This window comes from Bradyrhizobium sp. AUGA SZCCT0182 (assembly GCF_018130185.1).
GTDB lineage: Bacteria > Pseudomonadota > Alphaproteobacteria > Rhizobiales > Xanthobacteraceae > Bradyrhizobium.
The window spans coordinates 1-228,984 of the sequence record NZ_JAFCLY010000007.1 but is presented as its reverse complement, the minus strand read 5'-3'; the positions used below and the strand labels follow the sequence as shown (position 1 = coordinate 228,984).

The 228,984-nt window shown below is 62.8% G+C and carries 213 protein-coding genes, 1 tRNA gene, 4 pseudogenes and 1 riboswitch (1 of these 219 only partly in view); of the genes and pseudogenes, 108 read left to right on the top strand and 110 right to left on the bottom strand.

Annotation, left to right across the window (positions count from 1 at the left end; genetic code table 11):
- Positions 1–161, top strand: the 3' end of a protein-coding gene (locus JQ611_RS11035) for a thiamine pyrophosphate-binding protein (protein ID WP_212465440.1). Its footprint begins 1,504 nt before the window's first position; only the last 161 of its 1,665 coding nucleotides appear in the window; the start codon falls outside the window, past its left edge; it ends in the stop codon at positions 159–161.
- 120 nt (positions 162–281) lie between these two features.
- Here the strand turns inward: JQ611_RS11035 and JQ611_RS11030 are convergent, their stop codons facing one another.
- The gene (locus JQ611_RS11030; protein ID WP_212465439.1) at positions 282–1,670 is read right to left on the bottom strand and encodes an LLM class flavin-dependent oxidoreductase; all 1,389 of its coding nucleotides are present in this window, start codon (positions 1,668–1,670) and stop codon (positions 282–284) included.
- A gap of 184 nt (positions 1,671–1,854) precedes the next feature.
- Between JQ611_RS11030 and JQ611_RS11025 the strand changes: the two genes are divergently transcribed.
- The 10 genes from JQ611_RS11025 (at position 1,855) to JQ611_RS10980 (ending at position 11,103) form a co-directional block, all read left to right on the top strand.
- Entirely contained in the window at positions 1,855–3,240 is a 1,386-nt protein-coding gene (locus JQ611_RS11025) for a M20 family metallopeptidase (protein ID WP_212262955.1), read from the top strand.
- 164 nt (positions 3,241–3,404) lie between these two features.
- Positions 3,405–4,250 (top strand): IclR family transcriptional regulator, encoded by an 846-nt coding sequence (locus tag JQ611_RS11020; RefSeq protein ID WP_212465438.1) that lies wholly within the window; start codon positions 3,405–3,407, stop codon positions 4,248–4,250.
- Positions 4,251–4,455: 205 nt separating this feature from the next.
- Complete coding sequence (locus JQ611_RS11015) at positions 4,456–4,869, top strand: hypothetical protein (RefSeq protein WP_212036865.1); 414 nt, start codon at positions 4,456–4,458, stop codon at positions 4,867–4,869.
- On the top strand, positions 4,869–5,723 hold the full coding sequence (locus tag JQ611_RS11010; RefSeq protein ID WP_212465437.1) for an alpha/beta fold hydrolase: 855 nt from the start codon (positions 4,869–4,871) through the stop codon (positions 5,721–5,723). Before JQ611_RS11015 ends, JQ611_RS11010 begins: the two co-directional genes overlap by 1 nt.
- Before the next feature lie 20 nt (positions 5,724–5,743).
- Positions 5,744–6,655, top strand: coding sequence for an amino acid ABC transporter substrate-binding protein (locus JQ611_RS11005; RefSeq protein WP_212262952.1), 912 nt, complete (start codon positions 5,744–5,746; stop codon positions 6,653–6,655).
- An 80-nt stretch (positions 6,656–6,735) separates the two neighbouring features.
- Complete coding sequence (locus tag JQ611_RS11000; protein WP_212262951.1) at positions 6,736–7,467, top strand: amino acid ABC transporter permease; 732 nt, start codon at positions 6,736–6,738, stop codon at positions 7,465–7,467.
- Between the two features lie 4 nt (positions 7,468–7,471).
- Complete coding sequence (locus JQ611_RS10995) at positions 7,472–8,164, top strand: amino acid ABC transporter permease (protein WP_212262950.1); 693 nt, start codon at positions 7,472–7,474, stop codon at positions 8,162–8,164.
- A gap of 9 nt (positions 8,165–8,173) precedes the next feature.
- The gene (locus JQ611_RS10990) at positions 8,174–8,905 is read left to right on the top strand and encodes an amino acid ABC transporter ATP-binding protein (protein WP_212262949.1); all 732 of its coding nucleotides are present in this window, start codon (positions 8,174–8,176) and stop codon (positions 8,903–8,905) included.
- A gap of 180 nt (positions 8,906–9,085) precedes the next feature.
- Entirely contained in the window at positions 9,086–9,943 is an 858-nt protein-coding gene (locus tag JQ611_RS10985; RefSeq protein ID WP_212262948.1) for a D-amino-acid transaminase, read from the top strand.
- A 176-nt stretch (positions 9,944–10,119) separates the two neighbouring features.
- A complete protein-coding gene (locus JQ611_RS10980) occupies positions 10,120–11,103 on the top strand; it encodes a tripartite tricarboxylate transporter substrate binding protein (protein ID WP_212465436.1) in 984 nt (327 codons plus the stop codon).
- A gap of 8 nt (positions 11,104–11,111) precedes the next feature.
- On the opposite strand, the gene JQ611_RS10975 is transcribed toward JQ611_RS10980, so the two are convergent.
- Genes JQ611_RS10975 through JQ611_RS10965 form a run of 3 tightly spaced genes read right to left on the bottom strand, consistent with a single transcriptional unit; the run spans position 11,112 to position 14,364 of the window.
- Positions 11,112–11,897: a fumarylacetoacetate hydrolase family protein gene (locus JQ611_RS10975; protein WP_212465435.1), complete on the bottom strand. Its 786-nt coding sequence runs from the start codon at positions 11,895–11,897 to the stop codon at positions 11,112–11,114.
- A gap of 15 nt (positions 11,898–11,912) precedes the next feature.
- Positions 11,913–13,280: an LLM class flavin-dependent oxidoreductase gene (locus tag JQ611_RS10970; protein ID WP_212389165.1), complete on the bottom strand. Its 1,368-nt coding sequence runs from the start codon at positions 13,278–13,280 to the stop codon at positions 11,913–11,915.
- Between the two features lie 31 nt (positions 13,281–13,311).
- Positions 13,312–14,364, bottom strand: coding sequence for an Ldh family oxidoreductase (locus tag JQ611_RS10965; RefSeq protein WP_212465434.1), 1,053 nt, complete (start codon positions 14,362–14,364; stop codon positions 13,312–13,314).
- Positions 14,365–14,744: 380 nt separating this feature from the next.
- Here JQ611_RS10965 and JQ611_RS10960 point away from each other — a divergent pair, with 380 nt between their 5' ends.
- Entirely contained in the window at positions 14,745–18,848 is a 4,104-nt protein-coding gene (locus JQ611_RS10960) for a GAF domain-containing protein (RefSeq protein WP_212465433.1), read from the top strand.
- Here the strand turns inward: JQ611_RS10960 and JQ611_RS10955 are convergent.
- Positions 18,822–19,163 (bottom strand): hypothetical protein, encoded by a 342-nt coding sequence (locus tag JQ611_RS10955; RefSeq protein WP_212465432.1) that lies wholly within the window; start codon positions 19,161–19,163, stop codon positions 18,822–18,824. The genes JQ611_RS10960 and JQ611_RS10955 overlap by 27 nt on opposite strands.
- 317 nt (positions 19,164–19,480) lie before the next feature.
- Here JQ611_RS10955 and JQ611_RS10950 point away from each other — a divergent pair, with 317 nt between their 5' ends.
- Complete coding sequence (locus JQ611_RS10950; RefSeq protein ID WP_312010982.1) at positions 19,481–20,431, top strand: DUF6492 family protein; 951 nt, start codon at positions 19,481–19,483, stop codon at positions 20,429–20,431.
- Between the two features lie 77 nt (positions 20,432–20,508).
- Here the strand turns inward: JQ611_RS10950 and JQ611_RS10945 are convergent, their stop codons facing one another.
- From JQ611_RS10945 to JQ611_RS10915, 7 genes are all read right to left on the bottom strand, one after another.
- Positions 20,509–20,976 (bottom strand): cupin domain-containing protein, encoded by a 468-nt coding sequence (locus tag JQ611_RS10945; protein WP_249133072.1) that lies wholly within the window; start codon positions 20,974–20,976, stop codon positions 20,509–20,511.
- A gap of 185 nt (positions 20,977–21,161) precedes the next feature.
- Positions 21,162–22,172 (bottom strand): UDP-glucose 4-epimerase GalE, encoded by a 1,011-nt coding sequence (galE, locus tag JQ611_RS10940; protein WP_212262940.1) that lies wholly within the window; start codon positions 22,170–22,172, stop codon positions 21,162–21,164.
- Positions 22,172–22,993 carry a WecB/TagA/CpsF family glycosyltransferase gene (locus JQ611_RS10935; RefSeq protein WP_212262939.1) on the bottom strand — a complete coding sequence of 274 codons (822 nt, stop codon included), beginning with the start codon at positions 22,991–22,993 and terminating at the stop codon, positions 22,172–22,174. Before JQ611_RS10935 ends, galE begins: the two co-directional genes overlap by 1 nt.
- Positions 22,986–25,289: an exopolysaccharide transport family protein gene (locus JQ611_RS10930; RefSeq protein WP_212262938.1), complete on the bottom strand. Its 2,304-nt coding sequence runs from the start codon at positions 25,287–25,289 to the stop codon at positions 22,986–22,988. The genes JQ611_RS10935 and JQ611_RS10930 overlap by 8 nt, the downstream gene beginning before the upstream one ends.
- A gap of 156 nt (positions 25,290–25,445) precedes the next feature.
- The gene (locus JQ611_RS10925; protein ID WP_249133071.1) at positions 25,446–26,198 is read right to left on the bottom strand and encodes a polysaccharide deacetylase family protein; all 753 of its coding nucleotides are present in this window, start codon (positions 26,196–26,198) and stop codon (positions 25,446–25,448) included.
- A 2-nt stretch (positions 26,199–26,200) separates the two neighbouring features.
- On the bottom strand, positions 26,201–27,007 hold the full coding sequence (locus tag JQ611_RS10920) for a bifunctional 2-polyprenyl-6-hydroxyphenol methylase/3-demethylubiquinol 3-O-methyltransferase UbiG (RefSeq protein WP_212262937.1): 807 nt from the start codon (positions 27,005–27,007) through the stop codon (positions 26,201–26,203).
- A 6-nt stretch (positions 27,008–27,013) separates the two neighbouring features.
- Positions 27,014–28,453: a lipopolysaccharide biosynthesis protein gene (locus JQ611_RS10915; protein ID WP_212465431.1), complete on the bottom strand. Its 1,440-nt coding sequence runs from the start codon at positions 28,451–28,453 to the stop codon at positions 27,014–27,016.
- 514 nt (positions 28,454–28,967) lie between these two features.
- Between JQ611_RS10915 and JQ611_RS10910 the strand changes: the two genes are divergently transcribed.
- The 4 genes from JQ611_RS10910 (at position 28,968) to JQ611_RS42695 (ending at position 34,350) form a co-directional block, all read left to right on the top strand.
- Positions 28,968–30,863, top strand: a complete 1,896-nt coding sequence (locus tag JQ611_RS10910; RefSeq protein WP_212465430.1) for an acyltransferase family protein — start codon at positions 28,968–28,970, stop codon at positions 30,861–30,863.
- Complete coding sequence (locus JQ611_RS10905) at positions 30,850–31,869, top strand: glycoside hydrolase family 26 protein (RefSeq protein WP_212465429.1); 1,020 nt, start codon at positions 30,850–30,852, stop codon at positions 31,867–31,869. Before JQ611_RS10910 ends, JQ611_RS10905 begins: the two co-directional genes overlap by 14 nt.
- 169 nt (positions 31,870–32,038) lie before the next feature.
- Positions 32,039–33,040, top strand: a complete 1,002-nt coding sequence (locus tag JQ611_RS10900; protein WP_212465428.1) for a glycosyltransferase family 2 protein — start codon at positions 32,039–32,041, stop codon at positions 33,038–33,040.
- Positions 33,037–34,350 (top strand): O-antigen ligase, encoded by a 1,314-nt coding sequence (locus tag JQ611_RS42695; protein ID WP_212389153.1) that lies wholly within the window; start codon positions 33,037–33,039, stop codon positions 34,348–34,350. The genes JQ611_RS10900 and JQ611_RS42695 overlap by 4 nt, the downstream gene beginning before the upstream one ends.
- Positions 34,351–34,416: 66 nt before the next feature.
- On the opposite strand, the gene JQ611_RS10890 is transcribed toward JQ611_RS42695, so the two are convergent.
- Positions 34,417–35,508, bottom strand: a complete 1,092-nt coding sequence (locus tag JQ611_RS10890; protein WP_212465427.1) for a glycosyltransferase — start codon at positions 35,506–35,508, stop codon at positions 34,417–34,419.
- Positions 35,509–35,770: 262 nt separating this feature from the next.
- Here JQ611_RS10890 and JQ611_RS10885 point away from each other — a divergent pair, with 262 nt between their 5' ends.
- Both JQ611_RS10885 and JQ611_RS10880 read left to right on the top strand, forming a co-directional pair.
- Positions 35,771–36,721, top strand: coding sequence for a hypothetical protein (locus tag JQ611_RS10885; RefSeq protein ID WP_212465426.1), 951 nt, complete (start codon positions 35,771–35,773; stop codon positions 36,719–36,721).
- Between the two features lie 13 nt (positions 36,722–36,734).
- On the top strand, positions 36,735–37,931 hold the full coding sequence (locus JQ611_RS10880; RefSeq protein ID WP_212465425.1) for a GNAT family N-acetyltransferase: 1,197 nt from the start codon (positions 36,735–36,737) through the stop codon (positions 37,929–37,931).
- Positions 37,932–38,065: 134 nt separating this feature from the next.
- Here JQ611_RS10880 and JQ611_RS10875 read toward each other — a convergent pair whose 3' ends face one another.
- Positions 38,066–38,377, bottom strand: a complete 312-nt coding sequence (locus tag JQ611_RS10875) for a hypothetical protein (protein ID WP_212262928.1) — start codon at positions 38,375–38,377, stop codon at positions 38,066–38,068.
- A 66-nt stretch (positions 38,378–38,443) separates the two neighbouring features.
- Between JQ611_RS10875 and JQ611_RS10870 the strand changes: the two genes are divergently transcribed.
- Positions 38,444–39,298: a protein-L-isoaspartate O-methyltransferase gene (locus tag JQ611_RS10870; RefSeq protein ID WP_212465424.1), complete on the top strand. Its 855-nt coding sequence runs from the start codon at positions 38,444–38,446 to the stop codon at positions 39,296–39,298.
- Positions 39,299–39,333: 35 nt separating this feature from the next.
- Here JQ611_RS10870 and JQ611_RS10865 read toward each other — a convergent pair whose 3' ends face one another.
- The 4 genes from JQ611_RS10865 to JQ611_RS10850 form a co-directional block, all read right to left on the bottom strand.
- Positions 39,334–39,528 carry a hypothetical protein gene (locus tag JQ611_RS10865; protein ID WP_212465450.1) on the bottom strand — a complete coding sequence of 65 codons (195 nt, stop codon included), beginning with the start codon at positions 39,526–39,528 and terminating at the stop codon, positions 39,334–39,336.
- 18 nt (positions 39,529–39,546) lie between these two features.
- Positions 39,547–40,146, bottom strand: a complete 600-nt coding sequence (wrbA, locus tag JQ611_RS10860) for an NAD(P)H:quinone oxidoreductase (RefSeq protein WP_212262926.1) — start codon at positions 40,144–40,146, stop codon at positions 39,547–39,549.
- Positions 40,147–40,332: 186 nt separating this feature from the next.
- The gene (locus JQ611_RS10855; RefSeq protein ID WP_212262925.1) at positions 40,333–41,031 is read right to left on the bottom strand and encodes a pirin family protein; all 699 of its coding nucleotides are present in this window, start codon (positions 41,029–41,031) and stop codon (positions 40,333–40,335) included.
- A 70-nt stretch (positions 41,032–41,101) separates the two neighbouring features.
- Positions 41,102–41,854, bottom strand: a complete 753-nt coding sequence (locus JQ611_RS10850; RefSeq protein ID WP_212465423.1) for an SDR family NAD(P)-dependent oxidoreductase — start codon at positions 41,852–41,854, stop codon at positions 41,102–41,104.
- Positions 41,855–42,130: 276 nt separating this feature from the next.
- Between JQ611_RS10850 and JQ611_RS10845 the strand changes: the two genes are divergently transcribed.
- From JQ611_RS10845 to JQ611_RS10835, 3 genes are all read left to right on the top strand, one after another.
- Positions 42,131–42,985 carry a hypothetical protein gene (locus tag JQ611_RS10845; RefSeq protein ID WP_212465422.1) on the top strand — a complete coding sequence of 285 codons (855 nt, stop codon included), beginning with the start codon at positions 42,131–42,133 and terminating at the stop codon, positions 42,983–42,985.
- Positions 42,986–43,026: 41 nt separating this feature from the next.
- A complete protein-coding gene (locus JQ611_RS10840) occupies positions 43,027–43,938 on the top strand; it encodes a LysR family transcriptional regulator (protein WP_212465421.1) in 912 nt (303 codons plus the stop codon).
- Positions 43,939–44,199: 261 nt separating this feature from the next.
- Positions 44,200–45,189 carry a tripartite tricarboxylate transporter substrate binding protein gene (locus JQ611_RS10835; protein ID WP_212262922.1) on the top strand — a complete coding sequence of 330 codons (990 nt, stop codon included), beginning with the start codon at positions 44,200–44,202 and terminating at the stop codon, positions 45,187–45,189.
- Between the two features lie 9 nt (positions 45,190–45,198).
- Here JQ611_RS10835 and JQ611_RS10830 read toward each other — a convergent pair whose 3' ends face one another.
- Together JQ611_RS10830 and JQ611_RS10825 are read right to left on the bottom strand one after the other, a co-directional pair.
- On the bottom strand, positions 45,199–46,326 hold the full coding sequence (locus tag JQ611_RS10830; protein ID WP_212465420.1) for an autotransporter outer membrane beta-barrel domain-containing protein: 1,128 nt from the start codon (positions 46,324–46,326) through the stop codon (positions 45,199–45,201).
- Entirely contained in the window at positions 46,310–47,821 is a 1,512-nt protein-coding gene (locus tag JQ611_RS10825; RefSeq protein WP_212465419.1) for a hypothetical protein, read from the bottom strand. The genes JQ611_RS10830 and JQ611_RS10825 overlap by 17 nt, the downstream gene beginning before the upstream one ends.
- 169 nt (positions 47,822–47,990) lie before the next feature.
- Between JQ611_RS10825 and JQ611_RS10820 the strand changes: the two genes are divergently transcribed.
- Together JQ611_RS10820 and JQ611_RS10815 are read left to right on the top strand one after the other, a co-directional pair.
- The gene (locus JQ611_RS10820) at positions 47,991–49,088 is read left to right on the top strand and encodes an AraC family transcriptional regulator (protein ID WP_249133070.1); all 1,098 of its coding nucleotides are present in this window, start codon (positions 47,991–47,993) and stop codon (positions 49,086–49,088) included.
- Positions 49,089–49,327: 239 nt separating this feature from the next.
- Complete coding sequence (locus JQ611_RS10815; RefSeq protein WP_212262919.1) at positions 49,328–49,696, top strand: hypothetical protein; 369 nt, start codon at positions 49,328–49,330, stop codon at positions 49,694–49,696.
- Here JQ611_RS10815 and JQ611_RS10810 read toward each other — a convergent pair.
- The 3 genes from JQ611_RS10810 to JQ611_RS10800 form a co-directional block, all read right to left on the bottom strand.
- Entirely contained in the window at positions 49,693–50,178 is a 486-nt protein-coding gene (locus JQ611_RS10810; protein WP_212389144.1) for a YbaK/EbsC family protein, read from the bottom strand. The genes JQ611_RS10815 and JQ611_RS10810 overlap by 4 nt on opposite strands.
- 98 nt (positions 50,179–50,276) lie before the next feature.
- Positions 50,277–51,026, bottom strand: a complete 750-nt coding sequence (locus tag JQ611_RS10805; protein ID WP_212465418.1) for a haloacid dehalogenase type II — start codon at positions 51,024–51,026, stop codon at positions 50,277–50,279.
- A gap of 102 nt (positions 51,027–51,128) precedes the next feature.
- Entirely contained in the window at positions 51,129–51,515 is a 387-nt protein-coding gene (locus JQ611_RS10800; protein ID WP_212262916.1) for a GNAT family N-acetyltransferase, read from the bottom strand.
- Between the two features lie 247 nt (positions 51,516–51,762).
- Here JQ611_RS10800 and JQ611_RS10795 point away from each other — a divergent pair, with 247 nt between their 5' ends.
- Positions 51,763–52,161 carry a PaaI family thioesterase gene (locus tag JQ611_RS10795; RefSeq protein WP_249133069.1) on the top strand — a complete coding sequence of 133 codons (399 nt, stop codon included), beginning with the start codon at positions 51,763–51,765 and terminating at the stop codon, positions 52,159–52,161.
- 42 nt (positions 52,162–52,203) lie between these two features.
- Here JQ611_RS10795 and JQ611_RS10790 read toward each other — a convergent pair whose 3' ends face one another.
- Both JQ611_RS10790 and JQ611_RS10785 read right to left on the bottom strand, forming a co-directional pair.
- On the bottom strand, positions 52,204–53,028 hold the full coding sequence (locus JQ611_RS10790; RefSeq protein WP_212465417.1) for a dienelactone hydrolase family protein: 825 nt from the start codon (positions 53,026–53,028) through the stop codon (positions 52,204–52,206).
- A 46-nt stretch (positions 53,029–53,074) separates the two neighbouring features.
- Complete coding sequence (locus JQ611_RS10785; RefSeq protein WP_212036908.1) at positions 53,075–53,959, bottom strand: amidohydrolase family protein; 885 nt, start codon at positions 53,957–53,959, stop codon at positions 53,075–53,077.
- 108 nt (positions 53,960–54,067) lie between these two features.
- On the opposite strand from JQ611_RS10785, the gene JQ611_RS10780 reads away from it, so the two are divergent.
- Both JQ611_RS10780 and JQ611_RS10775 read left to right on the top strand, forming a co-directional pair.
- Positions 54,068–54,544, top strand: coding sequence for a MaoC family dehydratase (locus JQ611_RS10780; RefSeq protein WP_212465416.1), 477 nt, complete (start codon positions 54,068–54,070; stop codon positions 54,542–54,544).
- A gap of 23 nt (positions 54,545–54,567) precedes the next feature.
- A complete protein-coding gene (locus JQ611_RS10775; protein ID WP_212465415.1) occupies positions 54,568–55,002 on the top strand; it encodes a MaoC family dehydratase in 435 nt (144 codons plus the stop codon).
- Positions 55,003–55,263: 261 nt separating this feature from the next.
- On the opposite strand, the gene JQ611_RS10770 is transcribed toward JQ611_RS10775, so the two are convergent.
- Positions 55,264–55,809: a MarR family winged helix-turn-helix transcriptional regulator gene (locus JQ611_RS10770; protein WP_249133068.1), complete on the bottom strand. Its 546-nt coding sequence runs from the start codon at positions 55,807–55,809 to the stop codon at positions 55,264–55,266.
- Between the two features lie 88 nt (positions 55,810–55,897).
- On the opposite strand from JQ611_RS10770, the gene JQ611_RS10765 reads away from it, so the two are divergent.
- Positions 55,898–56,845 (top strand): alpha/beta fold hydrolase, encoded by a 948-nt coding sequence (locus JQ611_RS10765; RefSeq protein WP_212465414.1) that lies wholly within the window; start codon positions 55,898–55,900, stop codon positions 56,843–56,845.
- Positions 56,846–56,900: 55 nt separating this feature from the next.
- Positions 56,901–58,115, top strand: coding sequence for an ABC transporter substrate-binding protein (locus tag JQ611_RS10760; protein ID WP_212465413.1), 1,215 nt, complete (start codon positions 56,901–56,903; stop codon positions 58,113–58,115).
- An 82-nt stretch (positions 58,116–58,197) separates the two neighbouring features.
- Here JQ611_RS10760 and JQ611_RS10755 read toward each other — a convergent pair whose 3' ends face one another.
- The gene (locus JQ611_RS10755; protein ID WP_212465412.1) at positions 58,198–59,226 is read right to left on the bottom strand and encodes an acyl-CoA desaturase; all 1,029 of its coding nucleotides are present in this window, start codon (positions 59,224–59,226) and stop codon (positions 58,198–58,200) included.
- 332 nt (positions 59,227–59,558) lie between these two features.
- Here JQ611_RS10755 and ykgO point away from each other — a divergent pair, with 332 nt between their 5' ends.
- From ykgO to JQ611_RS10740, 3 genes are all read left to right on the top strand, one after another.
- The gene (ykgO, locus tag JQ611_RS10750; protein ID WP_002718645.1) at positions 59,559–59,684 is read left to right on the top strand and encodes a type B 50S ribosomal protein L36; all 126 of its coding nucleotides are present in this window, start codon (positions 59,559–59,561) and stop codon (positions 59,682–59,684) included.
- A 92-nt stretch (positions 59,685–59,776) separates the two neighbouring features.
- A complete protein-coding gene (locus JQ611_RS10745) occupies positions 59,777–60,436 on the top strand; it encodes a tetratricopeptide repeat protein (protein ID WP_212262910.1) in 660 nt (219 codons plus the stop codon).
- A gap of 109 nt (positions 60,437–60,545) precedes the next feature.
- Positions 60,546–60,821, top strand: coding sequence for a hypothetical protein (locus JQ611_RS10740; protein ID WP_212389136.1), 276 nt, complete (start codon positions 60,546–60,548; stop codon positions 60,819–60,821).
- Positions 60,822–60,910: 89 nt separating this feature from the next.
- Here the strand turns inward: JQ611_RS10740 and JQ611_RS10735 are convergent, their stop codons facing one another.
- Positions 60,911–61,090, bottom strand: coding sequence for a hypothetical protein (locus JQ611_RS10735; RefSeq protein WP_212262908.1), 180 nt, complete (start codon positions 61,088–61,090; stop codon positions 60,911–60,913).
- A gap of 265 nt (positions 61,091–61,355) precedes the next feature.
- Here JQ611_RS10735 and JQ611_RS10730 point away from each other — a divergent pair, with 265 nt between their 5' ends.
- Complete coding sequence (locus JQ611_RS10730) at positions 61,356–62,318, top strand: alpha/beta fold hydrolase (protein ID WP_212465411.1); 963 nt, start codon at positions 61,356–61,358, stop codon at positions 62,316–62,318.
- A 142-nt stretch (positions 62,319–62,460) separates the two neighbouring features.
- On the opposite strand, the gene JQ611_RS10725 is transcribed toward JQ611_RS10730, so the two are convergent.
- On the bottom strand, positions 62,461–62,853 hold the full coding sequence (locus JQ611_RS10725) for a c-type cytochrome (protein WP_192738960.1): 393 nt from the start codon (positions 62,851–62,853) through the stop codon (positions 62,461–62,463).
- Positions 62,854–63,081: 228 nt separating this feature from the next.
- On the opposite strand from JQ611_RS10725, the gene JQ611_RS10720 reads away from it, so the two are divergent.
- The 3 genes from JQ611_RS10720 (at position 63,082) to glcF (ending at position 67,306) form a co-directional block, all read left to right on the top strand.
- On the top strand, positions 63,082–64,575 hold the full coding sequence (locus JQ611_RS10720) for an FAD-linked oxidase C-terminal domain-containing protein (RefSeq protein WP_212262906.1): 1,494 nt from the start codon (positions 63,082–63,084) through the stop codon (positions 64,573–64,575).
- A gap of 149 nt (positions 64,576–64,724) precedes the next feature.
- Positions 64,725–65,963 carry an FAD-binding protein gene (locus JQ611_RS10715; RefSeq protein WP_212389133.1) on the top strand — a complete coding sequence of 413 codons (1,239 nt, stop codon included), beginning with the start codon at positions 64,725–64,727 and terminating at the stop codon, positions 65,961–65,963.
- Positions 65,960–67,306: a glycolate oxidase subunit GlcF gene (gene glcF, locus JQ611_RS10710; RefSeq protein WP_212262904.1), complete on the top strand. Its 1,347-nt coding sequence runs from the start codon at positions 65,960–65,962 to the stop codon at positions 67,304–67,306. The genes JQ611_RS10715 and glcF overlap by 4 nt, the downstream gene beginning before the upstream one ends.
- Here the strand turns inward: glcF and JQ611_RS10705 are convergent.
- The gene (locus JQ611_RS10705) at positions 67,303–67,758 is read right to left on the bottom strand and encodes a hypothetical protein (protein ID WP_212262903.1); all 456 of its coding nucleotides are present in this window, start codon (positions 67,756–67,758) and stop codon (positions 67,303–67,305) included. The genes glcF and JQ611_RS10705 overlap by 4 nt on opposite strands.
- A gap of 420 nt (positions 67,759–68,178) precedes the next feature.
- Here JQ611_RS10705 and JQ611_RS10700 point away from each other — a divergent pair, with 420 nt between their 5' ends.
- A complete protein-coding gene (locus tag JQ611_RS10700) occupies positions 68,179–69,192 on the top strand; it encodes a TorF family putative porin (protein ID WP_212262902.1) in 1,014 nt (337 codons plus the stop codon).
- 84 nt (positions 69,193–69,276) lie between these two features.
- The gene (locus JQ611_RS10695; protein WP_212262901.1) at positions 69,277–69,786 is read left to right on the top strand and encodes an HPP family protein; all 510 of its coding nucleotides are present in this window, start codon (positions 69,277–69,279) and stop codon (positions 69,784–69,786) included.
- 19 nt (positions 69,787–69,805) lie between these two features.
- Here the strand turns inward: JQ611_RS10695 and JQ611_RS10690 are convergent, their stop codons facing one another.
- A complete protein-coding gene (locus JQ611_RS10690; protein ID WP_212465410.1) occupies positions 69,806–71,551 on the bottom strand; it encodes an ABC transporter ATP-binding protein/permease in 1,746 nt (581 codons plus the stop codon).
- A gap of 303 nt (positions 71,552–71,854) precedes the next feature.
- Here JQ611_RS10690 and JQ611_RS10685 point away from each other — a divergent pair, with 303 nt between their 5' ends.
- Positions 71,855–73,519, top strand: a complete 1,665-nt coding sequence (locus JQ611_RS10685; protein WP_212465409.1) for an L-lactate permease — start codon at positions 71,855–71,857, stop codon at positions 73,517–73,519.
- A gap of 843 nt (positions 73,520–74,362) precedes the next feature.
- Positions 74,363–74,439 (top strand) — tRNA-His (locus JQ611_RS10680).
- A gap of 424 nt (positions 74,440–74,863) precedes the next feature.
- Here JQ611_RS10680 and JQ611_RS10675 read toward each other — a convergent pair.
- Entirely contained in the window at positions 74,864–75,133 is a 270-nt protein-coding gene (locus JQ611_RS10675; RefSeq protein ID WP_212465408.1) for a hypothetical protein, read from the bottom strand.
- Between JQ611_RS10675 and JQ611_RS10670 the strand changes: the two genes are divergently transcribed.
- From JQ611_RS10670 to JQ611_RS10645, 6 genes are all read left to right on the top strand, one after another.
- Complete coding sequence (locus JQ611_RS10670; protein ID WP_249133067.1) at positions 75,117–75,671, top strand: hypothetical protein; 555 nt, start codon at positions 75,117–75,119, stop codon at positions 75,669–75,671. The two genes, JQ611_RS10675 and JQ611_RS10670, sit on opposite strands and share 17 nt — an antisense overlap.
- Positions 75,672–75,899: 228 nt before the next feature.
- Positions 75,900–76,403, top strand: a complete 504-nt coding sequence (locus JQ611_RS10665) for a hypothetical protein (protein WP_212262898.1) — start codon at positions 75,900–75,902, stop codon at positions 76,401–76,403.
- Between the two features lie 74 nt (positions 76,404–76,477).
- Positions 76,478–78,163, top strand: a complete 1,686-nt coding sequence (locus tag JQ611_RS10660) for an efflux RND transporter periplasmic adaptor subunit (protein ID WP_212465407.1) — start codon at positions 76,478–76,480, stop codon at positions 78,161–78,163.
- Between the two features lie 12 nt (positions 78,164–78,175).
- Positions 78,176–81,310 (top strand): efflux RND transporter permease subunit, encoded by a 3,135-nt coding sequence (locus JQ611_RS10655; protein ID WP_212262896.1) that lies wholly within the window; start codon positions 78,176–78,178, stop codon positions 81,308–81,310.
- A gap of 22 nt (positions 81,311–81,332) precedes the next feature.
- Positions 81,333–81,698, top strand: coding sequence for a hypothetical protein (locus JQ611_RS10650; protein WP_409411265.1), 366 nt, complete (start codon positions 81,333–81,335; stop codon positions 81,696–81,698).
- A gap of 202 nt (positions 81,699–81,900) precedes the next feature.
- The gene (locus JQ611_RS10645; RefSeq protein WP_212262895.1) at positions 81,901–82,317 is read left to right on the top strand and encodes an META domain-containing protein; all 417 of its coding nucleotides are present in this window, start codon (positions 81,901–81,903) and stop codon (positions 82,315–82,317) included.
- Between the two features lie 37 nt (positions 82,318–82,354).
- Here the strand turns inward: JQ611_RS10645 and JQ611_RS10640 are convergent, their stop codons facing one another.
- The gene (locus JQ611_RS10640) at positions 82,355–82,531 is read right to left on the bottom strand and encodes a hypothetical protein (protein WP_212465406.1); all 177 of its coding nucleotides are present in this window, start codon (positions 82,529–82,531) and stop codon (positions 82,355–82,357) included.
- A 125-nt stretch (positions 82,532–82,656) separates the two neighbouring features.
- A complete protein-coding gene (locus JQ611_RS10635) occupies positions 82,657–83,562 on the bottom strand; it encodes a LysR family transcriptional regulator (protein ID WP_212465405.1) in 906 nt (301 codons plus the stop codon).
- Between the two features lie 135 nt (positions 83,563–83,697).
- Here JQ611_RS10635 and JQ611_RS10630 point away from each other — a divergent pair, with 135 nt between their 5' ends.
- Positions 83,698–84,687, top strand: a complete 990-nt coding sequence (locus JQ611_RS10630; RefSeq protein ID WP_212465404.1) for a tripartite tricarboxylate transporter substrate-binding protein — start codon at positions 83,698–83,700, stop codon at positions 84,685–84,687.
- A 79-nt stretch (positions 84,688–84,766) separates the two neighbouring features.
- Positions 84,767–85,843, top strand: a complete 1,077-nt coding sequence (locus JQ611_RS10625; protein ID WP_212410897.1) for a tartrate dehydrogenase — start codon at positions 84,767–84,769, stop codon at positions 85,841–85,843.
- A 98-nt stretch (positions 85,844–85,941) separates the two neighbouring features.
- Here JQ611_RS10625 and JQ611_RS10620 read toward each other — a convergent pair whose 3' ends face one another.
- The gene (locus tag JQ611_RS10620) at positions 85,942–86,112 is read right to left on the bottom strand and encodes a hypothetical protein (RefSeq protein ID WP_212465403.1); all 171 of its coding nucleotides are present in this window, start codon (positions 86,110–86,112) and stop codon (positions 85,942–85,944) included.
- 263 nt (positions 86,113–86,375) lie between these two features.
- Between JQ611_RS10620 and JQ611_RS10615 the strand changes: the two genes are divergently transcribed.
- The gene (locus tag JQ611_RS10615) at positions 86,376–87,371 is read left to right on the top strand and encodes an MBL fold metallo-hydrolase (RefSeq protein ID WP_212465402.1); all 996 of its coding nucleotides are present in this window, start codon (positions 86,376–86,378) and stop codon (positions 87,369–87,371) included.
- 115 nt (positions 87,372–87,486) lie between these two features.
- Here JQ611_RS10615 and JQ611_RS10610 read toward each other — a convergent pair whose 3' ends face one another.
- Positions 87,487–88,494, bottom strand: a complete 1,008-nt coding sequence (locus JQ611_RS10610) for a tripartite tricarboxylate transporter substrate binding protein (protein WP_212465401.1) — start codon at positions 88,492–88,494, stop codon at positions 87,487–87,489.
- Between the two features lie 277 nt (positions 88,495–88,771).
- Between JQ611_RS10610 and JQ611_RS10605 the strand changes: the two genes are divergently transcribed.
- The 4 genes from JQ611_RS10605 (at position 88,772) to JQ611_RS10590 (ending at position 94,395) form a co-directional block, all read left to right on the top strand.
- Complete coding sequence (locus tag JQ611_RS10605) at positions 88,772–90,055, top strand: MFS transporter (protein ID WP_212465400.1); 1,284 nt, start codon at positions 88,772–88,774, stop codon at positions 90,053–90,055.
- A gap of 62 nt (positions 90,056–90,117) precedes the next feature.
- On the top strand, positions 90,118–90,894 hold the full coding sequence (locus JQ611_RS10600; protein ID WP_212262886.1) for a potassium channel family protein: 777 nt from the start codon (positions 90,118–90,120) through the stop codon (positions 90,892–90,894).
- A gap of 313 nt (positions 90,895–91,207) precedes the next feature.
- Positions 91,208–93,106 (top strand): adenylate/guanylate cyclase domain-containing protein, encoded by a 1,899-nt coding sequence (locus tag JQ611_RS10595; RefSeq protein ID WP_212465399.1) that lies wholly within the window; start codon positions 91,208–91,210, stop codon positions 93,104–93,106.
- Positions 93,103–94,395 carry an ABC transporter substrate-binding protein gene (locus JQ611_RS10590; RefSeq protein WP_212465398.1) on the top strand — a complete coding sequence of 431 codons (1,293 nt, stop codon included), beginning with the start codon at positions 93,103–93,105 and terminating at the stop codon, positions 94,393–94,395. Before JQ611_RS10595 ends, JQ611_RS10590 begins: the two co-directional genes overlap by 4 nt.
- Positions 94,396–94,421: 26 nt before the next feature.
- Here JQ611_RS10590 and JQ611_RS10585 read toward each other — a convergent pair whose 3' ends face one another.
- The 16 genes from JQ611_RS10585 to ccoN form a co-directional block, all read right to left on the bottom strand.
- Entirely contained in the window at positions 94,422–94,904 is a 483-nt protein-coding gene (locus tag JQ611_RS10585; protein WP_283813386.1) for a dCMP deaminase family protein, read from the bottom strand.
- Between the two features lie 189 nt (positions 94,905–95,093).
- Positions 95,094–96,008 carry a PaaI family thioesterase gene (locus tag JQ611_RS10580; protein WP_212262883.1) on the bottom strand — a complete coding sequence of 305 codons (915 nt, stop codon included), beginning with the start codon at positions 96,006–96,008 and terminating at the stop codon, positions 95,094–95,096.
- Between the two features lie 42 nt (positions 96,009–96,050).
- The gene (locus tag JQ611_RS10575; protein WP_212465397.1) at positions 96,051–97,526 is read right to left on the bottom strand and encodes an amidase; all 1,476 of its coding nucleotides are present in this window, start codon (positions 97,524–97,526) and stop codon (positions 96,051–96,053) included.
- 27 nt (positions 97,527–97,553) lie between these two features.
- Positions 97,554–100,694, bottom strand: a complete 3,141-nt coding sequence (locus JQ611_RS10570; RefSeq protein ID WP_212465396.1) for an efflux RND transporter permease subunit — start codon at positions 100,692–100,694, stop codon at positions 97,554–97,556.
- Between the two features lie 78 nt (positions 100,695–100,772).
- Complete coding sequence (locus JQ611_RS10565; protein ID WP_212465395.1) at positions 100,773–101,966, bottom strand: efflux RND transporter periplasmic adaptor subunit; 1,194 nt, start codon at positions 101,964–101,966, stop codon at positions 100,773–100,775.
- Between the two features lie 121 nt (positions 101,967–102,087).
- Positions 102,088–103,071 carry a tripartite tricarboxylate transporter substrate binding protein gene (locus JQ611_RS10560; RefSeq protein WP_212465394.1) on the bottom strand — a complete coding sequence of 328 codons (984 nt, stop codon included), beginning with the start codon at positions 103,069–103,071 and terminating at the stop codon, positions 102,088–102,090.
- Between the two features lie 481 nt (positions 103,072–103,552).
- Entirely contained in the window at positions 103,553–104,287 is a 735-nt protein-coding gene (locus tag JQ611_RS10555; protein ID WP_212465393.1) for a hypothetical protein, read from the bottom strand.
- A gap of 1,566 nt (positions 104,288–105,853) precedes the next feature.
- A complete protein-coding gene (locus tag JQ611_RS10550) occupies positions 105,854–107,548 on the bottom strand; it encodes a GMC oxidoreductase (RefSeq protein WP_212465392.1) in 1,695 nt (564 codons plus the stop codon).
- 104 nt (positions 107,549–107,652) lie between these two features.
- Positions 107,653–107,814 (bottom strand): cbb3-type cytochrome oxidase assembly protein CcoS, encoded by a 162-nt coding sequence (gene ccoS / locus JQ611_RS10545; protein WP_212465391.1) that lies wholly within the window; start codon positions 107,812–107,814, stop codon positions 107,653–107,655.
- Positions 107,811–110,090 (bottom strand): cation-translocating P-type ATPase, encoded by a 2,280-nt coding sequence (locus JQ611_RS10540; RefSeq protein WP_212465390.1) that lies wholly within the window; start codon positions 110,088–110,090, stop codon positions 107,811–107,813. Before JQ611_RS10540 ends, ccoS begins: the two co-directional genes overlap by 4 nt.
- A 22-nt stretch (positions 110,091–110,112) precedes the next feature.
- A complete protein-coding gene (locus JQ611_RS10535; RefSeq protein WP_212390332.1) occupies positions 110,113–110,904 on the bottom strand; it encodes a DUF2189 domain-containing protein in 792 nt (263 codons plus the stop codon).
- A gap of 19 nt (positions 110,905–110,923) precedes the next feature.
- Positions 110,924–111,142, bottom strand: coding sequence for a hypothetical protein (locus JQ611_RS10530; RefSeq protein WP_212269801.1), 219 nt, complete (start codon positions 111,140–111,142; stop codon positions 110,924–110,926).
- A complete protein-coding gene (ccoP, locus tag JQ611_RS10525) occupies positions 111,139–112,020 on the bottom strand; it encodes a cytochrome-c oxidase, cbb3-type subunit III (protein WP_212465389.1) in 882 nt (293 codons plus the stop codon). Before ccoP ends, JQ611_RS10530 begins: the two co-directional genes overlap by 4 nt.
- A complete protein-coding gene (locus tag JQ611_RS10520; protein ID WP_409363322.1) occupies positions 112,011–112,190 on the bottom strand; it encodes a cbb3-type cytochrome oxidase subunit 3 in 180 nt (59 codons plus the stop codon). Before JQ611_RS10520 ends, ccoP begins: the two co-directional genes overlap by 10 nt.
- Positions 112,191–112,192: 2 nt before the next feature.
- Positions 112,193–112,924 (bottom strand): cytochrome-c oxidase, cbb3-type subunit II, encoded by a 732-nt coding sequence (ccoO, locus tag JQ611_RS10515; RefSeq protein WP_212269798.1) that lies wholly within the window; start codon positions 112,922–112,924, stop codon positions 112,193–112,195.
- Between the two features lie 6 nt (positions 112,925–112,930).
- On the bottom strand, positions 112,931–114,589 hold the full coding sequence (gene ccoN / locus JQ611_RS10510) for a cytochrome-c oxidase, cbb3-type subunit I (protein WP_212269797.1): 1,659 nt from the start codon (positions 114,587–114,589) through the stop codon (positions 112,931–112,933).
- Positions 114,590–115,214: 625 nt separating this feature from the next.
- Here ccoN and JQ611_RS10505 point away from each other — a divergent pair.
- The 3 genes from JQ611_RS10505 to JQ611_RS10495 all read left to right on the top strand — a co-directional run bounded on the left by JQ611_RS10505 (position 115,215) and on the right by JQ611_RS10495 (position 117,171).
- On the top strand, positions 115,215–115,721 hold the full coding sequence (locus JQ611_RS10505; RefSeq protein ID WP_212269795.1) for a hypothetical protein: 507 nt from the start codon (positions 115,215–115,217) through the stop codon (positions 115,719–115,721).
- Positions 115,722–115,740: 19 nt separating this feature from the next.
- Positions 115,741–116,559: a polyphosphate kinase 2 gene (gene ppk2 / locus JQ611_RS10500; protein ID WP_212465388.1), complete on the top strand. Its 819-nt coding sequence runs from the start codon at positions 115,741–115,743 to the stop codon at positions 116,557–116,559.
- Between the two features lie 240 nt (positions 116,560–116,799).
- Positions 116,800–117,171 (top strand): hypothetical protein, encoded by a 372-nt coding sequence (locus tag JQ611_RS10495; RefSeq protein ID WP_212465387.1) that lies wholly within the window; start codon positions 116,800–116,802, stop codon positions 117,169–117,171.
- Between the two features lie 736 nt (positions 117,172–117,907).
- Here JQ611_RS10495 and JQ611_RS10490 read toward each other — a convergent pair.
- The 6 genes and pseudogenes from JQ611_RS10490 to JQ611_RS10465 all read right to left on the bottom strand — a co-directional run bounded on the left by JQ611_RS10490 (position 117,908) and on the right by JQ611_RS10465 (position 123,483).
- A complete protein-coding gene (locus JQ611_RS10490; protein WP_154070762.1) occupies positions 117,908–118,078 on the bottom strand; it encodes a hypothetical protein in 171 nt (56 codons plus the stop codon).
- Between the two features lie 25 nt (positions 118,079–118,103).
- Positions 118,104–118,304: a hypothetical protein gene (locus JQ611_RS10485; RefSeq protein WP_212269792.1), complete on the bottom strand. Its 201-nt coding sequence runs from the start codon at positions 118,302–118,304 to the stop codon at positions 118,104–118,106.
- 247 nt (positions 118,305–118,551) lie between these two features.
- Entirely contained in the window at positions 118,552–118,722 is a 171-nt protein-coding gene (locus JQ611_RS10480; protein WP_212269791.1) for a hypothetical protein, read from the bottom strand.
- A gap of 4 nt (positions 118,723–118,726) precedes the next feature.
- Positions 118,727–118,879, bottom strand: coding sequence for a response regulator (locus tag JQ611_RS41670; RefSeq protein ID WP_249133066.1), 153 nt, complete (start codon positions 118,877–118,879; stop codon positions 118,727–118,729).
- A gap of 1,695 nt (positions 118,880–120,574) precedes the next feature.
- Positions 120,575–122,111: pseudogene (locus tag JQ611_RS10470) on the bottom strand (phytoene desaturase family protein).
- Between the two features lie 169 nt (positions 122,112–122,280).
- The gene (locus JQ611_RS10465; protein WP_212465386.1) at positions 122,281–123,483 is read right to left on the bottom strand and encodes a hypothetical protein; all 1,203 of its coding nucleotides are present in this window, start codon (positions 123,481–123,483) and stop codon (positions 122,281–122,283) included.
- A gap of 369 nt (positions 123,484–123,852) precedes the next feature.
- Here JQ611_RS10465 and JQ611_RS10460 point away from each other — a divergent pair, with 369 nt between their 5' ends.
- Positions 123,853–125,316, top strand: a complete 1,464-nt coding sequence (locus JQ611_RS10460; RefSeq protein WP_212269786.1) for a glycosyl hydrolase 108 family protein — start codon at positions 123,853–123,855, stop codon at positions 125,314–125,316.
- Positions 125,317–125,382: 66 nt separating this feature from the next.
- On the opposite strand, the gene groL is transcribed toward JQ611_RS10460, so the two are convergent.
- The gene (gene groL, locus JQ611_RS10455) at positions 125,383–127,020 is read right to left on the bottom strand and encodes a chaperonin GroEL (protein WP_212465385.1); all 1,638 of its coding nucleotides are present in this window, start codon (positions 127,018–127,020) and stop codon (positions 125,383–125,385) included.
- 133 nt (positions 127,021–127,153) lie between these two features.
- Positions 127,154–127,450, bottom strand: coding sequence for a co-chaperone GroES (gene groES / locus JQ611_RS10450; protein WP_192738881.1), 297 nt, complete (start codon positions 127,448–127,450; stop codon positions 127,154–127,156).
- A gap of 354 nt (positions 127,451–127,804) precedes the next feature.
- On the opposite strand from groES, the gene JQ611_RS10445 reads away from it, so the two are divergent.
- Positions 127,805–128,320: a hypothetical protein gene (locus JQ611_RS10445; protein ID WP_212269784.1), complete on the top strand. Its 516-nt coding sequence runs from the start codon at positions 127,805–127,807 to the stop codon at positions 128,318–128,320.
- A gap of 196 nt (positions 128,321–128,516) precedes the next feature.
- On the opposite strand, the gene JQ611_RS10440 is transcribed toward JQ611_RS10445, so the two are convergent.
- Positions 128,517–129,302 (bottom strand): protein phosphatase CheZ, encoded by a 786-nt coding sequence (locus JQ611_RS10440; RefSeq protein WP_212465384.1) that lies wholly within the window; start codon positions 129,300–129,302, stop codon positions 128,517–128,519.
- A gap of 309 nt (positions 129,303–129,611) precedes the next feature.
- On the opposite strand from JQ611_RS10440, the gene JQ611_RS10435 reads away from it, so the two are divergent.
- Complete coding sequence (locus JQ611_RS10435) at positions 129,612–130,421, top strand: L,D-transpeptidase (protein ID WP_212465383.1); 810 nt, start codon at positions 129,612–129,614, stop codon at positions 130,419–130,421.
- Positions 130,422–130,560: 139 nt separating this feature from the next.
- Here JQ611_RS10435 and JQ611_RS10430 read toward each other — a convergent pair whose 3' ends face one another.
- From JQ611_RS10430 to JQ611_RS10405, 6 genes are all read right to left on the bottom strand, one after another.
- Positions 130,561–131,367, bottom strand: coding sequence for a DUF2076 domain-containing protein (locus tag JQ611_RS10430; protein WP_212390344.1), 807 nt, complete (start codon positions 131,365–131,367; stop codon positions 130,561–130,563).
- Positions 131,368–131,497: 130 nt separating this feature from the next.
- The gene (locus JQ611_RS10425; protein ID WP_212465382.1) at positions 131,498–132,343 is read right to left on the bottom strand and encodes a ChbG/HpnK family deacetylase; all 846 of its coding nucleotides are present in this window, start codon (positions 132,341–132,343) and stop codon (positions 131,498–131,500) included.
- Positions 132,340–133,386: a glycosyltransferase family 2 protein gene (locus JQ611_RS10420; RefSeq protein WP_212390346.1), complete on the bottom strand. Its 1,047-nt coding sequence runs from the start codon at positions 133,384–133,386 to the stop codon at positions 132,340–132,342. Before JQ611_RS10420 ends, JQ611_RS10425 begins: the two co-directional genes overlap by 4 nt.
- Positions 133,387–133,570: 184 nt before the next feature.
- Positions 133,571–134,548: an ATP phosphoribosyltransferase gene (gene hisG / locus JQ611_RS10415; protein ID WP_212465381.1), complete on the bottom strand. Its 978-nt coding sequence runs from the start codon at positions 134,546–134,548 to the stop codon at positions 133,571–133,573.
- Positions 134,545–135,705, bottom strand: coding sequence for an ATP phosphoribosyltransferase regulatory subunit (locus tag JQ611_RS10410; RefSeq protein ID WP_212269778.1), 1,161 nt, complete (start codon positions 135,703–135,705; stop codon positions 134,545–134,547). The genes hisG and JQ611_RS10410 overlap by 4 nt, the downstream gene beginning before the upstream one ends.
- 147 nt (positions 135,706–135,852) lie before the next feature.
- On the bottom strand, positions 135,853–136,605 hold the full coding sequence (locus JQ611_RS10405; protein WP_212465380.1) for a 16S rRNA (uracil(1498)-N(3))-methyltransferase: 753 nt from the start codon (positions 136,603–136,605) through the stop codon (positions 135,853–135,855).
- Positions 136,606–136,813: 208 nt separating this feature from the next.
- Here JQ611_RS10405 and JQ611_RS10400 point away from each other — a divergent pair, with 208 nt between their 5' ends.
- On the top strand, positions 136,814–137,488 hold the full coding sequence (locus JQ611_RS10400) for a hypothetical protein (RefSeq protein ID WP_212269807.1): 675 nt from the start codon (positions 136,814–136,816) through the stop codon (positions 137,486–137,488).
- 10 nt (positions 137,489–137,498) lie between these two features.
- Positions 137,499–138,425 carry a 4-hydroxybenzoate octaprenyltransferase gene (gene ubiA, locus JQ611_RS10395; protein ID WP_212465379.1) on the top strand — a complete coding sequence of 309 codons (927 nt, stop codon included), beginning with the start codon at positions 137,499–137,501 and terminating at the stop codon, positions 138,423–138,425.
- A gap of 95 nt (positions 138,426–138,520) precedes the next feature.
- On the opposite strand, the gene JQ611_RS10390 is transcribed toward ubiA, so the two are convergent.
- Together JQ611_RS10390 and JQ611_RS10385 are read right to left on the bottom strand one after the other, a co-directional pair.
- The gene (locus JQ611_RS10390; RefSeq protein ID WP_212465378.1) at positions 138,521–139,045 is read right to left on the bottom strand and encodes a DUF6101 family protein; all 525 of its coding nucleotides are present in this window, start codon (positions 139,043–139,045) and stop codon (positions 138,521–138,523) included.
- 88 nt (positions 139,046–139,133) lie between these two features.
- On the bottom strand, positions 139,134–139,352 hold the full coding sequence (locus JQ611_RS10385) for a hypothetical protein (RefSeq protein ID WP_212465449.1): 219 nt from the start codon (positions 139,350–139,352) through the stop codon (positions 139,134–139,136).
- Between JQ611_RS10385 and JQ611_RS10380 the strand changes: the two genes are divergently transcribed.
- From JQ611_RS10380 to lpxK, 6 genes are all read left to right on the top strand, one after another.
- A complete protein-coding gene (locus JQ611_RS10380) occupies positions 139,315–140,712 on the top strand; it encodes a TldD/PmbA family protein (protein WP_212465377.1) in 1,398 nt (465 codons plus the stop codon). The two genes, JQ611_RS10385 and JQ611_RS10380, sit on opposite strands and share 38 nt — an antisense overlap.
- On the top strand, positions 140,699–141,508 hold the full coding sequence (locus tag JQ611_RS10375; protein WP_212465376.1) for a 3'(2'),5'-bisphosphate nucleotidase CysQ: 810 nt from the start codon (positions 140,699–140,701) through the stop codon (positions 141,506–141,508). Before JQ611_RS10380 ends, JQ611_RS10375 begins: the two co-directional genes overlap by 14 nt.
- 91 nt (positions 141,509–141,599) lie before the next feature.
- Positions 141,600–141,872: a DUF4170 domain-containing protein gene (locus JQ611_RS10370; protein WP_212465375.1), complete on the top strand. Its 273-nt coding sequence runs from the start codon at positions 141,600–141,602 to the stop codon at positions 141,870–141,872.
- Complete coding sequence (locus JQ611_RS10365; protein ID WP_212269772.1) at positions 141,869–142,582, top strand: lysophospholipid acyltransferase family protein; 714 nt, start codon at positions 141,869–141,871, stop codon at positions 142,580–142,582. The genes JQ611_RS10370 and JQ611_RS10365 overlap by 4 nt, the downstream gene beginning before the upstream one ends.
- A complete protein-coding gene (locus JQ611_RS10360; protein ID WP_212269771.1) occupies positions 142,545–143,885 on the top strand; it encodes a 3-deoxy-D-manno-octulosonic acid transferase in 1,341 nt (446 codons plus the stop codon). Before JQ611_RS10365 ends, JQ611_RS10360 begins: the two co-directional genes overlap by 38 nt.
- Entirely contained in the window at positions 143,878–144,915 is a 1,038-nt protein-coding gene (gene lpxK / locus JQ611_RS10355) for a tetraacyldisaccharide 4'-kinase (protein WP_212465374.1), read from the top strand. Before JQ611_RS10360 ends, lpxK begins: the two co-directional genes overlap by 8 nt.
- Before the next feature lie 113 nt (positions 144,916–145,028).
- On the opposite strand, the gene JQ611_RS10350 is transcribed toward lpxK, so the two are convergent.
- Positions 145,029–145,256 carry a DUF2093 domain-containing protein gene (locus JQ611_RS10350; RefSeq protein WP_211993604.1) on the bottom strand — a complete coding sequence of 76 codons (228 nt, stop codon included), beginning with the start codon at positions 145,254–145,256 and terminating at the stop codon, positions 145,029–145,031.
- A gap of 237 nt (positions 145,257–145,493) precedes the next feature.
- Here JQ611_RS10350 and JQ611_RS10345 point away from each other — a divergent pair, with 237 nt between their 5' ends.
- Positions 145,494–146,336, top strand: a complete 843-nt coding sequence (locus tag JQ611_RS10345) for a dienelactone hydrolase family protein (RefSeq protein ID WP_212465373.1) — start codon at positions 145,494–145,496, stop codon at positions 146,334–146,336.
- Positions 146,337–146,708: 372 nt separating this feature from the next.
- Here the strand turns inward: JQ611_RS10345 and xseA are convergent, their stop codons facing one another.
- Positions 146,709–148,331, bottom strand: coding sequence for an exodeoxyribonuclease VII large subunit (gene xseA / locus JQ611_RS10340; protein ID WP_212465372.1), 1,623 nt, complete (start codon positions 148,329–148,331; stop codon positions 146,709–146,711).
- A gap of 137 nt (positions 148,332–148,468) precedes the next feature.
- Here xseA and JQ611_RS10335 point away from each other — a divergent pair, with 137 nt between their 5' ends.
- The 6 genes from JQ611_RS10335 to JQ611_RS10310 all read left to right on the top strand — a co-directional run bounded on the left by JQ611_RS10335 (position 148,469) and on the right by JQ611_RS10310 (position 153,185).
- On the top strand, positions 148,469–149,482 hold the full coding sequence (locus JQ611_RS10335; RefSeq protein ID WP_212465371.1) for an alpha/beta hydrolase: 1,014 nt from the start codon (positions 148,469–148,471) through the stop codon (positions 149,480–149,482).
- Between the two features lie 22 nt (positions 149,483–149,504).
- Complete coding sequence (locus JQ611_RS10330) at positions 149,505–150,053, top strand: hypothetical protein (protein ID WP_212465370.1); 549 nt, start codon at positions 149,505–149,507, stop codon at positions 150,051–150,053.
- 2 nt (positions 150,054–150,055) lie between these two features.
- On the top strand, positions 150,056–150,358 hold the full coding sequence (locus JQ611_RS10325; RefSeq protein ID WP_212465369.1) for a transcriptional regulator: 303 nt from the start codon (positions 150,056–150,058) through the stop codon (positions 150,356–150,358).
- 24 nt (positions 150,359–150,382) lie between these two features.
- The gene (locus tag JQ611_RS10320) at positions 150,383–150,901 is read left to right on the top strand and encodes a DUF6622 family protein (protein WP_212465368.1); all 519 of its coding nucleotides are present in this window, start codon (positions 150,383–150,385) and stop codon (positions 150,899–150,901) included.
- A gap of 69 nt (positions 150,902–150,970) precedes the next feature.
- Positions 150,971–152,245, top strand: coding sequence for a phosphoribosylamine--glycine ligase (purD, locus tag JQ611_RS10315; protein ID WP_212465367.1), 1,275 nt, complete (start codon positions 150,971–150,973; stop codon positions 152,243–152,245).
- A 97-nt stretch (positions 152,246–152,342) separates the two neighbouring features.
- The gene (locus tag JQ611_RS10310; protein ID WP_212465366.1) at positions 152,343–153,185 is read left to right on the top strand and encodes an amidohydrolase; all 843 of its coding nucleotides are present in this window, start codon (positions 152,343–152,345) and stop codon (positions 153,183–153,185) included.
- Positions 153,186–153,203: 18 nt separating this feature from the next.
- On the opposite strand, the gene JQ611_RS10305 is transcribed toward JQ611_RS10310, so the two are convergent.
- On the bottom strand, positions 153,204–153,878 hold the full coding sequence (locus JQ611_RS10305; protein ID WP_212465365.1) for an HAD hydrolase-like protein: 675 nt from the start codon (positions 153,876–153,878) through the stop codon (positions 153,204–153,206).
- A gap of 196 nt (positions 153,879–154,074) precedes the next feature.
- Here JQ611_RS10305 and JQ611_RS41665 point away from each other — a divergent pair.
- Positions 154,075–154,719 (top strand): annotated as a pseudogene (locus tag JQ611_RS41665) (GAF domain-containing protein); the annotation flags it as partial.
- Between the two features lie 63 nt (positions 154,720–154,782).
- Positions 154,783–155,580: pseudogene (locus tag JQ611_RS10300) on the top strand (sensor histidine kinase); the annotation flags it as partial.
- A gap of 798 nt (positions 155,581–156,378) precedes the next feature.
- On the opposite strand, the gene JQ611_RS10295 reads toward JQ611_RS10300, so the two are convergent.
- On the bottom strand, positions 156,379–157,611 hold the full coding sequence (locus tag JQ611_RS10295; protein ID WP_212439617.1) for an acyl-CoA dehydrogenase family protein: 1,233 nt from the start codon (positions 157,609–157,611) through the stop codon (positions 156,379–156,381).
- A 120-nt stretch (positions 157,612–157,731) separates the two neighbouring features.
- Between JQ611_RS10295 and JQ611_RS10290 the strand changes: the two genes are divergently transcribed.
- Positions 157,732–158,637, top strand: coding sequence for an alpha/beta fold hydrolase (locus JQ611_RS10290; RefSeq protein WP_212465364.1), 906 nt, complete (start codon positions 157,732–157,734; stop codon positions 158,635–158,637).
- A gap of 109 nt (positions 158,638–158,746) precedes the next feature.
- Here the strand turns inward: JQ611_RS10290 and JQ611_RS10285 are convergent, their stop codons facing one another.
- The gene (locus JQ611_RS10285) at positions 158,747–159,205 is read right to left on the bottom strand and encodes a nucleoside deaminase (protein WP_212269354.1); all 459 of its coding nucleotides are present in this window, start codon (positions 159,203–159,205) and stop codon (positions 158,747–158,749) included.
- A 153-nt stretch (positions 159,206–159,358) separates the two neighbouring features.
- Between JQ611_RS10285 and JQ611_RS10280 the strand changes: the two genes are divergently transcribed.
- Together JQ611_RS10280 and rsmD are read left to right on the top strand one after the other, a co-directional pair.
- Entirely contained in the window at positions 159,359–161,530 is a 2,172-nt protein-coding gene (locus JQ611_RS10280; protein ID WP_212390363.1) for a pseudouridine synthase, read from the top strand.
- Between the two features lie 7 nt (positions 161,531–161,537).
- Positions 161,538–162,101: a 16S rRNA (guanine(966)-N(2))-methyltransferase RsmD gene (gene rsmD, locus JQ611_RS10275; protein ID WP_212465363.1), complete on the top strand. Its 564-nt coding sequence runs from the start codon at positions 161,538–161,540 to the stop codon at positions 162,099–162,101.
- Positions 162,102–162,223: 122 nt separating this feature from the next.
- On the opposite strand, the gene mutL is transcribed toward rsmD, so the two are convergent.
- The gene (gene mutL, locus JQ611_RS10270) at positions 162,224–164,035 is read right to left on the bottom strand and encodes a DNA mismatch repair endonuclease MutL (protein ID WP_212465362.1); all 1,812 of its coding nucleotides are present in this window, start codon (positions 164,033–164,035) and stop codon (positions 162,224–162,226) included.
- Positions 164,036–164,278: 243 nt separating this feature from the next.
- On the opposite strand from mutL, the gene JQ611_RS10265 reads away from it, so the two are divergent.
- Positions 164,279–164,611, top strand: coding sequence for a ribbon-helix-helix domain-containing protein (locus JQ611_RS10265; protein ID WP_212465361.1), 333 nt, complete (start codon positions 164,279–164,281; stop codon positions 164,609–164,611).
- 62 nt (positions 164,612–164,673) lie between these two features.
- On the opposite strand, the gene JQ611_RS10260 is transcribed toward JQ611_RS10265, so the two are convergent.
- Genes JQ611_RS10260 through JQ611_RS10250 form a run of 3 tightly spaced genes read right to left on the bottom strand, consistent with a single transcriptional unit; the run spans position 164,674 to position 167,263 of the window.
- A complete protein-coding gene (locus JQ611_RS10260; RefSeq protein ID WP_212465360.1) occupies positions 164,674–166,242 on the bottom strand; it encodes a GMC family oxidoreductase in 1,569 nt (522 codons plus the stop codon).
- 44 nt (positions 166,243–166,286) lie between these two features.
- Complete coding sequence (locus JQ611_RS10255) at positions 166,287–166,835, bottom strand: gluconate 2-dehydrogenase subunit 3 family protein (protein ID WP_212465359.1); 549 nt, start codon at positions 166,833–166,835, stop codon at positions 166,287–166,289.
- A gap of 32 nt (positions 166,836–166,867) precedes the next feature.
- Positions 166,868–167,263, bottom strand: a complete 396-nt coding sequence (locus tag JQ611_RS10250) for a VOC family protein (RefSeq protein ID WP_212269348.1) — start codon at positions 167,261–167,263, stop codon at positions 166,868–166,870.
- 249 nt (positions 167,264–167,512) lie between these two features.
- Here JQ611_RS10250 and JQ611_RS10245 point away from each other — a divergent pair, with 249 nt between their 5' ends.
- From JQ611_RS10245 to JQ611_RS10235, 3 genes are all read left to right on the top strand, one after another.
- Positions 167,513–167,719: a DUF2892 domain-containing protein gene (locus JQ611_RS10245; RefSeq protein WP_212269347.1), complete on the top strand. Its 207-nt coding sequence runs from the start codon at positions 167,513–167,515 to the stop codon at positions 167,717–167,719.
- On the top strand, positions 167,716–168,249 hold the full coding sequence (locus tag JQ611_RS10240; RefSeq protein ID WP_212390368.1) for an RNA polymerase sigma factor: 534 nt from the start codon (positions 167,716–167,718) through the stop codon (positions 168,247–168,249). The genes JQ611_RS10245 and JQ611_RS10240 overlap by 4 nt, the downstream gene beginning before the upstream one ends.
- 212 nt (positions 168,250–168,461) lie before the next feature.
- Complete coding sequence (locus JQ611_RS10235) at positions 168,462–168,758, top strand: hypothetical protein (protein ID WP_212269345.1); 297 nt, start codon at positions 168,462–168,464, stop codon at positions 168,756–168,758.
- Positions 168,759–168,886: 128 nt separating this feature from the next.
- Here the strand turns inward: JQ611_RS10235 and arfB are convergent, their stop codons facing one another.
- From arfB to JQ611_RS10190, 9 genes are all read right to left on the bottom strand, one after another.
- Positions 168,887–169,306 carry an alternative ribosome rescue aminoacyl-tRNA hydrolase ArfB gene (arfB, locus tag JQ611_RS10230; protein WP_212269358.1) on the bottom strand — a complete coding sequence of 140 codons (420 nt, stop codon included), beginning with the start codon at positions 169,304–169,306 and terminating at the stop codon, positions 168,887–168,889.
- A 146-nt stretch (positions 169,307–169,452) separates the two neighbouring features.
- Positions 169,453–169,689, bottom strand: a complete 237-nt coding sequence (locus JQ611_RS10225; RefSeq protein WP_212465358.1) for a hypothetical protein — start codon at positions 169,687–169,689, stop codon at positions 169,453–169,455.
- A 152-nt stretch (positions 169,690–169,841) separates the two neighbouring features.
- The gene (locus JQ611_RS10220; protein ID WP_312011936.1) at positions 169,842–171,215 is read right to left on the bottom strand and encodes a pitrilysin family protein; all 1,374 of its coding nucleotides are present in this window, start codon (positions 171,213–171,215) and stop codon (positions 169,842–169,844) included.
- Positions 171,212–172,603, bottom strand: coding sequence for a M16 family metallopeptidase (locus JQ611_RS10215; protein WP_409363323.1), 1,392 nt, complete (start codon positions 172,601–172,603; stop codon positions 171,212–171,214). Before JQ611_RS10215 ends, JQ611_RS10220 begins: the two co-directional genes overlap by 4 nt.
- 152 nt (positions 172,604–172,755) lie before the next feature.
- Positions 172,756–173,466: a hypothetical protein gene (locus JQ611_RS10210; protein WP_212465443.1), complete on the bottom strand. Its 711-nt coding sequence runs from the start codon at positions 173,464–173,466 to the stop codon at positions 172,756–172,758.
- 122 nt (positions 173,467–173,588) lie between these two features.
- A complete protein-coding gene (lspA, locus tag JQ611_RS10205) occupies positions 173,589–174,086 on the bottom strand; it encodes a signal peptidase II (RefSeq protein ID WP_212269341.1) in 498 nt (165 codons plus the stop codon).
- Positions 174,087–174,267: 181 nt separating this feature from the next.
- A complete protein-coding gene (gene ileS, locus JQ611_RS10200; protein ID WP_212465356.1) occupies positions 174,268–177,276 on the bottom strand; it encodes an isoleucine--tRNA ligase in 3,009 nt (1,002 codons plus the stop codon).
- A gap of 192 nt (positions 177,277–177,468) precedes the next feature.
- Positions 177,469–178,023: a sugar O-acetyltransferase gene (locus JQ611_RS10195; RefSeq protein WP_212415818.1), complete on the bottom strand. Its 555-nt coding sequence runs from the start codon at positions 178,021–178,023 to the stop codon at positions 177,469–177,471.
- Positions 178,020–179,003, bottom strand: a complete 984-nt coding sequence (locus JQ611_RS10190; protein WP_212269338.1) for a bifunctional riboflavin kinase/FAD synthetase — start codon at positions 179,001–179,003, stop codon at positions 178,020–178,022. The genes JQ611_RS10195 and JQ611_RS10190 overlap by 4 nt, the downstream gene beginning before the upstream one ends.
- Positions 179,004–179,244: 241 nt before the next feature.
- Here JQ611_RS10190 and JQ611_RS10185 point away from each other — a divergent pair, with 241 nt between their 5' ends.
- Positions 179,245–179,640, top strand: a complete 396-nt coding sequence (locus JQ611_RS10185; protein ID WP_192738834.1) for a response regulator — start codon at positions 179,245–179,247, stop codon at positions 179,638–179,640.
- 162 nt (positions 179,641–179,802) lie between these two features.
- Here the strand turns inward: JQ611_RS10185 and JQ611_RS10180 are convergent, their stop codons facing one another.
- The 9 genes from JQ611_RS10180 to uvrC form a co-directional block, all read right to left on the bottom strand.
- The gene (locus JQ611_RS10180; RefSeq protein ID WP_192738833.1) at positions 179,803–180,657 is read right to left on the bottom strand and encodes a TIGR01459 family HAD-type hydrolase; all 855 of its coding nucleotides are present in this window, start codon (positions 180,655–180,657) and stop codon (positions 179,803–179,805) included.
- A gap of 15 nt (positions 180,658–180,672) precedes the next feature.
- Positions 180,673–182,130, bottom strand: a complete 1,458-nt coding sequence (locus JQ611_RS10175; protein WP_212465355.1) for an EAL domain-containing protein — start codon at positions 182,128–182,130, stop codon at positions 180,673–180,675.
- A gap of 137 nt (positions 182,131–182,267) precedes the next feature.
- Positions 182,268–183,389, bottom strand: a complete 1,122-nt coding sequence (locus JQ611_RS10170; RefSeq protein ID WP_212465354.1) for a YihY/virulence factor BrkB family protein — start codon at positions 183,387–183,389, stop codon at positions 182,268–182,270.
- Positions 183,389–183,970, bottom strand: coding sequence for a phage holin family protein (locus JQ611_RS10165; protein WP_212465353.1), 582 nt, complete (start codon positions 183,968–183,970; stop codon positions 183,389–183,391). The genes JQ611_RS10170 and JQ611_RS10165 overlap by 1 nt, the downstream gene beginning before the upstream one ends.
- Positions 183,971–184,066: 96 nt before the next feature.
- Positions 184,067–185,041, bottom strand: a complete 975-nt coding sequence (gene prmB, locus JQ611_RS10160; RefSeq protein ID WP_212269333.1) for a 50S ribosomal protein L3 N(5)-glutamine methyltransferase — start codon at positions 185,039–185,041, stop codon at positions 184,067–184,069.
- On the bottom strand, positions 185,041–185,508 hold the full coding sequence (locus JQ611_RS10155; RefSeq protein ID WP_212465352.1) for a molybdenum cofactor biosynthesis protein MoaE: 468 nt from the start codon (positions 185,506–185,508) through the stop codon (positions 185,041–185,043). The genes prmB and JQ611_RS10155 overlap by 1 nt, the downstream gene beginning before the upstream one ends.
- Before the next feature lie 71 nt (positions 185,509–185,579).
- Entirely contained in the window at positions 185,580–185,831 is a 252-nt protein-coding gene (gene moaD / locus JQ611_RS10150) for a molybdopterin converting factor subunit 1 (RefSeq protein WP_212269332.1), read from the bottom strand.
- Positions 185,828–186,442: a CDP-diacylglycerol--glycerol-3-phosphate 3-phosphatidyltransferase gene (pgsA, locus tag JQ611_RS10145; RefSeq protein WP_212034227.1), complete on the bottom strand. Its 615-nt coding sequence runs from the start codon at positions 186,440–186,442 to the stop codon at positions 185,828–185,830. The genes moaD and pgsA overlap by 4 nt, the downstream gene beginning before the upstream one ends.
- Positions 186,443–186,545: 103 nt before the next feature.
- Positions 186,546–188,660 carry an excinuclease ABC subunit UvrC gene (gene uvrC, locus JQ611_RS10140; protein WP_212465351.1) on the bottom strand — a complete coding sequence of 705 codons (2,115 nt, stop codon included), beginning with the start codon at positions 188,658–188,660 and terminating at the stop codon, positions 186,546–186,548.
- A 220-nt stretch (positions 188,661–188,880) separates the two neighbouring features.
- Here uvrC and JQ611_RS10135 point away from each other — a divergent pair, with 220 nt between their 5' ends.
- Together JQ611_RS10135 and JQ611_RS10130 are read left to right on the top strand one after the other, a co-directional pair.
- Entirely contained in the window at positions 188,881–189,504 is a 624-nt protein-coding gene (locus tag JQ611_RS10135) for an outer membrane protein (RefSeq protein ID WP_212390379.1), read from the top strand.
- Positions 189,505–189,614: 110 nt separating this feature from the next.
- Positions 189,615–190,454, top strand: a complete 840-nt coding sequence (locus tag JQ611_RS10130; RefSeq protein ID WP_212269330.1) for a class I SAM-dependent methyltransferase — start codon at positions 189,615–189,617, stop codon at positions 190,452–190,454.
- Positions 190,455–190,536: 82 nt separating this feature from the next.
- Here JQ611_RS10130 and JQ611_RS10125 read toward each other — a convergent pair whose 3' ends face one another.
- The 4 genes from JQ611_RS10125 to JQ611_RS10110 all read right to left on the bottom strand — a co-directional run bounded on the left by JQ611_RS10125 (position 190,537) and on the right by JQ611_RS10110 (position 193,426).
- The gene (locus tag JQ611_RS10125) at positions 190,537–190,752 is read right to left on the bottom strand and encodes a cold-shock protein (RefSeq protein ID WP_028350729.1); all 216 of its coding nucleotides are present in this window, start codon (positions 190,750–190,752) and stop codon (positions 190,537–190,539) included.
- A 310-nt stretch (positions 190,753–191,062) separates the two neighbouring features.
- Entirely contained in the window at positions 191,063–191,923 is an 861-nt protein-coding gene (locus tag JQ611_RS10120; RefSeq protein WP_192738822.1) for a 23S rRNA (adenine(2030)-N(6))-methyltransferase RlmJ, read from the bottom strand.
- A 207-nt stretch (positions 191,924–192,130) separates the two neighbouring features.
- Positions 192,131–192,814, bottom strand: coding sequence for a ribonuclease T2 family protein (locus JQ611_RS10115; protein WP_212269329.1), 684 nt, complete (start codon positions 192,812–192,814; stop codon positions 192,131–192,133).
- Between the two features lie 153 nt (positions 192,815–192,967).
- Positions 192,968–193,426: a hypothetical protein gene (locus JQ611_RS10110; protein WP_212269328.1), complete on the bottom strand. Its 459-nt coding sequence runs from the start codon at positions 193,424–193,426 to the stop codon at positions 192,968–192,970.
- A 164-nt stretch (positions 193,427–193,590) separates the two neighbouring features.
- Between JQ611_RS10110 and JQ611_RS10105 the strand changes: the two genes are divergently transcribed.
- Together JQ611_RS10105 and JQ611_RS10100 are read left to right on the top strand one after the other, a co-directional pair.
- A complete protein-coding gene (locus tag JQ611_RS10105) occupies positions 193,591–193,881 on the top strand; it encodes a hypothetical protein (protein ID WP_212269327.1) in 291 nt (96 codons plus the stop codon).
- Positions 193,882–193,919: 38 nt separating this feature from the next.
- Complete coding sequence (locus JQ611_RS10100; RefSeq protein ID WP_212465350.1) at positions 193,920–194,465, top strand: DUF3617 family protein; 546 nt, start codon at positions 193,920–193,922, stop codon at positions 194,463–194,465.
- Positions 194,466–194,676: 211 nt separating this feature from the next.
- On the opposite strand, the gene JQ611_RS10095 is transcribed toward JQ611_RS10100, so the two are convergent.
- The 3 genes from JQ611_RS10095 to JQ611_RS10085 form a co-directional block, all read right to left on the bottom strand.
- Positions 194,677–196,062 (bottom strand): ATP-binding protein, encoded by a 1,386-nt coding sequence (locus JQ611_RS10095; protein ID WP_212269325.1) that lies wholly within the window; start codon positions 196,060–196,062, stop codon positions 194,677–194,679.
- Positions 196,063–196,081: 19 nt separating this feature from the next.
- Positions 196,082–196,765 (bottom strand): response regulator, encoded by a 684-nt coding sequence (locus JQ611_RS10090; protein ID WP_192737696.1) that lies wholly within the window; start codon positions 196,763–196,765, stop codon positions 196,082–196,084.
- 86 nt (positions 196,766–196,851) lie between these two features.
- A complete protein-coding gene (locus JQ611_RS10085) occupies positions 196,852–197,403 on the bottom strand; it encodes a MarR family winged helix-turn-helix transcriptional regulator (RefSeq protein WP_212269324.1) in 552 nt (183 codons plus the stop codon).
- A 343-nt stretch (positions 197,404–197,746) separates the two neighbouring features.
- On the opposite strand from JQ611_RS10085, the gene JQ611_RS10080 reads away from it, so the two are divergent.
- From JQ611_RS10080 to JQ611_RS10055, 6 genes are all read left to right on the top strand, one after another.
- Positions 197,747–198,823, top strand: coding sequence for a branched-chain amino acid aminotransferase (locus JQ611_RS10080; protein WP_212390386.1), 1,077 nt, complete (start codon positions 197,747–197,749; stop codon positions 198,821–198,823).
- Positions 198,824–198,938: 115 nt separating this feature from the next.
- Entirely contained in the window at positions 198,939–199,829 is an 891-nt protein-coding gene (locus tag JQ611_RS10075; protein ID WP_212465349.1) for a branched-chain amino acid aminotransferase, read from the top strand.
- Positions 199,830–200,079: 250 nt separating this feature from the next.
- On the top strand, positions 200,080–200,598 hold the full coding sequence (locus JQ611_RS10070; protein ID WP_212465348.1) for a YegJ family protein: 519 nt from the start codon (positions 200,080–200,082) through the stop codon (positions 200,596–200,598).
- Positions 200,599–200,742: 144 nt separating this feature from the next.
- Positions 200,743–202,281 carry a histidine--tRNA ligase gene (hisS, locus tag JQ611_RS10065; RefSeq protein ID WP_212465347.1) on the top strand — a complete coding sequence of 513 codons (1,539 nt, stop codon included), beginning with the start codon at positions 200,743–200,745 and terminating at the stop codon, positions 202,279–202,281.
- 121 nt (positions 202,282–202,402) lie between these two features.
- On the top strand, positions 202,403–202,606 hold the full coding sequence (locus tag JQ611_RS10060; RefSeq protein ID WP_025590867.1) for a tautomerase family protein: 204 nt from the start codon (positions 202,403–202,405) through the stop codon (positions 202,604–202,606).
- A gap of 152 nt (positions 202,607–202,758) precedes the next feature.
- Positions 202,759–203,154 carry a thioesterase family protein gene (locus tag JQ611_RS10055; protein WP_212390390.1) on the top strand — a complete coding sequence of 132 codons (396 nt, stop codon included), beginning with the start codon at positions 202,759–202,761 and terminating at the stop codon, positions 203,152–203,154.
- A gap of 144 nt (positions 203,155–203,298) precedes the next feature.
- On the opposite strand, the gene proC is transcribed toward JQ611_RS10055, so the two are convergent.
- Both proC and JQ611_RS10045 read right to left on the bottom strand, forming a co-directional pair.
- The gene (gene proC, locus JQ611_RS10050) at positions 203,299–204,063 is read right to left on the bottom strand and encodes a pyrroline-5-carboxylate reductase (protein ID WP_249133075.1); all 765 of its coding nucleotides are present in this window, start codon (positions 204,061–204,063) and stop codon (positions 203,299–203,301) included.
- Positions 204,064–204,308: 245 nt separating this feature from the next.
- Positions 204,309–204,809, bottom strand: a complete 501-nt coding sequence (locus tag JQ611_RS10045) for a YbjN domain-containing protein (RefSeq protein ID WP_212034243.1) — start codon at positions 204,807–204,809, stop codon at positions 204,309–204,311.
- Between the two features lie 513 nt (positions 204,810–205,322).
- On the opposite strand from JQ611_RS10045, the gene JQ611_RS10040 reads away from it, so the two are divergent.
- From JQ611_RS10040 to JQ611_RS10010, 8 genes are all read left to right on the top strand, one after another.
- Positions 205,323–206,141: an LON peptidase substrate-binding domain-containing protein gene (locus JQ611_RS10040; RefSeq protein WP_212465345.1), complete on the top strand. Its 819-nt coding sequence runs from the start codon at positions 205,323–205,325 to the stop codon at positions 206,139–206,141.
- A gap of 291 nt (positions 206,142–206,432) precedes the next feature.
- Positions 206,433–206,592, top strand: a riboswitch (FMN riboswitch).
- Positions 206,593–206,666: 74 nt separating this feature from the next.
- On the top strand, positions 206,667–207,257 hold the full coding sequence (locus JQ611_RS10035; protein WP_212465344.1) for a 6,7-dimethyl-8-ribityllumazine synthase: 591 nt from the start codon (positions 206,667–206,669) through the stop codon (positions 207,255–207,257).
- Positions 207,258–207,435: 178 nt separating this feature from the next.
- Positions 207,436–208,245 carry an SDR family NAD(P)-dependent oxidoreductase gene (locus tag JQ611_RS10030; RefSeq protein WP_212390394.1) on the top strand — a complete coding sequence of 270 codons (810 nt, stop codon included), beginning with the start codon at positions 207,436–207,438 and terminating at the stop codon, positions 208,243–208,245.
- Positions 208,246–208,487: 242 nt separating this feature from the next.
- Positions 208,488–209,042, top strand: a complete 555-nt coding sequence (locus JQ611_RS42690; protein WP_312011935.1) for an ABC transporter substrate-binding protein — start codon at positions 208,488–208,490, stop codon at positions 209,040–209,042.
- Positions 208,978–209,412: an ABC transporter substrate binding protein gene (locus tag JQ611_RS42685; protein ID WP_312011934.1), complete on the top strand. Its 435-nt coding sequence runs from the start codon at positions 208,978–208,980 to the stop codon at positions 209,410–209,412. The genes JQ611_RS42690 and JQ611_RS42685 overlap by 65 nt, the downstream gene beginning before the upstream one ends.
- Before the next feature lie 641 nt (positions 209,413–210,053).
- The gene (locus tag JQ611_RS10020; protein ID WP_212390396.1) at positions 210,054–211,778 is read left to right on the top strand and encodes a PQQ-binding-like beta-propeller repeat protein; all 1,725 of its coding nucleotides are present in this window, start codon (positions 210,054–210,056) and stop codon (positions 211,776–211,778) included.
- A 124-nt stretch (positions 211,779–211,902) separates the two neighbouring features.
- Positions 211,903–212,241, top strand: coding sequence for a cytochrome c (locus JQ611_RS10015; protein ID WP_212465343.1), 339 nt, complete (start codon positions 211,903–211,905; stop codon positions 212,239–212,241).
- The gene (locus tag JQ611_RS10010) at positions 212,234–213,043 is read left to right on the top strand and encodes an ABC transporter substrate-binding protein (RefSeq protein ID WP_212465342.1); all 810 of its coding nucleotides are present in this window, start codon (positions 212,234–212,236) and stop codon (positions 213,041–213,043) included. The genes JQ611_RS10015 and JQ611_RS10010 overlap by 8 nt, the downstream gene beginning before the upstream one ends.
- Before the next feature lie 1,107 nt (positions 213,044–214,150).
- Here the strand turns inward: JQ611_RS10010 and JQ611_RS10005 are convergent.
- The 4 genes and pseudogenes from JQ611_RS10005 to JQ611_RS42975 form a co-directional block, all read right to left on the bottom strand.
- Positions 214,151–214,369, bottom strand: coding sequence for a hypothetical protein (locus tag JQ611_RS10005; RefSeq protein WP_212269310.1), 219 nt, complete (start codon positions 214,367–214,369; stop codon positions 214,151–214,153).
- Between the two features lie 462 nt (positions 214,370–214,831).
- Positions 214,832–216,331 carry an adenylate/guanylate cyclase domain-containing protein gene (locus tag JQ611_RS10000; protein WP_212269309.1) on the bottom strand — a complete coding sequence of 500 codons (1,500 nt, stop codon included), beginning with the start codon at positions 216,329–216,331 and terminating at the stop codon, positions 214,832–214,834.
- Between the two features lie 797 nt (positions 216,332–217,128).
- Positions 217,129–220,224 (bottom strand): AAA family ATPase, encoded by a 3,096-nt coding sequence (locus tag JQ611_RS09995; RefSeq protein ID WP_283813468.1) that lies wholly within the window; start codon positions 220,222–220,224, stop codon positions 217,129–217,131.
- Positions 220,225–220,377: 153 nt separating this feature from the next.
- Positions 220,378–220,455, bottom strand: a pseudogene (locus JQ611_RS42975) (zinc-ribbon domain-containing protein); the annotation flags it as partial.
- A gap of 699 nt (positions 220,456–221,154) precedes the next feature.
- Between JQ611_RS42975 and JQ611_RS09990 the strand changes: the two are divergent.
- The 5 genes from JQ611_RS09990 (at position 221,155) to JQ611_RS09970 (ending at position 227,137) form a co-directional block, all read left to right on the top strand.
- Positions 221,155–222,531, top strand: coding sequence for an HlyD family secretion protein (locus JQ611_RS09990; RefSeq protein WP_212269307.1), 1,377 nt, complete (start codon positions 221,155–221,157; stop codon positions 222,529–222,531).
- On the top strand, positions 222,528–224,474 hold the full coding sequence (locus JQ611_RS09985) for a glycosyltransferase (protein WP_212465341.1): 1,947 nt from the start codon (positions 222,528–222,530) through the stop codon (positions 224,472–224,474). Before JQ611_RS09990 ends, JQ611_RS09985 begins: the two co-directional genes overlap by 4 nt.
- A gap of 208 nt (positions 224,475–224,682) precedes the next feature.
- The gene (locus JQ611_RS09980) at positions 224,683–224,934 is read left to right on the top strand and encodes a hypothetical protein (protein WP_212390402.1); all 252 of its coding nucleotides are present in this window, start codon (positions 224,683–224,685) and stop codon (positions 224,932–224,934) included.
- Between the two features lie 547 nt (positions 224,935–225,481).
- A complete protein-coding gene (locus JQ611_RS09975) occupies positions 225,482–226,495 on the top strand; it encodes a TAXI family TRAP transporter solute-binding subunit (protein WP_312011933.1) in 1,014 nt (337 codons plus the stop codon).
- A 15-nt stretch (positions 226,496–226,510) separates the two neighbouring features.
- Positions 226,511–227,137 (top strand): hypothetical protein, encoded by a 627-nt coding sequence (locus tag JQ611_RS09970; protein WP_212390403.1) that lies wholly within the window; start codon positions 226,511–226,513, stop codon positions 227,135–227,137.
- 133 nt (positions 227,138–227,270) lie between these two features.
- On the opposite strand, the gene JQ611_RS09965 is transcribed toward JQ611_RS09970, so the two are convergent.
- Positions 227,271–227,480 (bottom strand): hypothetical protein, encoded by a 210-nt coding sequence (locus JQ611_RS09965; RefSeq protein WP_212465340.1) that lies wholly within the window; start codon positions 227,478–227,480, stop codon positions 227,271–227,273.
- Positions 227,481–228,984: the final 1,504 nt, after the last annotated feature.

Here is a 228,984-nt window from a genome sequence, read left to right as displayed (position 1 = left end):
TCGTCGATCCGCCGGTCGATTTCACCGGGCTCGCCAAATCGCTAGGGCTGGAAGCTGTGCGCGTCACCGATCCCGGCCAATTGAAGTCCGTGCTGTCGTCGGCGATTGGTCGCCCCGGCACCAAGCTGATCGAAGTCGTGGTGAGTAATTCGGTGAATTGATTGAATGCTGTCGTAGGGTGGGCAAAGGCGCACTTGCGCCGTGCCCACCATCCATCCAGATCTCGGTCTCCAATGGTGGGCACGCTTCGCTTTGCCCACCCTACGGACTACGGAGACGGTCTACCCCGCCGCCTTCACCCGCGCACCCGGCCGATACTGGCTCGCCGGGTGCTGCGCCGTCAGCCTGGCGCGGCCCTCGCCGAACAGCTTCTCGCGCAGCGTGCCCTCGGCGTACGCGCTCTTGTATCGTCCGCGACGCGTCAATTCCGGCACCAGCATGTCGGCGATATCCTCGAAATCGCCGGGCGAGGTCGCGAAGGCGACGTTGAGGCCGTCGACGTCGGTCTGCTCGAACCAGGCCTCGATATCGTCGGCGACCTTCTCGGGCGTGCCGACCACGACGGGTCCGGCGCCGCCGATGCCGACATGCTCGACGACTTCGCGCACGGTCCAGACCCGGTCCGGATCGGCGCGGGTGACGTTATCGAGCGCGGTGCGGCCGGCGTCGTTCTGGACGTGGCGGACCTGCTGGTCGAGGTCGTAGCTGGAGAAATCGACGCCGGTCCAGCCCGACATCAGCGCAAGCGCACCCTCGGGATTGATGTGCTTGCGATAGTCGGCGTATTTCGCCTTCGCCTCCGCCTCGGTGCGCCCGAGGATGATCGTCATCATGCTGAACATCAGGATCTCGGCCGGGTTGCGTCCGATCTCGCGTGCCAGGTCACGGATCGCCGCGACGCGCGGTCCGATGATCTTGGCCGACGGGCCCGACATGAACACGCATTCGGCGTGCCGGGCCGCGAACTGCCGGCCGCGCGGCGAGGTGCCGGCCTGGTACAGCACCGGCGTGCGCTGCGGCGACGGCTCGCTCAGATGAATCGCGTTGAGCCGGTAATGATTGCCCTCATGCGAGACGGGATGCACCTTCGCAGGGTCAGCGAAGATGCCGCGCGCGCGGTCGCGCAGCACGGCTTCGTCCTCCCAGCTGCCTTCCCAGAGCTTGTAGACCAGCTCCATATATTCATCGGCGATCTCGTAGCGGTCGTCATGCGCGGTCTGCTTGTCCTTGCCGGCACCGCGCGCGGCGCTGTCGAGATAGCCGGTCACCACGTTCCAGCCGACCCGTCCCTCGGTGAGGTGGTCGAGCGTCGACATCCGGCGCGCGAACGGATAGGGCGGCTCGAACGACAGGTTGCTGGTGACGCCGAAACCGAGATGTTTCGTCACCGCCGCCATCGCCGGGATCAGCATCAGGGGTTCGTTCGCCGGGGTCTGCGTAGCGTTGCGCAGCGCCGCGTCGGGGCTATTGCCGAACACGTCATAGACGCCGAGCACGTCGGCGAGAAACAGACCGTCGAACCGCCCGCGCTCCAGCGTCCTGGCGAGATCAAGCCAATAGGGCAGGCGGTTATAGTCAAGGGTACGGTCGCGCGGATGGGTCCACAGCCCGGGCGATTGATGCGCCACGCAGTTCATGGCAAAGGCGTTGAGCCGGATCTGTTTCTTCATGATGGTGGAACCTTGGGTATTCCCCGATACGCCGCCGGGTCGGGTACCGGGTTGTTGGCGGAAACTGTTGCATTCCATGAGGGTTAGCAAGGCCCTATTCGGCGCAACTCGCGCTACTTCCAGTAGATGAGTTGTCTGGCTACACTAACGAGTGATACGTTCGCGAGCGCGAAAGGAAAAAGACATGGCAACGAGAGCCGACGCGATTGAAAATGTGCGTCAGCAGTTTCACTCCGGCGAATTTCTCGCCGAGCTCAACCGCAGGGTCGGTTTTCCTACGCAGAGCCAGGAACCGTTGCCGGGCGATCCCTTGCGCGCCTATCTCGTGGAAGGACTGCAGCCTGCCTTTGAAGAGCTCGGGTTTTCGACCCGGCTGATCGAGTCGCCGATCGGCAAGGGCCCGTATCTGCTGGCAGACTATCGCGAGGATCCGTCATTGTTGACGGTGCTCTCCTACGGCCATGGCGACGTCGTGGGTGGCATGGTCGGTGAATGGCGCGACAATCTCAACCCGTGGCAGACCACGACCAAGGGCGATCGCGTCTACGGCCGCGGCACCGCCGACAACAAGGGGCAGCACAGCATCAACATGGCGGCGTTGCGCGCCGTCCGCGAAGCCCGTGGCGGCAAGCTCGGCTTCAATGCCAAGTTCATCATCGAGACCAGCGAGGAGATCGGCTCGCCAGACCTGGCTGAGGTCTGCGAATCGCTGCAGCAGGAACTTAAGGCCGACCTGTTGCTCGCTTCCGATGGTCCGCGGCTTTCGGCGGATCGTCCCACCATCTTCCTTGGCTGTCGCGGCGGCGTGCGAATTCATCTCGACGTCAACCTGCGCGAAGGCGGCAATCATTCCGGCAATTGGGGCGGCCTGCTCGCCAACCCCGCGACCATCCTGGCAAACGCCATCGCCGCGCTGGTCGATCACAGGGGGCGGATGAAGCTCGACATCATGAAGCCGCCGCGCATCTCGAACCTGATCCGCGCAGCACTTGCCGATGTGGAGGTCGAGCCCACGGCGGATGAGCCGCAGGTCTCCGAGAATTGGGGCGAGGATGGCCTGTCGGCCGCCGAACGGGTCTATGCCTGGAACACGCTGGAAGTGCTGGCGATGTCATCGGGCAATATCGAGCAACCGGCGAACGCCATCCCGGGCGTAGCTCGCGCCGTGCTGCAGCTTCGCTTCGTGGTCGGCACCGAATACGAAAAGGTGGTCGACGCTGTCAGGACCTATCTGCACGCCAATGGCTTTCCGATGGTGGATGTCAGCGGCCAGCAGAGGTTTGGCGCGTCGCGTACCGATTTGGATAGCCCCTGGGTCAACTGGGCGGCGAACTCGATCCGGCAGACCACCGGAAAGGCGCCGGCGATCCTGCCGAATATCGGCGGTTCGCTGCCCAACGGCGTCTTTGCCGAAGGGCTCGGTCTGCCGACGATCTGGATTCCGCATTCCTATCCCGGCTGCTCGCAGCACGCACCGGATGAACACATCCTCCTGCCGGTCACCGAGGAAGCGCTGGCCATCATGGCGGGCCTGTTCTGGGACTTGGGCGAGATGCCGCGTAGACCGTGATGCCGGCAATGGTTCGCGTGACGGAATAAGAACGATGCTGCGGCGCGAAAATGCCGTTTCGTGCTATAAAATTTAGCTCAGCGTATCGTCAGGCGAAATATTGCTCTGTCGCCCGCGCGCCGCGCTCTCTAGGATCAGGGGAGCGCGATGCGGGGAAGGGCGGCATGAACGCGACGTCACCTAAGAAGAAGCCATCGCTGTCCGTCATCGGGCAGCCGGCCAATTTCAACGCCATCCAAAAAGTCTGCGCGATCCTGCGTGTGCTGGCGCAGAACGCTCCGCTGCGGCTGACCGAGATCGCCGACGTCACCTCGCTGAACAAGGCGACGGCGCTGCGCATCCTCGGCTCGCTGATCGAGGAGGGCTTTGTCACCCGCGTGACCGGCGCAAAAACCTACGAACTCGGCCAGGAGGCGCGGGTGATGGCGGTCAGCGCGCGCCGCACTGTCGACATCGCCGAACTGGCGCAGCCGAGCCTGCTGCGGCTTTCGGGGCGATCGGCCGATACCGCGCTATTGTCGGTGCGCAGCGGCGTCGAGGCGCTGTATCTGGCGCGTTCCGTCGGCAGCCATCCGTTGCAACCCAATTACCTGCAGATCGGCAGCCGGCGGCCGCTCGGGGTCGGAGCCGGCAGCCTTGCGCTGATGGTGTGGCTGCCGGACGCCGAGATCGACGCCATCATCGAAATCATCATGCCGCGGCTGGCGAAATCGCCGCGTATCACATCGAAGTATCTGCGCGAGCGGATCGTCGCGGCGCGCAAGCATGGCCACACCGTGCAGATCGACGTCGCGCTTCCCGGCATGGGCGGGGTCGGCGTGCCGATCCGCGACGATGCCGGGCAGGTGATTGCGGCGCTGAGCGTCGGCGCCTCCAGCGACCGGATCAGGCGGCGCGAAACCGAGCTTGCGGAGATGTTGAAGAAGGAAGCGCTGATCCTGACACGGGCGATGGCGCAGCCGGCGAAACCGGGTGCGCTCAAGGTGATCAAGACGAGCCAGGGGGCTTGAGGGATCAAGCCCCTTCATCCAGCGCGACCAGCTCGCGCATGCTCAGTCTGAGCGTTCAACTGACCTGGGCCTATAATCAAGGTAAGCTATAGGTCGCGGTGGCTTGCGAAGGCCTAGGCTTTCAGGCCATCATAGGTCCGGTCGGACGGGGTGGTTCCGTTCAGTTTGCCAATGTGGGCATTGCAGGGAATCCTGCCTGGAGCGCATGAGTTCAGCTTCGAACGCAACCGACGCCGCGGTTATCAAGGCATTCGCCGCAATCCCAGCGCTTCTCGAACAGACGCCGGCGCTGATCGTTCGCGGCCGGTTTCTCGATTGCGAATGCCTGCTCGGGCCGACCGGCCATCCCTTTCACGCCTCGATCCGTGCCGGCCGGATCGTCGATCTGACGCCGGCGCCGGTGCTGATGCGGTCGTGGCGGTTTTCCTATCGCGCCTCGCCTGCGGCCTGGGCGGCGTACTGGCAATCCGAGCCGCGGCCGGGCTGGCATGATCTGCTCGCCCTGACCAAGCGTGGCGAAGCGGCCCTTGAGGGCGATCTGCATCCCTTCATGGCGCATCTGCAGTATTTCAAGGATGTGCTGGCCTTGCCGCGGCACCATTTCGCGGTGGCTGCCTGATGAGCGGTTACGTCGAGCCGATGATCGGCCGCTATGTCCATGTCGACATCGGCGGCGAACTGCATCGGGTCTATTTCGAGGAAAACGGCGCCGGCATTCCGCTGGTGTGCCTGCACACCGCGGGCTCCGATGCGCGGCAATGGCGGCATCTGCTCGCCGATGAGGAGTTCGCGAAGAATTTTCGGATCATCGCCTTCGATATGCCCTGGCATGGGAAATCGAATCCGCCGGCGAGCTGGAATGGGGACGAGTACCAGCTCACCACCGCGCGCTACACAGAGACTATCCGCGCCTTCTGCAAGGCGCTGCGGCTGGAAAAGCCCGTGGTGATGGGCTGCTCGATCGGCGGCCGCATCGTGCTCAACCTTGCGATCGACCACGCCGCCGAATTCCGTGCGCTGATCGGGCTGGAGGCGGCGAATTTCCAGGCGCCGTGGTATGACACCACATGGCTCAACCGCCCCGACGTCCATGGCGGCGAGGTCTGCGCAGCCTTGGTGTCGGGTCTCATTGCCCCGCAGAGCCCGCAAGCCTCGCGAGCCGAAACGCTATGGGGTTACAAGCAGGGCGGTCCGGGGATTTTCAAGGGCGATCTTTATTTTTATCGGGTCGATGGCGACTTGCGCGGCCGGGTGGAGAGGATCGATACTAAAGTATGCCCGCTGTTTCTGCTCACGGGCGAGTATGATTTCTCCTGTACGCCGGAAGACACGACGAGGACTGCTGCCGCTATCGGGGGCGCCAGTGTTACGATAATGGAGCAGCTTGGTCATTTTCCGATGAGCGAGAACCCCGAACAGTTTCGCCGCTACATTTCGCCGGTGCTCGGCGAAATCCTCGAACGATCGACGTAAACCACACAAGGAGTACAAGTATGAACCGCAATTACATGATTGGCTACGCGCTGGCCGGCGCGTTGTGCGCCACGCCGGCGATGGCGCAGGAACTCACCGGAACGTTGAAGAACATCAAGGATACCGGGGCCATCACGCTCGGCTTCCGGGATTCGTCGATTCCCTTCTCCTATCTCGATGACAGCCAGAAGCCGGTCGGCTACGCCATGGACATCTGCTACAAGATCGTCGATGCCGTGAAGAAGGAGCTCAAGCTCGACAAGCTCGAGGTCAAGCTCAATCCGGTGACGTCGTCGACCCGGATTCCGCTGCTGGCCAACGGCACCATCGATCTGGAATGCGGCTCGACCACCAACAACGCCGAACGCCAGAAGCAGATCGCCTACACCAACACCCACTTCCTGACCGCGAGCCGCTACGTCTCGAAGAAGTCGAGCAAGATCAACTCGATCGACGATCTGAAGGGCAAAGCGGTGGTTTCGACATCGGGCACCACCAACATCAAGCAGCTGACCGAAGCCAATGCGGAGAAAAAGCTCGGCGCCAACATCATTCCGGCCAAGGACCACGCCGAAGCCTTCCTGATGGTCGAGACCGACCGCGCGGTGGCGTTCGTGATGGACGATATCCTGCTGGCGAGCCTGGTTGCCGGCTCGAAGGCGCCGGATGACTACGTGATCTCCAAGGACGCGTTCTCCAAGCCGGAGCCCTATGGCATCATGCTGCGCAAGGACGACCCGGCCTTCAAGAAGGTGGTCGATGCCGCCACGTCAGCGCTCTATACGGGCGGCGAGGGCCAGAAGATCTACGACAAATGGTTCACCCAGAAGATCCCGCCCAAGGGCTTGAACCTGAACTCGCCGATCAGCGCGGAGCTGAAGAACCAGTACGCCAAGCCGTCTGACTCGCCGGATCCGGACGCCTACAAATAAGCAAATAGATGCTTCTGCCCATGCAATGGCCCAACCATTGCATGGGTACGTTTCGGTGACGCAGCGGACGGTAGGCCTTCGTGAATTATAATTGGAACTGGAGCATCTTCTTCGAGCCGGCCCCGGGCGGGACTGGCACCTATTTCCATATGCTGCTCTCGGGACTGTGGCTTACCATCCAGACCGGAATCTTCGCCTGGATCATCGCGCTGATATTCGGCTCTGTCATCGGCGTGTTGCGGACGCTGCCGTCGAAGACCGCTTACTGGATCGGCTTCGCCTGGGTCGAATTCTTCCGCAACATGCCGCTTCTGGTGCAGCTGTTCCTGTGGTTCTTCGTGCTGCCCGAATTGCTGCCACGCAGCTGGGGGCTGTGGCTGAAACAGATGCCCAATGCGCCGTTCTATACCGCGGCGATCGGGATCGGTTTGTTCATGTCGGCGCGCGTCGCCGTGCAATTGGGCGCCGGCATCGCCTCGCTGCCGCGCGGGCAAAAGCAGGCCGCGACCGCGCTCGGACTGACGACGTTGCAGGGTTATCGCTACGTGCTGCTGCCGATTGCGTTCCGAATCATCATGCCGCCGCTGACCTCGGAGTTCCTCAACACCATCAAGAACACGGCGGTCGCGATCACCATCGGCCTGATCGAACTGACCGGCCAGGCGCGGTCGATGCAGGAATTCTCGTTCCAGGTGTTCGAGGCTTTCACCGCCGCGACCGTGATGTATCTGCTGATCAACATCGTCGTCGTCACCGGCATGCGCTTCCTCGAACGCAGCCTGGCGATCCCCGGCTACATCACGGGGAAATAGCCGCATGTTCGCCAATTTCGATTTCGACGTCATCCGCCGTTCGCTCGGCTACCTGTTTCTCGACGGCATGGCGTTTACGCTGACGCTGACCGGGCTCTCTGCGCTCGGCGGGATCATTTTCGGCACGCTGATCGCGCTGATGCGGCTGTCCGGTTTCAAAGTGCTCGGCCGGATCGCCGGGCTTTACGTCGACTTCATGCGGTCGCTGCCGCTGGTGCTGGTGATCTTCTGGTTCTATTTCCTGGTGCCTTATGTCGGGCAATGGCTGACCGGCGCGTCGCGCCCGATCAGTGTCGGCGCCTTCACCTCCGCGCTCGTCACCTTCATCATGTTCGAGGCGGCGTATTTTTCCGAGATCATGCGCGCCGGCATCCAGTCGATCTCCAAGGGCCAGCCTGCCGCGGCCAATGCGCTCGGCATGACCTACGCCCAGACCATGCGCTACGTCGTGCTGCCGCAGGCGTTCCGCAACATGTTGCCGGTGCTGCTGACCCAGACCATCGTGCTGTTCCAGGACACTTCGCTGGTCTACGTGCTGTCGATGCCGGATTTCCTCGGCGCGGCGAGCAAGGTTGCGCAGCGCGACGGCAGGCTGGTCGAGATGTACCTGTTCGCGGCGGTGGTCTATTTCACGATTTCCTGCGCCGCCTCGTTCGCCGTCCGGCGCCTGCAGGCGCGCATCAGTATTGTCCGTTAGGGAACGCGCATGATCGAAATCAATCACGTCAATAAATGGTACGGGCCGACCTTCCAGGCGTTGAAGGATTGCACGACCAAGGTCGCCAAGGGCGAAGTGGTTGTCGTGTGCGGTCCGTCAGGTTCGGGCAAGTCGACGTTGATCAAATGCGTCAACGCGCTGGAGCCGATCCAGGAAGGCGAGATCATCCTCGACGGCATCAAGGTCAATGATCCCAAGACCGACCTGCCGAAGCTGCGTGCCCGCGTCGGCATGGTGTTCCAGCATTTTGAACTGTTCCCGCATCTGAGGATCATCGAGAATCTGTGTCTGGGGCAGGAGAAGGTACTGGGCCGGTCCCATGACGAGGCGATGGCCAAGGGCGCCAAGCTGCTCGACCGCGTCGGATTGAAGGTTCATGCCAACAAATACCCGGCCGAATTGTCAGGCGGACAGCAGCAGCGTGTGGCGATTGCACGCGCGCTGGCGATGGATCCGATCGCCATGCTGTTCGATGAACCGACCTCGGCGCTCGATCCCGAAATGATCAGCGAAGTGCTGGACGTGATGGTCGATCTGGCCCGCGAGGGCATGACCATGATGGTCGTGACCCACGAAATGGGCTTTGCCCGAAAGGTGGCGCATCGCGTTATCTTCATGGACCAGGGCGAGATCGTCGAGGATGCGCTGAAAGACGACTTCTTCGGCAAGCCGCGCAGCGACCGCGCGCAGAAATTCTTGTCGAAGATTCTGTCGCATTAGCCGCCACCGTCATTCCGGGGCACGCCGTTTGGCGCGAGCCCGGAATCCATACTCTCGATCGTGGTTATGGATTCCGGGCTCGTGCTTCGCACGCCCCGGAATGACGCTGAGGGTTTATCGGCACTAACAATTTGCGTATATGAGTCCCCAACACCCCTTCGCGCCCTCAGGAGACTTCGCTTGGAACAGATCGCTTACGTCAACGGTTCATTCGTGCCCATGGCCGACGCCAAGGTGTCGATTCTCGACCGCGGCTTCCTGTTCGCCGACGGCATCTATGAGGTCGCCGCCGTGCTGGACGGCAAGCTGATCGACAATGCCTCGCATCTGGCGCGGCTGGAGCGTTCGGTCGGCGAGATCGAGCTGGCGTTGCCAGAGACCATCGAACGGATTCAGGAAATCCAGAAGGAACTGGTGGCGCGCAACAATCTCGTCAACGGCATGGTCTATCTGGAAGTGACGCGCGGCGCCGACACCGGCCGTGATTTTGCGTTTCCAAAGGGCGTCAAGCCGACGCTGGTCATGTTTACCTCCGTCAAGGACATCATCAACGCACCGTCGGCCAAGACGGGGATTGCCGTCATCACCGTGCCCGATCTGCGCTGGACCCGCCGCGACATCAAGAGCGTGGCGCTGCTGGCGCAAGTGCTGGCAAAGCAGGCCGCAGCCGTGGCCGGCGCCGGCGAGGCCTGGATGATCGAGGACGGCAAGGTCACCGAGGGCGGCTCGTCCTCGGCCTTCATCCTGACGCAGGACGACGTGCTGGTGACGCGGCAGAACGGCAGCGAGATCTTGCCGGGCTGCACCCGCAAGGCGGTGGTCAAGCTGGCCGAAGAACGCCAGCTCCGGATCGAGGAGCGCGCGTTTACGGTGGAAGAGGCGCTGGCCGCGAAGGAAGCCTTCATCACCAGCGCCACCGTGTTCGTGCAGGCGGTGGTATCGATCGACGGCAAGAAAGTCGCGACCGGCAAGCCCGGCCCGATGACCGATCGCCTGCGCGAAATCTATGTCGAGTTCGCCAAGGCGACCGCGGTTTAACTGATTGTCATTGCCGGGCTCGACCCGGCAATGCATCCTTTCGAAAGGCTCATTCTAGACGGAGGCGCGGGTCCCAACCCGCGCATGAGAAAAGGGGCGATGAAATCGCGGCGTTCCCCTTCACCAGGCGAATAGCGCGGACGGTCCGGATAGGCCAACCTTTGGCGGACTCAGACATGCAAATTCGACGCGCCACGAAGAATCTCGTGATCCTGTTCGGGTTCGTAGCGTGCGTCGTGCTTGCAAGCCCGCCCGCCTTCGCCGCCTATCCCGACCGCATCATCAGGATCGTGGTGCCGTTCGCACCGGGCGGCGGCACCGACGTGATTGCGCGGACGCTGGCGCAGGAGATGGCCAGGGATCTCGGCGCCTCCATCATCATCGAGAACAAGCCCGGGGCGGGCACCATCATCGGCACGCAGTCGGTCGCGGCCAGCGCGCCTGACGGTTACACGCTATTGATGGGCACCTTTGCTAACGCGGTCAATCCAAGCCTGAACGCGAAGCTGCCTTACGATGCGCATAAGGATTTTGCGGCAGTTGCGTTGATCGCGCGTTCCTTCAACCTCGTCGTGGTCAATCCGGCGTCGCCGATCAAATCGATTGCCGACCTGATTGCGGTGGCCAGGGCCGAGCCCGATAAATTGTCGTACGGCACCTATGGCACCGGCACCTCGGCGCATCTGGCCGGCGAATTGTTCAAGCACATGGCCAAGGTCAACCTGACCACCGTGCCGTACAAGGGCGCGGCACCCGCGATCACCGACCTGCTCGGCGGACAGATCCAGGTGATCTTCACCACGGTCGCCAGCGCCGCCTCGCTGGTCGCGGCCGGCCAGTTGCGCGCGATCGCGGTGACGTCGGCCGAGCGCTCGCCGGCCTTCCCGGAATTGCCGACGGTGTCGGAGGCCGGTGTTCCCGGTTACGCGGCCGAAGCCTGGTACGGCCTGTACGCGCCCGCCAAAACGCCGCCAGAGGTCATCGACCTCCTGAACAAGTCGGCCGCCAAGGCCGTCCAGTCAGAGGCGTTCAAGAAGCTCGGCGTCAACGAAGGCCTCGTGATGGTGGCAGAGCCGCCCGAAGCACTCGACCGCTATTTCAGCGTCGAGGAGGCGCGCTGGCGCAAGGTGATCCAGGACGCCGGGATCAAGATCGAATAGTAGGCATCCTACCGCTTCTCCGCCACGAACTTGTTGCGCAGGGTGCCGATGCCGGTGATGTCAATCTCGACCACGTCGCCGGCCTTCAGATCCGGCGAGGCGCCGTCGGTGCCCATCCAGATCACGTCGCCCGGCCACAGCGTGAAATATTTCGTCAGCTCGACGATGAACGGCACAATGCCGAAGATCATCTCGTTGGTGCGGAAGCGGCCGGTCTCCTTGCCGTTGACCCGGATCGCGGTTTCCATCCGGTCGAGATCGACATCGGTCTCGATCCAGGGGCCCATCGGCTTGAAGGTGTCGGCATTCTTGGAGCGCCACAGCGAGCGATCGGCCTTCTGCCAGGTGCGTTCGCTCACGTCGTTGCCGATGGTGTAGCCAAACACGCAGGACATCGCGTTGGCTTCGGTCAGGTGTTTTGCCTTCTTGCCGATGACGACGACGAGTTCGCCTTCGTAATGGATTTTCTCGGTCGCAGTCGCCGGGATCACCACATCCTCGTCATGCGCGATCAGCGCGTTCTGCGCGCGGTAGCCGATCTCGGGACGGTCCGGCACGTTCGGAACCGTGCCGGCCTTGTCGGCGGCTTCCTTGAGATGCTTCAGATAGTTCAGGCCGACGCAATAAAAGGTGCGCGGGATCAGCGGCAATTCGATCTTCACGTCCTTGAGCGCATGGGATTGCGCACCGCGCTGCCATTCGCCGAAGGGATCGCCGCTGACTGACATGACCTTGTCACCCTCGACGAGGCCCCAGGATGTGTTGCCGGCGGCGGTGAATTTGAGCCAACGCATGAAGTGTCCTTTGCTTTATTCGGCTGCGGCCTGCGGCTTGGCCTTCCAGGCGCCGGCGGCGGTGCGCGGCAGGCCTAGATTCTCGCGCAAGGTCTTGCCGGCATAATCCTTGTGAAACAGGCCGCGGCGCTGCAATTCCGGCACGACATGCTTGACGAAGTCGGCGTAGGAGCCGGGCACGATGGTGGCGGCGATGACAAAGCCGTCGCAGCCGCGCTCGACGAACATCTCCTCTAGCTTGTCCGAAATTTCCTTCGGGCCGCCGACGATTGCGTCCTGCACCTGGCCGCGGCCGGAGAAGGTGACGAAGTCGCGCGCGCTGGGATTGGTCTTGCCTGAATTCTTGAGCACGCCGTCGCGAATGCCCAGGATGCCCTGCATGCTCTTGAGCTCTTCTGTTGTCAGGGGTTCGTCGAGCGGCTTGGAGGCGAAGTCGTAGTTCAGCGCCTCCGCGAGCAGCGACAGCGCATCGATCTGCAGCGGCAGCTTGTTGATGACAGCCATCTTGTCCTCGGCCTCGCTCCTGGTCGCGCCGCAGACGGGTGTGGTGAGGTTGCAGAGGAACATCTGGTCGGGATCGCGGCCGGCTTTCGCGGCTTCGTTGCGGACCGCCGCATAGCCCTCCTTGGCGGCGGCCACGTTGCGCGCGGCGGTGAAAATCACCTCGCCCCATCGCCCCGCAAAGCGCTGGCCGCGGCCGGAGGCGCCGGCCTGGATGATGACGGGATGGCCTTGCGCCGAACGCGGCACGGTGAACGGCCCGCGCGACTTGAAGAATTGGCCCTTGTGGTCGAGCCGCCTGACCTTTGCCGGATCGGCAAAGCGGCCGCTCTTCTTGTCCATGATCAGCGAGCCGTCTTCCCAGGTGTCCCAATGACCGAGCACGACCTCCATGAACTCGTCGGCGCGGTCGTAGCGGTAGTCATGTTCGAGATGGGCATCCTTGCCCATGTTGTGGGCCTCGCCGTCATTGAGCGAGGTGACGACGTTCCACCCCGCGCGTCCGCCTGTCATCAAATCGAGCGTGGCGAAGCGGCGGGCGACGTCGAAGGGCTCGAAATAGGTGGTCGAGCAGGTCGAGGCCAACCCAAGTTTCTCGGTTACCATGCCCATCGTGGTCAGCACCACGATCGGGTCCATCTTCACGCAGCGGATGCCGTATTCGACGGTGTGGGCGTGGTCATTGCCGTAGCGGTCGGGCATCGCCAGCCGGTCGTCGAAGAACGCCATATGGAATTTGCCGGCTTCGAGGATCCGGGCGATCTCCTGGTAGTAGTCGGCCGACATCGAATCGTCGCGCGATTCCGGGTGCCGCCAGGAACTCGGCAGATTGGTGCAGTTCTGCGCCTGCAGGAAGCCGACCATCGCCATCTGCCGTGTCATATCATTCTCCCTGTATCGGCCAAGCGCGGCTTCATGTCAGATCGAGTTCGGCTGCGAGCTTGTAGTCGCCGGCCAGCGCGCGCAGTTTTTCCCAGGTGGCATCCTCGATTTCGATGCCGGAAAGCTTGCGCTGCTGTTCGCGGATATATTCGACCTCGCCGGGATAGAACACGCCGGTGGAGCCTTCGGATGGCGGCGTCTCTTTCAGATAGCGCGCAAACTCGGCGACTTCCTTCTTGAAATCCTTCAGCGGCCGGAACGCCGCGACGTTGAACACCGCCATGAAGCATCCGTCATTGTGGCGGCCGGTCGGCTCGACACCGAAACCAAGTCCGGTCAGAAGCCCGCACAGCACCTCGACCATCGCGGCAAGGCCGCTGCCCTTGTAACCCTCGCTGCCGCCGAGCGGCAGCAGGGCGCCGCCCTTCTTGTACTCCCCGGGATCGGTGGTGTGCCGTCCCTCGGCATCGACGATCCATCCCTTCGGGATTTCCTCGTTGCGCGACACGGCCAGCGCAATCTTGCCCGCGGCGACGGCCGAGGTCGCCATGTCAAGATAAAACGGTGCGTCGAGATCGGAGGGAACGGCAATCGAGATCGGGTTGGTTCCGAGCCGTGCCTCGCGGCCGCCGAACGGCGCCACGATCTTCGGCGAGCGGCCGGAGTCGGCGGTCGCAATGCCGATCATGCCCTCCTGCATCGCCATCAATGGATAGGCGGCGAGCCGACCGACATGGCTCTGGCGAAACACCGTGCAGGCCGCGACGTTGGCGGTCTTCGCCTTCTCGATGGTCAGCGCCATCGCCTTGGCGTTGACGTGAAACCCAAAACCCCAATGGCCGTCGATCACGGTGGTGGTCGGCGATTCCTGCACGATGGTCCACTTCGCCCCGGGCACGATATGGCCGGCCTTGACGCGGTCGATATAGGTCGGGATCGCGATGATGCCATGGGAATCGTGGCCGGCGAGGTTGGCGTTGACGCAGCCGACGGCGACCGCTTTGGCTTCCTCATCCGATGCGCCGGCAGCCCTGAGCAGTGCCGCGCCGATGCGTGTGAGACGGTCGGCTTGTACGATCGGCATGGGTTTCCTCGTCGAATGCCCGCGAGCAGCGGGTCTTGCTTGTTGTTGTCGAAGCATGGTCTCAAAGCGGTGGCGGGAGAGCAAGGGCAGAATATCCGTACCGGGCATGCCCGTGAGGCGGGCTCGCGCGGTTCGGATTTCATCTGACGAAAATTGGCTACCGCGCCGCCCAGGCCCTTGGCCGCCGGAGGCACCGCCGCTGCCATGGCTGATAAATCGTGAACGGACCGTAGTTCTTCGGAGGACGGCCTTGCGATGTTGGGCAGGTATTTACTCTGAATCGCAACTTCCGGCCGCCAATAACGACCATTTAGGCCTCTCCCGCGCATAAAATTCCGTGGGGCAGCAGGCCCTTATTGTCTGCTGGGAGCTCGAGAGCCGTGAAGACCAGTATCGCGCGTACATTTGCGGCGTTGAATGCCACCAACGAAGCGATCCTGTACGCGAAATCGCCGGAAGAACTGTACGAAAAGGTCTGTGAAGCCGCTTTCTCCAGCGGAGACTTCCTGGCGACCGCCGTCTTTTTGCTGGACCACGATACCAATCTGCTTCGGTTTGCGGCCGGCTTCGGCGAAGACACCGCAAGGCTGCGGGCCATCGACATTTCGATCCTGGCTGATACCCCGGAGGGCTCGGGGGTTTGCGGGCAGGCTTTCCGCGATCAGAAGCTGTGCATCAGCAACGATTACCTCAACGACGCGCATTCGCTGGCCTGGCGCCAGGGTGCCGCTGCCGGACAGGTCGGCGCGGCCGCGGGGTTGCCGCTGACCTGCAACGGCCGCAGCATCGGCGTCTTCCTCGTCACGCGGCGCGAAGTCGGGTCGATCGACGCCCCGGTCGTCGCATTGCTCGAACGCATGTCGGCGAACATTTCATTCGCCCTCGACAATTTCGATCATGAAGCTGCGCGCAAGGATGGCGAGCGGACGATGCGGCGGTTGAATCGCATGTTCGGCGCCATCAGCGCGACCAACGAAGCGATTCTTCGCGCCAAGACCGAACAGGAGCTTTATCAGCGCGTTTGCGATGCCGCCGTTTACAGCGGAAAGTCGGTCGCGACGGTGGTCCTGCTGTCAGAGCCGGATTCGATCTGGCTGAAGCCTGCGGCCGGCAGCGGCGAGAGCCTCGATCTGCTGACCCGGACACGCTTCTCGATCGATGCAGACAATGACTACGGCAAGGGGGTTGCCGGTCAGGCGTTCCGGACGCAACGGCTTTGCGTCAACCACGACATCTCGCAGGGTGGCCCGTGGCAGCAGGCCGGACGTGAGGCCGGCGTCGTTGCCTGCGTCGCCGTGCCCCTGATCAAGGCGGGACAAAGCGTCGGCGTCGTGATGTTCTTTGTCGGCATGGCATGGGCGGCGGATGAGGAGATCATCGCGCTGCTGGCGCGGATCGGGGAAAACGTCTCGTTCGCCCTCGAAAATTTTGAACGCGCCAACGCCAAGGCGAAAGCCGACGAACAGAAGGAGCGGTTGACGCGGATGTTCGCGGCGCTCAGCGCGACCAATGAAGCGATCATGCGGGCCCGGTCGCGCACCGAGATGTTCGAACTGGTATGCGCTGCCGCAGCACAGGGGGGCCGCTTCAATTCGACCAGCATCCTCCTCGTCAGGTCAGACAGTGATTCCTTCAACATGGTTGCCTCGGCCGGGCCGACGGCGGAAAACGCCCGCCGTCTGCAGGTCTCGATCAGCGCGGCAGTTCCGGAAGGCCGCGGGGTTTGCGGGACGGCGTTCCGTTCCGGGCAGGCCTGCATCAACAACGATTTCCTGGCAGGCCCGCGAAACAATGCGTTCGATCAGGTGATTGACAACGACGGCGCAAGGTCAGGCGCCGCATTTCCGCTGCTGGTCGAGGCGCGGATCGTCGGCGTGATGCTGTTCATTTCCTCCCAGGCGGACACGTTTACCGCGGAGTTTGCCGAGCTGTTGCAACGGCTGGCCGACAATGTGTCTTTTGCGCTCGAAAGTTTCGATCGCGCCGACGAGAAGGCGAAGACCGAGCGCCAGAAGGAGAGCCTGACACGCATGCTCGCCGCGCTCAGCGCGACCAATGAGGCGATCGTTCGGGCGGGATCACGCGACGAACTGTATCAACTGGTTTGCGAGGCGGCGGCGACCGGCGGCGGGTTCACCTCCACTACCATCGCGCTGGCAAAGCCCGGCAGCGATTTCATGGAAATCGTGGCCGGCGCGGGTCCGACCGGCCAGAGCGCGCGGCAGGTCACCCTGTCTATCAATGAAGCGCATCCGGAAGGCCGCGGTGTTTGCGGGATAACGTTCCGCTCGGGCCAGGCCTGTATCTTCAACGACTATCTTACCGATCCGCGCGCCGCGGTATTTCACGCCAAGGCCCGCGAACTCGGCTCCAGATCAGCCGCCGGCTTTCCGCTCTTCGTGCGCGGGCAGGTGGTAGGCGTCATGCTCTACGTCTCCTTGCAAAGGGATGCGTTCACGCCTGAATTCACCGAACTCCTGCAACGGCTCGCCGACAACGTGTCGTTCTCGCTCGAGACGTTCGAGCGCGCCGACGAGAAGGCGAAGACCGAGGAGCAGAAAGAACGTCTGACGCGCATGCTGGCGGCACTCAGCGCGACCAATGAAGCCATCGTGCGGGCAAGTTCGCGCAACGAGTTGTTCGATCTGGTGTGCCAGGCCACCGCAAACGGCGGCAAGTTTACCGCCACTTCCATCGCGCTGACGAGAACCGACAGCGATTATCTGGACATTGTCGCGGCCGCCGGACCGACCGCCGCCAGTTCGCGCGAGGTGCGGGTGTCCGCCAATAAGGCCCATCCGGAAGGACGCGGGTCCACCGGCATGGCGATTCGCTCGGGCAAGCCCTGCATCATCAACGACTACCTTGCCGACCCGCGTAGCCAGGTGTTCCATGCGCGCGCCCGCAGGGATGGGACCCGTGCGAGCGCAGCCTACCCGCTGCTGGTGCGGGGGCGGGTCGTTGGCGTCATGATCTTCGTTGCGATCGAGAAGGATACGTTCACGCCGGAATTCTCCGAACTGCTGCAGCGGCTCATCGACAACGTATCGCTGGCGCTGGAGAATTTTGACCGCGCCGACGAAAAGATGCGGGCGGACGAGCGGATCGAATATCTGGCCTCGCATGACAGCCTGACCAACCTTCCGAACCGCGAGATGTTCAACGGCATGCTGCGCCGGACGATCGATGCCGCGGAACGCTATCAGCGGTCGTTTGCGGTGCTGTTCATCGATCTCGACCGGTTCAAGGTCATCAACGACTCGCTGGGCCATGACGCCGGTGACATGCTGCTGGTGGAAATCGGAGGCAGGCTGCGTGGCGCGTTGCGTTCGAGCGACGTGGTGGCGCGGCTCGGCGGCGACGAATTCGTCGTGATCCTGGAAGAGGCCGCCGAACCGCACGAGGTCGAACGCATCGCCGGCGGTCTTTTGTCCGTGTTGAGCCAGCCCTTGCAGCTCAGCGGGCATGAGTGCCACACCACGGCCTCGATCGGCATCGCGATGTATCCGTCTGACGGCGCCGACATGCAGACGCTGACCAAGAACGCCGACATGGCGATGTATCTTGCCAAGGAGGACGGCAAGAACAGCTTCCGCTTCTTCACCAGGGAGATCAAGGCGCAGTCGATCGAGCGTCTGACGCTGGAGAGCGCCCTGCGCCGCGCGCTGGAGCGCGACCAGTTTTCGCTGCACTACCAGCCGAAGGTCGATATGGCGAGCGGTCAGATCACCGGCGTCGAGGCGCTGTTGCGCTGGAACCATCCCGAACTCGGCCTGGTATCGCCGGGGCAATTCATTCCGCTGGCGGAAGAGACCGGGCTGATCGTGCCGATCGGCCGCTGGGTGCTGACGGAAGCCTGTGCGCAGAACATGGCCTGGCAACGCCGCGGCCTGCGGCCGGTGACGATGGCCGTCAACCTGTCGCCGCGACAGTTCGCCGACGCCAATTTGTTGCATGATGTCGACGAGGCGTTGCTGGCAAGCGGTATGTCGCCGGTGCTGCTGCAACTCGAAGTCACGGAAAGCATGGTGATGCGCAACGTGTCGCGGGCGATCAAGGTGCTCGACGCGATCCAGAACCGCGGCATCCGGCTTGCAATCGACGATTTTGGCACCGGCTATTCGTCGATGTCGCTGATGAAGCAATTCCCGATCGACACCATCAAGATCGACCGTTCCTTCGTCCGCGATCTGCCCGTTGATTCAGAGGACCAGGCCATCACACAGGCGATCATCAGCATGGGCAAGGCGTTGGGGATGACCGTCATCGCCGAGGGCGTCGAGACCGTCGAGCAGCAGACGTTCCTGCGCAATCATGCCTGCGATGAGATGCAAGGCTTCCTGTTCAGCAAACCGCTGCCGCCGCGGCAGATGGCGGATATGCTTCGGACCGAGCCGCTGCTGGCCTCGCCGCCGCTGCAACCCGACACCGGCGATGCGCGTGAATCGGCTTCGCCTTCAGGGTTGGAAAGCGCTGTCGTCTGACGGCTGCGCATGCAAATCGCGCACGTCCGAATCCGTGGACCTCACCTTGCGCGAAAAGTCATAAGGCCAGGGCTGGATGACCTGGCCAGCGAGGGAATGGAACAGGACGCCCGCGCCGTCGGCGTAAGTCGCGCCATCGGGCAAACCCAATCTGGCGCTCCAATGCGCCGGTAGCGTCAGGGCGATATCCCGTACCTCGACCGCCGGTCCCCACCACCAGGCCGGAGCGGGCGGCCGGTCATCCTCGGCGAGCGCCCGCCACCGCCCAAATTCGACGACAACGCGCTCAAACTGCAGTTTTGCCGCCGGATGCATCGGAACTTCCCTTGTCCTGGCGATGATATCCGCATCTGTGGCCGGCGCAATGCGCGCCGGTTAACCATTCAATAACCATACCTTCACATGGGCATGGCCCCGCCGGAAATCAGGCATCGTTTTCACGAAATTGACCGTTGAAATATCGCAGGCGTTCCACGCTTTTTTCTTTTGAAATCCGGAGTCAGCCTAATCAGTCGCTGTTTATCTTAACGGCGAAGCGTTGTTTGAAGCGCTAGAGCGATCATCTATTATATCAATCTAGTCGGGATCGATCTCTATCGCCGGACCCACAGTACATCATGACAGGAAGTGGCGTGCTCAAAAACGTGGCCTTGATGACCCCGACCTATCGCGGCGACCTCGAGCGTTTCGAATTGCTGTGCGAGAGCATCGATCGGTTCGTCAGCGGATACGAACGGCATTACGTTATCGTCAATGACGATGACGTGCCGTACTTCGCCCGGTTCGAGAATAGCCGTCGCACCGTGCTGCCGAGTTCGCACTTCTTGCCGTCCTGGCTGCGGGCGTTGCCGCCGTTTGTCTCGCGCTCGGGGCGCAGGACGTGGTGGTCGTTCCGGTCGGGTCCGCTCCACGGCTGGCATATCCAGCAGCTTCTCAAGATCGCGGGCGCCCTGCACTTGCCCCATCAGCGCTATTGCATCGTCGATTCCGATAACACGTTCTTTCGTCCGTTCGATGTGGCCGCCTATGCCGGCGCGGATTTAACCCCGCTCTATGTCGACCGTCTGGCGATTCCGGCGGATAAGCCGTTGCATCCTGTCTGGGTCCGAAACAGTGATCGCCTTTTGGGCGGCAGCAACACGGCGTTTCCCGCCGATGACTATATCGGCAACGTGCTTGTCTGGGACAAGTCGACTTTGCGCGACATGACTGCCACGATCGAAGCCGTCACTGGAATGCCCTGGGCGGTGGCGCTCGGCAAGGCGCGCTCGTTTTCCGAATACATCCTCTATGGGTACTTTGTGAACCAGTCGCCGACCCACAGGGCGACGCACCGGCTGACCACGCAAAGCCTCGCGACGTCCTACTGGGAACCGGATCAATTGGACGAAAAGGCCGTGATCGCCATGGTCGACAGCTCACCGCCCGAGGTCGTAGCACTCTGCATCGAGTCGTTCTCGGCAACCCCGGTATCGCTCATCCGCAAGGTCGCGGGTTTGTCGAACAACGACGCGCCGTTGCAACCGCAAGGTCCCGCTTCGGCGCAAGGCGCGAATGCGGCCATGACCAGGGAAGCCGTCTGAGGCCGTCGCTTCCGCTTAGAACGCCGGACACGTCCGCGAACGAAATTAGTCGCCGGAATAGATTTGCAGCACTGCGGCTATTTCTCTTCCGCTCCAGTCGAGGTCGCCGGACCTTCGCCCATGATCAGGAGAACGGCATCTTCGTCCTTGGCGCCGTCCCAATGCACTTGCTTGGCAAAATGCGTGACGAAACTTCCGGCCGGCATCGGCGTCGTGTTGGCGGGATCGAATTTCGGGCCTGAACCGACCCACCAGGTACCCTGCAGCACGACGATGTAGCGGTCGTTGGGATGGAAATGCGGGCGGCTGAAATGATTGCCCTTGGTCCATTTGTTGTAGACCACATAGAAGCCCGGCTTGCTCGGATCGCCAACGACGACGGCACTTTGCGCGCCCGCGGCGTTGACCGGGCCCCACGGAATCTGGTCCGGCAATTTGTAAGTGACGGCGGCGGGATTGAGTTCAGCCGCGGAGGAGATGCTGAGCATCCCGGCGAGAGCAAGGGGCGTCACGAGGTATCGCCAGAACCGGTTGGTCGCCGTCATGGTTTGCTCCCTTTTGTCATGCGTGAGCTGAAATGCGCTCATCTGTGTTGTCGTGGATGCTAGCCGGTCTCGTTCCCACGGGGCAAGCCGCGTGCCCGCATGCGTGACAGGCGAGAGACGATAATCGCGGGCGTACAGGGCCGCAGGAACAATGCGGCTTAGACCGGTCGCACGTCCGTGCTTACTCACCCGTTTTTGAGCGGGTGAGCTTTCTTGTGCCAGGCCCAGGCGGTGCGGATGATGGTCGGAAGGTCCGAATAAGCAGGGCGGAAGTGCAGCGTTTCGTGCGCGGCGGAAGCGTCCGCGACCAGATAGGTCGGGTCGCCGGCGCGGCGTGGCTTGACGACGTGTGGCATTTCGCGCCCGGTCTCGCTCGCGATCGCCGCGAGGATCTCCCGCACCGAAAAACCCTTGCCGGTGCCGAGATTGAAGACGCCGCCGGAATGCCCTTCGAGCAAGAGCGTCAGCGCCAGCACATGGGCGGCGGCAAGGTCGGTGACATGGATGTAGTCGCGGATCGCGGTGCCGTCCGGCGTCGCGTAATCGTCGCCGAATACCGCGAAGTCCGGCACGTGTCCCTGCAGCGCCATCATCGCGCGGGGAATGAGATGGGTTTCCACCTCGCGCTGCTCGCCGATGCCGCCGGCGGGGTCGGCGCCGCTGGCGTTGAAATAGCGCAGCGCGAACGAGCCGAGCCCGTAAGCCCCGCGATAATCTGAAAGCACGCGCTCGATCATCCATTTCGAGGCGCCATAGGGATTGATCGGCGCGCAGGGATAGTTTTCGGGCAGCGCCTTGCTGTCGGCATTGCCATAGACCGCGCCGGTCGACGAGAACACCAGGCGGCTGCAGCCGGCCTCGCGCATCGCATCCAGCAGCGCCAGCGTGCCGGCGAGGTTGTTGACGTAGTATTTCTGTGGGTCGACCACGGATTCGCCGACCAGGCTGGACGCGGCGAAATGCATGACTGCGACGATGTCGTGCTCGGCGAAGGCGCGCGCCAGCGTGGCCTTGTCGGCGATGTCGCCGGTAACCAGCGCGCCTGCGACGAAGTTGTGGTGGCCGGTCGAAAAATTGTCGTAGCAAACGGGAAGATAACCGGCCGCATCAAGCGCCCGGCAGCAATGCGAGCCGATGTAGCCCGCGCCGCCCGTGACCAGGATGGCCGGACGATCGCTCGTCAGACCGGCGCCCATCAATCCCGGGTCCGTTCGGTGGCCGAAGGCCGGCTCTTGTTGAACAGCAGATAGAGCGCGCGCGGATTGGTGGTGAAATAGCGCCAGAACAGCCGGCGCGGTTCCAGCCAGATGCGCCAGGCCCATTCGAGCCCTGTCGCCTGCATCCAATACGGTGCGCGGGCCCGGCTGCCCGACAGGAAGTTGAACAGTCCGCCAGAGGTCTTGATCACGCCGACCTTGAACAGGCGCGAGGTGTATTCCTCGACAAAGGCCTGCTCATAGGGAACGCCAAGCGCGAGCCAGAGGTAATCGGGCGCCAGCGCGTTGATTTCGTCGAGCTTGGCCCGCAGCGCGTCGCCGCGGAGGAAGCCGTGCGAATGTCCGATGATCTTCAGGTCCGGATAGAGCTTGCGAACGTTGGCGACGGCAGCGGCGTTCTCCGCCTCATCGGCGCCGAACATGTAGAAGGTCAATCCGGCCGCCTGCGCCTTGCGGGCGACGACGTGGAACAGATCGGTGGTCGCCACGCGCTCGGGGAGCGGCGTCGGCGATTTCAACCGGGACACCGTCACTAGCGGCTGGCCGTCGGCATTGATCAGGTCGGCGGAGCGAAACAGCCGGTCGGTCATCGGTTCGGTGGAGCAGCGCGCCAGCACTTCGCCATTGGCCGAGGTCAGATAGAGCGGGCGAGCGAGCCGGCGTTGCGGGAACACCATCTCGATCATGAAGTCCGCGGTCTGCTCGAGGTCGAGCACGGCAAGCCGCAGCCCGCCCAGTGTGATTCGGGGAACGCCGGCAGTAGCGGCTCTCCCGAGGGGGTTTAAGCGACGCTCACGCATACTGTTTGTCTCGCTGACGGTTGACGGCCGTGGGGTTGAGTTCGTTGATGACGACACCGACCAGCTTGCGCTCGGTCTCGCCGAGCGCGGTGATGATGTCTTCCATGCTCTCGTTGATGTCGAGCTTGACCGGCAGGATCGCGACCAGCCCATCGGTGGCGTCGAACAGTGCGTGGTCGGCCGGGCTCCACGGCATGGCGGGCCCGTCGAGGACCACCAGATCGTAGTCGCCGCCGATGCGCGCCTGCGCAATCGCCTTGCGGATGGTGTCGCTTGCCTTGATATCCGAGGCCTTGAGGGCCGGCAGGATCGAAATTCCGTTCGCGCTCTTGATGGCGCGCGCAGCCTTGGCGCCAATATTGAGCCAGCCGAGACGGCCGGTCTCTTCCTTGCCGAGGTGGGCCACCTTGTTCGACAGTGTATAGGTCTTTTGATCGGCGTCGATCAGCAGCACCCTGGCGCCATCGCGGGCGGCCGAGAGCGCGACGTTGAGCGCGGCAATGCTGCGGTCCTCGCCATTGCCGGCGCCGATCACGGCCATGACGGGCGCGGTGTCCTTGGCCGCGCGCGTCGCCATTGCGGTCCGAATTTCGCGCATGCTGTTGAGGAACGTCATCAGCGGGAAACCGGCGCGCAGCGTCGGCCAGCCGAGGCGGGTGACATCGAGGGTGCCGCCCGTCGCCAGGATTCCGCCGAGGGTGCGCACCACGTCCGATTCCTGCAGGCGGGTGATCGACGGCTTCGCGATCAGGCTGACGGCGGGCTGCGGGGTGGCAGACGGTTGCCTCGTGGCCGCGGCAAGCGTCCGATTTCCCGTGGCGGACGAGGCCGATGTCCTGACCGGCGTGTTGGGTCGAACCGGGGTGGCGCCAGGCGTCAACCGCTCGACGGCGATGATCCAGGCGGCCGAGGCGAGCCCGCCCAGCATAAAGCCGATTATGGCGAACAAGGCCATCCCCGGCGGGAAAGTACGCCGCTGCGGCACGGTGGCATCGCCGATGATGCGGGCGCTCGAGGTGTTCAGGGTTTCCTGCTCCTCGGTCTCGCGCGAGCGCTTGAGGAACGACTGGTAGACGTCGCGGCTGGCTTCCACGTCGCGTTCGAGCTCGCGCAACCGGACCGCGGCCTGACTCATCTGGACGCTCTGGCGCTTCTGGGTTTCGAGCGCCTTGTTCAGGGAAGCTTCGTAATCCCGGGCGCGGGTCAGGTCATTCTTCGCCGCCTGCAGAAAGCGATCGGTTTCCTCGCCGATGGTCCGGCGCAGATCCTCGACCTGCTTCTCCATCTGGCGCAAGGCGGGATGACGCGGCCCCAACTCGCTCTGCAATTCGGCCTGGCGCTTCCTGGCTTCGGCATATTGCGAACGCAGATTGGCGATGGTTGGCGATTGCAGCGCCTCGGGAATGGCGCCGGCGTCCGCCGATGTCTTGCGGCTGGCGGCGATCTGATCGTGTTTGGCCTGCGCGTCGAGCGTCAGCGCCCGCGCCGCGGCAAGCCGCTGGTTGCTGGCGGAGAGCTGCTGATCGCTGATCAGCGTGTCCTGCGTGCCGACGAAGTTGTTCTGCGCCTTGTAGACCGCGAGCGTGTTCTCGGCGTTGCGAAGCCGTTCCTGCAATTCCGTCAGCCGGCTGGAAAGGTCGCTGGTGGCGCGACGGACCCTCGCGGCCTGCGATTGCGTGGATTCGGTCAAATAGGCCTTGGCGATCGCATTTGAGAGCATCGCCGCCTTTACCGGGTCGATCGACCAGACGTCGATGTCGACGATGAAGGTTTTGTCGGTCTTTTTCACATTGATGTGGCGGATCAGGTTTTCCAGCGCCGCCATTTCAACGAGCTTGCGCTGTTCGGCGGTCGGACGCAGATCGATCCCGAACAGGCCGAGCAGCGTTCCGAACAGGCTCTTGCCGTCGCCGCCGCCGAACTCAGGGTCCTTCTCGAGATGGGTCTCGCGGATCACCTGCAACAGCACATTGTTCGAGGTGATCACGCGCCCCTGGCTCTCGACCACCATCGCAAGGCCGGAAAGGTCCGGGGCGCGCGGCGTGAGTTCGCGATCGACCAGCTGCAATTCGCGGGGATCGACGTAGAGCTGGGCCGTTGCGGTATATTTCGGTGTCAGGCTCTTGCCGATCGCCACGGCGATGCAGGCGCAGAGCAGCGCCGCCGAGGCGATCGCGATCTTCCGCCGCCACAGCAGTTGAACCAGATCGAGCACGCTGAAGCCACCCAATGCCGGCGTTGCGGCGGGCCGCGGGTCAAGCTTGGCCTGGTTTATCGGCTCGTCATAGATAAGCATCGACCCCAGCTTCCATTCCAACTGCCGCACACATCGGCTGAGGGGTTACTCTTCGCCTTACGCCACGCGCGCCAGACTTCAACGCGCCAAAAACGCAACAGGGAAAATTAACCATACTCATTGAGGGACTATTCACCGAAATGGCAAACAAAGCGTTTATGCGCGGGCGCATCGCAATGCCTCCGCCATTGTCATAGCCGGGATTTTCCGGCGCGCCGCCGCCTCGAGGGCGTGGTTGAGCAGCGCTGGTGAGCAACCCCAGGGGCTCGGCCGTTCAGCGACGTCGTGGCCGTAGAAAATTAACCATCCGTTATTGGTTTCCGCCTCGTCGTACATGCGTTCGATCCCGGCGCGGTCCATCTGGCCATCGATCAGCGGCACGGCGCGAAGAAGCTGTAAATCGACTGTGCCGCTGTTGATGCCAGGTTCGATGCTGCGGCAGGTCTGGAACTGATCCTTGAGCTGGTTCTTCCGTCCAACCGATCCCAATCCGTAAGGATAGGCAAAAGTCTCGGTTTCGATCGAGGCGTCCAGCGCGCGGAGGTAGCCGCGGTTTCGCATGATTTCGTTGGCAAGGGCGGCCACGTCGAGATCGCTGGCGCGCCGGTGCGAGAATGTATGACAGCCGATTTCGTGGCCACGGCGATGTAGGGAAAGCAGGTCGTCGGCGTCGCCCGTCGGCCATTCCCGCGTTTCGCCGCCAATCAGGCCTCCCGATACATAGAAGGTGCCCCGCGCGCCGTGTGTTTCGAGCAGATCCGCGCCTGTCGTCGCCGCGCTTTTCGGGAGATCGTCAAAGGTAAAGCTGACCATCGGCGTGGTATTGCGCATCTGGAAGGAATTGGCGTGCAGATACATCGCCAGCCGGTGGCTGACTTTCGCTTTTGCCTCTGAGAACATCGCGTTCATTCTCAGCGCTTCCTCAAGATCACGTGGTAGTCGCCGTGCCGCACGTCGGTCTTGCCGGGCAGGAAGACGTTCATCACCTTGGCGGCCGCGTCGATCAGGCTCGCGAACAGCGGCTTGCGCCGGCGCATCTCCGGATAGCGCGGGCTCTCATACTGCTTGCAATAGATCATCTGCAGGCCGTGCTTGTCGGCGAAGGCATCCAGGTTCGCCAGCGTGACAAGCGGATGAAAATGAGTCGGGAACGGCGCGCAGCCGGGCAGGCCGGCGTTCTTGTCGCCGCGGATATGGCGGTAGAACCAGACATGGAACCAGTGCGGCGAATATTTGGTGACGACGCCGGACAGCGACCCTGGATTCGGTGCGCCGATCAGGATCAATCCGTCGGCCTTTAGCGACTGGCAGAAGCCAAGCAGCGCCGCTTCGACGTCGGGCACATGCTCGATCACGTTGTAGCAGATCACGAGATCGAAACTGTCGGGCGCGAAGCGATAGGTCTGGATATCGCCGAGAATCGTTTCCTGCGCGTAATCATTGTTGCGGATCTGGTCTTCGTCGATATCGACCACGGTGACGTGGGCACGCTTCAGCACGCTGAGCGGCAGGAAGCTGGTCGAGCCGCCGCCGGCCTCATAGATTTTAAGGCCGGTCGCGGGCAGTTTCGCCTCGAGAATGCTGTGAACCGTCAGCAGGCTCTGCCGGGCCTCGCCGGGCGGCAGTTCAAGCAGCGACTGCGGATGCAGCGCGGCCGGCTTGTCGGCGGCGTCAGTGAAAGCCGAATGAAGGGGATCGAGGGCAAATGTCTTGGTCATTTGTTCTTATCCGTTGATGTTTGCGAATTTGGCCCGGAACATCGCGAAGCCGGTTTTCAGGCGGCCGCGAATCCGGGAGATGTCGAACAGCCAGCACAAGGCGGCGTAGGTGATGAGTCCTGCGCTCGCCAGCACGGCGCAGGCAGTCAGATCGGCGACGTGCAGGTTTCTGTCGAGCGCAGCGACGGTCAACGCCATGATCAGTCCGGCGATCATGATCAGCGCCAGCCGGCCGAGCGGCAGCGGGACCTTGAATGCAAAGCGGCTGAGGATCAGCGCACAGGTGAATCCAATTACGTCGGCGCCGAGCCGCGCCCAGGCCGCGCCGACCGTGCCGTAATGGCTGACCAGGACGTAGGACAGGATCACATTGGCCGCGATGATCGAAGCCGTATTGATCAGATAAAACGAGTTGCGCCCGGAGAGCAGGAAGCTGGCGTGCAGATATTGCTGGGTCAGGATCTGGAAGACCACGGCTACCGCGATGATCGGCATGGTCTGCGCCGCCAACTCGCGGAAGTCCGGTCCGAGAATGATGTTGGCGACATGGGCGGAAATGACCGCGAAGCCGAGGCAGGCCGGCAGCGTGATGCTGAGCAGCAACTCGACGCAATCGGAAAGATGCGACCGGACCGCCGCATCGCCCTTGCTGGCGTGAATCTGAACCGCCATCGGAAAGAATGCCGCGGCAGCGCTCATGGCCGGCATCATCAGGGTCTGCCGGACCAGATCGAGCGCGGCGACATATTTGCCGGCGTCCGCTGCGCCCACCAGATTGGCGATCATGAAGCGATCGGTGACGCTGGAAATCGCGAGCAGGGTAAGTGAAAGGGTGAGGGGCAGGCCGGTCTTCGCCAGCGCTGCAAGGCCGGTACCGTCGAATTTGACCTTGGTGCCGCGCCAGGCGGTGCGCGACTGGACCAGCACCGCAAGCAGGTAGGCGAGCGCGGACGACAGCAGCAGCAGGAAGCCGCTCGGGCTGACAAGTGCTACGACCGCACCGAGGCCGAGCACGGCAACGGCGCGGACCAGCGTGGCCTTCATGACCGAAAGTGCCATCAGCCGGGCGCGAACCAGATCCTGGGTCAGTTCGAACAGCCCGATCGCGACGGAAAGCACGACCGCCGCCAGCGCGGCATTCGTATCCAGTCCAACCAGTCGTCCCAGGACATAGGCGATCGGCGCGGTGAGGCAGCAGATCAGGTAACCCGAGATCACGCGGCCGCGCACATCGGGGCCGTCGTCGCGGGCGTGTCCGCTCAGAATGAGATTACGAAACCAGCCGACGAGGAAAACGCTGATGACGGACGCAAAACCGATGCCCAGCAGATAGACGCCATAATCATGCGGCGAGAACAGCCGCGTGAAAATGAACACGCTCAATAGGCCCAGCAATGCCGAGAGGATATTGGCAGTCAGGTTGATGCTGGCTTGTCCGATCAGCATGGCGCTGCGAGCCCCGCGGGCTTGCCCGTGACTCCGCGCCCGACCATGGCGTCGCACGACGCTACTCGGTTGATGTCGGAAATCTCGTTGGCGATGACGTTCAAGGCGGGCGCTTTCTGGACTCGGAATCCCTTTGCCAGACCATTTAGCAAGATCGGTGCCGGACGGTTCCGCTAACGGTCGCGGCGATTTGATGTGGTTAATTCTGCGTTTCGTTCACCGTCGCAAGCGGGTTAACCGCTCGCGCTAACCACGATGCAAGCGCAATTCGTGCGCGAAGCGGCGCTTTTGCGAAGCTTGCCCGGATATTGCAGAGCACGATTCCGCATCGCCGATGTTCATCGCCATGAGTGTTACCCATGACAGATTGCCCGCTGTTCCAATCCAATTTCCCGCTGCCCGCGGAGGTCGCCGAGGCATCAACCCGTTTCGGCACACCTGGACTGTCCAGAGTGTCCGTTTTTGAAACGGTGAGGGGCGGTCGCGGTTACGGCAGCGTCGCGAGGGCTCGGCAATGAAGTACCGCGCTGATATCGACGGGCTGCGGGCCCTCGCTGTGGTTCCGGTGGTTCTTTACCATGTCGGTGTACCCGGATTCGCAGGCGGCTTCGTCGGCGTCGACATCTTCTTTGTCATCTCGGGTTATCTGATCTGCGGCATGATCGATGCGGATATCCGCAACGGATCGTTCTCGCTCGGAAATTTCTACAAGCGCCGGATCCTGCGAATTCTGCCGGCGCTGTTTGTGATGTTCCTGGTGACAAGCATTTTTGCCTACATCTATTTGCTGCCGGCCGAACTGATCGGCTATTCCAAGAGTCTTGCCAGCGCCATTGGCTCGATTTCCAACGCCTATTTTGCCCAGACCGCCGGATATTTCGATGCGCCGGCCGAAACAAAGCCTCTGCTGCATACCTGGTCGCTTAGCGTGGAGGAGCAGTTCTATTTCATCGCGCCGTTGTTGATGCTGTTTGTCTATCGCTGGGTCCCGAAGGGCGCCAAATTTTTGTTCGCGGTTGTCGCTGTGCTGTCGTTTGCCGCTGCCATCGCCATGAGCACGAGAAATCTCACCTTTACATTCTATCTCACGCCTTTCCGCGCCTGGGAGTTGGCGCTGGGTGCGATGCTGGCGGTCAAATTTATCCCGGTGCCGGAAACCAGATTCTGGAAGAACATTTGCGGCGGAGCCGGGCTGCTACTGCTGCTCGGCGTGATCCTGCTTGGATCGGCATCAGTGCCGCTTCTCCTGATGACGTCGCTCGCCTGCCTCGGCGCGGTGCTGGTGATCGCTTCCAGCGAGAGCGGGGCATCGATGGCCGGACGATTGCTGTCGCTGCCGCCTCTCGTAGCGATCGGGCTGCTATCCTATTCGCTCTATTTGTGGCATTGGCCGCTGATCGTGTTCCAGCGCACCGACATGGTGTTCGGCGCGGAATCGGCAGCATCGACCAAACTGACGTTGATCACGCTGTCAGTGGGGCTCGCCTATCTGTCGTGGAAATTGGTCGAACTGCCGTTCCGTTCGATGGCGCGGGAGACATCGAAGGGGGCCGTCTTCGGCGCCGCATCAGCCGCGATCGGCTCGACGTTCGCGCTGTGCGCGCTGGTATTCTTCGCGAGCGGCGCGCCATACCGCTTTCCGCAACGCGTCGTGGATATCGGAGCTTATCTTGCCTACGATTCGTCCGCCGCGTTCCGGACCGGACGCTGCTTCATATCGGCCAACCGCCAGCGATTCGACGCCGAAACCTGCCTGAAACTGGATCCGGCGCGGCCGAACTATCTGCTCATTGGCGACAGCCATGCTGCGCACCTCTGGTCCGGGCTGTCCGTCGCCATGCCGCAGGTGAATATCCTGCAGGCAACGGCAAGCGAATGCCGCCCGGCTGTTCCGGCGGGGGCTCGGGTCGAAATGAAAGCCTGTCGCGATCTGATGGAACTCGCGTTCAATGATTTCCTCGTCAACAACCATGTCGACAAGGTCATTCTCTCCGCGTCATGGAAGGATGAGGATCTGCCGAACCTGTCGGCCACGCTGGATACCCTGAAATCCAGAGGGACCGATGTCATCGTGCTTGGACCGATCGTCGAATACGATGCCCCTCTGCCGCGGCTCCTGATCGACGGGATTTTGCGCGACCATCCGTCCCTTGCCAGCACAAGGCGCACACCCGGAATTCGCGAGCGCGATCTCGCCATGGGCGCTTTGGTAAAGGCTCGCGGCGCGACCTATTCATCCGTCTACGATGCGGTCTGCCGGGATGGTCGTTGCGACGAGTTCGTCGAAGCCGATATTCCGATGCAGTTCGACGCGGGCCATCTCACCGACAAGGGCGCAGCCGAGGTCGGCCGAAGGCTGTCTGCTGTCTTCGGCAACAAATTGACAAGGACGTCTAATGTTTCGAACTGACCGCCCCGCGCCTCGCCGCCGGGTGGGCCTCAAGCGCCTGGTATTTTTCCTGGTGGCCTTTGTCTTGAGCCTGCTGTTGCTGGCCCGCGTCGACACCAACGCCGCTCCGCGCGTCAATTCGAGTCCTGTCAATTCGAGTCCTGTCAATTCGAGTCCTGCAAAATTTGCCGGCGCGTTCGTCGATTGGGGTCCCGTTGGGCGCGAGCATACCCTGCAGACCTGGGAAAAATGGCTGAAACAACCGCCATCGTCGGTGGTGGGCGTTGATTTCTACGGCCAGGCGAATTGGGAAGACTTCCATAAACTGACCTGGGTTCCCGGCATCTGGAAGAAGCTCAACCCGTCGCGGAATGTCGTCTGGTCGGTGCCGCTGACCGTTCCGGGAACGCCGCTCGCCGACGTCGCCAACGGCTTGCACGACGGTGAGTTCGAAGCGGCGGCGCGTGCGATCGCCGATGCGCAGCCAAGGGCGATCATCCGTCTCGGCTGGGAGATGAATCTGTCCCAGATGGCGTGGTTCGCCAAGGATCATGAAGCCGATTACATCGCGGCGTTCCGGCGCGTGGTCGGAATCTTCCGGCGCCACTCCAGCGAGTTCAAATATGATTGGTGTCCGGGATGGGGAACGCAGGATACGCCGGCGGACCTAGCCTATCCGGGCGACGATGTCGTCGACTACATCGGTCTGGATATCTACGATTTCAAACATGAGGGCTCGCCGGAAGAGCGTTGGAACGCTTTCTATCTCAAGGCTCCGTTTGGCCTGGAATGGCACCGCGACTTTGCCGCCAGGCATGGCAAGCAGATGAGCTATCCCGAATGGGGCGTCGGCAATTTCGGCGACAATCCATACTTCATTCAGCAGATGCACGACTGGTTCGTGAAGCATCGGAACAACATCGCTTACGCGGCCTATTTCGACGTCGACGGATTGTGGCCCACGCGGATCTCCAACGGGCAGTTTCCCAAATCCCAGAAGCTGTTCGGCAAGCTGTTCAGCCGCTGAGCCCGGAGCCTGAACCTGATTTAATTCAAACTTAACCCCGTCCATTAACCGTCGGGAACAATTCGGCACCATCAGGCATCCTGTCGGACCGGATATTGCAGCAATGCTCTTGTATCGTCTGGACCCATAGCAAACGTCATGCGCCAGAGTTTGAACGGATTGCCCGCCGATGGAAACCGCTGACACCATGCCGAACGCTGCCCGCGCCCTGGCGGCGATCTCGCCGGCCCTCGATCCTGCATCGATCGGGATCGTCGTCTGCATTCCCTGCTTTCGCCGGCCGCAGCATCTGCGGCAGACACTGGAATCGCTGGCCAGCCAGCGCACCGGCCACCGCTTTGCGGTGGTCATGGTCGAGAACGATGCGTTGCGGAGCGAGAGCGTTCCGGTTGCGACCGAATTCCTGGCATCGAACAAGTTCCCCGGTCTCTGCGTGGTCGAGCCGCGCCAGGGCAATTGCCATGCGATCAACGCCGCGTTTGAGACGGCGCTGGCAACCTTCCCGGCAGCGGCAAGTTTCCTCATGATCGACGATGACGAAATTGCCTCGCCGGACTGGCTGGAGCGCATGATATTGACGGCCGAAGCCACCGGGGCCGACATCGTCGGCGGGCCGGTCATGCCCGACTTCGATGACGCGCGAAAGCGCGGGCTGCGTCGTCATCCGGCCTTCGCCCCGGCCTACGACACGTCAGGGCCGGTTCCGGTGATTTATGGCTGCGGCAATTGCCTGATCAGGCGCTCGGTGTTCGAGCGCGTCGATGCCCCGGCGTTCGATCTGCGTTTCAATTTCCTCGGCGGCGGCGACACCGATTTCTTTTACCGCTGCCTCCGCCTTGGCATGCGCTTTCACTGGGTGGCGGAGGCCACGATCAGCGAGACGGTGCCACCGAGCCGGACCAAGCTGAGCTGGCTGATCAGCCGCGGCCTGCGGATCGGCGCGATCAATTATCACGTCCAGCGCAAGGCGACGCCGACACTCTGGCTGCGCGCCAGGCTGACGCTCAAATTGCTGGCGGCGTTTCCGCTGTCGTTTCTCCAGGCCGCGCGGGCTGCCCTGATCGAGCGCGACCGCATCATTGCGATGCATCCCATGACGGTAGCGATCGGTAGCGTGCTGGCGGCCGTCGGCATCGAACCTCAACCCTACAAGGCCTCGAAGATCACGTGAGCCAACTCGCCATCACGTCTCAGCTTCGTATCGTCGCAGGAGGGGTTTGGCGGCAGCAAGTGCTGGATGTCGTCCGCTGCGCCGCGTTCGTCGGAGCGCTGGTGCTGGCATGGATTTCCTTGCGGCCGTTCGCCGATCTCGGCGAAATACAAATCGGTGAAGTCAGTACCGGCAATGAGGCGCCGACCTATCTGGTGTTCGGCGGCCTTGCAGTGCTGATGATTGTGCTCGCGGCGCGTAACAACATGCGCGGGTTGGCGACTTTGCTGACGCCATCGTTCCTGCTGTTTGCCGGATGGGTCTGTGTGACGGTGGTTTTGTCGGTCGATCCTGCCACGTCGATGCGGCGGTTTGTTTTGACGGCGTGCGTTATCGCTGTGACGTCGACCATGCTGCTGCTGCCGAAATCGCAAAGCGAATTGATGCGGTTCCTCAGCATCGCGGCGCTGATCCTGCTCGCGGTCTGTTACCTCGGAATCCTGCTGGCGCCGCAATTTGCGATCCATCAGGCAACCGACCCGCAGGAGCCGCTTCTTGCCGGCGACTGGCGCGGTGCCTTCGGTCACAAGAACGTGGCCGCCGGCGTGATGGCGATGCTGCTGTTCCTGGGGATCTACATCGCGCGTTCCGGCGCACTTCTGTCCGGCGCGGTCATTATCGGCCTTAGTTCGTTGTTTCTGTTTCATGCCGCCGGCAAGAGTTCGCTGACGCTGTGCTTCGCCGTGCTGCTTTTGACCTCGCTTACTTCTGTGTTTCGCTCGTTCTGGGTGCGGGCGATCCTGCTCCTGACGCCGCTGCTGTTGCTGAACATGCTCAGCGTCGGCACCGTCATGAGCGATGGCCTGGCTGCGGTCGCCAAGCTGCTGCCGCTGGATTCGACCTTCACCGGCCGTACCGACATCTGGAATTTCGCGCTGGACGCGCTGCGGCAGCGGCTGGCAACCGGCTATGGCTTCGTCGCTTTCTGGGGCAGCAAGGCGTTCGAGGATTTGCCAGCGGGCAAGGAATGGGCCGCGTTCGCGGCACACAGCCACAATGGTTATCTCGATACCGCGCTCGGCATGGGCCTGCCCGGACTGATCCTGCTCATCGTGGTGCTGGTGATCGTGCCGCTCCGGAATTTCCAGCAAGCCGATCAGGGCGGCAATAACGGTCCGCTGGCGATGGCGCTGTTGCGCATCTGGCTGTTCGGACTTTACTTGTCGGCGATGGAGAGCTTCTTCCTCGACCGCGCCGATCCCCTGTGGTTCACCTTCCTGGTGGCGGTGTTCGGCTTGCACTTTCTGGCGCGATTTCGCGTCCGGGAGTGAGGCGCAAAGCGTTTTCCAGCGAAGTGGGCACCGGTTCGCGTCAAGAAAACGCGTCAAATCAAGAATCTAGAGCTGCGCGCGAACCGCGCTCGCGACGTCCTGCCACCACCCATCGAAGTCGAACGCGGCTTGCACCGGCGGCCGTTTCAGCGCGGCAACGATGCCATCGGCGTAGGCGTCCGCGCTCGATCCCCGCGGCACGAGCACGATGGCGCCGCGATCGATCAATTCCTTGAAGCGCAGATGATGGTCGAATTCGTCAGGCATCTCGGGGCCGGTTACGATCAGCGGCCGGCCGGCCTGCACGCAGGCAAGAACGCTGGAGCGGCGCGCAGTGAGACCTTCATCGAGCGGATAACAGAACCCGTCGACCGCGCCGAACAGCCCGAACACCTCGTGATCGGAGGCGACAAAACCGGATACGATCACATCATCGGCGATCCCGAGTTCCGCGGCGCGGGCGTGGAATTCCTCCTCGACGTTGTCGGTGCCGCGGATGAAGGAGCCGACATAGACGACTAGCGGCCTCAGCCCACGCTGCTTCAGGATCGCGCCGATCTCCAGCAGCGCATTGGGTTGCTTGGCCGGATAGATCGAACCGAAATGACCGATCACCAGCCGTCCATCCTGCCTTGCAGCCGTGAGACGCCGGCGCAATTCCGAATCCGCCATCCCTGCAGGCGCCTCGATGTTCGGCGGCAGCGGGGCCAGCACGAGTTTTTTCGCGGTCCAGCCCACCAGGGAATCCTCGGCGAGTTCCCGTCGCACCAGCGGCGAGAACATGACGATGGTGTTGGCGAGCACGAGAGCCGGGATATAGGTGATCCGGCGCAGCCAATGCAGCCCGGCCCATTCGTGCTGAATCAGGACAGTTTTGCGCCGGCGCAGCCGCGCCATGGCCATCGCCAGCAGCGGCGCGAACATCACGCGCTTCCAGGCCACGATCGGAAAGTTGCAGACCACGCTCCGTGCGGAGCCGACGGCGCGCCAGATATCGGTGAATGACCCTTCCGATCGCGTCAGGGTTAACGTCGTGCAGCTGCCGGGTTCAGCCTTTTCGATCCACTCTCCCAGCAATCGCGTGAATTGCCCGACGCCGCACTGCATTTGCGGTCCCGCGCCGAGAAACAGCGCCCGATATTGCGGTTCTGAAGCCATCGTGGGGATCGCCGGTGCTTTCTAAGGTAGACCAGCGTTAGCCATACATCCCAGACATTATCGTCCGGTAAGCGGGTGCGACACCCCTGCGGCATCCTTCTTGCCAGTTAGAGCGTGAAGGTTGTCCGGCCGTCTCATAACGGGACATCGGATGATCGACGGCGTGGCAGCCATCTGAGATTTCGGGACAGCGTGCAGGACGCAAGCCGGAATCGGTCGTCATCCGGGCGAAAAAAAATATTTGGTCAAAAGGAGTTGGACGATGGCAGCAGATCGCATTTTCAGCAATTGGGACGACACCCATTCGGTGCTGTGGGGACACGCACCCATCCGGCTTGCGCACAACATGCACAAGTCGCCGTTGTTCTCGATGGATCATCTTGCCGAACTGATCGAGCACTATCCGCGCGAGCACTACAGCCTGATGCAGACCGGCGTGAAGGAAGGCAAGCGTATTTGGCGGCAGGGCGATATCGGCAATTTCAGCGGTCGTCAGGTCATCGACGCGATTTCCAGGGGCGACCTTTGGCTCAACCTGCGCATGGTTTCGGATATCGACTCCCGCTACAGCGACCTGCTGGCCCAGATGTTCACCGAAATCGGCGAGAAGGTCCCGCACTTCGCGCTGCCGCACCAATACAACGCCGGCATTCTGATCTCGGCGCCGAAGGCGCAGGTTCACTACCACGCCGATCTTCCCGGCCAGAGCCTGATTCAAATCGCCGGCCGCAAGCGCGTCCATATCTATCCGTCGAACCCTCCCTTCGTGACTCCGAAGAACCTCGAGGACATCCAGCTGTTCGAGCTCGAACTCGATATGCCCTATCATGAATGGTACGATCGCTATGCGACCGTGCTCGATCTCGAGCCCGGGCAGATGCTGAACTGGCCGCTGAACGCGCCGCATCGCGTCGACAATCTCGGCACCGTCAACATCTCCATGACGGTGGGTTACGAGAATGAAGAGATCAGGCGGACAAGGATCGTCAATCTGGCCAACGGTCTGTTGCGCAATCGCTTCGGATATACGCCCAAGAGCCGCTCGCTCAAGGGTCCGGCGTTCTGGGGCAAGGCGGTGATGCAGAAGGCGTTGCGCAACACTTCCTGGGTCAAGCGCGAGCGCAAGGCGCGCAACGAGATCGAATTCCGGCTCGACCACGACCATCCCGAGCAGGTGGTCAATCTTTCCAACGATCTTTCCAAGGCGGCATGAAGGCGGCTTGATCGTGACGACACTGACGAACGACGCAGCACGGCACGTGGGGCGGAACCGCACGTCGCAGGTTGCGGCGTTCTCCGTGGATTTCGACAATTGGGATACCGTCGCAGGTAACTGGGACGGTGCGTATCGTCGTGGACAGGCGACCATCTTCCAGCACGGAAAGTGGCTCGCAGCATGGTATGGCGCGTTCGCCGGACAGCCCGGTATCGAGCCACTCATTGCAACCGTCAGGGATCGTGCGACAGGGGAAGTCGCACTGCTTCTGCCGCTGATCAGGCGCAAGCTGAAGCGCATTTGCGTCGTGGAGTTCGCCGACCTCGAACTGACCGATTACAATGCGCCGCTGCTTGGTCCGGCCGCGCCGCGCGAACCTAAGGCGGCAGCCATCCTGTGGCGCGAGCTGCGGCTGGCGTTGCGCCGGCTGCCTGGCGGCGCTGATCTCATTCGATTCAAGAAAATGCCGCTCGATCTGCAGGGCGGGTCCAACCCGCTGGCGATGCTGGATGGAGCCGGTCCGTGCTCGCTGAACGGTAATCTCGTCACCACAGGCGAGGATTTCGATCAGTACAAGCGTTCGCTCAAGCGCGACGTCCGCAGGGTTCTCGAACGGAGCTGGCGCGCGTTTACGGCGTATCCTGCCGCTACATTCAAGATTGCAGGAGAGGACGACGAAGCCTTGCGCGTTCTTGCCGCCCTGGATGCGCAACAGAGCGCCCGCATGCAGCATCTCGGAGTGAACTTCGTTCTCGGCGACGGGGCCTGTGCCGATTTCTATCGAAACCTCGTGCGTGATGGCGTCGGCGATGGCTATGCCGTGTTGTCGGCGCTGACGGTTGGCGAGGAAGTCGTCGCGACCTTGCTCGGCGTTCGTAGCGGCCCGCGCTATGTCATGCTGCGGGTCAGCAATGCCGGCGACAAATGGTCGGCTTGTTCGCCGGGCCGGCTGGTCATCGAACGTACCATGGCCGCCTTGCACAGGGACGGCGTGCGCGAGTTCGATTTCAGCGTGGGCGACTATGACTATAAACGGCGTTTTGGCGTGACGCCGCTGCCGCTGGTCGACATCAGCGCCGCCTTGAGCCTGCGCGGATTGCCTTACGCATTGCGCGACCGCGCCGCGCGCGAGTTGCGCAAGCATCCGAAGCTCGGCGCCTATCTGAAGCGGGCGCCCGCTAAACCCTCGCCGCGCGAAGAGAACTGATGCGCTGTGGCAAGAACGCCACGCTCGTGCAAATCTGTCACACTCGGCAGGATTGTGCGGCTGTTCTACCTGTGTTCGCAAGAGTTCATGATCGCGTTTACGGCAGCGGCGTATGCTGATGGTCGGGTCAAGGGCTACAGCTGAATGCTTCCGTGGGGAGTGCCGACATGCCAGCCTATATCCACCATCACGACGACATCGAGCCGGCTTTCGTCATTTGTCCGAGCTGCATCGGGATTCCGATGTTTGTAAGGGACGTCGAGCCGCATTGGAGCATGGCGAAGATCGACTTCACCTTTGAATGCGCCGACTGCGGCGCCGAAGTTCGCCAGACCATGGTCAAGCCACAATTGCAGCATTAGCGCCGTTTCATTCCGATTGGACTTGGAACGCATATCGCGATCCCGTTTCGCCGTGATGGCGGCGCTTCCCGGCTTTTTGCCCATCGTGCGGAGCTTCCTGCATGCGACAGCCTCGAATAGGATCGAGCATCGCAATGCCGGAAGTTGATCATGCAAGAGCGGTCGGAAAATCTGCATTCATTCTACGCCAGCCTTGTCTGCGCCGCAGCCAAGGTCCGGGATTCCCGGATTGAACAGGCCTTTCGCGCGGTAAAGCGTGAACCGTTTGTGGGGCCGGGGCCCTGGCTGATCACGCTCGGCGCGCATGATTACGTGACGACCCCGAATGATGATCCGGCATTTATCTATCAAAATACACTGGTCGCGCTGGATAGCGCGCAACGTCTCAATATCGGAATGCCCAGCGCTCATGCCTACTGGCTCGGTGCCTGCGAATTAAAGGAAGGCGAGATTGTCCTGCAGGTCGGCGTGGGTACGGGGTACTACACAGCTATCCTCGCACAACTCGTCGGACCGAGTGGTCAGGTGCACGCCTATGAGATTGACGAAGGCCTGGCGGATCGCGCGCGCGGCAATCTGAAAGACCTGCCACAGGTAAATGTTCAGTCTAAATCGGGCATTGCGGCGGATTTGCCGAAAGCGGATTTGATCTACGTTTGTGCCGGTGCAGCCCAACCAGCCAAAGTGTGGCTCGATGCATTGCGTCCCGGTGGCCGGCTGTTGTTTCCGCTGGCGCCCGAAGGCGTGCTGGGAGGGATGCTGTTGGTCAAACGTCCCAGTCAGAGCGCGGCTTGGCCAGCGAAGTTCTTTGGCCGGGCCCAGTTCATCGGCTGTGTCGGCCTTCAGGACGAGGATGCCGGCCGCCGTTTGACGGAGACGTTTCTGCACGGCTGGGAACTCGTGCGGTCTCTCCGGCTCGATAACGCCGTCAATGATACCTGCTGGTTTGCGGGCGATGGCTGGTGGCTTTCAACGGCAGAAGCCAGCGCTGTCCACGAGAATTGATCCGCGCCTGGACCTGCCGCAGCGTCCCGCCGATTTCACGATTTAGTGCATTCCGGGCAGCGCCGCTGCCCGCGCGAGGCGCGGTAGAGACTGCGGCACCACCAGCGCCGTGCAATCGCCTGCAGCGGACGGCGCACCAGTTGAGCCATAAAGAGAAATTCGACCATCGCTAAATCCATCGTCCCTGATGGATAGCTAGGGCGGCAATCCAGAATGAGAATGCCGCCCATCTCGCATCAGCCATGCAGTTAGCTATGGAGTTTCTTGGCGGTCTCCGCGATCGCGCGTCCTTGATAGCGCGCGCCGGCGAGCTCGTTGTCGCTCGGCTGACGGCTGCCGTCGCCGCCGGTGATCGTGGTGGCGCCATAGGGCGCGCCGCCGGTGACTTCATCGAGCTTCATCTGGCCGGCAAAGCCATAGTTGAGGCCGACGATCGTCATGCCAAAGTGCAAGAGGTTGGTGATGATGGAAAACAGCGTGGTCTCCTGGCCGCCATGTTGCGTGGCGGTCGCGGTGAAGGCGCCGCCGACCTTGCCGTGCAGGGCGCCCTTGGCCCAGAGACCGCCGGCCTGATCGAGAAAATTCGCCATCTGCGAGGCCATCCGGCCGAAGCGGGTGCCGGTGCCGACGATGATGGCGTCGTAATTGGCAAGTTCTTCGACCTTGGCGACGGGGGCCGCCTGATCGATCTTGTAATGCGAAGCCTTGGCGATCTCGGCGGGCACCAGTTCGGGCACGCGCTTGATATCGACGGTGGCGCCGGCTTCGCGCGCGCCCTCCGCGATGGCGTTCGCCATCGCCTCGATGTGACCGTAAGCGGAGTAATAGAGCACGAGTACTTTGGCCATGATGGCTCTCCTGAGTTTGTCGGTGGGTTGTTGATTGGGAGGTTGTCATTGCCGGGCATAGCCGTCTGAAGGACGGCGTCGCTTCCGCTCGCCTATACCCGGCAATCCATCGTCTTCGAAAGATTCTCGCGAAGCGGGATGGATGCGCGGGTCAAGCCCGCGCATGACGAGTTGTGTGTTTGGCGCCTACGCCGCGTCGACCAGCACCAGTTCGGAATCTTCCAGTGCCGTAATGGTCAGCCTGGCCTCATCGCGGATCGCGGCACCATCGCGGGCGTTGACGCGCACGCCGTTGACTTCGATGCTACCGGCTGCCGGCACCAGATACAGATGCCGCGTCTTGCCGGCTTCGTATTCCGCGCTCTCGCCGGCCTTCAGCGTGGTGGCGAGCACGCGGGCGTCGGCGCGGATCGGCAGCGCATCCTTGTCGCCGGCAATACCGCTGGCGATGGTGACGAGCTTGCCGGAACGGTCCGACTTCGGAAACGGTTTGGCGCCCCAGGTCGGCTGGCCACCCTTGGTGGTCGGCTCGATCCAGATCTGGAAGATCCGGGTGTTGGTCGGCTCCAGATTGTACTCGGCATGACGAATGCCGGATCCCGCGCTCATCACCTGCACGTCGCCGGCTTCAGTACGGCCTTTGTTGCCAAGCGAGTCCTGATGGGTGATCGCGCCTTCGCGCACATAGGTGATGATTTCCATGTTGGCATGGGGATGGGCGGGAAAGCCGGTGTTGGGGGCGATCTCATCATCATTCCACACCCGCAGCGAGCCGTGACCCATATTGTCGGGGTCATAATGGCTGCCGAAGGAGAAGTGATGCTTTGCCTTCAGCCAGCCGTGGTCGGCGCCGCCGAGTTTTGCGAAGGGTCTGAGTTCGATCATGGGAATATTCCTTTGAAAGTGTTTGCGGGGGCCAGGCGCAACGCGCCCGGCCTCTGTTGGTTGGATTGGATCAGGCGCCGAAGCCGCCATCGACGTTGAGCACGGTGCCGGTCACGAACGACGCGTCCGGGCTGGTGAGGAACACGACGCCGGCCGCGATCTCTTCGGCGGTGCCGTAGCGTTGCAGCGCGTGCTGCGTGCGCTGGGCTTCGGCGAAGTCGCCGCCGTCCTTCGGGTTCATGTCGGTATCGATCGAGCCCGGCTGCAGCACGTTCACGGTGATGCCGCGGGGGCCGAGGTCGCGCGATGCGCCCTTGCTGTAGCCGACGATCGCTGCCTTGGTGGCGGCGTAGTCGGCGAGGCCCGGGAACGAGGCGCGGGTCGCAATGCCCGAACCGATGGTGACGATGCGTCCGCCTTCGCCCATCAGCTTCGAGGCAGCGCGGATCGCGGTGACCACGCCATGCACATTGATCGCGTCCTGGCGCGCCAGTGCCGCGGTGTCGGCGTTGGCATCATCGACTGCGCCGCTGACGGCGACGCCGGCATTGTTGACGAGAATGTCGAGCCGGCCGAAGTGCTTGGCGACGTCATTCACCAATTGCTCGACCTCGAGAGACGAAGCCTGGTCGGCCTTGAAGGCGCGAGCTTCGACACCCCTGGCTTTCAGTTCCTCGACGACGGCTTCGGCCTTGTCAGGGGAGGCGACATAGCTGATGGCGACGTTGGCGCCTTGATCCGCGAGGGCGCGGGCGCTGGCCGCGCCGATACCGCGCGAGCCGCCGGTGACGAGGGCAACCTTGCCCGAAAGTTTCTTGGCCATTGGATTTCTCCGTCGCTTGAATTCCGATGGCCATTGGATAGGCCTCCCGATGTGGTATAGAAATAGAAACTATTGAAACACATTGTTTCTAGTTATGATCTAATGGAAAGACCGCCTGTGCCGGACATCCATATTTTCGACCGCCCAAGCCGCGGAATCGGCCTCCTGGACCGAACCGCCGGGCGGGTTGCCCAGACTGATGCCAAGTCACTCGGGCGCGAGCCACCGGGGGAGGGGCATGGCACCGTCATTCGGCGCCGTATGGAGGAGTTGCGCATGAACGCCGTTCGCCGCGGAGTATTGGGATTGATGGGAGCGCTGCTAGTGGCGGGACCGTCAGACGCTGGCGGCCGGAAGCCGGCCTCGTCCGGTCAGGATGCCGCTGCGAAAGCGCGGCGATTGGCGGTGAAACCTCGCCACGTTGTTTGCTTCCTCGGCGCTGCGAACGGCCTGGCGAAGCTGTCGGACGCGGCTTCAATGGCGATCCGCGATTTCGCCACCGGCTTCAGCATCGACCACACCTATTCCCAGGACAAACCGGATCCGCGCATGAGCCGCTCGTTTGGGGTTTCCTGGGATCGCGTGCATCCCAATGCCCGCTCCAGCGCCGATGAGGACGCGGTGGAAAATCACCAATCGGTGCTGTACGTGCTGGGCCCGTCCATGACGTCGGAAACCACCATGGTCGTTTCCACCGGCGCCCTGATGCTCGTCCACCAGGTCATCAAGGCGGGGGCCACCGCCGTCAAGGGCGAGAGCGCCGGTGTCGCGCACGGCCTCGTCAGGTGGAACGAACTCATCCTTCAGGCCAGTGCCGCGCTGAAATCCGATGATGACTTCGCGTTGCGCCGCGTTTGCCGCCGGGCATTTGCCAAACGGCCGCTGGCCTCGGACGATTATCTGGAAAGCGTCGGTTTTCACCTCACCGGATTGCCCGAAGTGTTTGTGCCGAAGTCCCATGGCAGTGAACGCGAAGCCGTCGCGACCATGGATGCGGTCGCTGACGAGATCGCGCGGCAAGGACTGGAGGCAACGCTCAAGTCGCGGCGCGCCAAACTGTCCTTCGAGTCCGATTACGCGGAAGGCGATTTCAAATTCAATCCGTATGGTATCGTCAAGCTTGCATCCTGATTTCGGGCGAGGCTCGAATCCGATCTGACAAGGCGGGCCGAATGGCGAAGCTCCCGGATTTCGAAGCGCTCGCGATTTTTGCAAAGGTCGTGGAATTGCGGTCGTTTGCGGCGGCCGCAACCGAACTCGCGCTGTCCAAGGCCACGGTATCGAAGGCGGTGAGCCGGCTCGAGCAACGGCTCGGCGCGCGGCTGTTCAACCGCACCTCGCGGCGGCTAGCGCTGACCGATGCCGGCCAAAAACTGGCCGAACGCGCGACGCAGCTTCTGATCGACGGCGAGGCGGCAGAGAGCGAGACGTTGTCGCAATCGATGGCGCCGCGCGGGCTGGTGCGGCTCGCGGTGCCGATGACGTTCGGGGTCAAGGCGGTGGCGCCGCTATTGCCGGAATTCCTGAGCCAGTATCCGGAAGTCTCGATCGACCTGCATCTCAGCGACGCGACGGTGGATCTGATCGGCGAGGGCTTTGATGCCGGCCTGCGCATCGCGCGGCTGCCTGATTCTTCCCTGATCGCACGGCGGCTCTGCGCGATGCCGCGCTACACGGTGGCCGCGCCGGCCTATCTCAAGCGCCACGGCCGGCCGACGCATCCGATGCATCTCTCCCAGCACAGATGCTTCGGCTACGCCTATCTCTCGACGCCCGGCGTCTGGCACTACACCAACGCCGTTGGCGAGCAGGCCAGCGTGCGCCCGGCCGGGCAGCTTCGCGTCAACAATGGCGAGGCGGTGTTGCCGTCGGTGATTGCCGGGCTCGGCATCGCCGATCTGCCCGACTTCATCGTCGGCGATGCAATCGCCTCCGGCGAGGTCGAGGTGATCCTCAAGGGCTGGAAGCAGCCGGAAGGCGCGGTGCATCTGGTGACACCCCCCGGCGGCCCGCGCCCTGCCCGCGTCGAGGTGCTGGCGGAGTTTCTGATGAAGCATTTTGCCAAGGGGAAGAAGCGGACGTAGCGTTCACCCTCCCCTGGAGGGGGAGGGTCGTCGAGCACCGTGCGAAGCACGATGCTCGGCGGGGTGGGGTGATGTCTCAACTCGGGCACTGTTCGAGGGGAGAGACCTTCACCCCACCCCGTCTCACATTTCGCTACGCTCCATGTGAGTCGACCCTCCCCCTCCAGGGGAGGGTGAAAAAGAGCAGGCCCCTCGCAACGTCAGCAGCTTCACGCTAGGCTACCCCCAATAACCAAAACAATAACTCCGGGGGAAATGCCGATGAATCGCCGCGAACTTCTCAAAGCCGCCGCCGTGCTGCCGCTCGCGCAATCTGCGCTCTCGAATGCAGCCTTCGCGCAAGCCGCGTACCCCTCGCGCAACATCACCATGATCGTGCCGTTTCCGCCTGGCGGCCAGGCTGATCTCGCGGCGCGGCCGGTGGCGCAGGCGCTGGAAAAAATCCTCGGCAAGCCTGTGCTGGTCGACAATCGCGCCGGTGGCGGCGGCGGATCGGTCGGCAATGCGGCGGCGGCGCGCGCCGAACCAGACGGCTACACATTGTTGATGACGCTGTCGTCGCTGGCGGTGCTGCCGGAAGCCGACCGGCTGTTCGACCGCCCGGTGGCCTACGAAGTCTCGCAATTCGCGCCGGTCGCGCGCGTGCTGGCCGACCCCACGCTGCTGGCGGTGCCGGCCTCGGCGCCATGGAAGACGCTGCAGGATTTCGTCGATGACGCCAAAAAGCGTCCCGGCCAGATTCCTTACGGCTCGTCGGGCCCCTACGGTACGCTGCATGTGGCGATGGAAATGTTCGCGGCGAGCGCCGGCATCAAACTGCTGCACGTGCCGTTTCGCGGCGCCGCACCTGCGTTGACCGCGCTGCTCAGCGGCACGGTGCAGGCGGTGGCCTCGGCGCCGGGCACGCTGAAGCAGCAGGTCGACGACGGCAAGATGCGCGTGCTCGCGAACTGGGGCGCCGCGCGCATCGCAAGCTTTCCCGATCTGCCAACCTTCCAGGAACTCGGCTACAAGGACGTCGAGTTCTACATCTGGGCGGGATTGTTCGCGCAGAGCGCGCTGCCGGCGCCGATCATGACGCAGTTGCGCGGCGCGATGGCGCAGGCGGTGAAGGCGCCCGAGGTGATCAGGACCTTCGAGACCGCGGGCAGTCCGGTCGCCTACATGGACGCGCCGGAATTTGCAAAGTTCGTCACCGACGACAGCGCGCGGCTGGTCGCCGCGGTGAAGAAGATCGGCAAGGTGGAATAGGGGCCTGCCTCAGAATTCGCAGCGGATTGCGCCCCGCAATGTGTGCCGGTCAAGGCCCGGTGCGAACGCGCCCTCGTAGGAGGCCTTGAAAGACGTCGTGGCCGTGAGGTCCCACCGCGCCTCGACGCCGGTGAGCGCAGTGGTGCGGGCGCGTTCGACGCCGCTGATCGCGAATTGAATTCCTGGCGCGCCTTCGAAGGCCGCAAGCATGCCTGGCGCGTTGCCGGAAAACTCATGCCGCGCGCCGAGCGTGACGCCGAATTGCGCCGGAAGGCCATTCGCCATCACGGTTTGATGCGTCAAGCGCAGACCCGCGGTGCCGAACAGCGCGTCGAAGCCACCGGCCTGTACGCTCTGGTTCACGCCGGGTGCGCCGGTTTCGCTGAAGCCGTTCTGCCTCGTCGCATACCAGTCGAGGTTGGCAAAGGGCTCGGCCTTGAAGCCGCCGAACTGGAACGGCCGCGCGATGCCGAACGTGGCGGCAAGCGTGTTGGCACGGGACTGGCCGGCGGCGGTTTCTCCCAGGAACGAGATCGTGCGCGAGGATTCGAGCGCCGCGAAGGAATAGCTGATGGCCGATGCGACGTTGAACCCGAAGCTCTCGCCGCGCGCATAGAACCCGGCGTGGCCGGCATTGGCATCGATCCGTTCGGCGCGAACAGCCGACCGGATCTTGCCGGTCGATGCGCCGACTGCGAGGCCGGCCGTGAACCCGAGGCTGTTCCACAGATCGACACCGAGTGCGGCGCCGCCGATGCTAGTGTTGGTACCGAAGGCGATGTCGGTCGCGGCCACCCTGTCCCAATTGCCATAGCCGCCGAACCACACGCTCTGCGCCGGTGCGGCGCGGCGCGCGGCAAGCGCCTTGCCGATCGGGTCTGTCGGCTCCGGCGCGTAGGAAGACACCGACATCCGCACGGTCTCGCCGCGCGACTGGGTACCGGCGTTCCACATGAAATTCTGGAAGGCGCCGGCTTGATCGGTGGTGAAGCGGCGCCCATCGGCGTGAATTTGTCCGGCGAGATCGTCGAAACCGGCCTTGATGCTGAGCGTGTTGAGCGCGGCGAGCGTGTTGATGGCGGTGGAGAGTGGCCCGGACACACCGCCGAGTTGCGTCTGGTCAAGCGCGCCAGCCACGGCGGCCTGGAGTCAAGCCAGACATCGACAGCGACAGCGTGCTGAAGCCTGCGATCTGCTGCAGCGTGAAATAGACATTGTTGGCGTCGTAGCTGAGCTGCCCCGACACCAGCGGCGCGGTCAGCGGCGCCAGCGATGCGAAGGTCCCGGTGACGCCGCCGGCCGCGGTGACGATCGTATATTGCGTGTTGGCGAGAAAGCCCGTGCCGAGCGGCACGATCTGCACGGTGCCGCCATTGAGGGTCGCAGTGCCGGTCGCGGCGATCTTGTCGGATTGTCCGGCGGCGTTGATTTCGACCTGATACGAGCCGGCGTTGAAGGTGACATTGCCGTTGACGTTGATGGTGCCGATTGAATTGCCGGGCGCGACCGTACCGAAGTTGTTGACGACGAGACCGCCGATCGTGCCGCTGCCGCCGAGATACCCGCCATGGACGGTGACGACGGATGGCAATGTGCCGTTCACGATCAGGCCGCCGGCTTCCACCGTCGTTGCGCCGTTGAAGGCGGTGGTGCCGGTCAGCGTCCAGACCGACGTGCCGGTTTTCCGCAGCAGTTCGAACTCATCATACTGCAGGCCGGTGCCGAGATTGCCGAGGTTGAACGTCGCGCTTCCGTTACCGCCAAATCCCAGCGTGTCGGTGCCGGTACCGCCAAATACAAGCCCGGTGATGGCGGATCCTGGCGCCAGCGTGAGCGAGTCCGCGCCACCCGACAAATTGATCGCGGTGCTGCCGCCGCCCGTGATCGTGCCCGAATTGAAGACGGTGTCGATGCCGGTCGATCCCGTGATTCCCACAGCGACGGTCCCGGAAATCGTACCGGCATTGTTGATCGTGTTGCCGCCGGCGCTGAGAAAAATGCCGTCAAAGCCGATGACGGATCCGCCAGCGAGCACATTGATTGAGTTTGAAGTCGATGTCCCGCCAACATATGCACCTTGCGCGCTGATGGCGTTACCGAACACAGTGCCGCCGACGTTGATGGTGTTGTTGCTGGAATCGAGAACGCCAATGGCAGGCCCGCCGATGCTCGTGGTCGCGACAAGCCCTCCGGCTGCAATCGATATCGTGTTGCTGGCGGAGCCGTTGAGGATCAGGATTCCACTGCTGCCGGCGTGCTGAATCGTTCCCTGATCATTGACATTCACCTGCGATGAGGAAGTGTTTGACAGACTAACCGCAGAAAAGGCGGCGGCTGGCGTAAGCGAAGCCGGGGCGCCTCCCGTGCCGATATCGACCGTGACATTGGTCCTGCCCATAGCGTTGATGTTATCGGTGTTGCCCAGGCCGGTGCAGGTCGCCACGTCGCCGGAGTCAAGTGCGCCGATGGCGCCGGTGCCGGCCACCGTACAGGCGGCGCGCGCCGGGCCGGGTGCCAGCGCGAGCAGTCCCCCGAACAGGAGCGGCGCCAGCGCGGTGGTGACGAGCAGCCTGTTGCGCAAGTCATTCGGCATCACGGCGTTCTGGGCGCGGTCCTGTATTCCAGTCGGCATCGACAATTCCTTCGTTGCAGTATCTGAACTGCTAGCGGGAACGTCGCGGCGCTTCTTGGAGCCGGGCGAAACGCATTATGGCTGAAGGCGCAGGACGCTGGTTTGTGCCGGCCTGTTGCGGCGATGACACGGACGGCCGGGCCGGCGGCGCGACGCGTTGCCGCACCGAATGGACTACAGCGCAAATTTCCATGGCCTGGCGCGCAACTATGCTGGAAGCGCGTTGCGCCGGGCAGCCAACGCGATATTGGTGTTCCGTTACATGAGCCTGGAGACGCGCGCGCTTATGGCGGCCGACAGCGAATCGATCCGCGGCGCGCCGCGCCTCGGCTATACCGGCGACCCGCATGGGCCTGCCTATGACGCCTGGCGGGAGGAGTTTTGCCGCCGCGTGATGTGCGGCGATGTCGCGCCGCTCGCGGCCGGGCTCGTGCGATGCGACGTGACCGCGGTGCCGCTGCCGGGCCTCAAGATGTCGGGGGCAGCAGGCTCGCCGATGCAGTTCGTCGCGACCGGCGCCGACCGCGACAGCGCGCTCGCCTTCGTGCTGGCCACGGGCGCGCCGATGCGCATCACGGTCGGCGGCCGGTCGGTCGATCTTGAACCGATGGGCACCGGCCTTGCCGATGCGGCGCATGAAGGTGCCGACGTCTCGCAGCTGGCCGAAGGGCGCTTCAAGTCACTGTTCATCGAGCGCCGGATGCTGCTCGCCTACTGTCCCGATGCGGAAGATCGCATTGCGCGGCCGCTCGCGCCAAACCCCGCGCTCGCGGCGATGCTGCACCAATATTACGACCTCGCGGTTCAGCATGCCCCGGGTCTCGACGCGCTGGCGCAGAGTGCCGTCTCGCAGCATCTTCTGGACCTGGTTGTCCTGATGCTGGGGACAGGACGCGACGAGACCGAACTCGCGAAAGACCGCGGCCTTGCGGCGGCTCGCCTGGAAGCGATCAAGGCCGACATTCTGTCGCGCCTCGGCGACGGCAGGCTCACGCTCGCCGACCTCGCGCAGCGCCACCGCGCCAGCCCGCGCGCCATACAGATGCTGTTCGAGCGCGCTGGTACCACGTTTCCGGAATTCGTTCTGGAGCAGCGGCTGATGCGGGCGGCACGGCTGCTGCGCGATCCGCTGCGCCGGGCGAGCAAGATCAGCGATATTGCCTATCTCTCCGGCTTCAACGATGTCTCGTATTTTCACCGGTCGTTTCGCCGGCGTTTTGGCATGACGCCGCTGGACGCGAAAATGCGGCGCTCGGAAAAAGAGTAGCAAGCTAGCGGTCCCTGTCCTGCATCACATGGCGATGCGACGTCGCGCAGTCGGGGCGCTCATGACGCGCTTTCCTCGACTGGTCGCCGCGGCGAGGGACATCGGAGGCGGAGTAGGGAACTCCATTCACATTGTTTTGTCTGAGCGAACGTTGGGTGGCCGCATTCATTGGAGAGTGTTTTGGGAGCGGTGCGAGTTGGAACCCGTATCGCCACACCACTCGAATGAAAGGACCGGACATGAAACGAGCGGACCCGGCCGTGCCACGCATCGGGCTCAGCCTTGCCCTCGCGATCGGAAGCGTTGGCGCCCTGCAATCAACAGCATTCGCCCAGGAATATAGGGGAACCTGGGAACAACAGATGGCCTGCACCCCCGACGTATGGCGACTGTGCAGCGATCAGGTTCCGGATGTCAGCCGGATCGTGACGTGTTTGCGGCAGAATACGCCGCAGCTCTCGAACAATTGCCGCGCCGTATTCGAATCGCAGGCGAATGCGCAACAGCCACCGGCCGGCCGGGCGCCACAACAGCAAATCGCGCCGCGCGGCCGTGCAGCGCCACTGGTACAGCCCCAGCCGCCGAGACCCTACGACGACGACGATTAGGCCGTCGCTTCGCTTTCGGTTCTGACCTCGCAGACATCGACCCATTCGGCCGAGGTCAGTTCCGCCATGCGCGTGGGTGTGATGCGCACCGCGCTGTGCGTTGAGCCCGCCGCGGGAACCACGACATCGAACGCCTTCAACGACACGTCGCAGTAGACCGGAAGCGGCGTCTTCAGTCCGAACGGACAGACGCCGCCGACTTCATGGCCGGTGATCTCGGCGACCTCGTCGAGCCCGAGCATCTTCGGCTTGCCGCCGAACAGCGCTTTCACCTTCTTGTTGTCCATCCGCGAGGTGCCGGCGGCCACGATCAAAACTACGCGTTCGCCGATCCGCAAACTGAGCGTCTTGGCGATCCGCGCCGGCTCGACACCATACGCCTCGGCCGCGAGCGCGACCGTTGCCGAACTCATGGTGGATTCGATCACCGAAATTTCAGGCGCCTTCTCGGCAAAGAAGGCGCGGACGGATTCAAGGCTCATGGGTCAGGACTTTCGGGTAGAGCGTTTTCCAGCGAAGTGGACACCGGTTCGCGTCAAGAAAACGCGTCTAATCAAGAATCTGGAGCCCCGTTCCGATTTCATCGGAACGGGGCTCCAGCTACCAGGTCGGGCAATTCGGCGAGCGCGTGGATGCGATGGTCGGGCTCGAGCCCGAGCTCGTCCATCTGGGTACGGATCGCCTTGAACATCGTGATCGGCGGGACGAGATCAGCTTTGCTGCAGGCCTGCGCCATCGCCTCCGGCGTCACCCGCTCGATCCAGGCGACGTTGAGCCCGAACGCCTTGGCGCCGCAGACGTCCCACGGGTTCGAGGAGATGAACAGGACCTCGTGCGGCGGAATGTGAAGCGTGCTTTCGATCAAGGCGTAGGCGTCCGGGCTCGGTTTGAATATTTTATTGGCGTCGACGCTGATGGTGGCATCGAGTACGCGGTCGAGGCCACTGTTCTTCACCAGCGCGTCCAGCATGTCCGGGCTGCCGTTGGAGAGAATGGCGAGCTTCTTGTTCCTCATCGCCGCCAGCGAGGCAAGCGCATCGGGATAGAGATCGAGACGCAGGTACTTGTCCATGATCCCGGCGAAATCAGCCTCGTCGTATTTCAGGCTGAGGCAGCGCAGCGTGTAGGCAAGGGATTCCCGCGTCACGACGGAGAAATCCTCATAGCGCCGCATCAGCGAGCGCAGCCAGGTATATTCCAGCTGCTTGATGCGCCAGACCTGGGTGATGATTTCGCCGTAACCGGGAAAGGCCTGCTCGGTGACTGACGCCACCGACTGGATGTCGTAGAGCGTGCCATAGGCATCGAACACGACGGCTTTGATAGTCACGGCATCACCCGTAAGCGGAAAATTGCGTGCTGGGTTGTATAGATCGCGGCGCCAGAACTAGCCAGCCCACGAGCGACGCGCGTTTTCACCGGTGCCATGCGCTCACGGCAGGTCGAAGGCCATGATGGTGCGCGCCCTGCCGAGATACTCGACTTCCTCGATCGGTCGCCATCCGCGCGAAGCGTAGTAGTTGGGTAGCGTGCCCGACGTGTAGAGATGGAGGCGACGAAAGCCGAGCTCCGCGGCATGATCGATCACGGCGTCTATCAGGGCGCCTCCGACACCGCCGCCGCGTTCCGCGTCGACGACGAATAGCTGTGCCAGCCAGGGCGAGAGCTCAGGTCGGATCGTCATTTCGCTGGCCAGAAAATTGACCGATCCGAGCAGCGCCGCGCCGCGCCTCGCGACCAGAACAGTAGGAAGCCCGGCCGAATGGGTGCTGGTACGAAGGAAGCGCTCGTATTCCCTTATCGATTCGAAGCCGGTCAATGGACCCCATAACTCGAATTGGAGTTTGGCGATCGACGCCGCAGGACTCGATTCTTCAGCAAGGCGTTTGATTTCGAACGAGGGCCTGTTCATGGTGCGGCGAGCGTTTCAGGAAAGCGTCAAACCGTCAAACTGGAAATGCGCTGCCTGGCTCATCTCTCCCTGCGTCGGTTACGACCGAGAAACATTGTGTGAGATGACGGACCAGATGTTCTCGTGTCATTGATCGTCATGATGGAGGGGTCGCTTGAGCGATGCGATAACAAACGTGCCGCCCGGCGCTCTGCTATTGGGACGCGAGTGGCTGGGGTTCGATGACGCCGGCGAGACAGCTTCGATCCGGTTCTTGGCGCAGCCATCCTTCACCAACAGGCACGGTACGATTCAGGGCGGCTTCCTGGCTGCCATGCTGGATTCAGCGACCGGGCTACGTGCCCTGGCTGCGCTCACCCCAAGCCAGACCGCGATTACCCGCAGTCTCGATACGCGGTTTCTCAAGCCCGCAAATGTCGGGCCTATTGTCGCCAGGGCAAAGGTCGTGGAACGCACGGACCGGGAAATCGTCGTGGAAGCCGCGCTGGTCGATGCGCAGGGCGTGACGGTTGCCGAGGCCACGGCACGGCTGCGCGTGGTAGACAAGAAATAGCTGCCCTCGGTTTGGACACGACGGCTTTGATATTCACGTGACTTACTCTCTCCTGCCAATCGTTGCGTCGAGAAATTCGCGGAGGGCGACGACCGATTGGTCTGTTGCAATCTGGTTGAATTCGAGATGGCGCCCCGAAAGCTCGGACGGTGTCGTGACGTTGGGTGCGTCGAAGCCGTGATAGGCATCGGGATAGACGATGAGTTTGATCGGCGCGCCCTGATCCTTCTGTCTTGATATGCCCCAGGCGTCCCGGCCGTCTACCATTTTGCGGCACTCTTCGGCAGGGGTCACGTCATCGCGCTCGCCGATCAAAATCAGCGTCGGCACCGTCATGCCGCCTTTGAAATGACGGCACGGCGGATAGAACGCGATGGCAGCATGAAACTTGTTTGGCGATGCCTGTTCCAGGAAGCCGTGTTCGACAGACGTGAGAGCCACCCGACCGCCATTCGCAAAACCCAGCACCGCAATACGCGCGGGATCGACCAGGGGATGGCGCGCCAGAAACTTCAGGGCCCGATAGGCATCCAGGATCAGATCCTGCGGGGGATGTTCGCCGCAGGTCTTCAGGCCGCGCGGGCCCAAGCTATCCACGGTGAGCGTCACATAGCCCCAGGATGCGATCCGCTTGCCCCAACGCTGGTCCAGCCGTCCCCAATTTCCATTGCAGCTATGCAGCAACACGACGGCGGGCGAGGGGCCCGCGCTGTTTGTTTGCCGCAGATAACCCTGCAGCGGATGCGGACTGGCAAGCGGGCTCTCGATCTCGACGGCAATCGGCGGCGATTCAGCCGCGGGGCATTGAACGATGCCTGCCGTCGAGATCGCGGCGACGAGGACAGCGATTTTGGCAAGTTGGGTCACTGGACACCATCTTGTTCAACCGTCCGCCAACGACCGGACGCCGCTATTATATACCCAAAATCTTCCGTGCGTTGGCCTTCAGGACCTTGGGCCGGATCTCGTCGCGGATGTCGAGCTTGGCAAAATCCGCCAGCCAGCGGTCCGGCGTGATCACTGGCCAGTCCGAGCCGAACAGCATCTTGTCCTGCAGGATGGAGTTGATGTAGCGCACCAGGATCGGCGGGAAATATTTCGGCGACCAGCCGGAGAGGTCGATATAGACGTTCGGCTTGTGGGTCGCCACCGACAGCGCTTCTTCCTGCCAGGGGAACGACGGGTGGGCGAGGATGATCTTCAGGTCGGGGAAGTCAGCCGCGACGTCGTCCATGTACATCGGGTTGGAATATTTCAGCCGCATGCCCATGCCGCCGGGCATGCCGCTGCCGACGCCGGTCTGGCCGGTGTGGAACAGCGCGATGGCGCCGCCCTCGTTGATCGCCTCATAGAGCGGGTAGGCCATGCGGTCGTTGGCATAGAAGCCCTGCATGGTGGGGTGGAATTTGAAGCCGCGGACGCCGTATTCCTCGATCAGCTTGCGCGCCTCGCGCACGCCGAGCTTGCCCTTGTGGGGATCGATGCTGACGAAGGGGATCAGGACGTCGAGATGGTCGGAGGCGACTTCCAGCATCTCGTAATTGTTGTAGCGGCGGAAGCCGGTCTCGCGTTCGGCATCGACCGGGAAGATCACGGCCGCGATTTTCTTGGAGCGGTAATAGGCTGCGGTTTCCGGAACCGTGGGCGGGTGCTTGTGCGGCGACTTGAAATAGTCGGCCATCTGCGCCTGGAAATCGTCATAGCCGTCGTCGCCATGCATGCCGCAGGGCTCTTCGGCGTGGGTATGGATGTCGATTGCCACGACGTCGTCGATATTGGGCAATGTGAGCTTGGCCATTTGGGGTTCCCCGCGGCTTGATTTTTCGGTCTGGAAAATTGATTATACTATATAACAAATTCCGCAAGGCGGCAGAATCAAAGATCGCGGAAAAACAGGGAGGATGGCATGGCGCAGGCGGAAGCCTTCGAGACCGATTTCTGGAAAGACGCCAATTTGCGCAAGGCCTGGGACGACATCGTGCCCGGCGCGCCGCGCAAGACCATCCCCTACACGCTGACCAAGGAAACGATCGAACTGTACTGCAGATCGGTCGGCGAGGATCACCCGATCTATTTCGACGAGGCCTACGCGAAAACCACCCGCTATGGTGGCCTGATCGCGCCGCCCTCGATCCACATCCTGCTGATGTTCTCGTGCACGCCGGCGGATGACTGGATGCGCTCGCCCGGCACGGTCAATGCCGGGCAATCCTGGAGCTACAACATTCCGGCGCGGCCGAACGACGTCATCACATTACAGGCCCGCGCGCTCGACAAATTCATCAAGCGCGAACGGCTGTTCGTGGTGCACGACAACGTCTTCTTCAACCAGCGTGGCGACGTGATCTGTTCCGGCCGCGGCTGGACCATCCGGCCCGAATAAGATTCAAGGCGAGGAGAGGGATCATGACGACCAGCTTTGAAAACCTGAATGCCGGCGACAGCATCGACGGGCCGAAATTCGCGGTGTCGCGCGAATCGATCAGGCTGTTTTGCGATGCCTCGCTCGACTACAATCCGCTGCATCTCGACGACGACTACATGAAGGGCAATTTCGGCAAGACCAATTTCGGCGGCATCATCATGCACGGCATGAACAATTTCGGGCTGATCTCGCGAATGCTGACCGACTGGGCCTATCCGGCGGGCGCCATCCACCGGCGGCTGGAAACCCGCTGGGTCAAGCCGGTGAAGCCCGGCGACACCATCCAGCCGACGGGGGTCATCAAATCGAAGCAGGTGACCAAGAACTCACGCTGGGTGCTGATCGACGTCATGGTGCGCAACCAGACGGGCGAGAAGGTCGCGACCGGGGAAGCGATGGTCGAGTTTCCGCACTAAAGCGTGGTGACTATTGATTGAATCAGTTAGCCGCGAGTTCGCTTTACCTCTCCCGCTTTGCGGGGGTCGAGACGAGCGAAACTCGCTCTTAGGTCGGCGCGCGAAGCGCGACGGGTGGGTGTCGCTCCACTTGGAACGCGTCGTGTGGATAGACCCACCCCAGCCCTCCCCCGCAAGCGGGAGAGGGAGCGCAGGCCCTTCGCGGCTGCTATTCGACCTAATCTCATCCGGCTTTAGGATGCACTGCACCGGCGCGCCACCTTACAATTCACCGGGCGCCGCCCAGAGCGGCACATGACCGGCGAGCTTGTCGAGCAGGCGTTCGAACGCCTTGCGCTCCGGCTGAGTCAGGCACGCAAGCATCGTATGCTCGCGCTCGCGCAACGCCGGTATGTACTGCGCGTAGAGCGCGCGGCCGGCCGGTGTGATGAACAGAATTTGGCGCCGGTTGTCGGTGCTGTCGGCTTCGCGGCGCAACAGCTTTTTCTTCTCGAGCGCGATGATCCCGCGGCTGATATTCGCCTTGAGGTGGCCGGTATATTCGCAGATGTCGCTCGCGGTCACGCCCTCGCGAAAATTCAGGAAGATCAGCGTGACGATCTCGGGACGGGTCAGGCCGAACTCCATCTCGATCTTCCGGAATGAAGGCTCGCGGTAGAAGTTCAGCACGTAACCCATCTTGTAGGCGATCTTGATCTCGGTGCCGCCGAGGACGTCGGCGATCTCGCCGGCCGCACCCTGACGCGCGGTGCGGGCCGGTGCGGCCTTCGGTCTAGATAGTCTTATATGTGACTTTTTTAGTCTCATCTGTGACTTTCGCCTTGCATCAGAATCGGTGCCACCTTAGCATTGCCGGATAACAAGAAAGATCAATGCGAGCGACAGGGAGGGTGGCATGGACGCCGTGCCGGCCCAGCGAGAATTCATGCTTTCCTCATGGGACAATGCGTCGCCCGCCTTCTACGCGGGAACCGCGGCTCATCCCGTCTATGTCGATTACGTCCGTCCGGCTCAGCGCGCGCCGGGCAAGCCGCCTGTCGTCATGGTGCATGGGGGCGGCCATACCGGCGCCTGCTATCTGGCGACGCCGGACTTTCGGCCGGGCTGGGCGCCGCGCTTCGCCGCCGCGGGCCGCAGCGTCTTCGTGCCTGACTGGCCGGGCCACGGCCGCTCGCCCATGGGGCCGGACTTTGCAAGGCTTGGCACGCAAGACGTCGCGAGCGCGCTGCTCGAACTTCTGGAACGGGTCGGGCCCGCGGTGCTGCTGGTGCATTCAGCCAGCGGACCGATGGCGTGGTGGATCGTGGAGCAGCGCCCCGATCTGGTGCCGGCGGTCGTCGCCATCGCGCCGGGACCGCCCGCGAACCTGCTCGCGGACCTGCCCGACGATCCAGCTGCCATTTTGAAGCTGCGCGACGACGCGCGCGCGGGCTGCCCGGTCTATTCCGGGGAGGAGAGCCCGGTGTGGTTCGGCGCCGAATTCGCCGCCGCCTATTGGGCCAACGCGCCGCGCTTTCCGCGCCAGGCCTTCGAGAACTACCGCCGTTCGATCGTCCCGGAGAGCGCGCGCATCCTCAACGAGCGATTCAACATCGGCGGACGCGGCTTGAGGATCAGCGATCCTTCCAGTCTGAAAGGGCATCGGATTCTGATCGTGACCGGCGATCACGACGCGCGCCATCCCCGCGAAGTGGACGAGGCGACCGCCAGCTATCTCGGCGCGGAGTTCGTATGGCTGCCGGAGCGCGGCATCCGCGGCAACGGTCACATGATGATGATCGAGGACAACAGCGACGACCTCGCCGCGATGGTTCTCGGCTGGCTCGACGCCAACAATTGCTGACGCAAGACCACCAGAAAAAGACCACCAGAAAGCGCATACGGGAAGGAAATCCAAGATGAGGCTGAATGCACTCGGCGTTGCACTCCTGGCCGCATTGCTGCCGGCCGCGGTACAGGCCCAGATCAGCGGCGATGTCGTCAAACTCGGCGTTCTCACCGATCTTGCCGGCGTGACGGCCGATATCACCGGCAAGGGGTCGGTTGCCGCCGCCGAGATGGCGGTCGAGGAAATCGGCGGCACCGTGCTCGGCAAGCCCGTGCAGGTGATCTCGGCGGATCACCAGCACAAGGCCGACATCGGCCTCTCGATCGCGCGACGCTGGTTTGACGTGGAGGGCGTCGATGCGATCGTCGACGTGCCGAACTCGGGCGTCGCGCTCGCGGTGCAGAATGCGGCGCGCGAGAAGAAGCGGATCGCGCTTTATTCCGGCGCCGGCACCACGGCGCTCACCAACGAGCAGTGCTCGCCTTACGGATTCCACTGGACCTACGACACCTACGCGGTGTCGCACGGGACCGCCTCGGCGGTCGTGAAGGCGGGCGGAACGTCCTGGTTTATCCTCGCCTCGGACTATGCATTCGGTCACCAGCTCCAGGCCGATGCGACCAAAGTGATCGAAGCCGCCGGCGGCAAGGTCGTGGGCGCCCTGCGCCATCCACTCAACACGGCGGATTTTTCCTCCTTTCTGCTTCGCGCGCAGTCCTCCGGCGCGAAGGTCATCGGCATCGCCAACGCGGGCAATGACACCACCAACACGATGAAGCAGGCCGGAGAGTTCGGACTTGTGCAGGGCGGTCAGAACCTCGCCGCGCTGATCTTCTTCCTTCAGGACGTCCATGCCCTCGGCTTGAAGGCGACACAGGGCACGTATCTGACCACCGCCTCCTATTGGGACGCGAATGAAGCGACGCGCAGCTGGTCGAAGGCGTTCATGGCACGGACCGGGATGATGCCCTCGATGCTGCATGCCGGCGTCTACGGTGCGGTTCGCCACTATCTCAAGGCGGTCGCCAAGGCCGGCACCGACGATGCCGATAAGGTCGCCGCGGAGATGCGCAAGATTCCGGTCGAGGACGTCTTCTCGGAGAACGCGCAGATCCGCGACGATGGCCGCGTCACACGCACGATGTATCTGGCGCGGGTAAAGAAGCCCGAGGAATCCCGCTACCCTTGGGACTACCTCGAGATCGTTCGCTCGATTCCGCCCGAGGAGACCGTGTGGCCGCTGTCCGAGAGCAAGTGCGCCCTGGTCAAGAACGCGCCCCGCTGAAGCCTTCACATTCGCCCGTGCGAGGGCCCCATCCTACTTTGCATGGGGTTGTTTTCGCGATTTTGTGTCCGGGCCCCTAACCCTATTCGGTCGGGACGCCGGTTGAGCCGCGCGTCGTCAGCTTGCTCCCGGCAGGCTGCTTTGCGAGATGCTTACTCGGCGGCACCACATCGGTGGCGAGGCCCAGCCACGCCAGAATGCGAATGGTCAGCCAGGTGTTGTCCATCTCCCACCAGCGATGACCATGGCGCGCCGAGCGTGGATCGGCGTGGTGGTTGTTGTGCCAGCCTTCGCCGTTGGAGATCAGGCCGACGATCATGTTGTTGCGGCTGTCCTCGTCGGTCTCATAGTTCCGGTAGCCCCAGACATGCGTCACCGAATTGACGGCCCAGGTGATGTGCCAGACCAGCACGGTGCGGACGAAGACGCCGAACAGGAGAATGCTGAGGCCGGTCTGCGTTGCGTCGGCCGGCGTTGCGCCAAACAGCCAGGCCACGGCGAATCCGGCGGCGAAGAACAGCGGCATTTGAATGAGATTGATCCAGATCAGCCAGTTATGGCGTTCCAGCGCGACATAGAAGCGATCGCGCAAAATGTCCTTGGCGTAACGTTCGTAAATTCCGAGCCGCGACAGCTCCGGCTGATGCACCAGGATCCAGCCGATATGGGCCCAGAAGAAACTTGCCAGCGGGCTGTGCGGGTCCGGCTGCTGGTCGGCGAATTGATGATGCCGGCGGTGGATCGCGACCCAGCGCGCCGGCGTTTCCTGCAGGCAGGACATCGCGATGACCACCATACTGTGCTCCAGCCATTTCGGGCATTTCAGGCCGCGATGGGTGAGCAGCCGGTGGTAGCAAAGGTTGATGCCGAACAGCCCGCACAGATGCGTGCCCACGATCGCGACGATCAGGCCGCTCCAGCTGAAATAGCCCGGCAGCAACGCCAGCAGCGCCAGGGCGTGGTAGGCGCCGATCCCCAGAATGTAGGGCCAGTTGAGCTGATACGGCAGCACGCCGGCCGGCAGCAGCAGCCTGGCGCTTGGGGGCTGGTTAATCGGGGCGTCGGGGGTCAGTACCGCAGTCTTGATGGTCGGCCGGGGAGCGGTCGTCATATGGAGGTCAGTTCCATTCTGCGGGAGGCGTCGTCGGCGACGCAAGGGAGCGATTCCTCTTATACGGGTTCGCCCTGGCACCGGGGGCCAAAATCTGGGGCTAATTGACGCTGAATTCTTGAGAAAAATGGCTGGAGAATCAGCTGACTAGCGGCCCCCCGGGCCAGATGGGCCGGATTTCGCGGGGTTGATTGACATTCTCCCCTGCGATGGCTTAGAAACCGCCCCGTCCCGGGCGGTATGGCCGCTGGCGGGAAAAATCTCATTTTGCCACTTTCGGGTAGCGCAGGTTCGGCCTCCATCACGGCCTTTCAACGCATCAGGATTGTCCCATGAAGGTCCGTAACTCGCTGAAATCGTTGCGCGGTCGCCATCGCAACAACCGTCTGGTCCGCCGCAAGGGCCGGGTCTATGTGATCAACAAGGTGCAGCGCCGCTTCAAGGCCCGTCAGGGCTGAGGTCGGCTTTTCGCCCGCGATTCCGTCCCGCTTCACAGGTCTTTGACGACGTGCTGCTTTGCAGCGCGTTTTTGTGCGTCTAGACTTGCCCCATGGCTTTGAGATTCCTGCAACCCCGCACCTGCCGGATCGCGATCCTTGTCGCCGCTGTCATGACAGCCGTGCCGGTGATGGCGTTTGCTCAGAACGATCCCCGGATCATCCCGCCACCCAAGCAACAGAAGAAGCTGCCGGAAGCGCCGAGCAAACTGCCGAAGGTCGGCGCCGATCGGACGCGCGGTCTGGATTTCCTGTTCGGCGCGCTGAAGGCTGCGCCGGATGAGGCCAGCGCCAAGCATGTCGAGGCGCGGATCTGGGCGCTGTGGATGCAGACCCCGAGCGATACCGCGGCGCTGTTGATGGTGCGCGCCAAGGCGGCCATGGACGCGCAGAAGGCCGACGTCGCACTCAAGCTGCTGGACGCCGTGGTCAAGCTGCGACCCGATTATGTCGAGGCCTGGAACCGGCGGGCGACGCTTTACTATCTGAAGAACGATTACGCCCATTCGCTTGAGGACATCCGGCAGGTGCTGGTCCGCGAACCGCGCCATTTCGGGGCGCTGGCCGGGCTCGGCATGATCATGCAGGACCTCGGCGAGGAAAAGCGCGCGCTGGAAGCGTTCCGCAAGGCGCTCGCGGTCAACCCGTACCTCGAAAAGGTGCCGGAACTGGTCAAGACGCTGACCGAAAAGGTCGAGGGCCGCGATATCTGATTCAATCAGAATCGCTGTGCTCCGTTGTGGTTAACCCTGTTTCCGGACAGGCCGGAACGTTTCCCGCCAACGCATTATTATCGGCCGTCAGCTTGTCAGGAGCCAAGCCATGAAATCATTGCTGCTGGCCGGCGCGGTGATGGTCACTGCCGGCACGAGCGCTTTCGGCGCAGACTATTGGGTGGTCGGCGACCGCGCCTCCAACAAATGCGAGATCGTCACCAGCAATCCAGTGATCAACGCGCAGGTCGGCGGAAATATCTGGTTCGGCAGCGGGCCTTATCGATCGCTCGACGATGCCAAACTCGCACGCACGACCCTCAGCGCTTGCCCGAAGGTAGAACAGCCTTCCTCCGATGCGGGGGATGAGGACAAGTCGGACTAAACAAGTCGGACCAAATCGGGCTGAAGCGTTTTCAAGCCAAGCATGCCCTCGGACCTGATCCGGGGGTGGATACCGGTTCGCGCAAAATCCTAATGCAGCGCGTTGCTGCCGCGCGCCATGCCGTCAAGGCCCGCCGCCGCGTAGAACTGCGCCAACTCCGCTTCCAGCTGTTCATTGACCAGCAGCAGCGCCTTCAGCGCGCCGCGAATGTCGCCGTTGCAGGTCGCAACGATCTGGTCGATGGCCGCTTCGCTTGCGTCGGAAATCATGGGTAGTCCTCCGATTGTACCGTGGAACAATTTGTGGTCTTCGCCTGCGTTCCTGTGGATTTTGGGTACAAGTTTCAGGTGTCGGCCACACCTTGATCAAACACGTCGAGACATGGCGAAAGTGTTAGCGTGACTGTATAAAAAGCCCAGTGACGGCAGTATGACCCCGCTATCCACAGGGCTGGGCGGACTGTGGAGAACTCCCGAAACCCGCACCCATTCCGGCCGTATCTCGTTGGTGCCAAAGATCATTCGGATATTTTCAATGGTGGTAGCGATTGTCGTGGCTGCGCTGGCGATCCTGGCGTTGGTCACGCAGGGTGGGGTGTGGCTGACGCAGCGGGCCCATCCCGCCCAGGGCAGGATGGTCGAGGTTGCCGGCGCGACCCTTCATATCGTCGATATCGGCCCGCGCGATCCGGCCAGCCCTCCGATCGTGATGCTGCATGGCGCCAGTTCAAATCTCGAGGTGATGCGGCAGCCGGTGGGTGAGCGGCTTGCGAAAAGCCATCGGGTGATCCTGATCGATCGTCCGGGTCACGGCTGGAGCACGCGCGCCAATCTTGAGGACTCAACGCCCGAAATTCAGGGACGGATGATTGACGAGGCGCTGGCCAAGCTCGGCATCGGGCGTGCGATCTTGGTGGTGCATTCCTGGGCGGGCGCGCTCGGCGCGCGCATGGCGCTGGATTATCCGGAGCGCGTCGCCGGCATGGTGATGTTGGCACCGGTGGCCTATCCGTGGCCGGGCGGCGTCGGACGCTACAACAGGATCGTCGCGACGCCGGTGATCGGCCCGTTGCTGGCCTATACGATTACGCTGCCGCTCGGCAAACTCCTGATCAGTTCCGGCGTCCGCGGCGTGTTTTCGCCGCAAGCGGTCCCGGACGAATATGTCGAAAACACCGCAAGCTCGCTGCTGCTGCGCCCGCGCGAGTTTCTCGCCAATGCGCGCGATCTGGTGACGCTGAAGGCGGCCGTCGCCGAGCAGTCGCCACGCTATGCCAGTATTAAAGCGCCGATCACGATCATATCAGGCGATATCGACAAGACGGTGTCGACCAACATCCATTCGCGGCCGCTGGCGGCTACTGCGCCGGGCGTCAAATTAATCGTGCTGCCCGGCCTCGGTCACATGGTGCAGAACGCGGTGCCTGATCTCGTGATCTCCGAGATCGAAGCGATGATAGGCAGAATGGCGCAGAACACGGCCGCCGCAGCGAACTAAAGCGTTTGGGAGCGAGCATGCCCCGGACCTGATCCGGGGGCGGATAGCGGGTTGCGTCTAGAAAACGCGTCAAACCAGAGGCGGGAGCTTCGGCTCTGTTTGAATGAGAACCGAAGCTCTGGAATGGCGATATTGGCAGCCGTTACTTGGTCTTGCCGTCCTTGTCGTATTGCACAAGGAACGCCCAGAGGTCGTTGGCCTCTTTCTCGTTCTTGATGCCGGCGAACACCATTTTGGTGCCGGGAATCTTCGCCTTCGGCTCCTTGATGTATTCGAGGAACACATCCTTGCCCCAGGTAATGCCGGAATTCTTGTTGGCCTCCGAATAGGAGTAGCCTGCCGTGGTGCCGGACTTGCGGCCGTCGAGCCCGTTCAACTCCGGCCCGACCTTGTTCTTGGCGCCTTCGCCGATCGCATGGCAGGCCATGCATTTGTTGAACGAGGATTTGCCGGCGGTGACGTCCTGCGCCAGCGCGCCCGACACGGCCATCAATGAGGTGACAACAACCAGCGTACCCAAGATCGGTGTTTTCATGTGGTGCTCTTCGTCTCTTTCCCTAGAGGTCGATTGCTTTTGGCAGGCTCGTTCCGATTGGACAAGCCACGAAACTTTGACAGGTTCCGGCATCGCAGGCTTGCCCGAGAGCGAACTCACGGTTTTGGGGGAAGGCAATCCGACATTGGTGTGGCCTACCCAAATGCGCCCAGACGTGCTTGATTTACCGCGACAAATCGATAACGCGCTAGGCCCTGGAGGAAACGCATGGCCATTATGATGCCGGCTTCCGATCAGGCCGTTCTGGATCGCCGCGACGCCATTGTGGCCGCCTTGCGGGGGATCGTGCCGGGTGAGGGCGTGATCGACAGCGCAGCCGAAATGCTGCCTTACGAGTCCGACGGCCTGATGGCCTATCGGCAGCCGCCGATGGTCGTGGTGTTGCCCGACACGACGGAGCAGGTCTCCAAAGTCCTGAAATATTGCTTCGAGCAGGGCATCAAGGTGGTGCCGCGCGGCTCCGGCACCTCGCTGTCCGGCGGCGCGCTGCCGCTGGCCGATGGCGTGCTGCTGGGCCTTGGCAAATTCAAGCGGATCCGCGAGATCGATTTCGACAACCGCGTGGTGGTGACCGAACCCGGCGTGACCAATCTCGCCATCAGCCAGGCGGTGGCGCATGCCGGGTTCTATTACGCGCCCGATCCCTCATCGCAGATCGCCTGTTCGATCGGCGGCAATGTCGCGGAAAATTCCGGCGGCGTGCACTGCCTGAAATACGGCATGACCACCAACAACGTGCTGGGCTGCGAAATCGTGCTGATGTCAGGGGAAATCCTGCGCATCGGCGGCAAGTCGGCCGAGAACGCAGGCTACGACCTGATGGGGATCATCACCGGCTCCGAGGGCCTGCTTGGCGTCATCACCGAGATCACGGTGCGGATCCTGCAGAAGCCGGAAACCGCCCGCGCGCTGATGGTCGGCTTCGCCGAGGTCGAGGCCGCCGGCGAATGCGTGGCCCGCATCATCGGCGCCGGCATCATCCCGGGCGGCATGGAGATGATGGACAAACCGGCGATCCACGCCGCCGAAGCCTTCGTCCATGCCGGCTACCCGCTCGATGTCGAGGCGCTCTTGATCATCGAACTCGATGGTCCCGGCGTCGAAGTCGATGAACTGATCGGCCGCGTCGAGGCCATCGCCAAAGGCTGCGGCTCCACCACGTTGCAGATTTCCACGTCTGAAGCCGAGCGCAACCTGTTCTGGGCCGGCCGCAAGGCGGCGTTTCCGGCCGTGGGCCGGATTTCCCCTGATTATCTCTGCATGGACGGCACCATTCCGCGCGGCGCGCTGCCCAAGGCGCTGGCGCGCATCCGCGACCTCTCGGCCAAATACGACCTGCGCGTCGCCAATGTGTTTCATGCCGGCGACGGCAATCTGCATCCTTTGATCCTCTACGATGCCAACCAGCCCGGCGAGATGGAGCGGGCCGAGGCGTTCGGCGCCGATATCCTGCGCTGCTGCGTCGAACTCGGCGGTGTGCTCACCGGCGAGCACGGCGTCGGCATCGAAAAACGCGACCTGATGCCGGAAATGTTCAGCGAGATCGACCTCAACCAGCAGCAGCGGCTGAAATGCGCGTTCGACGCCCAGGGCCTGCTCAATCCGGGCAAGGTGTTTCCGACCCTGCATCGCTGCGCCGAGCTCGGCCGCGTGCACGTGCACGGAGGCCGGCTGGCGTTTCCCGAATTGCCGCGGTTTTGAAGAATGAGGCTCACCCATTTTTCGGTCGTCATACCCCGTGCAGGCGGGGTATCCAGTATTCCGCGCCGTCAGTGCATGGCCGCGGTGCTTGCGATTACTGGATCGTCCGCCTTCGCGGACGATGACAACAAGAAGCAGATGTTGGCACCGTGGACACTTTGAAAGTACGTGACGCCAAGGACGTCGAGCAGGTGGTGCGGGCGGCGATCGCCAGCGAGCAGCCGCTGGAGATCATCGGCCATGGCTCCCGGCGCCTGGCCGGCCAGCCGATGGCGACCAATGCCCTGCTTGAGCTGTCGGCGCTGAACGCAGTCACCGCCTATGAGCCGAACGAGCTGATCATCACGGTCCAGGCAGGGGCGCCGCTTGCCGATGTGCTGTCGCTGATCGACAGCAAGAACCAGCAATTCGCGTTCGAACCGATGGACACCTCGGCGCTGCTCGGTGTCTCCGGCTCCGGCACCATCGGCGGCATGATCGGCGCAGGCCTTGCCGGCCCGCGCCGCATCAGGGCCGGCGGCGCCCGCGACCACCTCTTGGGGGCGCATGCGGTGTCCGGCTTCGGCGACAGTTTCAAAACCGGCGGGCGGGTGGTGAAGAACGTCACCGGTTACGATCTCTGCAAATTGCTGGCGGGGTCGTGGGGCACGCTGGCGGTCATGACCGAAGTGACGTTGAAGGTGATGCCGAAACCCGAAAGCGAACGCACGCTGGTGCTGCGCGGGCTCGACGATGTCACCGCCAACCGGGCGATGACGGCGGCACTGGGCTCGCCCTACGACGTGTCGGGTGCGGCGCATCTGCCGTATCAGGCGTTCCGGCCCGCGGCCGGCGCCTTGGCCGGGCTCGGAGCGCCGGGGCAGGCGACGACCCTGCTGCGGCTCGAAGGCATCGCGGCTTCCGCCGCCGACCGCGCCAGCTCGCTCGGCAAGGCGCTGGCGCCGTTCGGCGCCGTGGAGGTCCTGCAAGACGCTGTTTCGGCCGCGATCTGGAGTTCGATCCGCGATGTCCTGCCGTTTGCGGCCCAAGGTGCGCTGGGGGCGTGGCCGGTGTGGCGGATCGTGTGTCCGCCGGCTTCCGGCGGCGCGCTCGGGCAGCAGCTTTCGCGCGACACCGGCGGCGACGTGATCTACGATTGGGGCGGCGGCCTGATCTGGGCGGCGTTGCCGCCCAAGCCGGACGCGCAGGCGGCCCTGCTGCGTGCGCGCGTCGATGCCGCCGGCGGCCATGCGATGCTGGTCCGGGCGTCCGAACTGGTGCGGCGCAATGTCGACGTGTTCCATCCGCAATCCGGCGGCGTGGCTGCCTTGAGCGAGCGCGTCCGCCTGAGCTTCGATCCCAAGAACATCCTCAACCGGGGCCGCTTGCTGCGGGCGGTCGCGACATGAAAACCGAATTCTCACTCGCTCAACTGGCCGACCCTGACATCGCTGAAGCCGACAAGATCCTGCGCGCCTGCGTGCATTGCGGGTTCTGCACCGCGACCTGTCCGACTTACGTGCTGCTCGGCGACGAACTCGATAGCCCGCGTGGCCGGATCTATCTCATCAAGGAGATGCTGGAGAAGGGCCGCCCGCCGACCAAGGAGGTGGTCAAGCATATCGACCGCTGCCTGTCCTGCCTCGCCTGCATGACGACCTGCCCATCGGGCGTGAACTACATGCACCTGGTCGATCAGGCGCGGGTCAGGATCGAGCGGGATTATTCCAGGCCGCTGGGCGAGCGGGCCTTGCGCGCGGTGCTGGCCTTTGTGCTGCCGCGGCCGGGTCTGTTCCGCGCCAGCATGATCATGGCGCGGCTGGGCCGGCCGTTCGCTGGCCTGTTGCCGACACCGAAGACCGCACCGCCGACACCCACCCTGCTGCGGCGGATCAAGGCGATGCTGGCGCTCGCGCCCGGCAGCCTGCCGGCGCCGGGACCTGCCGCCGGCAGTGTTTTCCCGGCCATTGGCGGCAGGCGGGGGCGGGTCGCGCTGCTGCAGGGCTGTGCCCAGCAGGTGCTGGCGCCGCGCATCAACCAAGCCGCCATCAATCTCCTGACGCGCCACGGCATCGAGGTGGTGCTGGTTAGGGATGAACAATGCTGCGGCGCGCTCACTCATCACCTCGGGCAGGACGGCGACGCACTGGCGCGCGCCCGCGCCAACGTCACGGTCTGGCAAAGCGAAGCGGAACAAGGTGGCCTCGACGCCATCCTGGTGACGGCGTCGGGCTGCGGCACGGTCATCAAGGACTATGGTTTCATGCTGCGCGAGGACCGCGAATTCGCCGGCCCTGCTGCACGGATATCCGCGCTGACAAAGGATATCACCGAGTATCTCGCCGGCATCGATCTGCATCCATCGAGCCAGCAAGGCGACGTCACCATCGCCTATCACTCGGCTTGTTCGCTGCAGCACGGACAGAAAATCACGCACGCGCCGAAAGAATTGCTTTCCAAGAATGGATTCGTGGTGAAAGATGTACCCGAGAGCCATTTGTGTTGCGGTTCGGCGGGGACCTACAACATTCTCCAGCCTGACATTGCGAGCAGATTGCGCGATCGCAAGATCGCCAATATTGCGACAGTCAAACCGGACATGATCGCTGCGGGCAATATTGGGTGCATGGTGCAGATTGCCGGCGGTACGTCAGTTCCTGTGGTGCACACGATTGAGCTTCTCGATTGGGCGACAGGAGGTCCAAAACCTGAGTTGAAGGGGCCTGGACTGACAAGGCCGGCGTTGAACTAATCGATCGGCCGACTATTCGAGCGCTCGACTGACACGACCAGCGGCAACAGGAGGACCACGATGGCTAAAGCGAAGAAGAGCAAGAAAAGCAAGAAGGCTAAAAAGGCCAAGAAGGCGGTAGCGGCGAAGAAGTCTGCGAAGAAGTCGTCGAAGAAGGCCGCCAAGAAGTCGGCAAAGAAGTCGGCCAAGAAGGCTTCGAAGAAGAGCGCAAAGAAATCCGCCAAGAAGGCAGCGCCCAAGAAGGCTGCCAAGAAAGCCGCGAAGAAATCCGCCAAGAAAGCTGTGGCGAAGAGCCCGGCGAAGAAAAAGAAAGCCGCCGCCAAGCCTGCTGCGCCCAAGCCGGCAGCCCCGGTGGCGGCTCCGGCGCCAGAGCCCGAAGCTGCGCCCGCTCCGAGCTGGGCAACGCCGAGTTCGGAGTCATCGACCCCGTCATGGGGCTCCGGCTCGTCCAATGGCGGCGATCAACACTAGGTTGAACGCGGACCGTCAAGGTTGATCTATCGGAAAGCCGCAGCGGCCACCGCTGCGGCTTTTCTCTTGAGGCCGGCTGATCAATTTCACTGCGGGATTCTACGGAGGCTGTTGATTCGGCCGCAGTTCAGGCAAGCGGACAGCTGACCCCTTGTTTTGCCGGTTCCAGATGTCGCCTGCCGGACACGAAGACCGCCAAACTTGTTGTGGGAATGCAACACCCGCAGACAACATTTTCCGAAACAGGCAGAACGCCTAAAAAGGCGGCAGATGATTGTCTTTTTTGCTTCACGCCCATGACAGCAGGTCCCAGATTGCCGTTGAGTTTGGTTGCAGTCGGTTATCGCTCGCCCTGGGGGGCCACCGGAACGGGACTGTTCTAGAAGGTGATGGGGATCGTCATGAAGAAACTGGCTTTGTTAGCAACGGCGCTGGCAATGGTATCGGGTTCGGCTCTCGCGGCAGACTTGCGTGTCAAGGCTGTGAAGGCCCCGCCGCCTGTCGCGTTCGATCCCTGGGATATCGCCTTCGGCGCCGGCATCACCAACGATTACATCTTCCGCGGCATCACCCAGTCTAACCACAAGCCGTCGGTCAACGCCTATTTCGAGCCACGCTACAACGTCACCAAGGACTTCCAGCTGTACGTCGGCCTGGGCGCTGCGAGCATCTCGTTCCCCAACCGTGCAGCCGCTGAAGTCGACGCCTACGGCGGTGCCCGCCTGACGGTCGGCGCCTTTGCTTTCGATGTCGGCGCCTGGGGCTACATCTATCCGGGTGGAACCTGCCAATACGGTGGCGGCGCTGTCGCCGATTTCGCCGGCGTTCCGCTCAGCCCCGAATGCCAGGCTAACACCCTGCTCAATCTCAACGTGCTCAAGAAGGACGTCAGCTTCTTCGAGGTCTACGGCAAGGTGAACTACACCTTCAACGACAACTTCTCGCTGGGCGGCACTGCCTATTATACGCCGAGCTTCCTCAACAGCGGCGCCGAAGGCACCTATGCTTCGATCGTCGGCAAGGCGATCGCGCCGAGCGCCTGGTTCGGCACCAGCGGCCTCGGCATGTATGTGTCGGGTGAGTTCGGCCGCCAGTGGCTGGGCACGTCGGACTCGTTCTACGGAACCGCAGTATTCCCGAACGGCATCAACTACGCCGACTACAACACCTGGAATATCGGCATCGGCTTCACCTACAAGGTGTTCACGCTGGACTTCCGTTATTCCGACACCAACCTGTCGAAGGGCGATTGCAACGCTTTCACCAGCGACTTCACCGCTCGCGGCGAACTCAACGCCTTTACCGGAACCAACGTCACTGCGATCAATCCGTCCGGCGTGGGTTCGAACTGGTGCGGCGCAGCCGGCATCGTCAAGCTCTCGGCTGACCTGACCGCGCTGACCAACCTGAAGTAAGGCCTTTCTCTCGAAGACTTCCTTTCAAAGTCCTTTGGGGGCGGCAGAGCAATCTGCCGCCCCTTTGCTTTTGGGGCGGCTCCGATGAAATGGGATTGGCGGCGCACCGCGGGCGCGACCTCCCGCAACGATCACCGCAATGTTCTGGCGGGGATGGTCGCGGGCCTCGGCGGCGCGCTCGCGATCGGCGCCATGGAGTGGTTCTCGGTGGTCGCGCAATATCCGCTGGCGGTCATTCCGTTCGCGACCTCGATCGTGCTGGTGATCGGATCGCCAGACGCGGAGCCGGCGCAGCCGCGCGCGCTGATCGGCGGCCATGTCGTCAGCGCCCTGGTCGGCCTCGCCGTGCTGAAGTTGCTGGGTCCGCATGCCTGGGCCGCGGCCGCCGCGGTCGGCCTGTCCATTCTGGCGATGTATGTGACCGGTACTTTTCATCCGCCGGCGGGGATCAATCCGCTGCTGGTGGTTTCTGGCAATCTGCCCTGGACGTTTCTGTTCGTGCCGGTGCTGGCGGGCGCGGCGCTTCTGGCCGCGTTCGCGCTGGTCTGGCATCGCTGGATCCGCCGCCAGCCGTGGCCGCGGCGCTGGCTGTAGTCCGGGACGGCTATCAGGCTTACGCCGGCTGGGCGCTGACCGCTTCCCGCAACGTGAACTGGTCGCCGTCGCGGACCATGGCGACGTGGCGCTGGTGGAAGGCCTCGAGCGTCGAGCGGTGGCCGATCGAGACGATGGTAGTTTGCGGCAGTTTCGAGCCAAGCAAATTGTACAGCGCGGCTTCCGAGGGTTCGTCGAGCGAGGCCGTCGCCTCGTCGAGGAACAGATATTGCGGCGCGTGCAACAGCGCGCGCGCCAGCCCGAGGCGCTGCTGCTCGCCAAGCGAGAGCATCCGGTTCCAGTGCGATTCCTCCTCCAGCCGCGCGGCAAGCTTGGGCAGGCCGACCAGGGTAAGCGCTTCCCTGACCCGATCGGCGCTGAAGGTTTCGTTTGCGCCGGGATAGGCGATCGCCCCATGCAGCGATCCGATCGGGAAGTAAGGCCGCTGCGGCAGCATCATGACAGACGCGCCGGCGGGGATGGCGATCGAGCCGCTGCCGAACGGCCAGATGCCGGCGATGGCCCGGAACAGGGTCGATTTGCCGGAGCCCGACGGGCCGGTGAGCAGCGTACGTTCGCCGCCGCGAAGGCTTAAGGCATCGGCCGAGACCAGCGCCGTGCCGTTGGGCAGACGCAGCGTGAGCTCGCGCAGGTCGATCGCTGTGCCGCCCTGGGATGCGACGACGTCGATCGATTCGCTCGATTTCTGCAGCGCCGTGGCGCTCGCGATGGCTGCTTCAAACCCGTCGAGACGGGCGACGATGGCGCGCCAGTCGGCCAGCGTGCGGTAGATGGTGACGAAGATCGACAGCGCCGATTGCACGCTGCCGAATGCGGACGCGGTCTGGGTCAGGCCGCCAAGCTGGACCTTCTTTTCGAAGAAGGCCGGCGCCACCAGGATGTAGGGAAAGATCACCGCGGCCTGCGAATAGCTCGCGGTGAACGTGGTCAGCCGCTTGGTCCGGCTCATGATGCCGTACCAGTTTTCGATCACATGGTGGAAGCGCGCCCAAAGCCCGAGGCGCTCCGCGCGCTCGCCTTGCAACAGCGCGATCTGCTCGGAGTTCTCCCGTGCCCGAACCAGGTTGAAGCGGAAGTCGGCCTCGAATTGCTGCTGCTTGAAATCAAGCCGCACCAAAGGTGAGCCGATCCATTGCGTCAGCGCCGTGCCGAGGATGGCGTAGATCAGCGCGCCCCAGACCAGGTAGCCCGGGATGGCGTACTCCTTGCCGAACAGGTGCAAGGGGGCGGCTGCCGACAGCCCCCACAGGATGATGACAAAGGAAAGCAGCGTCACCACCGAATTCAAAAGACTGAGCCCGATATCCAGCGTCCGCTCGACGAACAGCCTGACGTCATCGGCAATGCGCTGGTCCGGATTGTCGGCCGCGTCGCCCTGCAATTGCATGCGGTAGTGATTGGCGCCGTGCATCCATTCGCCGAGATAGTGCCGGGTCAGCCAGCGCCGCCAGCGAATCTGCAGCCATTGATTGAGGTAGAGCTGGTAGACGGCGAGCACGACGGCGCACGTCGCCAGCACGCAAAAGACGCCGATCTCCCTGACGAAGACGTCCCAATTGTATTCCTGCAGCGCGTTGAAGAAGCGATTCTGCCACTGGTTCACGAGGACGTCGATCGCGACCAGCGCCAGTTGGATCGTGATCACTGCAGCGAGCAGCGCGCGGCCGGCCCATTTGTCCTCGGAACGGAAATAGGGAGCGGCGATCCGCCATACGGTCGCGAGCGTCGAGCGGATGCTGTTCACAGATTGTCGTCTCCGGGAGGTGGCCTTAAAGGCCTGAAAGAACGGAAGAATCAGGGTTTTTGGACTAAAGTAGCAGATTTCGCAGCCTGCGGCGGCTTGTCGCAGCTACCGGGTTGACCTTAGCATGGCTGCCACGGCGAGGGGCGGGGGACCTCTGGACTTCGCGAGGTTGTGAGCGGGTTTCGGCGAACTGCCGAACCAGCAGTCGATCTCGCGGACGAGAGCAACGTTTCCGCAGGCGCCAGGCACGCCGGACCGTCCACACGGCCGGGTGCCCAATAATAAACCGGGGAGAATCCGAACATGTGGGATCAAGTCTATAATCCGCTGGGCAACGCGACCTTGTCGACGCTCGCCGCTGCCGTGCCGGTGGTCACGCTCCTGGTGCTGATCGCCAGCGGCAAGGTCAAGGCGCACATCGCGGCCATCATTGCGTTGATCGTCGCCAACATCGTCACCATTGCCATCTACCACATGCCCGCGGGCATGTCGGTCCGGGCATCGCTGCTCGGCGTGGTGGTCGGCTTCTTTCCGATCGGCTGGATCGTCCTCAATGTCATTTTCCTCTACCGCATTACGGTCGAGACCGGCCGCTTCGAATTGTTGAAGCGCGCCATCGGCGGGGTCACCAACGACCGTCGCCTGCAATTGCTCCTGATCGCGTTCGCCTTCGGCGCATTTTTCGAGGGCGCATCCGGTTTCGGCACGCCGGTTGCGATCACAGGCGCGGTTCTGATCGGGCTCGGCTTCTCGCCGCTGGCGGCCTCCGGCCTGTCGCTGATCGCCAACACCGCGCCGGTTGCCTATGGCGCGCTGGGCACGCCGATCCAGGGCCTGGCCTCGGTCACCGGTCTCGATCCCTACATTCTCGGCGCGATGGTCGGCCGGCAATTGCCGCTGTTCTCGCTGATCGTGCCGTTCTGGGTGGTGTGGGCCTTTGCCGGCTGGAAAGGCATGAAGGACGTGTGGCCGGCGATTCTGGTCACCGGCGTCTCGTTCGCGATCCCGCAATTCGTGATCTCGAACTACATCAACCCCTGGATCGTCGACATCGGGGCTTCGCTGATTTCGATGGGATGCCTAATCCTGTTCCTGAAAGTGTGGCAGCCCAGGGAGCTTTGGTTGTCGCCCGCCTTGCGCGGCAAGGATGAATCGGCCGCGACCATGACGACGCCGAAGCCGATGGACAAGACGCCGCTCACGCAAAGCGAATTGTGGAGCGCGCTGCTGCCATGGATCATCGTCTGCGTGGTGATGCTGATCTGGGGCAATGGCGGATTCAAGACCTGGGCGAACGCCAGCTTCGTCTGGAAATATCAGGTCCCCGACCTGCACAATTTGATCAACAAGGTGCCGCCGGTCGCCGCCAAGCCGACACCGGAAGCCGCGCTGTTCGACTTCACCTATCTGTCGTTCACCGGCACCGGCATGCTGATCGCCGCGATCATTTCCGGTTTCCTGATGAGCTTCTCGCCGGCGAAGATGATTGCGGAATACGGCCGCACCATCAAATTGTGCGCGATCTCGCTGATCACGATCTCGGCGATGCTGGCGATCGGCACGCTGACGCGGCTGTCCGGCGTCGATGCCACGCTCGGCCTGGCCTTCGCGGCAACCGGCGTGCTCTATCCCTTCTTCGGCACCTTGCTCGGCTGGCTCGGCGTGGCGCTGACGGGATCGGACACTGCTTCCAACGTGCTGTTCGGCAATTTGCAAAAGATCACGTCCGAGCAGCTGGGCCTGTCGCCGATCCTGATGGCCGCCGCCAATTCCTCCGGCGGCGTGATGGGCAAGATGATCGACGCGCAATCGATCGTCGTCGCCTCGACAGCGACCAACTGGTATGGCCACGAAGGCTCGATCCTTCGTTATGTGTTCCTGCATTCGATCGTGCTGGCGTGTCTGGTCGGCGGGCTGGTGACACTGCAGGCTTACGTCTATCCGTTCACGTTGATGGTCCTGCAGTAGGGTGCAACTGAACGTACGGAGATGTCGTCCCGGCGAACGCCGGTACCGATACCGCGTGATCCCTCTGTGAAGCTCAGTAGCAGAGACCATTCGCAAAACTGCTTCCTGTGGTTATGGGTCCCGGCCCAAGGCCGGGACGACGGCGGTGTTTGTTGTGCCACCATCATACAAGACGCACTTTCGCGATCTCGCGACGCGATGCGCCCGAGGTTTGCTGGAAACTTCCCGCCCTTTCATTGAGAGGGCGCAGGGAAGACCGGGTGCGCGCTGCACCGCGGTCCCGCGTGCGGTTTGCACTAAGTAGGCTGCACACGAGCATACAGGGCAGCGGAGAACACCCGGCCTTCCCTGCGCAATGGCTTTACGGCTTATGCCGTGATCTCCCCGGAGACGAGTTCTTGGTTGACTCCGTCGCTGCCGTTCAGCTCTCGCCTACCCGACAGCTTGACACCTGCAACGGGTGCCAGGACCACACGGTTTTGCCGTACGCTAATCCGCGCCATCGTCTCAGCGCAAACCAGCGTCCACCGCAACCCGTCCAACGTCCGTGACGACGGCCGACGCCCTTCTGAGTAGGACGGGATGGCTCTCATATAAACTGATTTTGTCTTCTGTAAAACAGAAATATTTTTTACTTCAGGGCTTGACACGATTTCCGTAAACCAGAAGTGATTTGCCCGTCGGGTCGTTTTGTCGCGGCCAAAGGATCATGTGCAGGTTGTCGGCGCGGCTGTTGCGCGTCGTCCGATCCGTTGTGTGCGGTAACTCACATTCAGTCGATGATGCCTGCTGTAGTCATCACGGATAGCCGAAGCAATCCTTCCCAAGGGCTTCGCGCAGGATGCAGTTGTAGCTCAGTTGGTTAGAGCGCCTGTCTGTGGAACAGGAGGTCGGTGGTTCGAACCCACCCAACTGTACCAGCCTTTCAAGGCGGTCAGATCAGCTTCCATCACAACGTCCATTTGCCTGGTTCTCCATCGAGCCGAACCGACTATTTGCCGAACCCGAGTTTCACTGCGGCCGACGTCGCAAGTGAGCAGCAAGGAATTGCGCCATGTCGCGGCGCTGGTTGCGACCTTCAATAGTGCTGGCGATCGTCTTTCCCTTCATCGCCGAGCGGACACCTGAACAACCGTTCAGAAATTTTCCATGAACGATGTGAATGACGCGCGCGTCAAACAGCCATGCACACGATTCGACACATCGACACGATCGACGACGAAGCAATTTCGACGCGCGTCATTGTGGCGCATGCCGAGATGAATGTTCAGTTCGTGTCTGATTTGCCTTGCGAATTCGCTTGCATGTCCACGCTTCAAGTAGAGGCGAGTGCACCAACGTGTTTCAGCTCACGTTCAGCCGCCGACAACGATCATAGGGTTCGAACCACGGAGCAGATCCCCTGCTACCAGAACCCAAGGAGCTACCATGTCGTTTCGTAAAGCAATCCTCTCTGCAGTCGCTGCAACCGTCATCCTGGTCGCCGGCGTCTCCGCAAGCAGCGCGGGGCATTGGCATCACCATCACGGTCATCATCACCACGGCCATCACCATCACGGTCATCACCATCATGGCCATCACTGGCATTGGCGTTGGCATGGCCATCATCATCATGGCCATCACCATCATCACCACGGCCATCATCACCACCACGGTCACCACCACCACTAACGACAAAAAGCCGGCCGACAGCCGTCGGCCGGCTTACCACCTCGGGTGGATCGCCGTTGATCCACCTTGCCCACATACCTTTGACGCCTGTCGGCAACCGAACATCTGGAGAATGACAATGAAGAAGTTTCTAATGGTTGCTGCGCTCGTGGCTTCGTCCGCCAGTGCCTGGGCGCACGATCACCAGGGCACGAATGGCGGCAGGGTCGAGGATGCCGGCTCGTATCATGTCGAGTTGGTTTCGAAATCCGAAAAGGTCGATCTCTACATCAGCGATGCGAACCAGAAGCCGATCGCGGCAACCGGATTCAAGGCCATTGGCATCTTTGTCGTGAATGGCAAAGCCCAGCGCATTGCGATGGAACCTGCCGGAAGCGCGCGGCTTTCCGGAACCGCCAGCGATGCGCTGTCGGCGCAGCCGAAGGGGGTCGTGCAACTGACCTCGCCCGACGGCAAAACCGTGCAAGCCAAATTCAACTGAAGCTGATGGGTGTCCTGAACGGATGCGGACCGTAATAGTATTCAGTTTCGAGCGTGAATATACACCCTGTCCGGACCGGCGGCCCCGTTCATCAAAGCCTCGTGAACCGTTGCTGGCCTGAAGACGACAGAAAGATGCAAGACTACTGTAAGACAAATGGCCCGCAGCACGCGTTAGCCATCTTTAACCTGACCTATGCAGTGCCGAGAGCCCTGTGATATTGTGAGCATGATGAACGCGAACCCAAAGCTTTGGCAGTTTATTTGTGCGGTGATCGTCTTGATCGCCGTTCAATTTTCGCCTGCCTTGGCCCGCGCCCATGCCGACCAGGCCCACCGCCTGCAGGGACATGTCCACGTTCATCATCATGCGGTGCCTCACGGCGCCCATGCGCCGGTGGCGCACCACCTTACCAAGGCTGCGTTCACCAAGGACGTCTTTGCAGAGGCTGACTTCACCAAGGCCTCTCTTGCCGAGACTATCGGATCTATCCCGCACGAGCTTATCCTGACCGCAGGTCGGCCGCCGGGCGCAGCGCCGATCGATGCGGACGGATGCGTAGACGGTTGTTGCGGGGCGGGCATGGGGTGCTGCGGCGGGGCCGCTTTGGTTGCAGCCTCGCAATGTTTGCCTCCCGCGGTTCATTCGCACCGTCTTGACGTTACCGGTGCCGTGCTTGCTTCGGGCATAGAGCCCGCAAGCCTGCGTAAACCGCCCCGAGCGCTCACCTGAGCAACGATGTCGCGGCGGCACGACGTGCCGGCCGCGCGAGCGAGAACACGCTTCTTCTCAGGTGAGTTATTCAGATGTCCTTTTTGTTCCGTGCCGCGCGGTGCGTGGCGGCTATGTCATTCCTGCTCATGGCAGGCCCGGTGCTGGCGCACGAAGGCCACGATCATGGCGCGCCTGTTCCGGCGCCGAGCGCCAGTCTCGCGCCGCGTGCCGAGAGCGACTCGGACGCGCATGAACTGGTTGCGATTGCGCGCGAAGGCGTGCTCGTCATCTATCTCGACCGGTTCGCAACCAACGAGCCGGTGGATGGCGCCGAAATCGAAATCGAAACGCCCGCCGGGCCGCAGAAGGCCGAAGCCAGGCCGGGCGAGCCCTATCGTCTCGACGCGCCCTGGTCCGGCAAGCCGGGCGCTTACGACCTGATCTTCACGGTCGCGAAAGACGGCAATGTGGATGTGTTGCCCGCCCGGCTGGTGATTCCGGATGCTCCGGGGGCCAAGGCCGGACCGACTTCGTGGTTCTCGACCTCCGCCATCGCGGGTGAGGTCGGCTATCACTTCAATCATGACGGCCCGGCGCTGTTGATCGCCATCCTGGCCGGGCTTGCTGCCGGCATCGGCGTCATGGCGCTGATCCGGCGGCGTCGCAGGGCGGCGGCAATGGTTCTCCTCGTCGCCGGCGCGTTCGTCCTGTCCAACAACCCATCCCGCTCCCATGACGGCCATGATCACACAGCTCCGGCAGCAGCGATGCAGTCGGCTCGCGACCTCGCGCAGCGTCTGCCGGACGGAGGCGTGTTCGTGCCAAAGAGCACGCAACACATTCTCGCCCTTCGTACCGTGATGACCGAATCCCGCGCGCACCCGCGCGCCATCGAGCTGCCGGGCCGGATCATTCCCGATCCGAACGCCAGCGGCTTCGTGCAGGCTTCGGTGGGCGGCCGCCTTTCGGCGCCTCCGGGCGGTTTTCCGAGGCTGGGGACGCCGGTCAAGAAAGGCGACGTGCTCGCTTATGTCGACCCGCCGCTGCAGGCCATCGACGTGTCGGATATGCGCCAGCGCCAGGGCGAACTCGACCAGCAGATTTCCATCGTGGAGCGCCGGCTCGCCCGCTATGAAACGCTGGTGCCGAGCGGCGCCATTGCCCGCTCCCAGCTCGAAGACACAAGGTCGGAGCTGCAGGGACTGAAAGACCGACGTGGATCGCTCGACCGGGCGCGCCGTGAGCCCGAAGCGCTGGTGGCTCCGGTCGACGGTGTGATTGCCGAGGGCACGCCGGTAGCCGGACAAATCGCCCAGTCCAATGCCGTGATCTTCCACATCATCGATCCGACCCGTCTGTGGGTTGAAGCCCGCAGCTTCGACCCGCTGGCGGGCGTTCGCAGCGCGACCGCCAACCTCGGGACCGATCGCATCTTCACGCTGGTCTATCAGGGCTCCGGCTTTGCGGACCGCAACCAATCCATTCCGGTCCAGTTCGCGATTCAGGGCGACCATTCCGGCCTTCGCGCCGGGCAGTTCGTCACGGTCCTGGCCACCACCAATGAGGAAAAGGTCGGCCTTGCGGTGCCGCGGGCCAGTCTGGTGCGCAACGCCAACGGCCAAGAGGTGGTTTACGAGCACGTCGCGCCCGAGCGCTTCGAACAGCGCCCGGTACGGGTGGAACCCCTCGACGGCGACCGCGTGTTCATTGCCACCGGCCTCGCCGGAGGCAAGCGTCTTGTCGTGCAGGGCGCCGAACTCCTTGACCAAGTGCGCTGAGGAGCAGGGCAGATGTTTCGCTTTCTCGTCACACAGTCGCTGCGCAACAGCCTGCTGGTCATGGCGGCCGCGCTGGCCCTGGTGTTGCTCGGCATCTTCAGCGCCGGCCGGCTGCCGGTGGACGTGTTTCCCGACCTGAACAAGCCGACGGTCACGATCATGACCGAGTCGGACGGGCTCGCGCCGCCCGAGGTAGAACAGCTCGTCAGCTTTCCGATCGAGACCCAAATGAACGGTGTTCCCGGCGTGACGCGGGTCCGCTCGGTTTCCGGAATCGGCCTTTCGATCGTCTATGTCGAATTCGACTGGGGTACCGATATCTATCGTAACCGGCAGCAGATCGGCGAGCGCCTCAATCTGATCCGGACCCAGTTGCCGCCCAATACCGTTCCGCAATTGGGACCGATCAACTCAATCATGGGCCAGGTGCTGCTGGTCGCGGTGACCAGCGACCGGGCCTCGGCGATGGAAGTCCGCGAGACCGCGGACTTCGTGGTGCGGCCGCGGCTGCTCACGATCCCCGGTGTCGCGCAGGTGATTCCGATGGGGGGCGAGGTCCGGCAATACCGGATCGCGCCCAATCCGCCGGCGCTGCGCAGCCTCGGCGTCACCTACGAGCAGGTCGAACTCGCCCTCAATCAGTTCGGCGTCAATACCGGCGGCGGCTTCACCGATCAGCATGCCCGCGAATATCTGATCCGCAACATCGGGCGGACCACCAATCTGGACGACCTTCGCAACGTGGTGGTGGCGCAGGTCAATGGCGGGCCGGTCTATCTGAAGCAGGTCGCCACCGTCGAGTTCGCACCCAAGGTCAAGCGCGGCGACGCCGGCTATATGGGCAAGCCCGCCGTCGTCGTCTCGGTCGAGAAGCAGCCCAACGTCGATACCATCCGGCTCACGCGCGAGATCGAACAGGCCCTGAAGGAAATCACGGCCTCGCTGCCAACAGGCATGAAGGCCGACCAGATCATCTTCCGGCAGGCCAATTTCATCGAAACCTCGATCGGCAATGTCGAGCGTGTCCTGCTCGAGGCCGGCGCGGTCGTCGCCATCGTGCTGTTTCTGTTCCTGATGAACTGGCGGACGACGGCGATCTCGCTGGCTGCGATCCCGGTGTCGATCCTGACGACCGCGGTCGTGTTCTATTTTGCCGGCCTGTCGATCAACACGATGACCCTTGGCGGCATCGCCATCGCCATCGGCGAGCTGGTCGATGACGCCGTCGTCGACGTCGAAAACATCTTCCGGCGCTTGCGCGAAAATCGCGCCCTGGAGCATCCCCGCCCGGCGTTCGACGTCGTCGTATCGGCATCCCAGGAAGTGCGCTCCGGCATCGTCTATGCGACCGCGATCATCGTTCTGGTGTTCGTGCCGCTGTTCGCGCTGTCGGGTATAGAAGGCCGGCTGTTTGCGCCGCTTGGTCAGGCCTACATCATCTCGATTCTCGCCAGCCTTGCGGTCTCCATCACCCTGACCCCGGTGATGGCGTATCACATGCTTCCGCATCTCAAGCGCCTCGATCATGGCGACAGCGCGCTGGTAGCGATGCTCAAGCGCGCCAATGCGGCCTTGCTGGAACGGGTTTTCCACCATCAGCGCGCCTTGATGGCTGCCGCACTCGCGGCGGTCGTCATCGCGGCGGCTTCCGCATTCTATCTTCCCCGCGCATTCCTGCCGCCCTTCAACGAGGGCACCTTCACGATCAACATGCTCTTCAATCCGGGAATCTCGCTCGCCGAATCCCATCGCGTCGGGTTGATTGCCGAGCGCCTCATCCTTGAAGTGCCCGAGGTCAAGACCGTTGGCCGGCGAACCGGGCGGGCGGAGCTCGACGAGCATGCCGAAGGCGTCCATTCGTCGGACCTCGAGGTCAATCTCAAGCCAACGAAACGGCCAAAGACCGAAATCGTCGCGGATATCCGGGCCCGGCTCGCCGTGCTTCCCGCTGCGATCAACGTAGGCCAGCCGATTTCGCACCGGCTCGACCATCTGCTTTCGGGCGTTCGGGCCGAAATTGCGCTGAAAGTGTTCGGCGACGATCTGAACAGCCTGCGCGCGACCGCTGACATGTTGCGCGGCAAGCTGGCGGAGATTCCGGGTCTCACGGACCTGCAGGTCGAAAAGCAGGTGCTGATTCCGCAGCTGGAAATCCGCGTCGATTATGGCCGTGCCGCGCTCTATGGCGTGCAGCCGGCCGCCGTGATCCAGCAGCTCAGCCGGCTCTCGAACGGCCGCGTTATTTCACGGGTGGTGGACGGCTATCGCCGGTTCGACGTCACGATGCGGCTGCCGGATCGGCTTCGCACCACGCAAACCCTGGGCGACCTCTTGATCGAAACGCCGGCCGGATGGATCCCCGCCCGGCAGATCGCCGACGTCAAGGAGACCGAAGGCCCCAACCAGATCTTGCGCGAGAACGGTCGCCGTCGTGTGGTGGTGCTGGCGAACGCCGACGGGACGGCCGACATGACCGACATCATCGAGGCGATCCGGAAGGTGACCGCGTCGACCAGGCTTCCCGAAGGCTTCTACGTTCGGCTGGAGGGAACGTTCCAGGCTCAGGAGGAAGCAAGCCGGACCATCGGCGTACTCTCGCTGCTGTCGCTGTTGCTGGTGTTTGCCATTCTCTACAGCCGCTACCGCTCGACCGTGCTCGCCTTCATCATCATGGGCAACGTCCCGCTGGCGCTGATCGGGTCGGTCGCGGCGCTCTGGCTGGCGGGCCAACCGCTCTCGGTTGCGTCGATGGTCGGATTTGTCACGCTGACCGGTATTGCGGTTCGCAACGGCATCCTGAAAATCAGCCACTACATCAACCTGGCGCTGAAAGAAGGAATGCCGTTCGGCCACGACCTCGTGGTTCGCGGCAGCGTCGAGCGGCTGACGCCGGTCTTGATGACGGCGATGGCGGCCGGCGTGGCGCTGGTGCCGCTGCTGATCGATGCGGCAAATCCCGGCAAGGAAATTCTCCATCCGGTGGCCGTGACGATTTTCGGCGGTCTCCTCAGCGCGACCCTGCTCGACACGCTGCTGACGCCCGTTCTCTTCCTTCGCTATGGCGAAGCTCCTCTGGAGCGGCTGCGGCGAGGTGCCGACGGCAAGGCGGGAACGGCCCCGGCAAATTCAGCCGCCGAAGCTTTTTGACATCAACATGCGGAGAATGACGGTGAATGCGAAATTTCTGATGGTTGCGGCCATGTTGGCTTGGTCGACTGGCGCCTCGGCGCACGACGAGAAGGGAACGAATGGCGGGTGGGTCGCCCATGCCGGTTCGTATCACGTCGAACTGGTTTCGAAATCCGACAAGCTCGAACTGTTCGTCAGCGACGAGAACCAGAAATCGATCCCGGCAACCGGCTTCAAGGCGATTGCCATCCTCGTTGTCGGTGGCAAATCCCAGCGAATCCTGCTGCAGCCTGCCGGGAGCGCGCTGCTTTCCGGCACCGCCAGCGTCGCATTGCCGGTTCAGCCAAAAGGTGTCGTTCAACTGACCGGTCCTGATGGAAAGACGGCGCAGGCAAAATTCGACTGAGCGGATTGCGAAGCAAGGCCCAGATCGATCAATGAAATTCCCGCGGCGCAGCCCGCGGGGATTTTTTCGTCGGTGCGGCATTTTTGCGCATTGGCTGAGGCAGGACAAGAAGCCGGTCTGAACCGGACGGCTCTAGCCAATGGCATACTTGTTCAATAGAACGGCGCGATGTCGGGGTTGAGGATTTTTCGAGAGAGGTTGTATGGTTTCATTCGCACGCATGGTGAAGCTCGCAGGCGTTGCCTCGGTGCTGCTGGTTTCCGTCCCCAATGCCGGTCAAGCCCAGGCCGACAACGGCTTTCCGTTCGGAATGGAAATGACCATGGATGTCCCGCCTCAGCCTGGCTCCAAGCGGATACCGAATCTCGAGATTGGCGACGCCGGCGAAGTGGTGCTCGAACTCTGGTGCAAGGGCGGCAAGGGGCAGTTTTCGGTGGCGGGCAACACCGTGATCTTCGTCGCCGGCGCGATGGAGAACCGCAATTGTCCGCCCAATCGCGCCCAGGCTGACGACGAACTGATTGCCGCACTGACCGATGCCGCGACCTGGAAGCGGCAGGGCGATGCGATATCGTTCATCGGCACCAGGACGCTGCGGTTCCGGCTCAATACGAACTAGCCACGCGAGTTCGCAATGCCGGAGGCAACGGCCGCGATCAGCGGCCGAATGAGAAGAAAACCTTCGGCGGCAGCGGCTGCGGATTGAGCGCGACCCAGTCCAGCCTGGAGGTAAACTGGCGCTGCAATCCGCTCACGATGATGATGCCACCCGCAACGCGGTCGAGTTCATCTGATGTCAATGCTTCGGTTTTGACGGGAGTGAAATCGGTCATGGCTGTCTTCCCTTGGTTAGGCGCCGCACGATGCTGCGACGAACGGGACTTTGCCTTTCTCCGACCCGGCTTGTTTGTGATCCAGATCACTCAGCCCACGACTCGTTCCGTGACCCGTCCTGACTTCACGCGTCCTTTGCATAGCGCTTAAGCGAAGCTTTGAGGATCTCCAGCATTTCGTCCCTGATGAGATCGCGCGCGCCGCGGGTCCAGGCGGCTGCGAGCGGCAAGCGGTTCATGTCTGACCCCGCGAGCGGAACAAACTGAACGCCACGCGCCGCCATTCGCGATGTCCATCGTGGCACGATGGCAACGCCGAGTTCGGCCGCGACGAGGTTCACGATGGTCTGCTTTTCATTGGCAATTTGGATGATTCGCGCCTGCAGTCCAGCCTGAGCAAACAGTTTCATGGTCAGATCGTGGCTATGCGGGCGCGACCGGCGCTCGGGTACGATCAGCGGCTGTTCGGCAAGATCGGCGACGGTCACCCGTTTTCTCGACGCGAGGCGATGATGATCCGGCACCGCGACGACGGCCGTCTCGTGCAGGAGAAACAGAAATTCGAGCCGCTTGTCGGGCTTTTCCGGAGGGCGCACCAGGGCGATGTCGAGCCGGCCGGAGATCAGCGCCGGCAACAGCCGGATCGTCTTGTCTTCCGTCAATTTCACCGTGACATCCGGTCTCTGTTCGCGAAAGTCGGAAAGCAGCATCGGCAGCAGTCCCGCCGCTGCGCTGTCGATCGCGCCGACGCGGATGATCGCGCCCTGCTTGCGACCCCGCGCCTGGAATTTGACCGCCAGATTGTCCGCCTGCGCCAGCAGATTGCGGGCCTCCTTGAGCAGGACGACGCCATCGTCGGTCAGCGTCACGCTGCGCGTCGTTCGCGTCATCAGCCGGGTGCCGAGATCGTCTTCGAGCAGCCGGATGTAACGCCCGAGCGCGGAGGGGAGCATTTCCAGCCGTTGGGCCGCGCGCCCAAAATGCAATTCCTCGGCCGCCGCCACGAAGCAGCGAAGCTGGTGCAGTTCCATATTTCGTCCTCCTCCGGCAGATTATATCAAATATTTGTATAATCGTATGCCGATTGAAGGCGCGTGGCCTTTAGCCGTAGCTTGTCCGGAAGCGCTGAAATCAGCCAATCAACGAATTCTGCAGGGAGCGACCCAATGCGGTTCAATCGTCGTACGATCCTTTCCGGCGCCCTCGCGGCCGCGTCGCTATGGGCGCCAGCCACGGCCTTCGCGCAGACCGCCTTTCCGACAAAACCGGTCACCATCATCGTTCCGGCGGCGGCCGGAGGGCCGACCGACACCGTGGCCCGCCTGATCGCGGAATCGATGGGCCGAAGCCTCGGCCAGACCATCCTGGTCGAAAATGTCGGCGGCGCCGGTGGCACGCTCGGCATGGCGCGCGTGTCGAAGTCGGCCGCCGACGGCTACACGCTCGCGATCTGGCACATCGCGCATGCCACCGCGCCCGCGCTCTACGACTCCCTCAAATATGATGTCGTCGACGATTTCGACCACCTCGGCCGCATCACCGACGTGCCGATGACCCTGGTGTCGAAGCCGACTCTTGCGGCCAACAATGTGACCGAGTACGTGGCGTGGATTCGCGCAAGCGGCGACAAGGCCGTCTACGGACATGCCGGCATCGGCTCCGCCTCGCATCTTTGCATGCTGATGCTGATGAAGGAGCTCGGCGTGCAGATGAACGGGATTCCGTATCGCGGCACCGGGCCGGCCATGAACGACCTGCTCAGCGGCCAGTTCGACGTGATGTGCGACCAGACCACCAACACCACCAACCAGATCAAGGAAGGCAAGATCAAGGGCTTTGCCGTCACGACCAAAGCCAAAGTCTCGTCATTGCCTGACCTGCCGACGCTCGACGGCGGCGCCGTCAAGGGATTTGAGGTCTCGGCCTGGCATGCGATGTGGGCCCCGAAGGGATTGCCCAAAGAAGCGACCGACAAGCTGGTCACAGCCCTTCAGGCCGCGCTGAAGGACCCCAAGGTGATCGAGCGGTTTGCCAATCTCGGCACCGAGCCGGTCCAGGCGGAGCTGGCGACGCCGGCGGCGCTCAAGGCGCATCTGACAGCCGAAGTGCCGCGCTGGGGCGCCGTGATCAAGGCAGCAGGCGCCAAGGGAAACTGAGCTCGAAATTGAACCCGCCGTCGCAAGCGGCCGGTCACCCATGGCTGAACAACGACATTCGCAATCCGGAGACCAATCGATGAAGACGTACGCCATAGCCGCCATCCCGGGCGACGGGATCGGCACCGAAGTCATTGCCGCGGGTGTCGAGGTGCTGCACGCGCTGGCCCAGCGCGACGGCAACTTCAAATTCAAGGTCGATCATTTTGACTGGGGGTCTGAATACTACAAGAAGCACGGCATCATGATGCCGGAGGATGGCCGCGACCAGATCAGGAACCACGACGCGATCCTGTTCGGCTCGGCCGGCGCGCCCGACGTGCCTGATCACATCACGCTGTGGGGTCTGCGGCTCGCCATCTGCCAGCCGTTCGATCAATACGCCAACGTCCGCCCGACGCGGATCCTGCCCGGCATCACCAGCCCGCTGCGCAACGTGCACGGCAAGGAGCTCGACTGGGTGATCGTCCGCGAAAACTCGGAAGGCGAATATGCCGGCGTCGGTGGCCGCGTCCACAAGGGCTTGCCGCTCGAAGTCGCAACCGACGTCTCGATCCTGACCCGCCCCGGGGTCGAGCGCATCATGCGCTTCGCCTTCAAGCTTGCACAGTCGCGGCCGCGCAAGCTGCTCACCGTCGTGACCAAATCCAACGCCCAGCGCCATGCCATGGTGATGTGGGACGAGATCGCGACCGAGATCGCGGCCGAGTTCAAGGACGTGACCTGGGACAAGATGCTGGTCGATGCGATGACCATGCGCATGGTCATGAAGCCCGAGACCATCGATACCGTGGTGGCCACCAATTTGCACGCCGACGTGCTGTCGGATCTCGCTGCCGCGCTCGCCGGCTCACTGGGCATCGCGCCGACCGCCAACCTCAATCCGGAGCGGACCTATCCCTCGATGTTCGAGCCTATACATGGCTCGGCCTTCGACATCATCGGCAAAGGCATCGCCAATCCCGTCGGGACGTTCTGGTCATCGGTGATGATGCTGGAGCACCTCGGCGAGCCGGCAGCCGCGACGCGGTTGATGCAGGCGATCGAGCGTGTCACGGCCGATCCCCGCTTTCACACGCCGGACCTCGGCGGCAAGGCCAGGACCGACGAGGTCACGGCCGCGGTCGTTGCCTCCATCCACGGCGCCAACGACTGAGATCGTGCGATCCGTCGCAGTGATCCGAAACGAAGAAAGGGCGACCTTGCGGCCGCCCTTTGCATTGCCGGTTTGCTTTGCAGGTCCGGCAGAGTCCATCAAGTCACGCGAACCGCGCCGGTCGACTGGCCGTACTTGTTGTGACCGACAATGTACCAATGGCCTCCCATTTGGTAATAGGTGGCCTTGCCGCCGGTGACGGCTTCGAGTTCGTGGTCGGAAAGCGCGCGCGTGTCGAGGGTATCGGCATTCCTGATCCTGGTATTCATCGCAGTATCTCCCTTTGCTCCGGGCGGCGCGACCATCGCGTCCGCTGTCCGGTGAGGAGGACAATGCCTGCTGCCGCGCCGGCGCGCTGTTCCCCAGGTGACAGGCGGGGGGCGGGCGAGGAAATGCGGGGCCGGGTAGCTCCCGAACCGGCCGGCTCCGAAGATTCGGTCTGGCTTCGGCTTGCGGAAGGTCCCAAAAATCAGGAGTATTCACGCCAATTCGGGAGCCAAATCCCGGGATAAATAATTGAGGGGAGACGCCAATGACGGCTTTCACGCGCCGCGATCTGATGTCGGCTGCCGCAGGCGCGGCAGCGGCCACGAGCCTGCCGTTCAATCAGCCAGTTCGCGCCGCGACGCCGCCAGCGGGCAAGCAGACCGCCGGCTGGTACCGCTACAAGATCGGCAGCATCGAGGTGACGGTGGCGACCGATGGCGTCAACCGCTTCAAGATGGCGGAGGATCACGTCACCAACATCAAGAAGGATGCGGTGAACGCCGCGCTCGCCGAGGTCTTCATGGAAAAGGACATGATGACCACGCCGTACAACCCGATCGCCATCAACACCGGATCGAAGCTGGCGATCATCGATACCGGCACCGGCGAGAGCAATTACAAGAAAAGCAACGGCACCGCCGGCCAGTTCGTGACCAATCTCGCCGCCGCGGGCATCGACCGCAATGCCGTCGATGTCGTGATCATCTCGCACTATCACGGCGACCACATGAACGGCCTCCTGATGGACGACAATTCACTGACCTATCCGAATGCCGAGATCCTCGTGCCCGCCAGGGAGCACCAGTACTGGATGGATGACGGCGAAATGAGTCGCGCCCCCAAAGGCCGTATCGAGGGCGTCTTCAAGAATGCGCGGCGGGTGTTCACGCCGGAGGCTCTGAAGCGTGTGAGAACCTATGAGGGGGGCAAGGAAGTGATTCCCGGCGTCACCCCGCAGGGTACGCCTGGGCACTCGCCCGGCCATAGCTCGTTCGTGATCGCTTCCGGCTCGGATTCCGTCTACGTGCAATCCGATGTCACCCACGTCCCGTTCCTGTTCGTCCGTCATCCCGACTGGCACGTCTTTTACGATCAGGACCCGGCGATGGCGGAAGCGACCCGCCGCAAGGTTTACGACATGCTGGTGGCCGACAGGATGCGGGTGCAGGGTTTTCATTACCCGTTCCCGTCGCTCGCGCATGTCGAGAAACACGGCAGCGGCTACCGGGAGATTCCGGTGATGTGGAATCCGAATATTTGATGTGCGATCCGGGTGAGGGGGTACAGGTCTATCAATTTGCATCAGCGTTCGCGGAGAGAGCCCCTCACCCCGACCCTCTCCCCGCAAGCGCGGGGCGAGGGAGCAGTAGCCGGCGCTATTCCACCTTCAGCCCGAGCTGATGCACGAGCTTGCTCCACTTCTTCTCTTCCTTGTCGATGTCGTCGGCGTATTCGGCAGGTGTCGAGGCCAGGGGATCGCCGCCTTCGATCCGGATGCGTTTTTGCACCTCCGGATCGCTGCCGAGTTTGCGCAGCTCGGCGCTGAGGATTTCGACGATCTCCGGCGGCGTGCCTGACGGCGCCAGCAGCCCGTAATGCAGCACGGCTTCGAAGCCGGGCATGCCAGATTCGTCGAAAGTCGGCACGTCAGGCAACAGCGAGAACCGCTGCTTGCTGGTGACGGCGATGGCGCGCAACTGGCCGGCCGCGATATTGCCGAGCGCCGGCGGCAGCACGCCGAACGCCACCGGCACATGGCCGCCGAGCAGGTCGTTCATCACGGGCGCCGTGCCCTTGTAGGGAATGATAGCGGCATCGATACCGGCTTCGGCCTTGAACAGTTCCGCGCACATGTAGCCGCCGGTGCCGACCGGCGAAGTGCCGATATTGAGTTTGCCCGGCTCCTTCTTGGCGAGCGCTATCACATCAGCAACCGTCTTGGCGGAAAACGACGGATGCGCGAGCAGGGCCACCGGCATCGATGCGACGAGACCGATCGGCGCAAAATCCTTGCGTGGGTCCATACCGAGCTTGGTGTAGAGGCTGGGGTTGATCGAGAGGGTGCCGGTGTGGCCCAGCAGCAGCGTGTAGCCATCAGGCGCGGCGCGCGCCACGGCGCGGGTGCCGATGGTTCCTCCGCCGCCGCCGCGGTTGTCGACGGTCACGGTCTGGCGGAACGCATCGGACAGTTTTTGCGCCACCACGCGTGCCATGGCGTCGACGCCGCCACCGGCCGGGTAGGGGACAATGAGCGTGATGCTGCGCGCTGGAAACTCAGCGGCATGCACGACCGCGCTTGCCACCAGCGGGACTGCGAAGGCGATCGCAGATGCAAAGGTGATCACGGCATTCATGACATTGCGACGATGTGAGAGCTTAACCACCAGATTGCCTCCCTCCAGCGATGTCGATCCACGTTCTTATGGGTGGCCTTGTTTCACCGCAAGCCTGGCGCGCCGCAACAATCTTCATCGAATGCTCGATTGGCCTGCAAACGGAATCATGCACTGCAGCAGAGAGGTTCGATTCATCGCCTCGCGCAGCCCCTGGAAAACGGCCAACCGTCAGACCCAACCTTGAACTGCCTGCCAAGGCCGCATAGGCTCGGTGATTGGAAACGCCTGCCAGGCAACAAACAACAAGAGGGATACCCCCCAGTCGATGAGCTCCGCGTTGCGGCGCCCTTTTGCCCACCGCCGGGGCCTGATCATCGTCGCGACCTTGGCCACGGCCTATGTCGCCAGCCATTTTTTCCGCGCCGCCAACGTCACCATCGGCCTCGACCTGATGCGCGACCTCGCCATCGGACCGGAAGCCTTGGGCGCGCTGACAGGCGCGTTCTTTTTCGGCTTCGCCGCGATGCAGATCCCCTGCGGCCTTCTGTTCGACCATTTCGGACCCCGGCGCACCGTGGCTTGTATGCTGATCCTCGCCACGACAGGCGCTGCGATCTTCACGCTGGCGCCGACCTGGCCGGTGCTGCTCACCGGCCGCGTTCTGATGGGCGCCGGCTTCGGCGTCATGCTGATCGGCAGCATGGTGGTGATCTCGCGCTGGTTTCCACCGGATCGTTTTTCCACGCTCACCGCCATGGTGCTGTCGATCGGACTGCTCGGCAATCTCTTCGCCACCACGCCGCTGGCATGGGCATCGCAGGCCGTCGGCTGGCGCGCCGTGTTCGGCGTCGTCGTCGTCTTCATCGCACTCGCCACCATCGCCGTGTGGCTGGTGGTGCGCGACGCGCCGGCCGGCCACCCGTTTCTCGACCGCACCCCGGAGCCGCCACGCCAGATGCTGCAGGGCCTGATCGAGGTGCTGGGCAATCCGCGCCTGAGGCCGATCCTGGCGATGAATTTCTGCAACTATGCCTGCACCTTCACCGTTCAGGGCCTGTGGGGCGGTTCGTTCCTGCGCGAGGTGTATGGCATGAGCCCGATCGAGGCCGGCAACGTGCTGCTGGCCGCCGTGATCACCTACCAGCTTGGCATCGTCGCCTTCGGCCCCCTGGACCGCGTGCTCGACACCCGCAAATGGATCGCCATCGGCGGCACCATGGTGACCATATCCATGCTTGCGACGCTGGCGCTCGCGTCCCACCCGCCCGTCTGGGTGCCCGTCGGCGCCATCGTCGCCATCGGTTTCTTCAGCGCCTCCAGCACCATGGTAATGACCCACGGCCGCGGCATCTTCCCGGACCGGCTGATCGGGCGCGGCATTGCGACCATCAACACCGCCGTGATGCTGGGCGTCGCCTGCATGCAGACATTGTCGGGCATCATCGTCGGCGGGTTCGAGCCTCTCGCCGATGGCACCCGCTCCGAGACCGCCTACCGCGCCTTGTTCGGCGTGCTCACCGTGGTGCTGATGTCGGCCGTTGCGATCTACAGCCGCTCGCAGGACGTCAGGCCCAGCGACGAAATGCGCGCCCGGGCGGCCACCGCGTGATGCCTCGGCGCGGCGCCCTGCATGGCTTGCCATGATGCGGGTAAACCTGTGAACATGCCGCCATGAACCTCGGCGCGCTGAAAAGCAATATCCGGCAGCTTTACGAAAGCGACACGCCGCTCGGCGTCCGTTTTCGCTACGCCCTGCTGGCGTTCGACATCGTCACGGTGCTGTTCATCGTCGTAACGTCGTTCCTGCCCCCAAGCGAGATCGTCGAAACGCTCGACGTCCTGTTCGGCGCGGTGATCCTGGCCGACTTCGCGGCGCGCCTGTTTATCAACCGGCGCCGGTTGCGGGCATTTACCCGCATTTCGACCTGGACCGATCTGATCGCGATCGCCTCATTCCTGGCCCCGCTGGCGGGAGAAGCGGGCGGCTTTCTGCGCATCCTGCGCACCTTGCGGCTGCTCCGCGAGGTTCAGATGCTGACCCGGCTGCGCGGCGACAGCACGTTTTTCCGGCGCAACGAGGAAGTGATCTTTGCCGTCACCAACCTTGCGGTCTTCATTTTCGTGATGACCGCGATCGTCTACGAGACCCAGAAATTTCGCAACGAGCAGATCACGAATTATGCCGACGCGCTGTATTTCACCGTCACGGCGCTGACGACGACCGGCTTTGGCGACATCACCCTGCGCGGAACGGTCGGCCGCATGATTACGGTCGTGATCATGATCTTCGGCGTGACGCTGTTCTTCAATCTCGCCCGCGCGCTGCTGTCCCCGAGCAAGGTGCGTTTTCCCTGCCCCTCCTGCGGCCTGCAGCGCCACGACAGCGATGCCGTGCACTGCAAGGCGTGTGGTGTGGTCCTGAATATTCCCGACGAAGGGGCGACGTAGCCGAGCCGCGCGGAAATTACGATAATTTCGTACAGTGGTATTTGCCTTAAACGCTTACTCTCCGAAGGCGGCGGCATCATCGCCGGCGTTTGAACCCCTGGCCGGAGCGGTCGTACGGAAGCCGCATACCATGCCCTATTTGGGGTAGACTGCCGCGCAATAGACCCATGCAATAGACAACAGCGTTGCCATGGATGATGATGCCACACGCAAGGTGGCGACAGGCGCCGGTTGCATCGGCCATGTGCGAAAGCCTTTTGCGCCGCAACGCTTGCTGGGTACGATCCGCGGTGGCCTGGGAGTCGGAACGCAGATGTTCACATTCCGGACCTCCATCACGTTTGTGGTCATGGCGTTTATCGTCGCGTTGACCGCGCTGCTGATCGCCATTCAGCTCCGGTCGCTGCGCTTCGCCACCCACGAAGCCGCGTCTGCCTACATGGACGCAACCAGCACCAAAGTGCTTGGACGTCTTCGAGGCGAGCTGTCCGCGATTTCATCGCTGGTCAATGTGCTGGCTACCAGTTCAAGCGTGGCCGACTCCGATGAACGAAGCGAGACCGGCCGCGCCATTCCGCTGTTCAAGGCCGCGCTGCAGGAATTGCCGCAGATGGACAGCATCTATGCCGGCTTCGAGAACGGCGCCTGGCTGCAGGTGCGGCGCATCAGCGACCTTACCGAAGAGCAGCGCGAACGCCTGCGCGCGCCCTCCAACGCAGACATCGCAATCAGTCTCATTCGTCCGACCGCTGGAGGTCAACTGCCGCTGCGGCGGATCTTCCAGGACAAGCAAGGCAACGAGATCGATGAAATCGATCTGTGGAAATACGGCTACGACACCCGTAAACGTTCCTGGTACTGGGCGACGATGCAGGCGGACCGGCCGTATGTTTCAGAACCCTATCTCTCGTTCAGTATTGGCGCCCCGGTCATCACCGTCAGCGCGCCACTGCGCGGCAAGGTGCCGGGCGTGATCGCCGCCGATCTCAAGCTCGATACGTTCAGCGAATTCGTCCAGGCGCAGCGGGCGGGACAGCACGGCACGGTGATGATCTTCGACCAGGCGGGATCGATCATCGCCCACCCCCAGTTTTCAGATCTGGTGACGAGCGCGATGACGCACCCGGCCCGATCGTCATTGCCCAGCATCGACGAGATCAACAAGGGAATCGTGGCCTCGGTGATACGCGGTGCGTACAACAAGGACAATTACGAAGGAAACATCGAGGACGAAACAGGGAAAGGCTTTCTCTTCAGGGTGACGAAGTTCGCGCTCGGCGAACGCTACAGCGGCAACATATTGCTGCTGGCGGCCCAGGATGACTTCGTCCAGAACGTCCGCGAGCTCCAGTTCAATGGGTTGGTTCTCGCGATCCTGGTCGGCGCGGGCTTCATTCCGGTCGTCTGGATGTTCGGCAGCCAGATGTCCCGGGCCATCCAGCGCATTACCGCGCAGGCGCGCCAATTGCAGACACTGGCTGAACCCGAACTCGTGCCGGTGACGTCCTACATCAGGGAGATCCACGCGCTGGGCAGCAACATGAATCTCGCGCAGCGGGCGATATGGTCGTTCGCGCATTTCGTTCCCAAGGAGATCGTTCGCGGGTTGATCGATAATTCCATCTCAACCGAACTCGGCGGCGTAAAGCAGGACATCACGCTGGTGTTTACCGACGTCCAGGGGTTTACCACCATTGCGGAGTCGGCCGATCCTGACGTCCTGATGCGGCAGACGTCGCGGTACTTCTCCGTGATGACAGAGGCGTTCCTCGCCGAAGGGGGCACGGTCGACAAGTTCATCGGCGACGCCGTGATGGTGTTCTGGAATGCACCCAATCCGCAACCCGACCATGTGGCGCGCGCTTGCCGGGCGGTGCTGGCAGCCAGGGCTGCCGGTGAACGCCTTAACGCCGAATTCGAGGCCGGCGGATTGCAGCCGTTCATTACAAGGTTCGGCATTCATGTCGGCGAGGCCGTGGTCGGCAATGTCGGATCGACCGAGCGCATGAATTACACGGCACTGGGCAACACCGTTAATCTGGCGGCCCGTCTCGAGGGTCTGAACAAGCAAACCGGGACGACGGTCCTGGTCAGTGAGGATGTGTTCCGGCGGGTTGGGGATCTCTTCAAGTTCAGGGCTCTTGATGCCGTGGTTGCCAAGGGCATGACCAGGGAAACCCGCATTTTTGAACTGCTGGGAGCATCGACATGAAGCGGACGCCGATCCCTTGCAGGATATTGTCGACGCTGCTCACGCTCTGGCTGGGCTTCACTGCGTCGGCTGTTCACGCCGCCGAAGACACGATCAAGGTCGGCATTCTGCACTCGCTGTCCGGCACCATGGCAATCAGCGAGTCCGTCCTGAAGGACACCGTGCTGATGCTCATTGCGGACCAGAACAAGAAGGGAGGGCTGCTCGGAAAGAAACTGGAGCCTGTTGTCGCCGACCCCCAATCGGACTGGGATGCCTTTGCGGAAAAAGCCGGCGAGTTGCTGACCAGGGACAAGGTCGCGGTGGTATTCGGCGGCTGGACCTCTCTTGCGCGAAAGGCGGCTCTTCCCATCTTCGAGCAGATGAACGGGCTGCTTTACTATCCCATTCAATACGAAGGTGAAGAGAGCTCCCGTAACATCTTTTATCTGGGCGCAGCACCGAACCAGCAGGCCATTCCCGCTGTTCGGTACCTGATGAGCAAGGAAGGCGGCGACGTTCGCCGATGGGTTCTGCTCGGGACCGATTATCTTTATCCGCGCAAGACCAACCAGATTTTGAGCGCCTATCTTGCGGCCGAGGGCGTGTCTCTGGAGGACATTACGACGATCTATGGAGCGCCGACCCAGTCCGACTGGCGGGAGATCGTCGAACGCGTGAAGTCGTTCGCCGCATCAGAAAAAAAGACCGCGGTGATCTCGACCGTCACCGGGGACTCAAACGTTCATTTGTACGCCGAGTTGGTCAAGCAACAGATCGACGTCAGCAAAATGCCGTTCATGGCGCTCTCCGTCAGCGAACGTGAGCTGCGCAGCGTGGACCTCGGCAAGTTCGCCGGGCACATGGCGGCGCGGAACTACTTCCAGTCCGTCAAGTCGGCGGAAAATGACGCGTTCATCAAGATGTGGGCGGATTTCAACGAGCAGCGGGACAAGACCACAAACGATGCGATGGAGGCGACCTTGATCGGCTTTCGGATGTGGGCGCAGGCCGTCAGCCAGGCCGGCACCGCCGACGTCAGCGCGGTCCGGCAAGCGATGTACGGCCAGCGCGTAAGGGCGCCGAGCGGTTTTGAGGTTGTGATGAACACCAATCATCTTCTCTCCAAGCCGGCCATGATCGGCAAGCTCGAGGCTTCCGGAAGCTATGACGTGGTCTGGCGGTCAATCAGCCCGATCAAGGCGTCGGTCTGGAGCAGATATCTTCCCGACAGCGCCAGACGGATTGCGGATTGGACCTTTCCCTGGGTTTGCGGCGGGTGCACCGAGCCGACCTACAAGGATTGGTGACGCGCCACACGATTGAGGCGGGAGCCTCACTCTTCGGTGGCGTCGGGTAGTTCGGCGAGCCGGGGAATCAACCGAACTTCGATGTTGGCTTCGTTCAGCATCTGGCCGGAGATGGAGAAATCCTCGGCCCAGTTCGAGTTGGGCCGGTCGGGTGCGTAGGCGACGAGCGCCGTGATGCCGCATTGGATGATGGCCTTGGTGCACTCGACGCAGGGAAACCAGGGAACGTAGATGGTGCAGCCCTTGAGCGCGACGCCAATGCGGGCCGCATTGAAGATCGCATTCTGTTCGGCGTGGCAGCTCCAGATATATTTGGCGCCGGTGATGCGCGAATGACGCTCCTCGAGATCATCGCGAACACCGCGCGGCAGCCCGTTGAAGCCGGTCGAGCGGATTTCATGATCCGGCCCGACGATCACGGCGCCGACGCGCCGCCCTTTCTCGATACTCCAGGTGGCCAGATGATGCGCCAGGAGCATAAATCGCTCATCCCATTTTGGATCCAGCAATACCGTTCCCTCAAAAATCAGTGCGCTCTATGCGCCAATGTTCCACCATCAACCATGGCGAGACAACAGCGAGAGCATCAACATCCCGTTAATGCCCGTGTGGCCGCGGTCAGCACCTGACAGATTTAAGCCCGGCGGTAGCCGCTTGTCGATGACTGCTTGGATCGTAAGCTTAACGCCTGGATACGCCTATTCCTCGTCCGCGCCCGGCGCCTGCCTCAGCATGAAATGCCCGAACGCCGAGGCGATCGGTTTGGTCCGGTCGTCCTGCCAGGCCTGCGCCTCGAAGGCGACGACGCGCCGGCCCTGCTTGACGATCGAGACGTTGGCGTAGCTGTCCAGCGCGCGGCCGGAGCGCAAATAATTGATCGTCAGTCCGATCGGCTTCGGCAGCGACACGCCGAGTTCGCGCGTCACGCCGACGATGGCGGTGGTTTCGAGGAAGGCGCCGGTCATGCCGCCATGGATCGCGGGCAGGATCGGGTTGCCGATGATCTTCTGTGAGAACGGCATCACCAGCGTGCCGTCCTCGCTGACGCGGATGCCGAGGCAGCGCGCGAACGGGCTTTGGGCGAACGGGCCGGTCGGATCTTCCGGCGCTTCAAGCGTCGGCAGCGCGAGATCCTCCCTCGATCGGCCCTTGAGCATGTTGGTGCGGTTGGCGCCGACCATGAAGCAGGCCGTTGCGGTGGCGACCGGATCGTCCTCGGTCTCCTGATAGGCCGTTGCGCGCACGAAGGCGATCGAGCGGGTGACGCGGTAGCAGATCGCATGCGCCCGGATGTCGAGGCCGGGCGTTGCCGGCTTCAAATAGTCGATGCGCAGATCGAGGGTTGCGATCGCGCGCGTCCCGTCGAGCGCGAGCTGGACCGCCATGCCGCAGCTCTCGTCGAGCATCGCGGTGACAACGCCGCCATGGAGCACGCCGGTCCCGGTGTCGCCGACGAAGACGGGGCGGTAGGGCAGGCTCGACCAGGCCTCGCCGGGGGCAGCGCGGTCGAGCTGAAGTCCGCTGATGTGCCCATAGACGGAGCGGTGGCTCTTGATGGCGTCAGCCAGCTCGTCAAACGGCAGCGGCGTGTCGACTTTTGATGCTTCGGACATACGGACGTTCTAGACCATATTGATCGATGAGCCAAAGACGGCTCAGCCGTTCGTCGCATGCACCCCGGGCTTCCGTCCCGAGTTCCATTGGCCGCCAAGCGCCCGCTCGATCTGCGCCGCCAGCTGCAGCAGCAGCCCGTCATTGGCCTGCCTGGCCTGGGCCTGAATGCCGAGCGGCAGGCCATGCTCATGTTGCGCCATCGGCAGCGAGATTGCGGGAATCCCGCACAGATTGGCGAGCGGCGTGAACGCGAAGTTGCGCCACAGATTGCCGAACCAGTCCAGCACCGACGGATTGTCGGAGATGGTCAGATATTCCGTGGTGCCGACCTTCGGCGTCGGCAGCGCGGTGATCGGCGTCAGGATGATGTCCCACTCCTCGAAGAATGCGCCGAAGCCGCGCGAGGTCGTGTTGAAGACCGCCTGCATGCGCGCCCGCTCGGCGAAGGTCGTGTGCCGGCCGGCTTCCCAGATCCGGATGTTGACCGGTTCGATCAGATCCGCCGGCGGCTTTTCGAGCCCGCGGGCGGCGAGCATGTTGCTGATGACCACCGCAAAATTGCTGATGTAGCAGGTGGTCTGGGCTTCAAAGGCGGCGGGGTAGTCGATCGCCGGCAACGCGTAATCGACGTGATGGCCGAGGCCTTCGAGGAATTGTCCGGCTTTTTTAAGCTCCGACGCGATCTGCGGTGTCGCCTGGTAGTCGCCCCATTGGTGCGAGAGCGCGATTTTGAGTCGCCCCGGATCGCGCTTGATCATGTCCTGATAGGGCTCCGGCGCCGTCCAGAACGGCATCAATTCGCCGGGCGCGGGACCGCGGCAGGCATCGACGAAGGCGGCGGTATCGCGCACCGTGCGCGACTGGCAGCCCTGGATCGACACCAGCCCCGATAAATCGGAAAGGTGCGGCGCCAGCGAGAACACGCCGCGTGAAACCTTCAGACCGATGTTGCCGTTGACGCCGGCCGGGATGCGGATCGAACCGCCGCCGTCGGTGGCATGCGCGATCGGCACCGCGCCCGCCGCGACCATCGCGGCGCTGCCGGCCGACGATCCGCAGGTGGTGTAGTCGGTATTCCAGGGGTTGCGCGTGACGTAGACGGCGGGATTGTCCGCCGAACTGCAAACGCCGAACTCCGGCGTCGTGGTCCGTCCGATCAAATTGAGTCCGGCCTGGCGCATCTTCGATGTCAGGAACGTATCTGATGTGGCGCGATTGCCGCGCATCAGCAGCGATCCCATTTCCTGCAGGCGCCCCTGCATGGTCGGGCCGAGATCCTTCATCAGGAAGGGCAGGCCGGCGAAGGGTCCCGCGAGATTGGCGCCGGCCTTGGCGGGATCGTCGATCGCGTCTTCAAACAATTCGACCACGGCAGACAGCGCCGGATCGACTTTTGCGATGGCTGCGGCTGCCTGGCTTGCCAATTCCTGTGCCGTCAGTTCGCCCTTCCGCACGCGCTCCGCCAACGCCACGCCGTCGTGCTGCGCCCATTCGTTCCAGTTCATCGGCAAAGTCATGCGGTCTATTTCCTTACGCGCGGCGTCTTAATGGGGCGCCGCTTCATGCGCCAACCCGGTTTCCTGTATCGTCGGCATCCACAGCCTTGCCAGCACCGGAATCACCAGCAGGCTGCAGATCGGGGACAGCAGCATTCCGCCGACGATGACGCAAGCCAGCGGCTGCTGAACCTGCGAACCGATCCCGGTCGAGAACGCCGCCGGGACCAGGCCGATAGAGGCCGACAGCCCGGTCATGAAGATCTGCCGCATCCTTGTTTCGGCGGCGCTGATGATCGCGTCCTCCGTTCCCATGCCTTCATCGATTTCGCGCCGGATGTAGGACATCAACAGAATGCCATCCATCGCGGAGACGCCGAACAGCGAGATGAATCCGACCGCGGCCGAGACGCTGAAATTCAGGCCGCCGATGTAAAGTCCCAAAATGCCGCCGGCCACCGCAAAGGGGATGCCCGACAGCGCCAGCAGACTGTCGCGAATCGAATTGAACAGGCTGTACAGCAGCATCAGGATCAACAGCAGGCTCAATGGCACGATCAGCGCCAGCCGCTTCTTGGCATCGACCAGCGCGCCGTATTCGCCGGACCATTCCATCGAGTAGCCCTGCGGAAGCGGTACTTTCTTTCCGACACGGTCCTGCGCCTCGACCACGGTCGAGCCGAGATCGCGGTCGCGAACGCTGTATTTCAGCGGGATGAAGCGCTGGCTGTTCTCGCGGTAGATATAGGCTGCACCGCTGACGAGCTTGACCTCGCCGAGATCCCCTAACCGGATATAGGCGGTTGGCGTCTTCGGATCCGAGTTCGGCAGCGCCACCGGGATCGCGCGGATGGCATCGACGTCCCTGCGGAATTCGGGCGCCAGACGCACCGTCAGCGCGAAGATCATCTCGCCTTCATAGACCTTGGAAACTTCCTGGCCGCCGATCGCGGCCTGGACCACGGCATTGATGTCGCTGATCGAGAAGCCGTAGCGCGCGGCCTTGGCGCGATCGATCTGGACGACCAGATTGGGCTGGCCGAGCAGATTGAAACTGGCGGGATCGGCGACGCCGCGCACGCCAGAGAGTTCGGTCTTCACCGATTTGGACAGCCGCTCCAGCTCATTGAGGTCCTTGCCGAAGATCTTGATCGAGTTCTCGCCCTTCACGCCGGAGACGGCTTCCTCGATATTGTCCTGGATGTACTGCGAGAAGTTGAAATCGATGCCGACGAATTCGCGGTTGAGCTTCTCGCTCATCTGCTTGACCATCTGTTCCTTGGTCAGCCCCGCCGGCCAGGTGTCGGCCGGCTTGAGCGGAACAAAGAACTCCGCGAGGAACGATCCATCAGGGTCGGTGCCTTCCTCGCCGCGGCCCTGTTCGGAAAACACGGTCTGGACCGGCGGATAGCTCGATATGATGGCGCGGATCTTGGTCACCGTTTCCATCCCCGCTTCGAGCGTGATGGTCGGCGGCATCACGGCGCGGATCCAGAGATTGCCTTCTTCCAGCTTGGGCAGGAATTCGGTGCCTAATCGGAAACTCAAGCTGAGGCACAGCGCGAGAAACACCGCGGCGATGACAGCTGATCGGCGATAGTTGCGGACCGCGGGCACCAGAATGGCCTGGTAAACGGTGCGTATATGACGGACCACGAAGGTTTCGACTTCCCTTACGTGGGCCGGCAGCAGGATCGAGGCCAGTACCGGCGTCACGGTGAAGGTGGCAATGACGGCGCCGAGCAGCGCATACGCATAGGTGCGCGCCATCGGCCCGAAGATCTGGCCTTCGACGCCCTGCATCGTGAACAGCGGCAGGAAGGCCGCGATCGTGATGATCACCGAAAAGAAGATCGCCTTGTCGACCTCGATGGCGCCGGTCAGGATCCGGTGCAGCTTGTCGCTGAGTCGCGCCCGCCGATCCGGGGCCACCCCCGGCGTGTGGTGGGCGATATGGCGGAAGATGTTCTCCACCATGATCACGGTGCCGTCGACGATGATGCCGAGGTCGATGGCGCCGACCGACAACAAATTGGCGGACTCGCCCCGCATCACCGTGATCATGACAGCCAGGAACAGCGCCACCGGAATGTTCGCCGCGACGATGACAGCGCAACGCAGATCTCCGAGAAACACCCACTGGATGAGGAAGATCAGCGCGATCCCGAACAAGAGATTATGCAGCACGGTCTGCACCGTGATCGCAACGAGATCGCCGCGGTCATAGAACGGCACGATCTTGACGCCTGACGGCAGCGATCCGTCGGTGTTGATCCGCTCCACCGCCGCGCGCACGCGCTTGACCACGTCCATGGTGCGTTCGAGCTTCTGCATCAGCACGATGCCGGTCACGACGTCGGTCTTGTCGTCGCGGCCGGCGAGACCGAGCCGGGGCGCGAACCCGATCTGGACCTTGGCGACGTCGGATACCAGCACCGGGACGCCGCCCTGCTGGGTCAGCACGATATTGCCGATGTCGTCCATCGACGAGATGACGCCGATGCTGCGGACATTGACCGACTGTTCGCCGATCGAGATGGTGCGGCCGCCGACATTGGAATTGCTGCCCGAGATCGCGGTCATGATCTGCGGCAGCGTCAGCCCGTAGGCCATCATGCGGTCGAGGTTGATCTCGGCCTGGAATTCCTTGGTCTTTCCGCCGAGCACGGCGACGTCGGCGACCCCGGGCACGATGCGCAGCTTGCGTTCGACCACCCAGTCCTGCAGCGCCTTGAGCTTCATCACGTCCATGCCCGGCGGGCCGACCAGCTCGTAGCGGAAGATCTCGCTGATGCCGCCGGCAGGCGAGATCACCGGCAGCACGCCGGCCGGCAGCACCGCATCCTTCAGCCGGTTGAGGGTCTGCTGGCGCACGAAATGATAGTCGCGGCCGTATTCGAACTGCAGGCGGACGAAACCGAGCCCGTAGACGGTATTGGAGCGAATGAACTTCAGCCCCGGCGTAGAGGCGACCGCGATCTCGATCGGGATCGTGATGTAGCGCTCGACTTCCTCCGGCGACTGGCCCGCCTGCTGGGCGATGATCTCGACGATCGGCGGCGCCGGGTCGGGATAGGCCTCGATGTTCAGCATCAGGAAAGTGACGTAGCCGAGACCGAGAAAGGCCGCGAACGCGACCATCACCAGCAGCCGCCGCGACAGGCAAAACGCAATCAGACTACGCAGCATCCGTGGCCCCGGACTCTTTATTTGACGCGTTTTCTTGACGCGAACCGGTATCCACTTCGCTTGAAAACGCTATCAGAATCATTGACGCCACTCGTTGTCGACGAAGATCGCGCCGCGCGCGAGGACTTTTTCTCCGGCCTCGAGGCCGCTGCGAATTTGCGTCAGGCCGTCCTGCTGGATTCCGATCTCGACCGGACGACGCTTGAACAGCAGCGGTTCGGTCTCGACCCAGACGGTGGCCGTGTCGCCCTCGCGGATCACAGCGTCGGTCGGCACCGCAGGATTCCTCGATGTTTCGCCGATGCTGATCCTGAACATCGCGAACATCTCGGATTTGAGCGCATGATCCGCATTCTCGATCTCGGACCGGACCACGACCCGGCGCGTCGTCAGGTCCGACGTCGAGTTGATGGCGTTGATGCGGGCCTTGAACACCCGGTTCGGCACGGCGGAAACCCTGGCCTCGATCTCCTGGCCGATCCGCACCTGCGCGATATCCTGCTCGAAGATCTGGGCCTTCAGCCACACCGTCGAGAGGTCGGCGATCGTGTACAGGGCCTCGCCGGAATCGGCTTTGACATATTGCCCCGGCCCGACCTTGCGCGAGACGACGGTACCATCGATCGGCGCGGTGATCGTGGTCACGCGGCTCAGCATGCCATCCTGCTCGAGCTTGGAAATTTCCGCATCGGTACGGCCCAAAATCCGCAGGCGGACGCGGGCGGCTTCGAACGCCGTGTCCGCCGATCGCAGGTCGTGTTCGGCGGCGGCAAGCTGCGCCTCGGCCTGCTGCAGGTCCTTGGACGGCGCAGCCTTGCCTTCATGGAGATCGCGAACGCGCTTTTCGAGGATCTGCGCCAGATTGTGCTGGGAGCCTGCCTTGCGTCTGGCGGCCTGGGCGGCGATGAAGTCGTTCTGCGGGACCAGTTGCTCGGGGCTATCGATTTCCAGCAGCGGATCGCCCTGTTTGACCCGATCGCCGAGCTTGGCAACCAGACGGATAACGCGGCCGGAGAACGGCGTCAGGACGATCGTGGAGGCATCTTCATTATATCCGATCTGGCCGATCGCCGATCTTTGCGGGCGAAACGCAAACGTCTCAACCTTCGCGACCTCCAGCTGATGCATTTGATCAGGGACGACCCGGACAAAGTCCGCCCCCTTCATGGTGCCTTCGGCCACGGCGGCCGATGTCATCCCGGGCAACGTCATCAACGACACGCCGAACAGGGCAATCAGCCAGGGAAAATGCGTTTTCGCCGTAATTGACATGCCCCAGAGGATACCCAGCCGCGCAACCCAAAACAAAGAAATTCGCGCGGACCAAAGCATGCCGCTCGGGCCGCAGCTAGGGGCGGGGAGCTTCAAACCACTGGAATATCCGCGTCCCGCCTCAATTGCCGAGCGTGATGTTGGCTTCCTGGATGATCCCTGCGAATTTGTCCGATTCCGAACGGACGAAGGCGCGCAGCTCGGCATCGGTCATGCTGCGGGACACGATGCCCTGGATCGCCAGTTTCTCCTTGATGTCGGCCCGCTGCATGATCTGCGGCATCACCTCGGCGAGACGGGCGAGGATCGGCGGTGACGAGCTGGCGGGTGCGAACATCGCAAACCAGTTGAGGAGTTCGTAGCCGGCCAGTCCCGGAGCGTCGCTGAGCGGCGCGACATCGGGCAGTTGCGGCATGCGCTCGCGCGAGGTGACGGCGACCGCGCGGATCTTGCCGGCCTGGATCAGCGGCAGCGCGGCGGCAAGACTGGAGAAGCTCATGGTGACGGCGCCGACCGCGACGTCGGTTACCGCCGGCGCGGAGCCGCGATAGGGCACGTGCTGAACATCGGTGCCGGCCATCTTGTTCATCAGCTCGCCGGCCAGATGCTGGGGATTTCCGACGCCCGAGGACGAATAGCTCAGTTTGCCCTTGTTGGCCTTGGCGAAAGCGATCAGGTCCGCCGGCGTCCGCACCGGCGACGCGTCGGCCACGACGACCACACAGGGCACTATCCCGACGAGCGCGATCGGCGCCAGCTCGGTCTCGGGCTGATAGGTCATTTTCTCCTTGTAGAGATGTTTGTTGACCGCGATCTCGCCCGAAGCCGCCATCAGCAGCGTGTGGCCGTCATTGCCCGCCTTGGCGACGGCCTGGGCCGCGATCATGGCGGCCGCGCCGGCGCGGTTCTCGACGATCACGGGCTGCCCCAACACCTCCCGCATCGGATCGGCGACGAGCCGTGCCACAAGATCGACGCCGCCGCCGGCCGGATAGCCGACGAGAATGCGCATGGTGTGATCGGGATAGGTCGATTGCGCCAGTGCGGATCGGGCGCCGGTGAGTGTGGCCGCGCCGGCCGCGATGAAGAAGCGCCGTGAGATCATGGTCGCGTCTCCCAATGGGTCGCTCTTGTTAGAGCGTAGGGCGGTTTAGCGACAGTGTAATCCGCCGTCCGAACCGAAGACAAAATGGCGGCACGCCTCCGGTTAACTAATCCACCCCACGGTCCTTAACTCCATTTCGATGTAAGCAATTCCGCTCTCAAACCCCTCTGTCTCCACGCTAAGGGTAGTGCTTATGGCCTTCCATCTCTTGTCGCGTTAGGACAATGGCGCGGCGCTCAAATCCTTTGTTTGGCATGCCTTGAAAGTTGCCAAACGTTCTTTTCCATCATTTGCAATCTTCTTCAATATCTCAACCAGGAGTACAGTCCAATTTTGAGGGTTGAGAATCGTGTCCGATTATCCTGCAAGCCAAAAACTCTGGCGCCATATGTCGTCTTCCCGGTCCATGTGGATGCTACAGCGCAAACTCCTCTGGATTGCGCGGTCGGATACTCTTAACGACCCATAAAATGCATTTCAGCTACGAGCGCATTTCAGATTCGACCTTTGAAGCAAATAGACGCATTGAAGCAAACAGCGTTTCATCATCGAACGCTTTCGCGGAAACCGCCATCGCGGTGATTGCTCGATAGTAAACATTGCGGGCATCGCGCTTGTGTGACGGATATCTATGGTGCTTCCAGGTGCCACTGACGTCGAACCCTTCTGGAAAGTACATGTCCATAATGTGCGGAGAGGCGGCGTGAACATACCCCGAATATGCTTTGGATATAGTTCTGCCTACATCTTTCGCTCTTTCTAGCTCCGCGCCAGACAATGAGCTGCCGTGTACGTAGGCGCGAATTTTGTCGCGCTTAACCATTCCTCGGCTCAAACGTGAGCCGACAACATCATTCTGGTCCGAAAATTCTTCTGCATAAAAATACCGAAGGTACTCCATATGGCGGTCCGTGATATCGCTATTGATTACAGCAAGGGCCAGAAACCAAATATCCTCTTCTATCTCGTCGAGGCCCCGCTGCATAATTCCTTGTTCCTGAAACAAGCCGCGTTCGAGGAGCGCTTCGACCGAATGCAAACCGCTAATCAATCGCGCTAGCTTTTGCACAATTGCCTGGCGTATTGATTGCTCCGCATACCGAAAGCGACCGTCGCGACCTCGCACGGGTTGCGGAACTTTCGTTTCGATTTGGCGAAACGCGTTCTCCAACGCCTGCAAAATAGGCCCGAAAAAGTAGGTCTTGGGCTGGGACAACGACAGTTCTCCTAGGGTCGAGGGACAAACTTGCGCAATGAAAAAATGGAATGATACTAACGAGCCGGCTTAATGATTTTGTCTCGCTTCTCCGCGCCGCGCCCACGTCATCCGTAACGGCCGCTGCAGCGCCTCTGCTGCTTCCCACGGCGTACGCATCCAGACATCGCGCTCCTCGCCGGTCGTGAGCACGTAGAGCGAATTAGACAGCGTAATTCGCTGTCCGGTCGAAGACAAAGTGACGGATTATGCCTGCGGCTAATCCCCTGCGGCCTGCAATGAAGAGGCCGCCAACTGAGGCGGCCTCTCTCTAACCATTGCTACTGTTGGAACGGAGCACCTTTACAGACAACGATTGTATCAGCCTCCTGCACTTTCCACTTTCCAGCTTCGCAGGTGTAGCGCAGGCGCTCTCCGTTACAGATCTGTGCGCCGGTTGAATAAATTCTATTCGCAAAGATACATGCATCCTTAGGAGCAGTTGGCGTTTGTTGTGCGCTCGCCTGCGCGATGCACCCTGCCGAAACAATCAAAACTGCAAACAACCTTCTCATTATCGCCCCCATTCAAGCGTGGAAGAATTCCACTCGCTTAGGTTAGGAGAATATGGTTGTACAATCAAATGATCCACAGCCAAATTCGGCTGCTCGTAAATCAAATTAGGCCATCAGCGACCAAGTACCAAGCGGCCTAAGAGAACGTACCGTGATCTTCGCCAATTCGGGTACGCGGAATTTGCATCCGATCGCTGTGGCGTTGGTTTGGGGGTTACCATGGCAAACAAGAGTAGCTGCTGTGACGGCTCGCATCAATCTGGCAAGTATGCCTGAGTGTGAACCACCAGCTTCTCCTGACGGAAGCGGCAAGTATCTGCTGATATTCAGCGCGTAGGGCGGATTAGCGACAGCGTAATCCGCCGTCCGAACCGAAGACAGAGGGGCGCATTACACCTTCCGCCTTCGCTCCTGGGCTCGGGCGGACAAGTCCGCTGACCAGCCCCCATTGGCCCGCTTCGGCCGCCTTCCAAATAGTTTCCGATTTACGGAAATTATGCTTGACAGCTTCGCCAAATCAGAATATATCGGTTTCGTCTCATCCCTCTACGAGGGGCGTATCGCGATCGTCACGGACGTGGGATGGGCTGCGGTGGACGCCGATGTTGCGCTTGACGGGCGCAGCAGGGGCGTACGGCGAAAGCGTGTGGTCCTGGCGCCCGTAACGGCGTCAAGTCTTGCGGAGCGATCTGCGAGGCGACGGTGGCAATAGAGGCCGTCTCACCGGGGAGAGCGCGCCATAAGCCGTAAAGCCATTGCGCAGGGGATGTCGGATGTTCTCCGCTGCCCTGTATGCTCATGTGCAGTGTTCTTTGCACTATTCGCACATGAGACCGCGGGTGCAGCGCGCATCCGGCATTCCCTGCTCCCTTGTTTTGGGAGAAACGGCATCAGCCACTCGGGCGCATCGCGTCGCGAGATCGCGAAATCGTATCTGGAACTTGGGCGACGTCATTGCGACCCGTAGGCTCGCAATGACACCCTGGCTGTTTGAAAACTAAATCCGAGTGATCTACTGCATCGAGGCCGCAATCTTCTCCGCCGACATCAGGACCGGGAAGTTCGTGTTGGCGCAGGGCACGACGGGGAAGATCGATGCGTCGACCACGCGCAGGCCCTGCACACCCTTGACGCGACCCTGGCTATCGACGACTGACATCGGGTCCTCCGGCCGGCCCATGCGGCACGAGCAGGAGGCGTGCCACACGCCGATGGTTCCCTTGCGCACGAAGCTCTCCAGCGCCTCGTCGTCGTTGATCACGTCGTCGAACGAAAATCCTTCGACCACGAAATTGTCGATCATGTAATGGCGCAGCGCCGCCGGGCCGTCCATCAGGGTGGCGGCGATTTTGGTGAGGATCCTGTTCTTGTTGTTGACCACGCCGATCTTGCGCACGCGGTCGGTATAGGAGGCCGGAAACGGCTTGTCGGTGACCGCCTTGACGGCGTCGCTCATTTGCACCGCCGCCATCTTGCGGAAACCGCTCATCAGCCGATCGAGGTCGCGCCGGTCGGACAACAGGTTGAACTCGACGATCGGTTCAGCCGCAGGATCACGCGAGGCGAGCTTGACCTGTCCGGTTTCGGAATAGGTCTTGTTGACGAACGTCAGGGCCGAGCCGATTTGCTCGCCGACCGCATGCCAGGCCGATTTACTGAGCACCACGACGAACATGTCGCCCTTGGGCACGCCGGGCAGTCCGGACGAATAACGCAAGCCGACCTGCATGTGACGCCTTGTATGCCCGTTCATGCGCGCGCCGCGGCGGACAAAAGAGGACAGCGAAATCGAGGGATGATCCATCAGGCGCTGGCCGACACCTTCAAGCCCCATCAGGACGGGAATGCCCATGTCCTTGAGGTGACCGACCGGGCCGATGCCGGCGCGCAGCAGATGCGCCGGCGAATGGATGGCGCCGCTGCAGAGAATGATCTCGCGGCCGCGGAATTCCTGCTCCTTGCCGTCGACGACGGCCTTCACGCCGACGCACTGCGTGCCCTCGAACAGCAATTCCCTGACCTGCGTGTTGGTGGAGATCGTGAGATTGGCGCGCTTGCGCGTTTCGCGGTCGAGATAGCCCATCGCGGCCGAGACGCGTTGCTCGGCCTGATTGGAATGCGTCACGGGGAAATAGCCGTCGACGAACTCGCCGTTCTGGTCCGGCAGGAATTGATGGCCGGCCTGCTGGAAGGCGTCAGCGAAAGCCTGCGAATGCTTCGTCCAGTGCTCCCTGGGGATTCGTCGGACCGGGATACGGCCATCCTTGCCATGGAACGGCCCGTCGAAATCAAGGTCGCGCTCGACCTTTTTGAAGTAGGGCAGCACGTCCTTCCAGCTCCAGCCGGTGGCACCCCGCGCTTCCCATTCATCGTAGTCGGTCGGCGCGCCGCGGTTGGCCATCTGGCCGTTGATCGAGGAGCCGCCGCCCAGCACCCGCGCCTGCTCGTATTTGCGCAAGGGCGGACGTCCCTCGTTGGGATTGTTATGGCTGACGATCTGCGTCGTGACCTTGAGTTCGGTCCAGTGGAAGCGCGGATCGAAATAGGCGGTGCCCGGATAGCTGTCCCTGATCTCGGCCGGCTCGTTGCCGGGCGGCGTGTCCTGGCCGGCCTCGCACAGCAGGACCTTGTTGGCGCTTTTGGCCGACAGCCTGTGCGCCATGACCGAACCAGCCGAACCGCCGCCTACAATGATCGTGTCATACACTTTGGCATTTCCTCTTGTTGTTGATCTTGTTGTTGCCGGGAGGCTAGCGCAGCTCTGCGTCCGGGTCACGCCCGGCTGTCGCCGCCGTCCACGAGAGCGAATCGTCACGGATGTTCGGACGGGCGATCGGTCTCGTCATGCAAAATCCGCTCGGCGGCCCCCTCGAGATCGTCGTACTGCCCGTTTCTGAGCGACCACATGAAGGCCGCCAGTGCGGTCAGGCCGATCCCGAGCGCGATCGGTATCAGATAGAAATAATCCTTCATTCGGCCGCCTCCATCATGGCCTTGGCCGAAAGTTGTGCATCCGCACCAGCGCGTGGCGCGATCTTTCGCGCCCTCCTGAGGCGTAGCGCGTTGGCGACCACCAGCATCGACGATGCAGACATCGCCACGGCTGCGACCAGCGGCGTCACATAGCCCATGATGGCGACGGGGACCGCGACCAGATTATAGGCGATCGCCAGGGCGAAGTTTTGCCGAACGAGCCGCCTGGAATTGCGTGCGACGGAAATAGCCTGAGGCACGGCGGACAGGCTCTCGCGCAAGAACACCAGATCGGCTGCGTTACGTCCGATATCCGCCGCGGTAGCCGGCGCCATCGAGGCATGCGCGGCCACCAGCGCCGGCGTATCGTTCAAGCCGTCGCCGACCATGAGAACCTTCCGGCCCGAGGCTTCAAGCGCTGCGATGTGCGCGATCTTTCCGGCGGGCATTACCGAAGCGAAGCAGGGAACATCGAGTTGTCGGGCCATTGGCGCTACCGCGGCTTCACGATCGCCGGAAACCACCTGGACCAGAATGCCGGCGTGCTTCAGTTCGGTCACCGCCGTCGATGCATCCGCGCGCAAAAAATCCTCGAAACGAAACTCGGCCAGGCGGTTTCCGTCTTTGGAAAGCACGACGGACTCATCACCTGGCATCCGCCCGGCGTTGTCCGGGCTCGCAACTGCCCATTCCGGCCGGCCGAGCCGGTAAGTGATAATGCCGGAGCGCGCCTCAAGACCGAATCCGGGGTGCTCGGAGACTTCATCGAATACGATGCGAGACGGCGGAAGATCGGCGGCGGCTTCGAGCAGCGCGCGCGAATAGGGGTGGCGGGAGTGACTGGCCAGTGCAGCCGCAATCCCGATTGCCTGCCGGTCCATGCCATCAGATCCGAGCAGGCGAGGACGGCCCAGCGTCAGCGTTCCGGTCTTGTCAAACACGACCGTGTCGATTTCGGCAAGGCGCTCAAGGGCGCCGCCGTCCTTCACCATAATGCCGCTCTCGAACAGCCGCCGGGCCGCGACGACCTGCACCATGGGTACCGCGAGGCCAAGCGCGCAAGGACAGGTAATGATCAGAACCGCAATGGCGATCGTCAGCGCGCGGTGGATATCGCCGGTTGCGAGGAGCCAGCCGGCAAGCGCGAACAGCGCCGTGAGATGGACGATCGGCGCATACAGACTGGCGGCACGGTCGGCGATGCGGCGATAGGCCGAGCGACCCTGTTCGGCGGCCTCCATCATCCGCACCATCTCGCCCAGGAAGGAATTGTCCGGCGTCGCCGTCGCGACGATGGTCAGCGGCCCTGTCAGGTTCAAGGTGCCCGCGCGCAGCAGGGATCCAATTTTCGCCGGCTCCGGTGTCTGCTCTCCGGAGACCAGCGAAGCATCCAGTTTGGACGTTCCCTTGGTAACGGTTGCGTCGACCGGCACACGTTCGCCTGCCGCCAGCATGATGGTCATGCCGGTCTGGATTTCGTTCACCGGAAGATAGACCTGCTTGCCGTCCGCTTGCAGCACCCGCGCGCCACGTGCCGCGAGTTGCGCCAGTCCCTTCACGGCCAGCCGGGCCCGTTCGCGCATCATGTGATCGAGCGTGCGCCCGATCAGCAGGAAGAACAGCAGCGAGATTGACGCATCGAAATAGGCGTGCGGCCCATGCTGCGTGGTGTCGTAAAGGCTCATGCCGAAGGCGAGCAGCACACCGATGGAGATCGGTACATCCATATTGGTGCGCCGATGCCGCAGAGCCTGCCATGCGGAACGGAAAAATATCCGGCCGGAATATGCCAGCGCGGGTAGCGCGATGATGGCCGACAGCCAGTGAAACAGGTCGCGTGTCTCGGACTCAGCGCCCGACCAGACCGAGACGGAAAGCAACATGATGTTGCTGGCAGCGAATCCCGCGACCGCCAGCGCGCGGATCAATTCCGACAGCTCACCGTTCCCGTCATCCGACTCGATGTCGAACAAATGGGCTTCAAAACCGGCCTGCTTGAGCGTTTCGAGGAAAGGCGGCGGAGTGCTTTCGGAGTGCCATCTGACGGTCACGCGCCTGGTCGAGAGGTTGACGCGGGCGCTTTCCACGCCGGCAAGCCCGCCGAGTGCCTTTTCGATGGTCCGGATGCATACCCCGCAATGCACCGTGGGCACCGACAGATCAGTCTGGCGCACGCCATCGGCCACGATGCGGCTCGCGAGCAGGACTTCCTCGCCGGTCCCGGCCGCATCCCGAGCAAGCAATGCCGATTCGGCTCCCGGTGCGCAGCAACCCATCGCAGGAACTCCAACCGTCTCGTTATGCTAGGGACCGCATCGTTCGATAGGCGTGCCAGCTTCCGTGTCCCAGCACCGGGAAAACGACGATCATTCCCAACAGGCCGGTGACGATGCCGACAAAAATCAACGCAAGCATGATCGCCGCCCAGGTCAGCATGACCGGAAGATTGTTCCAGACCAGCGCCATGCTGGTGCCCATGGCGGTCAGCGCATCGGTGCGCTCGCTCAGCAGCATCGGAATCGAGAAGGCGCTGATGGCGAATGCGAAGGCCGCAAACAGGCCGCCCACCGCGCCGCCGACCACCAGCATCGCCCAACCGATCTCCGTCGTGAACAGCATCGGGATGATATGGTCGAGGCCGGGAAAAGGACGCAGGCCGAAAAACAGCGCATAAAGGATGACCGCCGCGCGCATCCACAATAGCGTCAGCCCAAGAAGCAGCACGCCTGCGAACAGAATCTGACCGCCTGAATCCGGCCTGACGAAGATCATGTTCCACAGGCTGACGGGCCTGCCTTCCTCGATGCGCCGGCTCTTTTCGTAAAGTCCGATTCCAATGATCGGCCCAGCCACCATGAAGCCGGCAAACGCAGGAAGCAGGATATAGTCGAGGCGCAGGGCAAACAGGCCGACGACGGTGACGACCGACACCAGAAATACCAGCACCCCGTAACTGATGCTGGCCGCCGGATTGATCTTGAAATCGCGCCAGCCGGCCGAGAGCCAGCCCAAAGCGGCTGCGGGGGCGACGTTGCGCTTCCAGGTTTGCGCTTGCGGCAGCGGCGGAACAACGTCCGGGATCGAAATCATCGCCGATCTCCCTGCATTCTCACCGCGGTGTGCATGACGACTTTGCCGCGCTGAATTTTCCGTCCCCAGGGCTGCCTTCGCCCTGGCGGACATGCGCAACGCACTCCGGTTGCGATGTGACCGCCATATAGACCAGGTGCGAGTTGGCGATCAGCACCAATAGCAGCCCGGCACCGACCGCGGCCCAAACAACGGCCTTTGTCCTGAACTGCGCCGTCGCTGCGCCGCTGTCGCTCATCGCTGCTCCCGACGAAGATCGAACAGGTAAAGCGTGAGAATCTTGCGGTCGAGCGGCGAAAGTCTTCCCTCCCAGCCTGGCATCTGGCCTTGCCGGCCGCTCCACACCGTCGTGTAGATCGATTCCGCGTCGCCACCGTAGATCCAGAGCCGATCGGTCAGATCAGGTCCACCGAGATCAGCCTTGCCCTTGGCGTCGTCGCCGTGGCAGGCGACGCAATTGGCGGCGAAGACGGCCTTGCCGGCGTCGATCTTCGCCGCGGGCACGTCCTTTGCGACAGCCGGATCGGAAAGACTGCGCACATAGTTCACGACGTTTTCGACTTGGTCCTTTTTGAGCATCTGATCGCGCCCGAACGCCATCATTTGCGACGTCCTGGTCTGCGGATGTGTCGAATTGATACCGACGCGGATGGTTTCGGAAATGCTTTCGGGATCGCCGCCCCAAAGCCATGACGCCGTCGTCAGGTTCGGAAATCCGTGGCCGCCCCGTGCGTTCGATCCGTGGCACGGCGCGCAATTGTCACCGAACAGCGTCCGGCCGGTCTGCCGCACCCGTTCCATCAATTGTGGATCGGCCTGGATCTCCTTGAAGCTTTCAGCCTCGACGCGCCTGGTCCAGACGCCGCGTTCGAGAGCGGCCTGCTTCACGCTCTCCGTGACGACGTTGCGCTGGTCAATGCCGAGCAGGCCCTTGGTGTAGGTTACACCGAGCGGCCACGCCGGCATCAGCATCCAGTAGCCGACGGCGAACAACGCCGTCACGATCAAAAAGAAATAGACCGGTCGCGGCACCGGCGTGTTCAATTCCTTGATGCCGTTCCACTCATGACCGGTGGTCATGTAGCCGGTGTATGGATCGCGTTCTTCTACCGCCATGGCTGATCCCTGTGCGGCTTGTCCTCATGGTCGAGGATCGATTGCGCGGCCTCGTCGAAATGCTTTTTGTTCGACGGCCAGAACGCATAGACCAGCACGCCGATCGAGAGCGCGATCAGATAGAACAGGCCGAACGACTTCGAGAACCAAACCACAAAATCATTGTCCATGATCAACCTCCCGCCGCGGCGACCGGCTTATGCGCAGCATCGGTCAGCTTGCCGAGAATCTGCAGATAGGCGACCAGGGCATCGAGTTCGGTAAGATTGCCCGGTTTGCCGTCGAAGGCCCTTACATTCGTCGCCGCGCCATATCGCTTGGTGACCCCTTCCGCGTAAGGCGTATCGGGCGCCGCCTGACCGTAGGCATCCAACCTCGCATTGGCGATCATCTCGTCGGTATAGGGGACGCCGACCTTGCGCAGTGCCGCCAGGTGCGCGCCGAGGTCATCGCTCCGCAGTTCTGTGCGCCCGAGCCATGAATAATGCGGCATTACTGATTGAGGAACCACGTCGCGCGGGTTGTTGAGATGCCGCACGTGCCATTCGTCCGAATATTTGTTGCCCATGCGCGCCAGGTCGGGACCGGTCCGCTTCGATCCCCAGAGCATCGGGTGATCATATTTGGATTCGACGGCGAGCGAATACGGGCCGTAGCGCTCAACCTCGTCGCGCAAGGTCCGGATCATCTGGGAATGGCAGGCATAACAGCCTTCGCGGATGTAGATGTTGCGGCCTGCGATTTCGAGCGGGGTGTAGACCCGCATGTTCGGCGCGTCCTCGACGGTCTGATGGATCGTGAACAGCGGAATGATCTCGACCGCGCCGCCGATGCTGGCCGCAACGATGATGGCGAGCAGAAAGCCGATGGTCTTGCGCTCAAGCCGGTAATGCAGGTTGAACATGTGCGTTCACTCCGCCGGTTGAGGCGCGGTAGCGCCTGCGAGCGCGGGAACGGGGCGATCGGCCAGCCTTTGGTCGGCCGGCTGATCCACGGTTCGTATGGTCATCCAGATGTTGTAGCAGGCGACCAGCGCGCCGATCAGGAAGAAGAGGCCGCCGATGGCGCGCGCGATATAGTAGGGATGCATCGCAACCACGGATTCGACGAAGGAATAGGCAAGCGTTCCGCTTTCATTGTAAGTCCGCCACATCAGCCCCTGGATGATGCCGGAATTCCACATCGCAAAGACGTAGATTACCGTACCAGCGAGTGCGAGCCAGAAGTGCACTTCCACCAGCCTGGCGGAATACATCCGCTCGCGCTTCCAGAGCCACGGCACCGAGGCATAGATGGCGCCGAACGTGATCATCGCGACCCAGCCGAGGGCGCCCACATGGACGTGCCCGACGGTCCAGTCCGTATAGTGCGACAGCGAGTTCACCGAACGGATGGCCATGAACGAGCCTTCAAAGGTGACCAATCCGTAAAACACCGCCGCGACCATCATGAAGCGCAAGGTCGCGTCGTCGCGGACCTTGTGCCAGGCACCGTTCAGCGTGAGCAGCGCGTTGCCGGCCGAGGCCCATGACGGCACCAGCAGCATGACCGAGAACGTCATGCCGAGCGTCTGCACCCACTGCGGCAACGCCGTGTAATGCAGATGATGCGAGCCCGCCCACATGTACATGAAGGTGATGCCCCAGAAGCTGATGATCGACAGCCGATAGGAGAAGATCGGGCGGCCGGCGCGGACCGGCAGGTAGTAGTACATCATGCCGAGGAAACCGGCGGTCAGGAAGAACGCAACGGCGTTGTGGCCGTACCACCACTGCGTCATCGCATCCTGCACGCCGGAGAATGCCGAGTAGCTCTTGGCATGACCAAGTGACACCGGAATCGCCAGATTGTTGACGATGTGCAGGATTGCCACGACCAGAATGAAGGCCATGTAGTACCAGTTCGACACGTAGATATGCGGCTCTTTGCGGCGAACCAGCGTTCGCAAATAGATGATGAAGTAGGTGACCCAGACGATCACCAGCCAGATGTCCGCATACCATTCCGGTTCGGCATATTCCTTCGACTGCGTGACGCCCATCAGGTAGCCGGTTGCGGCGATGACGCAGAACAGATTGTAGCCGAGCAGCACGAACCACGGGCTCAACTGGTCAGGCAGGCGCGCGCGCGTGGTTCGCTGCAGGACATAGAACGAGGTTGCGATCAGGGCGTTGCCGCCGAAGCCGAAGATCACGCCGGAGGTGTGCACGGGGCGGAGGCGTCCGAAGCTCGACCAGGCTGCATCAAACGTCAGGTCCGGGTAGGCGAGTTGCCATGCGATCCAGTCGCCGACAAAAAGTGCCGGCACGAGCCAGACCATCGCGAGGATAATGCCCATCCGGCTGGGATCGTCGAAATAGCGCTCCAGCCGGTCGTCGCCGGGCTCCGGGTCGTAATAGCTGGAAATGACGCCGAACGCTCCCAATATGCCCGCCAGCAGCACGATGGCGCCATGAACGCCCAGCACGTTGTCCTGCGCGACGGCTACCATCGCCAATCCGCACACCGACACCGCAACTAGAATTATCAGCGCAAGCTGCCGTTCGTATTTTGTCAGTTGGGCAATCATGGGTCGCAGCTTTCTCCAGGAAGTGGGAAGCCGGCAAGTCAAGCACCATCGTGTGCCCTGGCCCGACGAAGGTCGGTCGGGCCAATAGGTGCAGGCTACTCCATCGTGGCAATCCGTCCAAATGAGTTTTCTGAGTCTTGTGGCTGATCAGCGGCAAGCCAGAAGGCTAAACGAGCGCAAGGAAAGCCTCAGCTTTCGCCCAAGTTTTAGGAAAGCTTGGGGGCTTGTCTGTGCAAGAACGAACCTGCGCAGCAAGCCCGGCGCATGTCCGTTTTTGCATAGTCAGGCGCATTCGCCCCCAGCGAACATTCCGTCACGCGAGACATAACCGCTGCATTGCCGGTGGCGATGGTCTGGAAGGAGTTTGACGCTGCGCCGCAGCAGGTTTCGTCGATTGACCGAATGATCGATTGGGATTTAGCTCCACGTGGCCCCGTCGCCCCGAGATTGTTCGATTGACTATGCCATAGCCGCCCAAGCTCGATTTCACAAAGAGGTTGGCGAACGTACCACGGGGGCACGCAAAGAATGCCCCGACAAATACCGCCACACAGATGAAGTGCCTGAGATAGCGATTGTAGCGCATGCAGGACACCATCCTGCTCCTCAACCAAAGGAGTTCGACATGTCACAGTCAACGATCCAACAGGGTAGCTCGGATTCCGCTCAAGAGCTTGGAGACGAATCCTTCATGTCGGCCGCGGAGTTGCGCAACTACGTGATGAAGACCGAGATGGCCAAGGCGTCGAAAGACGTCGGTGATATGGCCGCCAAGGCGCGCGCGGAGCTCATCAGGTCGTTGATGGAACCAGTCGCGGTCACGCCTGAAAAGATTGCCGAGGTAAAGCGGCGGGTGCTCGGCCAACTGAGGGCCGCTGCATTAAAGGGTAACAAGGAAGTTCTGGTCATGCGCTTCCCGAATGCGCTGTGCTCGGACAAGGGGCGCGCGCTCAACAATCTGGAAAAGGGATGGCCGACCACCTTGCTTGGGAGACCTCTTCAAGCCTTCGAGTTCTGGCGCGACCACCTGCAGCCCCAAGGCTATGGCCTGAAGGCAATGATCGTGGATTGGCCGGCGGGCCTGCCGGGAGATGTCGGCTTCTTCCTGACCTGGGAAGAAGCGAAGCGGTGACAGCTGGGGGGACTGAAATATGAACCAGGTAGCCAGGAAGAATCGCAAAAGCGAGGAGACCAGCGCTCCGGTGCTCAAGCGCAAGGAGTACGAGGAGAAGTTGCGCAAGCTGCACGTCGAACTCGTCAAGCTTCAGGAATGGGTGAAGCACGAGGGCAAGAAGGTGTGCGTGGTCTTCGAGGGACGAGATGGCGCCGGCAAAGGGGGTGTCATTAAGGCCATCACCGAAAGGGTCAGCCCGCGCGTTTTCCGCGTCATTGCCATGGCCGCTCCGACGGAACGCGAGAAGTCGCAAATGTACGTCCAGCGCTACGTGCCGCATTTTCCTTCCGCCGGAGAGATCGTGATCTTCGACCGCAGCTGGTACAATCGCGCCGGGGTCGAACGGGTCATGGGTTTTTGCACGGAGGATCAGGCCAAGGGTTTCCTGAGGGTGGTCCCTAACGTCGAAAAGGCCATGGTCGAATCGGGAATTATACTTTTCAAGTACTGGCTTGAGGTCAGTCCGGAGGAGCAAACCAACCGGCTCGCAGCGCGAATCGACGACAAGCGAAAGATCTGGAAGCTGTCCCAGATGGATTTGGATTCCTATACGCGATGGGATGATTACACGCGATGTCGAGACGACATGTTCCGGGCGACCGACACCGCGTGGGCGCCATGGTTTATCGCGCGATCCGACAACAAGAGGCAGGCGCGACTCAACATCATCTCGCACCTGCTCTCCAGCATTCCCTACAAGAAAGTGCCCCGAGGGGATGTCAAATTGCCGAAACGCAGGGTTACCTCCGGCAAGCCGCTTCGTGGTTCTCTGAGAATCGTGCCGGCGGCAGATTGATGAACGTATGGTCTCATTTGGCGATACGCGTCGGCGCCGCTCCGATTGTGCCCCGACGCTCATAAAGCAGAGCATTCATGATCGAATCCGATTCATCGGTCGCGGAACGAGATCTCCCTTGGAGCTTGGTGCATCCCGTAAACGACAACAACGGAGGATCTGACATGGCTGAAGCGGTTTCGGAGCATAAGGCTTGGCCCGACGTATCGCATTCGTCTCGCGATCGGGATATTTGCCGTTTTGACAGGGCCGCTAATTGTTTCATCTGCAGCGCAGTCAAGGGATCTGACCGGGGCCTGGGTGACCAATGCTGGGGCGTGCAAGAAGATCTTTACAGGGGGTGGCGCCAAACTCACCTTCGCCAGGGACGCGGATGTGTATGGCAGCGGATTTATCTATGAGAAAAACAGGCTCCGAGGAAAAATCGCGACTTGCCAGATCAAGACACAGAAAGAAGACGGTGACGTGTTGCACCTCATTGCCAATTGTTCGACCGATGTCGCGCTCGCCACGGTTCAGTTCAGCCTCAAGATTGACAATGAAAACCAGATAACCCGTCTTTTCCCGGGAATGCCGGAACTCAAGACAGAGTACTTTCGTTGCGCTCCATGAATGCGAAGCAGTGTTAGTCCGCCGTTTTACTGAGTTGAGTAATGGTCAAGCGAGCCAATTCTGAAAGCGGCCCGACCGGCGGCTGAATTTCACGGCCGTCTCACCTGGGCGTGTCGCGTGAAGGCGCTCACCTATGTCGGAAGTAGCTAGCTTTTCAGCGATTGAGACACTGCGCGATGGACGCCGCGTTGAAATCCGCGCACTCAGGCACGAGGATCGGAGCGGCCTCGAACAAGCCGTCAGCCGTGCCAGCGCCGAGTCCCGCCGCCGCCGTTTCTTTTCGGTAAGACGCCATTTTCCGAACAGGAATTGGAGTTCTTCTCGGACATCGACTTTGTCAGCCAGGTCGCCTTGGCCGAGGCTGCAGTTGCGGCCTTCAACAGCGCGCGGGGCGGATTAGCGACAGCGTAATCCGCCGTCCGAACCAAGATAAAATGGCGGATTGCGCCTTCGGCTAATCCGCCTACGGTCCAGGGATGATGGCTCTTAAAGCCTCGTCGCCTGCCGGCGTGATGCAGTACGATCGGCCGTCTGGTTGTTTTTCAATCCAGCCTTTCGCGAACATTCCCGCAATAACTTGCTTTCCTGCCGGATGCATCTGTTCTGGCCGAAGCCCGCGCGTAGGGCTCATCTTTTGTAACGCGGTGCGCTCCGTGGCGTGCGGAATGTGACTAGGCCGCGCGGGCATTCATTTCCCCTTCGCCTTCGGCCCGAACTCTACAAGCTCTGGGCATTGCTAATAGGTCAGCGGCAGCACTCGTTGCACAATCGCGCCGAGGCAAACGAGCACCACGAGCAACTTGAGCAGATTTGCCAGTCGGCCGTCGGTAGCGAACTTGTCGATCGCCCAAAAGCAGATTGCGCCGACGACGACGATAATTAAGACCCCAATCAAAACTGAAATCATGTTGCCCTCGGAGTGTTGTCGATTCCTATTTCGCCTTCGCCTTTAGGCCCAGTGCCACCAGGCGGCGGATGGCGTGCGCTCGGGTCAGCGTTTTGTCGGATGACGATGCAATCCAGGCATCAATTGCGACCAGTTCGGAAGGGTGCCAGCGCTCGCCAACTTGAATGCCCTTGCCAGTCGGCGGCGGCCCCCGTTTTTTCTTTGGTACCACGCCTGTCTTTGCCATAAACCATGGTACCATAGAAACAAGCCGGGCCGAAGCTGGAACTTCCGCTCCGGCGCTTGCTCGAGGAGGCCGCCAACTGAGGCGGCCTATCCGGGTTCCGAACTGACGTTGTTGCAGCCATAGCAGCGGAATATCCTCGCGGCTGGATGGGGTCCAAGGCCGCGAAGATCAGTCAAATGCTTCATAGGCTCGCCGCATTGCTCACAGGCGAGCGAAGGCGATTCGTCTGGCGGGGCCAATGCGTCGGTCAACGAAACGGGTTCAATTCAACGCCCGCCTCTACCTCCCGGAGCTGCTGAATTAGATCGTCGCGTCGCTTGCAAGGCGGAAGCGTTTCCATGTCCGCTCGAACTTTGCGAGCCAGATCGATCAGGCGTTCTTCAAGTGTCGTGCTGTAATCGAACTCGTGGCGCTGCATGGCTTTACTCCGGAGCCTTCAGTTCGCTGTATTGCCAGCCTGCCGTCTCCGACTTCATCGGATCGCGCGCGACGGTGCGCGTCTGCGTGTGATCGCACTTGGTGCACTCAAAGGTCCGGCTGTCGTAGCTCTCGGAGGCCGGGCTGATTCTGGCCAACATCATTCGGTTGGAGCACTTTGGGCAGCGGGGCCGCTCGATAGGAATTAGCGACGGTTCTGCACGGGCGTGAGGTTGGGGCATGTGATGCGTCCCTGCATCCGGCGGAAGTGCAACGTTCTCAGTCGCCGGTAAACCATCATGCCGCGTCGCAATACCAAACCGCTGGTCAAAACAGCTCACATCCAAGAATATTGGCCGGAGTCCGTTACGGCTCAGGTAGGCGTGCTGCCAGCTTCTTCACGTCCGCCGTTCGGTCCAGGGCAAGTGCAGCAAATTGGAGTGCACAGGCCGCGCGGGGATATCGACGCGCGGGGACCGGGGCAATCAGCACCGGCAGCAAGATCACCGGCACCGTCGCAGCGCGATGGTGGAAAATGAAAGAGGCCGCCACCTGGGGCGGCCTCTCACAAAGCTATTGGGCCAATTGAGGCGCTGACCTTGCTTTATTTCTTAACGCGATTCCCCCGAACTCGTTCGGCTGGCGAGGGCGTGCCATTCAATTGCAATCTCGACCCAAGCGGCCCGAGTATCAGGGTCGGTCGCCTCTCGCCCAAGCTTCTCGCACGCTAAAGCCTTGAGCCGGTATTTTTGTGCTGGATTGGTCATGTGCCACGCTCCGTGATGGGTGGGAGTCTGAAGCACTCTCTCACCGGTAGGTGCCCCCGATACCGCTGCAATCATCAGGGCGACGGTGCTCGCCATAGGCGTTTCACTCGATAAGCCCGAGGACGATCCTGAACGCCGCATCGCGATAATCAATGATGCGGGACGGGAGATTGGCACCGTGCCGGTATATTCCAGGCCTTCATACGAAGACCCGACCCAATAAAACCGAGGCATCGTTTGCGGTGGCGTTTATTTAGCGAAAGGAATCCCGAGATTTCGGGCCTTCGCTCGAATGACCATTACCGAGCGCCTCAGCACAAGGGCCGCATTCTCAGCGGTTGATCCGGCGGCGATAAGCGCCGTCAGGTGCTCGATTTGAGCCAATGTCCATGTTCTGCTGCTGATACGCACCATCATTTATCCGCCCGTCTCGGGCAATTTGTCGCGAAAGAGAAGCCTTAGTACGTAGGGCAGATTGTAGTGCTGATCACAGTGCGCGCACAGGAATGCTGCGCCGCCAATTTTTACCCGCACCAACCTCATGGGCGTCCAGCAGTTCGGGCAATTTGGAAGGGGTCTGTGGGTGGTCGAGGAAATGTTTTGCGGCATGAAGCTCCCGCGCTGCAATCAGGCGGGAGCACAACACTCTCAGTCACCGGTAACTGCCAAAGGCATTGCGGCGATACGGGTCTAATCGTTCAAGTTGTATACGGTTCCGGAATTGCTGGGGACATTGCGACTTGAATCAGTGTCAATGAGCAATTTTGCACAGCGGGGCGGAGGTGTATGTGCTCGGTTTATCGTCGAACGCCGCGCCGGCCGCCGATCGCGACGTTCCCCAAGATGGCCCCGGCTCGGTCACTCCCCCGCGCTGGGGCCGTTTTATTTCGGTGCCGCGTCGTGACCGTCTAAAAACTGCTTGGCTTGTTCTCTGGCGGTGGTTTCGTCAGAACGAAAGACGAAGTGGCGGACGACGGCTTCCGCCTTCGCTCTTGAGCTACCGCGGACAAGTCGGGTGATCGCTCTACAGCGCTGCATCGGTCGCTCTCAATAAATTGCCGATTTACAGAAATTGCTCTTAAGATATTACGTCTCGCGCAAAATCATGTCGGCGCAGACACCGGCCGATTGCACGACGCCGGTGTAGCCGCCGAAACCGGCATAGGCGGATGCCAGATAAAGGCCTGATACCGCCGTGCGCGGCGAGCGGAACGGGTTGCTCCAGATCGTCGGCGGCGGGGTCGGCGCAAATCCGTAAACCGCGCCGTCGGGCGCGTTGAGATTGCCGCACCGACAGCGCGCTGTTGAACGAGGATGCGACGACGGCTTCCGAAAGCCCCGGATAGATCGAGGAGAGATAGCGCACGATCGCCTCCTGCCAGCGCCCGCGCTTCTCGCGATAGGCGTCCATGTCGGCGGCGTCCCAGTTCGACAACAAATCGGGGCCGAGGATCGAGAGCACATAGGGCGGCGCCGGCACGCCGGAATCGATCGCGGCATAGTCCACCACCGACATCGGCGGCATGCGCTCGCCGGGCTCTTCCGCCATCAGCGCGGCGCCTTGCGCGTAGTCGGTCAATCGCTTCATCCAGGGCGGCAGCAATTGCGTGGAATAGGCGGCGATCCCGAATTCGCGCGGCGGTTTTTTTAGACCCAGCGTCAGCGCGAACAGCGAGGTCGAGGGCGCCTGCCGGGCATAACTTTGGTTCAGCTGTTCGGCGGCGTCCGCCTGCATCAGGGGTTCGAGCGCCGCGGGCGCGGCGTTACCGATGATCTGTGCGCATTGCTCGGTCCTGGGATCGCTGCCGTCCTTGGCGGTGTGGGTGATGGACTTGGCGCCGTCGCCAAGTGCAATCGAGCTGACGACACGGCGCACCAGCACTTCGCCGCCGGCCACCTTGATGGCGCGGGCGAGCGCGCTGGAGAGCCGCTGCGAGCCGCCCTGCACGTAGCGGCCGCCGCTTTGCAGATAGCTGCCCTGCGCCATCGCGAAATAGATCCACCACAGCGTGGTGGGGTCGTCGTGGAAATAGGACAGGTTGGCTGCGAGGGCGCATTTGACGGCTTCATTGTCGCCGAATACGCGATCGAGCTTTTTCGAAAGCGACAACGGCCAGTCGCGCACGATCGGGATCAGGCCGGACAGCGCGCGCAGCGCCTGCCGCGGATTTTTCAGCGCCTCCCTGCCTTGCGAGATCGTGGCCATCGCGGACGCGATCCGCGCCATCTCGCCGAGCAGCTGCTCGATGCCGCGGCGCGCCTCCGGGAAGCGCTCGGTCAAGGCACGGCGCGCGGCGTCGAAATCGTCGGGCATCAGGAACGGCTGATCGAGCGGGCCGCCGCGCGCCTGGTAAAACGCGCCGGACGGAATCCATTTGACGGCGTCGATCACGCCGGCACGCGTCAGCACGTCATGTTTGGGGTCGCGCGGATCGTGCGGGTCGCTGGTCTCGTGCAGCGATCCCTCGACAAAGAGCTCGCCGGATTTGTAGCTCGACGCCGCACCGCCGACGGAATTGCTGCGCTCGACCACCAGCACCTTGCGGCCGGCGCGCGCCAGGATCGCTCCGGCCGTGAGGCCGCCAAGGCCGGCGCCGACAATTACGACATCATAACGCGCCATTCAGCCTGGAATCCTGAAACCCATGACGGACGGGTTGTTCATTGCCGCTCGGCTGCGGCATGTCAAATGCGCTGGCGGCATGGAGCGGTGCGTGGGAGGCTGCCTCAAGGATTAGAAGAGGACCAGAAGCCGATTAGAACCAATCGAGAAGAGAACGGCCGGAAAACCGCTATTTCCAGGCCGCTTTGTCGACGTCCCAGCGTTGGCCTTTGAACTCCCTGGCGAGGGCTTCGACCGAACCATTGTCGTCCTCCGGCTCGCCGCCTTCCTCTTCGCCGCCGGCGCCTTCGGACAGGTTCAGCTTGGGACCTGCGCCTTCGTCGATGGTCGATGTCACCGGGCTCGAGATCCACAGCATCAGCCGGTCCGATGCGCCGGGCTTGTCGGGCGAGACCAGCGCGGTGACCTCGACGCTGTCGGTGAGGCCGAGCGCCGGGTAGATCTCGCTCGGCCGCTTGAAGGTCAGTGTCAGCTTGCCGGTGTTGGCGTTCCACGCCGCACCCGCCGCCTTGGCCGCGAGCGTCTTCGTCAGCACCGCGGATACTGCGGCGGCGATCTTGTCCTTGTTGACCTTGTCGCCATCGCGCCAGTCGGCGGCGGCAAAACGGATGGTGCGGTCCATCTCGACGATGCCGGTGGTCCATCCCGCGGTGACCACGCCTGGTGTCGACTTGGCCTTGGCGATCAGGGCCGCTGACCGCTCCGGATCGGCGGTGAGATTGATGGTCTGCTCGCCGGCGCGGAGCGCGTCGCAGGAAATCGAGAGGCTGCTCAGGCCGAGCTCCACCTCCTGGCCCTTCAGGCTCTTGAGGAAATCCAGCGCCGCATCCAGCTTTACCCGCACGCCGATCGATTCCGGCGACACCTCGGTGAAATCCTTCGGTGCCGGCGTGATGCCGTCATCGGTGGTCTGGTTGTCCAAAAACTCCTTCTCGCTGAGATCGGAATTGTCGGTCGAGGCCACTTCCGTCACCGCCTGACCGATGGTGATCCGGCCGCGGAATTCGAAGCCGTCGGCGCTGGCCTTGCGCGCGAGGTTCACGGTGACCGGCAGCTTGTCGCCGATGCTTTGCGTCGAGCCGGTCAGGTTCTGGCCGCTGACGGTGAGGTTGGCGACGAAGCGGTCCTTGCGGTCGGAGCCTTTTTCGACGGGGTAGCAGACGTCGAGCACGGCCGCGGTGACGGTTTTGCCCTGGCGGATCTCCTTGAGGACGACGTCGGCGTTGCCGCTCATCAATCCGTCGATCGAGGTGAAGTATCGGACTTCGCTGCCGCCGGGTGCTGGTGCTGCCTTGGAGGGAAGCTTCATCTGGGCAAAAGCCAGGTCCGAGGCCGTCACCAGACCGAACAGGCAGAGCAGGAGTGCGCGCATTGGAATTCCTCAAGGGAGAGAATCAGCGTCCGTCGTAAGTAGCAAACCTCAGTAGCGTTTTCGAGCGAAGTGGGTACCGGTTCGCGCCAGGAAAACGCGTCAAAACAAAGAGAGGAAGCTTGGTTCTGATTCCATCGGAACCGAGCTTCATGTCATTTCGCCAAACAAGAAGGCCGCCCGGAGGCGGATCGCCCCGAGCCCGGGGTAACGGGCCGGATTGTAGACCCGACTTCCACGATGCAACTGCCGAGGCCGCCAATCGAACATGGCGTGCGAGGGCCGGGACGGCAGAACCAGGGTGAAACCCGGTTGCAGCCTCGGGCATCTACAATTACAAACTTTACTGGTCCACCGTCGGTATCGCCACTCATGTCGCAACAAACGCAGAGCCCTTCGCAAGCCGCCCGCGACGCGAATCCGGAGAGGTCGGATCCGGCCACGGATGTGGTGGACGTCGTCATTCTGCTTCATGGAATTCGCACCCGCGCGTTCTGGTATGATCTGGTGCAGCCTATCCTGGGCGAGATAGATGGCACCGTCGTCAAGCCGCTTGGCTACGATTACTTCAGCGCCCTGCGACTGGTTTTTCCCTTTTTTCGATCTGGACCGGCACGGAAGATCGCCGACGATATTCGTGACATCAAATCAAGATACGATCAGAAGAACAAGCGCGTACGTATCTCGGTCATAGCTCACAGCTTCGGAACCTACACCATTGCAACGCTTCTTCGGCAAACGAGGGACATCGACCTGCATCATCTTGTTCTGTGTGGATCGGTGCTGCCAAATAATTTCAACTTCGACAGCATCAGCCGAAAAATTCACGGCAAATTCGTCAACGATGCCGGCGCAAGGGACGCTTGGCCGGTTTTGGCGAAGATTTCCTCATTCGGATATGGCGTTTCGGGAACGTTTGGCTTTCAGAGCGGCTTGATTGAGGACCGGTTCCACGATTTCGCCCACTCCGACTTCTTCAATAAGGAGTTCATCCGCACCTACTGGCTTCCGATCTTCGATCAGGATCAGGTCAACCATTCGTCATATGAGCGAAAGCCGTCCTGGCGCACACGCTTGATCAACCTTCTCGCCTTGGCGCCGCCCGGTATCCTGCTTGTCGGTTTAATCGCGGCGGCGCTGTATCTCGCTGTCCCGCCTTTGTATGCAACCTACAAGGAGACCGTCCTTTCGATACTCATCAATCAGATCGACAAGGAACGATCGAAGGTAAAGCCGGTGGCGGCCCCCCCTGCGGTACCGCCATCCACACCAAGGTCGACCGAAACCGTGGCGTCCGACGATGACATTCTTTCAAGAATCCTGAAATGGGAAGGCGGTTACGCGAGTTCGCCGCAGGACCCGGCTGGCCCGACCAACGCAGGCATTACGATCGCCCAATGGTCGACCTTTACCGGGAAACCCGCCGATGCCGACACGATCAAGAACCTGACGCGAACTCAGGTGATGGATTTTTACAGGGACAATTTTCTGCAGCGTCCTGGCGTACGATCCATCAAGAATCCCGCCGTCAGGGGCGCGTATGTGAACATGTTGGTCCAGTCAGGGCCAGTTCAGGCAACCAAGGCTTTTCAGACCGCTCTAAAGGGCAGCTTCCAGGTCAGCGTTCCGCTCGATGGTGTGCTCGGCCCTTTCACGGTCGCGTCGATCAATGCGGTTGGCGATCCGGACCTTCTGATCGAAGCTGCATCCTGTGCCTTGCTCGATGCGCTCAAAGCCTCACCCGTGTTCTCCGCCTTTGGAAGAAGCTGGACTCGAAGGCTGGCGGACTTTCTCCCGAAAGATCTCAAGGGCGTCTGCCCCGGCACTTTTCAATAGCATCGACAGGCGCAAAAAAAGGGCTGCCATTTGGCAGCCCTTTAAGCGTTCGTGCGGATCCTTGGCTTAGAAGCCCATGCCGCCCATGCCGCCGCCGCCGCCGGGCATCGGCGCGGCCGGCTCCTTCGGCAGTTCGGCGACCATGGCCTCGGTGGTCACCAGGAGGCCGGCGACGGAGGAAGCGTCCTGCAGGGCAGTGCGCACCACTTTGGCCGGGTCGATGATGCCCTTGTCGACCATGTCGACATACTGCTCGGTCTGGGCGTCGAAGCCGAAGGTTTCGGACTTGTTCTCGAGGATCTTGCCGACCACGATCGAGCCCTCGACACCGGCGTTCTCCGAGATCTGGCGGACCGGAGCTTCCAGCGCCTTCAGCACGATGTTGATGCCGGCCTGAACGTCGGAATTGTCGTGCTGGATGCGGCCGACCGCCTTCTTGGCGCGCAGCAGCGCCACGCCGCCGCCCGGCACGATGCCTTCCTGCACGGCCGCGCGGGTTGCGTTGAGCGCGTCCTCGACACGGTCCTTCTTCTCCTTGACCTCGATCTCGGTCGCACCGCCGACGCGGATCACCGCGACGCCGCCGGCGAGCTTGGCCAGGCGCTCCTGCAGCTTCTCGCGGTCGTAGTCCGAGGTGGTTTCCTCGATCTGCGCCTTGATCTGGCTGACGCGGGCTTCGATCGCCGGCTTCTTGCCGGCGCCGTTGACGATGGTGGTGTTCTCCTTGTCGATCACCACCTTCTTGGCGCGGCCGAGCATGTTGACGGTGACGCTTTCCAGCTTCATGCCGAGCTCATCGGAGATCAGCTGACCGCCGGTCAGGATCGCGATGTCTTCCAGCATCGCCTTGCGGCGATCGCCGAAGCCCGGCGCCTTGACGGCGGCGACCTTCAGTCCGCCGCGCAGGCGGTTGACCACCAGCGTCGCCAGAGCCTCGCCCTCGACGTCCTCGGCGATGATCAAGAGCGGACGGCCGGACTGCACCACGGCTTCCAGCACCGGCAGCATCGCCTGCAGGCCGGAGAGCTTCTTCTCGTGCAGCAGCACGTAGACGTCCTCGAGCTCGGCGGTCATCTTTTCCGCGTTGGTGATGAAGTAGGGCGACAGATAGCCGCGGTCGAACTTCATGCCCTCGACGATGTCGACTTCGGTCTCGAGCGACTTGTTTTCCTCGACGGTGATGACGCCTTCATTGCCGACCTTCTGCATCGCCTGCGCGATCATCTTGCCGATGGCGGCATCGCCATTGGCCGAGATGGTGCCGACCTGGGCGACTTCGGCGGAGGAGGCGACCGGCTTGGCGCGCTTTTCGATGTCCTTGACCACGGCCAGCACCGCGATGTCGATGCCGCGCTTCAGATCCATCGGGTTCATGCCGGCGGCAACCGACTTGGCGCCTTCGCGCACGATCGCCTGGGCGAGCACGGTCGCGGTGGTGGTGCCGTCTCCGGCGGTGTCGTTGGTCTTGGAGGCGACTTCGCGCAGCATCTGCGCGCCCATGTTCTCGAACTTGTCCTCGAGTTCGATCTCCTTGGCGACGGTAACGCCGTCCTTGGTGATGCGCGGGGCGCCGAAGCTCTTGTCGATCACGACATTGCGGCCCTTCGGGCCGAGCGTCACCTTCACGGCGTTGGCGAGGATATCGACGCCGCGCAGCATGCGATCGCGGGCGTCTCCGGCGAATTTAACGTCTTTGGCAGCCATTTGGATTTACTCCTGGAAATGAACCCTCATCCTGAGGAGCGGCCACTTGGCCGCGTCTCGAAGGATGAGTTTGTGAATGTCGGCCCTTCGAGACGGCAGCTTCGCTGCCTCCTCAGGGTGAGGGAGGCGGTGCTTAAACCAGCACGCCCATGATGTCGGATTCCTTCATGATGAGGAGTTCCTCACCGTCGAGCTTGACCTCGGTGCCCGACCATTTGCCGAACAGCACGCGGTCGCCGACCTTGAGGTCGATCGGGATCAGTTTGCCGGCCTCGTCCCGGCCGCCCGGGCCGACGGCCGTGATTTCGCCCTGCGAGGGCTTTTCCTTGGCGCTGTCGGGAATGATGATGCCGCCCTTGGTCTTCTCTTCGGCGTCGATACGCTTGACCACGACGCGGTCATGCAGTGGGCGGAATTTGGATTTGGCCATGAGGTTTCCTCTTTGGAAGGCTTGGTTTCAGGTCTGATTGCCATCAAAATGGCTGCTAATGCCGGGTATTCGACACCGTCCCGGGCGGGACGGCCAAACTCCTTACTTGCCTTAGCAATCGTCGCGTTTGAGTGCTAATGTGTGGCCCGGGGAATATGGCTTGGCGCCGATCCTGTCAAGCAAGGGGGGTTAAGGCCCAAAAAAGGTTAAGGCCTTGGTGAGGCCAATATAGGATGCTCCCTGAGAAACCAAATCGGAGCGACGGCGTAATTTGATGGACGTCATTGCTCCGGCACGTGTTTTACGGTTGGCTGCAGGACGGGTGCGGCCAAAAAACTTGTTTGGGGGAATGCGATGATCGGGTCCGGTACTGCGCGCGTGGTTGCCAATCTGGCGATCGCCTCAGCGCTCACGATGCTCTTGGGAGCGTGCAGCAGCATGAGCCTGCCGTCGCTGTCATCAAGTTCCGCGCCTCCGCCCGAGCCGGGTGTGGCTCCCGACATGCCGGCGACGATCCGCTCCGACGAGATCGTCGGCCGCTGGGGTCTCGCCTCGTATCAGAATCCGAACGACCGGGCCCGCACCGAAAAGATGGCCCGCGATCAGTGCAGGCAGCCTTATGTGATCACCGCCGGCACCTCCGGGGGCGTGGTCATGCATCTGGCCGACCAGGCGACCCCGCAGGAACTGCGCCTCAAGGGCTCTCCGAGCGGCAAGAATTATATCGGCCCGGCCGGACCGACCCCGGGCGAGCAGGACCGCGAGGTCGTCTCGTTCGACGGCCGCGTTCTGGTGACCCGCTTTGTCGACAAGGATGCCGGGGTCCGTTACGGCAACATGGTCTATGTCCGCTGCGCGCCGCGCGCCTGAGCCCTCCGTCATTCCGGGATGGTCCAAAGGACCAGACCACAGATGCGCAATTGCGCATCGGGGAATCTCGAGATTCCGGGTTCGATGCTTCGCATCGCCCCGGAATGACATTCTAAACCATAAATAAAAAACGCCGGCTTCGCGCCGGCGTTTTCGTATTCTCGGGATGACGCCCGCGTAGGCGCCAACTGAACCCTTAATCGAACAGCGCGTCGATGTCGTCTTGCGAGGCATGGCCGACGTCGCCGTCGAGCTTCGGACCGTTGAGCAGCTTGGCGTCGCCTTCACGGGTGTCGACGATCGGGGTCGCGTGCGCCCTCAGCGCGTCGACGCCACCCCAGATGTCCATCATGACGTTGATGTGGTTCTCGATGAACTTCATCGTGGTCATCACCTTGCTGATGCGCTGGCCGGTGAGGTCCTGGAAGTTGCAGGCTTCGAAGATCGCGATGACGCGTTCCTGGATTTCCTCGCTGAGCAGCTTCTGCTGGTCCGGCGAAGTGTTCTTGGACAGCGCGGTCGCCGCCTGGTCGATCGCCTCGGTGGCTTCGAGAATCTGCTGCGTGGCCTGCTCGGTGCCGCCGACGACGGCGCCGAGTTCGCCATTGACCTTGGCCATTTCGCCGCCGTCAAAGCTCTTGCCGTGCAGCGTTGCGATTTCGCGCTTGGTGCGGTTGATGGCGTCGTGAATGAGGTCGAGTTCGACCTTGAGCTTTTCGCACTGCTCGATCTGGGCACGATAGGTTTCCAGCAGCGCCTGGGCTTCGGCAACCTCGCGCGCCACCGACGCTTCCGCCGATTCAGTCACGACGGAGCGGCCTTGACCGCCCGCGGCCATCTGGGCGCGGATCGAGCGCAGCTCGCTCATGATCTCGCGATGCATCGGGCCGATGTCGCCGCCTTCGGCAGGCGCGGACACCGGTATTGGCACATCGCCCAAAATGGCCTGTTCGATACGAAAACGTTTGCGACTAACCGACATGATGTATTCCCACCCCTTAACTCCGTGACCTGTTTTAGGCAGATGCGATTTAACGTGAGGTTCACGCGGGGAACACATCGCGGCGTAGTCTTCCGCGAGGCGCACACCAGGGATTAACCATGCGTGCCCGGCGTTCACTCAAAATAAACGCTACCGGACAAATCAGCGCGCAATCGGCGACGTGGTGAATCGAAACGCCGTTCCTGTTTACCAAACCGATGTGGTTTTGACCCTTTATTGACCACGTGCAACGGCGCCGCTCAGGCGTCGCCAAACGCTAACAGTGACGAAACAGTACAGAGTACGTCGATGTTCAGAAAAATGTCTCTCGCGCTCCTTGCGGGCGTGTCGTGCCTTGGCTTCTCCGATTCTGCCTTGGCGATCGACGCCTCTCCGCTCGCCGACCCCACCGTGATCTACGCCAATCAGCCCGCGCAGCCTGCGCCGGTACGCACCGCTTATGCCGAACGTTCGCAAATGGGCGGCGGCTTCATTGAATTCCTGTTCGGCGACGGGCCGGCGCAGGGCGGCCGCTATCAGCAACAGCAGCCGGTCTATCAGCAGCAGCCGGATTACGGATATGGCGGACGGCGCGGCACCCTGCCGCCGATGGATCCGCAACAATCGATGCGTCAGCAGCAGGAAGAAGCGGTCGAGCCGGCACAGCGCCCGGTCGATCCAAAGTACAACAAGCAGGTTGTCGACTACACCGGCAAGGAAGGTGTCGGCACCATCGTCGTCGATACGCCCAACAAGTTCCTGTTCCTGGTGCAGGGCGACGGCAAGGCGCTGCGCTACGGCATCGGCGTCGGCCGCCCGGGTTTCACGTGGTCCGGCGTCAAGACTATCTCGGCGAAGAAGGAATGGCCGGCCTGGACCCCGCCGCCGGAAATGCTGGCGCGGCGTCCCGATCTGCCGCGGCACATGGAAGGCGGTCCGCAAAATCCGCTCGGCGCGCGCGCGATGTATCTGGGATCGACGCTCTACCGCATCCACGGCTCCAACGAGCCCTGGACCATCGGCACCAACGTCTCGTCCGGCTGCATCCGGATGCGCAATGAAGACGTGATCGATCTCTACGGCCGCGTCGGCGTCGGCGCCAAGGTCGTTGTCATTTAAGCATAGCGTTTTCGAGCGAAGTGGGGATGCCGGTTCGCGTAAAGAAAACGCGTCAAAATTAGAGCTACCAAACCGACAGAAACAAACGGCCGCTCGATTGAGCGGCCGTTTTCTTTTTCAGACGTGACGTCGTTCAGGCTTAATCGTCGTCGCCGCCGCCGTCGCCGTCGAAGCCGTCGGAGTCATGATCCATGTCGTCATAATTGTCGTCGTTCGATGTGTTGTCGAACAGCCCCGTGCGCGAACTTCCGGACGAGCCGATGTCGTTGGCGCCGGCCTCCCGCGCCAGGTCGCCGCCGGATTGATCGCTGCCGCCCGGCCGCCGGTCTTCAACGCTGCCGCGATGACCGCCGGTATCGCCGCCGAAGGCCGCCTGCTGGTTGCCGCCGCCGCCCATCATCGAGCGGATGCTGCCGAGCAGCATCGATCCGCCGACCACGCCGGCCGCTGCTGCCGCTGCCGTTCCGAGGAACGAGCCGCCACCACCGCCGCCGAACGGCGGTTGCTGCTGCGGCTGACCATAGGCAGGCTGCTGCCCGTAGCCGGGCTGGCCGTATTGTCCGGGACCTTGTTGTCCCTGGGTCTGCTGCACCACCTCGCCGCTGTTCCAGACCGGGCGACCGCCCATGCCGGGCGAGCGGACGTTAGGTACAGAGCCGCGTGGCTGGCTCTGCCCGAAGATCGTGTCGCGCATCGAATCGAGGAAGCCGCCGGGTTGATTCTGTTCGCCCGCGTGTCCGCCTTCCAGTTGCTGGATGCGGTCGTTGGCGCGCTTCAGCGCCTCGTCCTGCACCAGCGCCGTCTGCACCAGCGCATAGACGGCATTGGGCGCACCACGCAGGCCCTGCATGATCGCGGACATGGCTTCGGGATCTCGCGGGGTGTTCTCCAGCTTGGCAAGGCGGTCGAAAAGATCGTCAATCAGTTGGCGTTCTTGCGGTGTCATGGCGTTCTCCATCGCGTCGAGTGCCTCGAAGCGCGGGGCAGATGTAGGGCGGGGTTTGTGTCGCAAGTAGTGGGAGCGCAGATTAAATTTCTGTATGCGACAAAACGACCGGCCGGTTTATTGAGCAAACTCAAGTCAGTGTAACATTGTTCCGCGCCAGCAGCGGCGGCAATTGCGCGCCGGCGAGAAACGCGTGCTCGCTTTCGCGCTGGGTGGTCATGGGATCGAGGCTGATGAGGGTTTCGTCGACGAAGCCCGGATGACACATCACGAGCCCGCCCTCCGGCAGGCCCTGCAGGAATTGCCCCATCAGGACGCCGAAATCGGGCATCTTCGAAAAATCATAGGCGCCGGCAAAGGCCGGATTGAACGGGATACCGGCACGGGTGGCGAGCCTGCGAAACCGCGAGCTGAGAACATCGAGCAGCAGCGCCTTGGGCGCGCCGAGCCGTTTCGCCAGCGGCTGAAGGCGCCCGCCCTGGCGAACCCAGGCTCCGGGCGCGGCCTGCTTCACCGCGCGCAGAAACGCATCGCGCACCTGCGGGAAGAGTTGCGCATGCTGATGGGCGTCGACGAAATCCGGCGGCCGGCCGAACAGATCCTGGAACGCCGCCAGCTGATCCATCAATTCGGCATGAATCATTTCAGGGTCGAGCCGCCGCAACAGGCCCGACCGCAGCATCGCCGGCAGCGGCAGAAACATGCCGCCATCGGTCGGCCTGAAGTGCATCGTCAGCGGCCGGAATGGCGCGGTCAGCGTCGCATGGAGGCCGATGGCGCAGCGCGAGCTGCCGGCGGCGGCGTCCTGCAGCGCAGTGACCTCGCCGCGGCCGATCGCCGGGCCGACCACCATCACCGATGTCGCATTGAGCCGGCCCTGGCCGATCAGCTCGCGAATGGCGCGATTGACGCCCTCGCTGATCCCGTAATCATCGGCGCACAGCCAGATACGGCGCGGCGGCGCGGCATCGTTCATTCCGCGGCGGTCCGTTCGCTGACGCTTGCGGTGGTCGTTTCGTCCGCGCGCTTCTCGGAGTGTTCGGCGACGAAATAGATCGGACGGGCTTTCAGCTCCGACAGGATCTTGCCGATATATTCGCCGACGATGCCGATCATGATCAGCTGCACGCCGCCGATCGTCATCAGGCCGATCACGAGCGAGGGATAGCCGGGGACCTGCTTGCCCGTGGTCAAGACTTCCCAGAGAATGGTCAGGCCGAACAGAAAGGCGCCCACGGCGAGCAGCACGCCGAACAGGCTGGCAAAGCGCAACGGCGCCACCGAGAACGAGGTCAGCCCCTCGATCGACAGGCCCACCAGCCGGCCGGCGCTGAAGGTGGTGACGCCGTGCGCGCGCGGCGCCGGCTCGTAATCGACGCGGATCTGGCGAAAGCCGATCCAGCTCGCCAGACCCTTGAAGAAGCGATTGCGCTCGGGCAGCTGCTTGAGCGCTGCCGCGGCGCGCGGCGACAGCAGGCGGAAGTCGCCGGCATCCTCGGGGATTTTCTGCCGTGCGCCGTAATTGATCAGCGCGTAGAAGCCGTGCACGGCAAGACGCCGCAGAAACGATTCATTGTCGCGATGCGCCTTTGCCGTATAGACGACGTCGTAGCCGTCATCGATCCAGTGGCTGACCAGCTTCTCGACCAGGGTCGGCGGATGCTGGCCGTCGCCGTCCATGAACAGCACCGCGCCGCGCCGCGCATGGTCGAGCCCCGCCATCAAGGCCGCCTCCTTGCCGAAATTGCGCGACAGCGACACCACCTGAACGTCGAGCGCGTCGGCCTTCAGGGTGCGCGCGATGCTAAGCGTGGTATCGGCGCTGCCGTCATCGACATAGACCACTTCGCTGGCGAGGCCATAGCGCTGCCGCAAGATCCTGGCGAGGCCGATCAGCCGCTCGTGCAGCAACGCGAGCCCGGCGGCCTCGTTATAGACCGGCACGACAATCGACAGCCCCCGCGCCGCGGCGCTCGCCGCGGTGGTGGACAGGCCGGAAACGTCAGAGCCAAGCGTCATAGATCAGGTTCCATCATGGACAACAGCATATGTTACTCGTCGCAAGCTGTCGCTACGATGAATGAAATCTATAGCGTTTTCGAGTGAAGTGGATACCGGTTCGCATAAGAAAACGCGTCAAGACAAAGACTGGAGCCTGACCGGTTCTGATTCAATCAGAACCGGTCAGGCTCCAGAACCCGCTTTATTGTCGCAAGAACGCCTCGAGGCGGGCGAACAGCGGGTTTTCCCGGTCGAGCACATAGTCGAGGGCAGCCACCGAAACCGTGTCGGCGCCGTGCTCGCGCAGGAAGCTGCCGAGCGCGTAGAGCTTCGACGGCGGGCAGTGCAGCGTCAGCATGCCCGACGAGGTCGGGCGGCCGAACGGGGCGACGACACCGAAGCGGTTATGCGCCTCGGTCAGCAGCCTGTCGTTGCAGCCGGCAAAGCGGGTGCGGACTTCGCGATATTTGCTGGCGCGGGCACGTGCGGCGATGTGATCGAGGATGACGCGCGCGGTCTCGCGCGCCCCGCTCGACCAGTCGGCATCCTTTGAGGCGACGAGGTTGGCCTGGCTGCGCAGGATCACGCCGTCGTCGAGCACCTTGAGGCCGTTGGCGACGAGGGTGGCACCCGTTGTCGTGATATCGACGATCATCTCGGCGGTGCCGACCGCGGGCGCACCTTCGGTGGCGCCGGCGCTCTCGACGATGCGGTAATCGACCACGCCGTGGGTGGCGAAGAAGTTTCGGGTCAGGTTGATGTATTTGGTCGCGACCCGCATGCGCCGGTTATGCTGCGCGCGGAAACCCGTCGTGACGTCGTCGAGATCGGCCATGGTGCGGACGTCGATCCAGGCCTGCGGTACCGCGACCACGACATTGGCGCTGCCGAAGCCGAGATTGTCGATCAACAGCACGCGCTTGTCGGCGTCCACGATGCTTTCGCGCAAGAGGTCTTCGCCGGTCACGCCGAGATGCACCATGCCGCGGGCGAGCTGCGAGGCAATCTCGCTCGCCGAGAGATAGGCGATCTCGACATTGTCGAGCCCGGAGATGGTGCCGCGATAATCGCGCGCGCCGCGCGGCTTGGCGAGGCTGAGACCGGCGCGCGTGAAGAACGCTTCGGCTTCTTCCTGCAGGCGGCCCTTGGAGGGAACGGCGAGAACGAAGGGCGCGGTCATGATGCGTTCCCGACCGGTTTGCGGAGTTGCGTCAGGGCTTCGATCCAGACCGAGAAGCCGACCGCCGGGATCGGCGCCGCCGAGCCGAGCTGGGTCATCAGCCCGTCATAGCGCCCGCCTGCCACCAGCGGCTCGATGCCGTTACCCTTGCCGTGCAGTTCGAATTCGAAGCCGGTGTAGTAGTCGAGGCCGCGTCCGAAGGCGGTCGAAAAGCGCGTCAGGCTGGTGTCGATGCCGCGCGCCGCCATGAAGCCGACGCGGCTTTCGAGCTGATCGATCGCCGCCGTCAAATTGAGCTTGGTGTCCTCGGCCAGCGCGCGCAGTTGCGCGACCGCGTCGTCGGGGTCGCCCGCGATGGCAAGAAAGCGCTTGATGGTCGCGAGCGCGTCGCGCGGCAGCGCGCCGCTCTTGAGCGTCGATTGTTCGAGGAAGCGGTCGGCGATTTCGGCAACGGTGCGGCCGCCGACATTGGTGGTGCCGGCGATCGACATCAGGTCGGTGACCAGCGCCAGCGCGGCCTTGCGGTCGGAGCCGGCAAGGGCTGCCAGCACGCCTTCATATTCGTTGCGGCCGGGGGCGGTCGCCAATGTCAGCTGCTCGATGTCCTGGGTGAGGCTGACCTTGCGGTTGAAATCCTTGATCAGCCGCCGCTTCCAGACCGGATAAAGCTCGAGCGCATCGATCAGCGCGGTGAACAGCGCGACGTCGCCGGTGCGGATTTCGACATCGCTCAGGCCGAACGCCGAAGTCGCCTCCAGCGCCAGCGCCAGCATTTCCGCATCCGCCGCGGCGCGATCCTGCCGGCCGAAGGATTCGATGCCGGCCTGCAGGAACTGGCTCGGCTGGCCGTCGCGATAACGGAACACCGGCCCAAGATAGCTGAAGCCCGCGGGCTGGCCGGCACGCCCCGAGGCCAGATAGTCCCGCGCCACCGGAATGGTGAGATCGGGACGAAGGCAAAGCTCCTCGCCGCTGGCGTCTGATGTCAGATAGAGGCTCTTGCGGATGTCCTCGCCGGAGAGGTCCAGGAACGGCTCGGCCGGCTGCAGAATCGCCGGTTCAGCCTGGACGTAGCCGGCCTGCGCAAACGACAAAAGCAGCGCGTCCGCCCATGTGGCGGACCCGGCGGCACCATCGATGGCGGCGGTTACGGTCATTTCGCGTCCAAATATCCCGAAAAACGGGTTCCAAGAGGTATCAAGCGTTTGTTGGCGGAGGCCTTAGCATGGCCGGGGCAGGGTTTCGACAGAGATTGGTGTCGTCACTTAACGCGGGGTTCAATGAGGCTTAACGGCCTCGGCTGGCTATCCCGGGCTGGCCCAGTCGCCGAGCGCGGCCTGCACCAGCGCCAGCGCCGCGACGCCGGCGGTGTCGGCGCGCAAAATTCGGGGGCCGAGCGAAAGCCGCAGCGTTCGCGGCTGGCGCAGCAACAGCGCGCGCTCTTCCTCGGCAAATCCGCCTTCGGGACCGATCAGGATGTCGATGCCGCCAGCCGCCGTTAACCCGTTTTGCAGCGCCTGCAGCGGCGAGGTGGTTTCCGCCGCCTCGTCGCAGAAGACCAGGAGACGCTCCGGCTGGCGCTGGCTCAGAAAGCGATCGAGCGGCATCGGTTCGGCAACGTCGGCCAAGCTCAGGATGCCGCATTGCTCGGCGGCCTCGATGACATTGGCGCGCATCCGCTCGCCATTGACCCGCGAGACCTGGGTGAAACGCGTCAACACCGGTTGCAGCTTTGAGGCGCCCATCTCGACCGCCTTCTGCACCATGTAGTCGAGCCGGGCATGTTTTAACGGGGCAAAGACGTAGGCGATGTCGGGCAGGCGATCCTGCGGCCGGCTCCGGATGAGGATCTCGAGGCTGTCGGGCCGCTTCCGCCCGATAATCTGCGCCTGCCATTCGCCGTCGCGGCCGTTGAACACCAATATCGATTCGCCGGCGGAAAGCCGCAGCACATTGCCGAGATAATTGCTTTGGTTCCGCTCCAGCGGGACCCTTTCGCCCGGGCTCAAGGCGGCATCGACGAACAGGCGAGGGGCACGAAAATCGAGTTCAGGCATCTGTGATTGTTCCGTTTCGCGCCCGTTTTAGCCTAAAGGGTTAGAATCCGGGGACAATTTAATGATTCGGTGCGGCCCAGCGCCGCGCTGCCGCCTAAATCCACGGGTTGTTAAGGGCCGGCAGGAATCGTAAAAAGCCCCGTCGGAATTGTGCTTCGATCGGAAGTCGCCCGGGCCCTGCTGGACCTTTGCCGGAGAAACACCTTTGATAATCCGCCGTCTCATTGTGCCCCTGACGATTGCCGTCGTGACCATTCACGCGGGGCAGGCCTTTGCGCAGACCCCATTTCCGGCGCCACTGCCCAACGGACAGGCTGCACCCGCAACCGCAAGCAGCGCGTCGCCGTTCCCGTCGGTGAACGGCGCAGCCCCCGCGGCGTCGGTGGGTGGTCCTTCACCGTTCCCGTCGGCGGGAGCCGCCCCGGGCGGGGGCTCGGCATTCGACCGTGGACCGCCGCCACAAGCCAGCGGCGCGGCGGATGCCTGCATGAAGGGCTTCGTTCCCTTGCGCGAGGACGCCGAGAAGCGCGGCAAGCTGATCAAGGCCGCCAGCGATCGCAAGGCGTCGCCGGACGAGGCCTGCAAGCTGATCGGCAGTTACAGCCAGGCCGAAGTCAAGATGATCAAATATGTCGAGACAAATTCCGCGAAATGCGGAATTCCGCCGCAGATCGCCGAGCAGCTCAAGAACGGCCACAAGAACACCGAGAAAATGCAAAAGCAGGTCTGCACGGTCGCCCAGCAGGGAGCACAAGCGCAGCGAGCGGCCGCGCCGAGCCTGAGCGAGGCGCTCGGCTCTTCGGCGGCGCTGCCCGAGGCGCAAACTGTGAAGAAGGGCGGCAGCACGTTCGATACGCTGAACGGCAACGTTCTCACCCGATGACCGCCTTCCGATGAGCGACCTCACGGCCCGCGTTGCCGACGCCACCGGCAACTGGGTCGATACGCGCGCGCCGTCTTGGTCGCGGCCTTATTTACGTCTCTCCCGTTTCGACCGGCCGATCGGCTCATGGCTATTGCTGATGCCGTGCTGGTGGTCGGCGGCGCTGGCCGCTGGCATCGCGCGCGACGCCAGTCAGTTGCTGTTCGTCATCGTGCTGTTCTTCATCGGCGCCTTCGTGATGCGCGGGGCGGGGTGCACCTGGAACGACATCACCGATCGCGACCTCGACGCCAGGGTCGAGCGCACGCGGTCGCGGCCGATCCCGGCCGGGCAGGTGAGCGTGCCGCAGGCACTTGCGTGGCTGGTGCTGCAGGCGCTGATCGGGCTCGCCGTGTTGCTGCAGTTCAACCGCTTCGCCATCATGACCGGCATCGCGTCGCTGATCATCGTCGCGGTCTATCCCTTCATGAAGCGCATCACCTGGTGGCCGCAGGTCGTGCTCGGCCTCGCCTTCTCATGGGGCGCCTTGATGGGATTTGCGGTCACGCTCGGACGCATCGATCTGACCGCGCTCGTGCTCTATGCCGGTTCGATCGCCTGGGTGATCGGCTACGACACCATCTACGCGCATCAGGACGCCGAGGACGACGCGCTGATCGGCGTCAAATCGACCGCGCGTTTGTTCGGTGCGGCGACGCATCGGGCGCTGGTCGTGTTCTATTCACTGGCAGTGGTACTGATCGGCGTGGCGATGGCGCTGGGTGGGGCGCGATGGCCGGCATGGATCGGCCTGGTCGCGTTCGCTGTTCACCTGGTCTGGCAAATCCGGCGGCTAGACATCAGCGATCCCGCATTGTGCCTGCGCGTTTTCAAATCCAACCGTGACGCGGGGCTGCTGCTGTTTGCGGGCCTGCTGGTGGATGCGGTGATGCGTTGAAGCGTAGGGTGGGTTAGCGAAGCGTAACCCACCATCTTGATCTTCCGCGCAGCGGTGGGTTACGCCTTCGGCTAACCCACCCTACGAAAACAATCTCAATCCCGTGCGATAATCTCGCGCTCGCCCTGATGCAGGTTCGCCGGATTGAGCAAATCGCCGGCGCGGCGGCGCACCAGGAATTTCGGGCGGCGGGCGCGGATCGCGTTGTGACGGCGGCGGCGCTGGGCCGGATCGCGGCGCTTGTCTTCCGGCAATTGCGGAAGCGCGAAGATCTCGCTCCACATCTGCCAGGCCGTTGAAAGCTCCTCGGCATCGGAACTGACGCCAAGCGGAATGTTAAGCGAGGGATCGCGATGCACCAGCACCAGCATCTGCGCGTCGTCGAGACCGCGCAAAGCGACGCCAAGGAAATCGCTGACGCGAACGTTGACGGCCATCTGCATGCCCTTGACGGCACGGCGCAGCACGACGCGTTCGCGGTGAAGTTCTATCTGCCGCACGCCGCCGTCGGCACGCGTGTCCTGCGCATCGAAGCGGAGCGGAAGGGAAAGAGGGTCGAGCCGCAATGCGCGGCCCGACCCGGCGGGATTGATCCCGCTTGTTGCTGTTTGACGCCTCACGGCTTTTAGTCTCCCCGCCGGAATTATGTTCCCGGTCGATGTGTGAGACCTTAGCCGAGCGGTTTCCGTTTTGGCTTAAGAAGGCTGGTTAACCCGAAGTCACCGGCGCCGCTTCTGCCCGCATGATTGACAAGAGCTTGGCGCGCATGATTGACGAGTCCTTGCTTTGAAGCCGAAAATGATTGGCTTTTGAGGCGTCAAAATGCTTGAAATCCCCGTGAATCAGGCACATCTGATGGGTCCAAAGATTTGCGTCCCAACTCGCTTCAATGTCAGGGATTTTGTTTGTGAACTCTTCACCATCCAAGCCTTCATCCTCCGACCTGTTCGACCAATCGGCGCTCTCGACGCTGGCGCAGCAGCTGGTCGAAGCCGCCAAACGCGCCGGCGCCGATGCGGCTGATGCGGTCGCGGTGCGCGGCGTCAGCCAAGGCGTCGAAGTGCGCGATGGCCGCGTCGAGGAATCCGAGCGCTCAGAAGGCGACGATGTCGGATTGCGCGTGCTGGTCGGACAGCGCCAGGCGGTGGTCTCGACCAACGACATCAGCGGCGATGGCATTTCGAAACTGGCCGAGCGCGCGGTCGCGATGGCGAAGGTCGCGCCCGACGACAAATATGTCGGTCTCGCCGATCCTTCACTCCTGGCACGCGAGTTCGCCGATCTCGACCTGCTCGATCGCACGGTTCCCTCGACCTCCGAACTCGAACGCCGCGCCGTAGAAGCGGAGGCCGCGGCGCTTGCGGTCAAGGGCGTGACGCGATCCGGCGGCGCGTCGGCATCGAGCGGCATCGGCGGCATGGTGCTGGTGACTTCGACCGGGTTCCACGGCTCGTATTTGCGATCGAGCCAGGGCATCTCGATGACCGCGATCTCAGGCGAAGGCACCGGGATGGAGCGCGACTACGACTACACGTCGGCGCCGCATGCCTCCGATCTCGCCGCGCCCGAAAGCGTCGGCCGCAAGGCGGGCGAACGCACGGTGGCGCGCGCCAATCCGCGCAAGGTCGAGACCTGCAAGGTGCCGGTCCTGTTCGATCCGCGGGTCTCGGGATCGCTGGTCGGCCATCTCGTCGGCGCCGTCAACGGCGCCTCGATCGCGCGCAAGACCAGTTTCCTGAAAGACCGCATGGGCGAGCAACTGTTCGCCAGGAACATCCGCATCATCGACGATCCCCTGCGGGTGCGCGGCTTGCGCTCGCAAACCTTCGATGCCGAAGGCGTCACGGTGAAGAAGCTCGCGATCATCGACGAGGGCGTGCTGACCTCGTGGCTCCTGGACACCGCGACCGCGCGCGAACTCGGACTGGTCACGACCGGCCATGCGCATCGCGGCGTATCGTCGTCGCCTTCGCCGGGGTCGTACAATCTGCACATGGAGGCGGGCGAGCCGACGCCGGCCGAATTGATCTCTGATATCAAGCAGGGCTTTTACGTCACCGATTTGATCGGCTCCGGCGTCAACGGCGTCACCGGCGATTACAGCCGCGGCGCGTCCGGCTTCTGGATCGAGAACGGCGAGATCACCTATTCCGTCAGCGAAGTGACGATCGCGGGCCATCTCTTGCCGATCTTCCAGTCGCTGACACCGGCCAACGATCTGGAATTCCGCTATGGCGTCAATGCGCCGACGGTGCGCATCGAGGGTTTGACGCTTGGCGGACGCTGATACGCTGGGCACGACAAAGGTGCGCGATGCCGCACTGCTGACGGAGACGGTGCGCGAGGCGGGGGCGCTGGCGCTGTCGTTGTTTCGCACTGAATTGAAGAACTGGACCAAGGGCGCCTCGTCGCCGGTGTCGGAAGCCGACATCGCCGTCAACGATCTCGTCGAAAGCCGGCTTCGTGCGGCAACGCCGGACTATGGCTGGCTGTCGGAGGAAAGCGTCGACGACGAGGCGCGCCTCGGCAAGAAGCTGGTCTGGATCGTCGATCCGATCGATGGCACCCGCGCCTATCTGGCCGGCCGCGAAGACTGGTGCGTGAGCATTGCGCTGGTGGCCGATGCAACGCCGGTGCTGGCGGCGGTGTTCGCGCCGGCGACCGACGAATTCTTCTTCGCGGTGCGCGGGCAGGGCGCCACGCGCAACGGCAAGCGCGTGCTCGCGACCGCGGGCACCGATCTGGATTTTTCCCGCATGGCCGGCCCCAAGCCGCTGGTGCAGCGGCTGAGCCCGTCATCCGATGAGATCACGCTGTTTCCGCGAATCGGCTCATTGGCGCTTCGGTTGTGCCGGGTCGCCGACGGCGGCCTGGACGCCGCTTTTGCGGGCGGTCAGAGCCGCGATTGGGACCTTGCGGCGGCGAATTTGATCGTGCACGAAGCCGATGGTAGGATGACGGCGCTCTCGGGGGACACGATTGAGTATAATCGCCGGGAGGTGACGCACGGGGTGCTGGTGGCTGCGGGACGTGATCGGCATGCACGCATTGTCGAGCATTTTCGAATCCGTCCGCTGCCCTGAACACGCCGGACCTGCGTCACGGTTCGTCACGCCACTCATCATGCGATACGCCTCAACAACCTTGCCGGGCACCTCGTTAGGAACAACCATCATGCCAGATAGTGCCCCGCCGCAACTGCTTCATCTCGTCATCGGCGGCGAGTTGACCGATCTCGAACACACGACGTTCAAGGATCTCGATCAGGTTGAGATCGTCGGTGTGTTTCCCAATTACGCCACCGCCCATGCGGCCTGGAAGGCGAAGGCGCAGCAGACCGTGGACAACGCCCATATGCGCTATTTCGTGGTCCACCTCCACCGGCTGCTCGATCCGGGGCAAGATACCAAGCAAGACACCAAGCAAGACGCGAAGCCTGCCCGTTGAAACGATTCCTTCGCGATTTGCTGCGCAGCAGCTGGCTTCAGCGTGCGCTCGGTGTGCTTGCGGCCGAATATCTGCGGCTGGTCTGGCTGACCAACAAGTTCAGCTACGAACCGGCTGACGTCTACGACCAGGTCGAGCCCGCCATGCCGGCGATCCTCGCCTTCTGGCACGGCCAGCATTTCATCACGCCGTTCATCAAGACCAAGGAGAGCCATCGCGCCAAGGTCCTGATCTCGCGGCATCGCGACGGCGAGTTCAACGCCATTGCGGCCGAACGGCTCGGCATCGGAACCATCAGAGGTTCCGGCGACCATGGCGGCGCGTTTCACCGCAAGGGCGGCGTCGGCGCGTTCCGGGAGATGGTGCAGGCGCTTGAGGATAATTGGAACGTTGCGACCACCGCGGACGTGCCGAAGCGGGCGCGGGTGGTGGGGCTCGGCCTCATCATGCTGGCGCGGGAGTCCGGGCGGCCGATTCTCCCCTTTGCGATGGTGACCAGCCGGTTCATCCGTTTGAAAAATTGGGACTCCTCCACCATCAATTTGCCATTCGGCAGGGGTGCCGTGGTAGGCATTGATGCGGTTTTCGTGCCGCCGGACGCCGACGCAGAGACCATGGAAAAGCTGCGCCAACAGGTAGAGACTTATCTGAACGAAGCGACCCGTCGCGCCTATGCGGCTGTCGGTCGTCCGGAGGCCGCCCTTGGTTAATTCGCTGCCGCTGCCGATGACGTTGCGCGTCTACCGGAGTCTGTCGTCCGCGATGGTGCCGCTGGCGCCTGCGTTCATCAACCGGCGGCTGAAGCTCGGCAAGGAAGATCCGGCGCGTGTCAGTGAACGCCGCGGCGTGAGCGCCGATGTTCGCCCGGTCGGGCCGCTGGTGTGGATTCACGGCGCCAGCGTCGGCGAGGTGCTGGCCTCGGCAGCGCTGGTCGAGCAGCTGCGGGCGCTGAACCTGCGCATCCTCCTCACCTCCGGCACGGTGACCTCGGCGGCGGTCGTCGCCAAGCGGTTTCCGCCCGACGTCATCCATCAATATGTCCCCTACGACTCGCCGCGCTATGTCGCGCGGTTTCTCGACCATTGGCGTCCGTCGCTGGCGCTGTTCATCGAGTCCGATCTGTGGCCGAACTTGATCCTGTCGAGTGCGGCGCGGCGCGTGCCGATGGTGCTGATCAACGGCCGCATGTCGCCTCGCTCGTTTCCGCGCTGGCGGCGTGTCTCCGGCACCATCTCGGCGCTGCTCGGCCGGTTCGAACTGTGCCTCGCGCAGTCGGAAACCGATGCCGACAGGTTTTCGACGCTTGGCTGTCCCAACGTCGTGACGACAGGCAATCTGAAGCTCGACGTTCCCGCGCCACCGGCGGACCAGGCCAAGCTGGAGCGGCTGATGTCGATGACGCGCGGCCGTCCGGTCGTCATCGCCGCCTCCACCCATCCGGGCGAGGACGAGATGCTGGCGGAGGCGCACAAGACGCTCGCCGGATTCTTTCCGAACCTTCTGACCGTGATCGTGCCGCGGCATCCCGATCGCGGCGAGGCGATCGCGCGCATGGTCGAGGCGTCTGGCCTGCACGCGTCGTTGCGTTCGCGCGAGGAACTGCCGACGGCTGCGACCGACATCTATGTCGCCGACACCATGGGCGAGCTCGGGTTGTTTTACCGGTTGTCGCCGATCGTGTTCATGGGCGGATCGCTGGTCGAGCATGGCGGGCAAAATCCGATCGAGGCGGTCAAGCTTGGTGCCTCGATCGTCCATGGCCCGCACGTCTTCAATTTCGGCGACGTCTATGAGGCGCTCGATCAGGCCGGCGGCGCGCGAAAAGCCGACACCCAGGAAGCATTGGTCAAGCAACTTGGTCAGCTGCTCGCCGATCCCAGGGCGCGCGAAGTATCGCTCAAAGCCTCCGAGCGCGTGGTCGAACAGCTCGGCGGCGCGCTGGATCGCACGATGATCGCGCTGGAGCCGTATCTGTTGCAGTTGCGGCTCGAAATGGGAGCCGCGAATGCGTGAGCCGCGCTTCTGGCACGGCCCGCCTTCCCTCAAATCCAGTCTATTGACACCGCTCGCCGCCCTCTACGGTGCCATCGCCGCGAGACGGATGCAGCGCGACGGGCTGGATGCCGGCGTCCCCGTCATTTGTATCGGCAATTATCACGTCGGCGGCGCCGGCAAGACGCCGACCGTGCTCGCGCTGGCGAAGCTGTTGCGTGAGCTCGGCGAAACGCCCATCGTACTCAGCCGCGGCTATGGCGGAAAATTGCGCGGGCCGGTGCGGGTCGATCCGGAACGGCATGCCGCCGCCGATGTCGGCGACGAACCGCTGATGCTGGCGGCGACGCTGCCGGTGGTGGTCGCGCGCCAACGCGCCGACGGCGTTCCGCTGGCGCGTTCGCTGGCGGCGTCGGTGATCCTGATGGATGACGGTTTTCAGAGCCCGGCGGTCGCCAAGGACACCTCGCTGATCGTGATCGACGCCGGCCGCGGCCTCGGCAACGGACAGGTGTTTCCCGCCGGCCCCTTGCGCGCGCCGCTAAAGCCGCAGCTGGCGCGCACCGATGCGCTCATCATCGTCGGCAACGGCACGGCGGCCGACCGCGTGGCGGCCGATATCGCCGCGCAGGACAAGCCGGTGCTGCGCGCGCGCCTTGTGCCGAGCGAAGCCTCCGTCGCCGCATTGCGTGGCAAGCGTGTGCTGGCGTTTGCAGGTATCGGCGATCCCGCACGGTTCTTCGGCACGCTGACGGCGAGCGGCGTTGACGTGGTCCGGCAGCACGCCTTCGCCGATCACCACGCGTTCTCCAGGGCCGAGATCGACAGCCTGATCGCCGAGGCCGGCCGCGACGCGCTGACGCTGGTGACGACGGAAAAGGATCTGGCGCGGCTGAGAGTCGGCGGCGGATTGCCGGATTGGGCGAAAGCGATCGTGGCGTTCGCGGTGACGCTGGAGTTTGAGGATGGCGCGGGTTTGCGGAAGTTCGTCGCCGCGCAGCTGTTCAAGGCGCGCGAGAAAAAATTCCGCAGTACGTCGTCCCGGGCTTGACCCGGGACCCATACTCCGCGGCGGTCATTGTAACCGAAGGTCTCTAACGCCAGCGCTCTCACGGATGGGCTGCGGCGTATGGGTCCCGGCGTTCGCCGGGACGACAAAGAAACTCAACCTTCCGTCTTCAGCGCGCCGGGAAAATGCCGTTGCAGGACGGCCGTCGGCACCGAATAGGCTTCCTGAAGATCGACGCTCCAGTATTTCAACTCGTCGAGCGGGATCCGTACATCCGATATGGCGCAGCGCACATAGGTTCCCGGCGAGACCACGCGGAAATCGCCATCCAGATATTGCACCTGCGCTTCGCCATGTCCCGAGGGACCGAATTTATTCAGCACCGTAAACTCTCCGGCAGGTCGGCCAATTCACAGGGCCGACTAAAGTGTATTTTCCAAATCCGATCTATCACAGATAGGTTGGGCTGTCCGCTCCCGAAACCCACCCGCAAAAAACCACCTGCAAAAAACCACCTGCAAAAAACCACCTGATTGTGATGAATTTTTGCCGATTGCGCGTGATAACCTCCTGATTATGTTCGCTTTGCCCCGAGCGCCATTTTGACCCGGCGAAATCAGATGCGCCCAGCGACGCTGCTATTCCTGACGCTGTTTGCCGCGGCCTGCGCTGGCGTGCCGAACGCAGCTTCGGCCGCGCCATTACCGGCCCCCAAACAGGTCGATATCCCCGCGCCAAAACTCAACTTGCACGCCCAGCTCTACAAACCTGACGGCGACGGGCCGTTTCCCACCGTGATCGCGCTGCATGGCTGCGGAGGCTTGAGCGGGCATTCCGAGCCGGTGCTGCCGCGCTACCGTGACTGGGTCGAACAGCTATTGAAGGCGGGACACGCGGTCGTGCTGCCGGACAGTTACGGCTCGCGCGAACTCGGCCCGCAATGCCGCGACAAGGAGCGCCGCGTGCTGGCGCGCCGCGAGCGGGTCGCCGATATCGTGGCGACGCGGCGATGGCTGGCGCAGCAGGCCTGGGTGGCGCAGGATCGCGTCAGCCTGATGGGATGGGCGAACGGGGCCAGCGCCCTGTTGTGGGCGGTGCGTCCGCAAGCGTGGCGCCATGACGGGCCGGATTTCCGCTCGGCGGTCGCCTTCTATCCTGATTGTCGGATTTCCGCCGGCCTCGGCTGGAGCGCGCGGATGCCGACGCTGCTGCTGATCGGCGCCAAGGACGACGTCAGTTCGCCATCGGCCTGCCGCCAGATGGTGGAGGGCGCCCGCGGCCGCAGCGCGCTGGCGCGGATCGAAATCTATCCCGGCGCGCCGCACGATTTCGACCGCGCCAACCTGCCGCTCCGTGCGCTCGGCGGCGGCGACGCCGGCCAACCGGAACGCGGCCATATCGGCGGTGACGCTGAGGCGCGCATCGATTCGCAAAAGCGCGTGGCGGAATGGCTGGCGCGGTGATGTCTACTCTCGTTTGAGCCAGCTTGCCTCAGTTGGATGATGCGGCCAACGGGTCTGCAAAAACTTGAAAATCAGTCGTTCCGTCCAAGGCCTCGCTACCCCACGGCCTTTCGGTGCTGATGATGGCAGTTGCGCGCCCCGACTCGTCCCGGCCTTGTGAAAGGACTTCGCAGCCGATGAAGGCGGGCTGAGGATATCGGCTGTTCGAATTCAAATTTGCGGAGGAGACGACAGGAGCTTTCTCCACGAACGCCCACTCACGGCCGAACCGGTCCTTGAATCGGAGTTCGACGAAGCCCGGGAAATCGTCGGAGACCCAGCGGGTAATCTCGGTGCGGACGTGTAGGGCGCTTGATCGCAAAAGTCGTCCCTCTAAAACAAACTACCCTGATCGACCGGCTTGACCACGCGCTTGGGCGCAAGCGTCTTGGTTTCTCGGCGGGCAAGGGTCGGCTGGCTGGTCGGCCCTGATGTTGCCGCCGGCCGGTCCGCATCGGCCGTCGCCGCGACGCGGCCGTCGGCGAACTCGATCGAAAGATTCGCGCCCGGCCCGATCGAGGCGGCGGCATGCACGGAATGGCCGTGTTCGTCGCGCACCAGGGCAAACCCGCGCGCGAGGACGCCGCGATACGACAGCGCCGACAGCAACTGGCCGCTATGCGCAACGCGGGCGTTGAGCCGCGTCATCGCGGTCAGCAGTGCGCGGCGCGCGCGCTCGGCAAGGCGTTGCGTGCGCTCGCGGTCGCGCGCGATCGCGTTACGCTGTGCCTGGGCGTTGGAAATTTTTGACGCTTTCAGCCTGACCTCGAGCCCGGCAAAGCGATCGCGCCGGTTGCGCAACAATGCCCGCGCAGAAAGCCTGATGCGCTCGCCGGATACGATGAGACGGTGCCCCGCCTGCGCGACCTGTCCGCGCAGCACCTTTAGCGTCAAGCCGGCGCTGAGCTGCGAGAAGCGGCGATGATGCGCGTTGGTGTTGGCTTTCAAGCCGCGGGGCAGTGATGCACCCGCGCTGTCCAGCCGCTGCCGCGGGATTGCCAATAATTCGCTGGCCGCGGGCAGGGCGCGGGCCGCGGCGCGCAATTCATTGCGACGGCTTTCCTGGCCGCGCAGCCAGCACACCATGGTGCGGCGGGCGAGGCCGGCAACCTCGACCATCAATTCGCTGCGCACGGGGACGGCCATTTCGGCCGCCGCGGTCGGCGTCGGCGCGCGCTTGTCGGCGGCGAAATCGATCAGCGTGATGTCAGTCTCGTGGCCGACCGCCGAGATCAGCGAGATCATGCTCTCGGCGGCGGCGCGAACCACGATCTCCTCGTTGAACGACCACAGGTCCTCCAGCGAGCCGCCGCCGCGCGCGACGATCAGCAGATCCGGCCGCGGAATCTTGCCACCCTCGGGCAGCGCGTTGAAGCCGCGGATCGCCGCGGCAACTTGTTCGGCGGAGCCTTCGCCCTGCACCTTCACCGGCCACACCAGCACGCGGCGCGGAAAGCGGTCTTCCAGGCGGTGCAGGATGTCGCGGATCACGGCGCCGGTCGGTGACGTCACGATGCCGATCACTTGCGGCAGCCACGGCAGCAATTGCTTGCGCGCCTCGTCGAACAGGCCCTCGGCGCCGAGCTTCTTCTTGCGCTCCTCCACCAGCGCCATCAGCGCACCGATGCCGGCGGGCTCGATGGCTTCGATGACGATCTGGTATTTCGACGAGCCCGGATAGGTGGTGAGCTTGCCGGTCGCGATGATCTCGAGCCCTTCCTGCGGCTTGAAGCGCATTCGGGAATGCACGCCCTTCCAGATCACGGCCTCGATCTTGGCACTCTCGTCCTTCAGCGCGAAATAGCAGTGCCCGGAGGAATGCGGCCCGCGGAAGCCGGAGATTTCGCCGCGCACCCGGACATGGCCATAGGCGTCTTCCACCGTCCGCTTCAGGGCGGAGGAGAGTTCCGAGACGGTGAATTCGGGCGCGTTGAGCAGGGGTTCGGTCGCGGGCATCTCGTCCAATCGAATCAGGCTTTTGGGGCTTCCACGCAAGGTAGGGATTTCGGCCATCCCCGCCAATCTAGCTTGCATTGCAGATAACTCTGTGTTATAGAGTTCTCTAAGAGGAACCCAACCGATGAGGAACGACCATGTTCAGGCAGTTGGTACGCGGCAGCTTCAGCACCTTGAAATGGGCGCTCAGCGCCGTTGGCGCGATCGCTTTGCTGATCACGGGGCTGGTCGCCACGCCACTGACGCGCCCCCCGGAGCTGCCATCGATCTCGGCTGCCCGCGGCACCGTCGATCTCAGCACCTTGCCCGCGGTCGAGCGGTTTCAGGCGCGAGACGGCACTGCGCTCGGCTTCCGCCACTATGCCGCCAATGGCCCGGCGACCGGTCGCGCCGCCATTGTGGTGCACGGCTCCTCCGGGTCGAGCGGCGGAACTATCCACGCGCTGTCGACGGCGCTGGCGACCCGGGGCGTCGAAACCTGGGCCGTTGATATTCGCGGCCACGGCACGTCTGGCACCCGCGGCGACATCGGCTATGTCGGCCAGCTCGAGGATGACCTCGCCGATTTGGTCGGCATTATCCGCACGACCGCGCCCGCCAAGCCGCTGACGCTGGTTGGCCATTCCTCCGGCGGCGGTTTTGCGCTGCGCGTCGCGGGCTCGTCGATCCAGGACCTGTTCGAGCGTACGGTGCTGCTCGCGCCCTATCTCGGTCACGACGCCCCGACCGGCCGGCCCAATTCCGGCGGCTGGGCCAAGGCCGATGTTCCGCGCATCGTTGGTCTGTTCGCGCTGCGCAGCATCGGCATCACCTGCTGCGACGCGCTGCCGGTGCTGGCGTTCGCGGTGCCGCCGAATTCCGAGAAGAACCTGGTCGGAACCTACAGCGACCGCCTGATGCGCAATTTCGCGGTCCGCGACCGCGATTTCCGCCACGATCTCGCGGCGGCCAGGAAGCCGATCACGATCATCTCCGGCGCCGATGACGAACTGATGTTCGCGGACAAGTACGCACCTTCTGTGCATGCGATAGCCCCCGCGGTTGACGTCAAGCTGATCGATGGCGTCAATCACATGGGCATCGTCAGCGTACCCCGCGCGGTATCTGCGATCGCCGAGGACGTCGCCACGCGCGGCACAACCGGGTCGTAACCGCGATCGAGGGGAAGGCGACATGATCGACAGCCAGCAAGCTTCCGAGGCGCTCGCGGATATCAACGCGATCGCGCGCCGCGTCCGCCAGTCGAGGATCTACAATCTGGCGAGCCTGTTGATGATCTTGTGGGGCGCGCTGGTGTTCATCGCCAATGCCGCCTCGTTCGGCTGGCCGCGCCATGCCGGCTACATCTGGATCGCGGTCAATGTGGTCGGTCTCGCGGGCTCGTTCGTGGTCAGCGCCTTCACCCATTCGCGGACCGGCGTGCGCACCTTCGACCTGCGAACGCTGATGGCGTTCCTGCTGTTCTTCGCCTTCGGGCTCGCCACCTGCATGCTCGCCCATTTCGGGCCGCGCGAGCTCGGCGTGTTCTGGGCGATCTATTTCATGCTGTTCTATACCATCGCCGGGCTCTGGGTCGGCCTCGCCTTTGTCGTCATCGGCGTCGGCATCTCCGCGCTGACGTTGATCGGTTATTTCCTGGCCGGCAACTGGTTCGAGCCATGGATGGCGATCGTGAATGGCGGCGGGCTCGTGCTTGGCGGCCTCTGGATGCGCCGGGAATAGCGATGACCGGGCTCGACGACATCATCCACCAGCCGCTGCGCTTGCGAATCATGGCCGCCCTGAACGCGCTGCCGCCGGGTACCGGGCTCGAATTCGCCAAGCTGAAAAAGCTGACCGGCGCCACCGACGGCAATCTCGGCGCCCATATCGAGACGCTGTCGAAGGCCGGCTATGTCGCTGTCGACAAGGCCTTTGTCGGCAAGAAGCCGCAGACCACGGTGACTGCGACCGCGGCCGGCCGCAGCGCCTTCGCCCGCCATGTCGCAATGCTGCAGGAAATCATCGCGGCACAACCACCTGAATGAATTCGCGGCCAGGGGGAGCCCGACATGCAGACCGCCATTGCCATCCTCACCCACACGCCGCCATGGGTCGTCGCCCTGCTGGCACTGCTGATATGGCAGGGATGCATGGCGTTGCGGCCGCGCTCGCAGCCGCTGGCGCGGATGCTGATTGTGCCTGCGGTGTTTTTTCTGATGGGTGTTTCCCGGCTGCTGCTGGGCGGAAAATCGATCGGCCTGCTGCTGGTCTGGGTGGCCAGTGCGACCGCGTTCGCCGCGCTGGCGCTCTACACCGGGCCGCGGTCGGTGACGATCGACGGCGAAACCGGCCGCATCCTGCGCCCCGGCAGCGTGGTTCCTCTGGTTCGCAACCTCACGGTCTTCATGTTGCAATACGCCGTCGCTGTCGTGACCGCGATGAAACTGGGCGCCATCTGGGAAGTGGCCGCGGCGGGGCAGGCGGTGTCAGGCGCCTGTGCCGGCTATTTCCTGGGCTGGACCATTGCATTGTTGCGCAGCTATCGGGCGCGCCTGGCGGTGCCGGCTACGCCCCAGCAAATCAGTTGATATCCCCTTGCAGACGGCGGGAGATTCGTGCGACCGACTGGCCATCGGTTCCCACATCTGGCTCCAGTCATGAACATCCTCCTGCTCGGTTCCGGCGGCCGCGAACATGCTCTGGCGTGGAAGATCGCCGCGTCCCCGCTGCTCACCAAATTGTGGTGCGCGCCGGGCAATGCCGGCATCGCCAAGGATGCCGAATGCGTCGCGCTCGACATCACCGACCATCCGGCGGTGGTCGATTTCTGTAAGGCGCACAAGGTGGATTTCGTCGTGGTTGGCCCCGACGCGCCGATCGCGGCCGGGATCGTCGACGATCTCAACGCCGCGGGCTTCAAGGCGTTCGGGCCCACCCAGGCTGCGGGCCGGCTGGAGAGCTCGAAGACCTTCACCAAGAATCTGTGCCGCGACAACAACATCCCGACCGCGGCCTATGAACATTTCACCGACGCGGCAAAGGCAAAAGCCTATATCCGCAAGCAGGGCGCGCCGATCGTGATCAAGGCCGACGGTCTTGCCGCCGGCAAGGGCGTCGTCGTCGCGATGAGCGAGGCCGAGGCGCTTGACGCCGTCGACATGATGTTCGGCGGCGGGTTTGGCGATGCGGGCGCCGAGGTCGTGGTCGAGGAATTCATGGTCGGCGAGGAAGCCTCGTTCTTCGCGCTGTGCGACGGCGAGCACGCGCTGCCGCTGGCGACCGCGCAGGACCACAAGCGCGCCTTCGACGGCGACCAGGGGCCGAACACCGGCGGCATGGGCGCTTACTCACCGGCACCGGTCTTGACGGAGGCGATGTGCGCCCGCGTCATGGACGAGATGATCCATCCGACGCTGCGCGCGCTCAAAGCGATGGGATCGCCCTACAAGGGCGTGCTCTTTGCCGGCGTGATGGTGACCAGGGACGGCCCGAAACTCGTCGAATACAACGCCCGCTTCGGTGATCCGGAAACCCAGGCGCTGGTGATGCGGATGATGTCGGATATCTTGCCGGCGCTGATCGCCAGCGCCGACGGGCAACTCAAAAATTTCAGCCTGCGCTGGTTCGACGATGTGGCGTTGACCGTGATCATGGCGACCAGGGGTTATCCCGGCAGCTATGGCAAAGGCTCGGTGATCTCAGGTCTCGACGACGCCGCCAAAGTCGAGGGCGTCGAAATCTTCCACGCCGGGACGATCGAGAAAGGCGGAAAGATTCTCGCCAGCGGCGGCCGCGTGCTCAACGTCTGCGCCATGGGCAAGACGGTGACCGAAGCGCAGCAGCGCGCCTATGCGGCCGTCGACCGCATCAACTGGCCGGAAGGCTTCTGCCGCCGCGACATCGGCTGGCAGGCGGTGGCGCGGGAGCGCTGACAGCACCTGCAATCCGCGCAACGCTTCCCCGCGCGTTGGCCCACTGGACACGCATATGTTGCGCTGTCCAAAATCGCCAAAACGGAGGAACTGCCCGATGGCGATTATCGATTCCCAGGTTCACGCCTATGAGGCGAACACACCGAAGCGGCCCTGGGACACGGTGCCGAACTGGCCCGATCACGTCACCGGTGACGAGATGGTGGCGGCGATGGACAAGGTCGGCGTCGACGGCGCGATCTTCATCTCGGCCTTTTCGATGTACCGCTACGACGCCAGCTATGCCGTGGAAGTGGCGCGCGCCCATCCCGGCCGGCTCGCCATCGTCAAGCCGGTCGATCCTGACAATCCTGATGTGGCCGATGTCGTCGCCGACTGGAAGAAGACGCCGGGCGCCGTCGGAATCCGCATCATGCTGCGGAAGGATTCCGGGCGCGCGCCTGATGACGCCGGCCTCGACCGCATCCTGCGCGCGGCGGTCCGCCATGATTTTCCGGTCAACATCCTGTGCTGGGACAATCTCGACGCCGGCACTGCGGTCATCGATCGCCATCCCGACGTCAGGTTCATTGTCGATCATCTCGGCATCCTGCAGCCGCGCGTGCCGCCGGCGCCGCCGCAGCCCTGGGCCGAACTGCCGAAAGTGCTGGCGCTCGCCAGGCGCAAGAATGCCGTGATCAAGGTCAGCGGCGCCTGCACGCTGTCCCGCGAGCCGTATCCGTATCCCGACATCTGGGATCCGCTGGCCCGCGTGTTTGAAGCCTGGGGTTTCGATCGTTGCCTGTGGGGCACCGACTGGACCCGCGCCTTCTCGGTCGTCAATTACGAGCAGGCCGTCACGCCCTTCCTCAAGACGGATCGCCTCAGTGACACCGAGCGCGCGATGCTGATGGGCGGTGCCTGCGCCAAGGCTTATGGCTGGTCGCCGCAGAAAGGCTAGCGCATTTCAACAGCGGCCCTAGCCCGGAGATTGCTGCCCACCGACCATCGCAAGAACCGTGCGGGCGAGATCGGCGGGGGAAACCACCAGCTGGTCTGCGCCGGCCGTTTCGAGTTCGTCCCTTGTGCCATAACCCCAGAGCACGCCAAGACAGCGCATCCCGACGGCATGGGCACCGGAAATATCATGCCGGCGATCTCCGACCATCAGGCTGTCAGACGCCGAAAGACCGTGCCTGGACAGGATATGGGCGAGCAGCTCGGGCTTGTGATCCAGCTCGCCGCTCGGCACTGAGCCATGGATGCCATCGAAGTAATTGGCAAACCCCAGATGCGCCAGAATGCGGCTCGCGAAAATCTCCCGCTTCGAGGTCGCGAGATAGATCCGCAATCCGCATCGCTTCATCTCTGCAAGGCAGTTGCCAATTCCCGGATAAGGCACGCTGCCGAGAAATCCGCTTTCACCGTAGTGCTGACGATAGGCTATGACTGCTTCACCGACCCGGTCGTCTCCATATGACTGCAGCAAGCTTTGCATGATCTCTTCGAGCGGCGGCCCGATGATGTGTCTTATGTCGAGAGTTTCACCCGGTTCATGTCCAAGGGCGCGCAGCGCCGCCAGGCAGCTTGCCAGAATGCCGGGATACGAATCGATCAGGGTGCCGTCGAGATCCAGAAGAACGGAGCACGTCATGATCCAAAGCTAGCGGCCAAGGCAAACCTGTACAAGTTTGTTTGATTTCGTTCCTGCGTCGGTCATTCGCGGCAAGGCAATGCAGCAGCAGGTCCAGCCATGTCGTGGTGAGGTCTCATCCGGCGCAGCCGCCGCCCCATTTCCCGTTACTAGCCTAAGCCGATCCGATGGCTTATCTTAAGGCCCGGGGCAGGCAATGACAGCACGTTCTGGAGCAGGCGGCGGATCGAAAAAGCCGCAAAGCCGTACGGCGAAGCCGCGAAAGCGCAGCATTGCGCCAAAGGTCGCGCGCGTCTCCAGGTCAGCGAAAACGGACGTCGAAAATCCAGCGCAAACCGAAGTCGAGCAACTTGCCCTCGAACTTCAGCAAGCCAGAGAGCGCCAGGCCGCGACATCCGAGGTCCTGAGCCTCATCGCCGATGCGCCGACCGATCTTGCGCCGGTGTTCGACCGGATCGTCAGGAACGCAGCGCGGCTCTGCCAGAGCGTGCTGAGCGCCGTCTACCGCCGGGAGGGGGACCACGTCCACCTGGTCGCGCACGATCAGTTTTCAGCGGCATCGGTGGCGGCGGTGCGCAAAGCCTATCCGGCTCCGCTCACCAGCAAGAATCTGATCTCGGTGGCGATCCGCGAGCGGCGCGTCGTGCATGAGCCGGATGTGCTGGTCTCCGGCGGCTACAGCGAACTGCAGAAGACGTCGGGCTATCGCAGCATCCTGATCATGCCGATGCTGCGCGACGAGGTTGCGATCGGCGCGATCGCGGTGATGCGGCTGGAGCCGCAATTATTCCCCAGGGCGCAGGTCGAACTCTTGAAGACCTTTGCCGGGCAGGCGGTCATCGCCATCGAGAACACGCGGCTGTTCACCGAGTTGCAGGAACGCAGCCGGCAGCTGTCGCAATCGCTTGACGATTTGCGCGCCGCGCAGGGCAGTCTGGTACAGACCGAGAAATTGGCCGCGCTGGGGCGGCTGGTGGCGGGCGTCGCGCACGAGATCAACACCCCCGTCGGCACCAGCCTCACCGTGGCCTCGGCATTGATCGACAAGACCAAGCGATTTGAAGCCGATGTCGCCAAGGGCGACGTGCGCCGCTCGACGCTCTCGGAATTCATTGCGGCCAGCCGCGAGGCGGCGTCGCAGATCATGTTCAATCTTGGCAACGCGGTCGAGCTGATCCAGTCGTTCAAGCAGGTTGCCGCCGATCGCAACGTTTCGGATCGCAGGCGCTTCGATCTCGGCGAGGTGACCGAGCAGGTCGTCAGGGGACTACGGTACGGGCTGCGAGGTCAAAATCTGACGGTCGCCGTCGAATGCGAACCCGATCTTGCCATGAACAGCTATCCCGGACCTTACGGCCAGGTGCTCACCAATCTGGTTCTCAATTCCGCGGCGCACGCCTTCCCGGACGGCGGCCGGGGATCGGTCCATATTGCGGCGCAGGCATCGGGCAAGGGCAATGTCGAGGTGCTGTTTTCAGACGACGGCTGCGGCATGACCCCGGAGGTCAAGCGCCAGGTGTTCGACCCGTTTTTCACGACCCGGCGCGACCAGGGCAACACCGGCCTCGGGTTGCACATCGTGCACAACATCGTGACCAATCGTCTGGGCGGCCGGATTCATCTGGAAACCAAGCCCGGCATGGGCACGAAAATCCAGATCATCATGCCGCGCGAAGCGCCGCGGGAGTCGGCGGCGGAATAGGGCGGGGCTCGACTCGCTCTAGTGTCATTCCTAGTGTCATTCCGGGGCGCGCTCTTGGCGCGAGCCCGGAATCCATCAGGCCGCATGCGTCGTCGCCCAATGGATTCCGGGCTCTCGCTTCGCGAGCCCCGAAATGACGCAGACAGATCTGCGACAAATTAACCCGTCGGGCTAAATTCCACTTTCCTCGTCGGGCAAATCAGCGGTTTGAATCGTCGCGTCCCGCCCGACAAGAGGGGCGTGCGCACGTCACGAACGCGCGGCGGGATGCGGTGGACGTTTGTTGCGCCTGACGACGGCGTATACAGGCGTACGGCAAAACCGTGTGGTCCTGGCGCCCGTTGCCGGCGTCAAGCTGTCGAAGAAGCGCGAGCGGAAACGGCAGCGACGGAGTCAACCCAGAACTCGTCTCCGGGGAGAGCGCGGCATAAGCCGTAAAGCCATTGCGCAGGGGAGGCCGGGTGTTCACCGCTGCCCTGTATGCTCGTGTGCACTTTGTTTTGTGCAAACCGCACACGGGACCGCGGGTGCAGCGCGCACCCGGTCTTCCCTGCGCCCTCTGTATTTAGGGCGGGAAGTTTCTGGCAAAGCTCGGGCGCAATGCGTCGCGAGAATGCGAAACTGCGTTTCGGATGATGGTGCCAACAACAAACACCCCCGTCGTCCCGGCGAACGCCGGGACCCATACGCCGCGGCGGTTGTTGTTTCGCACGATAGTCGACGGCTTTTTTCAACAACAGACGACCGGGGTTATGGGTCCCGGCCTTCGCCGGGACGACACCTGTAACTATGCGACGCCTACAGCAAATCCCCGCCCACAGCACTCGCCGTCGTGCCATGCTCGCGGAACGCCTTGATGACGTTCTTGCCGATCTTCCACCGGTGCACCTCGTCCGGACCGTCGACCAGCCGCTGCGAGCGCACCTGCGTGTACCATTTGGCGAGCGGCGTATCCTGGCTGAAACCGAGCGCGCCGTGGAGCTGGATCGCGGTGTCGATCACCTTGTGCACCATGTGCGCATGGTAGACCTTGGCGATCGAGTTCTCCTGCCTGATATCAAGGCCCTTCTCCGCCTTGTAGGCGATGTGCAGCAGCATCAGGCGGCCGATATAGAGCTGCTCGGCGCAGTCGGCGAGCATGAACTGCACGGCTTGCCGGTCGGCGAGCAACTGGCCGAAGGTCGAGCGTTTGGTGATGTGGCCGACCGCCATGTCGAGCGCGCGCTGCGCCTTGGCGACGTTGTGCATGCCGTGGCGAAGGCGGCCATAGGCCAGCCGGTGCTGGCCCATATTGAAACCGTTGCCTTCGCCGCCGAGCAGATTGTCGGCCGGCACTTTCAAATCCCTGATCTCGATCTCGGAGTGGCCACCGTGGATCGCGTCGGCATGCGGCCCCTCGATCGCCATGTTGGCGACGTTGCGCTTGATCTTGTAGCCGGGGTTCGGCAGTTCGACGATGAAAGTCGAGTGCTGCTTGTGGCGCGGCGCGTTCGGATCGGTTCTGGCGACCACCAGCGCCATGTCGGCGACGCTGGCCGAGGACGAAAACCATTTCTCGCCGTTGAGGATGTAATTCTCGTTGCCGTCCTTCACGGCCGTGGTCTGCATGCCTGTCGCGTCGGCGCCGGCGGCCTTCTCGGTCATCGAGAAGCAGATGCGCTTGTCGCCGTTCAGCAGGGGTTTAAGGAACTTCTCCTTCTGATATTCCGTGCCGTGGGCCAATATCGTCATCATCGAGGCGTCGTCGGGGCCCTGCGTGTTCATCGACAGCGCCCCGAGCATGCTTTCGCCGAGCTCCATCTGCACCAGCGCGTTGGCCAGCGGACCGAGGCCCATGCCGCCATATTCCTTCGGCACCCACGGGCACCACAGGCCGCGTGCGCGGGCCTTGGCCCGCAGCGGCCCGAGCACTTCAGCCAGCGGCTTGGTATCGAGTTCCTTTTCCGCGGGGATGCACTCTTCCTGCACCCATTTGCGGACCTTCTCGCGGATCGCCTTGGCTTCGGCCGGAATCTCGAAATCGATCGACATGGCACTTCCTCGCTTTTTGGTTCTTGTTGGGCAGACTTGATGAATGGCATAAACCCGGGACGTGCCAGCGGCAACGCCAAACAATGTTTAAAGCAGCGCGGGCACAAGGGAGCGCTCACCATGCCCGATCTTGCCGATCTGTTTCCCGGCTACGCCTCCGAATGGATCAATACGTCAGCGGGCCGCATTTTCGCCCGCGTCGGCGGCAAGGGACCGCCGCTGTTGCTGCTGCACGGATTTTCGTCGACGCATGTGATGTGGCATCCGGTGGCATCACAGCTGGCGGATAACTTCACGCTGATCATCGCCGACCTGCCGGGCTATGGCTGGTCGGACATGCCGCGCAGCGACAAACACCACACGCCCTACACCAAGCGCGCGATGGCGAAGGTGATGGTCGAGGCGATGGAGCAGCTCGGCCATGTGCATTTCGCGCTCGCCGGCCACGACCGTGGCGGACGTGTGTCGTACCGCCTCGCGCTCGATCATCCCGGTCGGCTGTCGAAACTCGCCGTGCTCGATATCGCGCCGACCTATGATTACTGGGAGAAGCTGAACCGGCTCTCCGCGCTGAAGATCTACCATTGGGCGTTTCTGGCGCAGCCGCATCCGCTGCCGGAAACGCTGATCGACGGCCATGGCGAGTTTTTCCTCCGGCAGAAGATGGCGAGCCAGACCAAGAGCCAGACGCTTGACGCCATCGACCCCCGCGCGCTGGAGCATTACCTGGCGCCGTTCCGCGATCCCGCCCGCGTGCATGCGATGTGCGAGGACTACCGCGCCGGCGCTTATGCCGACTATGAGATCGACAAGGCCGATTTCGACGCCGGCAAGAAGATCACGATTCCGATGCTGGCGCTGTGGGGCGACGCCGGCGTCGCCAGCGCCGCGACCACCCCGCTCGACACCTGGAAGAAGTGGGCGACCAATGTGCGGGGCGCGCCGGTCGACAGCGGGCATTTTTTGCCGGAGGAGAATCCGGATGTGACGGCGAGGTTGTTGAGGGAGTTTTTCACCGCTGCGTAACTCATTTTCCGTCATTGCGAGGAGCGAAGCGACGAAGCAATCCATCTGTCCGCTATGCTGCGCGATGGATTGCTTCGCTTCGCTCGCAATGACGGGCAAGCGGGGTCGGCTACCTTCTCACCCGGAAAAAATCCTTCAGCAGCGTCGCCGCCTCGGTCTCGCCGACCGACGAATACACCTCCGGCACGTGATGGCAGGTCGGCTGCGCAAAGAACCGCACCCCGGAATCGACCGCGCCGCCCTTCGGGTCGGCGGCGCCGTAATACAGCCGCCGGATGCGCGCAAACGAGATCGCGCCGGCGCACATCGTGCAGGGCTCGAGCGTGACATAGAGGTCGCAATCGACCAGCCGCTCGGTCCCGATGGCCTCCGCGGCCTGCCGGATCGCCAAAACCTCGGCATGGGCGGTCGGATCGCGGTCGGTCAGGGTCCGGTTGCCGGCGGTGGCGATGACCTCATAACCCCGGACAATGACGCATCCGATCGGAACTTCGCCCGCCTTGGCGGCATTTTTGGCCGTTTTGAGCGCCAAATCCATGAAAGAAGGGGCAGTCATCCCTCGTATCATCGGAAGAAACCTGCTACTAGAAGCGCCTTCAGCAAACGTGGATACCGGTTTTGCGTGAGATTGCGCCTTGAGCCAAGTGCGCGCGCGTTACCGCTATGACAGCCGATCCACATCCGCCTGATCGCCATTTCAGCTACGAACGAGAGACTATTCATGCCCCGCGACAACGACAAAGACAACGATTCCCGCGGCCGGCGTGATCGCCCCGGCAGCGGGCGCCCCTCAGGCGGCAAGGGCCGTTCGGGCGCAGCGAGGGGGCCGGAGAAGAAATTCGCCAAGCGCGGTTTTGCCGGCAAGGGTGACGGTGACAAGCGCGACGGCGAGCGGCGTCCCTATGCCGGCAAGCCAGACGGCGCGCGATCGTTCGACAAGAAGCCTTATGCCGGCGGGGCTAAGCCCTACGCCGGCAAGCGCGACGGCGATCGTCCGCCGCGCCGCGATTTCGACGCGCCGCGCCCGCCGCGTGGCGACCGGCCGTTCCGCGATCGCAGCGAGGGCGGCGATCGTCCGCAGCGTTTCAACCGGGATGACCGTCCCCGTGGCGACCGGCCGTTTTCCAGCCGTCCGTCCCGTGGTGACGACGGCGAAAAGCGTTCGTTCAAGCCGCGCGAAGATCGCGGTGGTGAGAAGCGCCCCTACACGCCGCGCGGCGATCGCCCGAACTTCAATCGCGACGACCGTCCGCCGCGCCGGGACCGCGACAGCGGCCCTCGGGACCGCAAGAGCGGCCCTGGGGATCGCGACGATGCTCGTCCGGCCGCGCGCTTTGGCGAGAAGAAATTCGGAGAGAAGCGTCCCTATACGCCGCGCGAAGGCGCCGGCGAGAAGCGGCCGTATACGCCGCGTGGCGAAGGTTTCCGCAAGGACGGCGACCGTCCCCGCGGCGATCGTCCAGAGCGCAAATTTGGCGGCGACAAGAAATTCTCCTCGCGTGGCGCGCCCGACCGCGGCCCGCGCAAGAGCTTCGGCGCCGACCGTAGCGATTCAAAGCCGTGGCAGAAGCGCGAGGATCGTGGCGAGCGCGATGCGCGTCCCGCCCGTGACGGCGCGCGCAGTTTCGACAAGCCGCGCTTTGACCGTTCCCGCGACGACCGCGGCGGTGACGAGCGTCCGCGCTTCTCGCGTTCGCGCGAGGATCGTCCCGCCGGTGATCGTCCGAAGTTCGACCGGCCGCGTCAACGGCCCGAAGGCCGCACCGACTGGCAGGAGCATCCGCGCAGCGAGCCGGGTGACGAACGTCCGCGCCGCGAGAACGAGGACGACAGCAGGATCTTTGCAAAACGTCCGGCGTTCGGCGGCCGTGGCGCTTATCGCGAGCGCAAGACCGAATTCGAAAAGCGCGGGCCGCAGCCGCCGAAGGTCAAGAAGTCAGGTGAGCGCATCGCCAAGGTGGTGTCGCGCGCCGGTCTGGCCTCGCGCCGCGACGCCGAGGAATGGATCACGCAAGGCCGCGTCAGCGTCAACGGCCGCGTCATCAATTCGCCGGCGCTTGATGTCACCGTCAATGATGTAATCACCGTCGATGGCAAGCCGTTGCCGCCGCGCGAGCGCACGCGCCTCTTCATGTTTCACAAGCCGCGCGGCCTGATGACGACGCATGCCGATCCCGAGGGGCGGCCGACGGTATTCGACAATCTGCCCGAAGGCCTGCCGCGGCTGATCTCGATCGGGCGGCTCGATTTCAATACCGAGGGCCTGCTGCTGCTGACCAATGATGGTGGGCTGGCACGCGCGCTCGAACTGCCCGACACCGGCTGGCTGCGGCGTTACCGCGTCCGCGCCCATGGCGAAGTCACGCAGGCGCAGCTCGATGAACTCAAGAAGGGCGTCGAAGTCGACGGCGTCAAATACGGCTCGATCGATGCGACGCTGGAGCGCGACCAGGGCGCCAATGTCTGGCTGGTGTTTGCGATCCGCGAAGGCAAGAACCGCGAAGTGCGGAACGTGATGGCGCATCTCGGCCTCGAGGTGAACCGGCTGATCCGCGTCTCCTACGGCCCGTTCCAGCTCGGCGAACTCGCCGAAGGCCAGGTCGAGGAAGTCAAGACCCGCGTGCTGCGCGAGCAGCTCGGCGAGAAGATTGCTGAGTTGGCAGGCGCTGACTTCAACCGGCCGATGCCGGGTGACAAGGAGCCAACGCCTCCCAAGCCCGTGACCCAGCGAGGCGTGATCGCCGACCGCAAGGGTCGCCGCGTGCTGGTGCAGCGCACCGGCAGCGAGGAAGCCCGCGCGCGCAACGAGGAAGAGGCCAATGGCTACGGCCCGCCGCGCCGTCCGCAGCGCGGCTATCACGGCAAGCGCGATCTGAAGCCGCGGGACGAGTAGTTGGGCTATGCGTGTCGTCGGCGGACGGTTGAAGGGTCGTAATCTGGCCTCGCCCTCATCGCGCGAGATCCGCCCCACCGCGGATCGCTTGCGGGAGTCGGTGTTCAACATCCTCGTCCATGCCTATGACGATCCGATCGAAGGCGCGCGCGTGCTCGACCTGTTCGCGGGCACCGGCGCGCTCGGCATCGAGGCGACCTCGCGCGGCGCGGCGTTTACGCTGTTCGTCGACAATGGCGCGGAAGCGCGGGCGCTGCTGCGCAACAATGTCGAGGCGCTCGGTCTTGGCGGCGTGACAAAAGTCTATCGCCGCGACGCCACCAATCTCGGCCCTGTTCATCCGATGGAGCCGTTCTCGCTGGTGTTCCTCGATCCACCTTACGACAAGGGACTCGCGGAAAATGCGCTGGCCTCGCTGCGCGAGGGCGGCTGGCTGACGCCGGGCGCGCTGCTGGTGGTGGAAGAGGCGAAGGCCGCGGCGTTCGCGGCACCTGCGGGATTCGAGGAGCTGGAGCGGCGGGCCTATGACGACACGGAGTTCGTGTTCCTGAAGGCCGTGGCCCAATCATGACTGTCATGCCCCGCGAAGGCGGGGCATCCAGTACGCCGGGAAGCTAGTGGTCTATTTCGAACGCTGCGGAGTACTGGGTCGGCGGGTCGAGCCGGGCGATGACAGTTGAGTGCGACGCGACGTCACCTCCGCCCGAACAGCTTCTCGATATCCGATAGCTTCAATTCCACATAGGTCGGGCGACCGTGATTGCACTGGCCGGAGTTCGGCGTGTCTTCCATCTCGCGCAGCAGCGCGTTCATCTCTTCCGGCTTGAGGCGGCGGCCGGCGCGGACCGAGCCGTGACAGGCCATGGTGGCGGCGACATGCATCAGCCGACGCTCCAAAGGTAACGCCTCGTCCCATTCCGCCATATGCTCGGCGAGATCACGCAACAGGCCCGCGGCATTCGCCTTGCCGAGCAGCGACGGCGTCTCGCGCACCGCAACCGCGCCAGGGCCAAAGGAATCGATCGCCAGCCCGAACGTTGCCAGTTCCAGAGAACGATCGAGCAGCTTCTCGACCGTGGCCTCGTCGAGTTCGACGATCTCGGGGATCAGCAATATCTGCCGCTGCACGCCGTTCTTCGCCAGCGAGGCCTTCAGCTTCTCATAGACGATGCGCTCATGGGCGGCGTGCTGGTCGACTACGATCAAACCATCGCGGGTCTGCGACACGATATAGGTCTCGTGGATCTGCGTTCGTGCCGCGCCGAGCGGGCGATCCAGCATGTCGGCGGCGGGCTGCGCCCCGAAGCGCACATCGGCCGTCGGCGTGCCGACATCGAACGCGGCCTGTCCCGGCTCAGCGAAGGCCGGCGCCGCCGAACCTCCGAAGGAGGGCATCGGTCCTGTCGGATAGGAGGGCGAGCTGCGCCAGTCCCAATTGCCCGGGCGCGGCGCGAATGACGGGCGGAACGAGGCGAGCGCAGCACCGTCGGTATTCGCAGCCGTGCGGCGGCCTTCGCGCGCGAGGCCGTCCTTCAATGCGTGCACGATCAGCGCGCGGACCAGGCCGGCGTTGCGGAACCGGACCTCGGTCTTGGCGGGATGCACGTTGGCATCGACTTCCTGCGGCTCCAGCGTCACGAACAGCGCCACGACCGGATGGCGGTCGCGCGGCAGATAATCGGAATAGGCCGCGCGCACGGCGCCGAGGATCAGCTTGTCGCGCACCGGGCGGCCGTTGACGAACAGATATTGCCCGAGCGCATTGGCGCGCGTCAGCGAGGGGGCGGCGGCAAAGCCTTCGACCACCACGCCGTCGCGTTCGCTGCGCACTTCGATCGCGCTGGAACGGAAATCCGCGCCGAGGATATCGCCCAGTCGCGTCAGCCGACCCGGAGCACCGGGCAGTGCTGCGGCCCAGGTCACCGGCGCGCGCTCTTCGCCGGCCAGCGTAAAGGCGATGTCGGGCCGCGCCATTGCCAGCCTTCGCACCACTTCGCGGATCGCTTCGGCCTCGGTGCGGTCGGTCTTGAGGAATTTCAGCCGCGCCGGTGTCGCAAAAAAGAGATCGCTGACCTCGACGCGGGTGCCCTGGCTCAGCGCCGCCGGCATGATCGGCGACTTCGCGCCGCCTTCGACCGACAGCGACCAGGCATGCGGCTCGCCTGCGTGCCGCGTCGTGATGCCGAGCCTCGCCACCGCGCCGATCGAGGGCAGCGCCTCGCCGCGGAATCCCAGCGTACGAATCCGCAACAGATCCTCGTCGTCGAGCTTGGAGGTGGCGTGGCGATCGACCGCCAGCGCCAGGTCGGCATGGGTCATGCCGCTGCCGTCGTCGGTGATGCCGATCCGGCGCCGGCCGCCGCCATCGGTGAAGATGTCGACCCGGCTGGCGCCGGCGTCGATGGCGTTCTCGACCAGTTCCTTGACTACGCTTGCAGGCCGTTCCACCACCTCGCCGGCGGCGATGCGGTTGACGACCTGTTCTGGGAGCTGGCGGACGGGCATGGGCTTCGTTCAGGGACCGATTCTGGGCTTGCAGCATTCTAGGCCGCCGTGACGGCAATTGCATTGGGCGGCGACCGAATCGGTTCCCGCTGGGGATGATCCTGACTATCACATTGAAGATGCTGATGTTCGGCGCCGCAACGCGGAGCTCGCGAGAGATGTCGCTGTCCACGACGTGGGATTGTGAGGTCGCCTGCGCAGGTATATCGTTTAGAAAAGTTATAAACTGACGGGAGGACTGCCATGTGCCAGCTGTTCGCGCACCAGCCGCAACGCGACTACGAATCGCAGACCCGATCGCTGCGGATCGGCGGCCATTGCACCTCGATCCGGCTGGAAATGTCGTTCTGGGACACGCTGGAGGAGATCGCGGCGAAGGAGGGGATGAGCCTCGCAAAATTTCTTACCAAGCTGCACAACGAAGTCCTCGATCACCATGGTGAGGTCAATAATTTAGCGTCGCTGCTGCGGTGTTCGTGCCTGATCTATCGCTCGAGGAGTGCGTTGGCGGTGAGCGCCGCGGCGATCGCAGAATTTCGCGGCAATGCGACCGTCATTCTCGACGCGGCCGAATAGAGTTTACCACTTCAAGAGACAGCGGCTCCGTCCGGGACAGAGCCGCTGCATGGGTGAGGCAGTTAGATCTCCTTACGTTGCATCGCGCCTGCAATGTGATCCGCCTGCCGGATCGCCAATGAGACGATCGTCAGGGTCGGATTGCAGGCAGCGCCACTGGTGAACTGGCTGCCGTCCGACACGAACAGGTTCTTGACGTCGTGGGTCTGGCCGAACTTGTTGACCACGCCATCCCTCGGCTTCTCGCTCATCCGGTTGGTGCCCATGTTGTGGGTGCTGGGATAGGGCGGCGTGGGATAAGTCACGGTGGCGCCGACGGCCTCGTAGACGGCGGCGCCCTGCTTGTAGGCGTGATCGCGCATCGCGATATCGTTGGGATGATCGTCGAAATGGACGCTCGCCACCGCCATGCCGAACTTGTCCTTGGCCTTGGGATCCAGCGTGATGCGGTTGGTTTCCTGCGGCATGTCCTCGCCGACCAGCCACATGCCGGCCATGCGCGGATAGGCTTCCATCGCGCTTGAGAATGGCCGCCCCCACGCGCCTGGATTAAGGAATGCCGCCATGAAGGGCACGCCGATCGACAGCGTCTCCATCTCGTATCCGCCGACAAACCCACGCTTTGGGTCGTTGATGGCTTCATCCCGGATAATGCCGGCCATCGTGGTGCCGCGATACATATGCACCGACTTTTCGAACGCCGCGTAGACGCTGCCGGTCATGTGCCGCATGTAGTTTCGGCCGACCTGCCCGGACGAGTTGGCAAGACCATCGGGGAACTTGCTCGATGCGCTGTTGAGCAGGAGGCGCGGGCTCTCGATCGAGTTGCCGGCGACGGCCACCACGCGTGCCTTCTGGCGTTGCATCGCGCCTGACGCGTCGGCATAGACGACGCCGGTCACCTTGCCCGACGCATCGTGCTCGATCTTGATCGCCATGCTGTTGGGACGCACCTCGAGATTCCCGGTCTCTTCGCCCTTCGGAATCTCCGTGTAGAGCGTCGACCACTTCGCACCGGACTTGCAGCCCTGGAAGCAGAACCCGATCTGCTGGCAGGCGGCGCGCCCGTCGCGGGGCTCGCTGTTGATGGCCATGTTGCCGGTGTGTACGGTCTTGTAGCCCAGCTTCCTGGCGCCGGCCTCGAGCACCCTGAAATTATTGTTGCCGGGCAGGCCGGGAATGCCGTTGGTGCGCGTCACGCCCAACTTGTTTTCGGCCTTGGCGTACCATGGCTCCATTTCGGCGAGTGTGATCGGCCAGTCCAGCAGGTTCGCGCCGGGCAGACCGCCATAGGTGGTCTTCACCTTGAATTCGTGCTCGTCGAAACGCAGCGACGCCCCGGCCCAATGTGTCGTCGACCCGCCGACGGCCTTGACGATCCAGGCCGGCAGATTGGCGAAATCCTTGGCGACCCGCCAGCTACCCGACGTGGTGCGCATGTCGGTCCATGCGAGTTGGGTAAAGCTTTCCCATTCGTCGTTGACGAAATCGTGGTTCTCGATACGGGAGCCGGCTTCGAGGATCACGACCTTGACGCCCTTCTGTGCAAGTTCATTGCCCAGGGTCCCGCCGCCGGCGCCGGAGCCCACGATCACCACCACGCCGCTGTCATTCAGATCGAATTTTGCCATTTGGAATTTCTCCTCACCGTTGATTGCTGGGTTCGTTGCCGGGGCTAAACCTTCGGCAGCCAGTCGATGTCGGCGAAGCCACGTTTGATGTAGCCGCCATGCTCGGCGGAGGAACCTTCGTAACCGAACTTCGGCCACAGCTCTTTTTGGTTGTAGAGCGAGACGACGAGGTCGCCACGGATCTTCTGGAAGAACGCGGTCTGCTCGATCCGCTGCAGCAACACCACGCGGTCCGCTTCCCAGGGCACCTGGGCATAGGGAACCTTGTGACGATCATTGGCGTCCTGATCGAGCCTAGTGACGCCGTCACTGATCAGCGACTTCACCGCCGGGTCCTTCGCCGCCTTGCCGTCCCATGGCTTGATCGCGGTGATGTAATAGCTGTCGCCGAGAAAATCGTGCGGATAGATATCGCGCGCCATCTTGACCAGTGTCTTGAGTGTCGCAGGGGTCAACGACGTGGCGTCGTCGGCCCAGGCTTCTCCAATGCCGAGACCTGCGCTGGTCGCAATCGCAACGGCCGGTACTGCGGTTGCCGCGCCTTGGAGAAAGATGCGGCGATTGTATTTGCTTCGACGATCGACTTCTCTCATGGGTTCCTCCATTGAATATTTATTGATTGCGACTAACCGAAGCGGCCACCCCGCTGGATCACTTCGATCTTGTAACCGTCGGGGTCGGCGACGAAGAAAAAGCGCGCCAGCGTCCGGCCGTCATGCTTGAAGTCGCGCAGCGGTCCGGGCGACAGTTTTCCCTGTTCGAACCGGGCATGTTCGGCATCGACGTCGTCGACGACAATGGCGAGATGGCCGTAGCCATCGCCGAGGGAGTAGGGCTCCTTGCGATCGTAATTGACGGTCAGTTCGACCTCGAAGGGCGAGGAGGGATGGCGCAGATAGATCAGCGCAAAATCCGGAAACTTAAGATGATCGGCGACTTCGAGCCCGAAGGCGCGCGCGTAAAAGTCCAGCGACTTGGCCTCGTCGAGCACGCGGATCATCGAATGAACGGGTTTTGCCATTCAGTTCAGCTCCTTTGGGCAGGCGATGATGGCCATTCGCGTGCACAGAATTTAGGTCGCTGTCCGGAAGCGGTGGTAGTAGCGGGCTGTTTCACGGCAGAACAAAAGCGGCCATGCTGCGGGTCGGGTTCCAGCAACGGGCGAGATCGGGGTGCTAAAAAAACTTGCCAGTCCGCGAACCGAAAGCCCGGCGGGGCGGCTCTATGACACGAGAACGGACGGTTCTCTCGTGAAATCAAAGGAGCTAGAATGTTCTATCGCAAGAATCTGCCGGGCTGGGAGCGGGCGATGCGGGGTATCGGGGGCATCATGATGATCGCCTATGGGCTGATGGCGATGCCGGGCACGATGGCTGGCTATGCGATCGCCGCTGCCGGAGCGGTCGCGATCGCGACCGGATTCTTCGGATTCTGCCCGATGTGCGCCATGGTCGGCCGCCGGCTGCCCTCGCCATGAATGCGCTTGTCCGAGCAAGCCGCTGCGATCCCGGGCTGATCGAGGCGGCGCGGGGCGGGGACGCCGATGCGCTGGTGTCGCTGATATCAGCGGCGCAGCCCGATATCCGTCGCTATGCGGCGCGCAATTGCCGCGCGGCCGACATTGATGATGCGGTTCAGGAAACGCTGCTGCTGCTCTACCGGCGCGTCGGAACGCTGCGGGCGGTGACGTCGTTCTCGGCGTGGCTGTTCGCGGTCGCGCGGCGCGCCTGTCTGCGGCTCTTGCGCCGGTCGATCGGAATGACCGACGCGCCGGCGGAAGACACCGAAGCGCGTCTGGCGCATTGGCGTCCTGAAGACCTTCGCATCGATCTTTCGCGCGCCATCCAGTCGCTGCCCGAGCATTATCGCGAAGTGATCCTGCTGCGCGACATCGAGGAATTGTCGATTGACGAGATCGCCGGCGTGCTCGGCCTGACCCGCGAAAGCGTCAAGGCCCGCATTCACCGCGCGCGGATCATGATCCGGGAATATTTGATTCGCGACTGACACAACAACAGTTCCACATGCCGCATATTGGGTCGATCCGTGGCCAAGTTTTCGCGAAATTGCCCCGAAATCCCTAAACGAAGACCACACGGCGCGGATTGTCTGGCGTGTGCGCCGTTCGCGACAAATTGCTCTGTGCGATGGGCAGGTCCGGACGGATGGCGCATGGAACAACCGAACCGCTCATCGCGAATCAAACCCAGGAGAACTGAATGAAGTTAGTGAAAACCTCGGCGATCGCGCTTGCCATCTCGGCCATGGTGGCCGGTCCCGTGCTGGCGCAGGGTGCCTCGTCCGATAGCAAGATCCGCGGCGGCGTGCAGGGCAAGAGCCAGATGCAGGGCGGGACGTCGGCCACCGACGACGAGGAACTCAATGCACAGCCGAGCGCGGCCGGACAGAAGGCCGCGAAGACCGGTGCGAAGGGCACGGTCGGCGCCGGCAGTGGCGCGGCCAAGGGCACTGGCGGTGCAGCCGGCGATACCGCGACCGGCGGCAAGCGCTACTAGTACCGCGCGCGCTTCAGCAGGTTCCAGTTACAACTCGGAAACTCCGGTCGCGCGTCGGCCGGAGTTTTTTCTGACTCAATCAGAGCCGAAGCTCTGGCGCAGCAGACCAATGCTCGCCGCCAACTCCGTCAGTCGTCGAAGCGCACCGCGCCGCGCTTCGACTTGACGTCGCTGCGGCTCTTCTTGCCTTCCAGCCGCCGTTGTTTGGAGCCGAAAGTCGGCTTGGTCGCGCGCCGCGGCACCGGCCTCACCATGGCTTCGCGCAACAGTTCGAGCAGGCGGTCGATGGCGTCGGCGCGGTTGCGCTCCTGGGTACGGAAGCGCTGGGCGTGGATCACGATCACGCCTTCCTTGGTCATGCGCTGGCCGGCGAGCCGGTTGAGCCGCAGAGCGGCGTCTTCCGGCAGCGTGATCTTGCGCGTGTCGAAACGCAATTGCGCGGCGGTCGAGAGCTTGTTGACGTTCTGCCCGCCCGGACCCGAAGCGCGGACGAAGTCGATCTCGATGTCGTTTTCGTCGATCGTGAGGTCGCGGGAAATCCGCAGCATGGCGTCACCGGGAAGGAAGAAGGAATCGGTGGGCACAAGATAGCGGTTTTGCGCGCGGTGCTGAAGGAAGATGCGTTCGCTGCCTTGGGTGCCGCCTCGGCTAACCGGGGCAGCGTCAATTTTTCATCGCCAACGGCGGAAGTGCCTTATCTTTTGGTCCCGCCCGGTTGGCCGGTGATGGATTGGGTGCCGCCACCCTTCGCGCCTCCGCCCCCGCCCATGCGGTCGCTGGTGTTCGACTTGCTGCTCTTGACAGTGGTTGCCCGCGCGACCGGCTCTTGCGATGTCGTCGGCCCCTTCTTTTCCACCGCGAAGCCGGCCGTGGTTGTGACGAGCATGAGCAAGCTGCCGCATAGCAGCAGTCCGATCAAACGAATTGTCATGATGTTCGCTCCCTGGAATCGGTCGCCGCATAGGCACCGATGCCGCAGCGACCCTATACCTGCGGAGCCTGTCCACCTACCTCCAAACAGACGCCTACCGGCTGTTTCGACCCAACCGCGTCCGGGACAGGAATCTCTGTGCGAGGCAGGGTCTAGTTCGCTTTCGGCGGCGGCGCAGCAACGGCCGGCTGGGCGGCGGCTTGCGGGGCGCGGCCGACGATCACGGTGAGCAGGCCCTTGCCCCACAGCAGCTGTGCGGCCTTTTTGGCGTCGTCGAGCGTCACGGCGTCGACGAGGGCGTTGCGCCGTTCGATGTAATCGATCGGAAGCTTGTCGAGCTGGTATTGCAGCAGCGCCGCGGCGAGCTTCGAGGAGGTGTCGAGCGCCAGCATCTGCGAGCCCTTCAGATAGGACTTGGCCTCGTCCAGTTCCTTCTGGGTCGGGCCGTCCTCGGCGATACGGCGGATCTCCTTTTCAATGGCGTCGACGGTTTCACCGGCGCGGTCGGCGCGGGTGCCGGTATTGCCTACGAACAAGGCGGAGCGGTCCATCCAGAGCAGGGATTCAGAAATCGAATAAGCCAGCCCGCGTTTTTCGCGGACTTCCTTGTAAAGCCGCGACGATGATCCGCCACCGAGGATGTGGTTCACGACATAGCCGGCCATGAAATCCGGGTCATGGCGGCGGATGCCGGGGCCGCCGAACATGACCACGGTCTGCGGCACGTCGAGCGGAACGAAGGCGCGCTGCGGCGGCTGGGCGGCCTGGATTTCGGCGACCCGCGTCAGGCTGGCTTTGGCCGGCAAGCCGCCGAACGTCTGGTCCAGGAGCTTGCCGAGCGTGTCGGCGTCGACATCGCCGACAACGGATATCCGCAATGTGTCCTTGGCGATGATGCGGCCGGCATAGGCCTTCATGTCCGACACGTCGATATTGGGCACGCTGTCCAGCGTGCCATTGGACGGACGGCCATAGGGATGATCGCCGAACGCGACTTCCAGGAACTTGCGGCTCGCCAGCGAGGAGGGGTTGGTGGTCTCGCGCCGCAGACTGGAGATCACCTGCGCGCGGATGCGCTCGACGTCGGCGGCGTCGAAACGCGCCGAGGTCAATGCCAGCTGCAGCAGGTTGAAGGCTTCGTCCTTGTTATCCTTGAGCATGCGCAGCGAGCCGCGGAAATAATCCCGCGTCGATGAGAAGCTGAGCTCGATGGCGCGCCGGTCAAGCCGCTCGTGAAAGGTCTTGGAGTCGAGATCGGCAGCACCTTCGTCGAGCAGACCGGCGACCAGGTTGCCGGTGCCGGGCTTGTCGGCCGGGTCCTGGCTCGAGCCGCCGCGGAAGGCATATTCCATCGCGATCAGGGGCACGGTGGCGTCCTGCACGAACCAGGCTTCAATGCCGCCGGGTGACACCAGGCGTTGGATTTTCGCGGCGGCGTGCGATGGTGCCGGGGTCAGCAACAGCAGTGTCGCGAGGGCGGCAATGGTTGATGTGAAGCGCCGAGCGCCAATCGAAAAATGGATCACGAGCGCTTCTCCTCGCGTTTCGGCGTGGGGTCTTTGATCAGGTAACCCGTCACCGAACGCTTCTTGTCGAGCCATTTATGGGCGGCGTCACGGACCTGTTCGGCGGTGACGGCGCGGATGCGATCAGGCCAGCTGCGGATGTCCTCGATGCTCAGGCCCGTGGTGAGCGCGCCGCCATACCAGCGCGCCAGCGTCGCCTGATTGTCCTGCGCGTAGATCGCCTCCGCGATCAGCTGGGTCTTGACCCGTTCGATATCCTCGGCGCGGGCGGGATTTTGGATGACGTCCGTTATCACGTCGTCGATCGCCTGCTCGACTGCCGAGAACTCCACGCCGGGTTTCGGCGAGACCGAGATCGAGAATTGCGACGGATCGAGCGAGGTGCCCTGATAGCCGGCACCGGCGTTGATCGCGAGCGGGCGGTCGATCACCAGCGCGCGGTAGAGATAGGAGTTGGAGCCGCCGCCCATCAGTTGCGCAAGCACGTCGAGCGCCGGGCTTTCGCCGGCGGCCGCGGTCGTCGAGGAGGGAACGAGGTAATAGCGCCGCAGGCCGGGCTGTTCGACGCGCGGATCGGACAGCGTCACGGTGCGCGGTGCGGCGGGTGCCGGCTCCTGCGGACGAATGCGCTGCGCGGGAATCGCCGGCTGTGCAGGCACCGCGCCATAGGCGTGCTCCACCATCGGGCGGACCTCCTTGGCGTCGACATCGCCGGCAATCACCAGGGTGGCGTTGTTCGGCGCGTAGAAGCGCTTGTAGAACGCCAACGCGTCCTCGCGGTCGAGCTTCTCGATCTCCTGTCGCCAGCCGATCACGGGGCGGCCATAGGGATGGTTGAGATACAGCGCGGCCATCATCTGTTCGTTCAGCCGCGCGTCCGGGTTGTTGGCGACCCGCATGTTGTATTCCTCGAGCACGACGTCGCGCTCGGGCAGAACATTTTCGTCCTTCAGAATGAGGCCGGTCATGCGGTCGGCCTCGAATTCCATCATCCGGCCGAGCTGGTCGCGCGGCACGCGCTGGAAATAGCCGGTATAGTCGACCGAGGTGAAGGCGTTTTCGTTGCCGCCGATCCGGCGCACGGTTTCAGAGAATTCACCGGCGGGATGCTTGGCGGTGCCCTTGAACATCAAATGCTCGAGGAAATGCGCCAGTCCCGATTTGCCCGGCGTCTCGTCGGCGGAGCCGACCTTGTACCAGATCATCTGCGTCACTACGGGGGTGCGGTGATCGGGGATCACCACCACCTGCAGGCCGTTGCCAAGCGTGAAGCTGGCGGGACGCTCCGACGTCACCGTGGTCTGGGCCGGCGCGCCGCCGGGGGAAAAAGCGATTGTCGAAATCAAAACGGCAGCGAGCGAAACGGCAAAGCGATGTGGGGACATCATGACCTATCTGGAAGCCCGAACCTAAGCGTTCGGGACAAAGCCGCGGCATCGTATACCGCGCGTATCACGCCTGATGTCACGATGCAGAGAGCAAACGCCTGGCCGTACCAACAGCGGTCCTCACAGGTGAGGGGGCGGAGCCGAAATTGGCGTCAGCGTTCCTTGCCCGTCATGACGTCGTACGTCTTGTTCAGCGATTCCTTGGGCCCGGTTCCGTAGGCAAAGTTCGGCGAGGGCGTCTGGTATCCGGACGGAGGCTCGACCAGCGACTGCCGCGGCGGTTCGCCCTTGAACTCCGCCGTCTCGGACTTGTTGCCTTTGAACATGCCAAACAAGCCGCCTTCATAGCCGAGCTGCGATGGGCTCAGCAGTGGGTTGTTTTGGTTGGTGCCCGGCTGAACCGGATCGTTGTTGGTGCGGACGGGCGCGCTGGTCCTGCCGACATTGAGTTCGGATGGCGTCAGGGCACGGGCCGACAGGGCAGGATCCTTGTTGTCTTTCTTGCGGGCCGCGATTGCAGCCTTGCGGCGCGCCTCGTCCGGATCCTTTGGCCAGTTCGGCGCGTTCGTTGCGGCCGAGGAGCCGGCCGGCTGCGGCAGATCGAGTTTCGGGGGCACCACCAGCGGGGAACGCTCGCGGTATTCGATGCCCCTGTTTTCCATGTTCGTGCCGCCGAGGCCGCTCATGATGTTGCCGATGATCTTTTCCTCGAAGGTCCTGTCGTCTTCGTCATCGTCATCGGCCGCGCGCACGGGACCGGCGGCCATCACGAGGCCGACGCCCAGGGCAATGGCGGCGAACCGCATCGCCCGCGTCAGCGAGGTTGTCTGCACCATCCAGAAGCTGGCTTCGGTCTCGCGCATTGCGCTCGTTCCCATTCAAATTTCCGCAAAACTTGCCGGGCTGGCCTTGAGACACAATCCCGAGTTTGCAAGGCAATATTACCGCCAAGGAGCCGCCAACGTACGGCTCGTATCGACCGGGATCAGGGCGCTTTTGCGGCGGGTACCCCCAGGAAGGAATCATACAATAGGGCTGCTACCCCGGCAACAATGGCCACATCCGCAAGGTTAAACACGTACCAATTGAAGGTATTTCCCCCGATCTGGACGTGGAAAAGGGCAAAATCGACCACCGCGCCATAGGCGATCCGGTCAATGGCGTTACCAACAGCCCCGCCGATGATCAGGCCGAGCGCCACGGTGGCCAGCCAATTGCGCGAGTGCGCCATCCAGACCGCCAGAACGACCACGGCCACCGCCTTGATCGCGGTCAGGATGGCCTGGGCCAGGAAGCCGTCGTTCTGGAACCAGCCGAAGCTGATCCCGACATTCCAGGCCAGCACCAGATCGAAAAATGGCGTCACCTTCACCGCACCCCGCCGGCCGATATCGAACACGAACAGCAGCCAGAGTTTCGAGGCCTGGTCGAGCACCAGGGCTGCGACGGCGGCGATGATCCCGGGGCGGAGGTGAGGGCTCATGGTGACGTGCCCGACACAAACTCTGCCGTCGTCCCGGCGAAGGCCGGGACCCCTAGCGTGAGCGCGATAGCGCTCATCGCGTCGCCGTGTCGGATCATGTTGGAAAGACTCTGGGTCATCTTCCTTTATCTATCTCGGACGCCCGGGGTTATGGGTCCCTGCGTTCGCAGGGACGACGCAGTCAGAAGGTAACTCCCAGCGCTTTCCACTCCCGCAGCGCCTGCGCGTCGCGCGGCGACACGTCGGGATATTCGGCGTCCTCGCCCACGGTCGGCAGGATCTTCCACGACCGCGCGCATTTGGTGCCGACGGCCTTTTCGACCACGACCGCGACGCCGGGAACGTCGGCGAGGGTGAAGGCCGCGCCCGGCGCGTCGTCGTTGGTCACCATCGCGTTCGAGGTGATACACACTTCGGCCAGATCGACGTCGAACAGCGTATTGAAGATCGCCTTGTCCGACACGTAGACCAGGGGCGAAGCTTCCAGCGACGAGCCGATGTTCTTGGCGGCGCGTTCGAGTTCGAGTGCGCCGGTGACGACGCGTCTGACGTCGCGGATGGTTTCCCATTTCGCGGCCAGAGCATCGTCACGGAATGAACCCAGATCCGTCGGGAACAGTGTCAGGTGCACCGACGGCGCGGCGCCCGGCCGGTACATCCGCCAGGCTTCGTCGGTCGTGAAGCTCAACACCGGCGCCAGCCATTTCAGGATCGCGTCGCAGATGATGTCGATCGCGGTCAGCGCCGCCTTGCGCACCGGCGAGGACGGCGCATCGCAATACAGCGCGTCTTTCCGGATGTCGAAATAGAACGCCGACAATTCGGTGTTCATGAACGCCGACAGGCTGGCGACAACCGTCTTGTAATCGAACTCGGCATAGGCCTGCCGCACGATCGCGGCTTGTCCCGCCAGTTGATGCAGCATCAGCCGCTCGAGTTCCGGCATCTCCTCATGCGCGACCGCGTCATCGGGGTTGAAGTGGTGCAGCGTGCCGAGCATCCAGCGGATCGAGTTGCGCAGCTTCTTGTAGGTCTCGATGGTATTTTTCAGGATTTCCGGCCCGATGCGCTGGTCGTCGGCATAGTCGGTCGAACAGACCCAGAGCCGCAGGATATCGGCGCCGGAATCCTTCATCACCTTCTGCGGCTCGACGGTGTTGCCGAGCGATTTCGACATCTTGCGGCCGTTCTCGTCCAGCGTGAAGCCGTGCGTCAGCACCACGTCGTAAGGCGCGCGGCCGCGGGTGCCGCAGCTTTCCAGCAGCGAGGAATGAAACCAGCCGCGATGCTGGTCGCTGCCTTCCAGATACATCACGGTATCCTCGCCGCCATCGACCTTGCGGACGATGTTGCCGAGCGTGGGGAAATTCTGGCGGTCTTCCAGCACGAAAGCGTGCGTCGAGCCGGAATCGAACCAGACGTCGCAGATGTCGTCGACCTTCTTCCAGTCTTCGTTCGCGCGGGATCCGAGAAAGCGTTCGCGGGCGCCGTCCATGTACCAGGCGTCGGCGCCTTCCTCCATGAAAGCCTCGGCGATGCGCTGGTTGACGATTTCGTCCTGCAGGATTTCAGCGGAGCCGTCGCCCTTCTCGCGCACGAACACCGCGATCGGCACGCCCCAGGCGCGCTGGCGCGAGATCACCCAGTCGGGGCGGCCGGCGATCATGCCGTTGATGCGGTTTTGCCCGGCGGGCGGCACCCATTGCGTCACCGAGATCGCATGCAGCGCGCGGGCGCGCAGCGTATCGCCGGGCTTGGCCTTGCCGTTATCAGCGATGTCCTTGTCCATCGCGATGAACCATTGCGGCGTGTTGCGGAAGATCACCGGCTTCTTCGAGCGCCAGGAATGCGGATACTGATGTTTGAGGCGGCCGCGTGCCAGAAGCTTGCCGTGTTCGACCAGAACCTTGATCACGGCCTCGTTGGCGTCGCCCTTTTCGCCCTTGTCGTTGATCACGCGCTTGCCGGTAAAGCCCGGGGCGTGGTCGGTGAAGGCGCCGTTCTCGTCGACGGTATAGGGGATCGCGGTGTTGATGCCGCGGCTGTCGAGTTCGCGCGCGTTCGCCATCCAGGCGTCGAAGTCTTCGCGGCCGTGGCCGGGCGCGGTATGCACGAAGCCGGTGCCGGTGTCGTCGGTGACGTGGTCGCCGGGCAGCAGCGGCACGGTGAATTCGTATCCGCCGCTAAAACCTTTCAGCGGATGGGCGCATTCCACCGCGTCGAGCGTGTCGGCCGGCAGCTCGCGCACCTTCTTGTAAGCCGTCACGCGCGCCTGCTTGAACACGCTCTCGGCGAGCGCGTCGGCGAGGATCAGGAGGTCGCCGTTCCTGGCCCAATTGTCCGCGGGCGCATCGGTGACCTCAAACAGACCGTAGGCGATCTTCGGCGAGAAGCTGATGGCGCGGTTGCCGGGCAGCGTCCATGGCGTCGTGGTCCAGATCACGACGGACGCGTTGGCCAGCGCGCCATGCGCCGGCGAGGTCACCGGAAACTTCACCCACACCGTGTCCGAGGTGTAGTCCTCATATTCGACCTCGGCCTCGGCGAGCGCGGTCTTCTCCACCACGCTCCACATCACGGGCTTGGAGCCGCGATAGAGCGTGCCGTTGGCGGCGAACTTCATCAGTTCGCGCGCGATCTGGGCTTCGGCGGGATAGCTCATGGTGGCGTAGGGATGATCCCAGTCGCCGATGATGCCGAGCCGCTTGAACTCCTCGCGCTGCACGTTGAGCCAGTGCGTCGCATAGGCGCGGCATTCCTTGCGGAACGCCACCATCGCCGTGGAGTCGCGGAAGTCGGGCTTCGGCTTGCCCTTGGAGCGGTAGTTCTCTTCCTCGATCTTCCATTCGATCGGCAGGCCGTGGCAGTCCCAGCCCGGCACATAGTTGGAGTCGAAGCCGAGCATCTGCTGGCTCTTGGTCACGACGTCCTTGAGGATCTTGTTCAGCGCGTGGCCGATATGGATGTTGCCGTTGGCGTAGGGCGGGCCGTCATGCAGCACGAATTTCGGCCGCCCATCGGCCGCCTCGCGCAGCTTCTCGTAGAGGCCGATCTTGTTCCAGTGGCTGAGGATTTCCGGCTCGAGCTTGGGCAGGCCGGCGCGCATCGGGAATTCCGTCAGCGGCAGGAACAGGGTTTTGGAATAGTCTGGTCCTTCGGACTTTTCGGACTTTTGCGGTTTTTCGGACATGAATGCTCTGGTTTGGCTCAAAGGGCGCGAGATACGCTGGTCATTCGCGGGGTAAACGGGGAAATCCCGGTCTTGCGCCGAGCCAAAGCTCAGGCGGAAGCCGGGCCGCTAATGGGGATGGTGCGCCGCGCAAACATGGGCTTTCCATAGCAGCCGGAAGCGGAAATCGCAAAGGCCCGCAGGGCCCGCATCTCAGGACGACCGTTTCGGCCTTGCCGGGTTTCCGGTGACGGTCACTTCAGCGCCGACGTCGCGCGTGACCACGCTGCCGGCGCCGATCACCGCACCGTCGCCGATACTGACGCCGGGCAGGATAATGGCACCGCCGCCGATCCAGACGTCGCTGCCGATCCGGACCGGGCGCCCGAATTCGAGGCCTTCGCGCCGTGTCTTGGCGTCGCGGGGATGGTCGGCCGCGTAAATCTGCACGGCGGGCCCGATCTGGGTGCGGTCGCCGATTGAGACCTCGACGACATCGAGGATGACGCAGTTGAAGTTCATGAACACGCCGTCGCCGATGCGGATATTGTAGCCGAAATCGCAGAAGAACGGCGGCCGGATCACGGCACCCTTGCCGACATGGCCGAGGCGTTCGCAGAGCAGCGCGTGCCGTTCCGACACCGGCTGCGCCAGTGCCGCGTTGTAGCGCACCAGCCAGGCCTTGTTGACCGCCTGTTCGGCGCCGAGTTCGGCGTCGGGGCGATACAATTCGCCCGCAAGCATCTTTTGCTTTTCGCTTCTGCTCAATCGATTACTCCAAGCGTCGGAAACGCGTCGGGTGCGGCTGCGAGGGCCGCGCGGGCGTGGGCGCTGTCGTCGTCCATCTGGCGGATCAACGCCTCGATGCCGTCGAATTTAAGTTCATCGCGGATGAAGGCGATGAAGGCGACGTCGAGCACGGAGCCATAGAGATCGCCCTTGAAGTCGAACAGGAACACTTCCAGCAGCGGCGCGCCATTGTCGAAGGTCGGGCGGCGGCCATAGCTCGCCACGCCGTTGAGCCGCACCTGATCTTTTCCTTGTCCGCGCCCGACCCGCACCGCATAGATGCCGTGCTTGAGCGCGCAATTCTTGTCGAGGCGGATGTTGGCGGTGGGATAGCCGAGATCGCGGCCGCGCTTCTCGCCATGGATCACCTCGCCGGTCGCAAACCACGGTCCGCCCAGCATCGCGGTGGCGTCGTCGATCTGGCCCTCCGCCAGCGCCATGCGGATGGCGCTGGACGACACCGGCCGCTCGGCGATGTCGACATGGGCCTGAACGTCGACCTCGATCCCGAGCCGCGGCGCCTCGCTGACCAGGAGGCTCGGGGAGCCGACGCGGCCCTTGCCGAAATGGAAGTCGTAGCCGACCGCGATGCCGCTGATGCCGAGCCGGCCGATCAGGTCATGGTGAATGAAATCTTGCGCCGATGTTCCGGCGCGGCCCTTGTCGAAGGTCATCACCACGGCGCCGGCGAGTCCGGTGGCGGCCAAGAGCCGTAGCTTGTTGGTCTCGTCCGTGAGGCGGAATTGGGGGCTGTTCGGGCTGAAAAAGCTGCGCGGATGCGGCTCGAAGGTCACCGCAAAAGCGGGTTTTCCGTGGGCGCGCCCCATGTTCAGCGCAGCGGCAATCACGGCCCGGTGACCGAGATGGACGCCGTCGAAATTGCCCATGGCGACCACCGCCCCCTTGGGGATGTCGGCGGCGGGGGTGGTGTCTCGAATAACGGTAAAACCAGTTGTCATGTGACGGATTCTTGCAGGATTCTTGCGGATTAAAAAGGCATTGGGCCGCGATGCGCGCGGCCGGACCGTGACGTGGGGGCGCGGGCGAAGTCAAGCCGGACGGCTTTGGTTCAAAACCGAGGCAATCCACCCGCGCCCGATTAACGCGCTGTTTAACGCCTTGATGCTAGGGGTGGGGCGAGGACTGCGGGTCGCGCAGGCCTGCCGATATTTAGTGGCATAAGCGTTAGTGGGGGAAGAGATGGCGGTTGATTTGTCGATGTCGGTTCTGGTGGTCGATGACTACAACACCATGATCCGGATCATCCGAAATCTTTTGAAGCAGCTCGGCTTTGAGAATATCGACGATGCCAGCGACGGTTCGGAAGCGCTGAACAAGATGCGCGGCAAGAAATACGGGCTCGTGATTTCCGACTGGAACATGGAGCCGATGACCGGCTACGACCTGCTCAAGGAAGTCCGCGCCGATCCCAACCTGGCCACCACGCCCTTCATCATGATCACGGCGGAATCCAAGACCGAGAACGTGATCGCGGCCAAGAAGGCCGGTGTGAACAATTACATCGTCAAGCCGTTCAACGCGGCGACGCTGAAGACCAAGATCGAGGCGGTCTTCCCGGATATGGCGACTGCGTAAGGCGCGGTTTAGCCTATCAAGCGACAAACATCAGAGTTCGTCATGCCCGGCCTTGTGCCGGGCATCCACGTCTTTGGCACCGCACGTCCGTCAAGACGTGGATGGCCGGGACAGGCCCGGCCATGACGGAGTGTGTCGCAGTGGCTGTCTTGCCGGTGAGCATTACCACTTCAGCTCGCGCATCAGCGCCTTTGGCGGATGGCCGAACAATTCCCTGACCGAGGCCGGGTCGAGCTGGTCGATGCCTTCGAATTCCTCGGAATGGATACCGCGGGTCACGAACAGGCAGTCGATGCCGAAACCCAATGCCCCAGTGAGGTCGGTGCGGACGGAATCGCCGATCGCCAGCACCCGGTCGAGCGGGGCGGCATGGCCGCGGTGCTCGGCGGCGAGCGCCATCGCGCGTTCATAGATCGGCCGGTGCGGCTTGCCGTAGAAGATCACCTCGCCGCCGAGTTCGCGATAGAGCTCGGCGATCGCGCCCGCGCAATAGACCAGGCGGTCGCCGCGTTCGACGACGATATCAGGGTTGGCGCAGATCAGCGGCAGCTTGCGTTCGCGCGCCTGCAGCATCATCGCGCGATAGTCTTCGGCCGATTCGGTCTCGTCGTCGAACGGTCCGGTGCAGACGATGTAATCAGCCTGTTCGAGCGGAGCCATCACCGGATCAAGGCCGCGGTAGATCGAATTGTCGCGCTCCGGACCGAGCCAGAAAACTTTCTGCCCCGGATGGTCGGCGACAAAGTGCCGGGTCAGATCACCGGAAGAAACGATCGCGTCATAGGTCTCATCGGCGACGCCGAGCTTGCGCAACTGCCGCTGCACCGAATCGGCGGGCCGCGGCGCGTTGGTAATGAGGATGACGGTGCCGCCGCGCTGGCGAAACGTGTGCAGCGCCGCGCAGGCCACCGGAAATGCCTCGAGCCCGTTATGCACCACGCCCCAGATATCGGAGAGGATGACTTCGACGCCATCGACGAGGTCGCTCAGGTTTTCGACGAACCGGAGTGTGGTCATGACATCGGGCGCCGGTTAGCCCGGTCCGGCGGCGCGGCGCGCCAGCGCGGCATTGCCGGTCGCCCGTGTCGAAGGTTCGATCGCCGGGCTGGCGACGGGAGCAGGGATGCTTGCAGGCGGGCTTGGGCCATTGGAACCATTGGTGCTGTTCGAAGTCGTCCCGCCGGTAGCAGATGCCCCCTCGGGCCGCAACGGCCGGGGCGGCGCGAACAGGAAGCCCTGGCCGAACCGCACGTCGAAATCCAGCAGATCGACCACCGCGCGCTCGCCCTCGATCTTTTCGGCAATCAGGTCGATGCCGAAGCGGCCGAGCAGATCCGACAAGTCAGAGGGGTGAATGTCCGACGTCGAGCTCTGCCTGGGATCGAGCAGCAGCGCCGCTGGAACCTTGATGAAGCGGACGCCGCGGTCGGCGAGTTCCCGCGGCTCGACCCGGAGGTCGCTGACATGGTCGATCGAGAAACGGTAGCCGCGCTGCGACAGCGCCGCCAGATGCTCGGTCTCGGTCGGACCGAGGTTGCGGAACGTGGCCTGCTTGAACTCGAGCACGAAGGACGGCGCCAGCGCGCGATTGGCTTCGAGGAAGTCGAGGCATTGCGCGAAGGTGGTGGGATTGGCCAGCGTCGCGGCGGAGACGTTGCAGAACACGCCGACATCCTTGTTGCGCACCATCAGGCGGCGCAGCACCTGCACACAGCGCAACATCACCATGTGGTCGATGCGCCCCATCAGGCCGCCGGCTTCGGCGGTGGCGATGAAATCGTCGGCGGCAAGAATCTGGTCGTTGTCGTCGCGCAGCCGCGTCACCGCCTCGTAGAAGCGCACCTTGCGCTGCGGCAGCGTCACCATCGGCTGCAGATAGATGTCGAGCCGGTTCTCCTCGATGGCGTTCTTCACCGCGGCGAGAAGCTGCGGCTGGCTGCGCGCGGCAGCTTCGGCAGGCGCTGGCGCGGCGACCGGTGCCGGCCTGGCGACGTCGGTGTATGATGGCGGTGAGGTTCGCGGCTCGGCGACAGGCGCAGCCACGATTGCGGCCGGTGCCGGTTCCGGTGGCGCTGCCGCCGCGCCCGAGGCAATCAAATCCTCATGGCTGGCAACGGATCCCGCGAGCTGCTTGACCAGCACGCCGAGTTCGTTGATCTCGCCGACCACGGCCTGGATGCGGTCGCCGCTGGCGGAATTCGCCGACACCACGCGGCCCTCGACGGCCGCGAGCCGGCGGCCGAATTCGGCGACCTGGCGGGCAAGGTCGGCGGTGCCGCGGGACAGGTCCGCGATCTGGCTGCCGACATCGGAGCGATCGCGCAGCCGCATCGAAACCGCGTTGTAGAGGATCAGGAAGGTCAGTGCCGTCAGCGCCACGATCGCGGATTCGGTTCCGCTGATGCCGGCGACCGCATGCAGGACCAGGCCAAGCGAGGCTGCGACCAGCACCATGCAGATGGCGATAAAAATCGTCGAAATGCGAATCATGTCGCGCGCTACGCCTTCAGGTCCGAACTACCCCCCGCCCGGGAAAACGCTGGTGTCGTCAGGCATCGTCCGGCTTGCGCTCCCCCAAGCGCAATGACCTTAGCATCAATGTTGATTCGCTGGTCTAGTGTTCTTTTTCAGGAGGCTGGAACCGCCGGTCCCAGCGTATCGGCCATGGTGGCGCCGCGGCTGCCCATCGGCTTTGGGTGGCCGACGGTGGTATCGATCGCGGTCTGGTGCTCGATCTCGGAGTTCAGCTCGGCCCCGAACAGCACGACAATGGCCGACATCCACATCCACATCATCAGGCCGATGGCGGCGCCGAGCGAACCGTAGGTCGCATTGTAATCGCCGAAGTTCGACAGATACCAGGACAACGCCGCGGAACCGGCGATCCACAGCAGGGCGGCGAGCAGCGTGCCGACACTGAGCCATTTCCACTGCGCCGGGCGCCGGCTCGGTCCGAACCGGTAGAGAACGCCGAGCGCCGCCAGCAGGAACGCAAACAATAACGGCCAACGCGCGAGGCTCACGATGAACAGGCTGTCCGGAGGCAGGCCCAGTTGATTGAGCGCCAAAGGAAACGCCACCACGGCGCCGACCATCAACAACAGCGCCGCGATCCCGCCGACGGTGAAAGCCAGCGAAAGCAGGTTCAATCTGATGAAGCTGCGCTTCTCCCGTTCTCCATCGACCGCGTTGAGGGCGTCGATCACGGCCTTGACCCCTGCGTTGGCGCTCCAGATTGCAAGGGCAAGGCCGAACAGGAAGGCTCCGCCGAGCGCAGTGCTGCCCTTGTCGAGCACACGCGAAATCTGGTCCTGCACGATCTGGAACGAGCCTTCCGGCAGCATCAGCGCCAGCGTCTGCAGGTTGGCGCCGATGGTCGAGGGATCGGCGAACAGGCCATAGGAAGACACCAGCGCCGTCACGGCGGGAAACACAGCGAGCAAGCCGAAGAAGACCACGCCTGCGGCCGTGGCGAGCAGGCGGTCGTCATTGGCCTGCTCATAGGTGCGCCACAGAATGTCTTTCCAGCCCGCCCAGGGAATGCTGAACGGGCTGCGCGCGCGCCGCCCACGGCCGCGTTGGGAAAGCTCGCGGGTAAAGTCGCTGCCTTTGGTGGCCGCTGGATCGGTCACTGGATTGGCGTGTTCAGGCGCGGACGTCTGGAAATAGCGCTGCGCGGTCAGGATCACGAGAGTGGTGGCCGCAATCAGGATCAGATTATCCGTATGGTCGGAGCGGGCGCGGGACATCAGATTCGCGCGTGTCGTGCCTGCTGCTGCCGCCGCCGCACCGCCGCGTAGCCCAGCAAGCTTGCCATCAGGATCAAGCCGATATTCGCGTTTCTATTGCTGTGCCCCGGCCGGTTTCGCCGCCGCCGATGTTCCACCGGCGCCGCGGGGGCTTGCAGGATCGCCGCGGCCGTATCCCTGACGGCCTCTATCTGGTCGGGCTTGACGGGGCTGGCCTTGATCGCCACCCGCAAGCGGCTGGTGAGCGACGGGAACTGCGGCGGAGGGCGCTTGAGTTTGATGGCCGCCACGGCGGCGCAGATGCAGGCGATGATCGCGAGCAGGCCGCCGACGGCGCCGAACGCCCAAAACTGTCCATAGTTGATTTCAACCCAGCGAAACAGCGCTGCTGCGCCGACGAGGAGCGCCGCGGTCAGAAAAACTCCGGCGGCCGCGAAGAGACCGGCGGCGATGGCGTAGGAGGTGACAGTGCCGGTGGCCTGGTCGGTCCGGTCGCGCAGATAGGATTGCGTCGCGCGCTTGATCTGGTTGAGCTTCAGTGCAATGCCAGCGCGCAACAAGCCGCTCGAAGGCCCGGGCATGTCAGCTTTTCCTCCACCGGCGAAGGCATGATTGTCTCCGCCATGAATGAACGCGGCTTGTTTTCGAATGTTCCGGAAAGTGACTTACGCCAGCGCCTAAAGATCGTCGGCCGTAATATAAAATACTTCGGCTTCCGAATCCTCGGTGTCGAGCCACATCAGCGGTAATTGCGGATAGGCCGCTTCAAGCGCGGGCCGGCAACGGCCGATCTCGCACAACAGTCCGCCATCCGGCGTCAGATGCTGTTTGGCCTCGTCGAGGATGCGCCTGACGATGTCGAGCCCATCAGCGCCGCCATCGAACGCGAGTTTCGGTTCGACGCGGCATTCGCGCGGCAGCGAGGCCATGCCTTGCGCATCGACATAGGGCGGATTTGAAATGATGAGGTCATAGCGCTTGTCGCCCAGCGGCTTGAACAGGTCGCCGCGGTGCAGGTTAAGGCGATGTTGCAGCCCGTAGTCGGCAACATTGTGCGCAGCGACCTCAAGCGCGATTTTTGAAATATCCACCGCGTCGATTTCGGCGTTGGGGAAACTCCGGCTCGCCAGGATGGCGAGGCAGCCCGAGCCGGTGCAGAGGTCGAGCACATTTTCCACCGCCGCCGGGTCCGAGATCAGCGAACCGCCGGTCACGTCGTCGTCGCCGCCGAAATGGGAATCCAGCAACTCGCCGATGAAGGAGCGCGGCACGATAGTGCGTGCGTCGACAAAGAACGGCAGGCCGCGCATGTAGATCTTGTTGACGAGATAGGCGGTCGGCGTCCGCGTGGTGACGCGGCGCTCGATCAGGCTGAGGATCGCCTTGCCTTCGGCCGCCGTGACCCGCGCGGTGGCAAACGCCTCGAACTGGTCGGGATGAAGGCGCAGCGATTCGCAGACCAGAAACGCGGCCTCGGCGACCGGATCGGTGGTGCCATGCGCGAATACCAGGTCGGCTTCGATAAAGCGGCTCACCGCAAAGCGGACGAAATCCAAGAGCGTCAGCAATTCGCCGGCACCGACTTTTGGGAATTTCGGCTTGGTGTATTTCGGCAGACCGCGTTTGACGGGCGCCTTGCTCTGTTTGGCCATCAGGATTTGGTCCAGCGCGCCGCGGCGTCGTCGTCATGGCCGCGCGCCTCGATCCAGCTGGTTCCTTTCGCGCTTTCTTCGCGCTTCCAGAACGGCGCATTGGCCTTCAGATAATCCATCAGGAACTCCGCCGCCTGAAACGCCGCCTGGCGGTGCGCCGACGCCGCCAGCACCAGCACGATGTTCTCGCCCGGCGTGATGCGCCCGACGCGATGAACCACGGTGAGGCCGGTCAGCGACCAGCGCGACATCGCTTCGTCGGTGTGCCGCTTGATTTCGGCCTCCGCCATGCCGGGATAGTGCTCGAGCGTCAGCGCCGCGATCGGTTCGCCGTTCTCGCTGCCGCGACAGATGCCGCTGAAGGTCACGACCGCGCCGACATCGCTGCGGCCCTTGGTCAGCGCCGCAATCTCCTGCGCGATGTCGAAATCGGCTTGCTGGATGCGGATGGTCGCGGCGGCGGTCATGAAGCTTTCTTCTTTTGACGCGTTTTCTTGACGCGAACCGGTACCCACTTCGCTCGAAAACGCTATGCTAATCAACCGCCGGTCATCGGCGGAAAGAACGCGATCTCGCGGGCGCCAGCGATCATCGCATCCGGCTTGACATGGGTATGGTCGATCGCGGCGCGGATCACCCTCGGCTTCTCGAACGCGTAGGCATAGGTCTCGCCGCGCTTGGAGAGCCAGCCGATCAAATCGTCCACCGTGCGCACGGTGGCCGGCGGCTCGACCATTTCCTCCGAAATGCCGATCCGTTCGCGCACCCAGGCGAAATATTTGACCCTCATCCCTCATCCTCCTTGATGAGGTGGTGGATGCCGGCGCGGAAATAATCATAGCCGGTATAGATCGTGACGATCGCCGACGTCCACAGCAGGGCGATCCCGATCATGGTGGTCGGGGAGAAAATCTGTTCGCCCGCTTCACCGGCGATCAGAAAGCCGATCGCGACCAGCTGGACGGTGGTCTTCCATTTCGCGAGCTTGGTGACGGGGACGCTGACCCGGAGCGCCGCGAGGTATTCCCGCAAGCCCGAGACCAGGATTTCGCGGCACAGGATCACGATGGCCGCCCACAGCGTCCAACCATGGATGCTGTTGTCGGCGGCCAGCATCAACAGGCAGGACGCCACCAGCAATTTGTCGGCGATCGGATCGAGCATGCGGCCGAAGGCCGATTGCTGGTCCCACATCCGTGCATAATAGCCATCGAGAACGTCGGTCACGGCGGCGGCGATAAAGATCGCCAGCGCCACCCAGCGCAGCCAGAGCGGGCCGTCCATGATGGATTGGGCATAGACGCAGCCGACCACCACCGGGATGGCGGCGATGCGGGCATAGGTCAGGATATTCGGGAGGGACAGGCTCTTGGACTGGCCCTTGGTGGTTGCGATGTTCATCCGTCTTACCAATACCGCTCAGGCGTGAAGGTCAACCGTGCAGGCCCCAGATGATCTGTCGCAGGCGACGGCCAAATGAAACGCCCATGTGAATCGGCTCCCTTTAACCCGGTTGCGCATGGAAAAACTCGAAAATCTTGCGGGCGCTTTCGGCGCTGACCCCTGGAACCTTGCCAAGGTCGGCGATCGAGGCCCGCTCGATTTCCTTCAGCGTTCCAAAGTGATGCAGCAAGGCACGTTTGCGTGACGGGCCGATGCCCGGAATCTCCTGCAAACCCGCTTCGCGGATGTCCTTTTTGCGCAGTTTGCGGTGCGATCCGATCACGAAACGATGCGCCTCGTCGCGCAGCCGCTGGATGAAATACAGCACGGGGTCGCGCGGTTCGAGCTTGATCGCCTCGCGGTCCGGCATGAACAGCGTTTCCCGGCCGGCGTCGCGGTCCGGCCCCTTGGCCACGGCCAGGAGCGTGACTTGCGTCAGTCCGAGGGTCTCGAAGATCTGCCTTGCCGCGTTGAGCTGGCCGCGGCCGCCGTCAATAATGACCAGATCCGGCCATTGCGGAAACGAATCGTCGTCGGCCTTGATCTCGGCTTTCGCTTTGGCGGTATCGTCTTCCGGCGGTTTCAACAGCCGCTTGAAGCGCCGCTCCAGCACCTCGCGCATCATCGCGTAATCGTCGCCCGGCGTCAGGCCTTCCGACTTGATGTTGAACTTGCGGTACTGGTTCTTGATGAATCCGTCGGGTCCCGCCACGATCATCGCGCCGACCGCGTTGGTGCCCTGGATGTGGCTGTTGTCGTAGACCTCGATGCGCTTGGGCGCATGCGGCAGCCCGAGCGTAGTGACCATGCCCTGCAGCAGGCGGCCTTGGGTCGCGGTATCGCTGAGCTTGCGGCCGAGCGCCTCGCGGGCGTTGGTCAGCGCATGCGCGATCAATTCCTTTTTCTCGCCGCGCTTCGGCGTCGAGACTTCGACCTTGAAGCCGGCCTTGACGGCGAGGGCGTCCGCGAGCAGCGCGCTTTCCTCGATCTCGTGCGACAGCAGGATCAGTTTCGGCGGCGGCTTGTCGTCGTAGAATTGCGCCAGGAACGAGGCCAGCACTTCTTCCGGCGTGAAGGATTTCTCGGCGCGCGGGAAATAGGCGCGGTTGCCCCAGTTCTGGCCGGTGCGGAAGAAGAACACCTCGACGCAGGAATAGCCGCCCTCCTGGTGGATGGCGAACACGTCGGCCTCTTCCACGGTGCGTGGATTGATGCCCTGTTGCGACTGGATCGCCGACAGTGCGGCGAGGCGGTCGCGGTAGAGTGCGGCAGTCTCGAATTCGAGTTCGGCGGACGCCTTTTCCATCTCGCCGGCCAGTTCTTTTTTGACCAGATGGCTGCGGCCGGACAGGAAGTCGCCCGCCTCGCGCACCAACTCGGTATAGCCGGGGAAATCGATCTCGCGGGTGCAGGGGCCGGAGCAGCGGCGGATTTGATAGAGCAGGCAGGGCCGGGTGCGGCTCTCGAAGAAACCGTCGGTGCAGGAGCGGATCAAAAACGCGCGCTGCAGCGCCGTGATGGTGCGGTTGACGGCGCCGGCGTTGGCGAACGGACCGAAATACCGTCCGGGCCGCGACTGCGCGCCGCGATGTTTGAGGATCTGCGGCGCCCAGTGGTCGCCGGTGATCAGGATATAGGGAAATGACTTGTCGTCGCGCAGTTGCACGTTGAAGCGCGGCCGCAGCTGCTTGATCAGATTGGCCTCGAGCAGCAGCGCCTCGGTCTCCGTCGTGGTCGAGATGATCTCGACCGCAACGGTGGCCGCAATCATGCGCAGGATCCGCGCCGGCAGCGGCGCGTTGACGCGGGCGTAGGAGGCAAGCCGCTTGCGGACGTTCTTCGCCTTGCCGACGTAAAGCACGTCGTTGCCGGTGTTGAGCATGCGGTAGACACCGGGCGAGGTCGGCGCCAGGCGCACGGCGTTTTCGATCGCGGCATGGCCAACCGCGAGCGGACCTTCGGCCAAGGCCTCCGTGGCGTCCTCGGCGGTTTCCTCCGCGGGTTCCGGCAGGCGGGCCTCTTCCTCGTCCTCGGCCGCAGACGTCGCCGGATCGAGATCGGCAGAGCCAAGCTCCTGCGCAGGGTCCTTTGCAAGGTCCTTTGGGAGCAAATCCGCCTGGGAACCCCGTCGCGGCTTGCCCGGGGCTTTCGGATGGTCGGTAGAATCGTGATCCATGGGCCTAAATTAAGCGCTGCTGGCCGGCATCGCCAGCGTGCCGGCGGCGACCGAGGCCACGCCGGGTAACACATTCTTAAGACTGATGATCGGGCGGTAAGAGGGCTTAACAACCCTTTAACTTAAAACTCTCGATAAATCTTACAGGAAACAAGTGGAATTCCGTAACCAAGCCGGCCTCGGCCGGAAGGGTGCGGCTGTTGCGTGGTGGAGTTGAGTGATGGGCAGCTTTGTTTTGCGGGCGCTGGCGGTGATCGCCGCAGCCTGGACGATGTCGGCGCAGGCGGCCGATATGAATTACGGATCGCGCGCGCCCTATACCGTCAATCAGCCGCTCAACGCCTATAGCTGGGCCGGTCCCTATCTCGGCGGCAATCTCGGCTATGCCTGGGGCTCGGTCGATAACAACCCGACCAAGCCGTCGGGCTTCGCAGGCGGCGTGCAGGCCGGCTACAACTTTCAGAACGGGCCGTGGGTGTTCGGTATCGAGGGCGATATCAACGCGACCGGCGCGGCCGACACCTTCGCGCCGTGGAAGTTCTCCAACCCCTGGTTCGGCACGCTGCGCGGCCGGGTCGGCTATGCGTTCAACAACGTGATGTTCTACGGCACCGGCGGTCTTGCCTTCGGCGAACTGCGCGCCACCACGTTCGGCCTGTCGGAATCCCATACCACGGCGGGCTGGACCGCGGGCGTCGGCGCTGAAATGGGCTTTGCGCCGAACTGGAGCGCCAAGGTCGAATATCTCTATGTCGACCTCTCCAACACCAATTTTGTCATCACCGGAGCATCGAACGGCTACAGCTTCGGGCTGATCCGCGCCGGCGTGAATTATCGCTTCTGAGATCAAGAAAACGCAAAGAAACCATCTGTTGCAGCCTCCCGGCGGCGCCAAGCCGCCGGGATTTTTTTTGTCTCGTGGACAGTGCGCGGCGGCACGCCTAAAATTCGTCGATGCAGCCGGGGCAGCCAAGTCTGACCGCGTTGGGCGCCGCCCGTTTGCGCGCGGCGCATCAGGTGCTGGATAACGCATCGATCCTTTGGGATCCGCTGGCGTTACGCATTCTCGGCGACGATATCCAGGTCTCGCTCGACCATGCCCGGGCCCACACGTCCGGGCCACGCTTGCGCTGGTTCATCGCCGCGCGCTCGCGCATCTCGGAAGAAGCGCTGACGGAAGCGGTGAATAATGGAGCGACGCAGCTCGTGGTGCTCGGCGCAGGGCTCGATACGCTCGCCTACCGGACGCCGCTCGCGGGTGGCCTGCGAATTTTCGAGGTCGATTTTCCCGCCACGCAAGTACGCAAGCGCGACATGCTGGCCGCCGCGACGATCGCCGTGCCGGACACGCTGACCTATGTCGCGATAGATTTCGAACGGCAGACATTGGCCGAAGCGCTGGACGCCGCAGGCTTTGTCGCCGCCAAACGCAGCTTCTTCAGCTGGCTCGGCGTGGTGCCTTATCTGACCGAGACGGCGGTGTTCTCGACGCTCGGCTATATCGCGCAGCTCGAAGGCGGTGCTGAAGTGGTGTTTGACTATGTCAATCCCGCAAGCTCGGTCGCACCGGCCGGCCGCGCCGCGCATCAAGCGCTTGCCGAGCGGGTGGCCGCGGTTGGCGAAAGCCTTCAGAGCTATTTCGATACCGCATCGCTTTGCGCCCGCATGAGCGCGACCGGCTTTCGGCATGTCGATGATGTCGGCCCTGACAGGATCGCGGCGCGCTTCTTCCCCGAGAGCGAACGTACGGCACCGGCGCGTGCCGGCCACATCATGCACGCCTCCACGTTCTGAGGCGCGCCTCGCGCTCAGCGGGATTTGGTGCAGGCAAAACTTCAGTCCGCTTTCACCGCCAAGCTTCAGCTCACGCGTCAGCTTACGATGAAATCACCAGGTTGACCGCCTTGGGGCCTTTGCCCTTCTTGTCCGGTTCGACCTCGAATGTAATGCGCTGTCCTTCAGTCAAATCCTTCAATCCGGCCCGCTCGACGGCAGTGATGTGAACGAACACGTCGCGACCGCCGTCATCGGGCTTGATGAAGCCGTAGCCACGTTCTCCATTGAAGAACTTGACTGTACCAGTCATGGCCATCGGGAAAACTCCTCCCCGTATTGCTCCGCCGCTACGCGCAATTCGCGTATCGGCCGACCGGACATTCGCTGCCGGAAGCTTGGCCACCTGAACCGATCGGGTCACGCACCGATCAGTCTGGATTTTTTTAGGCCTTGATCACTCCGCCGCAACCATTCGCGGAAGCGGAACGTAAAGCCAGTCATAACGGCCGAGCATAATACGGTTCCGCGCAAATTGACTATGGCTCAATCGCGCTTTTCAGCCCGATGCACTGCCTTGAAGGCTTACCCCCAAAGGTTTGCATTCAAGGCTTGCATTCAAGGAGCCTTCAAGGTTTGGGCGTCTCAAGCCTGAACCGGCCGGCGCCGCCCTGGCCGAGCGGTTTTTCCAGTTCGGGTAAAATGGTCTTCAGCTCGCCCGCCAGCGTCCACGGCGGGTTGACGATCAGAAGCCCGGTTGAGGTGAGGGGACCGCCGGCCTGCTGCGGTGCGACGCTGAATTCGAGCCGCAGACATTTCCCGGCCGGCTTGCCGGTCTCAGCCACAGCGGCGACATGCCGCGCCAGGCCGTCGGTGATGCGCCGGCTTTTGACCGGATACCACAGCAGATAGCTGCCGGTCGGCCACTTCGCATAGGCCTCCGCAAAGCCGTCGGCGAGCTTTTCGAACTCGTCCTTTTGCTCGAACGAAGGGTCGATCAGCACCAGGCCGCGCCGCTCGTTCGGCGGCACGAAGGCCGGCAACGCCGTCCAGCCGTCGAGATCGACCACCCGGGCCTGGGTGTCGCGGCGCAGCGCATCGATCAATTGCTTGTGGGCTTTCGGTTCGATCTCGCATGCCGTGAGGCGGTCCTGCGGCCGCAGCAGCGCGCGCGCGATCAAGGGCGATCCGGGATAGGCTTTCAGCTCGGCTTGCGCGTTGAAGGCCCTGACGATGTCGAGATAGGGCGCCACCAGCGGCAACGCATTTTCCGAGAACCGCGCCTGCATCACCCGCGCGATGCCGGTCAGCCATTCGCCGCTGCGGCGGGCCTCATCGCCGGACAGATCGTAGCGCCCGGCGCCGGCATGGGTGTCGATGACGCGAAAGGCTGCAGGTTTTTCCTGCAGATAGGTCAGCATCCGCACCAGCACGATGTGCTTGATGACATCGGCAAAGCCGCCGGCATGAAAGGCGTGTCGGTAGTTCATGATGAGAAATTCAAGAGCCGTTGGAGAAGACGTCTACGTCTTCTACTCGTCATGGCCGGGCATAGTAAGTCTGCTGCGCAGACTACGTAAACTTGTCTGCGCTCCCGGCCATCCACGTCTTTGAACACCAGACGAAGGAAGACGTGGATGCCCGGGTCATCTAGCGCGAAGACGCGCTTCTGCCCGGGCATGACGGCGAGGGAGGTTTTAACTCCCCCGCACCGGCGGCATCACGACCTCGTCGCGGCGGCAGGCGCGGCGGTCGATTTCCTCGCAGGAGCGGAATTGCAGGTCCTTGCTCATGCAGACCCTGACTTCGCTGAGGCGCCGGCTGCTGCAGACCACCGAAATCGCCGAGCTGCTCAGGCCGGGATTGACCTTGATAAAGGCAGCCTCGAGCGCCTCGGGGGCGATCGTCTTCGATTCCGACAATTGCAGGAATTCCTCGGGGATCTTCACCGCGGCGCGGGCTTTGCGGATGTTCTCGAAATAGGCCCGCGCGCCAAGGCCGGAACAGGTGCCATGCTTGTCCCACTCGTTGAAGATCAGCCCGGGCGCCGGCATCAGGTCCAGCATCGACGACATGACGTTGCGGTCGAGACGGGGCGACGGCCGCTGGCAATATTCGGGAAAGCCGCGCTCATATTGCGGCCACAGGCCGTGGACCACGAAGGAAAACGGGCGCTCGCACTGGATCTGCGCAGAACGGCCGCTATTGCCGCGTTCGGAGGCGGCCTCGCAGAAGGAGGGCGACCACGACAGGGCCAGCACGTAGAAATCGAACTCGCCAGGGGCGTTCTGCCGGCGGTCCTGTGCGGCGGCGTGGCCCGCGGTGACCAAGACAAGTGCCAGCGAAATCAGCAGCCGCGAAACAATGACCGATGGAAACATCAAACGCTCCCTTACTCGCAAAGCATGACGTACTCGATTACCCCAGCCTAGCAGGGAACCGGAACATTTCAAGAACAAAAATGGCGTTAGGCGCGAATCCGGTGGCGCCGGCCACCGCGATCGAAAAACCCAGGCAGGAAGCTTAGGGTAAGCTTAAGGCCGCGCAGCCTTGCAGCCGGGGTTATAGGCCCAGTTACGGTCCAGCCCGGTGACGCACCATTCGACACCCTGGCCGAAGCCGGCAAAGCCGCCATCCTCGACGATCGAATAGTGCACGTTGCGCACCTTGCCGTCGCTCAGCATCACGTCGCCGGTGCAATAGCGGCGCGGAATGTTGTCGGATTGCCAGGGCCGGAACGTGGTTTCGTGGATCCGGCCATAGGAGGTGATGGTCAGGGGCGAATTCCAGAAGGTGCTTTCCTTCTCGCGGAACTGCGAAATGATGGTCGGCAGCGCCGATTCGCACGGCGCAACGCGCCCGTCATACCGGGGACCGGACAGCCAGAAATTCAATTCCAGCGGATTGGCGGCCTGCGCCGACTGGCCGAATGCCAGGACAGCGAGCGACGCGGCCAGGCCGAGGGTTTTCAACGATGTGAAGAGGGTGCGCATGGGAATTCCGCTGGTCATCCAACCCTCAGGAACGTGCCGTGAAGCCCGGACGAGGTCAAGTGCAGCGCGGCAACACCTTGCAGGCAAGTCGAGGTCCGGCCGTAACCCATTCTTTTCACGGCCGCCGGCGCACTCTATGGTGGCCCCAGCGAATGGAGTCTGCGATGCAAAGAATTGGGGCCGCGTGCCTGGTTGCGATGTGCGGGTTGCTGTCGGCTGCGCCGGCGCAGGCCGACTGGGTGCCGCCGTTCAAGGGCAATGATACCGGCGGCATTGTCGCCTATTCGCTGGCGAGACAGGCGGATGCACGCCAGCTCGCGGTCGATCACTGCGCCGGTTACGGCAAGGTGGTGAAATTCCTGGCAGTGCAGCCCTATGAGGGCGGATACGTCTCCTTCGCCTGCCGCTGGGTGCCCTATGGGACTCACGCCCGGCCGCTGCGCACGCTCTACTGAGCCGGACCTGAACGCCTGAACCACCAGGGGGCGCGAGCATGGCGCGACAGCTTCATTCATTTTGTTTGGCGCTTGGCCTGCTCGCGGTGTGGCCTGCGAGCCATGCCAGCGCCGTCGAGCTGCCGGTGCGCAAGGCCGGCCTGTGGGAAATGAAGGTGGTGCAGACCGGCTCGCCGGTGCCCGAGATGACGATGCAGCAGTGCACCGACGCGACCACCGACAAGGATATGAGCACCTCGTTCTCGCCGATGGCCAAGGACGTCTGCTCGAAAAACGATACCCAGAAGACCGCGACCGGCTACGTCACCGATTCCGTCTGCGGCTCCGGCGGCATGTCGGTCAAATCGCGTGCCGAGATCACTGGCGATTTCAACTCCGCCTACACCGTGAAGTCGACCTCGAACACCACGGGCGCTCCGGCCGGCGTGCCGCGCGATTCCACGACCACGATCGAGGCGAAGTGGCTCGGCGCCTGCAAGGCCGATCAAAAGCCCGGCGACATCATCATGCCCGGCGGCATGAAGATAAATCTCAAGGACATGGAAAAGCTGAAGGGCCTGCTGCCGAAGCAGCTGCCGAAGTAAGGAGGCCGCAGAGTGACGATGCCGCAGAGTTCTGTCGCGGTGAATTGTCGTCCCTGCGAACGCTCAGATGCGCAATTGCGCATCGGGGGACCCATACTCCGCGGCCGATATTGTCGAAAAAGGAAGATGACGATCAGCCGATAAAACCAACATCCGCTGGTGGTTATGGGTCCCTGCGTTCGTTCGCAGGGACGACAACGTTCTTTCTTTCCTACACCGGCACCCTGACCGCCGCGCGCAAGCCACCCATCGGACTGTCGCCGAGCGTGATGTCGCCGCCATGCGAGCGGGCGATGTCGCGGGCGATCGCAAGGCCGAGGCCGGTGCCGCCTTCGTCCTGGTTGCGGGCGTCGTCGAGCCGCAGGAACGGCTTGAACACTTCCTCGCGCATGTTGGCCGGAATGCCCGGTCCGTCGTCGTCGATCGTGACCGTCAGATAGCGGTGGTCGCGATGGCCGGTGATCGAAATCGTATTGGCGTGCCGCGCGGCGTTGGAGACGAGGTTGGCAAGGCAGCGCTTGAACGAGGCCGGTTTGACGGTCACCACCGGCAGGCCGTGGAACGCCACCGTGGCGGTATGGCCGTGGCGCTCGGCATCGCCGCGCAATTCCTCCAGCGCCATCGACATGTCGGTCGGCTGCGCGACCTCGCCGCTGTCGCCGCGGGCAAAGGCGAGATAGGCCTCGAGCATGCCGGACATCTCGTCGACGTCCTTGCGCATGCCGTCGACCTCGGGGCTGTCGCCGATCAGCGCGAGTTCGAGCTTGAAGCGGGTCAGGATGGTGCGCAGATCGTGGCTGACGCCGGCAAGCATCGCGGTGCGTTGCTCGATCGAGCGCTCGATGCGCGCCTTCATCTCCAGGAACGCCTGCGCCGCGCGCCGCACTTCCCGCGCGCCGCGGGGACGGAAGTTCGGCGCCTCGCGGCCCTTGCCGAAACTTTCGGCGGCGTCGGCGAGCCGCAGGATCGGCCTGATCTGGTTGCGCAGGAACAGCACCGCGACGATCAACAGGATCGAGGACGTTCCCAGCATCCAGAAGATGAAGATCTCAGAATTGGAGGCATAGGCCGCACTTCTTTGCGCGAAGATGCGCATCACCGCGTCGTCGAGCTGAATACGGATTTCAACGAGGTTGGATTTGCCCACGGTATCGATCCAGAACGGCCGGCCGATCTGGCGGCCGATCTGAACCGAGAGCGTCTGGTCGAGCAGCGAGAAGAACGGTTTCGGCCCGGGCGGCGGCATGTCGCCGACGGGGAGAAAATCGACCACCAATTGCAGCCGTTGCCCGATACGGCGCAGCTGCGCGCGTTCCTTGTCCTGCGGATAACCCTTGTAGACGTCGATCAGGCTGGCGATATCTTGCACCACGGCAGCCGACAGGCGCCGCGTCACCGTGTTCCAGTGCCGCTCCATGAACACGAACGCGACCACGGTCTGCAGCACCACCATCGGCACGATCATGATCAAAAGCGCGCGGGCGTAGAGGCCGGTCGGCATCCAGCCCTTGAACGCGTTGCCCATCCAGCCATTGACCTTGGAGACCCGGCCTGCGGCGGTGCGGATCAGCGTGAGGCCGGTGTCGAGCGTGCTCATCGCGCTTGGTTCGTTTGGCTCACGGCGACGCCACCAGGCGATAGCCGATGCCGCGCACCGCCTGCAGGAACAACGGATTGGCCGGATCTTTTTCGATCTTGCGGCGCAGCCGGTTGATCTGCACGTCGACGGCGCGCTCGTTGACGGTGCCGCCGCCGGTCAGCGCCGCGCGCGGCACGGTTTCGCCGGGGCTCAGGCTGAGGATGCGCAGCATTTCGCGTTCGCGGTCCGTCAGGTGGATGATCTCGTCGCCCTCGCGCAGCTCGCCGCGTTCGAGATGATAGACGTAGGGCCCGAATGCGATCTGCTCCAGCGCTTCCACTGCCGGCGTTGCGGTGCGCTTCAGGATGTTGCCGATCCGCAAGACCAGTTCGCGCGGCTCGAACGGCTTGGCCACATAATCGTCGGCGCCGATCTGCAGGCCTTCGATGCGGGCTTCCGCCTCATGGCGCGCCGTCAGCATGATGATCGGCACCGAGGAGGAGGTGCGGATGAAGCGGGCGAGATCGAAGCCGGTTTCGCCGGGCATCATGACGTCGAGGATCAGGAGATCGAAATGCAGGCCGAGCAGCTTGGCGCGGGCGTCGGTGGCGCTCGCCGCGGTCGTGACGCGATAGCCCTCGCCGGACAGGAAGCGCGACAGCAAGTCGCGGATACGGCGGTCGTCATCGACCAGCAACAGGTGTGGAGCGTCGTCGGCCATTTGCCGCGGCGTCCGCGCGGAGGCTGCGGCGATGGTTGGGTTGGCAGTTGCGTTTGGAATTCCGTTCGGGGTTCCTTGGGCCACAGTCACTCCCTTGGCTTCTTTCCGCTGCCGAAGATCGTCTCCAGCACCTTGTCCGGGTCGTCGCGATCGATCATCGCGCGCAGAAACTGCCGCACCGTTTCCTGGCCGGCGGGATCGATATCCTGCATGGCGCGGTTGATGCGATCGGTCTGCAGCCCGGCGAGCTTCGCCACCAGGGCCTCGCCCTTCGGGGTGGCGTAAAGAAGGCGCTGCCTGCGGTCGTTATTGCCGGTCTTCTGCACGATATAGCCTTCGTCCAGCAATTGCTTGAGCACCCGGCCCAGCGACTGCTTGGTGATGCGCAATACGTCCAGGAGGTCGGCGACCTTGAGGCCGGGGTAGCGGTGGACGAAATGCATCACCCGGTGATGGGCGCGGCCGAACCCGAACGCCTCGAGCTCATGGTCGGCGTCGCCGACGAAGTCGCGATAGGCGAAGAACAGAAGCTCGATGATATCCCAGCGCAATTCGCCGGCGCGCGGGGGCGGGGACACGCCGTCAGGCCCCTTCGAATCGGGGTCGCCGGCAGGCCTTGAGAAATTTATGTCAGTCATATTGACATATCTTGGGTTCAATGTTACAAAACTACCAGCCACGACGAAACTTTAAGTCGTTTCGGCCTTGGCAACGTTAGGAGCGACCGGAGTAAGCCAGCGATGGCGGCAACGGCCGCGAATTGGACTACCGTGCGATTGTCGAGCGGCATTTGCGCAAACATACTGGACTTCGGCACTCCGCAAAAGCGTGTCCTCAAGGGACTTGCCAGCGATGGAAACCAGCGGCAAGGCCGGTGGTGGTGAAGTCCGGACCAATCAAGCAAGCAGGCTTGACGAAACAGGCCTGCGCCAGGAAACGCACCGGTTCCGACAGCAGGAAGCAAGGGCGGGAAGCAAGACCATGAGTTTGAAATTCGACATCCAGCCTGCGACCAATCCGACGTCCGAAAAGGAGCGCGCGGCAAAGCTCGTGGACCCCGGCTTCGGCCGGGTCTTCACCGACCACATGGCGATCGTCCGCTACAATCAGGCCAAGGGCTGGCATGACGCGCGGGTCGAATCCCGCGCCAATTTTCCGCTCGATCCGGCCGCCGCCGTCCTGCACTACGCGCAGGAGATTTTCGAGGGCCTCAAGGCCTACAAGCGCGACAACGGCGTGAACCTGTTCCGCCCCGACGCCAATGCGAGGCGCTTCAGGAATTCGGCCGAGCGCATGGCGATGGCGCCGATCCCTGAGGACGTATTCATCGAAGCGGTCGAGCAGCTCGTGCGCATCGACAGCGCCTGGATACCAGGCGGCGAGGGCAGCCTCTATTTGCGGCCCTTCATGATCGCGAGCGAGACCTTTCTCGGCGTCAAGCCTTCTTCCGAGTACATCTTCGCCGTCATCGCCTCGCCGGTCGGCTCCTATTTCAAGGGTGGACCTGCCCCGGTGTCGATCTGGGTGTCGGAGAACTACACGCGCGCCGCGATCGGCGGCACCGGCGCCGTCAAATGCGGCGGCAATTACGCCGCCAGCCTGCGGGCGCAGGCCGAGGCGATCGATCGCGGCTGCGATCAGGTGGTTTTCCTCGATGCGGTCGAGCGCCGCTACATCGAGGAACTGGGCGGCATGAACGTGTTCTTCGTGTTTGACGACGGCTCGCTGCTGACGCCGCCGCTCGGCACCATCCTGCCCGGCATTACCCGCGATTCGATCATTGCGCTGGCAAAGGATTCCGGCACGCGCGTGCGTGAGGAGCTCTACACGATCGACCAATGGCGCAGCGACGCCGCCAGCGGAAAGCTGAAAGAAGCCTTTGCCTGCGGCACCGCGGCGGTGATCTCGCCGATCGGCAAGGTATGTTCGGCGAGCGGCGATTTCCTCATCAGCGGCGGCGCTGCCGGCCCCGTCGCGATGGGGATGCGCAAGAAGCTGGTCGACATCCAGTACGGCCGTGCGGAAGACCCGCACGAGTGGATCCGAAAGGTCCTGTAACCGGCGGCGGAATCCGCCGCCTCTGAGACAAGCAACGTTTTTTCGACCTGAGCACGGGGCCGCGCGCGCCTCGCGGAGTCGCGCGCGCGTGCGCGGTCAAACTGGGAGAGAGGCCATGGGAATTTCCTTCGACAAAATCGATGGTGTCATCTGGTACGATGGCAAGCTCGTGCCGTGGGCTGACGCCAACGTCCATGTGCTGACCCATGGGCTGCATTACGCGAGTTGCGTGTTCGAGGGCGAGCGCGCCTATGGCGGCAGGGTGTTCAAGAGCACGGAACATTCCGAGCGGCTGAAGAACTCGGCCAACATCCTGGATTTCGAGATTCCGTATTCGGTCGCCGAGATCGATGCCGCCAAGCAACTCGTGATCGACAGCAACAATCTGCCTGACGCCTATCTCCGCCCGATCGCCTGGCGCGGTTCGGAGATGATGGGCGTGTCGGCGTCATCAAACACCATTCATCTGGCGATCGCCGCCTGGGCTTGGCCGAGCTATTTCGATCCGGCCACCAAGATGAAGGGCATCCGCATGTGCCTTGCCGAATACAGGCGCCCCGATCCGATGACGATTCCGGCGATGGCCAAGGCCTCCGGTCTCTACATGATCTGCACCATCTCAAAGCACAGAGCGGAGCGTGCCGGCTATGCCGACGCCATGATGCTGGACTGGCAGGGGCGGGTCGCCGAATGCACCGGCGCCAACATCTTCTTCATCGCCGATGGCAAGATCCACACGCCGATCGCCGACTGCTTCCTCGCCGGCATCACCCGCGCCACCTCGATCGATCTCGCGCAGCGTCGCGGCATCGAGGTGATCGAACGCCGCATCATGCCGGACGAACTCTCTGGTTTCACCGAGTGCTTCATCACCGGCACCGCCGCCGAAATCACCCCGGTGGCTGACATCGCCGAGTGGAAGTTCACGCCCGGCAAGATTTCGGAACAGCTGATGGCGGATTTCGCGGTCGAAGTGCAGCCGAAGGGCAAGGCGGTCGCGGCGTAAGGTGGGCTAGCTCTCTAACTCCCTCGCCCCGCTCTTGCGGGGAGAGGGGGGGGTGAGGGGCCCTTGCCGCAAATTCTGAAGACAAAGGTGAGAGCGGTACCCCCTCACGATCGCAAGAGCGATCCGACCTCTCCCCGCAAGCGGGGCGAGGTGAAGAGGCGCCACGCCCCGCAGCCCGCCCATGAACTGTTTCGCCCCCTTGCGCGACCAACTCCCGGATTTGCGGATAGCGGTTCGTGGAATGGTGAAAATGACCTCAACCCTCTCAACATGCTCGAAATGCGTCGTGGCGGCCGCATTCGCGGCGGCACTTGCGCTTCTCGGCTCCCCCACAATGAGTGTCAGGGCCGAGGACCGCTCGCCCGTGATCGACTTTCGCAATGGCGACCCGGAGATCAATGCCGCGATCGCGCAGGCGCGTTCCACGCTGCCGAAATTCTGGGCCTCCTACGACGCGCCAAAGCCGTCGGAGACCGGTCACTCTCTCAAGGCGCGTTTTCCATATCCGAACAATAGCGGCGAACATATCTGGATGGCCGAGGTGAAGAAGATTGGAAGCGGTCGCTATTCGGGCAGGTTCGCCAATGCGCCGCGCCAACTGCCCGGCAAGCGGGCCGGCGACCTGGCCGAGTTCAGGGAGGCCGACATCTCGGATTGGATGTTCTTGCGGAACGGCAAGATCGTCGGCGGCGAGACCATCCGGCCGATGCTGAAGAAGATGTCGGAGGCCGACGCCGACGCGCTACGCGCCAGGATGGAAACCCCTTAGACGCCGGGCAGGACGTTCTGGTCAAAACCGGCCCGGTGGGCTAAGTGCGTGGGATGGGCCGAGCGAAACGAGCCCACCCTGTTTTTCCCGGTGAGCGCGGCGCCAAGCGGCTTTGCCCACCCTACACAAGTTGCAACGCCGCCCATGGCCGACAAATCCAAGAAACCCCAGAAGCTGAAGGCGCGCCTGCCGCGCGGGCTGGAGGATCGCGGTCCCGCCGCGATCTCGGCGACGCGGCAGATGGTCGAGAAAATCCGCGAAGTCTACGAGCGCTACGGCTTTGAGCCGGTGGAAACCCCGGCGATGGAATACACCGACGCGCTCGGCAAATTCCTCCCCGACCAGGACCGGCCGAACGAAGGCGTGTTCTCGTTCCAGGACGACGACGAGCAGTGGATCAGCCTGCGCTACGATTTGACCGCGCCGCTGGCGCGCTATGTCGCGGAAAATTTTGACTCGTTGCCGAAGCCCTATCGTTCCTATCGTTTCGGGTGGGTGTTCCGTAACGAGAAGCCGGGTCCGGGGCGCTTCCGCCAATTCATGCAGTTCGACGCCGACACCGTCGGCGCGCCGACGCCGGCCGCCGATGCCGAGATGTGCATGATGGCGGCAGACACCATGGAAGCGCTCGGCATTCCCCGCGGCAGCTATGTGGTGAAGGTCAACAACCGCAAGGTACTCGACGGGGTGTTGGAGATTATCGGCCTCGGTGGTGAAGAAAATACTGCGCGGCGGCTCACGGTACTTAGGGCGATCGATAAGGCTGATAAGTTCGAATGGACTGAAGTCGAGAAGCTACTTGGCCCGGGTAGGAAAGACGAGAGCGGTGACTTTACAAAAGGAGCCGGGTTAGACGCCGAGCAAATCGAAGCTGTCCGTCAAAGCTTGCAATTCAAGTTCAAATTCGAGCAGCTTCCGGATGGCACTTGGCACAATCACATGGACGGCGAGTTGCCAAAGCGCTTTTCTCAAATGGAAGGCGGAAGTCTTATGAATACCGGGCTTTCCGAGCTCGGTGAAATTGCCCGGCTTATCGCTGCAGCAGGATATCAGGAAGATCGCATCCGTATCGATCCTTCCGTCGTCCGCGGTCTCGAATATTACACCGGTGCAGTCTACGAAGTTGAGCTGCTGCTGGAGACCAAAGACGAAAAGGGCCGTCCCGTGCGTTTCGGCTCGGTCGGCGGCGGCGGACGTTACGATGGGCTGGTCTCGCGCTTCCGCGGCGAACCCGTTCCTGCAACCGGCTTCTCCATCGGCGTGTCTCGGCTGCAGGCGGCGCTGACACTGATCGGCAAGGTCGATACCAAGCCCGCTGTCGGGCCTGTTGTCGTCACCGTGTTCGGCGGCGAAATCGCCGATTACCAGAAAATGGTCGCGACGCTGCGCAACGCCGGTATCCGCGCGGAACTATATCTTGGAAACCCGAAGCACAGCCTCGGCCAGCAGATGAAATATGCCGACCGCCGCAACGCGCCCTGCGCGATCATCCAGGGCTCGGACGAGCGGGCGAACGGCAAGGTTCAACTCAAGGACCTCATCCTCGGTGCGGGGCTGACCGAGATCAAGGACCGCGAGGAATATCTGAAGAAGCAGTCCGAGGCCCAATACGAGGTCGATGCAAGCAAGCTCGTCGATGCCGTGCGCGAAGTTTTGGCGCGCCATGACGTGAAGTGGGGATAGCCATTCATTTCCGGCGTCATGCCCGGCCTTGTGCCGGGCATCCACGTCTTGTTTGATGGAAAAGATCGTGGATGATCGGGAGAAGCCCGGCCATGGCGAAAATAAAGAGGGAGAAGAAAAAATGCCCGAGATTACCGTGAGCATGGCCGCCGGCCGCACCGACGAGCAGAAGGCCGGCATGATGCGCGACATCACGCAGGCGCTGGTCAAGAACCTTGGCGTCGACGCCGACGCGGTCGTGATCCAGATCAACGAGGCGCCGCTCGCCCACAAGATGAAGGGCGGCAAGACGTTCGTGGAACGCGCAGCAGCTGCGAAGAAGTAGTTTCATCCGTCGTCCCTGCGAACGCAGGGACCCATAACCACCGGCATTAATTGTTAGGCAAAGCTGGAGCTCCAGCTAGCTGCTACAATGGACATTTGTGGTGATGGGTCCCGGCTCAAGGCCGGGACGACACCGGTTTTGCGGGGCCACCCATGGACGCACGCGGAATCATAAAAATCGGGATGAGCGCCGAGCGCACGCTGGTGGTGCCACCGGAGCGCACGGTCGGGCATTTCGTGCCTGATATGCCGATGGTCTATGCGACGCCGATGATGATCCTGGAAATGGAGATGGCATCGGGTGACGCCGTCCGCGGCCATCTTCAGCCGGGCTGGATCACGGTCGGCACCGAGGTCGATATCCGCCATATCGGCGCTTCGCTGGTCGGCTCATTGGTGCGGACCACGGCGAAAGTGGTTGCGGTGGAACGCCGCGTGATCCGCTTCGAGGTTGAGGCCTTTGAAGGCGAGCGCAAGATCGGCGACGGCCGCCACGCCCGCGGCCTCGTCAATGTCGAGATGTTTAATAAGCGGCTGGGTGTGAAGTAGAGCGCTCGCTTGTCATGCGCGGGCTTGACCCGCGCATCCATCCCTCTTCGGAAGAGTCTAATCGAAGACGATGGATTGCCGGGCATAGGCGAGCGGAAGCGACGCCGTCCTTCAGACGGCTGTGCCCGCCAATGACAGTAAAGACTACTTCGCCAGGTCCTTCGAGCGCTGCGTTGCCGCGGCCACCGCGCGCGTCATCAGCTTCTGCATTCCGTCCGTACCCATCAGCACCTCGAGCGCTGCCGCGGTGGTGCCGCCGGGCGAGGTGACGTTCTGGCGCAAGGTCGCCGACGACAGGTCGGAGCGATGCAGCAGCTCGCCGGAGCCGGCGACGGTTTCGCGCGCGAGCTTGGTCGCCAGTTCCTCCGGCAGGCCAGCCGCAACACCGGCGCGCGCCAGTTCTTCGGCGAGCAGGAACACGTAAGCCGGCCCCGAGCCGGACACCGCCGTCACCGCGTCCATCAGGCTTTCCTTGTCGACCCATTCGACCGAGCCCGTCGCGCGCAGCAGCGCGTCGGCGATCGTGCGCTGCGTGGCGCTGACTTTCCTGGCCGCGACCGCAACCGTGATGCCGCGGCCGATCGCGGCCGGCGTGTTCGGCATGGCGCGAACCACGCTGCCGCCGACGATCGCTTCGAGCACAGCAATCGGCGTGCCCGCCATGATCGAGACCACCAGCGTCGACGATCCCGTGAACGCCTTCAGCGCCGCACCGGCTTCGCGAAAGGATTGCGGCTTCACCGCCACCACCAGCGTGTCGACCTCGCCGGCATCCTTGGCCGTTGGGTTCAGCCGGATGCCTTGCGCCGCCAGCGCGTTGATCTCGCTGGCGGGATGCGGCTCGATCACCACGACGCGCTGGGGATCAAGCCCCTGCGCCAGCCAGCCGGTCAGCATCGCGCCGCCCATCTTGCCGGCGCCCGCGAGCGCGATGGTGCCGTGGAGGGATTTCAGTGCGTTGGTTGTGTTCAAGGTGATCACCACGAATTCGCTGTCGTCCCGGCCTTGAGCCGGGACCCATAACCACAGGCGGTTCTAGTGAAGCGAAGGACAGGCCACAAGCAGTTTGCTCAAGCCATTGACGTCACGGCGTATGGGTCCCGGCCTGCGCCGGGACGACACCGAATATGTGGAGGCGGTTCGGGCTAAGGCGCCTACGCCTCGCCCTCGGTATCAAACATCGCGGCGCTCATGGCTTCCGCGGCGGTCTTGCCGGCCCAGACCACGAACTGGAACGCGGGGTAATAGCGTTCGCAGGCGTGGATGGCGCCGACCAGCATGGCTTCGCATTGCGCGGTCGAGGCGGTGAGCCCGTTCGGCAACACCAGCGCCTGCCGGTACATGATCATGCCGGTATGGGTCCAGATGTCGAAATGGCCGATCCACAATTGCTCGTTGATCGCAGCGATCAGCCGCTGCACCTCGGGCCGCCGCGCGGGTGGAATCTTCATGTCGAAGGCGCAGGCCAGATGCAGCGCCTCGATCTCGGCCATCCAGGTAAAGGAGAGCTGATAGTCGGTCCAGTCGCCCTTGGAGACGATGGTCACTTCGTCTTCGCCGGAACGCTCATACGCCCAGTTATTGTCGCTGGCGATGTCCTCGACAACCGCGAGCGGGTTGTTCGGGGAATCGATAATGCCTTCGAGGAGGGACATTCCGTCTCGACCTTGCCATTTCACGTGAGTTGATACGCACAACGGGGACCGGCGCGCGCGGGAGCTGATGCGTCGCGGCCGACTGCAATCCCCTGATCGTTCCTGACCTTGTTCTTGATCGTCCCGGGGCTTGCCGGCTCAAGTGATGTGATTTGCGGAATCTGCGCAACCGACCCCGGAGTCCGTCCACAGCCAATGCGCAGGCCGTCCACAGCTCTTCGCAGTTACAACTATTAATTTGAGAACAAATCGGAATCGGATTCTGTGGATTGGAGTCGGCCGCCACCGGAAGAGCACCGGCCCGCCACAATGGTTAATTTTTTCTTAACCTGAATTGACAGCCGCTTCTGTCGGAGCGCATATTTTTCCACAGGGTGGATACGACCCGCTGCTTGCGCCCCTTCGAGGGTACGGTGAACGTATCGAGCCGTTCGAGGCCTCCTTTGCCCTGCGAACGAGTCAGTAACGCAAGCGCCTGACACATCTTGTTCGCCAATGCAGAGGAGTTATCCCATGCGCGATTTTCGCGATGCCAAGGCTATGGCGCATTCGTTGCGCGAGGCTCTCAAGGCCAAATCGGTTTCTCTCACCCACAGCGAAAGCCTGGAACTTGTCGCCAGGACGTTGGGCCTGCCCGACTGGAATCATCTCGCCGCGCGAATTGAGTCGAGCCTGCCTCCGCTCATGCCGGCCGGGGCAACAAATTCGATAATCGTCCCGGCAGGCGCGGGCATCCCGATCGTGCCGATGCGGGACCTCGTGGTGTTTCCACAGATGGTCGCGCCGATTTTCGTCGGGCGCGAAAAAACCCGGCGCGCGATCGAGCGCGCGCTGGCGACGGACCGCCGCGTGCTCGTGGTCACGCAGCGGCGCTCGGCCGACGACGATCCGCAACTGGATGCGCTCTATCCGGTCGGCGTTACCGCTGACGTGATCAATCGCGTGGCGCTGACGGACGGAACGCTCAAGCTGGCGATCTCCGGCCTCGAACGCGCCGCGGTCCGCAAGCCCGTCGCGGAAGAATTTCTGGCGGCCGAGATCGCACCGATCGAGGAGAGCAACGGCCAGACCGACAAGGCCGTTCTGTTGTCGCGCCTCGTCCTCGACGCCTACCGGATGTTCGCCAACGTCGATTACTCCAATGTACCGCCGCAGCTTCAGGCGCGTCTCCACCTTCCTGACATCGGCGATCCCGGCCTGCTGGCCGACACCGTCGCGCCGCTACTGCCGGTCAGCATCGAGCAGCGGCAGCAGCTCTTGGAAACCAGCGACGTCACCGCGCGGCTTGAGGCGATCCTCGACCTGATCAAGGCGGCTCAAAAGGCGGCCTGAGGTTGAATGCGAAGTGGCCGGCGCTCGCTCGTTTACCTCGCCCCGCTTGCGGGGAGAGGTCGGATTGCGGAGCAATCCGGGTGAGGGGGTACAGGTCTTTCAATTGGCACAAGCATTCGTGGAGAGAGCCCCTCACCCCGACCCTCTCCCCGCGAAGAGCGGGGAGAGGGAGAAGCGGAGCCTGCCCTGTTCCGCCGTCATGGGGATCATGCAGATTCCCGGTGCTGATGGTGCTTGCCGATGCCGCGGCCTTTGGTCATATTTGCCGACAGGTCGTCCATTCCGGGCGGCCGATGTTCTCAGGGCGGGGTGAAAATCCCCACCGGCGGTAAGGGTGACGTAGCCCAAGCCCGCGAGCGCCTTCTTCTCGGACTTCCACGGGGAAGAAGGGTCAGCAGATTCGGTGTGATTCCGAAGCCGACGGTTAAAGTCCGGATGAAAGAGAACGGTTGCGGCGGCCCGCGCGTTTGCGTGGGTCAATCGTCGTTCCGTGTGCCCTGATTCTGGTCCTGAAAGAGGAAAGCCATGAATCAGATGTTGCAAGAGCCTGAAGCCCAAATCCAAGAAGCCCAAACAGTGGAATCCGAGGTTAGGGTTCCCGACACGCCCGAGCGCCCGCCGGCGCCCGTGCATCCGCGTTTCGTCAAGCCGCAGCGGGTCGCCTTCGTGCAGGCGTCCTGGCACCGCGACGTGGTCGAGGAATGCCGCATCGCCTTCCTCGAAGAGATCGAGGCGCGGCATATCTCGCGCGCGCAGGTCGATCTGTTCGAGGTGCCGGGCTCGTTCGAGATACCCCTGCATGCGCAGCTGCTCGCCAAGACGCGGCGCTACACCGCGATCGTGGCGGCGGGGCTGGTGGTCGATGGCGGCATCTACCGCCACGAATTCGTCGCCGACACCGTGATCAAGGCGCTGATGGAGGTGCAGCTGAAAACCGAAGTGCCGATCTTCTCGGCGGTGCTGACGCCGCAGCAATTCCACGAAAGCGCCGTGCACCACGATTTCTTCCGCAAGCATTTCGTCATCAAGGGCATCGAAGTCGCCGAAGCCTGCGCCAATACCCTGCACAGCCTGGAGCGGCTGCGCGGCCAGGTCGCCGCGGGGATTACGGGGTGAATCGTAGGATGGGTAGAGCGCAAGCGAAACCCATCATCTCACCTAGTCGCAAGTGATTGATGGGTTTCGCTTCGCTCTACCCATCCTACGACCAGGTCGCGGCGGCGACGTTATGCCGCCGCGGCCATAAGGAAATTTCGCAAATAGAAAAAAATCACCGCAGGAAACGAGGGCCATCATGACCGGACAAAATCCACCCGATTGGCTTGGCCTGACAGGCCGCGTGTGCGTGGTGACGGGCGGAGGCGGCGGCATCGGCCGCGCCACGGCGCTCAGCCTTGCGCAGGCCGGCGCCCGCGTCGCCGCCATTGACCTCGATGAGCGCGGCCTTGAAACCACGCGCAGTGAGCTGCGCCAGTTTGGAGCCGGGCATTTCGTCGGGCGCTGCGACACCGCGAATGCCGAGAGCGTTGCCGGCGTGTCCGAGGCGGTCGAGCAATCGCTCGGGCCATGCGGCGTTCTCGTCAACACCGCCGCAGTGCTGCGGCCGGGTGGCCTTGAGAATCTGACGCTGGCCGAATGGAACGCCGTGCTGTCGGTGAATCTCACCGGCTACTTCCTCTGTGCGCAAAGCTTTGGCCGGCAGATGCGAAAATCCGGGCGCGGCAGCATCGTTCACGTGTCGTCGATCGCCGGCAGCCATGCGCAGGGCCAGAGCGGCGCCTACAGTGTCAGCAAGGCCGGCGTCATTATGCTCTCGCGCCAGCTCGCCAGCGAATGGGGGCCGGCAGGCATCCGCAGCAACGTCGTCAGCCCCGGCATGGTGATCACGCCGATGAGCCAGGCGTTCTACGATACGCCCGGCGTCACCGAACGCCGCTCCGCGGTGGTGCCGTTACGGCGGGTCGGCATGCCGCAGGATATCGCGGACGCCATCCTTTATCTGGCCAGCGACCGCTCGTCCTACGTCAATGGCGACGAGATCACCGTCGACGGCGGCTACGCCAACATGCTGATGAATTTGGTGCCGCGGCCGGGGTTTGAGTGACGAATGCTCACTGACAATGCGCTGCCGATGCCCGATAGCGATGGTGGATCGGGCATGGCTCGGCATCATGCCTTGGTCGCGAATGACCCGGAACGGACATGGCTCATCTCTGGTGACCCTATCAGATTGCCCATAAAGAATGGTACGATACCGTCGAGAACCTGAGGGCTCCGAACCTGAGGGCCAGCATGACGCGGCGGAAATTTCTCGGTCTACTCGGTGGTGCCGTGGCATTGCCGATCATGGCGCGCGCGCAGCCGGCGATACCCGTGATCGGATATCTCGGCGCGGAATCGGCGGCCCGCTTTGCAAGTCGCCTGGAGGCATTTCGGCGCGGCCTGCGCTCGACCGGCTTCGATGAAGGCCGCAACGTAACGATCGAATATCGTTGGGCAGAAGGTCGCAACGATCGGCTGCCGGCGCTTGCGGCTGAACTGGTTAGCCTTCAGGTCAGCGTAATCGTGGCGCCCGGAAGTGTGCCTTCTGCGCTCGCCGCCAAAGCGGCAACGCGGACGATTCCGATCGTTTTCGAAATCGGCGCAGACCCGGTTGCTGCCGGATTGGTCGCCGGGCTGAGCCGGCCGGAAGACAACATAACCGGTGTAACGTCGCTAAATTGGGCGATCGCAGCGAAGCGGCTCCAACTGCTACACGAAGTCGCGCCCACCGCAGGCAGCTTCGCGGTGCTGGTCAACCCAAGCAATCCGAAAAACGCCGAGGGTCGTAGCGGACTTGCGAACAGCGGCCAGAACCCTCGGATGCGATCTGCACGTCCTGCATGCCAGCAAGGAGAGTGATTTCGGTGAGGCCTTTTCGGCATTCGGCAAACTTGGCGCCGGCGGACTTGTGATAGCCAACGATGCGTCTTTTGTGACCCGCAGTGAACAACTTGCCGCACTCACGCTTCGCGATCGAGTGGCGGCTGTCCATCAGTCACGCGAGTTCGCCGCTGCTGGCGGCCTCATGAGTTATGGCGGCAGCGTGGCCGAATCTCATGGCCAGGCCGGCGCCTATGTGGGACGGATCCTGAAGGGCCAGAAAGTTGCGGAGTTGCCGGTCGTGCAAGTCACGAAAGTAGAGATGGTCGTCAACCTGAAGACCGCCAAAGCGCTCGGCCTCACCATGCCCCTGTCGCTGCTCGGCCGCGCCGACGAGGTGATCGAGTAACTTCGTTTTTTTTTATGCGTTGCCGCAGGTGCCCGGGTCTCGTTCCGGCACTTTTCGGACCTGCCGCCATGTCACGGTTTGCGCGTCCCGTCCTCGACGATCTCGACGCCATCGAGCGCCTCACCAGGCTGTGTCCGAACGACTGCAAGCCGTCACTGCAAAAGAGATGGCATAGCGCGCGCGGCTGACGACCCAGCCCGACGCCCTTGCGCAGCTTTGTCGCTGCCCGCTCGCGCGACGCCTGCCGGAGTGATCAGGCAATTCAGCTTGGGGTTGCCAAACCTGGCGGTGCTCCACAAAAAAACAACAATCCGGTAGCTAATGGCGTGGCGCATCGAGGGACATGTCATGGTGCACCGCACCGACGTCGCCGGGGACCGTTGGGGGCAGGCAAGCCCCGGCAATGACCGCGTGTGCCGCGCTGCACTGAAATCGTCCCCGCCTCGAACACAATCCTTCGCCCGGACCTCTGCCCGCCTCTCAGTGAGGCGGCATGAAGTGCTGCCGTCTCACGACGGTAGTCCCGCCGGTCCATGCCATCCATCTCGAACTGCCGACCCCATGAGGCTTTGACACCAGAACTTCCTGCAAGCGTCGCGACGAATTTCGGCCCAATAAACAAACACAAAGGGAGGATGCAGATGACTTTCTACGGACGATCTGTTGTCGGCTGCGCCGCGCTGGCGGTGGCGGCGCTGGTCAGCGTCTCGCCGACGCGCGCCCAGAACGCTGCTTCGCTGAATGCCGAGGCGGCCATGAACGACTGGCCGACCTATCACGGCACCTACAAGTCCTACCATTACAGCGGCCTCGAGCAGATTAACGCCGGCAACGTCAAGAATCTCGAAGTCGCCTGGATGCATTTTCCGGAACGAGCCACCCGCGGCCTGCAGTCAACGCCGCTGGCCCTTGACGGCGTGCTGTACTATTCGGGCTCCTACAGCCGTGTCTACGCGCTGGACGGCGCGACCGGCAAGACGATCTGGGCCTATGCGCCGGAGCTCGACGAGGAGCTGGTCGCCAAGCAGACGCACTCGCCGTACAATCGCGGCATCGCCATCGGAGGCGGCAACCTCTATGTCGGCACCGTCGACGGGCGCCTGATCGCGCTCGATCTGAAGACCGGCAAATCGGTGTGGGACACCAAGCTGCTGGATTCCAAGAAGGTGACCGTCGGCTTCACCGGCGCGCCGCTGGTGGTCAAGGACATGGTGATCATTGGTGCGCAGGGCGGCGAGTGGACCGGTCGCGGACCGATCTTCGGCGTGGACGGCAAGACCGGCCAGAAGAAATGGGAGTTCTTCACGGTGGCCGGGACCGAAGAGGCCATGAAGACCTGGGGCGGCGAGTCCTGGCGGACCGGTGGTGGCGGCGGCTGGATGCCCGGAACCTATGACCCGGAAACCAATTCGGTGTGGTGGGGCACCGCCAACCCGGCGCCGCTCTACGACTGGTCGGGTGCGGACTGGAAGAAGAGCGGGCCGCGGCCGGGCGACAATCTCTACACGACATCGGTCATCGCGCTCGATCCCGATACCGGCAAGCTCAAATTCTATCATCAGGAGCTGCCGCACGATGCCTGGGACTTCGACTCTTCCGTGGGCGAGTTCGTCATGCTGGAGCGTGGCGGCAAGAAGCTCGTCGTGCACGCCAACAAGAGCGGATACGTCTTTGTCTATGATCGGTCCAACGCCAAGGTCGAGAACGTCTGGGCGCTGGTAAAGAACATCAACTTCGTCAAGAGCATCGATCCGAAGACCGGTGAACTGATCGGTCGCCGCGACCTCGTCGAAGGCAAGGTGGACCCGCCTCTGTGCCCGGCCATCGCCGGCGGCATCAGCTGGAACTCCGGCGCTTACAGCCCCAAGAACGGGCTGTTCTACCGGATCGGGCAGGAGTGGTGCATGGAGATGAGCGTCGAGAAGACCACGCCGATCCTGGAGCCGATGGCCCAGCTCAACATCGGCGCCACGTTCAAGATTGTGGCGCCGCCGGACGGGCCGGCCCGTGGTCATCTCAGCGCCCGCGATCCGGTCACCGGCGCCAAGAAGTGGGAGGTCGCCTACAAGCAACCGCCGCTCGCCAGCGTTCTGGCCACCGCGGGCAATCTGGTATTCGTGCCGGACGCCGAAGGCATCGTGCATGCCTACAATGCCGACACCGGTGAAGAGCTCTGGTCGCGCAACAACGGCATGGGACATAATGCCGGCATCATCAGCTACATGGCCGGTGGCAAGCAGTACGTCGCCGTACCGGCGGGCTGGGGCAGCCTGGTGGCCGATGAGTTCGTCGCGCTCTATGGCGAGCCCTTCAAGAGCATGTCGAAGAATACCGGCGCTCTGATTGTCTACGCACTCAGACAGTGATGGCGGCGCGGGCGGCAGGGATCTCCTTGCCGCCCTTGCGGTCAAGGCCCTGCCGCTTGCGATCAATACGTTGTCGCTCTTGCGATCAATACATTGTCGCCCTGCGATCAATACGGATGATGGAATGCGAATACCGTTGCTAGTTGTTCCGGCCATCATCTGGCCATTTCTGTCGACCGCCGCTTTTGCCCAACAGGCTGCAAATCCGCTGCCGCAAGCCGAAGCCTCGCCTGATGACATCGAGGGTGGGAAAATGTTCGCCACCACCTGCGGCTTCTGTCACCAGGAGGGCGGCCGCCATGCGGGCAGGGGTCCGAAGCTGTCGAAGTCCGAGCGCAGCGATGAATACCTCATCGAGCGCATCAAGAAGGGCAAGGTCGGCGCCATGCCCGCCTATGGTTCGGTGTTCAGTGACGGCCAGATCATCGCGATCCTGGCCTACATCAGAGGGCTTGATGACTAGCGCGCTCTCGAGCGACGTGGCGAGCGGCCCGCGTCGCTTGGCCCGATATGCGGCAAGTCTCGCGTTGCTGATGCTCTGGAACGCGCCGGCGGATGCCCGCTCGCTGGAATCTGTCATCGAGCGCGGTGCGTTGACGCTTTGCGCCAGCCCCAACGCGCTGCCGTTTGCCAGCAAGTCCGGACCGGTCCCGGGATTTCAGATCGAACTCGGCGAAAAAATTGCCGAGCAACTCGGGGTCAAGCTGACGCGGGAGTGGGTGATCAGCGCGATCCAGTATCGCCGCGCCGACTGCGACCTCGTGCTCGACGTCATCGCCCGCAAGGATACGCCGCCCGCCGGCGGTGTGCGGACGTCGCGTCCTTACCATCGCAGCGGCGTCGTGCTCGCGGTGCGCGGCGATTCACAGGCCTCCTCGCTGGCCGGTCTCGGTCCCGATCAGCGGGTCGGGGTACCGGTCGGCTCGGTGGTCTCGATGACGCTCGCCAAGGGCGGCGCGGCCACATCTCCGTTCGCCTTCGAGGACGATATCGTTGCGGCGCTCGCCAATCGCGAGATCGAGGCCGCCGCCGTCACCCCGATGACGGTCGGCTGGTTCAACCTGCAGCACGCCGACAAGCCGCTGCGCCTGATTCCGGCGTTCGGCGACGATCAGGATTTGAACTGGAATATTGCCGCCGGGCTGCTTCGCCCTGACGACCAGCTGCGCGCGCGTGTCGATGCGGCGATCGAGACCCTGCTCGCCGACGGCACCATCGCGCGGATCTATGCCCGCTACGGCATCGAGCTGCGAGTGCCGCAGTGAGGCGCGGTATCGCGCGAGATGCCCCGCGCTTGCCCGACGGGAAAACACTGGCGTGTTGTTACGTATGGTGAGTCAAACGACGCTGCGGAAAATGCCTGGCGTTGGCCGTCGGCAAAACACTTCTGGCACTTTTCGGACCTGGATTGCCGAGCCGATGATGTCCGTTTGCCGGGGTAAAGCGGACCACACGGAGGCAGGCGCCGACTTCCGAAAATGAGCCACATCGGACGTCAGGCCCGATCTGCTTTTGAGGACCGTGCCAAGCGGTTTTATTAACGAGCGGCTTTCGCGATAGTCCCCAAATGTGCTTGGGATGGACAGTCATGCGGAGCCTTCGCTAGCTCTAAACCTTGTTGGCGACCCAACGCGATGCCCTGCGCAATTGCCCTAGTAACGATCTCAGCTTCAGCGCTAGAGAGCGGCTTTAAAAAAAAGGGCGTCCACGAGCGCTCAATCTGACGGGCGCGAATCAGGTCCCATTCTGTAGCGGGCGGTTTAATGGGCATGTGATTACTCCACCACAAACTCAAGCTGACCCACTATGCGGTCGCGTCGCAGCATATCATTCTGGTCTCCGGGGAGAAGTCTAAACGGCCGGACTGCGAACCGCGCGAAAGCTGATCTGCTCTGAGAAAATAGCTTGCTTACGTCTCCGAATTGATCCCCGCCCACGGGCTCTGAAATCTTTCGGAGAGGGATCAGCCCTGCGGTCGGAACGCAATTAGCTCCGACATTCTCGCTAGCGGCGCATAGCTCTCTATGGTTTGATATTTGAGAATTGATTTTTCGGTCGAGGCGGCTGAGCAGCGTCGAGTGACTGGGAGCGCTACGCCGACGAACACGGGCGTGTCCAGGACCGTCACCTCGAGCCGAAAAGGGCAAGGCGTCCTGCCCGTTTTGATGTACGCCAGTTTCTAATCTAACTCGCATACGCTGCGCGAAAGCGCACGGTGAATCATGAGTCCGTTTGTGGCACTTATCTGACCTGACAGGCTAGGCGGACCATGTGTGTTCTTGAGGGCAAAGCGGACTTCCTCAGTGCGCGCCGTGATTTCCGGGTTTGACCCAACTGAGACATTGGCGGGGCTTCTGTCCCGCGTTTTTCTTTTAGGACCACGGCGGCTCTTCGCTCGCCCCGGCTGCCTCGTGGTGGGTCGTGACACCCGCCGAACGCAACCCGGTCAGCAATACAGTTCTCACAGAGGCAGGATCAAATCCAATTTCCTTGGCGTTTGGTGGATGTGCCTCGCTGTCCTTCAATCGGAGCGCCAAGTGCAATTGCTCGCAAAGGTGCTGAACGACGAGATTGACCTGATCGTCAGTCATGATCGGCTTCTCCTGCTACCATCTTGCTACCCAACCAGATAGCACACATGAAAATAGGGTGGTACGCGATTGGACCGCCCCAAGGATCAAGCCCACGCGATTGCCCATGGGCGGGCCCCCAATCGTCCGTCTGTCGGGGCAGACCGGAAGTGACTAGCGGCGACTAGAACGACGCTTTTGACCCGGAGCGGACCAGGGACTGATTAGCGCGTGAGCAACTCTGAATTTGCGTGAGCCACGCGCCTAATACGGGAGACAGTCGGCACTTTTAGACATCGCGTCGAACCGATTGCGTGGCTCAATTAACGTGTGGAAAGTTGAACGTCATCATGGGTTATTGACGGTTCAGAACGGAAATGACCGCAGCGGCGAATTGGCGCTTTAACCTAACGCCGACAATCGGTCTGTCGGTCTGGCAGCAGATAGGCCTGCCGCGAAGCGGAGGCCAGCGGTCGTTCATCTCTACGCCGGAGAGATTTCAATCCGATAAATTTCCATCTTCTGGCCGATACCCTTCAAGTTCTCGTAGTCGCGCGATGCCGGTCGTCCTTTGACGATGTCACTGACGCCGGGCGCTTCCATTACCGCTTCTGTCAGGCAAACTTCGTTGACGCCGGCGAGACCTTGCACGCGGGCGGCGATGTTCACGTCCTGCCCGAAGTAATCAATCCGGTCGTTGAGCCTTACGGCGATGGCTCTGCCTCTGTGCACACCGACCTTAAGGCCGAGCGGCCGTGAAGCGGTTTGGTTGAACCGTGACAGTTCTTCGACCATCTCGATGGAGGCAAGAACGGCGTCCTGCGGACGCTCGAAGCCAGCCATGACTGCATCCCCGATCGTCTTGACCATGATGCCAGATCGCTCCCGAATGATCTTGTTCAAGATGTCGAAGTGCTGACGCACGAGAAAATAGGCATTCACGTCGCCAACGCTTTCATACAACGGAGTGGAGTCCTTTAGATCGGTGAACAGATAGGTAATGTCGGAGACTGCCAGGCTCTCCCGCTCATCCACCAATTGTGTCTTGTAGAGTTCGCCGAAGCACGGAGTGAGCAGCAGCCGCCTACCGGAAAGAAACGGCTCATACTCGACCAGATGGGGCTCGAACTGGTAAGGGTACTGGAGGAACCAGAAGCGGCCGCGATCGCTCGTGCGGTTCTCAATCTGAATGATGTGCTTGCCTGGGTTAAGATCGGCCGTCTGTCGAAACGCAAAGCGCCCATCGCCAAGTACCATTTCTCTCGGCCCAGTAGGCCGATCCGGAACTGTGAACCGACCCGACTCGAGCCGGACCTGCGTCCCTTGGGGTTCTGCCGGTTCACCGTTCGCGAAGAAAACCAAAAGTAGCTTGTGACTGAGATCGAGCACCTCGAAACGGCCGGCCGTCACGTCAAATTCGAAGCTCCTCTGCTGGTCAGCCTCGATGTCGGCAAATCCCCGCGAGAGTGCTGCGACGAGTTGCTCGTGCGTCATTCCGTGCGGAGGCTTGAAGCCCTTGGAGAAGTTATAACGCAGGTAGTAGTCCTCCACGGACAGCATCTCGGGATGACGAAATACGATATCGCGGACGGCATTCGAGACCGTAAAGGTGACCTGGATGTAGTCGTCTAGCGTCACATCGTTGAGCGCGTTGCAGAACTCGCACTGGAAACGTGGGTGAACCTGGTCTAGCTCTCGAAAGCTGCCTGCGACCTGCGGGCAATAGGCGCAGATGAGCAGCCACTGCATCTCGAACAGGCCCACCTTCGCGGCGTGCACAAACAGATCAATTCCTTCGGCCTCACTTAGGCCGGTAGCAGTCGCGTATTGGACAGGATTGACGCGAAAGAGATCATAGTCGCCGGCGGTGCGGATAAATCTCTCAAGGCCCGAAAGAATATGCGGCTCCCAGCTCGCTATCGAGTCGAGCTCGGTGAGGCGCTGCCTCAGAAGGCTGTCGTTGACTGGCGATAGCTCTTTCATCCCGATACGCTACCTCGTTGCATCTCAAGAATTCTACGCCGCAATTGATCAAGCCATTGGACTAGTCGCGCGGCAATCCGGCGCTCATCCCTCCTCGCGCGATGCGGGCCGCCGCTGATAACCCATTCGTTTGAACACGTGTTGAGTTCTGGTCGCATCGGGTCATGCGCATAGGCTGTGCTGATCCCAAGAGAAGCGACCAAACTCAATCCCATTATGCGAGCTGCGATCAACCGGTACAGACGCGGCACGGACCCCTGTCGGTTCGTGCGTTGCCTCCGCTCCGCTACTGCGTGCATGCCGATGACATGGAATTATACCACGTGGGCAGGTCCCTTGAGACTTACCCTTTTGGATTACCCCGTCGTCGTCGCGGTCGCGTACAGCCGGAACGGCAGACTCTGGAAGGGCGATTTCCGAGACAAGAAGGTGGTCCGGACATTCGGGACAGTCTCGGACGTTGTGAGTGCTGCGAGTGGCGCAACCAAGGTACTCGAGCGCGATAAACACGAATCCATGACACAAAGCGGCTGATACCATGAGCGACGTCAGTTGAACGGTGAGATCACCGGCGAGCGATCATTCAGCGCATGTTCCGCTCCCGGCACAAAGCATCAGTTATAGCGGTGTAGCGACATGTCCGGAGTCGGGTGTACACCGGAAGTGATCGGCACAGGGCCAAAGTGTCGATTTTGACCGCAAACTGACTTGGACTCTCGCGCGACATCTACTCATCGGGGTAAAGCAGACTTGCAGCCCAGCCGGCGAGGATAGCGGCCCGCACGACTTCCTGTAGTTCATGCGAGATCATCCAGCAACGCCCTCGCATTCCGCAGGTCTGGGCTGTCGAACCCCTCGCTGAACCAGCCGTATATCGGCGCGACCAGGTCGTACGCCGCCTCTCGCTGGCCCTGCTGCTGCCAGAGTTGCGCCAAGACCGTGGCGGTCCGCAATTCCAGAGACTTGGCCTTTTGGTGTTGAGCGATCTCTATGGAGCGGCGAAGGCAGGCTTCCGCATCCCCTGTCGCCCCCCTCGTGAGCAGCAGTTCACCGTGCGCCCTATGGATCTCGGCCTCGAGAAGCCTTTCGTGAAACGTGCGAGCATGCTCCGCGGCGACCTTGATCCAATCGAGGCCCGCCGCGATAAGGCCTGCCTTCGCACACGCATCCGCTAATCCCACGGTCCGTGTCGTAGCGAGCTTGGCGCCCAGTGCCTGCCAGTCGGCCAAGCCCCGTTCCATCTCGGCGATACCGTCATTGGCTCGACCAAGCGCCGCGCGAGCTCGGCCTCTCGTTATCATGACGTAGGCAGTCCACTGCGGGAAACCGTACGCTGCGCAGATAGCTGAGGACTCGTCGGCGCGTTCCAATCCCCGAGAAAATTCGTGACGATCAACGTGTAGCGCGGATGCGAGGCCGAGGGTCATGGCGTAAATGAAAGGGTTGGATAGCCTCTCGGCATCGGCCAACGCCTTGCCGATCAATGCGCTCGACTTGTCCGGATAGCCGAGGAACCATAGCAGCCACGACCCATAGGCTTGGCAGAGCACGCTCGGATCCTCGCCGTAGATGAGGATCTCCGCGTGCGCGTTGTCGACATCCCAGAGATCGATGGCCTGACGAAAGCTTTCCCAGCCGGACTCAAATTCGCCGCGAAGAAGCAGGGTACAGCCTTGCGCCCGATGCGCGAGCGCCCGACGCGTATCATTGCCCTGGGCATCCGCCAGGGCCACCAGTTCGGCGCTCAGCTCTTGGGCTTTCAGCAGCGGTTTTCGCAGGAATGCGCTGTTCCAGAGGCCGCGCAGCGCGGTAAAGCGGTGCGGAGTTTCGGTCGCGCGGTCGCACAGGTCGCGCGCGCGGCCGTAAATGCCTTCGACGTCAGCCGCCATGTAGCCGCGCGCCGCGATCGTCGGAACTCCAAGGGCGATCAGCAGCTCGAGCTCCTGCCGATCTCGCTCCGCTCCCTCCGATTTCGCGGCCAGCAACTCCAGTGCTTTGGTGTAATGCGTGATCGCTTCTTCGTTGGCGGAACGCGCCGCAGAGCGCCGTCCTGCCCTCAGGCCATAAGCAATGGCATCATCGATGAGCCCCGCCTGCGCATAGTGATGGGCGAGAAGTTCGGGTTGGGTCTCAACGATTTGGGGCGTCAGCTCCGTGATCGCTTGAGCGATGCGGCCATGGAGCTGTCGACGCGTTGAGCGCAGGAGGCTTCGATAGGCGGCATCCTGCACGAGCGCGTGCTTGAAGATGTAGGTCGCTTCGGGTAGCACTCCCCTGGGAAAAATCAGGTCCGCCTTGCTGAGCTGGTCGAGTGCGTCCTCCAGCGCCTTGTCGTGAACCGGCGCAACGGCATCCAGCAGCTGGTAGGAAAACTCTCTTCCAATGGCGGCCCCGATCTGGGCGATCTCCCTCACGGACGCAAGGCGGTCGAGCCTGGCCATCAGGCTGTCGTGCAACGTTCCTGGAATCGCGAGAGGAGGCAGCGGGCCGTGCAGAACATAGCGGTCGGCGGTTTCCTTGAGGAGCCCCGATCCCAGGACTGCCTTAGTGAGCTCTTCCACGAACAGCGGCACTCCGTCGGTCTTCGCGATGATCTCGTCCCGGACGTCGGCTGGCACCACCTTGCGATTTGTTAATCTGTCGATCATTGCTGCCACATGGCGCTGCCCCAGCCGATTCAAAGCGAGTGCTGTCACGTGGGGATAGTGGCCCCACGGCACTTCGAACTCGGGACGGAACGTGACAATCAGCAGGACCGGCCATCGCTGCAGCCGGTCAATGGTCCGCGTAAACAAATCAAGCGTCGTCGGATCAATCCAGTGTGCATCTTCCAGGATGAACAATACGGGGCATTGCTTCGCGAGGCCGCTGAGCAGCTCGATGAGCGCCAGTAAAGTGCGCTCCTTCTGCTCTCGCGGCGTGAGGCTGGGTGCCACGTACCGGCCCTCGAACGGCAGCGACAAGAGCGTCGCGAAGAGTGGCGCAACATGACCGATCGTCGAGAACGAACGTTTTAGAACCGGTTCCAGCTTGTCGAGCTTGGTCTCGGCGGGGTCGTCAGGCGCAATCCCGGCTGCGCGCTCGAGTTGGGAGATCACGGGATAAAACGGGCTATTCGTATGATGAGGCGAGCACTGATACACGATGCGCGTATGAGCCCCGTCGACGATCTTCTCCCGCAGCGCCGCGACGATCCGCGACTTGCCAATTCCGGCCTCGCCGGACAAGAGGATGACCTGACCTTCGCCATTTTGCGCCTGAACCCAGCGGTCCATCAGAAGGTCGACCTCACGTTCGCGGCCAAAAAAACCGGTTGCACGCTGAGCCTGCCCGGCCTCGAAGCGACTTTCGGCCGTGTGTTCGCCAACGACCCGCCACGACGGAACTGGATTGGCCATTCCCTTGAGAAACCGCGGGCCGAGATCCTCGAGGTCGAATATCCTGCCGAGCAGCTGTCTCGTTCCGTCGCCGATGACAACGGCGTTCGGCTCGGCAATACCCTGCAGGCGGGCTGCAAGGTTGGGCGTCTCGCCGATGACCACCTGCTCCTGAGACGAACCTTCACCCAACGTCTCGCCGACCACCACAAGACCGGTGGCGATGCCCACTCGGACCTCTAGTCGCGCCTTGGTCGGCAACATCAGCTGGCTGATCACATCGACGACTGCGAGTCCCGCTCTGACGGCGCGTTCGGCATCGTCTTCATGAGCCCTTGGATAGCCGAAATAAGCCAGCACGCCGTCGCCCATGAACTTCGCGATAAAGCCGTCGAATCGACGGATCGCCTGGACGCACGCGTCCTGAAACCCCCGGATAACCTCCCTCAGGTCCTCCGGATCGAGGCGACCCGAAAGCGCCGTCGAGCCGGCCATATCGCAAAACATAACCGTCAAGTGACGGCGCTCCGCAGCCAGCGGGGCCGGTTCAAGGCCCGGCGGCTCCTCCGTCGCAACGGCACCTCCTCGAACCTCCCGCGCAAGCCCCATGCCACATTGGCCACAGAAGCTGGCGCTCGGCTCGTTCAGCGAGCCACAAGCGGCGCAGGTCAGCGCAAGCGGTGCTCCGCATCTGCTGCAGAACCTGTTCCCCGCCTTGGTCTCGGCCCCGCAGCTCGGACACCTCATGGGCTTCCCCCGGGATGGCTCGGCCTGATCATTCTAGCACAGGCCCGACCCTCCATCACGGTTCCCTGGCCAGACCATAGGGGTGAACGGCCAGGTCGCAGCGGAAGGTGCGACGACTAGAGGCCCTGCTGGCCGACGGCACCATCGCGCGGATCCATGCGCGCTACGGCATCGAGCTGCGACCTCCGCGGTGAGGCGCGGTATCGCGCGAGATGCCCCGCGCTTGCCCGATCGGAAAACGCTGGCGTGCTTTTACGTATGGTGAGTCAAAGGACGCTGCGGAAAATGCCTGGTGTTGGCCGTCGCGCAAAACGCGTCTGGCACTTTTCGGACCTGGATTGCCGAGCCGATGATGTCCGTTTGCCGCGGTAATGCGGACCACACGGAGGCAGGCGCCGAGTTCCCGAAAATGAACCACATCGGACGTGGATAATCCGGTTCCCAGCCGTCGTCGTGCCAATCGTGAAGTTCCAATTAATCAGCGCGCATCATTGGCGTCTCATTAACCTCTTTGGTCGTTAGCTGGATTGGTTCGGCTGACGACGGCGTGACAAGCGAGATGCTGTCGCCTTCGAGGTTCCACCGTCGCGGGGTCGCCTACGACGATGCCTAAGTCCTGTTTCAGTTCGGGATAGACCGCGCTGACTCGAAGGGCGGCGATTCAAGTCCGCTCACTCACAGTATCGGGAACTCGCTGCCATGGATCGTGCGCAAAAGAACCAATTCACTCCAGGACACTTCCCCTCTCCCGTTGCAGAGGGAGGTGTCCAATCCTTCGATGTCGACCACGGCGCCAAAGGTCTGCAGCGCGATCTGGAAGAGCGACTGAAGCCCGATGTCGACGAGCCGGTAAACCGCGGTTCGCCTGATCAGGAAACGCTCCCGCGCTCCTATCGAACCGTTCGGCGGGTGCTGAAGATCGCTGCCGGTCTCGCCATCGTTGCCGTGTTCGGATGGCTGCCAGTCAGAGCAATCTGGCAGACCTCCAGCGTCGAGGCGGTGGTCAACGCCAGGCTCGTGACGCTAAGGTCGCCGATCGATGGCGAAGTCAGATCGCGGTCTGACCATGCGACGGCGTCGAGCGCGGTGAATGAAGGTGACGTCATCCTTCGCGTCGTGAACGCGCGGGGCGATCGATCCCGGCTGGATGACCTGAGACGACAGATGTCGCGACTGGACAACCAGCGTCCAAGTCTGGCGACCAAACTCGCCTCGGCTCAAGCCGCGCAGCAAGATCTCGCCCGACAGGCCGCCCAATTCAGGGAAGGCCGCATTCTGCAACTCGACGCACGCATCGCTGAAATACAGTCGGTGATCGAAGCCGCCGCGTCTCGACGGGAAGAGGCGACCGCGGCGGTAGAGCGGGCATCGTCGCTGATCAAGTCGGGCAGCGTTTCCACCGTGGAATTCGCCCGCTTGACCCGGGAACAATCGGTGGCCCAGCAAACCGAGATCGGCGCCCGGCGAAGACTTGATGCAGCCAAGGTCGAGCTCACTGCCGCGCAGAAGGGCACGTATCTGGGCGACAGCTACAATGACCGCCCAAGTTCGGTCCAGCGCGAAGAAGAGATGCGGCAACGCGCGAATGATCTTAAAGCCGATCTGGCGCATGCGGATGCCGAGATCGAGTGGCTCGCCAGCGAGATCGCGTCCGAGCAGTTGCAGTATATCAGTCGATCGGAAGCAGACATCAAGGCACCGGTTGCCGGCCGGATCTGGGAGATGATGACTTCGCCAGGCGAGGATGTCCGGGCCGGTCAGGCGTTGATGAAGCTGCTTGATTGCAGCGGCGCTGTCGTAACAGCGAATGCCACCGAAAGTGTCTATAACCGGCTCCAGCTCGGTAAGCAGGCGAGTTTCGAACCAAACGACGGCAGTCCGGCGATCAAGGGCGTGATCGTGAATCTCACTGGCGCGTCTGGTGCGCCCGCGAACCTGGCTATCAATCCCGACGCGCTTAGCAAAGAACCATATCGCGTGACGGTCTCGCTGCCCAGTCTCGAAGCCACGGGCAAAGACTGTGCAGTGGGGCGCACTGGACGGGTGGTGTTCGACCGCGGCACTTCGAAGCCATGATCGAAGCGCTCGCACCAGGCCTCGTTGCTCTCGGTGTCTGTCTCGCAATCCTGCCGATGCTGAGGAGCGACAGCACAATCGCCCGGTTATTGATGACCGGAATGTGCGTTGCCCTGCTGATCCGATACCTCGTGTGGCGCGTCACGCAGACGCTGCCGCCGCCAGGCCTCACTGCCGACGCTCTCGTCGGATATCCGTTCATGCTGGCCGAGATGGCCTCGTTGCTTGCCGTCTGCCTGTCACTACTGTTTCTCAGTCGAACGATCGATCGCTCTGCCGACGCGAAAGGTGGAATAAAGAAAGCCGCTGCGGCTGCGCCGGCTCCGCTCGTCGATGTCTTCATCTGCACGTACAATGAGGAGAAAGCAATCCTGGAGCGCACGATCATCGGTGCCACGGGATTGAAACACGGAAACTATCGTGTCTGGGTCCTGGATGACGGAAAGCGGCTGTGGCTCAAACGGCTTACCGAAGAACTGGGCTGTCACTACCTGACTCGCCCGGACAATCGGCACGCGAAAGCGGGTAACATCAATCACGCATTGCGCCACGTAGCTGGATTGCGCAACAAGCCGGAGTTCGTTGCCATCCTGGATGCCGACTTCGTCCCCATGCCGGAGTTCCTCACGCGCACTATCAGTTTGATGGCAGACAAGACCGTTGGCGTGGTGCAGACCCCGCAGCACTTTATCAATGCGGATCCGATCCAGTCGAACTTGTCCGCCACAGAAGTGTGGCCCGATGAGCAACGTTTCTTTTTTGATATTCTGATGCCGGCCAAAGACGCCTGGGGTGTCGCCTTCTGCTGCGGAACGTCATCGGTGATCCGCTATTCAGGGCTCATGGAGATTGGCGGCTTCCCGACGGATTCGGTGACCGAGGACTATCTCGTCACTTTGCGCCTGAAGGAGCGGGGTTACCTCACGGTCTATCTGAACGAAAGACTTACGCTCGGATTGGCACCCGAGGGCCTCAAGGAGTACATCACCCAACGCAGCCGATGGTGCCTCGGATTCATGCAAATCGTGAGAGGCCGCAGCGGTCCGTTTTCACTGCAATCAAAGCTCACCTTGATCGATCGGCTTTCCCTCGTCGACGCTTTCATGAGCTGGGCCGCGGGTTATGGAATGAAGGTGCTCGGCCTTCTCGTGCCGTGGCTCTATCTCATGTTCGGGATCAAGGCGGTTTACGCCGATCTCTTCGAGCTGCTCAAGTATTTCTTGCCTTTCTACGTCTGGCACGCATGCACGATGGGCTGGATTTCCCGGGGCCGCTCCCTGGCGATCATGACGGACGTCTCGCAGTACATCGCGGCCCCGGCGGTCCTGAAAGCAATTGTCGTGGGCCTGATCAGGCCAAAAGGTCACAAGTTTCAGGTCACAGCCAAAGGTGGCGATCGCAATCAGAAGTTCATCGAGTGGCCGCTGCTGCGGCTTTACGGATCTGCGCTGCTGATGACCCTGCTGGCGATTGCTTACGCGTTCATTATTAATCCGCAGGGCGATAGCATCGCTTACGGCGGACTGGCGCTTGCCTGGAGTTTGTACAACTGCGTCATCCTGGCGATCGTGTGCCTCATTTGCTTCGAGCAGCCCCGTCGTCGCAAGGCCGAGCGATTTGATCGTAGTGAGCCGGTTCTCATTCACGAGGGAAGCGAGCCACGGCTGGTTCGTATGGCGGACATCTCGATAACCGGGGCCAGGTTCATCGATCCTTCACCGCCGCCGGTGGGGACTATTCTCAAGTGCAATGTGTATGGTCAAAACATGTCCGCTGCGGTGGTGCGATACACGACCGATGGCTTTGGCGTCCGGTTCGAAGAAAATGTCTCGACGCGGGTCGGCATAGTACGCGCCTTTTACGCAGGAGAGTATGTTCGCGCCTTTCACAGCGTGCGAGCAGTTCCTGTCGGTAAAGCCCTTCTGTTGCGGTTGTTTAATTGAATACTGAATAGGAAAACGACTGGGCGACCATTGCATCACCAGCCGCGGCCCAGGACTCAGGCGAGCATCGCAACTGCTCAAACACGAACACGGGAAGGGTTCGCGGGTATCCGTTTGGATTGAAAACGAAGGTGAAGCTCTCCGACCGACGGGCGGAGGAATTAGTAGTAACCAGGAATTGTGTCACATCATACGCGATGGAGGCTCCATGACCGATCGCATCAAGATCATCTGCTCCAAATGCCGCAAGAATTTTCACGAGCGCGCGCAGCGACTGAAGCCAGGCTATCAGATGCAATGCCCTCATTGCATGAAGCTGATCACTTTCGACAGCGGTTCTGAAGACCCGGATATTCGACGTCCGCTGAAAGCTGCTCGAGATTTTCGTGCGAGGGCCGAGGAGGCGCTCGCACTGGCCCGAACGGCTACTCAGGGGCAGCGGCGCGATCCTGCATATTAGTTAAGCTCGGCGGGCGACGTCTGTCAGCCTCGCGCGCCCTACCCGCTGCAAGCCCTGTTCTTGTGGCACGAAACGAGCGGCGGAATGGTCGCTCTGACCATGCCCGTTTCCAGAGGGCAACCGGAAGTCACCGGCGGAGGCCCAAACCGACGCTGATGACCGGGAACGGATGCGGACCGTTGGCCGCAGGCATCCCCGACAAAGGAACGCCGCTGGTTCAGGCGCGTTGAAAAAAGCGAAGCAAATCCATTCTGCCCGGTCGTGCTTGTGACGTCGCGGGGTGACGATTTGTCGGCTCAAGCCTTTTCCCCTGACGGCGAGCGAATGGCACGCCCAGGGCAGGGCTGGTCTGGTCGAACAGGTGGGAACAATGAGGGTCTGCGGAGTGGTGCGGGTCGGTTTGTTGACCGCATTCATTGCAGCGGCTTGGCTCGGCCAACTGGTCCGGGAGGGCCTCGCCCAAACCCGACCATCCGTTTCTGCGAGTGAACCCGCCAAAGCGTCTGCGCCCAAGGCAAGTGCTCCCAGGAAGGAAGCGGGAGCAGCTGTGAGCCCCTACACCGCGGGATTGGTAACCGGTCCGCCGCAAAGCACCGAGTTCGCCATCACTCAGGACATTGCGACCACGTTGGCCAGCGGCCAGGAGACCGGTCCTCGCGGCGAGGTCGCATTACGGGTGCTCCCAATGGTGGGAAACGGTGGCATCCGCAACATCCTGGACGTGCTTACGCTGGCGGGTGCGGACATGGCGATCGCGCCTGTCGTTCTGGTCGACCGGCTGCGGGAGACAAGGACGATCCCGGACATCCAGAACAAGCTCGTCTACATCACCCCGCTTTTTGTCGAAGAGTTCCATCTCCTCGCGCGACCTGAGATCAGAAGCCTGGCGGATCTTGAGGGAAAGACGGTCAATCTCGGCGAAGAGGGCAGTGCTGCCGCTGTGCTTGGCCGTGAGGTGCTCAACCGTCTGGAGGTGAAGTTCAGCGAATTGAACCTGGGGCTGGACGCCGCGCTGGATGGGATGAGGAAGGGGCAAGTCTTCGCCAGCCTGCTGGTTTCGGGAAAACCGGTCAACGCCCTGGCCCGCTACGCGCAAATGGATGGCATTCACCTGCTGCCGATTCCCTATTCCCGGGCGCTGCAGCAAGATTATCTGCCATCGACGTTGCGCCGCGAGGATTACCCAAACATTGTTGTGACCGGTGAAAGCGTCGACACGATCGCGATCAAATGCGCTCTTTTCGCCTACAACTGGCCGGCCCGCAGCGAGCGGTTTCAGCTCCTGGAACATTTTGTCGAAACGCTGTTCTCGCGGTTTCCCGAATTTCTCGGTGACGCTCACCATCCCAAATGGCGAGAGGTGAATTTGCCTGAGGTGCTGCCTGGTTGGCGGCGATTTCGACCGGCAGAGCGCTGGCTCCAGCGGCAATCGGGCGGAGAGGCCGCGCTTCGCAAGGCGTTCGGCCGGTTCCTCGAGCAAAAGCCAACCAGCAATCCGCCGGACCGCGAAGAGTTGTTCCAGGACTTCATGCGGTGGCAAGAACGCAAGCAGGGCAGGTGAGATTGGGAGATCACGATGCGCAATGCGCTGGTGACCGCAGCTCTCGTCGCGTCACTCGGACTGATCGCCGATGTAAGGCAGCCTGCCGCCCAATTTGGCCAACTGCAATTTGGTCAACCGCAATCTGTTCAACCCCCGTTTGGTCAACCCCAATTTGATCCAGCCCAACCCGCGGCGCCGCGGGTGCTCGCACCGACCAGGGTGCAAACGGCCGACAAGGTCGGAAAAACCAAAACAGCCGCTCGCAAAGTCGGCAAAGCGCACAGGAAGCACCACGTCGTTCGTCCGCCTCCAAATCAGCGGAAGATTGCCGAAAAGAACGGATACAAGCGCGTCAGCGATCTCGTGAATTTCCCAAAGTTCTTTCCCAGCCTGGGGGTCCTCTTTGTCAAACCCGAAACTCTGCCGCTCGGACCGTTCCTGTGCTTCGACCGCAAGGATCGCTTGGTGGCAACCGTGTATATGGTCCCGACAAGAGACATCGACGATCACAAGCCATTGGAGGCGTCGGGGTTCGCTGGCGCAGCGCTTGACCACGTCAGCATCTACTTCAACCCGGGTCACCCCGGAGTGGACGTGCCGCATTATCACATCGTGATCTGGCATGTGACCAGGAAGCAGGAAGCGCGTGTTGCAAAATGACGCGCGCAGCGTAAGCGTGGGAGGGACTGGACATCAGAACCGGCGTCCTGCCGCTTCCGACCTATCGGATTCTGACGGGAGTGGAGCGCCGCATAAACAAGGAGCGCTCCACTGCATAAACGAAGGACTAGCCTTACTTTCCGCCCCTGGGCTTTATTCCCTTCAGCGTGCCTTGCGGCTCTGCGATTCCCTCGGCGATCTTGTCGAGGCCCATCCGAATTCCCGTTCCAGCAAGGAACGAGCCTACAACGACAGCGATATAAACAAAGCCGCCTGATACAGCGTCAAGTTCGTGGTCAGCAAGAGGACGCATCGTGTTCATATCTGCCGAATAGGTCTGCATGACTGGCTCCACCATTTTGGTTGGGGTCGGGATCATCCAGACCGTGCAATGATGCGTAAAGCAGGTGCGGGAAGGGTGTTGTGACTAAAGTCACACTCGCGCTTTGCAGCGGTGATTGGCGAGGAAGGGCATGCATTTGCTGGCGCCTTCCTCTGCCAATGGCCAACTTCCATAACACCCAACTTGCGATTCAATGTCCGCTACGATGGGGCGGGCTCATTTGGTCAGCGCAACACTCCAATCTTTTAGCAAAGATGGAGTGTGGGCATGAAGCAGCGACGGCGCATTAGTTGGCGGCTCAGCGATCCGAGATCTGGGATCGTTGGCAGGCCGGCGAGCCGATCCAACAGCCGTTTCGGACATGCCCGACCGCGCCGACGATGTTCCGTCCTTGTGATAGAAAGGATATGATAGAGCGGATATGATCCGGGACACTCAGTCCTCGCGGCGCCGCCAGACGCATGCCCTCATGGGTTCGCCCGCGGCTATGTCGAAGATGTCGGCTGACTGTGAAGTAGTTTACATTCCCGTGCTCTTGGCCCGGGCTAAGATGGCGGAAGGCTGCTTTCTTGAAGGAGGCGTCAGATGCTCGAGACAATCAAATGGAATTCCCGATATAGCGCTCGCGGATGGGTGACGATGGCTGGCGCGCTCGTTGTCCAACTCCGCGCACTGAATGCATTGCGACAGAAGGGTGAAAGCAAACCAAGGCCGCCACTCTGGAAACACTTCGACGACACCCATCATTGGGACGCAAGCGCGGAGGAATGGGTTCCCAACGATGATCATGATCGTGCAACGCATCATGCGTCCCGCACGCCGAATTCCGAGACTCAGGATCCCTCTCGCTGACGGGCCCGTCGAGCGGTGCGGGCGCGACAAGCGGCTGGATCGAGATGCGCGTTGCTGCTGGCCGCTTGATGGTGGTCAAGCGATTGCCCGGCGTGGGCTCAGAGCCACCGGGTCGTTCCACACGGATGGCAAGCCGCCGGTGTGTGGGCGGGTCTACTCATACGAGCCGCCGACCTTCCCGACCCGTCGCTGTGCGACAAAACAACCCGACGGCCGCGCCCGGCGTAGCCTTGGCGACCTGTCCGCCGTAGCTCAACGACCGAAGGCGGAAGTCCGGGTAAATCATTTCTGATTATCAAAAATCGTGTCAAGCCCCAAAATAAAAAATATTTCGCTTTTCCAGAAGGAAAATCAGGTGCATATGTTTCGCCATCCCGTCCCACTCAGAGGGCGTCGGCCGTCGTCACGGACGTTGGACGGGTTGCGGTGGACGCTGAAGTCGCGACTGACGAGCGCGGCTGGGGCGTACGGCAAAGGCGCGTGGTCCTGACGCTCGCGATGGTGGCGTCAAGTTCTTGAGATGCTAACGCTTCTTGGGGCGACGGAGGCAAGAAGCCCGTTCTCGGGGGAGAGCGCGGCATAAGCCGTAAAGCCATTGCGCAGGGAAGGCCGGGTGTTCTCCGCTGCCCTGTATGCTCGTGTGCACCTTGTT

Coding starts and splice junctions, on each gene's coding strand:
- JQ611_RS11020 (WP_212465438.1), top strand. CDS start 3,405: ATGAACGCGACGTCACCTAAGAAGAAGCCATCGCTGTCCGTCATCGGG.
- JQ611_RS10215 (WP_409363323.1), bottom strand. CDS start 172,603: ATGATGTCCCCACATCGCTTTGCCGTTTCGCTCGCTGCCGTTTTGATT.
- JQ611_RS10000 (WP_212269309.1), bottom strand. CDS start 216,331: ATGAAAGAGCTATCGCCAGTCAACGACAGCCTTCTGAGGCAGCGCCTC.
- JQ611_RS10840 (WP_212465421.1), top strand. CDS start 43,027: ATGGCGAAGCTCCCGGATTTCGAAGCGCTCGCGATTTTTGCAAAGGTC.
- xseA (WP_212465372.1), bottom strand. CDS start 148,331: ATGCCCGCGACCGAACCCCTGCTCAACGCGCCCGAATTCACCGTCTCG.
- lspA (WP_212269341.1), bottom strand. CDS start 174,086: ATGAGCCCTCACCTCCGCCCCGGGATCATCGCCGCCGTCGCAGCCCTG.
- JQ611_RS10410 (WP_212269778.1), bottom strand. CDS start 135,705: ATGACCGTAACCGCCGCCATCGATGGTGCCGCCGGGTCCGCCACATGG.
- JQ611_RS10810 (WP_212389144.1), bottom strand. CDS start 50,178: ATGAGCCTTGAATCCGTCCGCGCCTTCTTTGCCGAGAAGGCGCCTGAA.
- JQ611_RS11015 (WP_212036865.1), top strand. CDS start 4,456: ATGAGTTCAGCTTCGAACGCAACCGACGCCGCGGTTATCAAGGCATTC.
- JQ611_RS10620 (WP_212465403.1), bottom strand. CDS start 86,112: ATGAATACCAGGATCAGGAATGCCGATACCCTCGACACGCGCGCGCTT.
- pgsA (WP_212034227.1), bottom strand. CDS start 186,442: ATGAACATCGCAACCACCAAGGGCCAGTCCAAGAGCCTGTCCCTCCCG.
- JQ611_RS10370 (WP_212465375.1), top strand. CDS start 141,600: ATGCCAGATAGTGCCCCGCCGCAACTGCTTCATCTCGTCATCGGCGGC.
- JQ611_RS10435 (WP_212465383.1), top strand. CDS start 129,612: ATGTTCAGAAAAATGTCTCTCGCGCTCCTTGCGGGCGTGTCGTGCCTT.
- JQ611_RS10675 (WP_212465408.1), bottom strand. CDS start 75,133: ATGATGATGATGGCCATGCCAACGCCAATGCCAGTGATGGCCATGATG.
- JQ611_RS10010 (WP_212465342.1), top strand. CDS start 212,234: ATGACTAGCGCGCTCTCGAGCGACGTGGCGAGCGGCCCGCGTCGCTTG.
- ccoP (WP_212465389.1), bottom strand. CDS start 112,020: ATGGCGGTAGAAGAACGCGATCCATACACCGGCTACATGACCACCGGT.
- purD (WP_212465367.1), top strand. CDS start 150,971: ATGAACATCCTCCTGCTCGGTTCCGGCGGCCGCGAACATGCTCTGGCG.
- JQ611_RS10090 (WP_192737696.1), bottom strand. CDS start 196,765: ATGGCCGACGACGCTCCACACCTGTTGCTGGTCGATGACGACCGCCGT.
- ccoN (WP_212269797.1), bottom strand. CDS start 114,589: ATGATTGCCCAACTGACAAAATACGAACGGCAGCTTGCGCTGATAATT.
- JQ611_RS10190 (WP_212269338.1), bottom strand. CDS start 179,003: ATGACAACTGGTTTTACCGTTATTCGAGACACCACCCCCGCCGCCGAC.
- JQ611_RS10290 (WP_212465364.1), top strand. CDS start 157,732: ATGCCCGATCTTGCCGATCTGTTTCCCGGCTACGCCTCCGAATGGATC.
- ccoS (WP_212465391.1), bottom strand. CDS start 107,814: ATGAAGGATTATTTCTATCTGATACCGATCGCGCTCGGGATCGGCCTG.
- JQ611_RS10755 (WP_212465412.1), bottom strand. CDS start 59,226: ATGACGACCGCTCCCCGGCCGACCATCAAGACTGCGGTACTGACCCCC.
- glcF (WP_212262904.1), top strand. CDS start 65,960: ATGAAAACCGAATTCTCACTCGCTCAACTGGCCGACCCTGACATCGCT.
- JQ611_RS10980 (WP_212465436.1), top strand. CDS start 10,120: ATGCAAATTCGACGCGCCACGAAGAATCTCGTGATCCTGTTCGGGTTC.
- JQ611_RS10330 (WP_212465370.1), top strand. CDS start 149,505: ATGATCGACAGCCAGCAAGCTTCCGAGGCGCTCGCGGATATCAACGCG.
- JQ611_RS10020 (WP_212390396.1), top strand. CDS start 210,054: ATGACTTTCTACGGACGATCTGTTGTCGGCTGCGCCGCGCTGGCGGTG.
- ykgO (WP_002718645.1), top strand. CDS start 59,559: ATGAAGGTCCGTAACTCGCTGAAATCGTTGCGCGGTCGCCATCGCAAC.
- JQ611_RS10760 (WP_212465413.1), top strand. CDS start 56,901: ATGAGGCTGAATGCACTCGGCGTTGCACTCCTGGCCGCATTGCTGCCG.
- JQ611_RS09970 (WP_212390403.1), top strand. CDS start 226,511: ATGCGCAATGCGCTGGTGACCGCAGCTCTCGTCGCGTCACTCGGACTG.
- JQ611_RS10280 (WP_212390363.1), top strand. CDS start 159,359: ATGCCCCGCGACAACGACAAAGACAACGATTCCCGCGGCCGGCGTGAT.
- JQ611_RS10910 (WP_212465430.1), top strand. CDS start 28,968: ATGAAGTACCGCGCTGATATCGACGGGCTGCGGGCCCTCGCTGTGGTT.
- JQ611_RS10110 (WP_212269328.1), bottom strand. CDS start 193,426: ATGCGCACCCTCTTCACATCGTTGAAAACCCTCGGCCTGGCCGCGTCG.
- uvrC (WP_212465351.1), bottom strand. CDS start 188,660: ATGGATCACGATTCTACCGACCATCCGAAAGCCCCGGGCAAGCCGCGA.
- JQ611_RS10210 (WP_212465443.1), bottom strand. CDS start 173,466: ATGCGCGAGACCGAAGCCAGCTTCTGGATGGTGCAGACAACCTCGCTG.
- JQ611_RS10320 (WP_212465368.1), top strand. CDS start 150,383: ATGCAGACCGCCATTGCCATCCTCACCCACACGCCGCCATGGGTCGTC.
- JQ611_RS10120 (WP_192738822.1), bottom strand. CDS start 191,923: ATGAACTACCGACACGCCTTTCATGCCGGCGGCTTTGCCGATGTCATC.
- JQ611_RS10600 (WP_212262886.1), top strand. CDS start 90,118: ATGAACCTCGGCGCGCTGAAAAGCAATATCCGGCAGCTTTACGAAAGC.
- JQ611_RS10135 (WP_212390379.1), top strand. CDS start 188,881: ATGGGCAGCTTTGTTTTGCGGGCGCTGGCGGTGATCGCCGCAGCCTGG.
- JQ611_RS10485 (WP_212269792.1), bottom strand. CDS start 118,304: ATGGCAAAGACAGGCGTGGTACCAAAGAAAAAACGGGGGCCGCCGCCG.
- JQ611_RS10665 (WP_212262898.1), top strand. CDS start 75,900: ATGATGAACGCGAACCCAAAGCTTTGGCAGTTTATTTGTGCGGTGATC.
- proC (WP_249133075.1), bottom strand. CDS start 204,063: ATGGGCGGCGCGATGCTGACCGGCTGGCTGGCGCAGGGGCTTGATCCC.
- JQ611_RS10685 (WP_212465409.1), top strand. CDS start 71,855: ATGTGGGATCAAGTCTATAATCCGCTGGGCAACGCGACCTTGTCGACG.
- groES (WP_192738881.1), bottom strand. CDS start 127,450: ATGGCCAAATCCAAATTCCGCCCACTGCATGACCGCGTCGTGGTCAAG.
- JQ611_RS10630 (WP_212465404.1), top strand. CDS start 83,698: ATGCGGTTCAATCGTCGTACGATCCTTTCCGGCGCCCTCGCGGCCGCG.
- JQ611_RS10905 (WP_212465429.1), top strand. CDS start 30,850: ATGTTTCGAACTGACCGCCCCGCGCCTCGCCGCCGGGTGGGCCTCAAG.
- JQ611_RS10575 (WP_212465397.1), bottom strand. CDS start 97,526: ATGACTTTGCCGATGAACTGGAACGAATGGGCGCAGCACGACGGCGTG.
- JQ611_RS10825 (WP_212465419.1), bottom strand. CDS start 47,821: ATGCCGACTGGAATACAGGACCGCGCCCAGAACGCCGTGATGCCGAAT.
- JQ611_RS10890 (WP_212465427.1), bottom strand. CDS start 35,508: ATGGCTTCAGAACCGCAATATCGGGCGCTGTTTCTCGGCGCGGGACCG.
- ccoO (WP_212269798.1), bottom strand. CDS start 112,924: ATGTTCAACCTGCATTACCGGCTTGAGCGCAAGACCATCGGCTTTCTG.
- ppk2 (WP_212465388.1), top strand. CDS start 115,741: ATGAACCAGGTAGCCAGGAAGAATCGCAAAAGCGAGGAGACCAGCGCT.
- JQ611_RS10115 (WP_212269329.1), bottom strand. CDS start 192,814: ATGTTTCCATCGGTCATTGTTTCGCGGCTGCTGATTTCGCTGGCACTT.
- JQ611_RS10225 (WP_212465358.1), bottom strand. CDS start 169,689: ATGACAATTCGTTTGATCGGACTGCTGCTATGCGGCAGCTTGCTCATG.
- moaD (WP_212269332.1), bottom strand. CDS start 185,831: ATGAGGGTCAAATATTTCGCCTGGGTGCGCGAACGGATCGGCATTTCG.
- JQ611_RS10530 (WP_212269801.1), bottom strand. CDS start 111,142: ATGAGCGACAGCGGCGCAGCGACGGCGCAGTTCAGGACAAAGGCCGTT.
- JQ611_RS10560 (WP_212465394.1), bottom strand. CDS start 103,071: ATGATCTCACGGCGCTTCTTCATCGCGGCCGGCGCGGCCACACTCACC.
- hisS (WP_212465347.1), top strand. CDS start 200,743: ATGGCCGACAAATCCAAGAAACCCCAGAAGCTGAAGGCGCGCCTGCCG.
- JQ611_RS10265 (WP_212465361.1), top strand. CDS start 164,279: ATGTGCCAGCTGTTCGCGCACCAGCCGCAACGCGACTACGAATCGCAG.
- JQ611_RS10085 (WP_212269324.1), bottom strand. CDS start 197,403: ATGACTGACATAAATTTCTCAAGGCCTGCCGGCGACCCCGATTCGAAG.
- JQ611_RS10420 (WP_212390346.1), bottom strand. CDS start 133,386: ATGACGCTTGGCTCTGACGTTTCCGGCCTGTCCACCACCGCGGCGAGC.
- JQ611_RS10875 (WP_212262928.1), bottom strand. CDS start 38,377: ATGGGCAAAAAGCCGGGAAGCGCCGCCATCACGGCGAAACGGGATCGC.
- JQ611_RS10835 (WP_212262922.1), top strand. CDS start 44,200: ATGAATCGCCGCGAACTTCTCAAAGCCGCCGCCGTGCTGCCGCTCGCG.
- JQ611_RS10925 (WP_249133071.1), bottom strand. CDS start 26,198: ATGAACGCGATGTTCTCAGAGGCAAAAGCGAAAGTCAGCCACCGGCTG.
- JQ611_RS10235 (WP_212269345.1), top strand. CDS start 168,462: ATGAAGTTAGTGAAAACCTCGGCGATCGCGCTTGCCATCTCGGCCATG.
- JQ611_RS10670 (WP_249133067.1), top strand. CDS start 75,117: ATGGCCATCATCATCATGGCCATCACCATCATCACCACGGCCATCATC.
- JQ611_RS10655 (WP_212262896.1), top strand. CDS start 78,176: ATGTTTCGCTTTCTCGTCACACAGTCGCTGCGCAACAGCCTGCTGGTC.
- mutL (WP_212465362.1), bottom strand. CDS start 164,035: ATGCCCGTCCGCCAGCTCCCAGAACAGGTCGTCAACCGCATCGCCGCC.
- JQ611_RS10155 (WP_212465352.1), bottom strand. CDS start 185,508: ATGACCGCCGCCGCGACCATCCGCATCCAGCAAGCCGATTTCGACATC.
- JQ611_RS10695 (WP_212262901.1), top strand. CDS start 69,277: ATGAAATGGGATTGGCGGCGCACCGCGGGCGCGACCTCCCGCAACGAT.
- JQ611_RS09980 (WP_212390402.1), top strand. CDS start 224,683: ATGACCGATCGCATCAAGATCATCTGCTCCAAATGCCGCAAGAATTTT.
- JQ611_RS10445 (WP_212269784.1), top strand. CDS start 127,805: ATGATCGGGTCCGGTACTGCGCGCGTGGTTGCCAATCTGGCGATCGCC.
- JQ611_RS10920 (WP_212262937.1), bottom strand. CDS start 27,007: ATGACCAAGACATTTGCCCTCGATCCCCTTCATTCGGCTTTCACTGAC.
- JQ611_RS10870 (WP_212465424.1), top strand. CDS start 38,444: ATGCAAGAGCGGTCGGAAAATCTGCATTCATTCTACGCCAGCCTTGTC.
- JQ611_RS10130 (WP_212269330.1), top strand. CDS start 189,615: ATGCAGCCGGGGCAGCCAAGTCTGACCGCGTTGGGCGCCGCCCGTTTG.
- JQ611_RS10425 (WP_212465382.1), bottom strand. CDS start 132,343: ATGAACGATGCCGCGCCGCCGCGCCGTATCTGGCTGTGCGCCGATGAT.
- JQ611_RS10785 (WP_212036908.1), bottom strand. CDS start 53,959: ATGGCCAAGCTCACATTGCCCAATATCGACGACGTCGTGGCAATCGAC.
- JQ611_RS10035 (WP_212465344.1), top strand. CDS start 206,667: ATGAATCAGATGTTGCAAGAGCCTGAAGCCCAAATCCAAGAAGCCCAA.
- JQ611_RS10900 (WP_212465428.1), top strand. CDS start 32,039: ATGGAAACCGCTGACACCATGCCGAACGCTGCCCGCGCCCTGGCGGCG.
- JQ611_RS09985 (WP_212465341.1), top strand. CDS start 222,528: ATGATCGAAGCGCTCGCACCAGGCCTCGTTGCTCTCGGTGTCTGTCTC.
- JQ611_RS11010 (WP_212465437.1), top strand. CDS start 4,869: ATGAGCGGTTACGTCGAGCCGATGATCGGCCGCTATGTCCATGTCGAC.
- JQ611_RS10040 (WP_212465345.1), top strand. CDS start 205,323: ATGCGCGATTTTCGCGATGCCAAGGCTATGGCGCATTCGTTGCGCGAG.
- JQ611_RS10335 (WP_212465371.1), top strand. CDS start 148,469: ATGTTCAGGCAGTTGGTACGCGGCAGCTTCAGCACCTTGAAATGGGCG.
- JQ611_RS10735 (WP_212262908.1), bottom strand. CDS start 61,090: ATGATTTCCGACGCAAGCGAAGCGGCCATCGACCAGATCGTTGCGACC.
- JQ611_RS10360 (WP_212269771.1), top strand. CDS start 142,545: ATGCGGCTGTCGGTCGTCCGGAGGCCGCCCTTGGTTAATTCGCTGCCG.
- JQ611_RS10730 (WP_212465411.1), top strand. CDS start 61,356: ATGGTGGTAGCGATTGTCGTGGCTGCGCTGGCGATCCTGGCGTTGGTC.
- JQ611_RS10095 (WP_212269325.1), bottom strand. CDS start 196,062: ATGAGCACGCTCGACACCGGCCTCACGCTGATCCGCACCGCCGCAGGC.
- JQ611_RS10930 (WP_212262938.1), bottom strand. CDS start 25,289: ATGCTTATCTATGACGAGCCGATAAACCAGGCCAAGCTTGACCCGCGG.
- ileS (WP_212465356.1), bottom strand. CDS start 177,276: ATGTCCGAAAAACCGCAAAAGTCCGAAAAGTCCGAAGGACCAGACTAT.
- galE (WP_212262940.1), bottom strand. CDS start 22,172: ATGGGCGCCGGTCTGACGAGCGATCGTCCGGCCATCCTGGTCACGGGC.
- JQ611_RS10175 (WP_212465355.1), bottom strand. CDS start 182,130: ATGATTCGCATTTCGACGATTTTTATCGCCATCTGCATGGTGCTGGTC.
- JQ611_RS10465 (WP_212465386.1), bottom strand. CDS start 123,483: ATGCGCGCACTCCTGCTCTGCCTGTTCGGTCTGGTGACGGCCTCGGAC.
- JQ611_RS10740 (WP_212389136.1), top strand. CDS start 60,546: ATGAAATCATTGCTGCTGGCCGGCGCGGTGATGGTCACTGCCGGCACG.
- JQ611_RS10260 (WP_212465360.1), bottom strand. CDS start 166,242: ATGGCAAAATTCGATCTGAATGACAGCGGCGTGGTGGTGATCGTGGGC.
- JQ611_RS10310 (WP_212465366.1), top strand. CDS start 152,343: ATGGCGATTATCGATTCCCAGGTTCACGCCTATGAGGCGAACACACCG.
- JQ611_RS10005 (WP_212269310.1), bottom strand. CDS start 214,369: ATGACTGACGATCAGGTCAATCTCGTCGTTCAGCACCTTTGCGAGCAA.
- JQ611_RS10505 (WP_212269795.1), top strand. CDS start 115,215: ATGTCACAGTCAACGATCCAACAGGGTAGCTCGGATTCCGCTCAAGAG.
- JQ611_RS11025 (WP_212262955.1), top strand. CDS start 1,855: ATGGCAACGAGAGCCGACGCGATTGAAAATGTGCGTCAGCAGTTTCAC.
- JQ611_RS10250 (WP_212269348.1), bottom strand. CDS start 167,263: ATGGCAAAACCCGTTCATTCGATGATCCGCGTGCTCGACGAGGCCAAG.
- JQ611_RS10520 (WP_409363322.1), bottom strand. CDS start 112,190: ATGGACAATGATTTTGTGGTTTGGTTCTCGAAGTCGTTCGGCCTGTTC.
- JQ611_RS10915 (WP_212465431.1), bottom strand. CDS start 28,453: ATGCTGATCGGACAAGCCAGCATCAACCTGACTGCCAATATCCTCTCG.
- JQ611_RS42690 (WP_312011935.1), top strand. CDS start 208,488: ATGGCGCGCGCGCAGCCGGCGATACCCGTGATCGGATATCTCGGCGCG.
- JQ611_RS10060 (WP_025590867.1), top strand. CDS start 202,403: ATGCCCGAGATTACCGTGAGCATGGCCGCCGGCCGCACCGACGAGCAG.
- JQ611_RS10125 (WP_028350729.1), bottom strand. CDS start 190,752: ATGGCCATGACTGGTACAGTCAAGTTCTTCAATGGAGAACGTGGCTAC.
- JQ611_RS10955 (WP_212465432.1), bottom strand. CDS start 19,163: ATGCATCCGGCGGCAAAACTGCAGTTTGAGCGCGTTGTCGTCGAATTT.
- JQ611_RS10240 (WP_212390368.1), top strand. CDS start 167,716: ATGAATGCGCTTGTCCGAGCAAGCCGCTGCGATCCCGGGCTGATCGAG.
- JQ611_RS10165 (WP_212465353.1), bottom strand. CDS start 183,970: ATGCCCGGGCCTTCGAGCGGCTTGTTGCGCGCTGGCATTGCACTGAAG.
- JQ611_RS10850 (WP_212465423.1), bottom strand. CDS start 41,854: ATGGCCAAGAAACTTTCGGGCAAGGTTGCCCTCGTCACCGGCGGCTCG.
- JQ611_RS10975 (WP_212465435.1), bottom strand. CDS start 11,897: ATGCGTTGGCTCAAATTCACCGCCGCCGGCAACACATCCTGGGGCCTC.
- JQ611_RS10380 (WP_212465377.1), top strand. CDS start 139,315: ATGTCAGGGATTTTGTTTGTGAACTCTTCACCATCCAAGCCTTCATCC.
- JQ611_RS10615 (WP_212465402.1), top strand. CDS start 86,376: ATGACGGCTTTCACGCGCCGCGATCTGATGTCGGCTGCCGCAGGCGCG.
- JQ611_RS10965 (WP_212465434.1), bottom strand. CDS start 14,364: ATGCCGATCGTACAAGCCGACCGTCTCACACGCATCGGCGCGGCACTG.
- JQ611_RS10765 (WP_212465414.1), top strand. CDS start 55,898: ATGGACGCCGTGCCGGCCCAGCGAGAATTCATGCTTTCCTCATGGGAC.
- JQ611_RS10540 (WP_212465390.1), bottom strand. CDS start 110,090: ATGGGTTGCTGCGCACCGGGAGCCGAATCGGCATTGCTTGCTCGGGAT.
- JQ611_RS10885 (WP_212465426.1), top strand. CDS start 35,771: ATGGCAGCAGATCGCATTTTCAGCAATTGGGACGACACCCATTCGGTG.
- JQ611_RS10105 (WP_212269327.1), top strand. CDS start 193,591: ATGCAAAGAATTGGGGCCGCGTGCCTGGTTGCGATGTGCGGGTTGCTG.
- JQ611_RS10845 (WP_212465422.1), top strand. CDS start 42,131: ATGAACGCCGTTCGCCGCGGAGTATTGGGATTGATGGGAGCGCTGCTA.
- JQ611_RS10625 (WP_212410897.1), top strand. CDS start 84,767: ATGAAGACGTACGCCATAGCCGCCATCCCGGGCGACGGGATCGGCACC.
- JQ611_RS11030 (WP_212465439.1), bottom strand. CDS start 1,670: ATGAAGAAACAGATCCGGCTCAACGCCTTTGCCATGAACTGCGTGGCG.
- hisG (WP_212465381.1), bottom strand. CDS start 134,548: ATGACCGCGCCCTTCGTTCTCGCCGTTCCCTCCAAGGGCCGCCTGCAG.
- JQ611_RS10595 (WP_212465399.1), top strand. CDS start 91,208: ATGTTCACATTCCGGACCTCCATCACGTTTGTGGTCATGGCGTTTATC.
- JQ611_RS10295 (WP_212439617.1), bottom strand. CDS start 157,611: ATGTCGATCGATTTCGAGATTCCGGCCGAAGCCAAGGCGATCCGCGAG.
- rsmD (WP_212465363.1), top strand. CDS start 161,538: ATGCGTGTCGTCGGCGGACGGTTGAAGGGTCGTAATCTGGCCTCGCCC.
- JQ611_RS10490 (WP_154070762.1), bottom strand. CDS start 118,078: ATGATTTCAGTTTTGATTGGGGTCTTAATTATCGTCGTCGTCGGCGCA.
- lpxK (WP_212465374.1), top strand. CDS start 143,878: ATGCGTGAGCCGCGCTTCTGGCACGGCCCGCCTTCCCTCAAATCCAGT.
- JQ611_RS10080 (WP_212390386.1), top strand. CDS start 197,747: ATGAGTTTGAAATTCGACATCCAGCCTGCGACCAATCCGACGTCCGAA.
- JQ611_RS10780 (WP_212465416.1), top strand. CDS start 54,068: ATGGCGCAGGCGGAAGCCTTCGAGACCGATTTCTGGAAAGACGCCAAT.
- JQ611_RS10030 (WP_212390394.1), top strand. CDS start 207,436: ATGACCGGACAAAATCCACCCGATTGGCTTGGCCTGACAGGCCGCGTG.
- JQ611_RS10815 (WP_212262919.1), top strand. CDS start 49,328: ATGAAACGAGCGGACCCGGCCGTGCCACGCATCGGGCTCAGCCTTGCC.
- JQ611_RS10945 (WP_249133072.1), bottom strand. CDS start 20,976: ATGACGGCGACCAACCGGTTCTGGCGATACCTCGTGACGCCCCTTGCT.
- JQ611_RS10775 (WP_212465415.1), top strand. CDS start 54,568: ATGACGACCAGCTTTGAAAACCTGAATGCCGGCGACAGCATCGACGGG.
- JQ611_RS10245 (WP_212269347.1), top strand. CDS start 167,513: ATGTTCTATCGCAAGAATCTGCCGGGCTGGGAGCGGGCGATGCGGGGT.
- JQ611_RS10720 (WP_212262906.1), top strand. CDS start 63,082: ATGGCCATTATGATGCCGGCTTCCGATCAGGCCGTTCTGGATCGCCGC.
- JQ611_RS10745 (WP_212262910.1), top strand. CDS start 59,777: ATGGCTTTGAGATTCCTGCAACCCCGCACCTGCCGGATCGCGATCCTT.
- JQ611_RS10725 (WP_192738960.1), bottom strand. CDS start 62,853: ATGAAAACACCGATCTTGGGTACGCTGGTTGTTGTCACCTCATTGATG.
- JQ611_RS10640 (WP_212465406.1), bottom strand. CDS start 82,531: ATGACCGATTTCACTCCCGTCAAAACCGAAGCATTGACATCAGATGAA.
- JQ611_RS09990 (WP_212269307.1), top strand. CDS start 221,155: ATGGATCGTGCGCAAAAGAACCAATTCACTCCAGGACACTTCCCCTCT.
- JQ611_RS10325 (WP_212465369.1), top strand. CDS start 150,056: ATGACCGGGCTCGACGACATCATCCACCAGCCGCTGCGCTTGCGAATC.
- JQ611_RS10865 (WP_212465450.1), bottom strand. CDS start 39,528: ATGGGCGGCATTCTCATTCTGGATTGCCGCCCTAGCTATCCATCAGGG.
- JQ611_RS10565 (WP_212465395.1), bottom strand. CDS start 101,966: ATGTCAATTACGGCGAAAACGCATTTTCCCTGGCTGATTGCCCTGTTC.
- wrbA (WP_212262926.1), bottom strand. CDS start 40,146: ATGGCCAAAGTACTCGTGCTCTATTACTCCGCTTACGGTCACATCGAG.
- JQ611_RS10285 (WP_212269354.1), bottom strand. CDS start 159,205: ATGATACGAGGGATGACTGCCCCTTCTTTCATGGATTTGGCGCTCAAA.
- JQ611_RS10580 (WP_212262883.1), bottom strand. CDS start 96,008: ATGTCCGAAGCATCAAAAGTCGACACGCCGCTGCCGTTTGACGAGCTG.
- JQ611_RS10305 (WP_212465365.1), bottom strand. CDS start 153,878: ATGACGTGCTCCGTTCTTCTGGATCTCGACGGCACCCTGATCGATTCG.
- JQ611_RS10700 (WP_212262902.1), top strand. CDS start 68,179: ATGAAGAAACTGGCTTTGTTAGCAACGGCGCTGGCAATGGTATCGGGT.
- JQ611_RS10460 (WP_212269786.1), top strand. CDS start 123,853: ATGTCGCAACAAACGCAGAGCCCTTCGCAAGCCGCCCGCGACGCGAAT.
- JQ611_RS10180 (WP_192738833.1), bottom strand. CDS start 180,657: ATGACCACACTCCGGTTCGTCGAAAACCTGAGCGACCTCGTCGATGGC.
- JQ611_RS10170 (WP_212465354.1), bottom strand. CDS start 183,389: ATGTCCCGCGCCCGCTCCGACCATACGGATAATCTGATCCTGATTGCG.
- JQ611_RS10770 (WP_249133068.1), bottom strand. CDS start 55,809: ATGAGACTAAAAAAGTCACATATAAGACTATCTAGACCGAAGGCCGCA.
- JQ611_RS10480 (WP_212269791.1), bottom strand. CDS start 118,722: ATGCAGCGCCACGAGTTCGATTACAGCACGACACTTGAAGAACGCCTG.
- prmB (WP_212269333.1), bottom strand. CDS start 185,041: ATGGCCAAACAGAGCAAGGCGCCCGTCAAACGCGGTCTGCCGAAATAC.
- ubiA (WP_212465379.1), top strand. CDS start 137,499: ATGAGCGACCTCACGGCCCGCGTTGCCGACGCCACCGGCAACTGGGTC.
- JQ611_RS10935 (WP_212262939.1), bottom strand. CDS start 22,993: ATGCGTGAGCGTCGCTTAAACCCCCTCGGGAGAGCCGCTACTGCCGGC.
- JQ611_RS10990 (WP_212262949.1), top strand. CDS start 8,174: ATGATCGAAATCAATCACGTCAATAAATGGTACGGGCCGACCTTCCAG.
- JQ611_RS10255 (WP_212465359.1), bottom strand. CDS start 166,835: ATGAGAGAAGTCGATCGTCGAAGCAAATACAATCGCCGCATCTTTCTC.
- JQ611_RS10070 (WP_212465348.1), top strand. CDS start 200,080: ATGACCTCAACCCTCTCAACATGCTCGAAATGCGTCGTGGCGGCCGCA.
- JQ611_RS10660 (WP_212465407.1), top strand. CDS start 76,478: ATGTCCTTTTTGTTCCGTGCCGCGCGGTGCGTGGCGGCTATGTCATTC.
- JQ611_RS10635 (WP_212465405.1), bottom strand. CDS start 83,562: ATGGAACTGCACCAGCTTCGCTGCTTCGTGGCGGCGGCCGAGGAATTG.
- JQ611_RS10605 (WP_212465400.1), top strand. CDS start 88,772: ATGAGCTCCGCGTTGCGGCGCCCTTTTGCCCACCGCCGGGGCCTGATC.
- JQ611_RS10570 (WP_212465396.1), bottom strand. CDS start 100,694: ATGCTGCGTAGTCTGATTGCGTTTTGCCTGTCGCGGCGGCTGCTGGTG.
- arfB (WP_212269358.1), bottom strand. CDS start 169,306: ATGCTGCGGATTTCCCGCGACCTCACGATCGACGAAAACGACATCGAG.
- JQ611_RS09965 (WP_212465340.1), bottom strand. CDS start 227,480: ATGCAGACCTATTCGGCAGATATGAACACGATGCGTCCTCTTGCTGAC.
- JQ611_RS11005 (WP_212262952.1), top strand. CDS start 5,744: ATGAACCGCAATTACATGATTGGCTACGCGCTGGCCGGCGCGTTGTGC.
- JQ611_RS10820 (WP_249133070.1), top strand. CDS start 47,991: ATGGACTACAGCGCAAATTTCCATGGCCTGGCGCGCAACTATGCTGGA.
- JQ611_RS10345 (WP_212465373.1), top strand. CDS start 145,494: ATGCGCCCAGCGACGCTGCTATTCCTGACGCTGTTTGCCGCGGCCTGC.
- JQ611_RS10440 (WP_212465384.1), bottom strand. CDS start 129,302: ATGTCGGTTAGTCGCAAACGTTTTCGTATCGAACAGGCCATTTTGGGC.
- JQ611_RS10430 (WP_212390344.1), bottom strand. CDS start 131,367: ATGACACCGCAAGAACGCCAACTGATTGACGATCTTTTCGACCGCCTT.
- JQ611_RS10055 (WP_212390390.1), top strand. CDS start 202,759: ATGGACGCACGCGGAATCATAAAAATCGGGATGAGCGCCGAGCGCACG.
- JQ611_RS10185 (WP_192738834.1), top strand. CDS start 179,245: ATGGCGGTTGATTTGTCGATGTCGGTTCTGGTGGTCGATGACTACAAC.
- JQ611_RS10995 (WP_212262950.1), top strand. CDS start 7,472: ATGTTCGCCAATTTCGATTTCGACGTCATCCGCCGTTCGCTCGGCTAC.
- JQ611_RS10970 (WP_212389165.1), bottom strand. CDS start 13,280: ATGACACGGCAGATGGCGATGGTCGGCTTCCTGCAGGCGCAGAACTGC.
- JQ611_RS10535 (WP_212390332.1), bottom strand. CDS start 110,904: ATGATTTCGATCCCGGACGTTGTTCCGCCGCTGCCGCAAGCGCAAACC.
- JQ611_RS10855 (WP_212262925.1), bottom strand. CDS start 41,031: ATGATCGAACTCAGACCCTTCGCAAAACTCGGCGGCGCCGACCACGGC.
- groL (WP_212465385.1), bottom strand. CDS start 127,020: ATGGCTGCCAAAGACGTTAAATTCGCCGGAGACGCCCGCGATCGCATG.
- JQ611_RS10100 (WP_212465350.1), top strand. CDS start 193,920: ATGGCGCGACAGCTTCATTCATTTTGTTTGGCGCTTGGCCTGCTCGCG.
- JQ611_RS10405 (WP_212465380.1), bottom strand. CDS start 136,605: ATGCCTGAACTCGATTTTCGTGCCCCTCGCCTGTTCGTCGATGCCGCC.
- JQ611_RS10645 (WP_212262895.1), top strand. CDS start 81,901: ATGGTTTCATTCGCACGCATGGTGAAGCTCGCAGGCGTTGCCTCGGTG.
- JQ611_RS10015 (WP_212465343.1), top strand. CDS start 211,903: ATGCGAATACCGTTGCTAGTTGTTCCGGCCATCATCTGGCCATTTCTG.
- JQ611_RS10045 (WP_212034243.1), bottom strand. CDS start 204,809: ATGTCCCTCCTCGAAGGCATTATCGATTCCCCGAACAACCCGCTCGCG.
- JQ611_RS10075 (WP_212465349.1), top strand. CDS start 198,939: ATGGGAATTTCCTTCGACAAAATCGATGGTGTCATCTGGTACGATGGC.
- JQ611_RS10590 (WP_212465398.1), top strand. CDS start 93,103: ATGAAGCGGACGCCGATCCCTTGCAGGATATTGTCGACGCTGCTCACG.